Annotated in this window: 177 protein-coding genes, 1 tRNA gene and 1 pseudogene (1 of these 179 cut by a window edge); 72 read left to right on the top strand and 107 right to left on the bottom strand. The window is 61.9% G+C overall.

Annotated elements, in window-relative coordinates; translation table 11 throughout:
• Window positions 1–291: 291 nt before the first annotated feature.
• Window positions 292–2,013 (bottom strand): ubiquinone-dependent pyruvate dehydrogenase, encoded by a 1,722-nt coding sequence (gene poxB, locus PQQ51_RS07375; RefSeq protein ID WP_408496083.1) that lies wholly within the window; start codon window positions 2,011–2,013, stop codon window positions 292–294.
• Window positions 2,014–2,385: 372 nt separating this feature from the next.
• Here poxB and PQQ51_RS07370 point away from each other — a divergent pair, with 372 nt between their 5' ends.
• The gene (locus PQQ51_RS07370; RefSeq protein ID WP_408496081.1) at window positions 2,386–3,483 is read left to right on the top strand and encodes a porin; all 1,098 of its coding nucleotides are present in this window, start codon (window positions 2,386–2,388) and stop codon (window positions 3,481–3,483) included.
• Window positions 3,484–3,627: 144 nt separating this feature from the next.
• Here PQQ51_RS07370 and PQQ51_RS07365 read toward each other — a convergent pair whose 3' ends face one another.
• The gene (locus tag PQQ51_RS07365; protein ID WP_408496079.1) at window positions 3,628–4,536 is read right to left on the bottom strand and encodes a LysR substrate-binding domain-containing protein; all 909 of its coding nucleotides are present in this window, start codon (window positions 4,534–4,536) and stop codon (window positions 3,628–3,630) included.
• 246 nt (window positions 4,537–4,782) lie between these two features.
• Here PQQ51_RS07365 and PQQ51_RS07360 point away from each other — a divergent pair, with 246 nt between their 5' ends.
• The 3 genes from PQQ51_RS07360 to PQQ51_RS07350 all read left to right on the top strand — a co-directional run bounded on the left by PQQ51_RS07360 (window position 4,783) and on the right by PQQ51_RS07350 (window position 10,219).
• Window positions 4,783–6,261, top strand: coding sequence for an SLC13 family permease (locus PQQ51_RS07360; RefSeq protein ID WP_408496078.1), 1,479 nt, complete (start codon window positions 4,783–4,785; stop codon window positions 6,259–6,261).
• Between the two features lie 110 nt (window positions 6,262–6,371).
• Window positions 6,372–7,892 carry an argininosuccinate lyase gene (gene argH, locus PQQ51_RS07355; RefSeq protein WP_408496076.1) on the top strand — a complete coding sequence of 507 codons (1,521 nt, stop codon included), beginning with the start codon at window positions 6,372–6,374 and terminating at the stop codon, window positions 7,890–7,892.
• Between the two features lie 188 nt (window positions 7,893–8,080).
• Window positions 8,081–10,219: a TonB-dependent receptor family protein gene (locus PQQ51_RS07350; protein WP_408496075.1), complete on the top strand. Its 2,139-nt coding sequence runs from the start codon at window positions 8,081–8,083 to the stop codon at window positions 10,217–10,219.
• Between the two features lie 49 nt (window positions 10,220–10,268).
• Here the strand turns inward: PQQ51_RS07350 and uilS are convergent, their stop codons facing one another.
• The 8 genes from uilS to urtA all read right to left on the bottom strand — a co-directional run bounded on the left by uilS (window position 10,269) and on the right by urtA (window position 17,815).
• Window positions 10,269–11,129, bottom strand: a complete 861-nt coding sequence (gene uilS / locus PQQ51_RS07345; protein ID WP_459252344.1) for a UilS family quorum-quenching N-acyl-homoserine lactonase — start codon at window positions 11,127–11,129, stop codon at window positions 10,269–10,271.
• 162 nt (window positions 11,130–11,291) lie between these two features.
• Window positions 11,292–11,600 (bottom strand): FmdB family zinc ribbon protein, encoded by a 309-nt coding sequence (locus PQQ51_RS07340; RefSeq protein WP_408496071.1) that lies wholly within the window; start codon window positions 11,598–11,600, stop codon window positions 11,292–11,294.
• 55 nt (window positions 11,601–11,655) lie between these two features.
• Window positions 11,656–12,888 carry a formamidase gene (gene fmdA / locus PQQ51_RS07335; RefSeq protein WP_408496069.1) on the bottom strand — a complete coding sequence of 411 codons (1,233 nt, stop codon included), beginning with the start codon at window positions 12,886–12,888 and terminating at the stop codon, window positions 11,656–11,658.
• Window positions 12,889–12,933: 45 nt separating this feature from the next.
• The gene (urtE, locus tag PQQ51_RS07330; RefSeq protein ID WP_408496068.1) at window positions 12,934–13,623 is read right to left on the bottom strand and encodes an urea ABC transporter ATP-binding subunit UrtE; all 690 of its coding nucleotides are present in this window, start codon (window positions 13,621–13,623) and stop codon (window positions 12,934–12,936) included.
• A gap of 18 nt (window positions 13,624–13,641) precedes the next feature.
• A complete protein-coding gene (urtD, locus tag PQQ51_RS07325; RefSeq protein ID WP_408496066.1) occupies window positions 13,642–14,385 on the bottom strand; it encodes an urea ABC transporter ATP-binding protein UrtD in 744 nt (247 codons plus the stop codon).
• On the bottom strand, window positions 14,385–15,479 hold the full coding sequence (gene urtC / locus PQQ51_RS07320; RefSeq protein WP_408496094.1) for an urea ABC transporter permease subunit UrtC: 1,095 nt from the start codon (window positions 15,477–15,479) through the stop codon (window positions 14,385–14,387). Before urtC ends, urtD begins: the two co-directional genes overlap by 1 nt.
• An 85-nt stretch (window positions 15,480–15,564) precedes the next feature.
• Window positions 15,565–16,482 (bottom strand): urea ABC transporter permease subunit UrtB, encoded by a 918-nt coding sequence (gene urtB, locus PQQ51_RS07315; protein WP_408496064.1) that lies wholly within the window; start codon window positions 16,480–16,482, stop codon window positions 15,565–15,567.
• 58 nt (window positions 16,483–16,540) lie between these two features.
• On the bottom strand, window positions 16,541–17,815 hold the full coding sequence (gene urtA / locus PQQ51_RS07310; protein ID WP_408496062.1) for an urea ABC transporter substrate-binding protein: 1,275 nt from the start codon (window positions 17,813–17,815) through the stop codon (window positions 16,541–16,543).
• A 206-nt stretch (window positions 17,816–18,021) separates the two neighbouring features.
• Between urtA and PQQ51_RS07305 the strand changes: the two genes are divergently transcribed.
• Together PQQ51_RS07305 and PQQ51_RS07300 are read left to right on the top strand one after the other, a co-directional pair.
• The gene (locus PQQ51_RS07305) at window positions 18,022–21,540 is read left to right on the top strand and encodes an ATP-binding protein (RefSeq protein ID WP_408496060.1); all 3,519 of its coding nucleotides are present in this window, start codon (window positions 18,022–18,024) and stop codon (window positions 21,538–21,540) included.
• Window positions 21,533–22,498, top strand: coding sequence for a response regulator (locus PQQ51_RS07300; RefSeq protein ID WP_408496058.1), 966 nt, complete (start codon window positions 21,533–21,535; stop codon window positions 22,496–22,498). The genes PQQ51_RS07305 and PQQ51_RS07300 overlap by 8 nt, the downstream gene beginning before the upstream one ends.
• Before the next feature lie 64 nt (window positions 22,499–22,562).
• Here PQQ51_RS07300 and PQQ51_RS07295 read toward each other — a convergent pair.
• The 6 genes from PQQ51_RS07295 to PQQ51_RS07270 all read right to left on the bottom strand — a co-directional run bounded on the left by PQQ51_RS07295 (window position 22,563) and on the right by PQQ51_RS07270 (window position 29,428).
• Window positions 22,563–22,650: transfer RNA gene (locus PQQ51_RS07295), tRNA-Ile, on the bottom strand.
• A gap of 155 nt (window positions 22,651–22,805) precedes the next feature.
• Window positions 22,806–25,205, bottom strand: coding sequence for an RNA polymerase sigma factor RpoD (rpoD, locus tag PQQ51_RS07290; RefSeq protein ID WP_408496056.1), 2,400 nt, complete (start codon window positions 25,203–25,205; stop codon window positions 22,806–22,808).
• 91 nt (window positions 25,206–25,296) lie between these two features.
• A complete protein-coding gene (gene dnaG, locus PQQ51_RS07285; RefSeq protein ID WP_408496054.1) occupies window positions 25,297–27,168 on the bottom strand; it encodes a DNA primase in 1,872 nt (623 codons plus the stop codon).
• A 79-nt stretch (window positions 27,169–27,247) separates the two neighbouring features.
• Window positions 27,248–27,694, bottom strand: a complete 447-nt coding sequence (locus PQQ51_RS07280; protein WP_408496052.1) for a GatB/YqeY domain-containing protein — start codon at window positions 27,692–27,694, stop codon at window positions 27,248–27,250.
• Window positions 27,695–27,929: 235 nt separating this feature from the next.
• Entirely contained in the window at window positions 27,930–28,142 is a 213-nt protein-coding gene (rpsU, locus tag PQQ51_RS07275; RefSeq protein ID WP_028196180.1) for a 30S ribosomal protein S21, read from the bottom strand.
• A 68-nt stretch (window positions 28,143–28,210) separates the two neighbouring features.
• Entirely contained in the window at window positions 28,211–29,428 is a 1,218-nt protein-coding gene (locus PQQ51_RS07270; RefSeq protein WP_408496050.1) for a BaiN/RdsA family NAD(P)/FAD-dependent oxidoreductase, read from the bottom strand.
• Between the two features lie 110 nt (window positions 29,429–29,538).
• Between PQQ51_RS07270 and tsaD the strand changes: the two genes are divergently transcribed.
• Window positions 29,539–30,567, top strand: coding sequence for a tRNA (adenosine(37)-N6)-threonylcarbamoyltransferase complex transferase subunit TsaD (tsaD, locus tag PQQ51_RS07265; protein ID WP_408496048.1), 1,029 nt, complete (start codon window positions 29,539–29,541; stop codon window positions 30,565–30,567).
• 133 nt (window positions 30,568–30,700) lie between these two features.
• Here the strand turns inward: tsaD and folE2 are convergent, their stop codons facing one another.
• The 4 genes from folE2 to PQQ51_RS07245 all read right to left on the bottom strand — a co-directional run bounded on the left by folE2 (window position 30,701) and on the right by PQQ51_RS07245 (window position 34,990).
• Window positions 30,701–31,507 carry a GTP cyclohydrolase FolE2 gene (gene folE2, locus PQQ51_RS07260; protein ID WP_408496046.1) on the bottom strand — a complete coding sequence of 269 codons (807 nt, stop codon included), beginning with the start codon at window positions 31,505–31,507 and terminating at the stop codon, window positions 30,701–30,703.
• Between the two features lie 301 nt (window positions 31,508–31,808).
• Window positions 31,809–33,716: a 1-deoxy-D-xylulose-5-phosphate synthase gene (dxs, locus tag PQQ51_RS07255; protein ID WP_408496044.1), complete on the bottom strand. Its 1,908-nt coding sequence runs from the start codon at window positions 33,714–33,716 to the stop codon at window positions 31,809–31,811.
• Between the two features lie 87 nt (window positions 33,717–33,803).
• The gene (locus tag PQQ51_RS07250; protein WP_408496041.1) at window positions 33,804–34,685 is read right to left on the bottom strand and encodes a polyprenyl synthetase family protein; all 882 of its coding nucleotides are present in this window, start codon (window positions 34,683–34,685) and stop codon (window positions 33,804–33,806) included.
• Complete coding sequence (locus tag PQQ51_RS07245; protein ID WP_408496039.1) at window positions 34,682–34,990, bottom strand: exodeoxyribonuclease VII small subunit; 309 nt, start codon at window positions 34,988–34,990, stop codon at window positions 34,682–34,684. Before PQQ51_RS07245 ends, PQQ51_RS07250 begins: the two co-directional genes overlap by 4 nt.
• 287 nt (window positions 34,991–35,277) lie before the next feature.
• Here PQQ51_RS07245 and put2H point away from each other — a divergent pair, with 287 nt between their 5' ends.
• On the top strand, window positions 35,278–36,384 hold the full coding sequence (gene put2H, locus PQQ51_RS07240) for a putrescine 2-hydroxylase Put2H (RefSeq protein WP_408496037.1): 1,107 nt from the start codon (window positions 35,278–35,280) through the stop codon (window positions 36,382–36,384).
• A gap of 149 nt (window positions 36,385–36,533) precedes the next feature.
• Window positions 36,534–37,403, top strand: coding sequence for a sulfurtransferase (locus PQQ51_RS07235; RefSeq protein WP_408496036.1), 870 nt, complete (start codon window positions 36,534–36,536; stop codon window positions 37,401–37,403).
• 116 nt (window positions 37,404–37,519) lie between these two features.
• Here the strand turns inward: PQQ51_RS07235 and PQQ51_RS07230 are convergent, their stop codons facing one another.
• The 3 genes from PQQ51_RS07230 to polA all read right to left on the bottom strand — a co-directional run bounded on the left by PQQ51_RS07230 (window position 37,520) and on the right by polA (window position 42,751).
• On the bottom strand, window positions 37,520–38,392 hold the full coding sequence (locus tag PQQ51_RS07230) for a dienelactone hydrolase family protein (RefSeq protein WP_408496035.1): 873 nt from the start codon (window positions 38,390–38,392) through the stop codon (window positions 37,520–37,522).
• Between the two features lie 90 nt (window positions 38,393–38,482).
• Window positions 38,483–39,832, bottom strand: a complete 1,350-nt coding sequence (locus PQQ51_RS07225) for an NAD(P)/FAD-dependent oxidoreductase (protein WP_408496034.1) — start codon at window positions 39,830–39,832, stop codon at window positions 38,483–38,485.
• Window positions 39,833–40,009: 177 nt separating this feature from the next.
• Entirely contained in the window at window positions 40,010–42,751 is a 2,742-nt protein-coding gene (gene polA, locus PQQ51_RS07220) for a DNA polymerase I (RefSeq protein WP_408496033.1), read from the bottom strand.
• A 1-nt stretch (window position 42,752) separates the two neighbouring features.
• On the opposite strand from polA, the gene PQQ51_RS07215 reads away from it, so the two are divergent.
• Entirely contained in the window at window positions 42,753–43,496 is a 744-nt protein-coding gene (locus PQQ51_RS07215) for an LOG family protein (protein WP_179739347.1), read from the top strand.
• A 26-nt stretch (window positions 43,497–43,522) separates the two neighbouring features.
• On the opposite strand, the gene gcvA is transcribed toward PQQ51_RS07215, so the two are convergent.
• Complete coding sequence (gene gcvA, locus PQQ51_RS07210) at window positions 43,523–44,449, bottom strand: transcriptional regulator GcvA (RefSeq protein ID WP_408496031.1); 927 nt, start codon at window positions 44,447–44,449, stop codon at window positions 43,523–43,525.
• Between the two features lie 97 nt (window positions 44,450–44,546).
• On the opposite strand from gcvA, the gene PQQ51_RS07205 reads away from it, so the two are divergent.
• The 3 genes from PQQ51_RS07205 (at window position 44,547) to PQQ51_RS07195 (ending at window position 46,301) form a co-directional block, all read left to right on the top strand.
• Window positions 44,547–45,116, top strand: coding sequence for a chromate transporter (locus PQQ51_RS07205; protein ID WP_408496029.1), 570 nt, complete (start codon window positions 44,547–44,549; stop codon window positions 45,114–45,116).
• Entirely contained in the window at window positions 45,113–45,643 is a 531-nt protein-coding gene (locus tag PQQ51_RS07200; protein ID WP_408496027.1) for a chromate transporter, read from the top strand. The genes PQQ51_RS07205 and PQQ51_RS07200 overlap by 4 nt, the downstream gene beginning before the upstream one ends.
• 199 nt (window positions 45,644–45,842) lie before the next feature.
• On the top strand, window positions 45,843–46,301 hold the full coding sequence (locus tag PQQ51_RS07195; RefSeq protein WP_408496025.1) for a hypothetical protein: 459 nt from the start codon (window positions 45,843–45,845) through the stop codon (window positions 46,299–46,301).
• A gap of 514 nt (window positions 46,302–46,815) precedes the next feature.
• On the opposite strand, the gene PQQ51_RS07190 is transcribed toward PQQ51_RS07195, so the two are convergent.
• From PQQ51_RS07190 to PQQ51_RS07180, 3 genes are all read right to left on the bottom strand, one after another.
• A complete protein-coding gene (locus PQQ51_RS07190) occupies window positions 46,816–47,571 on the bottom strand; it encodes a hypothetical protein (protein WP_408496023.1) in 756 nt (251 codons plus the stop codon).
• 1 nt (window position 47,572) lies between these two features.
• Window positions 47,573–47,986, bottom strand: a complete 414-nt coding sequence (locus PQQ51_RS07185) for a hypothetical protein (protein WP_408496021.1) — start codon at window positions 47,984–47,986, stop codon at window positions 47,573–47,575.
• A gap of 698 nt (window positions 47,987–48,684) precedes the next feature.
• A complete protein-coding gene (locus tag PQQ51_RS07180; RefSeq protein WP_408496092.1) occupies window positions 48,685–50,211 on the bottom strand; it encodes an AMP nucleosidase in 1,527 nt (508 codons plus the stop codon).
• Window positions 50,212–50,411: 200 nt separating this feature from the next.
• Here PQQ51_RS07180 and PQQ51_RS07175 point away from each other — a divergent pair, with 200 nt between their 5' ends.
• From PQQ51_RS07175 to PQQ51_RS07145, 7 genes are all read left to right on the top strand, one after another.
• Window positions 50,412–50,807, top strand: a complete 396-nt coding sequence (locus tag PQQ51_RS07175) for a hypothetical protein (RefSeq protein WP_408496019.1) — start codon at window positions 50,412–50,414, stop codon at window positions 50,805–50,807.
• Window positions 50,808–51,099: 292 nt separating this feature from the next.
• Entirely contained in the window at window positions 51,100–52,095 is a 996-nt protein-coding gene (locus tag PQQ51_RS07170) for a homoserine kinase (protein ID WP_408496017.1), read from the top strand.
• Entirely contained in the window at window positions 52,086–52,892 is an 807-nt protein-coding gene (locus tag PQQ51_RS07165; RefSeq protein WP_408496015.1) for a BPSS1780 family membrane protein, read from the top strand. Before PQQ51_RS07170 ends, PQQ51_RS07165 begins: the two co-directional genes overlap by 10 nt.
• Before the next feature lie 185 nt (window positions 52,893–53,077).
• Window positions 53,078–53,530: a MarR family winged helix-turn-helix transcriptional regulator gene (locus tag PQQ51_RS07160; RefSeq protein WP_408496013.1), complete on the top strand. Its 453-nt coding sequence runs from the start codon at window positions 53,078–53,080 to the stop codon at window positions 53,528–53,530.
• 171 nt (window positions 53,531–53,701) lie between these two features.
• On the top strand, window positions 53,702–54,121 hold the full coding sequence (locus tag PQQ51_RS07155) for an organic hydroperoxide resistance protein (protein ID WP_408496011.1): 420 nt from the start codon (window positions 53,702–53,704) through the stop codon (window positions 54,119–54,121).
• A 331-nt stretch (window positions 54,122–54,452) separates the two neighbouring features.
• Window positions 54,453–55,952, top strand: coding sequence for a cryptochrome/photolyase family protein (locus PQQ51_RS07150; protein WP_408496009.1), 1,500 nt, complete (start codon window positions 54,453–54,455; stop codon window positions 55,950–55,952).
• Between the two features lie 19 nt (window positions 55,953–55,971).
• Complete coding sequence (locus PQQ51_RS07145) at window positions 55,972–56,442, top strand: TspO/MBR family protein (protein ID WP_408496007.1); 471 nt, start codon at window positions 55,972–55,974, stop codon at window positions 56,440–56,442.
• Window positions 56,443–56,533: 91 nt separating this feature from the next.
• On the opposite strand, the gene PQQ51_RS07140 is transcribed toward PQQ51_RS07145, so the two are convergent.
• Together PQQ51_RS07140 and PQQ51_RS07135 are read right to left on the bottom strand one after the other, a co-directional pair.
• The gene (locus PQQ51_RS07140; RefSeq protein ID WP_408496005.1) at window positions 56,534–56,710 is read right to left on the bottom strand and encodes a DUF3563 family protein; all 177 of its coding nucleotides are present in this window, start codon (window positions 56,708–56,710) and stop codon (window positions 56,534–56,536) included.
• 107 nt (window positions 56,711–56,817) lie between these two features.
• Window positions 56,818–58,014, bottom strand: a complete 1,197-nt coding sequence (locus PQQ51_RS07135; protein ID WP_408496003.1) for an extracellular catalytic domain type 1 short-chain-length polyhydroxyalkanoate depolymerase — start codon at window positions 58,012–58,014, stop codon at window positions 56,818–56,820.
• Window positions 58,015–58,404: 390 nt separating this feature from the next.
• On the opposite strand from PQQ51_RS07135, the gene PQQ51_RS07130 reads away from it, so the two are divergent.
• The 4 genes from PQQ51_RS07130 to PQQ51_RS07115 all read left to right on the top strand — a co-directional run bounded on the left by PQQ51_RS07130 (window position 58,405) and on the right by PQQ51_RS07115 (window position 61,562).
• Window positions 58,405–59,106 (top strand): phosphatase PAP2 family protein, encoded by a 702-nt coding sequence (locus PQQ51_RS07130; protein WP_408496002.1) that lies wholly within the window; start codon window positions 58,405–58,407, stop codon window positions 59,104–59,106.
• A gap of 271 nt (window positions 59,107–59,377) precedes the next feature.
• On the top strand, window positions 59,378–60,151 hold the full coding sequence (gene modA, locus PQQ51_RS07125) for a molybdate ABC transporter substrate-binding protein (RefSeq protein ID WP_408496001.1): 774 nt from the start codon (window positions 59,378–59,380) through the stop codon (window positions 60,149–60,151).
• A 33-nt stretch (window positions 60,152–60,184) separates the two neighbouring features.
• Complete coding sequence (modB, locus tag PQQ51_RS07120; protein ID WP_408495999.1) at window positions 60,185–60,859, top strand: molybdate ABC transporter permease subunit; 675 nt, start codon at window positions 60,185–60,187, stop codon at window positions 60,857–60,859.
• Window position 60,860: 1 nt separating this feature from the next.
• The gene (locus tag PQQ51_RS07115; RefSeq protein WP_408495997.1) at window positions 60,861–61,562 is read left to right on the top strand and encodes a sulfate/molybdate ABC transporter ATP-binding protein; all 702 of its coding nucleotides are present in this window, start codon (window positions 60,861–60,863) and stop codon (window positions 61,560–61,562) included.
• Between the two features lie 66 nt (window positions 61,563–61,628).
• Here PQQ51_RS07115 and modE read toward each other — a convergent pair whose 3' ends face one another.
• Both modE and PQQ51_RS07105 read right to left on the bottom strand, forming a co-directional pair.
• Window positions 61,629–62,465 (bottom strand): molybdenum-dependent transcriptional regulator ModE, encoded by an 837-nt coding sequence (modE, locus tag PQQ51_RS07110; protein WP_408495995.1) that lies wholly within the window; start codon window positions 62,463–62,465, stop codon window positions 61,629–61,631.
• Between the two features lie 208 nt (window positions 62,466–62,673).
• Window positions 62,674–63,057 (bottom strand): tautomerase family protein, encoded by a 384-nt coding sequence (locus PQQ51_RS07105; RefSeq protein WP_408495993.1) that lies wholly within the window; start codon window positions 63,055–63,057, stop codon window positions 62,674–62,676.
• 99 nt (window positions 63,058–63,156) lie between these two features.
• Here PQQ51_RS07105 and PQQ51_RS07100 point away from each other — a divergent pair, with 99 nt between their 5' ends.
• From PQQ51_RS07100 to PQQ51_RS07090, 3 genes are read left to right on the top strand one after another with little or no spacing between them, the layout of a single operon-like run.
• Window positions 63,157–64,008, top strand: coding sequence for a LysR family transcriptional regulator (locus PQQ51_RS07100; RefSeq protein ID WP_408495991.1), 852 nt, complete (start codon window positions 63,157–63,159; stop codon window positions 64,006–64,008).
• Window positions 64,009–64,063: 55 nt separating this feature from the next.
• Window positions 64,064–64,306, top strand: coding sequence for a DUF4160 domain-containing protein (locus PQQ51_RS07095; RefSeq protein ID WP_408496090.1), 243 nt, complete (start codon window positions 64,064–64,066; stop codon window positions 64,304–64,306).
• Window positions 64,303–64,704 (top strand): DUF2442 domain-containing protein, encoded by a 402-nt coding sequence (locus PQQ51_RS07090; RefSeq protein WP_408495989.1) that lies wholly within the window; start codon window positions 64,303–64,305, stop codon window positions 64,702–64,704. The genes PQQ51_RS07095 and PQQ51_RS07090 overlap by 4 nt, the downstream gene beginning before the upstream one ends.
• Before the next feature lie 92 nt (window positions 64,705–64,796).
• Here the strand turns inward: PQQ51_RS07090 and PQQ51_RS07085 are convergent, their stop codons facing one another.
• Complete coding sequence (locus PQQ51_RS07085) at window positions 64,797–65,432, bottom strand: hypothetical protein (RefSeq protein ID WP_408495988.1); 636 nt, start codon at window positions 65,430–65,432, stop codon at window positions 64,797–64,799.
• Between the two features lie 121 nt (window positions 65,433–65,553).
• Between PQQ51_RS07085 and PQQ51_RS07080 the strand changes: the two genes are divergently transcribed.
• Both PQQ51_RS07080 and PQQ51_RS07075 read left to right on the top strand, forming a co-directional pair.
• Window positions 65,554–65,991: an MbcA/ParS/Xre antitoxin family protein gene (locus tag PQQ51_RS07080; RefSeq protein ID WP_408495987.1), complete on the top strand. Its 438-nt coding sequence runs from the start codon at window positions 65,554–65,556 to the stop codon at window positions 65,989–65,991.
• Window positions 65,988–66,689, top strand: a complete 702-nt coding sequence (locus PQQ51_RS07075) for an RES family NAD+ phosphorylase (RefSeq protein ID WP_408495985.1) — start codon at window positions 65,988–65,990, stop codon at window positions 66,687–66,689. The genes PQQ51_RS07080 and PQQ51_RS07075 overlap by 4 nt, the downstream gene beginning before the upstream one ends.
• Before the next feature lie 19 nt (window positions 66,690–66,708).
• On the opposite strand, the gene PQQ51_RS07070 is transcribed toward PQQ51_RS07075, so the two are convergent.
• From PQQ51_RS07070 to PQQ51_RS07055, 4 genes are all read right to left on the bottom strand, one after another.
• Window positions 66,709–67,446 (bottom strand): metallophosphoesterase, encoded by a 738-nt coding sequence (locus tag PQQ51_RS07070; RefSeq protein ID WP_408495983.1) that lies wholly within the window; start codon window positions 67,444–67,446, stop codon window positions 66,709–66,711.
• Between the two features lie 135 nt (window positions 67,447–67,581).
• Window positions 67,582–68,994 (bottom strand): c-type cytochrome, encoded by a 1,413-nt coding sequence (locus tag PQQ51_RS07065; RefSeq protein WP_408495981.1) that lies wholly within the window; start codon window positions 68,992–68,994, stop codon window positions 67,582–67,584.
• A gap of 19 nt (window positions 68,995–69,013) precedes the next feature.
• Window positions 69,014–70,615, bottom strand: a complete 1,602-nt coding sequence (locus PQQ51_RS07060) for a GMC family oxidoreductase (RefSeq protein WP_408495979.1) — start codon at window positions 70,613–70,615, stop codon at window positions 69,014–69,016.
• Window positions 70,616–70,733: 118 nt separating this feature from the next.
• A complete protein-coding gene (locus PQQ51_RS07055; protein ID WP_408495977.1) occupies window positions 70,734–71,399 on the bottom strand; it encodes a sugar dehydrogenase complex small subunit in 666 nt (221 codons plus the stop codon).
• A gap of 287 nt (window positions 71,400–71,686) precedes the next feature.
• Between PQQ51_RS07055 and PQQ51_RS07050 the strand changes: the two genes are divergently transcribed.
• From PQQ51_RS07050 to treY, 8 genes are all read left to right on the top strand, one after another.
• Window positions 71,687–72,349, top strand: coding sequence for a DUF1345 domain-containing protein (locus tag PQQ51_RS07050; protein WP_408495975.1), 663 nt, complete (start codon window positions 71,687–71,689; stop codon window positions 72,347–72,349).
• Window positions 72,350–72,826: 477 nt separating this feature from the next.
• Window positions 72,827–76,279 (top strand): maltotransferase domain-containing protein, encoded by a 3,453-nt coding sequence (locus PQQ51_RS07045; RefSeq protein WP_408495973.1) that lies wholly within the window; start codon window positions 72,827–72,829, stop codon window positions 76,277–76,279.
• The gene (treS, locus tag PQQ51_RS07040; RefSeq protein ID WP_408495971.1) at window positions 76,276–79,737 is read left to right on the top strand and encodes a maltose alpha-D-glucosyltransferase; all 3,462 of its coding nucleotides are present in this window, start codon (window positions 76,276–76,278) and stop codon (window positions 79,735–79,737) included. The genes PQQ51_RS07045 and treS overlap by 4 nt, the downstream gene beginning before the upstream one ends.
• On the top strand, window positions 79,730–81,940 hold the full coding sequence (gene glgB / locus PQQ51_RS07035; protein ID WP_408495969.1) for a 1,4-alpha-glucan branching protein GlgB: 2,211 nt from the start codon (window positions 79,730–79,732) through the stop codon (window positions 81,938–81,940). The genes treS and glgB overlap by 8 nt, the downstream gene beginning before the upstream one ends.
• Window positions 81,941–82,038: 98 nt before the next feature.
• The gene (gene glgX, locus PQQ51_RS07030; protein WP_408495967.1) at window positions 82,039–84,261 is read left to right on the top strand and encodes a glycogen debranching protein GlgX; all 2,223 of its coding nucleotides are present in this window, start codon (window positions 82,039–82,041) and stop codon (window positions 84,259–84,261) included.
• Between the two features lie 6 nt (window positions 84,262–84,267).
• Window positions 84,268–86,196, top strand: a complete 1,929-nt coding sequence (treZ, locus tag PQQ51_RS07025) for a malto-oligosyltrehalose trehalohydrolase (protein ID WP_408495966.1) — start codon at window positions 84,268–84,270, stop codon at window positions 86,194–86,196.
• Complete coding sequence (malQ, locus tag PQQ51_RS07020) at window positions 86,193–88,412, top strand: 4-alpha-glucanotransferase (RefSeq protein WP_408495965.1); 2,220 nt, start codon at window positions 86,193–86,195, stop codon at window positions 88,410–88,412. Before treZ ends, malQ begins: the two co-directional genes overlap by 4 nt.
• The gene (gene treY / locus PQQ51_RS07015) at window positions 88,409–91,279 is read left to right on the top strand and encodes a malto-oligosyltrehalose synthase (RefSeq protein ID WP_408495963.1); all 2,871 of its coding nucleotides are present in this window, start codon (window positions 88,409–88,411) and stop codon (window positions 91,277–91,279) included. Before malQ ends, treY begins: the two co-directional genes overlap by 4 nt.
• Window positions 91,280–91,381: 102 nt before the next feature.
• Here treY and PQQ51_RS07010 read toward each other — a convergent pair whose 3' ends face one another.
• Window positions 91,382–91,819, bottom strand: coding sequence for a nuclear transport factor 2 family protein (locus PQQ51_RS07010; protein WP_408495962.1), 438 nt, complete (start codon window positions 91,817–91,819; stop codon window positions 91,382–91,384).
• 158 nt (window positions 91,820–91,977) lie between these two features.
• Here PQQ51_RS07010 and PQQ51_RS07005 point away from each other — a divergent pair, with 158 nt between their 5' ends.
• The 6 genes from PQQ51_RS07005 to PQQ51_RS06980 all read left to right on the top strand — a co-directional run bounded on the left by PQQ51_RS07005 (window position 91,978) and on the right by PQQ51_RS06980 (window position 100,019).
• Complete coding sequence (locus PQQ51_RS07005) at window positions 91,978–92,622, top strand: TetR/AcrR family transcriptional regulator (protein WP_408495960.1); 645 nt, start codon at window positions 91,978–91,980, stop codon at window positions 92,620–92,622.
• Window positions 92,623–92,644: 22 nt separating this feature from the next.
• Window positions 92,645–94,117, top strand: a complete 1,473-nt coding sequence (locus PQQ51_RS07000; protein ID WP_408495959.1) for a dipeptidase — start codon at window positions 92,645–92,647, stop codon at window positions 94,115–94,117.
• A gap of 168 nt (window positions 94,118–94,285) precedes the next feature.
• Window positions 94,286–95,044: a FadR/GntR family transcriptional regulator gene (locus tag PQQ51_RS06995; protein WP_408495958.1), complete on the top strand. Its 759-nt coding sequence runs from the start codon at window positions 94,286–94,288 to the stop codon at window positions 95,042–95,044.
• Between the two features lie 50 nt (window positions 95,045–95,094).
• Window positions 95,095–96,810, top strand: coding sequence for an IlvD/Edd family dehydratase (locus tag PQQ51_RS06990; protein ID WP_408495956.1), 1,716 nt, complete (start codon window positions 95,095–95,097; stop codon window positions 96,808–96,810).
• A 26-nt stretch (window positions 96,811–96,836) separates the two neighbouring features.
• Complete coding sequence (locus PQQ51_RS06985) at window positions 96,837–97,763, top strand: dihydrodipicolinate synthase family protein (RefSeq protein ID WP_408495955.1); 927 nt, start codon at window positions 96,837–96,839, stop codon at window positions 97,761–97,763.
• 63 nt (window positions 97,764–97,826) lie between these two features.
• On the top strand, window positions 97,827–100,019 hold the full coding sequence (locus PQQ51_RS06980; RefSeq protein WP_408495953.1) for a beta-galactosidase: 2,193 nt from the start codon (window positions 97,827–97,829) through the stop codon (window positions 100,017–100,019).
• Between the two features lie 99 nt (window positions 100,020–100,118).
• Here the strand turns inward: PQQ51_RS06980 and PQQ51_RS06975 are convergent, their stop codons facing one another.
• The 3 genes from PQQ51_RS06975 to PQQ51_RS06965 all read right to left on the bottom strand — a co-directional run bounded on the left by PQQ51_RS06975 (window position 100,119) and on the right by PQQ51_RS06965 (window position 103,193).
• A complete protein-coding gene (locus PQQ51_RS06975) occupies window positions 100,119–100,841 on the bottom strand; it encodes a sulfite exporter TauE/SafE family protein (RefSeq protein ID WP_408495951.1) in 723 nt (240 codons plus the stop codon).
• A 104-nt stretch (window positions 100,842–100,945) separates the two neighbouring features.
• Window positions 100,946–102,289, bottom strand: a complete 1,344-nt coding sequence (locus tag PQQ51_RS06970) for a hemolysin family protein (protein ID WP_408495949.1) — start codon at window positions 102,287–102,289, stop codon at window positions 100,946–100,948.
• A gap of 97 nt (window positions 102,290–102,386) precedes the next feature.
• Entirely contained in the window at window positions 102,387–103,193 is an 807-nt protein-coding gene (locus PQQ51_RS06965) for a sensor histidine kinase (RefSeq protein ID WP_408495947.1), read from the bottom strand.
• Window positions 103,194–103,393: 200 nt separating this feature from the next.
• On the opposite strand from PQQ51_RS06965, the gene PQQ51_RS06960 reads away from it, so the two are divergent.
• On the top strand, window positions 103,394–103,735 hold the full coding sequence (locus PQQ51_RS06960) for an FKBP-type peptidyl-prolyl cis-trans isomerase (RefSeq protein WP_115778996.1): 342 nt from the start codon (window positions 103,394–103,396) through the stop codon (window positions 103,733–103,735).
• Window positions 103,736–103,790: 55 nt separating this feature from the next.
• Window positions 103,791–104,564 carry an AraC family transcriptional regulator gene (locus tag PQQ51_RS06955; RefSeq protein WP_408495944.1) on the top strand — a complete coding sequence of 258 codons (774 nt, stop codon included), beginning with the start codon at window positions 103,791–103,793 and terminating at the stop codon, window positions 104,562–104,564.
• A 56-nt stretch (window positions 104,565–104,620) separates the two neighbouring features.
• Here PQQ51_RS06955 and PQQ51_RS06950 read toward each other — a convergent pair whose 3' ends face one another.
• The 13 genes from PQQ51_RS06950 to asd form a co-directional block, all read right to left on the bottom strand.
• Window positions 104,621–105,811 carry an O-succinylhomoserine sulfhydrylase gene (locus PQQ51_RS06950; protein WP_408495942.1) on the bottom strand — a complete coding sequence of 397 codons (1,191 nt, stop codon included), beginning with the start codon at window positions 105,809–105,811 and terminating at the stop codon, window positions 104,621–104,623.
• Window positions 105,812–106,124: 313 nt separating this feature from the next.
• On the bottom strand, window positions 106,125–107,675 hold the full coding sequence (purF, locus tag PQQ51_RS06945; protein WP_408495940.1) for an amidophosphoribosyltransferase: 1,551 nt from the start codon (window positions 107,673–107,675) through the stop codon (window positions 106,125–106,127).
• 161 nt (window positions 107,676–107,836) lie between these two features.
• Complete coding sequence (locus PQQ51_RS06940) at window positions 107,837–108,331, bottom strand: CvpA family protein (RefSeq protein ID WP_408495938.1); 495 nt, start codon at window positions 108,329–108,331, stop codon at window positions 107,837–107,839.
• Between the two features lie 7 nt (window positions 108,332–108,338).
• Window positions 108,339–109,298, bottom strand: coding sequence for an SPOR domain-containing protein (locus tag PQQ51_RS06935; RefSeq protein WP_408495936.1), 960 nt, complete (start codon window positions 109,296–109,298; stop codon window positions 108,339–108,341).
• Window positions 109,299–109,327: 29 nt separating this feature from the next.
• A complete protein-coding gene (folC, locus tag PQQ51_RS06930) occupies window positions 109,328–110,638 on the bottom strand; it encodes a bifunctional tetrahydrofolate synthase/dihydrofolate synthase (RefSeq protein ID WP_408495934.1) in 1,311 nt (436 codons plus the stop codon).
• A 179-nt stretch (window positions 110,639–110,817) separates the two neighbouring features.
• On the bottom strand, window positions 110,818–111,690 hold the full coding sequence (accD, locus tag PQQ51_RS06925) for an acetyl-CoA carboxylase, carboxyltransferase subunit beta (protein ID WP_035561032.1): 873 nt from the start codon (window positions 111,688–111,690) through the stop codon (window positions 110,818–110,820).
• 81 nt (window positions 111,691–111,771) lie between these two features.
• Complete coding sequence (trpA, locus tag PQQ51_RS06920) at window positions 111,772–112,584, bottom strand: tryptophan synthase subunit alpha (protein ID WP_408495931.1); 813 nt, start codon at window positions 112,582–112,584, stop codon at window positions 111,772–111,774.
• Window positions 112,585–112,614: 30 nt separating this feature from the next.
• Window positions 112,615–113,514, bottom strand: coding sequence for a DNA-methyltransferase (locus PQQ51_RS06915; protein ID WP_408495929.1), 900 nt, complete (start codon window positions 113,512–113,514; stop codon window positions 112,615–112,617).
• A gap of 11 nt (window positions 113,515–113,525) precedes the next feature.
• Window positions 113,526–114,719 carry a tryptophan synthase subunit beta gene (gene trpB, locus PQQ51_RS06910; protein ID WP_408495927.1) on the bottom strand — a complete coding sequence of 398 codons (1,194 nt, stop codon included), beginning with the start codon at window positions 114,717–114,719 and terminating at the stop codon, window positions 113,526–113,528.
• 59 nt (window positions 114,720–114,778) lie between these two features.
• Window positions 114,779–115,492: a phosphoribosylanthranilate isomerase gene (locus PQQ51_RS06905; protein WP_408495925.1), complete on the bottom strand. Its 714-nt coding sequence runs from the start codon at window positions 115,490–115,492 to the stop codon at window positions 114,779–114,781.
• Window positions 115,489–116,301 carry a tRNA pseudouridine(38-40) synthase TruA gene (truA, locus tag PQQ51_RS06900; RefSeq protein WP_408495923.1) on the bottom strand — a complete coding sequence of 271 codons (813 nt, stop codon included), beginning with the start codon at window positions 116,299–116,301 and terminating at the stop codon, window positions 115,489–115,491. Before truA ends, PQQ51_RS06905 begins: the two co-directional genes overlap by 4 nt.
• Window positions 116,298–118,742 carry a motility hub landmark protein FimV gene (locus tag PQQ51_RS06895; protein WP_408495922.1) on the bottom strand — a complete coding sequence of 815 codons (2,445 nt, stop codon included), beginning with the start codon at window positions 118,740–118,742 and terminating at the stop codon, window positions 116,298–116,300. Before PQQ51_RS06895 ends, truA begins: the two co-directional genes overlap by 4 nt.
• A gap of 139 nt (window positions 118,743–118,881) precedes the next feature.
• Complete coding sequence (asd, locus tag PQQ51_RS06890) at window positions 118,882–120,003, bottom strand: aspartate-semialdehyde dehydrogenase (protein WP_408495921.1); 1,122 nt, start codon at window positions 120,001–120,003, stop codon at window positions 118,882–118,884.
• 17 nt (window positions 120,004–120,020) lie between these two features.
• Here asd and PQQ51_RS06885 point away from each other — a divergent pair, with 17 nt between their 5' ends.
• Window positions 120,021–120,329 carry a hypothetical protein gene (locus PQQ51_RS06885; protein ID WP_408495919.1) on the top strand — a complete coding sequence of 103 codons (309 nt, stop codon included), beginning with the start codon at window positions 120,021–120,023 and terminating at the stop codon, window positions 120,327–120,329.
• Between the two features lie 42 nt (window positions 120,330–120,371).
• Here PQQ51_RS06885 and leuB read toward each other — a convergent pair whose 3' ends face one another.
• The 12 genes from leuB to PQQ51_RS06825 all read right to left on the bottom strand — a co-directional run bounded on the left by leuB (window position 120,372) and on the right by PQQ51_RS06825 (window position 133,519).
• Window positions 120,372–121,439, bottom strand: coding sequence for a 3-isopropylmalate dehydrogenase (gene leuB, locus PQQ51_RS06880; RefSeq protein ID WP_408495917.1), 1,068 nt, complete (start codon window positions 121,437–121,439; stop codon window positions 120,372–120,374).
• Between the two features lie 72 nt (window positions 121,440–121,511).
• A complete protein-coding gene (leuD, locus tag PQQ51_RS06875) occupies window positions 121,512–122,165 on the bottom strand; it encodes a 3-isopropylmalate dehydratase small subunit (RefSeq protein ID WP_408495915.1) in 654 nt (217 codons plus the stop codon).
• Between the two features lie 121 nt (window positions 122,166–122,286).
• Window positions 122,287–123,696 (bottom strand): 3-isopropylmalate dehydratase large subunit, encoded by a 1,410-nt coding sequence (gene leuC / locus PQQ51_RS06870; protein WP_408495913.1) that lies wholly within the window; start codon window positions 123,694–123,696, stop codon window positions 122,287–122,289.
• 178 nt (window positions 123,697–123,874) lie between these two features.
• On the bottom strand, window positions 123,875–125,401 hold the full coding sequence (locus PQQ51_RS06865) for a protein kinase family protein (RefSeq protein WP_408495912.1): 1,527 nt from the start codon (window positions 125,399–125,401) through the stop codon (window positions 123,875–123,877).
• Window positions 125,402–125,644: 243 nt separating this feature from the next.
• On the bottom strand, window positions 125,645–126,934 hold the full coding sequence (locus PQQ51_RS06860) for a hypothetical protein (RefSeq protein WP_408495910.1): 1,290 nt from the start codon (window positions 126,932–126,934) through the stop codon (window positions 125,645–125,647).
• 583 nt (window positions 126,935–127,517) lie between these two features.
• Complete coding sequence (gene gltA / locus PQQ51_RS06855) at window positions 127,518–128,819, bottom strand: citrate synthase (RefSeq protein ID WP_028196113.1); 1,302 nt, start codon at window positions 128,817–128,819, stop codon at window positions 127,518–127,520.
• A 91-nt stretch (window positions 128,820–128,910) separates the two neighbouring features.
• A complete protein-coding gene (locus tag PQQ51_RS06850) occupies window positions 128,911–129,186 on the bottom strand; it encodes an FAD assembly factor SdhE (RefSeq protein WP_074289032.1) in 276 nt (91 codons plus the stop codon).
• A gap of 77 nt (window positions 129,187–129,263) precedes the next feature.
• Window positions 129,264–129,968 (bottom strand): succinate dehydrogenase iron-sulfur subunit, encoded by a 705-nt coding sequence (locus PQQ51_RS06845; RefSeq protein ID WP_132383613.1) that lies wholly within the window; start codon window positions 129,966–129,968, stop codon window positions 129,264–129,266.
• Between the two features lie 24 nt (window positions 129,969–129,992).
• Window positions 129,993–131,768 (bottom strand): succinate dehydrogenase flavoprotein subunit, encoded by a 1,776-nt coding sequence (gene sdhA, locus PQQ51_RS06840; protein ID WP_408495907.1) that lies wholly within the window; start codon window positions 131,766–131,768, stop codon window positions 129,993–129,995.
• Between the two features lie 4 nt (window positions 131,769–131,772).
• Entirely contained in the window at window positions 131,773–132,141 is a 369-nt protein-coding gene (gene sdhD, locus PQQ51_RS06835; protein WP_408495905.1) for a succinate dehydrogenase, hydrophobic membrane anchor protein, read from the bottom strand.
• Window positions 132,142–132,144: 3 nt separating this feature from the next.
• Window positions 132,145–132,561: a succinate dehydrogenase, cytochrome b556 subunit gene (sdhC, locus tag PQQ51_RS06830; RefSeq protein ID WP_132383609.1), complete on the bottom strand. Its 417-nt coding sequence runs from the start codon at window positions 132,559–132,561 to the stop codon at window positions 132,145–132,147.
• A gap of 157 nt (window positions 132,562–132,718) precedes the next feature.
• Window positions 132,719–133,519 (bottom strand): GntR family transcriptional regulator, encoded by an 801-nt coding sequence (locus PQQ51_RS06825; RefSeq protein ID WP_408495903.1) that lies wholly within the window; start codon window positions 133,517–133,519, stop codon window positions 132,719–132,721.
• A gap of 503 nt (window positions 133,520–134,022) precedes the next feature.
• On the opposite strand from PQQ51_RS06825, the gene PQQ51_RS06820 reads away from it, so the two are divergent.
• From PQQ51_RS06820 to acnA, 6 genes are all read left to right on the top strand, one after another.
• The gene (locus PQQ51_RS06820; RefSeq protein ID WP_408495901.1) at window positions 134,023–135,006 is read left to right on the top strand and encodes a malate dehydrogenase; all 984 of its coding nucleotides are present in this window, start codon (window positions 134,023–134,025) and stop codon (window positions 135,004–135,006) included.
• 229 nt (window positions 135,007–135,235) lie between these two features.
• Window positions 135,236–136,258: an HpcH/HpaI aldolase/citrate lyase family protein gene (locus PQQ51_RS06815; protein ID WP_408495899.1), complete on the top strand. Its 1,023-nt coding sequence runs from the start codon at window positions 135,236–135,238 to the stop codon at window positions 136,256–136,258.
• 157 nt (window positions 136,259–136,415) lie between these two features.
• Window positions 136,416–137,588, top strand: coding sequence for a bifunctional 2-methylcitrate synthase/citrate synthase (gene prpC / locus PQQ51_RS06810; RefSeq protein ID WP_408495897.1), 1,173 nt, complete (start codon window positions 136,416–136,418; stop codon window positions 137,586–137,588).
• Between the two features lie 100 nt (window positions 137,589–137,688).
• Complete coding sequence (locus PQQ51_RS06805) at window positions 137,689–138,192, top strand: hypothetical protein (protein ID WP_408495895.1); 504 nt, start codon at window positions 137,689–137,691, stop codon at window positions 138,190–138,192.
• Window positions 138,193–138,216: 24 nt separating this feature from the next.
• Window positions 138,217–139,668, top strand: a complete 1,452-nt coding sequence (locus PQQ51_RS06800) for a bifunctional 2-methylcitrate dehydratase/aconitate hydratase (protein ID WP_408495893.1) — start codon at window positions 138,217–138,219, stop codon at window positions 139,666–139,668.
• A 40-nt stretch (window positions 139,669–139,708) separates the two neighbouring features.
• Complete coding sequence (gene acnA, locus PQQ51_RS06795; RefSeq protein WP_408495891.1) at window positions 139,709–142,426, top strand: aconitate hydratase AcnA; 2,718 nt, start codon at window positions 139,709–139,711, stop codon at window positions 142,424–142,426.
• A gap of 114 nt (window positions 142,427–142,540) precedes the next feature.
• Here the strand turns inward: acnA and PQQ51_RS06790 are convergent, their stop codons facing one another.
• The 6 genes from PQQ51_RS06790 to PQQ51_RS06765 all read right to left on the bottom strand — a co-directional run bounded on the left by PQQ51_RS06790 (window position 142,541) and on the right by PQQ51_RS06765 (window position 151,497).
• A complete protein-coding gene (locus tag PQQ51_RS06790; protein ID WP_408495889.1) occupies window positions 142,541–143,461 on the bottom strand; it encodes a hypothetical protein in 921 nt (306 codons plus the stop codon).
• Window positions 143,458–143,811, bottom strand: a complete 354-nt coding sequence (locus tag PQQ51_RS06785) for a hypothetical protein (protein ID WP_408495887.1) — start codon at window positions 143,809–143,811, stop codon at window positions 143,458–143,460. Before PQQ51_RS06785 ends, PQQ51_RS06790 begins: the two co-directional genes overlap by 4 nt.
• A 32-nt stretch (window positions 143,812–143,843) precedes the next feature.
• The gene (locus tag PQQ51_RS06780) at window positions 143,844–144,479 is read right to left on the bottom strand and encodes a response regulator (protein WP_408495886.1); all 636 of its coding nucleotides are present in this window, start codon (window positions 144,477–144,479) and stop codon (window positions 143,844–143,846) included.
• A 235-nt stretch (window positions 144,480–144,714) separates the two neighbouring features.
• Window positions 144,715–145,893, bottom strand: a complete 1,179-nt coding sequence (locus tag PQQ51_RS06775) for an OmpA family protein (RefSeq protein WP_408495884.1) — start codon at window positions 145,891–145,893, stop codon at window positions 144,715–144,717.
• Window positions 145,894–146,013: 120 nt separating this feature from the next.
• Window positions 146,014–149,856 carry a DUF748 domain-containing protein gene (locus tag PQQ51_RS06770; protein ID WP_408495883.1) on the bottom strand — a complete coding sequence of 1,281 codons (3,843 nt, stop codon included), beginning with the start codon at window positions 149,854–149,856 and terminating at the stop codon, window positions 146,014–146,016.
• 219 nt (window positions 149,857–150,075) lie between these two features.
• A complete protein-coding gene (locus tag PQQ51_RS06765) occupies window positions 150,076–151,497 on the bottom strand; it encodes a DUF1254 domain-containing protein (protein ID WP_408495881.1) in 1,422 nt (473 codons plus the stop codon).
• 323 nt (window positions 151,498–151,820) lie between these two features.
• Between PQQ51_RS06765 and PQQ51_RS06760 the strand changes: the two genes are divergently transcribed.
• Window positions 151,821–154,127: a heavy metal translocating P-type ATPase gene (locus tag PQQ51_RS06760; RefSeq protein WP_408495880.1), complete on the top strand. Its 2,307-nt coding sequence runs from the start codon at window positions 151,821–151,823 to the stop codon at window positions 154,125–154,127.
• Window positions 154,128–154,299: 172 nt separating this feature from the next.
• Entirely contained in the window at window positions 154,300–156,273 is a 1,974-nt protein-coding gene (locus tag PQQ51_RS06755) for a methyl-accepting chemotaxis protein (protein WP_408495879.1), read from the top strand.
• A gap of 69 nt (window positions 156,274–156,342) precedes the next feature.
• On the opposite strand, the gene PQQ51_RS06750 is transcribed toward PQQ51_RS06755, so the two are convergent.
• The gene (locus tag PQQ51_RS06750; protein ID WP_408495878.1) at window positions 156,343–156,996 is read right to left on the bottom strand and encodes a glutathione S-transferase family protein; all 654 of its coding nucleotides are present in this window, start codon (window positions 156,994–156,996) and stop codon (window positions 156,343–156,345) included.
• Window positions 156,997–157,212: 216 nt separating this feature from the next.
• On the opposite strand from PQQ51_RS06750, the gene PQQ51_RS06745 reads away from it, so the two are divergent.
• Window positions 157,213–158,661 (top strand): polyhydroxyalkanoate depolymerase, encoded by a 1,449-nt coding sequence (locus PQQ51_RS06745; protein WP_408495877.1) that lies wholly within the window; start codon window positions 157,213–157,215, stop codon window positions 158,659–158,661.
• A gap of 36 nt (window positions 158,662–158,697) precedes the next feature.
• Here PQQ51_RS06745 and PQQ51_RS06740 read toward each other — a convergent pair whose 3' ends face one another.
• The 6 genes from PQQ51_RS06740 to PQQ51_RS06715 form a co-directional block, all read right to left on the bottom strand.
• A complete protein-coding gene (locus tag PQQ51_RS06740; protein ID WP_408495876.1) occupies window positions 158,698–159,132 on the bottom strand; it encodes a cupin domain-containing protein in 435 nt (144 codons plus the stop codon).
• A 180-nt stretch (window positions 159,133–159,312) separates the two neighbouring features.
• Window positions 159,313–159,924 carry a flavin reductase family protein gene (locus PQQ51_RS06735; protein WP_408495875.1) on the bottom strand — a complete coding sequence of 204 codons (612 nt, stop codon included), beginning with the start codon at window positions 159,922–159,924 and terminating at the stop codon, window positions 159,313–159,315.
• Window positions 159,925–160,017: 93 nt separating this feature from the next.
• Window positions 160,018–160,464, bottom strand: coding sequence for a hypothetical protein (locus tag PQQ51_RS06730; protein ID WP_408495874.1), 447 nt, complete (start codon window positions 160,462–160,464; stop codon window positions 160,018–160,020).
• Between the two features lie 177 nt (window positions 160,465–160,641).
• Window positions 160,642–160,896: a hypothetical protein gene (locus PQQ51_RS06725; protein WP_408495873.1), complete on the bottom strand. Its 255-nt coding sequence runs from the start codon at window positions 160,894–160,896 to the stop codon at window positions 160,642–160,644.
• Between the two features lie 1,093 nt (window positions 160,897–161,989).
• A complete protein-coding gene (locus tag PQQ51_RS06720; protein ID WP_408495870.1) occupies window positions 161,990–162,598 on the bottom strand; it encodes a hypothetical protein in 609 nt (202 codons plus the stop codon).
• 15 nt (window positions 162,599–162,613) lie between these two features.
• Entirely contained in the window at window positions 162,614–164,866 is a 2,253-nt protein-coding gene (locus PQQ51_RS06715; RefSeq protein WP_459252343.1) for a DUF637 domain-containing protein, read from the bottom strand.
• 432 nt (window positions 164,867–165,298) lie between these two features.
• On the opposite strand from PQQ51_RS06715, the gene PQQ51_RS06710 reads away from it, so the two are divergent.
• Window positions 165,299–165,751, top strand: a complete 453-nt coding sequence (locus tag PQQ51_RS06710; RefSeq protein ID WP_408495869.1) for a hypothetical protein — start codon at window positions 165,299–165,301, stop codon at window positions 165,749–165,751.
• 84 nt (window positions 165,752–165,835) lie between these two features.
• On the opposite strand, the pseudogene PQQ51_RS06705 reads toward PQQ51_RS06710, so the two are convergent.
• From PQQ51_RS06705 to PQQ51_RS06655, 11 genes and pseudogenes are all read right to left on the bottom strand, one after another.
• Window positions 165,836–165,961, bottom strand: a pseudogene (locus tag PQQ51_RS06705) (IS5/IS1182 family transposase); the annotation flags it as partial.
• Window positions 165,962–166,003: 42 nt separating this feature from the next.
• Window positions 166,004–166,324 carry a hypothetical protein gene (locus PQQ51_RS06700; RefSeq protein ID WP_408495867.1) on the bottom strand — a complete coding sequence of 107 codons (321 nt, stop codon included), beginning with the start codon at window positions 166,322–166,324 and terminating at the stop codon, window positions 166,004–166,006.
• Window positions 166,325–166,672: 348 nt separating this feature from the next.
• Window positions 166,673–167,413, bottom strand: a complete 741-nt coding sequence (locus PQQ51_RS06695) for a hypothetical protein (RefSeq protein WP_408495865.1) — start codon at window positions 167,411–167,413, stop codon at window positions 166,673–166,675.
• Window positions 167,414–167,415: 2 nt separating this feature from the next.
• The gene (locus PQQ51_RS06690) at window positions 167,416–179,001 is read right to left on the bottom strand and encodes a beta strand repeat-containing protein (protein WP_408495863.1); all 11,586 of its coding nucleotides are present in this window, start codon (window positions 178,999–179,001) and stop codon (window positions 167,416–167,418) included.
• Between the two features lie 133 nt (window positions 179,002–179,134).
• On the bottom strand, window positions 179,135–179,761 hold the full coding sequence (locus PQQ51_RS06685) for a CC0125/CC1285 family lipoprotein (RefSeq protein WP_408495861.1): 627 nt from the start codon (window positions 179,759–179,761) through the stop codon (window positions 179,135–179,137).
• A 114-nt stretch (window positions 179,762–179,875) separates the two neighbouring features.
• Window positions 179,876–180,793, bottom strand: a complete 918-nt coding sequence (locus PQQ51_RS06680; RefSeq protein WP_408495859.1) for a peptidylprolyl isomerase — start codon at window positions 180,791–180,793, stop codon at window positions 179,876–179,878.
• A 10-nt stretch (window positions 180,794–180,803) separates the two neighbouring features.
• On the bottom strand, window positions 180,804–182,450 hold the full coding sequence (locus PQQ51_RS06675) for a ShlB/FhaC/HecB family hemolysin secretion/activation protein (RefSeq protein WP_408495857.1): 1,647 nt from the start codon (window positions 182,448–182,450) through the stop codon (window positions 180,804–180,806).
• 142 nt (window positions 182,451–182,592) lie between these two features.
• The gene (locus PQQ51_RS06670; RefSeq protein ID WP_408496088.1) at window positions 182,593–184,707 is read right to left on the bottom strand and encodes a two-partner secretion domain-containing protein; all 2,115 of its coding nucleotides are present in this window, start codon (window positions 184,705–184,707) and stop codon (window positions 182,593–182,595) included.
• A 350-nt stretch (window positions 184,708–185,057) separates the two neighbouring features.
• Window positions 185,058–186,011, bottom strand: a complete 954-nt coding sequence (locus PQQ51_RS06665; protein ID WP_408495855.1) for a 3-hydroxyacyl-CoA dehydrogenase family protein — start codon at window positions 186,009–186,011, stop codon at window positions 185,058–185,060.
• A 142-nt stretch (window positions 186,012–186,153) separates the two neighbouring features.
• Complete coding sequence (locus PQQ51_RS06660; protein ID WP_408495853.1) at window positions 186,154–186,447, bottom strand: hypothetical protein; 294 nt, start codon at window positions 186,445–186,447, stop codon at window positions 186,154–186,156.
• A gap of 444 nt (window positions 186,448–186,891) precedes the next feature.
• The gene (locus PQQ51_RS06655; protein WP_408495851.1) at window positions 186,892–187,050 is read right to left on the bottom strand and encodes a hypothetical protein; all 159 of its coding nucleotides are present in this window, start codon (window positions 187,048–187,050) and stop codon (window positions 186,892–186,894) included.
• A 209-nt stretch (window positions 187,051–187,259) separates the two neighbouring features.
• Between PQQ51_RS06655 and PQQ51_RS06650 the strand changes: the two genes are divergently transcribed.
• Window positions 187,260–187,565 carry a hypothetical protein gene (locus PQQ51_RS06650; RefSeq protein WP_408495849.1) on the top strand — a complete coding sequence of 102 codons (306 nt, stop codon included), beginning with the start codon at window positions 187,260–187,262 and terminating at the stop codon, window positions 187,563–187,565.
• 7 nt (window positions 187,566–187,572) lie between these two features.
• Here PQQ51_RS06650 and PQQ51_RS06645 read toward each other — a convergent pair whose 3' ends face one another.
• Together PQQ51_RS06645 and PQQ51_RS06640 are read right to left on the bottom strand one after the other, a co-directional pair.
• Window positions 187,573–189,336 carry a hypothetical protein gene (locus PQQ51_RS06645; RefSeq protein ID WP_408495847.1) on the bottom strand — a complete coding sequence of 588 codons (1,764 nt, stop codon included), beginning with the start codon at window positions 189,334–189,336 and terminating at the stop codon, window positions 187,573–187,575.
• Window positions 189,337–189,469: 133 nt separating this feature from the next.
• A complete protein-coding gene (locus PQQ51_RS06640) occupies window positions 189,470–190,156 on the bottom strand; it encodes an MgtC/SapB family protein (RefSeq protein WP_408495845.1) in 687 nt (228 codons plus the stop codon).
• Window positions 190,157–190,299: 143 nt separating this feature from the next.
• Between PQQ51_RS06640 and PQQ51_RS06635 the strand changes: the two genes are divergently transcribed.
• Complete coding sequence (locus tag PQQ51_RS06635) at window positions 190,300–191,400, top strand: AGE family epimerase/isomerase (protein ID WP_408495843.1); 1,101 nt, start codon at window positions 190,300–190,302, stop codon at window positions 191,398–191,400.
• 109 nt (window positions 191,401–191,509) lie between these two features.
• Here the strand turns inward: PQQ51_RS06635 and PQQ51_RS06630 are convergent, their stop codons facing one another.
• Window positions 191,510–191,785, bottom strand: coding sequence for a hypothetical protein (locus tag PQQ51_RS06630; protein ID WP_408495841.1), 276 nt, complete (start codon window positions 191,783–191,785; stop codon window positions 191,510–191,512).
• A 230-nt stretch (window positions 191,786–192,015) separates the two neighbouring features.
• Here PQQ51_RS06630 and PQQ51_RS06625 point away from each other — a divergent pair, with 230 nt between their 5' ends.
• The 4 genes from PQQ51_RS06625 to PQQ51_RS06610 all read left to right on the top strand — a co-directional run bounded on the left by PQQ51_RS06625 (window position 192,016) and on the right by PQQ51_RS06610 (window position 195,097).
• Window positions 192,016–192,219: a cold-shock protein gene (locus tag PQQ51_RS06625; RefSeq protein WP_007178724.1), complete on the top strand. Its 204-nt coding sequence runs from the start codon at window positions 192,016–192,018 to the stop codon at window positions 192,217–192,219.
• A gap of 624 nt (window positions 192,220–192,843) precedes the next feature.
• Window positions 192,844–193,278, top strand: coding sequence for a PaaI family thioesterase (locus tag PQQ51_RS06620; protein WP_408495840.1), 435 nt, complete (start codon window positions 192,844–192,846; stop codon window positions 193,276–193,278).
• A 114-nt stretch (window positions 193,279–193,392) separates the two neighbouring features.
• Window positions 193,393–193,695, top strand: coding sequence for an ArsR/SmtB family transcription factor (locus tag PQQ51_RS06615; RefSeq protein ID WP_408495839.1), 303 nt, complete (start codon window positions 193,393–193,395; stop codon window positions 193,693–193,695).
• 49 nt (window positions 193,696–193,744) lie between these two features.
• The gene (locus PQQ51_RS06610; RefSeq protein WP_408495838.1) at window positions 193,745–195,097 is read left to right on the top strand and encodes a pyridoxal phosphate-dependent decarboxylase family protein; all 1,353 of its coding nucleotides are present in this window, start codon (window positions 193,745–193,747) and stop codon (window positions 195,095–195,097) included.
• Window positions 195,098–195,183: 86 nt separating this feature from the next.
• Here PQQ51_RS06610 and PQQ51_RS06605 read toward each other — a convergent pair whose 3' ends face one another.
• The 9 genes from PQQ51_RS06605 to PQQ51_RS06565 all read right to left on the bottom strand — a co-directional run bounded on the left by PQQ51_RS06605 (window position 195,184) and on the right by PQQ51_RS06565 (window position 204,235).
• Complete coding sequence (locus PQQ51_RS06605; RefSeq protein WP_408495837.1) at window positions 195,184–196,032, bottom strand: ureidoglycolate lyase; 849 nt, start codon at window positions 196,030–196,032, stop codon at window positions 195,184–195,186.
• Between the two features lie 62 nt (window positions 196,033–196,094).
• Entirely contained in the window at window positions 196,095–196,838 is a 744-nt protein-coding gene (locus tag PQQ51_RS06600; RefSeq protein ID WP_408495836.1) for an SDR family oxidoreductase, read from the bottom strand.
• Window positions 196,839–196,893: 55 nt separating this feature from the next.
• The gene (locus PQQ51_RS06595; protein ID WP_408495834.1) at window positions 196,894–197,724 is read right to left on the bottom strand and encodes an amidohydrolase family protein; all 831 of its coding nucleotides are present in this window, start codon (window positions 197,722–197,724) and stop codon (window positions 196,894–196,896) included.
• An 8-nt stretch (window positions 197,725–197,732) separates the two neighbouring features.
• The gene (locus PQQ51_RS06590; protein ID WP_408495833.1) at window positions 197,733–198,773 is read right to left on the bottom strand and encodes an aldo/keto reductase; all 1,041 of its coding nucleotides are present in this window, start codon (window positions 198,771–198,773) and stop codon (window positions 197,733–197,735) included.
• Between the two features lie 137 nt (window positions 198,774–198,910).
• Entirely contained in the window at window positions 198,911–200,218 is a 1,308-nt protein-coding gene (locus PQQ51_RS06585; RefSeq protein WP_408495832.1) for a UxaA family hydrolase, read from the bottom strand.
• A 43-nt stretch (window positions 200,219–200,261) separates the two neighbouring features.
• The gene (locus PQQ51_RS06580; RefSeq protein WP_408495830.1) at window positions 200,262–200,585 is read right to left on the bottom strand and encodes a UxaA family hydrolase; all 324 of its coding nucleotides are present in this window, start codon (window positions 200,583–200,585) and stop codon (window positions 200,262–200,264) included.
• Between the two features lie 26 nt (window positions 200,586–200,611).
• Window positions 200,612–201,664, bottom strand: a complete 1,053-nt coding sequence (locus tag PQQ51_RS06575; RefSeq protein ID WP_408495829.1) for an ABC transporter permease — start codon at window positions 201,662–201,664, stop codon at window positions 200,612–200,614.
• On the bottom strand, window positions 201,654–203,174 hold the full coding sequence (locus tag PQQ51_RS06570) for a sugar ABC transporter ATP-binding protein (protein WP_408495828.1): 1,521 nt from the start codon (window positions 203,172–203,174) through the stop codon (window positions 201,654–201,656). The genes PQQ51_RS06575 and PQQ51_RS06570 overlap by 11 nt, the downstream gene beginning before the upstream one ends.
• Window positions 203,175–203,182: 8 nt before the next feature.
• Window positions 203,183–204,235: a sugar ABC transporter substrate-binding protein gene (locus PQQ51_RS06565; protein ID WP_408495827.1), complete on the bottom strand. Its 1,053-nt coding sequence runs from the start codon at window positions 204,233–204,235 to the stop codon at window positions 203,183–203,185.
• A 349-nt stretch (window positions 204,236–204,584) separates the two neighbouring features.
• Here PQQ51_RS06565 and PQQ51_RS06560 point away from each other — a divergent pair, with 349 nt between their 5' ends.
• Together PQQ51_RS06560 and PQQ51_RS06555 are read left to right on the top strand one after the other, a co-directional pair.
• Window positions 204,585–205,373, top strand: a complete 789-nt coding sequence (locus PQQ51_RS06560) for an IclR family transcriptional regulator (protein WP_408495826.1) — start codon at window positions 204,585–204,587, stop codon at window positions 205,371–205,373.
• 83 nt (window positions 205,374–205,456) lie between these two features.
• On the top strand, window positions 205,457–206,002 hold the full coding sequence (locus tag PQQ51_RS06555; protein ID WP_408495825.1) for a hypothetical protein: 546 nt from the start codon (window positions 205,457–205,459) through the stop codon (window positions 206,000–206,002).
• Here PQQ51_RS06555 and PQQ51_RS06550 read toward each other — a convergent pair.
• Window positions 205,999–208,470 (bottom strand): bifunctional acetate--CoA ligase family protein/GNAT family N-acetyltransferase, encoded by a 2,472-nt coding sequence (locus PQQ51_RS06550; RefSeq protein ID WP_408495824.1) that lies wholly within the window; start codon window positions 208,468–208,470, stop codon window positions 205,999–206,001. The genes PQQ51_RS06555 and PQQ51_RS06550 overlap by 4 nt on opposite strands.
• A 406-nt stretch (window positions 208,471–208,876) precedes the next feature.
• On the opposite strand from PQQ51_RS06550, the gene PQQ51_RS06545 reads away from it, so the two are divergent.
• Both PQQ51_RS06545 and PQQ51_RS06540 read left to right on the top strand, forming a co-directional pair.
• Window positions 208,877–209,770, top strand: a complete 894-nt coding sequence (locus PQQ51_RS06545; RefSeq protein ID WP_408495822.1) for a LysR family transcriptional regulator — start codon at window positions 208,877–208,879, stop codon at window positions 209,768–209,770.
• Between the two features lie 253 nt (window positions 209,771–210,023).
• Window positions 210,024–211,157, top strand: coding sequence for a fimbrial protein (locus PQQ51_RS06540; protein WP_408495820.1), 1,134 nt, complete (start codon window positions 210,024–210,026; stop codon window positions 211,155–211,157).
• Between the two features lie 71 nt (window positions 211,158–211,228).
• Here PQQ51_RS06540 and PQQ51_RS06535 read toward each other — a convergent pair whose 3' ends face one another.
• The 4 genes from PQQ51_RS06535 to gabT form a co-directional block, all read right to left on the bottom strand.
• On the bottom strand, window positions 211,229–212,227 hold the full coding sequence (locus tag PQQ51_RS06535; protein WP_408495818.1) for a CobW family GTP-binding protein: 999 nt from the start codon (window positions 212,225–212,227) through the stop codon (window positions 211,229–211,231).
• On the bottom strand, window positions 212,227–213,870 hold the full coding sequence (locus PQQ51_RS06530; RefSeq protein WP_408495816.1) for an amidohydrolase family protein: 1,644 nt from the start codon (window positions 213,868–213,870) through the stop codon (window positions 212,227–212,229). Before PQQ51_RS06530 ends, PQQ51_RS06535 begins: the two co-directional genes overlap by 1 nt.
• Window positions 213,871–214,049: 179 nt before the next feature.
• Complete coding sequence (locus tag PQQ51_RS06525; RefSeq protein WP_408495814.1) at window positions 214,050–215,492, bottom strand: aldehyde dehydrogenase family protein; 1,443 nt, start codon at window positions 215,490–215,492, stop codon at window positions 214,050–214,052.
• Between the two features lie 3 nt (window positions 215,493–215,495).
• Entirely contained in the window at window positions 215,496–216,794 is a 1,299-nt protein-coding gene (gene gabT / locus PQQ51_RS06520; protein WP_408495812.1) for a 4-aminobutyrate--2-oxoglutarate transaminase, read from the bottom strand.
• Between the two features lie 362 nt (window positions 216,795–217,156).
• On the opposite strand from gabT, the gene PQQ51_RS06515 reads away from it, so the two are divergent.
• The 6 genes from PQQ51_RS06515 to PQQ51_RS06490 all read left to right on the top strand — a co-directional run bounded on the left by PQQ51_RS06515 (window position 217,157) and on the right by PQQ51_RS06490 (window position 226,361).
• On the top strand, window positions 217,157–218,446 hold the full coding sequence (locus tag PQQ51_RS06515) for an MFS transporter (RefSeq protein ID WP_408495810.1): 1,290 nt from the start codon (window positions 217,157–217,159) through the stop codon (window positions 218,444–218,446).
• A 52-nt stretch (window positions 218,447–218,498) separates the two neighbouring features.
• Window positions 218,499–219,062, top strand: a complete 564-nt coding sequence (locus PQQ51_RS06510) for a PucR family transcriptional regulator ligand-binding domain-containing protein (protein WP_408495808.1) — start codon at window positions 218,499–218,501, stop codon at window positions 219,060–219,062.
• Between the two features lie 183 nt (window positions 219,063–219,245).
• Entirely contained in the window at window positions 219,246–220,067 is an 822-nt protein-coding gene (locus PQQ51_RS06505) for a PucR family transcriptional regulator (protein ID WP_408495806.1), read from the top strand.
• A 155-nt stretch (window positions 220,068–220,222) separates the two neighbouring features.
• The gene (locus tag PQQ51_RS06500) at window positions 220,223–223,192 is read left to right on the top strand and encodes an FAD-binding and (Fe-S)-binding domain-containing protein (protein WP_408495804.1); all 2,970 of its coding nucleotides are present in this window, start codon (window positions 220,223–220,225) and stop codon (window positions 223,190–223,192) included.
• Between the two features lie 202 nt (window positions 223,193–223,394).
• On the top strand, window positions 223,395–224,795 hold the full coding sequence (locus PQQ51_RS06495; protein WP_408495802.1) for an aspartate aminotransferase family protein: 1,401 nt from the start codon (window positions 223,395–223,397) through the stop codon (window positions 224,793–224,795).
• Window positions 224,796–224,888: 93 nt separating this feature from the next.
• Window positions 224,889–226,361 carry an NAD-dependent succinate-semialdehyde dehydrogenase gene (locus PQQ51_RS06490; protein WP_408495801.1) on the top strand — a complete coding sequence of 491 codons (1,473 nt, stop codon included), beginning with the start codon at window positions 224,889–224,891 and terminating at the stop codon, window positions 226,359–226,361.
• A 29-nt stretch (window positions 226,362–226,390) separates the two neighbouring features.
• Here PQQ51_RS06490 and PQQ51_RS06485 read toward each other — a convergent pair whose 3' ends face one another.
• Window positions 226,391–226,509, bottom strand: partial view of an Lrp/AsnC family transcriptional regulator gene (locus tag PQQ51_RS06485; RefSeq protein WP_408495799.1) — the 3' end only. 376 nt of this gene lie beyond the right edge of the window; 119 of the gene's 495 nt are visible here — the last part of the coding sequence; its start codon lies beyond the right edge, outside the window — the gene reads right to left on this strand; it ends in the stop codon at window positions 226,391–226,393.

Here is a 226,509-nt window from a genome sequence, read left to right as displayed (position 1 = left end):
TTGTTGCAGCAGACCCCGAAAGGCCCACCGCCGCATCGCGCATCAAGCGCCCACACTTATCGGCTGTTAATTTTTAAAGATCATTCGCTTGGAAGCTCTGCTTTCTTCGCGTCCGTCATCAAACGGGAGGCGAATTATGCGATGCGGCACGCACCCCGTCAACCCCAATTGCGCAATTATTTTTTCGTCGTCGATACGGCGATCGCATACGCTCTGTGCGAGATGCACGCACCGCGTGAAGATGTACTCGAAACGCCGAACGCATCTTCACGCCACAACATCACTCAAGTACTAGCGCAAGTTAGTCCGCGCGAGTTCGACAATTTCGTCGCCGCGTCCGTTGAGAATCGCCCGCATCATGTAGAGACTGAAACCCTTTGCCTGCGCGATCTCGATTGTCGGCGGCATGGCGAGTTCGTGCTTCGACGTAACGACGTCGACGAGCGCCGGGCCCGGATGATCGAAAGCCTGTTTGAGCGCACCCGCCACATCTTCCGATTCTTCGACGCGAATGCCGAAGATCCCCGCTCCCTTCGCAATTGCCGCGAAATCGGTTTTCGCGAGATCGACATTCGTGTCGATGTAACCGGCCGCCTTCAACTCCATCGACACGAAACCCAGCAGGCTGTTGTTGAACACCACTACCTTGATCGGCAGGTCGAGCTGCCGCGCGGTGAGCAAATCGCCGAGCAGCATCGAGAGCCCGCCGTCGCCGGACAAAGACACGACCTGTCGCTTCGGATGCGCGCCTTGTGCGCCGAGCGCCTGTGGCATCGCGTTGGCCATCGAGCCGTGATTGAACGAGCCGTGCAGCTGACGCTTGCCGTTCATGGTCAGATAACGCGCGGCCCAGACGGTCGGTGTGCCGACGTCGGCAGTAAAGATCGCGTCGTCACTCGCGACCTCGTCGATCATCTTCGCCAGATATTGCGGATGGATCGGGCGCCCAGCGCCGGCTGGCGTCGCAAGATCGTCGAGCCCCTTGCGGGCCGATGCATAGTGCTTGCGCGCATTGTCGATGAAACTGCGGTTCGTTTTGCGCTGGAGCTTAGGCAGCGTCGCGGCGACGGTCTCTTTAACGGTACCGACCAGACCCAGCGCGAGCGGCGCGCGATGACCGAGTTGCGAGCCCTTCCAGTCGATCTGGATGATCTTCGCGTCAGCCGGATAGAACGGACGATACGGAAAATCGCAGCCCAGCAATAACAGCGTGTCGCACGACATCATCGCGTGATAGCCCGAGCTGAAGCCGATCAGGCCGGTCATCCCGACGTCGTATGGATTGTCGTATTCGATGAACTGTTTGCCGCGCAACGCGTGAACCACCGGCGCGCCGAGCGTATCGGCGAGCGCGACCACTTCGTCGTGCGCGCCTTGCGTGCCGCTGCCGCACATGATCGTGATCGCGTCGGACGCATTCAACAATGCCGCGAGTCGATCGAGGTCTGCTTCGGCGGGCAAAATCCTCGGTGGCGCGCTTTCTGTCCATGCGGGCGCTTCCTTCGGACCTTCGCTCAACGCCACGTCGCCCGGCAACACGATCACGGCGACGCCGCGCTCCTCGATCGCAGTGCGCATCGCGCGCGCGAGCACGCGCGGAAACTGCGAGGCGGAGGACACCACCTCGACATAATGGCTGCATTCCTTGAAGAGCTCCTGCGGATGCGTTTCCTGAAAGTACCCGAGGCCGATTTCCGTCGACGGAATGTGCGCCGCGATCGCGAGCACCGGCTGGTGATTGCGATGGCAATCGAACAAGCCGTTGATCAGATGCAGATTCCCCGGACCGCAACTGCCCGCGCACACCGCGAGACGACCGCTCGAAGCCGCATCAGCGCCGGCCGCAAAAGCGGCCGCTTCTTCGTGACGGGTATGCATCCAGCGAATCGAGCCGATCTGGTCGAGGCTGTAGGCAAGCCCGTTCAGACTGTCGCCCGTCACGCCCCAGATCCGCTCGACACCCGCTGCGGCGAGTGTGCCGGCGAGGTAATCGGCAATAGTTTTGCTGGCCATGCTTGACTCCTTGTCTGAAAACATCTTTAAGAAGGCGACTCCGGTCGATCGAAGCTGATTGAAAGACATCGGACCGATGCCGATGTACCGCATCACAGCCACCTGTACGACACGAACCTCTGCCGCGAAGTTCTATCAATCTGCGGCAATCCGCGGTCTTTAAAACTTCGGCATCCGTATGAAAATCGAATCAACGGTCTGTCGTGATTCACGTCGATCCCATGTTGTAGACGAACGACATACAGGGCGAACCCCAATCACCCTTTATTTTTTGAAGACAATATTATTGCGCCCAGGCCAAAAGCCACGCATGAACCGTAAAGTCTTATAGGCCTGCGGTTTGCCCGATAACTACACACGGGGAAAAACTCTGTGAAGAAAACCATCCGCGCCATCGGCGGCGCAATCATCGCCATTGCGGCGCAGTCCGCTTTCGCGCAAAGCTCGGTCACACTGTACGGCATCGTCGACACGAGCGTGCGCTACCTCACCAACGCCAACGCAAACAACGACAGCCAGGTGGCAATGGGCATCGGCCCGATCACCGGCAGCCGCTGGGGCCTGAAGGGTTCCGAAGACCTGGGCGGCGGTCTGTCCGCCGTATTCCGGCTTGAAAACGGCTTCAATCTGTGGAACGGGCAGTTCGCAAGCTCGAATACGCTCTTCAACCGGATGGCCTATGTCGGCGTATCGAGCAACCAGTACGGCACGTTGACGTTCGGTCGCCAGAACACGCCGCTGTTCGATCAGCTCGGCAACGTCTACGATCCGCTGACCGTGGGCAACTACGATCAGGACGGCTGGCTGCCGGGCGCGCTCGGCTACGGCCTGCGTCAGAACAACTCCGTCAAGTACAACGGCCAGTTCGGCGGCGTGAACGTGGAAGCCATGTACGGCTTCGGCGGCGTGGCAGGCAGCACCGGCGCAAGCAACATGTACGGCTTGACCGCGTCGTACACGTACGCCGGCCTGTCTCTCGATGCCGGCTTCCAGCAGAACAGCGACCTGCATAACAACAAGTTCAATGTCGTGAACGTGAGCGCGGTCTACGCGTTCAGCACGGTCAAGGCATTCGCGGGCTGGTTGCATGCCCAGGACAACACCGGCATGGTCGATCAGTTCATGGCGGCGACGGGCTCGCCGGCGGCGGGTTGGTCGACGCCGGTGACGAACACCAATCGCATCGACGACGGCTTCTATGTCGGCTCCACGTGGCAAGTCACGGCGCCGTTGCTACTGACCGCGGCGGCCTACTACGACCACTCGCGCAATGCGCTCAACGCCGACGGCACCACCCTCGGTCGCGGCGTGCGTTACTCGGGCGTGCTGCTCGCCGAATACTCGCTGTCGAAGCGGACCGAAGTGTACGGAACGGTCGATTTCATCCGCGGTACCGGCGCGGCGAAAGCCGACTTTCCGGGTCGCAACAACCAGACCGGCGTTGCAGTCGGCTTCCGCAACATCTTCTGATCGATGCGGCCCGGTTTGATGCCGGGCCTCGCAATTCGAACCCAACGGCGCGTGCCTCACGGTACGCGCCGTTTTTTATATCGACGCCTGAAACTCGCAGCCGATTGCCGAAGATGCCGAAGAGCGCAGGTGTCGCTAAAGAAGTCACGACAACACAAGACCCGGCCCAAGCTGCGTCACAGCGAATTCCCGGACATGGGCAACAAAAGATTTCAGTAACAACGGCGCGGGCCGTTGAGCAGGCGTCAGCACCGCAAAATCTGTCACGAGCGCGGGTTCGAAACGTCTAAAAACCACACCGGTGCCGCGATAACTCCACGCACTGATCGCGTCTACCACGGCGACTCCCGCGCCCGCTTCCACAAAGGAACAGATCGCGAGCCCCACCTGGCTTTCTATCTGAACATCGAGTTCGATGCCATGCGCCGCAAACAATGCGTCGATTTGCAAGCGCGACGTAACGGTTCGGTGATGCCCAATGAGCCGCTCGCCTGCAAGATCGGCGGGCGTGATCGCTTCCATCGAACATAGCCGGTGTCCCGCGGGCAATGCGCAAACCATTCGCGTAGACAGCAAATGCTCTCCGTGCGAACTGGTGTGGTTCATCGAAAGAACCGCGAAGCCGACGTCGCAGCGCTGCCCCATCACCATGTCCACCACCGTACGGGACGAGTGCACCGCGAGAGACACGTGAGAGTCCGGCTTCGACTTCAGATAATCCGCAATTGCGTGCGGTAGCAAAGACTGCGCGAGCGACGGCGCTCCGGCGATCTGCAACGTGCCTCGACGAAGATTTCGTATGTCGTCCGCCGCACGCGAGATCCGATCGACACCGGCAAGCGATCGCTGCACCTCTTCGAAAAGCGCCTGCCCTTCCATCGTGGGATGCAGACGCCCTTTGACGCGATCGAACAGTTTGAAACCGACCGAGCGTTCGAGATCGGCAACAAGCCGCGTGGTTGCCGGCTGCGAAATATGCAGCATCTCGCTGGCAAGCGTGACCGTCTGATAGAGCATCACCGCCCTGAATGCTTCCAGTTGGCGTACCTTCATATCCGACCTATAACAAAATGCTATCGACAGTGAAATAGAAAGCATTGTACAGCGCACTTTCTACTTCGTAACCTACCGGTAATCCAATGCTATCAGCGCATGGCGCGGTGGATCGGGCCATACCATTCCTGGGTTCAGATCCTTCGGGTTCACCCGGAATGACTCGCGATGAAAGCATGGTCGGTGTTACGTCGCTGGGAGACAAGCGACTTACAGGCAAAAAGGGCTTCATTCAAACGGCGGTGCATGTATGTTCAAGAACACAGTACGTCCACATCGGACAGCGAATGCCTCGCTGCGGGCTACGCGATGAGCACGACCGACATGACGAATACAGCGGAGACGCCCGGATCGAAATCGCACGGTCGCTTGCATCCCGTGTTGATCGCGTTGGCCGTGATCATTGCCGCGGCGCTGCTGACCCACATCATTCCGGCGGGCAAATTTCAACGTGACGGCAAGCACGTCGTTCCCGGCACGTATCAGGTCATACCGAAAGAAACCGGCCTCTCGGCGCTGCTGTCGCCGACGGTTCCCAAAGCCGACGAATCTCCTGCGCATGCCGTTAGCGTAGTGAGTCTGTTTGCGTCGATTCCGTCAGGGTTCGTCGCTCAAGCGCCGTTGATTTTCATGTTGATGTTCGCGGGCGGCACGTTCGGCGTATTGCGCGCCACGGGTGCAATCGACGCCGCGATCGACGACTTGCTGCATATCTCTTCCGGCAACGCGTACGTTCTGGTGGCGGGCGCGACCGTGCTGATTGCATGCGGCGGCACGTTTATGGGGTTCAGTTCCGAATACGTGGCCATCATGCCCATTGTGCTGTCGCTGACGAGGCGCCTTAAGTTTCCGAACCTCGTCGCAGCGGCCATCGTCGTTCTCGGTGCGGACATCGGCTATATCGCTTCCGTCACCAACCCGAATGCACTCGCCGTCGCGCAACCGTTGGCCGGGGTGCCGATTTTCAGCGGCATCCTTCCGAGGCTCGGCATTTTCGTCGTGATGCTGGGACTCGGGCTCGGCTATCTGATGCTCTATCTGCGTCGTCTGCCTAAGGCGGATTACGTGCCCGGCGCAAGACGGCTTACCACGCATCAGATCAGAGTCCTGATCGCGCTGGTGGTTGGCGGAGCGGCGTTAGTGGGCGGCACGAGCGTGTGGTCCTGGCGACACGCCGAACAGGCCGCGGCCTTCCTCGCGTTGAGCCTGTTCATCGCGCTCGCAGGTGGAATGCGGCTGAGCAACGCGGCGGACGCTCTGATCGACGGCATGAAAAGCATGGTTTTGCCGATCACGATGATCGGTCTCGGGGGTGCCGTCGGCGTCATTCTCGAAACCAGCCGGATTCAGGACAGCATCGTGCAGGAGCTGGCCAACGTGATCCAGGGTCAACCTCACGCCGCGGTGACGGCCGGCCTGATGATCTCGGAAATGATGTTCGGGATTCTGATCCACTCCGTTTCCGCGAAGGCCGCCGTCAGCATTCCGATTCTGGCGCCGATCGCGCATCTGTCCGGCGTCAGCGGACAACTCACCGTCACGGCCATGCTGCTCGGCTCAGGATTGATCAACGTGGTATCGCCGACCAACGGTTTGCTATTGGCTTTTCTCGCGACCGCCAAAGTGGATTACGTCGCGTGGATCAAGTTCGTTACGCCGTTATTCATCGTTTTATGCGTTGTCGGCTTTGCGGCGCTTTATCTGTTGACGGCGCTGGGCAGCTAGAACAAGGCGCGCACAAGCGCCCACCCATTCTTCACCTTCTCATCGATGCCGACGCTCCTGTGCGAGCTGTCGTCGGGGGAGTCTTTTTTTCAAAAACGGGATCAGACATCATGGAATCGAAAGTTAGTCGCCGGCTGAAACAGCCTCTTGCGAAAGAAGTGATTCAACACATTTTCCTGCCTCGCCTGAATCGTGAGTTCTTCGCGAATTACGAGCTGCTCAATCAGATCAACCTCGCCCATCTGGTGATGCTCGACGAGCAACGCATTCTCGACAAGGAAGCATCGAAACGGCTCGCCGGAGCATTGCTGAAGATGCAGCAGGATGGCCCGAACGCAGTCGAACTCGATCCGGCACGAGAAGAGGCTTACTTCAACTACGAAGCGCATCTGATGAAGCTGGTAGGGGAAGATCTGGGAGGGCGATTGCATACCGCTCGCAGCCGCAACGACATGGGCGCGACGATAGACCGGATCCGCGCACGCGGTTTCGTGCTGCGGATCGGCACGGCGTTAGCCGACGTCGCCGACGCCGCGTTGTCCCGTGCGGGCGAATTCGCCGACTACGTGATGCCTGGCTATACCCATATGCAGGCCGCTCAGCCGATCACCTACGGCTACTATCTGTCGGCACTCGTGGATGCCTGGTCGCGGGATATCGAGCGCCTGCTGCATGTACTCGACACTGCCGACGGCGCTCCGTTGGGCGCATGCGCATTGGCCGGCACGTCGTTTCCGATCGACCGCGTCTCGACCAGTCAGATGCTGGGATTCAACTACCCGCTGGCGAATTCGCTCGATGGCGTGGCGTCCCGCGACTTCGCGCTCGAATTGAGCGCCACGCTGTCGATCCTGATGATCACCTGCAGCCGGATGGTGCAGGACTTCTACATCTGGTCAACGCCCGAATTCGGCTATCTGTCGTTTCCGGATAGCGTGGCGAGTACCTCGAGCATCATGCCGCAGAAAAAGAATCCGGTCGTACTCGAATTCCTGCGAGGCAAAACGGGCCATCTGATCGGCTTGACGTCGGCCGCATTCACCACCGTCAAATCGACCCACTTCACCCATTCGGGGGACAGTAGCCGCGAAAGCACGAGAACATGCTGGGAGAGCTGCGAAGAAGCACTGAAGGCGCTCGAACTGATGAAGCTGCTCGTACTCGATGTCGAGCCCAATCGCGAACGCATGGTGTCGCGAGCCGCCGAGGATTTTTCGACGGTGACAGACCTCGCGGATTTGCTGGTTCGCAAGGCAAACACGTCGTTTCGCGACGCTCATCACATCATCGGCGCCGTGGTCCGGAATACGCTCGATCAGGGACTGTCGGCCACACACATCACATCGTCGATGATCAATGCAGTGGCAAGCGAGCAGCTAAAACGCGCAATCGATCTCAACGAAGATGAAGTACTCGAGTGCCTCGATCCGGTGCGCAATGTCGCCGCGCGACGGTCTTATGGCGGCCCCGCGCCGAGCCTGGTATCCGCGCGTCTTGAAGTACAGAAGGCGAAGCTGCTGAAACAAAGGCAAGTCATCGCGGCAACGTCCAAACGGCTGCGCGATGCGGAAAATCTGCTGAAGTCTCGCGTCGAGTCGCTGGTTTCCGCCGACGAGCAAGCGTCTGTCTAACCTCCAGTTCCGTCCTGCTCAAAGCGAACAGTAAGGTTTCTTTCAAATGAAATTGATTCTCATTTATAATTAGCCGCAATTTTGCTCGAAACTTTCTGTAACAAGTACCGGAAGAGCCGAAGACGGTCGCCCGACCGTCTTTTCTCGTCCGCTGCTTCCGCCGACCGAGATCAGGGATTACTGGGACCATGTTTTTCGCCGAATGCCGTCGCGTAGAGACCCGCAGCAAACTTACGCCGCTCGCGGCTCTCGCCTTTGTTGCGTTTCTCGGCCAGCCAGGAAGTGCGATAGCAGAGGATGCCCCGGCGCCCAGCGCCGCCCGGTCTTCCGACGATAGCAAGGCCACGGAACTCGAATCGATCGCCGTGTCGGGCGACTGGCTCGGCACGGGGCTCGAGAACAACGTCAAGACCTTTGCCGGCGCACGCACGGTCGTCGACAAAGAGGACATCAAGCAAAGCGGCGCAACGAGCATCGGCGACGTGTTGCGGCGCGTTCCAGGTGTGCAATCCACCGACAACTCCGGCACGGCCGGCAGCGCCGTTTCGCTGAATATCGGCGTGCGCGGTCTCACGGGGCGCTACACGCCGCGCTCGACCGTGCTGCTCGACGGCATTCCGCTTGCGGTCGCGCCGTATGGCCAGCCGCAGTTGTCGTTTGCGCCGATCAGCCTCGGCAACATCGAATCGATCGACGTCGTGCGCAGCGGCGGCGCCGTGCGCTACGGTCCGCAGAACGTGGGCGGCGTGATCAACTTCAAGACCCGCGCGATTCCGGACAAGCCGGGTCTGACCGCCGACGCCTCGGTGCGTGAAAACATCTACACGGCCGGCGGCGGCAGCAATACGCAATACAACACATTCCTCGGCACGCAGCTCGACAACGGCCTGGGGCTCGCGCTGCTGTATTCGGGCATGACGGGCCGCGACTGGCGCGACGGCAGCGACGAGCGCGTGAACGATCTCGCGCTCAAATTCCGCTACGAACTCACGCCGACCTCCGAGTTCTACGGCAAGTTTTCGTACTACGACGTGAAATCGCGCACGCCGGGCGGCCTGACGGTCGCGCAATACAACGCGGACCCGTTCCAGAACACGCGTCCTACCGACTACTGGAGCGGCGAACGCAAGGCCGTCGACGTCGGCTACCTCAACACGATCTCAGCCAACCAGGAGTTCGAGATCCGCGCGTACTTCAACGAGAGCTACCGCACCAGCGCGCTGATCAACGCGGCCGGCACCCAGTTGCAATATCAGCCGCGCAACTACAACACGCTCGGTATCGAGCCGCGTTTCACGCAGCGCTTTTCGCTCGGGCCGCTGCAGAACGACGTCACCGTCGGCTATCGCTACATCCGCGAACGCGGCGACGACAACAGTTACAACCAGACGCTGAAAACCGGCGTAATCAGCCCGACGAGCACGTTCGACAATGCCACCGACGCCCACGCCGCGTACATCGACGACCGGATCGCATTCGGCCGCTGGCGCCTGACGCCGGGCGTGCGATTCGAACACATCGAATCGAGCCGTGTCGACGAAACGCTCAAGCAGACCTACCGGACGAACAACAACAAACCGTTGCCATCGGTCAACCTGTCGTATTTGCTGAACTCGTCGCTGACGCTGTTCACCGACTACAGCACGTCGTTCGGTCCGGTGCAGAATCTGCAACTCAGTTCGCAATCGGCGGCCAATCCGCTGCAGCCGGAACTGGCGAAGACATTCGAAGTCGGCGCTCGCTGGACGAGCAAGCGGATTCACGCGGAAGTCACCGCGTTCAACATGCTGTTCGACAACCAGATCGTGCAGCTTCCGGGCGTCGTGCCGGCGACGTTCCGGAACATCGGCGCAACCCGTCACCAAGGTATCGAAACTGCGATCGACTACGCATTCGCCGAAGACAGCGTGTTGGCCGGCCTCGACGCGTACGCGAATTTCACGTACACGAAGGCGATCCAGAAATCCGGCGCCACGGCCGGCTTCGATGTGCCGTTCTATTCACGCGTGACGGACACGCTCGGCCTGAAGTACGAAACACATGGCTGGACGTTCAACGTATCGAGCACGCATCAGAGCTCGCAGTTTTCCGACGTCGCGAACACCGTGGTGGAAACGCCGAATGCATCGGTTGGCCGGATTCCCGGCTTTCGCGTGTGGGACATGCAGGCCGACTGGAAAATCCCGGGCTGGAAGGGCAGCAGCCTGACGGCAGGCGTGAACAATATCGCGGACAAGCGTTACTACACGCGGAACATCGACGGCAATCCAGGGCGGATGGTGGGCGCGCCGCGCATGGTCTACGTGCAGGGGCATTTCGTTTATTGACGACGCGTCGGGCGGCGCAGGCCCACGCCGCCCGGCTGCCCCGCCCTCCTTACACGTGCTTGCCGAACCACTCGATCTGCTTGTGGACGCTGCTGTCGAAGTGGCGTCCTTCGTATATGTCGTAATGGCCGGCCGCTTCCTCGACGTGTAGTTCTTTCGCGGCCGCCGCTACGGCTTCAAAAAGCGCGACGCCCTGCTCCGGCGGATTCACACCGTCTGCACCGGCGACGACCACCAGCACCGGGCACGCGACGCGCGCCGCATGCTCCTTCGGCTTGTAACCGACCATCTCGCGAACGGTCAGGAACGGAATCTTGATGTCCATCGACGGATAGCGCTGGCGGTTTTCCTCGACGAATGCCTTCGACTGTTCGTCCGTCAGCACCTTCGTAATCGAGACGAACATCTCCTTGCCCGTGTTCAGCTTCTTCTCATGCATGCGTTCGAGCGTGCCGACGAATGCCTGCTTGTCCGCTTCGGTCATGTTGCGCGTAACGACCTGTTCGCCATCGGCAAAGCCAAGCTGGCTGACGACCGCCTTGATCGACGGATCGATCGCGGCGGCAGCCAGTGCGTGACCGCCGCCCAGCGACGTGCCCCACAGTCCGATGCGCGCGGGATCGATGCCCGCCGTGCCCTTCACGAACTCGACGACCGTGCCGATATCCTCGATCTGCATCGACGGGACGAGGCGTCCCCGTTCGCCGCCGCTCGCGCCGAAGCCCCGGTAGTCGAACGTGACGGCCGCATAGCCCGCGGCGACGAAGGCCTCGACGAAGCGCGGAAGCAACAGCTCCTGAATGCCGCAGAACCCGTGGCACAAAATGATGGCGGGCACATTGTCCTGTGTGTCGGGACGATGCACCGTCACCGCGATATCGTTGCTTGTTCGATGTGAAATGGTTGGCATGGAATTGGGAGGTTGGGAGTCGGTCGGCAGAACGATGCCGCGGTGCCAGGCGCGAAGATTCACGCGCGCTGTCGGCCGCCCGAATTCTACCCGCACAAAAAGCGGCGCAGCAGCGCCAAACAACTCACCGGAAAACGAAAGCTCCCATCCTGGGCCAATACGCTAGTGGCTTATCATCCACGGCCGGCCGCCGCCGTTACCCTTCAATCCGGCAGGCGACGATGTCGCGAGCTTGGGCTTCGAACTGCATCCGCAGCCTGGCCCATGACGATGCGGCGCGTGCGAGGCACGCTCGTTGGTCTGATGCGCGACGCGCTGGGTGCTCGCCATCAGCGACAACGCAGGCACGCTGAGCGTACGCTGCGCGAGCTTGCCGCACGACGGGCAGGGCGACGCGGCATCGCGCTCGGAGATTCGGCGCAGTGCGGCGAATACGCCGCACGTGTCGCAGCGATAATCGTAAGTCGGCATGTGATGCTCCTTCAATGAATCGCCCGCGGCTTCATGACGCCGCGGGCATTCCGCTTCAGACGATGTCCAACGACAGCGGCATATCGACATCGCCCTTGATGTGCCTGATCGGGCCGTCGGCACCGGGGCGAATATCGAAATCGAAAATCTGCGTGGGCAACCAGAGCGTCGCGCACGCGTTGGGCACGTCGACCACGCCGCTGATATGCCCTTGCACCGGCGCAGTGCCGAGAATCGAATACGCTTGTGCTCCGGAATAACCGAACTTCTTCAGATATTCGATCGCATTGAGGCACGCCTGACGATACGCGATATGCACGTCGAGATAATGCTGCTTACCGCTTTCGTCGACCGAGATACCTTCGAAAATCAGATAGTCGTTGTAATTCGGCGTGATCGGGCTCGGTCTGAAGATCGGGTTCTTGATGCCGTACTTCGCCATGCCGCCCTTGATGAGTTCGACCTTCATATGAACCCATCCCGCCATCTCGATCGCGCCGCAGAAAGTGATTTCGCCATCGCCCTGGCTGAAGTGAAGATCGCCGACGGAGAGGCCCGCGCCATCCACATACACAGGGAAGTACACCTTCGAACCACGCGACAGGTCCTTGATATCGCAGTTGCCGCCGTGTTCACGCGGCGGCACCGTGCGCGCGCCGTCGGCGGCGGCAGCGGCTTTCGCGTCGCCTGTCAGCTTGCCCATGTGCGCGGTCGCGGCGAACGGCGGATTCGCGAGACCCGGCACGCGGTTCGGATCGGTTGCGATCAATGCGGCTTCCCGTTCGTTCCAGGTCGCGAGCATTTTGGGATCCGGCAGGCAGCCGATCAGCCCCGGATGAATCAGGCCCGCGAAGTTCACGCCGGGAATATGGCGCGAACTCGTGAAGAGACCGTGGAAGTCCCAGATCGATTTTTGTGCATGCGGGAAGTGATCGGTGAGAAAACCGCCGCCGTTCTGCTTCGAGAAGAAGCCGTTAAAGCCCCATTGGCTCTCTGCTTTCGTACCGATGTCGAGCAGATCCACCACCAGCAGATCGCCCGGCTCCGCGCCCTTCACACCGACCGGGCCGGACAGAAAATGCACGATCGACAGGTCGATATCGCGCACGTCGTCCGCGCTGTCGTTGTTCTGAATGAAACCGCCGGTCCAGTCGTAGGTTTCGAGAATGAAGTCGTCGCCGGGATTGACCCAGCACGCCATCGGAATATCCGGGTGCCAGCGGTTGTGAATGTTCTCGTTGTCGTAGGCCGACTGGTTCAGGTCGACCTTGATCAAGGTATCAGCCATTGCAAACTCTCCTTGGTAACCTTAATAAAAGCGCATACGGTCGGCTTAAACCGACAAATACTCGCGGATTTTTGCGGTGTCCACCTGGTCGCGCGCGGTCTCATGCACGAGCCGCCCGCCTTCGATCACGAACAGCCGATCCGCCACATCGAGCGCGAAACTCAGCACCTGCTCGGAGACCACGATCGTGATATCGCGCAGCTTGCGGATCTCGTTCAACGCCTTGGCGATGTCCTTGATGATCGACGGCTGAATGCCTTCGGTCGGCTCGTCGAGCAACAGCACCTTCGGCTGCGTGACGAGCGCGCGCGCTATCGCGAGCTGCTGCTGTTGACCGCCCGACAGATTGCCGCCCTTGCGTCGGCGCATGTCGTAAAGCACAGGAAACAGTGAGTAGATTTCGTCGGGAATGTGTTTGTCGCGCGCGTTTTCCAGACCCGTTTCGATGTTCTCCTCCACCGTCAGCGTGCCGAATATCTGCCGCCCTTGCGGCACATAGGCGATACCCTTCGCCACGCGTCTGAAGCTTTCGTCGCGCGAGACATCCTGTCCGTCCACGCTCACCGCGCCCGCTTTCAGCGGCAGAATGCCCATCAGCGATTTGAACAGCGTGGTCTTGCCCATGCCGTTGCGGCCCATGATCGCCACGGCCTCGTTCTTCGCGGCTGCGAAGCTGATACCGTGCAGCGCCTCGCTCTGCCCGTAACTCACGAATACTTCGTCGACATTCAGCATGCCGGTCTCCTCGATGATTTAATGACCGAGATACACGTCGATCACGCGTGGATCGGATTGCACCTTGTCCATCGGACCTTCCGCGAGAATCTTGCCCTGATGCATCACGGTGACCTTGTGCGCGATCTGTTCGACGAATGCCATGTCGTGCTCGATGACGATCATGGAACGATTCAGGCAGATGCGTTTAAGCAGATCAGCGGTGATCTCGCGCTCGCGTACGCTCATACCCGCAATGGGTTCGTCGAGCATCAGAAGCTCCGGCTCCTGCATGAGCAACATGCCGATTTCGAGCCATTGTTTCTGGCCGTGCGAGAGCAGACCCGCTTCGAGATCGAGCTGCCTGTCGAGGCCGATCTCCTGCGCGACGCTCTTCACGCGGTCGAGCACGTCGTCGGTGCGACGGAACGCGAGCGCACCGAACACGCCACGTCCGCGCGGAAACGACACTTCGAGGTTCTGAAACACGGACAGGTTCTCGTAGATCGACGGCGTCTGAAACTTTCGTCCAATGCCTTTGCGCACGCGCCGATACTCGGGCAGAAGCGTCATCTCTTCATTGCAGAACTTGATGCTGCCTTCGGTCGCACGCGTCTTGCCGCAGATCAGATCGAGCAGCGTCGTCTTGCCCGCGCCGTTCGGTCCGATCACCACACGCAGCTCGCCGCGATCCACATAGAGATTGAGATCGTCGACCGCCTTGAAGCCGTCGAACGAGACGGACAAGCCTTCGACCGCGAGAACGAAATCGGTATTGCTCATCACGCGCCCCTTGCGCCGCGGCGCATGAGCCACGGCTTCACGTGGCTTTCGTAGAGACCGGCAAGGCCGTTCGGGAACGCCATCACCACGCCGATGAAAAGCGCCGCCATCAGAAAGAGCCACAGGTTAGGAAAGCTCTCGGAGAACCACGTCTTGCCGAGATTCACGAGGATCGCGCCATACACTGCGCCGACCAGCGACATGCGGCCGCCCACCGCCGCGTAGATCACCATTTCGATCGACGGCACGATGCCCACGAACGAAGGCGACATGAAACCCACTTGCAGCGTGAACATCGCGCCGCCGATCGCGGCGAGCATTGCCGCCACGCAGAACGCGAAGACCTTGAACATCGCGACGTCGTAACCCGAGAAGCGCACACGGTCTTCCTTGTCGCGCATCGCGAGCAACAGCGTGCCGAGCTTGCTGTGCGTCACGCGCCGGCAGCACAGAATGGCCGCGAGCAACAGCACCGCATTGACGAAGTACAGAATCAGCTTCGCGTGATCGCCGCGAATATCCCAGCCGAGCAGCGTGCGCAAATCGGTAATGCCGTTCACGCCGCCCGTATAACCCTGCTGTCCGATGATCAGCACCGACAGAATCAGCGCGACGGCCTGCGTGATGATCGCGAAGTACACGCCGCCCACACGCCGCTTGAACATGGCGAAGCTGATGATGAATGCGAGCACGCCCGGCACCACGAGCACCGCGAGCATCGAGAACGGCAGCGAGTGAAACGGCTTCCACCACAACGGCAGCGCGGTGAGCTGGTTCCAGTCCATGAAATCGGGAATGCCGGGCGTGGATTGAATCTTCGTGCTGATGGGATCGGACGCTTCGAGCTTCAGGAACATCGCCATGCAATAGCCGCCGAGACCGAAGAACACCCCTTGTCCGAGGCTCAACACGCCGCCATAGCCCCACGCCAGTACGAGGCCCACGGCGACGAACGCATACGTCAGGTACTTGCCCATCAGGTTCAGGCGAAACACGTCGAGCGTGAGCGGAAACACGACGAGTATCACGAGCGCCAGCACGATGAAGCTGCCGTAGCCGCCGCTATGAACGAACGAACGTCGCAGCCAGCCCATGGCGCTGGGCGCTGGCGTGTCGCCCGACGTTTCGGCGGAAGGGTTCATGGTCGTTTCTCCGGGTTGCATCGAATGAATGGACGAATCAGACACGGCGCACCTTCGAAGCAAAAAGTCCTTGAGGCCGCAGCATCAACACGATGACGATGGTGAGCAGCGTCACCACGCGCGCCGACGATCCGGTCAGGAAGAACTCGCTGATCGACTGCATCTGCGCGATGCCGAATGCGGATGCCACCGTGCCCAGCAGACTCGCCGCGCCGCCGAACGTGACGACCAGAAACGAGTCGACGATGTAGAGCGAACCGCTCGTCGGCCCGGTCGAACCGATGGCCGTGAACGCCGCACCCGCGACGCCCGCCATCCCGCAGCCGATCGCGAAGGTCACGCGGTCGGTTTTCTTCGTGTCGATGCCTGCCGCGTTCGCCATCTGACGGTTCGCGACCGTGGCCCGAACCCGCAGCCCCCAGCGCGCGCGATATAACGCGAGCAGCAGGCCGCCCGTCATCAGCACCGCGAGCGACATCACGAACAGGCCATTGATCGGAATGTCGAGACCCGGCTTAGGCGACCACGAGCCCATCAGCCATTCCGGCAGATTCGGGCTGACTTCCTTCGGCCCGAAGGTCGAGCGAAACACCTGCTGCATGCCGAGGCTCAGGCCCCAGGTCGCGAGCAAAGTATCGAGCGGCCGCTTGTAGAGATGGCGAATCAGCAACCACTCCGCGAGCCAGCCGACCGCGAACGCAATCACGAATGCAACGACGATCGCGAGCGGAAAATAGACCGGCCTGAAACCGGGCCACAGATTGTCCGCGAGTTGCGAAAACATGTAGATGGTGTAGGCGCCGATCGTCATGAACTCGCCATGCGCCATGTTGATCACACCCATCTGCCCGAAAATCACCGCGAGCCCGAGGCCCATCAGCAACAGAACGCTGAAGAGACTCAAGCCCGCAAAGCCCTGCATCAGCGTGATGTTGAGAATGTCCGAAGCCGACATGCGTCTCTCCTGGAATGAAAGCCGCTCGCATCGCACGACACGAGCGGTATGAACATGCTTACTGGTAACCCTTCGGGAACGGGTTCGGCTCGATCAGATCCGGCGACTCCGCGACCACCTTGAATTGCCCGTCGGCCTGCGCTTCACCGATACGCGTGCGGCTCCACAAGTGATGGTTCGCGTGGATCTTCACGTAGCCTTCGGGCGCGGTCTTCAACTCGATACCGGGCGAGGCCGCCACGACCTTGTCGACATCGAAGCTGCCGGCCTTTTCGACCGCGGCTTTCCACAACCACGGCCCGAGATACGCCGCCTGCGTCACGTCGCCGATCACGGACTTCGGACCGTATTTCGCCTTGAATGCCGCGACGAATTTTTTGTTGTTGTCGTTGTCGAGCGACTCGAAGTACTTCATCGCCGAATAGAAGCCCGCGACGTTTTCGCCGCCGATGCCGAGCACTTCGTCTTCGGTCACGGAGATGGTCAGCAGGAACTGCTTGTCCGCAGTGATGCCCGCTGCCTTCAACTGCTTGTAGAACGCGACGTTCGAACCGCCGACGATGATCGCGTAGATGCAATCAGGCTTCGCGATCTTGATCTTGTTGATCAGCGAGTTGAAATTGGTCGTGCCGAGCGGGTAGTACTCCTCGCCCACCACCTTGCAGCCCTGCAAGTGCCCTTCGATATGCTTGCGCGCGATCTTGTTCGACGTGCGCGGCCAGATGTAGTCCGAACCGATCAGGAAGAAGCTCTTCGCCTTCTTCGTCTGATTCGCCCAGTTCAGGCCCCAGAGAATCTGCTGCGTCGCTTCCTGACCGGTGTAGAACACGTTCTTCGACTGCTCCAGACCTTCATAGAAAGTCGGGTAATACAAAAGCCCGTTATCGCGCTCGAAAATCGGCAGCACGGCCTTGCGCGAAGCCGACGTCCAGCATCCGAACACCGCGGCAACGTGATCGTTCTCCAGCAGCTTCTTCGACTTCTCGGCGAAGGTCGGCCAGTCGGACGCGCCGTCTTCCTGGATGATCTTGATCTTGCGGCCAAGAATCCCGCCCGCCGCGTTGATCTGTTCGATCGCGAGGCGCTCGGCCTGAATCGAGCCGGTTTCGGAGATCGCCATCGTGCCGGTGGCGGAGTGCAACTGACCCACCGTCACTTCGGTGTCGGTCACGGCGAGCTTCGTCGTGTTCACCTTCGCGGTCGGATACTGCTGCGCCCAGCCGAGCGTCGGCACCGCGAGTGCGGGCGCGGCGGCAAGGCTCATCAGCAGCTTGCGGCGCATGGCCGAAGGCAAAACCTGTTCGGACTGGTCGTTGTGATCGTCGTGCGACATCGGATTCTCCTGTGGTCGTGACCGGTAGACCCGCGCTCGGTCGGCTGGCGGCGTCGTTGTCGGAACGAAATGTAGGGAGCCAATTTGCGCGGTTGAATACGTCGATTGACGTAGGGAGTTCAAAAAAAGCGCTTCATATAATCGGGTCCGACTCGACGCGCCCGCGATCGCATGAATCCCACGATCAGGGAAGAAAGGCCATTCGAATGGAATGCTTTTTGCATGAAGAGCCCCATCCGCCTGGAATTCGCCGACGCCAACTTCCGATGCACCAGAAAGATTCACCCTCTTCTCGTGACGCCGATTCCTCGACCCAAGCCGGGGCGTCGCGCGCTTCAGCGGGCGGCACGCAACGCATCGTGAAGATCCGCCGCGACTACAACGCGTGGGTCGCGGACGAGACGCTGGAGGACTACGCGCTGCGGTTTACGCCGCGCGGCTTTCGGCGCTGGTCGGAACTGCGCGTCGCCAATACGGCGATGGGCGCCGTGTCTTTTCTCGCACTGGAAGCGATCGGCGGCTCGCTGGTCGTCAATTACGGCTTCACCACGGCGGTCTGTGCGATTCTGGCTGCCGCGCTGCTGATCTTTCTGACGGGCCTGCCGATCAGCTATTACGCCGCGCGTTTCGGCGTCGACATGGACTTGCTCACGCGAGGCGCGGGCTTCGGCTATCTCGGCTCGACGCTGACGTCGCTGATCTATGCCGTTTTCACTTTCGTTTTTTTCGCGCTCGAAGCGGCCATCATGTCGCTCGCGCTGGAGTTGTACATCGGCATACCGTTGTCGGTCGCTTATCTGATCAGCGCGCTCGTCATCATTCCGGTGGTGACGTTCGGCATCACGTTTATCAACCGTTTGCAGGGATGGACGCAGCCGTTGTGGATCGTGCTGCTGATCGTGCCGTATGCGGCGGTGCTCTGGCGCGAGCCGCACGCGCTCACGGACTGGTTCACATTCGGCGGTATTGGCGGTGACGGCCGCAAGTTCGATCTGTTCGCGTTCGGTGCCGGTTGCACGGTTGCGTTGTCGCTCATCGCGCAAATCGGCGAGCAAGTGGACTATCTGCGTTTTCTGCCGCCGTGCACCGAGAAGAATCGGGTGCGCTGGTGGGTCGCGCTGATCGCGGCCGGGCCCGGCTGGATCGTGCCCGGCGCGTTGAAGATGCTCGGCGGCGCCTTCCTCGCGTTTCTTGCGATCCAGCACGAGATCGATCCCGCCAAAGCGGTCGAGCCGACGCAGATGTATCTGGTCGCCTATCAATACGTGTTCCGCTCGCCCGAAAGCGCGCTCGCTGCGATGGTGCTGTTCGTCATCGTGTCGCAGATCAAGATCAACGTGACCAATGCGTATGCGGGATCGCTCGCCTGGTCCAACTTCTTTGCTCGTCTCACGCATAGTCACCCGGGGCGTGTGGTGTGGCTCGTGTTCAACGTGCTGATCGCGCTATTGCTCGTCGAGATGGGCGTGTTCGAAGCCATCAGCAAAGTGCTCGCGTTGTATTCGAACGTGGCGATCGCGTGGATCGGCGCGCTCGTCGGCGATCTGGTCATTAACAAGCCGCTCAAACTCAGCCCGTCGTATATCGAGTTCAAGCGCGCGCATCTGTACGACGTGAATCCGGTCGGCATCGGCGCGATGCTGATTGCGTCCGTGGTCGCGGCGCTTTCGCACGCGGGCGTGTTCGGGCCGGTTGCGGAGGCGTTGTCTTCGTTCATCGCGTTGTCGCTGGCGTTCGTGTGCGCGCCGCTCATCGCGATCGCGACGAAAGGACGCTTCTATCTCGCACGCGACGACCGCTCACTCGCGCCCGGCGCGACGCTGCGCTGCGTGATCTGCGAAAACACCTTCGAGCGCGAAGACATGGCGCATTGCCCCGCGTATGCCGGCTCCATCTGCTCGCTATGCTGCTCGCTCGATTCGCGCTGCAACGACTCCTGCAAGCCGCATGCGCGTTTGGGGACGCAGTTGGGGCAATCGGCGCATAAGCTGTTTCCGCGCTTGCAACTCGGCCGTGCGGGGTTGCGCATCACGCAGTATCTCGGCCTGGTGATCGTCGGACTCGGCCTGCTCGGCGGCGTGCTGTCGATGCAGTGGTATCAGAGCGTCAGCGCGCTGTCCGATCTCGACACCATGACGCGTCACGCGCTGCTACATGGCTACGTGGACGTGTTCTTCGCACTCGCGCTGGTCGGCTGTATCGCAGCGTGGTGGCTCGTGCTCGCGAATGAAAACCGCAAGGTCACGCAGGAAGAGCTGCAGCGTCAGGCCGAATTGCTGATGCAGGAAATCGAAGCTCACCAGAAAACCGACGCTGCGCTTCAGCAAGCCAGCGCCGCCGCCGAGGCCGCCAATCGCGCAAAAAGCCGTTACGTCACGGGTTTGAGCCATGAGTTGCGAACGCCGCTCAACAGCATTCTCGGCTACGCGCAATTGCTGTTGCAGGCGTCGGGCGACTTGCCGCCTGCGCGTCGCGAAGCAGTGGCGACGATCTATCGCAGCGGCGAGCATCTGCTTGCCCTGGTGGATGGGTTGCTCGATGTCGCGCGTATCGAATCCGGCAAGCTTCAGTTGAACGTCACCGAAGTGCCGCTGCCGGACTTCAATGCGCAACTCACCGCGATGCTCGAACCGCAAGCCACCGACAAAGGCCTCGCATTCGACTTTCAGACTACCGGGCGCATACCGGAAGTAGTGCGTATCGACGAGAAGCGCGTGCGGCAGATTCTCATCAACCTGATCGGCAATGCGATTCGCTTCACACAGTACGGATCGGTGAAAGTACGCGCGGGCTATGCGTGGGAAACGCTGACGTTCGAAATCGCCGACACGGGTCCGGGCATTCCCGCCGCCGAACTGGAGCGCTTGTTCCTGCCGTTCGAACGCGGCACCGCGGCCCGTGAGCACGACCACGGCGCGGGCCTCGGTCTCACCATCTGCCGTCTGCTGACCGAGCTGATGGGCGGCAGCTTGCAGGTGCAGAGCGAAGTCGGCAAAGGCACGCGTTTCATCGTCAAGCTGTTCGCATCGGAAGTGCGTGCGCCGATGCGCCTCTCGCACGCTCAATTCAATATCAGAGGCTATCTGGGCGAACGGCGCACGGTTCTCGTCGTCGACGACCTCGCCGAGCAGCGCCGCATTATCACGCAGACGCTCGGGCCGCTTGGCGTCGAGATCGTCGAGGTCGCCGACGGCCCGCAAGCGCTGCAATGGCTGGCCACCGGCACGGCCGACCTGATCATGATGGACGTCGCCATGCCGGCCATGGACGGCTTCGAGGCGAGCCGCCTGATTCGCGACAATCATCTGTCGAGCGCGCCGATTCTGATTCTTTCCGCCAACGCGTTTGCCGACGATCGTGAGAAAGGCGCGGCAGCGGGCTGTGACGACTATCTCGCCAAGCCGGTCCATCTTCCGTTGTTGCTCGACAAGATGTCCACGCTGCTCGGATTGGAATGGATCGCGGAGTCGTCCGCACCTTCCGATGACGTGTCGATTTCGCCGCAAGCGCTCACCGCGCTGCCCGCTTCCGTGCTCGACAATCTGCGCTCGACGCTGGATCTGGGCTACATGCAGGGCTTTATCGAACAACTGGACGCTGCTGAGCACCAGGCGCCGGAACTCGCCGCACTGCTCGATCCGCTGCGCGCGCTGGCGCGGCGGTTCAGACTCTCCGAACTCGCGCGCGTGCTGGCGCCATTGCAGGCGACCGATCCCAATGCATGACGATTTTCAAGTTTCCTGCGACGCGACGAGTCTGCCCGAGCTTCCCGACGGACGCACGGTCGTGCTGATCGTCGACGACACCCCGGACAATCTCGCGCTGCTCTCCGATACGTTGATCGATGCCGGTTATGCGGTGCTCGTCGCACTGGACGGGCAATCGGCATTGCAACGTCTCGCGCGCGTCACACCCGATGTCGTGCTGCTCGACGCGCTGATGCCCGGCATGGATGGCTTCGAGACATGCAGGCATATCAAGGCCGATCCGCGCAATCGCCATCTACCGGTGATCTTCATGACCGCGTTGACGGAAAGCGAGCATGTGGTGCACGGCTTTCGCGTCGGCGGCATCGACTATGTGCTGAAACCGGTCAAGCCCAGCGAAGTCGTCGCGCGCATCGCCGCCCATGTGCAGCGCTCGCGGCAACAACGGCATATGGACATGGCGCTGGAGATCGGCATGCGCGCGGCGCTGATCGTCGCGGAAGACGGCACGATACGATGGCTGAGCGAACTGGCTCGCGAGCGGCTCGCGCGTTATACGACGGATACGCTCATCGACTCGGCGCTGCCTGGCGTGCTGCATCAGTGGTTTTCGAGCTGGAGCGACGCAGGCTGCGATCTGCAGGCCAGCTTCGATACTGTCGAAGGCAGCATCCGTCACAGCGTTCGTGTGCTGGGCCGCGCCGCGCAAGGCGACTGGCTTCTCGTGCTCGACGAATACAACGACGCTACGCAAGCGACCAGCCTGATCGCCCGCTTCGGCCTGACAAACCGCGAGGCCGAAGTGTTGTTGTGGCTTTCACGCGGAAAGACCAATCGCGATATCGGCGAGATCCTCGGCATGGCCGCGCGCACGGTGAACAAACATCTGGAGCATGTGTTCATCAAACTTAACGTCGAGACCCGAGCGGCGGCGGCTGCTGCTGCGGTCAAAGTTAATGCTCAAAAGTTTGGGTAAACGAAAGCGCGCTCAAGAAGCGGCTTGGGCAGAACGCCCGGGGAAGTTTTGTTGAAACAGCAGATGGTGGGCCGGGTCGGAGTCGAACCGACGGTGTCCTTTCGGAGGCGGATTATGAGTCCGCTGCCTGCAACCAGCACGGCGTCCGGCCCAAGATGGAAAAGGCCCGTTATGAGAGTCGGGCCTTTTCGCTGATTGGCCGACATACTACACGAAAAAGGGGCCTCCGCAACCGCTTCGCTTGCGCAAAACGACCGGGAGGCCCCTTCAAACTGCAACATCATTTGCTACGACCCGCGTGCGTGAATCAATTCCCTTCGAGGAACGATTTCAGCTTGTCGGAACGGCTCGGGTGACGCAGCTTGCGCAGCGCCTTCGCCTCGATCTGACGGATCCGTTCACGCGTCACGTCGAACTGCTTACCGACTTCTTCGAGCGTGTGATCGGTGCTCATCTCGATACCGAAACGCATGCGCAGCACTTTTGCTTCGCGCGGTGTGAGCGAATCGAGCACGTCTTTCACGACATCGCGCATGCTGGCATGCAACGCCGCGTCCGCCGGCGCAACCGTGTTCGTATCTTCGATGAAGTCGCCCAGATGCGAATCGTCGTCGTCACCGATCGGCGTTTCCATCGAGATCGGCTCCTTCGCGATCTTCATGATCTTGCGGATCTTGTCTTCCGGCATCTCCATCTTTTCCGCCAGCGTTGCGGGATCCGGCTCGAGACCGGTTTCCTGCAGAATCTGACGCGAAATGCGGTTCATCTTGTTGATCGTTTCGATCATGTGAACCGGAATGCGGATTGTGCGCGCCTGGTCAGCAATCGACCGCGTGATGGCCTGACGAATCCACCACGTTGCGTACGTGGAGAACTTGTAGCCGCGCCGGTATTCGAACTTGTCCACCGCTTTCATCAGGCCGATGTTGCCTTCCTGAATCAGGTCGAGGAACTGCAAACCACGGTTCGTGTACTTCTTCGCGATCGAGATCACGAGACGCAGATTCGCCTCGGTCATTTCACGCTTGGCCTGACGCGCCTTCAGTTCGCCGGCCGCCATCTGACGGTTGGTTTCCTTCAGGTCCTTCAGCGGCAGAACGACGCGCGCCTGCAAGTCGAGCAAACGTTGCTGCTGTTCGCGGATCGCCGGAATGTTACGCGTAAGGATCGCGCTGTACGCATGACCCTCGCCGACGATCTTGTCGGCCCATTCGAGATCCGTCTCGCTGCCCGGGAAACGCGCGATGAACTCGGCGCGCGGCATCCCGCACTTGTCGACCACCGTATGCAGAATCTGACGCTCGACCTGACGCACTTCGTCCACTTGCGCGCGCAACGTATCGCACAGACGCTCGACGGTCCGCGCGGTGAAGCGGATCGTCATCAGTTCGTTTTGAATCGTTTCCTGCGCCTTCAGATACGACTTGGATTTGTAGCCTTCCTTCTCGAACGCGCGGCGCATCTTGTCGAACCATTCGCTGATCATCGCGAATTTTTCGAGCGACGCCCGCTTCAACGCTTCCATTTGCGCTGCGTTGGCCGTGGCCTGCGCGGCGCCGTCGTCGTCTTCCTCGTCTTCGGCGTCGTCTTCTTCGACTTCCTCGTCCTCGCTCTCGATCGCTTCCGCTTCCTGTGCGGAGAAGCCGTCGGCGTCTTCCGCGTTGGCGTCGATCAGGCCGTCGACCAGTTCGTCGATGCGGATTTCTTCGTTCGCGACACGCTCGGCCATGGCCAGAATGTCGGCGATCGTGGTCGGGCACGCGGAGATAGCCATCACCATGTGCTTCAGGCCGTCTTCGATCCGCTTCGCGATTTCGATTTCGCCTTCACGCGTGAGCAGCTCGACCGTACCCATTTCACGCATGTACATGCGGACCGGGTCGGTGGTGCGGCCGAATTCGGAATCGACCGTGGAGAGCGCGACTTCCGCTTCCTCTTCCACTTCGTCGTCCGACGAAGCCGCGGGCGCATTGTCGTTCAGCAGCAGCGTTTCGGCGTCGGGGGCCTGTTCATACACGGCCACGCCCATGTCGTTGAACGTGCTGATGATGCCTTCGATCGCCTCGGTTTCAGTGAAGTTGTCCGGGAGGTGATCGTTGATTTCAGCATACGTGAGGAAGCCGCGTTCCTTGCCGAGCTTGATCAGCGCGCGCAGTTTGGAACGGCGCTCTTCGAGTTCCTCGACGGTGCCCGGCTGGGACGACGCAAAAGCGTCTTTCAGCAGCGCTTTTTCCTTTGCACGACGGTCGCGAGCCTTGACCTTTTCGACCTTGCCCGGAACGGCGGCAGGGGTCTCTTCGGTCTGGGTTGCATCGTCATCGACGGGTACTTCATTCAGCTTTTTCGTCATGGAGTTCGCCGTACCGGCTGTAGTCTCGACTCGCGGCTGGTGGACAACAGCCGGTTGAACCGTGGATACTGAAGTCTCGCGCACTGCCGCATTGTCCTGCGCGGCAGCCGCTTCCCTTGCACTACTGGCACTCGGCCGTCTCGTGGCCGGCTGAGCGGCTTTCGCCCCCCTGACCGGCTCCGCTCGCGCAGCGGAAGAGGTCGATGATTTCTTCCCGGCAGCAGGTGTGACGCTGACCGCAGACGCTTTTCTGACAGAAGAAACTAACTTGGCCTCGGTGACCTTTCTAGTCCGCTCACTGGAGCTCGAGGCCGTTGCTTTCTTTCCGCCCGTATTTCCGCCTGTCGTCTTTGCCATCGCATCGCCTTTTCGCCTTTGCTAGGAAAACCCTTGAAAAACAAACCGCTAGAAACCTTTAATTATAGCACTCAGGTTCCGCCGTTCCTGCTTACAGCCCGAGCTGGCGCTTCATGTCAGCCCGTTTCTGGTTCAGGCTCGACAGCTCCGCAAACTCCTCCGGCGTGTGCCGCGATTGCCGCGAAAGCTGCTCGAGACGATCGCAATAAGCGTCGTATCGCATCTTCAGAATCGCGGCCCTCAGCTCCTCGCCGACGATCCTCTCCTGCTCGCGCCGCTCCTCGATGACGATTGCGTCCTCCGGGTCTTTCAGCAGCAAATCCCGAACGTTTTCATCATAGTCCAGAATTTTGCGAAAGATTTCCTCGAAAGTTGGGGCGTTTGCGCCGTTTCGCAATAGGTCGGACAGCAGTTGGAATTCCGCGGAATCGCCCAGCGCGCGGGCATGCGTCGTCACTTCCTCGAACAGTTCGCCGTGGCGGGTGACTGTGAGCAGCGCCTGTTCGGCCTCCTCGTCGAGCACCGCGACCGTGCGCGGGTACATGACCAGATTGCGCAGCGTTTTTTCCTCGATTCCCGTGACGCTGCGTCGGTCTTTGCGCGCCGGCGCTGCCCGGGCGGCCGCCGCGATCCGCGCGTCGACTTCGCAAAGCGCGGCAACTTCGTCGAACGGCACGTCGAGCCGGTCGGCGAACATATGCATGATCTGCGCGCGCAGCGCATTCGCCGGCAACGCCTGCAGCAAGGGCTTCGCGTCGAACAGCGCGCGCGCCCGGCCCTCCGGCTGATCCAGCTCCTTGCCGGTCAGCACTTCGTTCAGCATGAATTGCGATAACGGCATGGCGCGCTCGACCTGCTCGGCAAACGCCTCGGTGCCGTATTCGCGCACGTAGCTGTCCGGATCGTGCTCGGACGGCAGGAACAGGAAGCGGATGGTCCGGTTGTCCGCCGCGTGCGGCAGACAGGCGTCGAGCGCCCGACGCGCGGCGCGCCGGCCGGCCGAATCGCCGTCGAAACTGAAAATGACCGTTTCGGTCTGACGCATCAATTTCTGCACATGAATCGGCGTGCAAGCCGTTCCGAGCGTGGCAACCGCGTTCTGGAACCCCAACTGGGCCAGCGCGACCACGTCCATGTAGCCTTCGACAACCAGCACATAGTGCTGTTCACGAATCGCGAGCCGCGCTTCGAAGAGCCCGTACAGCTCGCTGCCTTTGTTAAATAAAGGCGTTTCGGGGGAATTCAAATATTTCGGCTCGCCGCCGTCCAGCACGCGGCCGCCAAAGCCGATTACCTGCCCTTTCACATTGCGGATCGGGAACATGATCCGCTCGCGAAAGCGGTCGTAACGGCGATTCTGGCCCTGTGCATCCGATTTTTCGCTGACGATCACGAGCCCCGATTCGACCAGCGAATCATCCCGATAGTCAGGAAATGCGGTTTCGAGGTTTTGCCAGCCGTCCGGCGCGTAGCCGAGCCCGAAGCGGGCGGCGATCTCGCCGGTCAGCCCACGTTTCTTCAGATACTGGATGGCGACCGGCGCGCCGCGCAGTTGCTTGCGGTAGTAATCGCAGGCGGTTTGCATCACGTCGGACAGTGCCGTGGTGACCGCTTTGGACGCCGCCGGCGCATAACCGCCGGAGCCGCCGCTGCCGCCATAGCCGGGCGACGGCTCGTTCGGCACGGTCAAACCGACGGATTGCGCCAGTTCGTTGACCGCTTCCGGAAACGTGGAGCCCACATGCTCCATCAGGAAGCCGATCGCCGTACCGTGCGCGCCGCAGCCGAAGCAGTGATAGAACTGTTTAGTCGGACTAACCGTAAACGAGGGGCTTTTCTCGTTATGAAACGGACAAAGCCCCATGAAGTTCGCGCCGCCCTTTTTCAGCTGCACAAACTTGCCGACCACGTCGACGATATCGACGCGGTTGAGCAGATCCTGCAGGAATGACGGTGGAATCACAGTAAATGACGCTACCTAAAAAAGCTCGATGCTGCGCGCGCCATCGAACGACCGCGTGCGCAGACCGGGAAAACGGAAATTACTTCGCGAGCGCGGCTTTGACTTGCGCCGACACCGCGGTCATGTCGGCACGGCCGGCCAGCTTCGGCTTCAGCACGCCCATCACCTTGCCCATGTCCTGCGGGCCGGCGGCGCCGGTTTGCGCGACTGCCGCCTGGACTTCGGCAACGATCTCCGCGTCGGACAACTGCTCCGGCATATAGGCGGTCAGGATGGCCAGTTCGGCCTTTTCCTTGTCGGCGAGATCGGTGCGGGCAGCCGCTTCGAACTGGCTGATCGAGTCCTTGCGCTGCTTGATCATCTTGTCGACCACGGCGGTGATCGCCGTATCGTCGAGCGTGATGCGCTCGTCGACTTCACGTTGCTTGATCGCGGCGAGCAGCAGGCGGATGGTGCCGAGACGCTCGGTCTCACGCGCCCGCATGGCGGCTTTCATATCGTCGTTGATCCGGTCTTTGAGACTCATCACTCACCTGAATGCGTTGAAATTTAAAAACCGGCCGGCCGATCGCGCCAATCCGCTGCCTCAACACAAACGGCCCGCTTGGGACTGCTTCCTCAAGCGGGTTGGCGCAATGTGCGTAGTGGATGCGACCCTGCCGGCTGGCCCGAAGGGCCGTGTTATCCGCGACAGCGCCTCGCGCGCCGCCGCCGGTTGAATGTCGCCGCTCCGTTCGACGGGAACCGCGGCAACGCCAGAATCAGTAGAACTTCTTTGGCAGCATCTGGCCACGCAGACGCTTGAAATGACGCTTCACTGCAGCCGCTTTCTTGCGTTTGCGTTCCGCCGTGGGCTTTTCGTAAAACTCCCGGGCGCGTAGTTCCGTTAGCAGCCCGTTTTTCTCCATCGTGCGCTTGAAGCGGCGCATGGCGACTTCAAACGGCTCGTTGTCTTTTACGCGGATGGTCGTCATTTTTCAATAACGGAACTTTGTAAAGGTTCAGGAGTATAGCAGAGCTTTCTCACAAAGCCATTGCGCCGTCAAGCCCCCCGGACATGCTCCGCGGCCGCCTGGCCGGCCGCCACGCCGGAGGCCCAGGCCCACTGGAAATTGTAGCCGCCGAGCCAGCCGGTCACGTCGACCGCCTCGCCGATGAAGTACAGGCCGGGGGCCCGGGCGCTCATCATCGTCGACGAAGACAGTTCGCGCGTGTCGACACCGCCGCGCGTCACCTCGGCCTTGCGATAACCCTCGGTGCCGTTCGGGGTGAGCGTCCAGCGCGACAACGCCTCACCGACGCGGCGCAGCGTCTTGTCCGGCAAATCGGCGACGCGGGCCTCGGCGGGAACCTGATGTGTTTCCAGCCAAACGTGTGCGAGCCGTTGCGGCACCCATTCCGACAGCAGGCTGGCGATCTGGCGCTTCGTGCCGGTTTTTGCTTCGAGCAACGCCGTTGTAGCGTCCTGTTCGGGCAGCAGATTGAGATGAATCGGCTCGCCCGGCTGCCAGTAGCTCGAGATCTGCAGAACGCCGGGACCCGAGAGGCCGCGGTGCGTGAGCAGCAGGTCTTCGTTGAATTCCGCGCCGGTTTTTTTGTTGCCGGTCGCGAGTTGCACCTCGAGGGACACCCCGGACAACGCCGCAAACGGCTCCCAATCGGCTGCGGCGAACGTAAGCGGAACCAGCGCCGGACGCGTGTCGATCAGCTTGTGGCCGAACTGCTTCGCGAGCCGGTAAGCGAAATCCGTCGCGCCGATTTTGGGGATCGACAGGCCGCCGGTCGCGACCACCAAGGCGCGCACGGCGATCGGACCCGACTGCGTGTCCAGCGTGAAGCGCCCTTCGGCATCCTGGCGCACCTGTTCGACCGCGAGCGGGGTACGCCACGCGATCCCACCGGCGTCGCACTCGCGCTTGAGCACGTCGATGATCGCGTCGCTCGACTGGTCGCAGAACAGTTGTCCTTTGTGCTTCTCGTGCCACGTCACGTGATGGCGCTTGAGCAGCGCCATGAAATCGCGCGGCGTGTAACGGGCCAACGCCGAACGGCAGAAATGCGGATTCGCCGACAGATAATTGGCCGGTCCAGCGTACAGGTTCGTGAAGTTGCAGCGGCCGCCGCCGGAAATGCGGATCTTTTCCGCGAGGCGTTGCGAGTGGTCGATCAGCACCACGCGACGGCCGAGCTGCCCGGCCACCGCCGCGCACATCATGCCGGCCGCGCCCGCGCCGATTACCGCAATATCGAAGGATTCCATGGGGCCGCATTGTACCTGCGCGTCTGCGGCGGCCTGCCCGCGCTGCTATACTTTTAGGCTTGGCTTTTCACTTTCGGGCGTGTTCGAACGCCCGTTCTGGTCCACTCATCATGCTCGTACTCGGCATCGAAAGCTCCTGCGACGAAACCGGTCTCGCGCTCTACGACACAGAGCGCGGCCTGCTCGCGCACGCGCTGCATTCGCAAATTGCGATGCACCGGGAGTACGGCGGCGTGGTGCCGGAACTGGCCTCGCGCGACCATATCCGTCGCGCGCTGCCGCTGCTCGAAGAGGTGATGGAACGCGCGGGCACCGTGCGCGGCGACATCGACGCGATCGCCTACACCCAGGGGCCGGGCCTCGCGGGCGCGCTGCTGGTCGGCGCAAGCGTCGCCAATGCGCTGGCGATGGCGTGGGACAAGCCGACCATCGGCATTCACCACCTCGAAGGGCATTTGCTGTCGCCGTTGCTGGTGGATGAGCCGCCACCGTTTCCGTTCGTCGCGCTGCTGGTGTCGGGCGGCCATACGCAACTGATGCGCGTGACCGACGTGGGCGTCTACGAGACGCTCGGCGAAACGCTGGACGACGCCGCCGGTGAAGCCTTCGACAAAACCGCCAAACTGCTCGGCCTGGGTTACCCCGGCGGCCCGGAAGTGTCGCGTATGGCTGAGTTCGGCACGCCCGGCGCGGTCGTCCTGCCGCGGCCGATGCTCCATTCCGGCGATCTCGATTTCAGTTTCAGCGGTTTGAAAACCGCGGTTCTCACGCACGCCAAAAAACTCGGCGGAGCGAATATCTGCGAGCAGGCGAAAGCGGATCTGGCGCGCGGATTCGTCGATGCCGCCGTCGAAGTGCTGGCGGCGAAATCGCTGGCCGCGCTCAAGCGGACCAAGCTGAACCGGCTGGTGGTGGCAGGCGGCGTCGGCGCGAACCGTCAACTGCGTGACGCGCTGTCCGCTGCCGCGAAGAAGCGCAACTTCTTCGTGCATTACCCGGATTTGTCGCTGTGTACGGACAACGGCGCGATGATTGCTCTCGCGGGCGCGTTGAGGCTGCAACGCTGGCCCGATCAATCGGGCAAAGACTACGCGTTCACGGTCAAGCCGCGCTGGGATCTGACTTCGCTCGCACGGTAGAAAACCTGCGATCTCGCCACACGCGAAGACAAACGCGCAAAGCCAGGCGCATAAAAAAACCGCTTCAGCTCACAGAAATGAAGCGGTTTTTTTCAGCCATCACGAACGAAGCGACCGCGAGCGAACGCATCGCTCAACCCACCCGCTTATCCCGCTCGATCACAGCGTAAGCGCTGTGATTGTGAATCGACTCGAAATTCTCGGCTTCGAGCACATACCCGACGATCCGCTCGTCCGCATTCAGCCGCTGCGCAACGTCGCGCACCAGATCTTCGACAAACTTCGGATTCTCGTACGCACGCTCGGTGACGAACTTTTCGTCCGGGCGCTTCAGCAAGCCCCACAGTTCGCACGAGGCTTCTTCCTCGGCGATGCGGATCAACTCCTCGACCGCGACATCGCCCGCCAGCTCGGCGTTGATCGTGACATGCGAGCGCTGATTGTGCGCGCCGTACTGCGAGATCTTCTTCGAACACGGGCACAGGCTCGTGACCGGCACCAGCACTTGCAGGAACAGACGCGTTGCACCGTTGCGGGTTTCGCCCGTCAGCGTGACTTCGTAGTCGAGCAGGCTTTGCACGCCCGACACCGGCGCGGTCTTGTTGACGAAGTAAGGGAACGACACTTCGATCCGGCCGGCTTCAGCCTCGAGCTTTTCGAGCATCGAAGCGAGCATCGTGCGAAACGTGGCCGGTTCGAGCGGCGCCTTATTCTCTTCGAGCAACGCGACGAAACGCGACATGTGCGTGCCCTTCTGATCGGCCGGCAGATGCACGTCGAGATTCCATGTGCCTACCGTCGGCTGCACGTCGCCACCTTGCGTACGCACCGTCAACGGATGACGCACGGCCTTGACGCCGACGCGCTGGATCGGGATCTGACGCGTATCCGGCGTGCTCTGCACGTCGGGCATGACAAAGGCGGGGTTCATCTGGTTCATGTTCTTGTCCTTTGAGGAAAACGCCGGGCCGCTCCAGGTTTTCCGCTCCGCAGGAAGTCCCTCCAGGGGCATCGCCCCGAACGTGTCGACCAACGACGGATTCGGAGACTCTCAGCGGCCGTGCGGAGCAGGGCGCTCAACGGCAAACGCCGGCCTTGGCCGGCGTCGGATGATGAACCCGAAGGCTCATCGATTCAAGTTGGAGATTGCTATTGCCGCCATAGCCGCGCGGCACACAATACGCGGCGAGGCGGCAGCAGATCCACGCGCAATAAAGCTGCCGCCAATCAGACGCTACAACTCAGGCGACGCGCTTCACCGACGCTTGACCCGCAAGCGCGCCACTCGTCAGAAAGCGCTCGCGAATCGACTTGGCGATGCCCGCGGCATCCAGACCGCACGCGGACAACAGCTTGGCCGGGTCGCCATGATCGATGAAGCGATCCGGCAAGCCCAATTGCAACACCGGGCGAATCACGCCGCTTTCAAGCAGCGCTTCGACACAAGCCGAACCTGCGCCGCCCATCACGCAGCCTTCTTCGACCGTAACGATCGCATCGTGCGTTTCGGCCAACTGGCGGACCAACGCGGCGTCCAGCGGTTTGACGAAGCGCATGTTGGCGACCGTGGCGTCGAGTTGCTCGGCTGCCGCCAGCGACGGCGCGACCATCGTGCCGAACGCCAGAATCGCAATCCGCTTGCCCGCCGGCTGCGACGTCTCGCGACGAACCTCGCCCTTGCCGAGCGGCAACGCCACCATCTGCTTGACGGTGGCTACGCCCGTACCGGCGCCGCGTGGATAGCGCACGGCCGTCGGGTTCGGCTGCTGCAATGCCGTGTACAACATCTGACGGCATTCGTTTTCGTCCGACGCGGCCATCACCGTCATGTTCGGGATGCAGCGCAGGAACGCCAGATCATAGGCGCCGGCGTGCGTGGCGCCGTCCGCGCCGACCAGACCGGCGCGGTCGATCGCGAACACCACCGGCAGATTTTGCAGCGCGACGTCGTGAATCAGCTGGTCGTAAGCACGTTGCAGGAAGGTCGAGTAAATCGCGACCACCGGCTTCATGCCTTCAGCGGCCAGTCCGCCGGCGAACGTTACCGCATGCTGCTCGGCGATGCCGACGTCGAAGTAACGATCCGGAAAGCGCTTCTCGAACTCGACCATGCCCGAGCCTTCACGCATGGCTGGCGTGATGCCGACCACGCGCGCGTCCAGTTCGGCCGCGTCGCACAGCCATTCGCCGAACACTTGCGTGTAGGTCTTCTTCGACGGCGTGGTGGCAGGCTTGATGCCCTCTGCCGGATTGAACTTGCCCGGACCGTGGTACAGCACCGGATCGGCCTCGGCAAGCTTGTAGCCCTGGCCTTTCTTGGTGACCACGTGCAGGAATTGCGGACCGCGCAATTCCTTGATGTTCTGCAGCGTCGGGATCAGCGAATCGAGATCGTGACCGTCGATCGGGCCGATGTAGTTGAAACCGAACTCTTCGAACAGCGTCGCCGGCACGATCATGCCCTTCGCGTGTTCTTCGAGCTTGCGAGCCAGATCGAGCATAGGCGGCGCGACGCGCAACACACGCTCGACGCCGGCCCGTGCGGCCGCGTAGAAGCGGCCCGACATCAGGCGCGCCAGATGGCGATTCAGCGCGCCCACCGGCGGCGAAATCGACATGTCGTTGTCGTTCAGGATGACGAGCAGCGGCACGTCGTCTTCGACACCCGCGTTGTTCATCGCCTCGAACGCCATGCCGGCGGTCATCGCGCCGTCGCCGATCACCGCGATGCCCGTCCGGTTGTCGCCCTGCAGCTTGCTCGCGACCGCCATGCCGAGCGCAGCCGAGATCGAGGTGCTGGAGTGAGCGGTGCCGAAGGTGTCGTATTCGGATTCGTCGCGCTTCGGGAAGCCCGAGATGCCGCCGAGCTGACGCAGCGTGTGCATCTGGTCGCGGCGGCCCGTCAGGATCTTGTGCGGATAGGTTTGATGGCCCACGTCCCAGACGATCCGGTCGCGCGGCGTGTCGAACACGTAGTGCAGAGCAATGGTCAACTCGACCGTGCCGAGGTTGGACGAAAGATGGCCGCCCGTCTGCGATACGCTGTCGAGCACAAAGGCACGCAACTCGTCGGCAAGCGGTTGCAATTGGCGGCGCTCCAGGCGGCGCAAGGCCGCCGGGTCGTCGATGGTTTTCAGCAAGTCGTACATCGTCGTTCCATTGTAGGAAAACTTACGCGCCCGCACTTCATACATGCACCTCGACACAATGAGGTGCGCGGCGGCGGGCTTTCGCGTTTAGCTGACCCGGTTCACCACCAGGTCGGCCAATTCGGCCAGCCGCTGCGCGCGCGCGCCAAACGGCGCGATCGCAGCGTGAGCGTCGCTGCGCAACTGCGCTGCGAGCGCCCGCGACGCCTCTAGCCCAATAATCGACACGTAGGTCGGCTTGCCGTCCTTCGCGTCTTTACCCGCCGTCTTGCCGAGCGTCGCGGAATCGGTCGTGACGTCGAGAATATCGTCGACGACCTGAAACGCGAGGCCGACCGCAGCCGAGTACGCGTCCAGCGAACGCATGGCGTCTGCATCCGGCGTTTCGCCCGCCAGCGCGCCCATGCGCACCGCAGCACGCAGCAACGCGCCGGTTTTCATCCGGTGCATGGTTTCGAGTTGCGCGCGCGTCAACGCGTGGCCGACGCTGGCCAGATCGATCGCCTGACCGCCGCACATGCCGATCGAGCCGCTCGCGAGCGCCAGTTCGCGCACCAGCGATGCCTGCTGCGCCGGCGCAAGCACGTCCGACGTCAGCGCGACGAACGCCTGCGATTGCAGCGCGTCGCCGACCAGCAAAGCCGTTGCTTCGTCATATTGGACATGCACCGTAGGCTTGCCGCGACGCAGCGCGTCGTCGTCCATGCACGGCATGTCGTCGTGCACCAGCGAGTACACGTGGATCATTTCCAGCGCCGCCGCCGCCGCGTCGAGGCATTCGGCGCGCGCGCCGGTCAGCTCGCCGGCCGCGTGGCACAGCAGCGGGCGCACCCGCTTGCCGCCGCCCAGCACCGCGTAGCGCATCGCTTCATGCAGCCCGGCGGGCTCGGTGGCCTCGGTCGGCAGGTAGTGCTCCAGTGCCGTTTCGACGCGTTCGAGTGTTGCGCGCGTCCATTGTTCGAATGTCATAGGTCGTCCCCGCTTTCAGCAGCGGCTGTGCCTGCGCTATTCACTGGCAGCGGCTTGAGCGTCTCGCCGTCGAGCACGCGCACCTGCTGTTCGACCTTTTCGAGCTGCTGCTGGCAGAACGCCACCAGAGCCGCACCGCGCCGGTAGGCGCCAAGCGACTCTTCGAGGCTCAGATTGCCGCTTTCCATGCGCGCAACCAGCCCTTCCAGCTCCGCCTGAGCGGCCTCGTAGTTCTCGGGCAGCGGTGTCGTGTCGACGCCTTCGGCTGGCGTGGCAGCAGTATCTTTCGATGCGGTCTTCGCCATGAATAGTCGCAAAATTAAAACAAGTCGGACATTCTACGGCAAAAGCGACATTTCCGATCCGCTCGCCACCTGTTTACCCGCCTGCGTCCCCTTCACCGCCTTACCAGTCTCGCAGAAAAAAAACGATCAGTCTGCGGCGAAAACAGCGAACTTCCTTGACATTTTTGACCCAAATCAGGCACTTAAGCGCCCCAAGGAAGGGGAAACGGGTATAATCGCGGGCTCCCTAAATCGAATCCATCGATGGTTGGGTTGTTCACTGCTTTCACGTCTTCACGGGAGTGGGAATGTCCAATCTGAGCAATGCATTGCAGTTGCGGTCTGTCCACAGCCAGCTGCCAGTCACGGCTTACTTTGACGAAGCGCTTCTAACGCGCGAAATCGACACCCTTTTCAAGAAAGGTCCTCGCTACATCGGCCACGATCTCATGGTGCCCGAAGCGGGAAATTATTTCGCTTTGCCGAGCGAGAGCGAAGGGCGTGTGCTCGTCCGTAACCAGCAGTCGCAAGTCGAGCTGCTGTCGAACGTGTGCCGCCACCGGCAAGCCATCATGCTCAACGGCCGCGGCCAGGCGGAGAACATCGTCTGTCCGCTGCATCGCTGGACCTACGATCTGAACGGCGAGCTCCTCGGCGCGCCGCATTTCGCCGACAACCCCTGCCTGAATCTCGGCGCTACGCCGCTGCAGAACTGGCAAGGCTTGCTGTTCGAAGCGCAGGGGCGCGATGTCGCACGCGATCTGGCCAGACTCGGCACCAAACAGCACTTCGACTTTTCGGGCTTCATGTTCGATCACGTCGAGGTGCACGAGTGCAACTACAACTGGAAGACCTTCATCGAGGTCTATCTGGAGGACTACCACGTCGCGCCGTTCCATCCGGGCCTCGGCAGCTTCGTCAATTGCGACGACCTGACGTGGGAGTTCGGCGAGTGGTATAGCGTGCAGACAGTCGGTGTGCACAAAGATCTGGAGCAGCCGGGCAGCCCGACGTACCGCAAATGGCACGACGAGGTCTTGCGCTTCCGCGGCGGCAATCCGCCTGAGTTCGGCGCGATCTGGATGGTGTATTACCCCGGCATCATGATCGAGTGGTATCCGCACGTGCTGGTTGTGTCGTGGCTGATCCCGCGCGGTCCGCAGAAAACCACCAATGTGGTGGAGTTCTATTACCCTGAGGAAATCGCGCTGTTCGAACGCGAGTTTGTCGAAGCCGAGCGCGCCGCCTACATGGAAACGGCCCGCGAAGACGACGAAATCGCCGAGCGCATGGACGCCGGCCGCCGCGCGCTGATGGCTCGCGGCGAATCGCAGGTCGGCCCGTATCAGAGCCCGATGGAAGACGGCATGCAGCACTTCCACGAGTTTCTGCGCCGCGAACTCGGCACGATCTGATTCGCGCTCAGGTGAACATCGGCTTCAAAGCATGGAAGACGGGCTTCGGCCCGTCTTTTTTTGTTTAGACTATCGAGATAGCTCGGCCATCCGCGCGTGGCGCCAAGCCGCCCGAGCGGAGCCACCCTTGCCCGCATCGAGGAAACGTCATGCCCCACACTCACTACACCACTTTGATCTCCGCGACGAACCTCGCGGAACGCCTGGCCGCCGCGCCGGGCAGCGTGTTCGTCATCGATTGCCGGTTCGATCTGGCCGATCCGGAAGCGGGCGAGAAAGCCTATCTGGCAGGACATCTGCCGGGCGCGCATTACCTGAACCTCGATCGCGATCTGTCCGGGCCGAAGAACGGCACGAACGGGCGGCATCCGTTGCCGGACCGGGCGCGGCTGGTGGAAACGCTGGAGTCGCGCGGTCTGAAGCAAGGTCAACAAGTGGTCGCTTACGATGCGCAAGGCGGGATGTACGCCGCGCGCGCGTGGTGGCTGCTGCGCTGGCTCGGCCACGATGCGGTCGCGCTGCTCGACGGCGGCCTGCAAGCCTGGCAAGCCGCCGGCCAGCCGCTCACGCAGGACGCGCCGCCGCAGAATACCGGCGACTTCAAGGCCGGCGCCCCGCTGTCGGTCACCGTGGATGCGCAAACCGTCGAGCGCAATCTCGGCACGAAGGAGCGCGTCGTGGTCGATGCACGCGCAAACGATCGCTATCGCGGCGAGAACGAGACGCTGGATCGCGTCGGCGGCCATATCCCCGGCGCGCTGAACCGCTTCTTCAAAGACAACCTGACCGCCGACGGCCGCTTCAAGCCGGCTCATACGTTGCGCGAGGAATTTCATACACTGCTCGCCGATACGTCGCCCGAACATGTCGTACTGCAATGCGGCTCGGGCGTGACGGCTTGCGTGAACGCGCTCGCGATGGAAATCGCGGGCATGCACGGCGCCGCACTGTATGCGGGTTCGTGGAGCGAGTGGTCGTCCGATCCGAAGCGGCCGGTTGCGACGGGAGCGAATCCTTAAGCAGGCCGAGTTCGCACGCGCAACACGCATGCTGCAAGCAAAAATGCCGTTGGCCGCACGAATGCGGCCAACGGCATTTTCATTTCGTCACGCTCACACCACCGCGCTCGCGAGTCTTACGCGACCCCGTGTTGCTTGAACCACACCAGCGCGCGTCGCCAGCCGTCCTCGGCATCAGCCTTCTTGTAGCTCGGCCGATAGTCGGCGAAAAACGCGTGGCCCGCGTCGTCGTACACGACGAATTGCGAACCGCGACCCGCCTGCGGTCCCTGCGCGATAGCCTGCTTCATCTGTTCGAGCGTGTCCTGCGGAATGCTCTGATCCTGCAACCCGTACAGCCCGAGCACCGGCGCATGCAACTGCGCAACCTCGTCGAGCGGATTGGCCGGCGTCATCGCGTTTTTAGCGCCTGTCACGCGACCGTACCAGGCCACACCCGCCTTCAGCCGCGGATTGTGCTCCGCATACAGCCATGCAATCCGGCCGCCCCAGCAGAAGCCGTTCACACCGAGCCGGTTCAGATCGCCGCCATGCTCGCCGGCCCATGCGACCGTTGCGTCGAGATCGCCGAGCACCTGCTCGTCCGGCACCTTGCTGACCAGTTGTTCGTTGAGCTGTTGCATGCTCGTATAGACGGTCGGATCGCCCTGCCGCTCGTACAGATTCGGTGCGATCGCGAGATAACCCTGCTTGGCGAAGCGCCGGCAAACATCGGCGATATGCTCGTGCACGCCGAAAATCTCGTGCACGACGATGATCACCGGCAAATGCGTCTTGCCCTTCGGCTGCGCGCGATACGCGGGCACCAGCGTGTCACCCGAACGCACGGCGACTTCGCCGGCTTCGAGCCCGTCGCTATCGGTATGGATGGTTTGCGCCGACACCGGCAGCACGGCCGCGGCAAAACCGGTGCCGAGCGCGGCCTTGATAAAGGTACGGCGATTGAACGGGACGTGCGGAACCAGGCTGTCGATTTCGGGCTTGAGCATGCGGCGCACCTCGGGATGAACGTTGGAGGCGACAGGATACGCCCCAAGCGTGTCCTGTTGCAGGTACAACGTTCCCCCGAAGCGCCGCCGTCAGTGCAGCTTCACTCGCGGCAGCGTCGTGCGGCGCAGCCAGTGCGCGAACGTATCGAGCACCATGCGTGCGTAGCCGTGCAGCGCCGCGATATGCAGCCGGTACAGCGACATGTACATGAAGCGCGCGAACAGCCCTTCGATCAGCATGTTGCCGCCGATCACGCCGCCCATCAGATTGCCGACCGCGCTGAAATGCCCGAGCGACACCAGCGAGCCGAAGTCGCGGTAAGTGAACTCCGGCAACGGCTTGTTGTCGAGCCGGGCCGCAAGCGCCTTCATCAGGAAGCTCGCCTGCTGGTGCGCCGCCTGCGCGCGCGGCGGCACGTTGCGCTCGTTGCCCGGCCACGGACAGGCCGCGCAATCGCCGAGCGCAAAGACATCGTCGTCGATTTCCGTTTGCAACGTACGGCGCACGACGAGCTGGCCCAGACGATTGACCGGCAAGCCGTCGAGCTGGCTCAGAATGGCCGGCGCCTTGATGCCGGCCGCCCAGACGGTCAGATCCGCGCGCACGGTTTTGCCGCTCGCGGTGCGGATGATGCCGGGCGCAACCTCGGCGACGGTCTCGCCGATCATCAGCTTGACGCCGAGCTTGGTGAGCAGTTCGGCGGTCGCCGTGGATACGCGCTCCTGCAAGGCCGGCAAAATGCGCGGCCCCGCCTCGATCAGCACGATGCCGACATCGTGCCGCGGATCGAGCTTGTGCAACCCATACGCCGACAACACCTGCGCCGTGTTGCGCAACTCTGCCGACAACTCGACACCCGTCGCACCGCCGCCGACGATCGCCACCTGAATGCGCGGCTCCGTGGAAGCCGCCGTGCCGTGTCCCGACTCGACCGGTTCATGCACCTGATGCTCGGCACGCATGCACGCCGCGATCAGGCGCTTGCGAAAGCGCTCGGCCTGGCTGACCGTATCGAGCGCCAGCGAAAACTCAGGCGCGCCCTTCACGCCGAAGAATGCGGTGGTGCTGCCGATCGCGATGATCAGCGTGTCGTATTCGAGTTCACGTTCGGGGAGGAGTTCGGCGCCGTCGTCGTCGAGCACGGTACCCAGCGTGAGCCGCCGGCTCGCGCGATCGAGGCCGGTCAGCTCACCCTGCTGGAACTCGAAACCATGCCAGCGCGCCTGCGCCGCATATTCGAGCTCCTGCGTGAACGGGTCCATGCTGCCTGCGGCCACTTCATGCAGCAACGGTTTCCAGATATGCGTCGGATTGCGGTCGACGAGCGTCACTTGTGCCCGCACAGCGCCCCGGTTCTTGTGAGGTGCATAGCGGTCGCCCAAACGCGTCGCCAGTTCCAGTCCTCCCGCGCCCCCGCCAACGACGATAAATCGATGCATTGCACTCTCCGTGTTTGCAGATGGGTATGCGTCGAGACGGCGCGTACGAAACATCGAAGCGCGCTGTCCGTCCTGGCTGATTGTCCGCGAGCGGCACCGGTTGTCACAAGCCGTGCCTGCATATATGTGACATGCACACGACGGTATCGCCCATGACCCTCGCAGGTCATGTACAGATCAATGCGCCTCTTCCCAGTTCAGACCGGCGCCCACTTCGGCGACCAGCGGCACTTTCAGCGCGGCGACTCCGCACATCAACTCAGGCAAGCGCTTGCGCACGTCCGACAATTCTGCGTCCGGCACTTCGAGAATCAGTTCGTCGTGCACCTGCATGATCATGCGCGTGCCGATCTTCGACTCCTCGATCCATTTCTGCACCGCGATCATCGACAGCTTGATGAGGTCGGCGGCCGTGCCCTGCATCGGCGCATTGATGGCCGCGCGCTCCGCCGCCTGACGACGCGGGCCGTTGCCGCCGTTGATCTCCGGCAGCCACAGGCGGCGGCCGAACGCCGTCTCCACGTAGCCCTTGGCCTTCGCGCTCAGACGCGTTTCGTCCATGTAGCGCGCGACACCCGGATAACGTGCGAAGTACCGGTCGATATACAGCTTGGCGGCGTCGCGCGTAATGCCCAGGTTCGCGGCAAGACCAAATGCGCTCATCCCGTAGATCAGACCGAAGTTGATGACCTTCGCAACGCGGCGCTGATCGTTCGACACTTCGAGCGGCGTCACGCTGAAAATTTCCGCGGCGGTAGCGCGGTGAATGTCCTCGCCTTGCGAGAACGCGCGCAGCAACGATTCGTCGCCGGAAATGTGCGCCATGATGCGCAATTCGATCTGCGAGTAGTCGGCGGAAACGAGCTTGTGGCCCGGCGGCGCGATGAATGCTTCGCGGATGCGACGCCCTTCGCCGGTGCGCACCGGGATGTTCTGCAGATTCGGATCGTTCGACGCGAGGCGCCCCGTGACCGCCACGGCCTGCGCATAGTTCGTATGCACGCGGCCCGTTTCGGCGTTGACCATGCGCGGCAGCTTGTCGGTGTAGGTCGATTTCAGCTTCGACAAACCGCGATGCTCGAGCAGGATCTTCGGCAACGGATAGTCTTCGGCGAGCTTTTGCAGCACTTCTTCGTCAGTGGATGGCGCGCCGCTCGGCGTTTTCTTGACCACCGGCAATTCCAGCTTCTCGAAGAAGATCTGGCCGATCTGCTTCGGCGAACCGAGATTGAATTCGCCGCCCGCCAGCACGTACGCTTCGCTCTCCAACTGAATCAGGCGCGTGGCGATTTCGCTGCTTTGCGCGCGGAGTTTCTCGGCGTCGATCAGCACGCCGGTGCGCTCCATCTTGCGCAGCACGCGTGAGGTCGGCACTTCGATCGCGCGATACACGTATTCGAGCGTCTTTTCCGCGGCCACTTGCGGATACAACGCCTGATGCAGACGCAACGTGATGTCGGCGTCTTCCGCCGCGTATTCGGCGGCCTGATCCAGCGCGACTTCGTCGAAACCGATCTGCGACGCGCCCTTGCCCGCCACTTCCTCGTACTTGATCGTCTTGATGCCGAGATGGCGCAGCGCGAGGCTGTCCATGTCGTGCGTGCGATGCGATTCGACCACATACGATTGCAGCAGCGTATCGTGCTCGATGCCGTGCATTTCGATGCCGTAGTTCGCGAGCACCTGTTCGTCGTATTTCAGATGCTGGCCGACTTTCTTGTGCGCGGCGCTTTCGAGCCACGGCTTGAGCTTCGCGAGCACTTCGTCGCGCGGCAGTTGCACGGGCGCATCCGGGCCGCGATGCGCGAGCGGCACATAGCACGCACGACCGGCTTCGACCGACAGCGACAGCCCCACGATCTGCGCGGTCATCGGATCGAGCGAGGTCGTCTCGGTATCGAACGCGGTGAGTTCCGCCGCGTCGATTTTCGCGAGCCACGCGTCGAACTGCTCCCACGTCTGCACGGTTTCGTAATGACGTTCGACGTCGACGGTGAGCGCCGGCGGCACATCGGTTTCCGGGCCTTCCACGGCGTCGGCGATTTCCACTTCGCGCAGCCAGGTCTTGAAGCCGTGGCGCGTGAACACGTCGCGCAGTTCTTCACGCGCTTCGGGCCGGCTTTGCAGACTTTCCTCGATCGACACGATATGGCCGGTCAGATCGCAATTACGCTCGACGGTGACGAGTTTTCGCGCCATCGGCAGAAAATCGAGCGCACGGCGCAGATTGTCTCCTACCGCACCTTTGATCTCGTCCGCATGTGCGACGATGCCATCCAGCGAGTCGTACGCCGTCAGCCATTTGAGCGCGGTTTTCGGCCCGCATTTCTCGACGCCCGGCACGTTGTCCACCGTGTCGCCGATCAGCGACAGATAGTCGATGATGCGCTCCGGCGGCACGCCGAATTTGGCGATCACGCCGGCACGGTCGAGCGTTTCGTTGGTCATCGTATTGATGAGGGTGACATGATCCGACACGAGCTGCGCCAGATCCTTGTCACCCGTCGACACGATCACGTTCATTCCGTGCTGTTCCGCTGCGGTGCTGAGCGTGCCGATCACGTCGTCGGCCTCGACGCCTTCGATCATCAGCAGCGGCCAGCCAAGCGCGCGCACCGCGACGTGAATCGGCTCGATCTGGCGCGACAGGTCGTCAGGCATCGACGGACGGTTCGCCTTGTAGTCGGGATACCAGTCGTCGCGAAACGTTTTGCCCTTGGCGTCGAACACGCACGCGCTATACTCTGCTGTGACTTCCTTGCGCATGCGCCGCAGCATGTTGATCATCCCGTAGAGCGCGCCCGTCGGACCACCGTCGGGACTGCGCAGATCAGGCATCGCATGGTAGGCCCGGTACAGATAACTCGAACCGTCGACCAATAGCAGGGTCTTACCTTCAAGGCTTCGTTCTTCAGGCATTATGACTAAGAGAAAAGTGATTCCGAGTCTGCGATCACTCGCAGATCAAGAGCGCGCAACGGCTAAGAAGGCCCGCGCATCGTGGCAGATGTTCACGATTATGGCAGAGTTTATCGAGGCGACCGAATACCTCTCGGAGATTCGTCCGGCTGTCAGCATCTACGGTTCAGCGCGTCTGAAACCGAACTCGCCGTACTACAAACTGGCTACGCAAATCGCTCGCAAGCTGTCGGACGCGGGCTTCGCGGTCATCTCCGGCGGCGGCCCCGGCATCATGGAAGCGGCCAACAAGGGCGCGCATGCAGGCAAGGCGCCGTCGGTCGGACTGAACATCGAACTGCCGCACGAGCAATCGGGCAATCAGTGGCAGGACATCTCGTTGCGCTTCCGTCATTTCTTCACGCGCAAAGTGACGTTTGTTAAAAACTCGGATGCGGTGATCGTGATGCCGGGCGGCTTCGGCACGCTGGACGAACTCGCCGAAGTGCTCACGCTGATTCAAACCAAGAAGTCGCGCCACGTGCCGATCATTCTGGTGGGCGGCGAATTCTGGGAAGGCCTGCTCGCATGGTTCAAGAACTCGCTCACGCCGATGGGCCTGATCAATCCGGCCGACATGGACCTGATGCAGGTGATCGACGATCCGGACCAGGTGCTCGAAGCGGTGCTCAAGTTCTACGAAGACCGCGAAGAGACCGAACCGCATCCAGCCAAGTCGGATGAAGACCGGATGTTCTATCTGTAACGCCGGTTCGGCATAGGGCGGTGTAACTAGCGGGCGGCCTCCAGGCTGCCCGTTTGCTTTTCTGCTTCTCGATCGGTCTGGTCGCCTTGCGCCTGCAACCATTCGCAGAATTGCGCGACGAGCGGCGCATTCGCCACCTCGCGCCTTGCCACCCACCAATAGCCGCGTGCATCGATAAGCGGGCCGGGCAACGGCACCACGAGGCGTCCCGACGCGAGTTCATCGGCGAGCAAAGGGAGCGGCCCTAGCGCGACGCCGAGTCCGTCCACCGCAGCCTGCAAGGCCAGATAGAAATGATCGAACGACTGCTTCTTCCGGCATTTCGCTGTCACGCCCGCCGCCGATAACCAGTTGGCCCAAGCATCGGGCCGTGTGTCCGAATGCAACAGCACGTGCCGGGCGAGATCGCCGGGTACGTTGATCGGCGAGCGCTGCAATAACGCGGGACTGCATACCGGAATTTCACTCTCGCCGAGAAAATGACCGCTCACGCAGTTCGGCCAATGCGCGGGACCGCGGCGTACGGCGACGTCGAAACTGTCCAGCGTTTCAACCGGCGCGTTCGAAGTCGACAGACGCAGTTCCACGTTCGGCACCTTGCGCTGGAACTGATGAAGACGCGGCAATAGCCACTTCATCGCGAAGGTCGGCAACGCGCTCACCCTGAGTACGTGCACGACGCCCGTGTCGCGGAGTTGATCCGTCGCGAGCGCGATGCTGTCGAACGCGGATTGCACGGTTGCCAGATAACGACGACCGTCGTCGGTGAGCCGCACGCGCTTGCCGTGACGGCGGAAGACCTGCACGCCGAGCCAGCTTTCGAAAGCCGCGACTTGTCGGCTGATTGCACCGTGCGTCACATGCAATTCGTTCGCTGCCGCAGTAAAACTTTCGTGCCGCGCAGCAGCTTCGAAGGCGCGCAGCGCCGGAAAGGGAGGAAGGTTACGAGCCATCTTTGTGATTCTAGATCACAAAGGCGTGCGCAAAAATCGTTTTGTCCGCCGCCGGTTCGGCGCTAACCTCGGGGGCTCGAACCGGAAGCCCGACAATATGGACAACAACCTCTCCCCGTCCACGCCCGCAGCGGCGTCCCCACCCACGTTGCGGGAAATCTTCGGCGGTTTTCTCGGCCTCGGGCTGATCTCGTTCGGCGGCGCGCTACCGCTGGCGCGGCGCGCGCTGGTCGAGCAGCGTCGCTGGCTGACCGGCGCGGAATTCACCGATCTGCTCGGTCTGTGTCAATTCCTGCCGGGCGGCAATGTGATCAACCTGTCGGTGGCAATCGGCATGCGGTTTCGTGGCGTGCCCGGCGCGCTGGCCGGTCTGCTCGGGTTGATTGCAGGGCCTTCGCTGGTGGTGATCGGGCTGGGCGTGCTGTACGAACACACGCAGAACGACCCGCATGTGCGTCATCTGTTCGCCGGATTGGCGGCTGCGGCAGCAGGCTTGCTGATCTCGATGGCCGTGAAAATCCTGCTGCCGCTGCGCAACAAGCCGATGGCCGCGCTGGTCGCCGTGCTCGGCTTCATCGCCATTGCGATCCTGCGCTTTCCGCTTCTGCCGACTATGCTTGTGCTCACGCCGCTCAGCATTTACATCGCATCGAGGGCCGCACGATGAACGACACACTGATTTCGCTCGCGTTGATTTTCAGTCAGCTTTCGCTACTCGCATTCGGCGGCGGCAATACGATTCTTCCGGAGATGCAGCGGCAGGTGGTGGACGTGCATCACTGGATGCCGGCCAGCGAATTCAGCGCGCTGTTCGCGCTTGCACAGGCCGCACCCGGTCCGAATCTGATGATCGTCACGCTGGTCGGCTGGCACGTGGCGGGATGGGCGGGGATGCTGGTGACCTCGGTGGCGAAGTTCGGGCCGTCGTCGCTGGTGACGATCCTTGCGTTGCAGGCGTGGGATCGTTTCAGGGACCGCCCCTGGAGACGTTATGCGCAAATGGGCCTGGTGCCGGTGACGGCGGGCATCGTCGCGGCGAGCGCGTCGTTGATCGCTCAGGCGTCGAATCCCACTGCGATCGCGTGGGCGATCAGCGCCGTCACTGCGGTGCTGGCGTTGAAAACGCGCATTCATCCGCTGTGGTTATTGGCGGCAGGCAGTCTGATAGGGCTGACGGGGTTTGGGCAGTTTTGAAACCATCTGGGACACTACCGTTATTTTTGCTGAGCAACGCCCGCTGGGGATTCGAGTAGGAACTCAAATGCCGGCAAAAATAACAGGTCGAAGCACGCATTGACCAAACACAATGTCACGCCAAAAACCCGTTCAGTCGATCCCTCGAGATCGTGAAGCACAGCTATGCTTGGAGATTTAGCTAGAGCGCCATTTGCCTATGACCTACCATGCCATTACCGTTACGCTTGAAGACATCGGCGGGATCGTCGCCGAAAAAGACAGATATGGCAGGCGAACAGTCAGCACCGCCTTTAACGTCACAATTGCAGGAAAACGTCAGTATGCCGTACAAATGCGCGGCGCACCTCGGCTTGAAAGCGGAACGGTCGTGACAGCAGTGCTGCGCGATAGGGATAACTGGCAAACACTTATGGGATGGTTAAACCATTCAACGGGTGAGATTTGCGGCGTCGATTCACCCGGAATTTACTTCTGGTGGTTTGTGGCTGGTGTCCTGATGTCGACTCTGCTTTACTTTAAATGGATAAACGAAGCGCATAGCGGCGACGCCAGTGTGCGTGTAGTAGTTTGGATTATCGCGGCCATAACGATAAACGGCTGGACAACATTCGCCTGGCAGAAGGCGGCGAGGGTTTATAGGTTGCTAAAACCCTGAATGTCCGGGTAATTTGAGGTTACCGGGGTGACTTTAGCTAAAATTTCTGCCATCGCCTGCCGCGCGATGCGGCAGGCGATGGCAGAAGAAGAGGGACGCTTATCCGTCATTCACTTTCGCTACGGCGAACTGCGACCGGTAGTAGTTGCATCGATCCAATTCTTCGCCACTTTTCGTCGCAATATGAACAGCGCTCCGAGTCGGAGCCAGACACAAAGCGTAATTAGCGCGATAGCCCACAAGCCCAGTTTTTGCAAATATGGATGGCCGAATATAGTCCATACAAGACTAAAGGCTGCGATCCATTTAAGCAGGTCGTAAGCCCATCTCGATCTCCTTATCACATACATAAACGCCAAGGGGTTTGCCACAAGACTTGCGAACACGGCCAGACAACCCACCCAAGGTAAGGATCCGGATTGAAGCAAGCCGATTTCCACCCTCGCCTCACACAGGAAGGCAATAAAGAATCCAATTAATGAAACCCGAATACAATTTGGAATTTTTTTCATAGCTATCTGAATTTCACGCTCTTGCAATAATCCATTCCGCTAACAATATCGCTCCAACCCTGCTTGGCACTTAGATAGCGACAGTAGTTTTCTTTGTACTGGTCCTCATTGACTGGCGTGAAGCTACCCGGAACGGGAGTCTCCGTAGGTATTAATCCGCTACCTGAAACACCCTTATCACTTAGACAAACGAACAGCCCCTTTTGCGTCAAGATTTCGTTGTATGAGGCAAGAGAATATCCACTTCCAGTCCCCAGACTTGACCAATAAAGCGATGCGCCAGCAACCGATGCAGGTTGCAAGATTTGCAACTTGTTTGACATATAATTACCCAACCATATTTTGGTAGCGCTCAGATATGGCTGGAAGGCCGATTGCAAGTCAGCAGCCAAGGCTAGCGCACCGATTGCTGCTGCGGCGCCAGGACCGATTTCAGCCAAAACAAGCACCGTAACAGCAACTGTTCCAGCGGCACTGATAATGGTCAGCACATCGCCTGGCGCAATCCTTTTCTCGGGATTTTTCCAGTCTGTTACAACTTTTATTAATACAGACGTCGCAGACATTATATTTGTCATGATACGTATTGGCTGCATCATCGGAGCGACATTTGAAATCGTTGCAACAAGATTAGAGCCATTTTGAATAACCGACAGCGAGTCACTTGGGCTATTTACAGCAGACATAAGCGCCTGATAAGTAGTCATCGAGTTCGATCCACCCTCAATGAATTGCAGCACCATCTCCACTTTAGACATTTTATTCAGCCTTTGACTCTGTATTCCATGGGGCAATCGAATTCACTGAGGAACTAACGGACGGGGCGGTCGATGGACTTGATCCAACAACATAGCGATAATAAAGCTGTGTATTCCCTGTTTTTGGCACATACACCATCTGGGAAATAAATGATTTTGACTTTCTAAGAATGACAGGGAGGACATCAATGATTTGCGAAAATCCTTTATCCGTCGCGACCTGAAGACTTGCAGAAATATCACTATCCAGATCATCAAAATTTACGATACGCACCCAAAATACCCATGCTCCGTCGTCGCGCTTTAATGCAGTCGCGCCATTTGTTAGCGCATATCCGCCCAAGGAAGTCACTGTGACTTGCGGGGATGTGGGAGTCGCCTTCACGATTTGAGATGTAAAGCCAACAAGAGACAATGCGCTTGTCCGTAAAAATGATCGCCTAGTATTCATCGTGTCTTATCTAGACTGTGGAAGTTGCCATTTTTTAATGCAGTCCCAAATACATTTAAAAATGTATCGCTTCCGCCGAAGTGATTGACATCAGATAATTCCGAAAAAATTATGCCTATTCGGTCTATAGCCGAGGAGATCGCATGAAACGTTACAGAAGGTGACGAGCATCCTGTAAGTTTTTTGAAATTTCGTGTACTCCAACTTTCTCGGCCAAGAAAAAGCGGTGCAGGAAGGGCGTATTTAGTGTCGAATAAGAAACTGACGATCCGCGCGAACGCCCATTAACCAATGGTCTAACTGAAATGCGATTTTGTATGGTGCCGACTGCTGGTCGCGCTCAGGACATGGGCCGAAACGAAGCGTGGTGCGGCCACGTGGCAGTGGCTTGGGTGTGAAACTGGGACAGGTGTGCCTCGATAATACGGCACAGCATCTCACAATCCTGCGCCGCCTCGCCTTGATGTGCTCAAGCGCGATACAACCATAAAAGCTGGACTGAAAATACGCTAACTGAAGGTCCACGCATACGATCGATGTCGCACTACAGTCTGATCAGTTTGTAAGTTCAAGCGTTTGCCTCGACGCAATCCCCGATGTAGCTGTTATATCTGCAGTCGTACTCCGCAAAGCCAACCGTACTCCGCAAAGCCAACACCGCGTTACTGAAACGCCACCTCCGCAAAACTGCGCAGCTTGCGGCTATGCAGACGATGCAAGCCGTTCATCCTCAGCAGCTCCATCGCCTTCACACCGATCTGCAGATGCTGGTCGACCTGCGCACGATAAAACTGATCGGCCATGCCGGGCAGTTTCAGTTCGCCATGCAACGGCTTGTCCGACACGCAAAGCAAGGTGCCGTAAGGCACACGGAAACGGAACCCGTTCGCGGCGATGGTTGCGCTTTCCATATCGAGCGCGATCGCCCGGCTTTGCGACAAGCGCTGCACCGGCTCGCGATGATCGCGCAACTCCCAGTTGCGGTTATCGACGCTCGCCACCGTGCCCGTGCGCATCACGCGCTTCAATTCGACGCCGTCCAACTGCGTGACCTGCGCAACCGCGCGCTCGAGCGCCACCTGCACTTCGGCGAGCGCCGGAATCGGCACCCACAGCGGCAGGTCTGCGTCGAGCACGTGGTCTTCTCGCACGTAACCGTGTGCCAGCACGTAGTCGCCGAGACGCTGCGTATTGCGCAATCCCGCGCAGTGGCCGAGCATGATCCACGCATGCGGACGCAGCACGGCGATGTGATCGGTGATCGTTTTCGCGTTCGACGGACCCACGCCGATGTTGATCATCGTGATGCCGCTACCGTCGGCGCGCTTCAGGTGATACGCCGGCATCTGCGGCAGACGCGGCGGCGCGTTGCCTTCCTGCGCCTGTTCGCCGAGATTCTCGTTATATGTAACGACGTCGCCCGGTTCGACGAACGACGTGTATTCGCTGCGGTATGCGCGCAGTTCCTCGTCGTCGGTATGGGCCATCATCGTACGGCCGAGTTTGACGAACTCGTCGATATAGAACTGGTAGTTCGTGTACAGCACGTAGTTCTGGCAATGCGTGGGAGACGTCGCCGTGTAGTGCTTCAGCCGATGCAGCGAAAAGTCCACACGCGCCGCCGTGAACAGCGCGAGCGGGTGCGGGTCGCCCGGCAGCGGTTCATACGTACCGTTGACAATGCGGTCGTCGAGTAACGCGAGGTCCGGCGTATCGAATACGTCACGCATCAGGAACAGACGCTCGCGGTCCAGATCGCCTTCCAGGTGAATGCCTTCGGCAAACGCGAAATGAATCGGAATCGGCTGGTCGGACACGCCGACCTCGATCTTCACGTGGTGGTTCTTCGCGAGCAGACGCAATTGCTCGCGATAATAATTGCCGAACAGATCCGGCCGCGTAACGGTCGTCTCGAACACGCCCGGACCCGCAACGAAACCATACGAGCGGCGCGAATCGATATGCGTGTTGACTTCCGTGCAAACGCGAACGAACGGATAGCACGCGCGTACCCGGCTTTCGAACAATTCATTGCGACGGTAGCGCGCGAAGGCGTCGCGCAGGAAGGAGGTGTTCGCTTCGTAGATCGCCGAGAGGCGGGTGACGGCCTCGGTTGCGTCGTCGAAGGATTCGGTTGGGAAGCTGTTCGTGGGAGTTTGCACCACGCGTTGATTGGTATCGTTGATCATCTTCATTCGCCTCTATTGATGCGACGACATTACCACGGAACTCTGGAACTCCAAATGACCTTGCAGCGTGTGCAACCTACGCCGCCGCGACGCTCACAAGATTGCACGCATGTCGCGCGAAAGCGGCGCAAAATAAGGCGGTTGCGCCCGAGGGCAAGGCTGGATTTGCTAGAATCGGGGCACCATATCGGAGAATCACCATGAAGCCGCTCCTTCCCGTCGCCGTTGCACTGGTCCTCGCCTTTGGCAACGCCGCGATGGCTGCCCAGCCGGTCGACGCCACGCCGCCCCCGGACCAGCCGCAATCCGCTAACGAAAGGGCCGGCCTGCCCGATCTGGAGAAGATCAACCGGCCGGGCGCCGAGGTCAGCTCGAAGGTCGAAATCAACGTCCCGCGCACGCCGAGCTTCTACGAACGCAGCCCGAACGGCACTGAAATCACCGAATACCGCGACAAAGGCAAGCCTGTCGAAATCAATGTGCATTCGGGCCTCGGCACGCGCTACCAGATGAGCGCGCCGCTCGACACTTCGCCTACCGTGCGCGACAACGGCCGCGCGAGCACGCGGTTGCCTTCGGTGAATCTGACTTACTGATTGTTTCGTGACCGGACGGCGTCACGTTTGAGCGGCTTGCTGTTGATGCGCCATGTGGCGCCACGAGCATCGAGCTTGCCGGGGTAGCTTGCAGCGGCGAGATCCAGGCACTGCGGCTTCGCTTATTATCTGAGCGCGCCGCCGCCCTCGCCCCACCTGCATGCCGACTGCATCGCTTCTGAATACCGCGTTTGCCGTCCTCGTGTTTGCCGTCCTGTTCATCACCGCTTTTGTCACATCTCGCACTGGCCGTTGCGCGCCAGCCCGACCAACCTGATCCGACGTTTCCCGCATGGCTGTCTTCACCGCTGTCACCGAACCCCAACTAGCAGAATGGATGCGTCATTACGATCTCGGCGACGTCGTCGAGTTTCGCGGCATTCCGTCCGGTATTGAGAACAGCAACTTCTTTCTGACGACGACGCGCGGCGAATACGTCCTCACGATTTTCGAAAAGCTGACGGCCGAACAACTGCCGTTCTATCTGGATCTGATGCAGCACCTCGCCGCCCACCGCGTGCCGGTGCCGGACCCGATGCCGCGCGAAAACGGTGCGCTGTTCGGCACGCTGAACGGCAAACCCGCCGCGATCGTGACCAAACTCGAAGGCGCGCCTGAACTGGCGCCGGGCGTCGAGCACTGCATCGAGGTCGGGCACATGCTCGCGCGCATGCATCTGGCCGGGCGCGACTACGCGCGCCATCAGCCGAATCTGCGCAGCCTGCCGTGGTGGCGGGAGAACGTGCCGACCATCCTGCCGTTTCTGGAAGGCGCGCAACGCGAACTGCTGGCGTCGGAACTGGCGCATCAGGAAGCGTTCTTCGCGTCGGCCGATTACGCCGCGCTGCCCGAAGGCCCGTGTCACGCCGACCTCTTCCGCGATAACGTACTGTTCGCGCATGCGGCACCGGAAACGGGCCACGAAGTGCGCCTCGGCGGCTTCTTCGATTTCTATTTCGCGGGCTGCGACAAATGGCTGTTCGACGTCGCGGTAACAGTCAACGACTGGTGCGTCGATCTCGTCACCGGCAAGCTCGACGACGTGCGCACCGAAGCGCTGCTGCGCGCCTACCAGACCGTGCGCCCATTCACGGCCGAAGAAAGCCGCCACTGGGGCGACATGCTGCGTGCGGGCGCGTACCGTTTCTGGGTGTCGCGTCTGTATGATTTTCATCTGCCGCGCGCCGCGGAGTTGCTCAAACCGCACGACCCCGGCCATTTCGAGCGCATCCTGCGCGAACGCCTGTCCGGCGTTGCTCTTCCAGGCATCCATACCTCATGCAACTGATCGAAGTCCCCGCGAAAACCGGCTATGTATGGTTCCGGCAAGGTATCTGGCTGTTCCGCAAGAACCCGCTCGCGTTTCTGACGCTGTTCTTCACCTATCTGCTGGTCATGACGCTGGTGTCGCAGATTCCGGTGATCGGCGGCGTGTTGCCGCTGATGTTCATTCCCGGTGTCGCGGTCGGCTTCATGGCCGCATGCCGCAATACGATCGCGGGCAAGCCGGTGTTTCCGACCATCCTCGTGGACGGCTTCCACTCGTACGGTCCGATCGTCGCGAGGCGCCTGCTGGCGCTCGGCGTGCTGTATGTCGTCGCGATGGCGCTGGTGCTGGCGGGTTCGGCGCTCGCCGACGGCGGCATGCTGCTGAAGGTGATGCTCGGCGCCGCCAAGATGGATGAGGACGCGATCGTCAACAGCAATATCCCGCTCGGGATCATCACGGCCTTCGTGTTCTACATTCCGGCCGCGATGATTTTCTGGTTCTCGCCGATTCTCATCGCCTGGCACGACGTTCCGCCCGTCAAGGCGATGTTCTTCAGCGTGGTCAGTTGCTGGCGCAATCGCGGCGCGTTCATCGTGTTCGGCGCGCTGTGGTTCGCGGTGGCGATGACGGTGTCGCTCGGCCTGTCGGCGCTGATGCAACTGCTCGGCGCGGGCGACTTCGCGTTCGCAGTGCTGATGCCTGCCACGATGATCGTCACGACCATGCTGTATTGCTCGTTTTACGCGACGTATCGCGGCTGCTTCGGCGTTCAGACGCCCGAAGCACCCGATCTGCCGACCACACCGGCGGGCTGACCGCCCACTCGCGCGCAGTTGCGGCGCGGGCGCCGTTCTGGCGCCCGCCCGCTGTCTTGTCCTGGGTCGCCGCGCCCCCAACTGTCTCCCTACACCCGCTGCATCGTCAAAAACCTGCGCCGATTTGCGGCACAATGGTTTGCACGCAATCGATTCGCACGCTCCCTTTTTAGCCGAGAGGCATCATGACCCAGCGCCCCGCTCTGCCCTTCACGCTCGACGAACAACTGTGCTTCGCGCTCTATTCCACGTCGCTCGCGATGACGAAGGCATACAAGCCGTTGCTCGACAAACTCGGACTCACTTATCCGCAATATCTGGCGATGCTGGTGTTGTGGGAGACCGACGGCGTCACGGTGAAGGATATGGCGGCTCGCCTGAATCTCGATTCCGCGACGGTTACGCCGTTGCTCAAGCGGCTTGAAGCGCAGGGTTATGTGGAACGGGTACGGGGTGTCGAAGACGAACGGCTCGTTTATATCCGTTTGACCAAGGCCGGCACCGCGCTGAAGCGGCCGGCCCGCGAAGTGCCCGGAGAGATCTTCTGCGCGATGCAGCAAACGCCTGATTTCCTGCTGCGTCTGCGCGACGATCTGACACGCCTGCGCGCCACGCTCAACGATTACATGGACAACTAGCCGGCCGGTTTTACACAGCCGTTTCGGCTGACTTGCAAATTTCATTTGCACACAAATGATTTGTGTACTATCTTTGTCACATGCCGCTTCGATAGCGCTCCGCCAGAACGGCGAGCCGGCGAATAGCGGCAAGCATGCAAATCCTGACAACCCAGATTGAGGAGCAGCAAAATGAGCGTACTTTACAAAGCAAGCGCAACGAGCACCGGTGGCCGCGACGGCCGTGCAGTGTCGTCGGACAACGTGCTGGACGTGAAACTGGCCGCCCCGCGCGAACTCGGCGGCAACGGCACGGTGGGTACGAATCCCGAGCAGCTCTTCGCAGCCGGCTACTCGGCCTGTTTCCTGAGCGCGATGAAGTTCGTTGCCGGCCAGCGCAAGCAGGCGTTGCCGGCGGACACGCAGGTCAGCGCCGACGTGGGCGTCGGCCCGAACGACAACGGCGGCTTCGCTCTCGACATCGAACTGCGCGTGTCGCTGCCGGGTCTGTCGGCCGATGCAGCCAGGGAACTGGTCGACGCAGCGCATCAGGTCTGCCCGTACTCGAACGCTACGCGCAACAACGTCGACGTGCGTCTGCAAATCGTCTGAGCGACGACGGCGCTGGTCAACGAAAGAATGACTGACTGACTGATTGATTGATTGACGCCACGCGACAAAATCGCGCCGAGCCGGACAGAAAAACGCCCGCGACCTGCAAAACAGGCGCGGGCGTCGTGCTATTTGCAGGCCGCGGCACGCAATGTGCAACCCGAATCCGCGCGACCCTCGAAAAACCATCTGGGCAGACCGACGCGCAGTTCAGTAACATCGTCGCCTGACACGCGCGCCGTCGCCGCCGAAGCCGCCGTGGACGGCGACGCGCATCCGCGCTGCGACCGGTCCGTCGCCGCGCAACCCCTCACTCCGATTTTCGATAAAGATGACACGCGCCCGCCGCCTGAACGACACCTTCGATACCGGCCTGGTCTGGTTCCGCCGCGACCTGCGCAGCACCGACAACGCCGCGCTGTACTACGCGCTCAAACATTGCCAGCGCGTCTGGTGTGTGTTCGTGTTCGACACGACGATCCTGCAACCGCTCGTCGATACATGGCAGACGCGGCATCCGGACACGCCGCCGCAGGATCGTCGCATTGAGTTCATTCTTGCGTCGCTAACGGAACTGGACGACGCGTTACGCGCAAAAGGCGGCGGTCTGATCGTGCTGTACGGCGATCCGGCGGCTCTCGTGCCGAAGCTCGCTCACGAGCTCGGCGCCGACGCCGTGTTCGCCAATCACGACTACGAGCCGGTCGCAATCGCGCGCGACGAAACCGTGCGCGAGCAGCTTGCCGAATCCCGGCGTCAACTGCTGACGTTCAAAGATCAGGTGATTTTCGAACTCGACGAGGTGCTGACCGGCCAGAACAAGCCGTTCACCGTGTTCACGCCCTACAAGAACGCGTGGCTGAAGCAACTGAGCGCCTTCGACCTGAAACCATATCCGGTGGAAAAGTACGCGCAGCATCTGGCCAAAGTGCCGTCGAAGCTGGATCGCCATCTGCCGACGCTGAAACAGCTCGGTTTCGTGCCGAGCAATCTCGCCGACCTGAAGATACCGACAGGCATGAGCGGCGCGCAGAGCCTGCTCGACGACTTCACGACCCGCATCGACAGTTATAAGGACCGGCGCGATTTTCCCGCCGCCAAAGGCCCGAGCTATCTGTCGGTGCATTTGCGCTTCGGCACGGTGTCGATTCGCACGCTCGCGCGGCTTGCTCATGAAATGTCGCTGCAACCCGACGGAGAAGGCTCGGCCACGTGGCTATCGGAACTGATCTGGCGGGACTTCTATTTCATGATCCTGTCGCATCACCCGAAACTGGCGAACGGCGCGTCGTTCAAGGAAGAGTACGACCGCTTGCGCTGGGAGCAAGGACACGAAGCGGACGAGGCGTTTGCCGCATGGTGCGAAGGACGCACCGGTTATCCGCTCGTCGACGCCGCCATGTTGCAGTTGAACCGCACCGGCTACATGCACAACCGGCTGCGGATGGTGACGGCGAGCTTCCTCGTGAAAGATCTGGGGGTCGACTGGCGGCTCGGCGAACGCTATTTCGCCGAATTGTTGAACGACTTCGATTTTTCGGCGAATAACGGCGGGTGGCAGTGGGCGGCATCGACAGGATGTGACGCACAGCCGTACTTCCGGATTTTCAACCCGATCACGCAGTCGGAAAAATTCGACGCCGAGGGCCGCTTCATCAAGCGCTATCTGCCGCAGCTCGAAAAAGTGCCGGCCAAATGGATACACGCGCCGTGGCTCGCGGGCGCAGAACGGCTTGCGGAGTTCGGCGTGACGCTCGGCAAGGATTATCCGGCGCCGATCGTCGACCACGCCGAAGCCCGCCAGCGCACGTTGGCCCGTTTCGGCAAGTGAACTACGAGGAGACTGAGATATGCGCCGTTTGCCGTCGCTACTGGTGTTTCTTGTACTGACGTTTGCTGCGGCCGGCGTAGCGAGTCGTTTTTTGCCCGACGCCTGGTACGTCGCGTTGCAGAAGCCCGCGTTCAATCCGCCGAACTGGGTATTTCCGCCTGCGTGGACCGTACTTTATGTGCTGATGGCAATTGCTGCCTGGCGCGTATGGAAACGCGACGGCCTGACTGCGGCAATCGTCTTGTGGGTGGTGCAGCTAGTGTTCAACGCGGCCTGGATGTGGCTGTTCTTCGGCCTGCATCGACCGGACTTGGCGCTGGTCGATATCGTGATACTGCTGGTGCTGATCGTCGCGCTGACGTATCTATTCTGGCGACGCGACCGTTGGGCAGGCGGCCTGTTGATGCCCTATGTAGCCTGGGTGGCGTTCGCCGCGGTGTTGAATCACGCGTTGTGGCAATTGAATCCGGCTGCCTGGCGCTGGCCATAGTGCCGACACTGGCACGGCTAGCGGCAGCTTGGGCGCCTCACCCTGAACACCGGCGTTATTCACTACGCGCCGATGCTTCGATTCGCTCAGCTTAGTGCTGGCTCATCCACGACGGTTGGCGAGTGTTCGCCTCACGATCCAGCTTGCGCATGCGGAATTCCAGATCGTACAGATCGGTGGCTTCGGCGAGGAAAGCGTCGGCGCGTTCTTTCGCGAGTTGGTCGGGCGATTTCGTAAGGAACAGGAACAGGCGGCTAAGCAGATACATGATCAACCTCGGCAATGAATTTAGGCGTTAACGCCTAAGGGATAACCCCTATTATAGGGAAAACCCTAGGCTACGCCAATTCATTTCAAAAAAGTGTTGTCCCGAGATCACCGGGCGGCTGCCGAGGCCGCTGTGGCAGTGCTTTCCGCGTTGCGGCCAGTTCCTGCGCGACGTTGATGCTTGAAGAACTCCCACACCATCGCGCTCGCATCCGGGCCTTTGGCGGAGTGAAACGGCACTGCTTCGTCGCCGCCGCTCCACGCGTGCGCCAGCCCTTGCACATGGCACAGCCGCACCACGCGGCGACCGCCGCGCACGTAATCGCGCATGACCAAACCGCCCTTGCGCTCCTCTCGCACCTCGCCGGACTTGCGGGCGCCGTTTGCGTCGACGATGCGGTTCAGGCGCAGAAACTGCACCGCCAGTTGATCCGCATTGACCGGCGCGACCACATGATCGGCGTCGCCGTGAATGATGATCGCCGGCATGCCGGGGTAGCCGGCGACGTCGGCGGCCTCGTCGACCAGTTCGACCGGCTCCCGGCGCGCGCCCCGCCGCATCACGTCCATCGCGGCAATACCGGAACGGGCTTCGCCGAAAGCGGGGCCGGAGTGCAGCGCGACCGCCGCGAAACGCTCCGGATAGGTCACGGCCAGCAGCGCCGTCAAGCCGGCGCCGGCCGAAATGCCGGCCACATAGACGCGCTCGCTGTCGAAACCATGCTGGGCGATCAACGCATCGACCAACGACACCACCGCGCGCGCTTCCGCGCCGCCCGCACTGTCGCCGGCGTCGTACCAGTGCCAGCAGCGATGCGAATGCACATGCTTCGATTGCTCCGGATAGACGACCGCGAAACCGAACCGGTCGGCGAGCACGTTCATCCGCGTGCCTTCGGCAAATTCATCGATCGACTGGGTGCAGCCGTGCAGCATCACCACCAGCGGCATTGGTTCGTCCACGTGGCCGGCCGGAACATACAAACCGTACTGGAGATGATTGACGAGCCGCCCGGGAGCGGCAGGCGCCGAGTGGAACGAGCGCGTCCACGAACCGCTCGCCCACGCGGATGCCCGCGGCCGGACGCGCGATTCGCGCGCGGCGGCGCGCGGCGCGTCGCGCTTGGCCGGCGCGCGCAACGCAGCAACCGGCTTGAGCGGACGAGCCTTGGCGGACGGCTTGGCGGCCGCCGGCCGTGCCACCCGCGCGGTGCTGCGCCTGGTGACCTTGTGTGCATGCTCGGTCTGAATCGCGAGCAATCGCTTCAAACCGCGCAGCCAGACTTTCGATAGACTTTTTGCCATCGGTGGGTGACCTCGCAAAAAGGGACAGGTGTCATTTGATCGAGCGACATTTCGTTGTGCAATGCACAATAACACCATTCCTCATGCGATGCTGGACGCGCCACCTCCATTCCAGACGCATAATCCAGGTTCGCCGAACCTTGCAGACCAGCCCGCGTCAAACCCCGGCGCGGCTCAATCCCGTCGTGTCGGCGGCACGCTGACCTCAGGTTGGCCAGCTAACATTCGGCGACAAATAGCTCAGCGGGTCGGCGGCTCGCAGCGCAGCACCCGTCTATACTGGCGGTGAATTATTTGAATTGCGAGCCTTCGGGCGTCGGCAATTCGCCCCGCTCGCGCGTTATTCCATTACCAACCGGATCCCAAGCGGCCCTGGTCGCACTTTCTGCCATGCCCGATTTACCTGCCCATCTGTGGTATTCGATCACCAGCCTCGGCGGCGCCGGCATGACGCTGCCGCTCGCGTTCGCCATCGCGCTGTGGCTGGCGGTCGGCTACACGTGGCGGATGGCGGCGGGCTGGCTGCTGCTGCTCGGCGCGGCGATCGGCGTCGTCACGGTGACGAAGCTCGCGTTCCTCGGCTGGGGGGTCGGCGTGAGGGAGCTGGATTTCACCGGCGTGAGCGGCCACGCCATGCTGTCCACGGCCGTCTATCCGGTTGCGCTATTTCTGATGCTGCTGCCTGCCCGGCCGGCGATCCGTTTGCTCGGGGTGGCGCTGGGTCTTGCTGCGGGCATCGCCGTGGGTTTGTCGCGTGTGGTGTTGAGCGCGCACTCGCCGTCGGAGGCCGTGACGGGTTGTCTGGTCGGCGCACTGGCCGCACTCGTGTTCGTGCGCATCGCGTGGCATGCGGAACCCGGCAAGCTGTCCGCGCTGCCCGTCACCGCCAGTCTGATGGTTCTTGCCGTGCTGATGCACGGCGTACACGTGCCGACGCAGCGCTGGGTCACGCATATCGCGTTGAAGGTGTCCGGCCACGATCGGCCGTTCATTCGCGCAAAATGGAAGGCCACACGCGATGGGCGCCCGGCCGCCACGCCGCTGTCGCAGACGCTCAATACCCTCGAACTGCCGCCTTCATCTGACGCTTGAGGCGCTTGTTCCCGGCGTTTCGTGCTTTTTTCGTGCCTTTGTTTGCCGCAATCGCAGCCGCCGCCACGGTCGTATGCCTCTCTTCCTTTAGACGCCGCACGCTTCACCATCCATTCGATCTGCCCCTCGACGCACAGTCTTCGGGCACCTCGGCGCCCATGCGCGCCAATGCATACCCGTCATGCCCAGCAAATGGCCACCGCTATAACCTTTCATATATTACGATAGCGCTTTAACTGTTGCGCCGGTCACCCCGGCCCGCCAAGCCTTCATGACACTCTCCCGCCGTCTTGTGAAACACGTGCTGCTCATCGCCGGCGCCGTCTCGGTTGCCGTCAGCGCCAATGCGCGCGCCGACGAGCTCGTGGTCTCCGCCGCCGCCAGCCTGACCAATGCATTCAAGGCCGTTAGCGAAGTCTTCGAACAGCAGCATCCGGGCACCAAGGTCTTGCTCAACTTCGGCGCGTCCGACGTGCTGATGCAGCAGATCGTCAAGGGTGCGCCCGCCGACGTCTTCGCGTCCGCAGACCAGAAAGCGATGGACAAGGCCGCCGCCGAGAAAGTGATCGTGCCGTCCACGCGCAAGGACTTCGCCGCCAATTCGCTGGTGCTGATCGTGCCGACTGACAGCCATTTCGCGCCCACCGCGCTGAACGAACTGACGTCGGCGAATGTGAAGCGCGTCGCGTACGGCGATCCGGCGTCGGTGCCGGTCGGCCGCTATACGCAGGGCGCGTTGCAGGCCGCGGGCGCATGGGACGCAGTCAGCGCGAAGGCCGTGCTGGCGTCGAACGTGCGGCAGAGCCTCGACTATGTGTCGCGCGGCGAAGTCGACGCCGGCTTCGTCTTCAGCACCGACGCCGCGATCATGCCGGACAAGGTCAGGGTCGCGATGACCGTGCCGACGCAAACGCCGATCACCTACCCGATCGCGCAGGTCGAAGGCAGCCGTCATGCGGCGGACGCACAAGCTTTCATCAGCTTCGTGTTGTCGCCGGCCGGGCAAGCGGTGCTCGCGAAGTACGGCTTCAAGCCGGCTCATTAAACTGAACCACCTCAAACGGACCGCCGCGCGCTCATGCAACAAGCCTGGATCCCGCTCTTGCTGTCGCTGAAAGTAGCGGGCTGGGCCACCGCACTCAATCTGGTATTCGGCGTCGCCGCCGGCTTCGGTCTGTCGCGCTGGCGCTCCGGCGCGCGCGACGTGATCGATTCGCTGCTGATGCTGCCGCTCGTGCTGCCGCCCACCGTGCTCGGCTATTACCTGCTGGTGCTGCTCGGCCGGCGCGGCGTAATCGGCGCATGGCTCGACCGGCTGGACATCCAGTTGGTGTTCACGTGGCAAGGCGCGGTGATCGCGTCGACCGTGGTGGCGTTTCCGCTCGTGTTGAAATCGGCGCGCGCCGCCTTCGAATCCGTCGATCCGCAGCTCGAACGGGCCGCGCGCACGCTCGGCGTCAGCGAGGCGGCGATCTTCTTTCGCGTGACCTTGCCGCTCGCCGCGCGCGGCATTCTCGCCGGCGGCCTGCTGGCGTTTGCGCGGGCGCTCGGCGAATTCGGCGCGACGCTGATGATCGCGGGCAACCTGCCGGGCCGCACGCAGACGCTTTCGGTAGCGGTCTATTCAGCGGTGCAAGCCGGCGACGACAGCACCGCGAACTTCCTCGTACTCGTCACCTCGGTGACGTGCGTCGTGATCCTGTTGCTGGCGGGGCGCCTCGTGCCGCAGCACACGCTTTTGTCGTCCCGCTGACATGCCGCTCGCCGTCGACATCCGTAAGACCTTTCAGAGCGCCGAGCGCCGCTTCACGCTGGACGTCGCGTTCAGCGCGACCACACAGCGGCTCGTGCTATTCGGTCCGTCGGGCGCGGGCAAGAGCCTGACTCTGCAGGCGATCGCCGGTCTGCTGCATCCCGACGAAGGCACGATCACGCTGCACGGCGACGCGCTGTTCGACAGCGCCCGCGGCATCGATCTGAAGCCGCAAGCGCGCAAGATCGCGTATCTGTTTCAGGACTACGCGCTGTTCCCGCATCTGAACGTGCGGCAGAACATCGGCTTCGGTTTGCAGAAGGGCTGGCTGAATCCGCGCGCGCGGATCGCGCATCCGCGGGTCGACTACTGGCTCGATGCGCTTGAGCTGCGCAGCGTCGCGGGCAATCATCCGGCGCAGCTTTCCGGCGGACAGAAACAGCGGGTGGCATTGGCGCGCGCGTTGATCGCGGAGCCTCGCCTGTTGCTGCTCGACGAGCCGTTTTCCGCGCTCGATAGCGCGCTGCGTCAACGAATGCGGCGCGAGTTGTCGGACCTGCAGACGCGGCTCGATATTCCGATGGTGTTGATCACGCACGATCCCGACGATGTCGCCGCGTTCGGCGATCAGGTGGTGCAGGTCAACGAAGGCACGGTGCGCGAAAGCCAGCCGTTCACCGGCTATGCACGCAATACGACTTGATTCGAACGTGCAAAATGGGATGCGAAAAATTGCCAGCCACCGCTTCGTTAGACACCCTTAGCAAATTCAGTCTTTCACACCGAGAATCACGCTCGACGCTTTGAACACCGCAATCGCGGTGCCGCCTTCGGCAAGACCGAGCGTATCGGCGCTTTCATTAGTGACGACCGCGGTAATCACCGCGCCCCCGTCCAGCACCAGCGATACCTCCGCATTGATCGCGCCGCGTTTCACGCTCTGTACCGTGCCGCGCAGTTGATTGCGCGCGGACAGCTTCGGCGGCGCGCCGCTTTCGTCGTCGACCAGCAGCACGACCCACGACGCCTTGATCAACGCAAACGCCGCCGATCCTTCGACGAGACCCAGCGTCTCCGTGCTTTCATGCGTAAGCACCGCGACGATCGTGTGGCCGCCCGGCAGCGCCAGCGACACTTCGTCGTTGACCGTGCCGCGCGTGAGCTTCGACACCGTGCCGTACAACTGATTGCGCGCGCTGGTTTTCACGCCGATGCGGCCGATCAGATCCCAATCGGTGGCGAAGCCTTCGATGGCCGCGCCCGCCCTTTCCAGAAACCGGCGATGCTCGCGCTCGACCGCACGAAACGTGTCGATCAGCTTCACTGCGCGCGGCGTGAGCGTCGTACCGCCGCCGCCTTTGCCGCCGGTCAGGCGCACGACGAGCGGCTCGCCGGCGAGGTTGTTCATCGCGTCGACGGCATCCCACGCACCCTTGTAACTCATGCCGACCGCCTTCGCCGCGCCGGTGATCGAACCGGTCTCGCCGATCGCCGCGAGCAGCGCGATCCGCGACGCGCCGCCGAGTGTTTGCGCGCCCGCCTGAAACCAGACGGAACCGCCGAGTTCGAGAGGGTCGTGAGACGAGTCGGTGCGATCGGATGCCATGGCTAACGGAGTCGAAGTACGGAGGAAACTGCGGAAAATCATTATAGCGACGCCGATCCGGGCAAAAGGACTGCCGCGAGTACGGAAGCGGTCGCGAATAGGGTCGTGTACGTGTGCTCCCCGCAAGCGTGCCGCGTCCACCGGCGCGGCGCGGCGGGTGGACGGCGGCGTGATCGATACGATTGCGTGACTTGCGCCGCGCACTACCTCACAAAGCGTACTGCGCAATCCCGTTGCCGAACGACCAGTTCTCCTTCAACACCTCGACGAGATTGATGAACACATCTTCCCGTCGCAGCCCCGGCGATTCCGCCAGTTCGTCCGCCATGCGTTTGTACAACGCCTTCTTCTGGTCGAGCGTGCGCGTGTTGTTCAGCGTGATCTGAATCAGCACCAGATCGTCGCTGCGTTGCACGTTCAGATACTGGTTGTCGTAGATGAAGTTGCTCGCATCGTGCTCGGTGATGAGCATGAAGATGTCGTCTTTCGGCACGTTGAAAGTGTCGACGAGCGAGCGCTGGATGCTGTCCGTCAGCGCTTTACGGTATTCGGCCGGCTTGCCGGCGCGCAATGCGATTCGTGTCAACGGCATGATGAAACTCCTTGTTTCGGTGATGGGGTAAACACAGCTTAGGCGCGCTCAGTCATAATGAACAGATATCCTCGCCTATTTCATTCATATTCAACCAAAATGAAAGTCCTCGATCTCGATGCAGTGCGGGCCTTCGTGCTGGTGGCCGATCTGAACAGTTTCACGCGCGCCGCCGACGCACTCGACACCACGCAATCGGCCGTCAGTCTGAAGCTGAAGCGGCTCGAGACGCATCTCGGCAAGCAATTGCTGGAGCGCACGCCGCGCCTCGTGCGCCTTTCCGCCGACGGCAACGCGTTTCTCGGCGCCGCGCGCGATCTGCTGAATGCGCATGAGCGGGCGCTAGGCGCGCTGTCGGTGGAGCGTCGGCGGTTGGTGCTGGGATTGAGCGAACACGTTGCGGGTAGGAATCTGCCGCACTTGCTGGCGGGGCTCAACGCGCACGATCCGGGTCTGGTGGTCGAACTGCATATGGGCACGTCAGCGGCGCTGCTCGCGCAGTTCGACGAGCGCCGGCTCGATGCGGTGATCATCCGCTACGGCACCGACGAACCCACCCGCGACGACGCCCAGCCGCTCTTCACCGAACCGCTCGGCTGGCTGGCGATGCCGGAGTGGCTGCCGCGCGTCGGCGAGCCTCTGCCGCTCGCGCTGCTGGCCAGCCCGTGCAACGTGCGCGAGATCGCGTTGCAGGCGCTGAACGCGGCGGGCATCGCGTGGCAAGAGGTGTTTGTGGGCGGTGGGGTGGCCGCTGTAGGCGCGGCGATCGCGGCCGGGTTGGCGGTGTCGCCGCTCGCTCGCCGCGTGGTGCCGCGCGGGTTGATCGACGTGGGCGCGCGGCTGGGTCTGCCGCCGCTGCCCGAGTCACGTGTGACGCTGCATTCGCGGGTGCGGGACCCGCGCTCGGTGGAGACGCTGCGGTTGCTGTCGAGTGGGCTGGCGAGCGGTTGAGGTGATGCGGCTCATCTTGTGAAAACCCAAGCGGCTACGGTATATAATCGTGGCTATGCCAATCATTGCCCGGATCGACGGGCTGATCGTGGTCATTTACCCTCACGATCACGCACCGCCTCATGTTCATGTTCTCGGTCCGGATGGTGAAATTATCTTTATCTTGAATTGTCCCGACGGCCCTGTATCTATTCGCGAGGCCCGAGGATATTCAGAACGCGAAGCGCGTCGACTGGCAAAACGCATTGACGAAATGGTGCCGCTCCTGTGCTCCGCCTGGAAAGGAATCCACTCATGACCAGCAGCGAAGAATGGCGGCTCGCGCGGGAGCGCGGCGCGGAAACTGCGAAGCGCCCCGCCGCGTGCATCGCGTCCTACAAACCGCGTACGAAGCGCCTCGAAATCACGCTGACCAACGACATTTCGCTTCTCGTGCCGATCGCGTATATCGAAGGTTTGCATACGGCGTCCGCGGCGGATCTGCGCGAAATCCAGATTTTCGGTCTCGGCTCGGCGCTGGTTTTTCCGGCGTTGGACGTGGTCGTTTCGGTCCACGGCCTGATCGACGGTATATTCGGCTCGAAGGCGTGGATGCGCGACATGGGGCGCAGCGGCGGCAGTGTGAAATCCGATGCGAAAGCGGCTGCGGCGCGCGAAAACGGCAAGAAAGGCGGTCGTCCGCGCAAAGCTGCGTGACTTGATGCTGCGTCCGACTGGCCGGTGGCCGCGCCGCGTTGGGCGAGCCGGGGCGGCAACGCCAAACGCAAACGTGCGGCTCGAGCTGACGCTTAGTGCAGGATCGGCGGCAACGAGCCGCTGTTGGCCGTGGCGGGATTGGTTGCCGCCGGCGGTGTCGTCGCTGCTGGAGTTGCCGGCGTTACCGGCGTCGCATTCAAGGCCGTATGCGGCGTTGTATTGGCTGCGGCAGCCGGCGTACTAACCGGTTGAGCCGTCACGTTCGCATGCGACGGAGCCGCCTTTGCCGCGCCGGCCTTCGCCGAAACCTTGATCACATGACCATGCGCCGTTTGCGCCTGGGCAAGCTTCGCGTGCGCGGGCTTCGTGTGCGCCGTCTTCGCTTGAGCGACCTGCGGCGCATGCGCTTTCTTTTTGCCCTGCGCCACGACGGGCGTCTTTGGCTTAGCCTTCACCGCATTCTTCGCGCCGATCTTTTTCACGTCCTTCCCCGCTGCGCTTTTCGACGCCGACGCTACCTGCCGCGCCGTGTGTTTGGCACCGCCCTTGGCACTGCCCTGAGCCTTAACCGCGCCACCGCCCTTCACCGCCTTCACATGCTTCGCGGAATGACCCACCGGATGCCCGCTCGCCTCGGGCGGATTCCACGTTTCCGCATAACCCGCGGCCAGCGCCGCGCCTGACACACACCAGCCGGCAAGCGCCGCTGCAACTGCTCGAACCCACATCTCCTGCTTCTCCTGATCTTCGGCTTTAATAACGAGCCGCGATTATATTCCCTTGCAAAAATCCATATCTAGACTAATATAATATTTAAGTACATATAAGGACGAACAAGGACAACCGCTCATGGCTCACGCTGCTCGTGCCACCCAACCCGACGCGCCGATCCGTCGGCCGGTTTCGGAACCCTCACTCACCGAAATGTCGGCGGCGGGCCTGCGCGCGTTTTTCAACATCGCACGAGACTGGGACTTGAGCGCCGAAGAACAGATCGTCCTGCTCGGCTCGCCGGGCCGCTCCACGTATTTCAAATGGAAGCAGGCGCCGCAAACGGCCCGCCTTGGGCGCGACACGCTCGAACGCCTGTCGCTGCTGCTCGGCATCTACAAGGCGCTGCAAATCCTGCTGCCGCAGCCCAGCGCCGCCGACACCTGGATCAAACGCCCCAACAGCGCCGCGCCGTTCGGCGGCCGTCGCGCGCTAGACCGCATGCTGGCTGGCAACATCAGCGACCTGGTGGCCGTGCGCCAGTATCTCGACGCAATGCGAGGCGGCTGGGCGTGAGCGAACCGCGTTGGCAGCACCGCTGGCGCACGGCGCCGCTCGACTGGTCGCCCGCTTATCGGGTGATTCCCACGCGCTTTCCCGCCGTCAATCTGTTCGACCGGGTCGCATCGCCGGAAGATTTCGACGCGCTGTATGCGCTCGAAGCGATGACCAACGACCGTCTGCGCACCGAAGTCGGCGAACTTGAACTGGTGCCGCGCGAAGAACGCCGTTTCGGGCCGGGATACGGGCCGATCATGGCCGCGCTCACCCATCTGAATCCGCTCGGCAGCCGTTTTTCGGACGGCACATTCGGCGTGTTCTACTGCGCCCGTTCGCGCGCCACCGCGATCGCAGAAACGCGTTATCACACGGGCAAATTTCTGGAAGCGACCGCCGAGCCGCCGATGCGGCAGCAGATGCGTCTCTACACGGTCGCGACGCAAGGCGAGGTGGTCGACATTCGCGGCGATGCGACGCTCGATCTCGCAGTCCTCTCACCGGACGACTATCTCGCCGGCCAGACGCTCGGCCGCGCGGTGCGCGACGCGGGCGCACCGGGGATCGTGTATCCATCGGTGCGTGATGAAGACGGCGAGTGTCTTGCCGCATTCAGAACGACACTGCTGCGCGATTGTCATCACGCGGCCTATCTCGAGTACAACTGGAACGGCACGAACATCGATATGGTGTTCGAGCTCAATCAGGTTGGCTGAATAAAAGGCAACGCGGCGCTCAAGGCAAAGCGAGCGCCGCCGCGCCTTCCGAGCGCGCGGTTTCCACGGACACCGACCAACGCCGCAACGCCAGCGGTTCCACGATCGTCAGCTTGCCGCCGGGTCCGAACGCACCGGTGTCGATGAACACCTGCGAGCCGATCTGCTGGATATCGCGCATCGGCGTATGGCCGCAATACGTGAGCGAAAGACCGCGCTGGCGCAACGGATCGCCATTGCCCAGCGCCAGCTCGCGTCCCCATAACAATTGCTGACGGGTGTCGGCGGAAAAATTGCCGGCGTCGAGTTCAGCGTCCGAGCCGAAAAATTCGGCATGCAGAATATTGAAGCGCTCCTTGCCGCTGCCCACTACGCGCACCAGCGGCAACAGCCGCAAATGCTCGGCGTAATGCTGCAGCGTTTCGTCCGACAACGCCGACGCCCATGTCCCGCCGATGCCATACCACCATTGGCGTCGCAAACGTCCATCGGCGACGCCGCATAGCGTGTCTTCGTGATTGCCGAGCACGGCATGAAACCAGGGCTTGTCGAGCAGCGCCAAAGCCTGCTCGGAATGTTCGCCGCGATCCACCAGATCGCCGACCGAGAAGAGCCGGTCGCGCGCGGGGTCGAACGCGATCTCGCGCAGCAGATAGCGCAGCGCATCCACACAACCATGCAAATCGCCGACGACAAAGTCGCGGCCGCTCCGATTGGCCGAGTGATGCTGAACGGGGTTGAGAAGTACGGAAGCCATTCGCCCATGATAGTTCGACACACGCCGACGCGTATGCGCGCTTCCTATCTTTCAAGGTGCGGCGTAGGTGGAAAACAACGCTAAAACCGCGTATTTCCAGCAGTGCTTACCGGAAACACGCGGTCTGCGCGGTCACTATTGCTGCGTGCGCAGCGCCGCGACCTGATCGACCGTCAAGGTGGACTGAGGATTGCCGAACTGTCCGGTGACGTAATTGGTGATCGCGGCCACCTGGTCGTCGGTGAGCTGCGACGCGAATGCGGGCATCAGGATATCGGCCTGTTTCGTCGTACGTTTTACGCCGCGCAGAATCACCAGTGCGAGATTGTTGGCGTCGCTCGCGCCCACCGCCGTGTTATGGATCAGCGACGGATACGCACCCGGCGCGCTCGCTCCCACACCCTGCCCGGTCCAGCTATGACAACTCGCGCAATTGGCGACGAATAGCTGCGCACCGTTCACGCCGTTGATCTTCGTGCCGCGGAGTGTGGTCACATCGTTTGCGGGATTGCCCCATTGGTCACGCGGACGCGTCTCTCCGCCGCTGATCGCGGGCACCGAGCGCAGATACGTAACGATCGAACCGAGGTCCGCCTTCGTCAGATATTGCGTGCTGTCGTTCACCACTTCGGCCATCGGGCCGGCCGCATTGGCGCGGCCGGGCGCGGCGCCGGTCGACAGATAGGCCACCAGTTCGTCGTCGCTCCACGTGCCGATGCCGCTGTTCTTATCCGGCGTGATGTTGTATGCGTGCCAGCCGGCCTGTACCGCACCGGAAAACTTCGAATCCGACTTCAAACCCTGCGTGAAATTACGCGGCGTGTGGCACTCCGCGCAATGCGCGAGACCTTCGACGAGATACGCGCCGCGATTCCACTCGGCACTCTGTTTCGGATCGGGGACGAAACGCCCTTCCGTGAAATTGAACATGTTCCAGAACACCATCGCCCAGCGCTGGTTGAACGGGAATTTCAGACTGTTGGGCGGCGGCGTGTAGTGAATCGGCGTGAGCGTGTTCAGATAGGCGCGAATCGCGAGCACGTCCTGATCGGTGACCTTCGTGTATTCCGCGTACGGGAACGCCGGATACAACCGCTCACCGCCTTTGCCGATGCCTTCATGCATCGCGCGCAGAAAATCGGCGTCGGTCCATTGGCCGATGCCGGTATCCGGATCGGGCGTGATGTTCGGCGTCACGATCGTGCCGAACGGCGTGTTGATCGGCAGGCCGCCCGCGAATGGACGCGACTTGTCCGCGGTGTGGCACGCGACGCAATCGCCGGCGCGCGCGAGATACTCGCCGCGCCTGACCAGATCGCCGCCGCTCACGGCGACGGAGGCGGCGGGTTGCGACGTGTCGTCGGCGTGAACCTGCGTGATCGGCAGTTCGCCGTCGCGCCGCGCGTCGGGGCCGTGCGCTTCGTGCCACGCGACGTACAGCGCGAACAACGCAAACAGCGCAGCCAGCGTCGTCATCCGGAACAGGCGGCGACGTGGAGGCCGAACCCGCGCATTCGCCGGCTGCGCGCGAGAGAGCTTCTTCTTCATGGCGGCTCTCCAGTGGGGCTCAGATTTCATGCTTGAGTTTGTCGGCGAGTTTCAGCGACAACGCGGCAATCGTCAGCGTGCAATTCACCGAAGCCGCAGTCGGCATCACACCGCTGCTGGCGATGAACAGATTGGAGTGATCGTGCGTGCGGCAGTCCGCATCGACGACGGAATCCGCCGCGTCGTGACCCATGATCGTGGTGCCCATGATGTGGTTGTTCGGCGCGAAGGTGTCGTCGAACGTGACTTCGGCGCCGCCGAACAGCGCTGCGATCTGCGCATACAGTTCGTGCGTGTTCGCGGCGCTTTTCTTCACGTAGTCGTTGATCGAGTAATAGATTTCGGGCTGCGGAATGCCGAGCGCATCCTTGTGATCGGCCGACGGCACCACGCGATTCTGCGGCTCGGGTAGATGCTCGTGAAAGCTGTTGATGTTCAGCGTGCGCGCGGAGCGGTCGCGAATCTGCCGGTCGAGTTCGGCACCCGTCAGGCCCTGTTGCAGCAGCGTGGCGGTCACGCCCGGCGTCATCACGCCGTTCGACAGATGCAGCTTCTTCGCTGCGTAATCCGAGCGGAACGCGCCGTCGCGGAAGTTGACGATCGACGTCATTTCCATCGGCCCGCGTCCCGGCCAGAGCGGCTCGTTCGCGAGAAACGCGACGCCCGTGCCCGGATGGTCCATCAGATTGCGGCCCACCTGATCGGAACTGTTGCCGACGCCGTGCGGGAATTTGTCGGAGGTCGACATCAGCATCAGCTTCGGCGTTTCGATCCCGTTCGCGGCGAGCACGAACAGCTTGCCGGTCACGCGGGTGCTGTTGCCGTTCGGGTCTTTGTAGTGGACCGCGGTGACGAGGCCCTGGTTGTCGGCTTCGATGCGATACACCACCGCTTCAGGAATCAGCTTCGCACCGGCCTGCTCGGCTTTCTCTGCATGCACTACACCGTTGTACATCGCGGCGATCGGGCAGATCGGCATGCAGTTGTTGTTGCCGCAGCAGGTGGGCCGCTCGTCGTACGGACGGCTGTTGCGCGCAACCGGCTCGGGCACCACCTTGAAGCCCTGCGCGTTGAGCACGTCGCTGAAGCGCTGGTCCATATACGAGAGCGGCAACGCGCTCATCGGATAGGGTTTCGAACGCGGCGAGCCGAGATCGACCGACGCATCCGGACCGGACACGCCCAGTTGCACTTCAGCCGCCGAATACCACGGCTCCAGTGTTTCATACGGATACGGCCAGTCACGGCCCACGCCGTACAGTTTGTGCAACTGGAAATCCGACGGCAACAGCCGCCACGCGGCGGCCGCCCAGTGCCACGTCGTACCGCCCACCAGCCGCACGTACTGTGAGTTATACGGATAGTCACCCTTCTGGATCAGATAATGATTGGCGGGCGCGTACTCGGGGTGCGGAGCGTAAGGCGTCGACGGATACGGTGTCGCGAAGTCCGCTTTGGCCGGCGAGTTGCGAAAGTTCTCGACGATCTGCCAACGCGGAATGCGCGGGCCGGCTTCGAGCAGAATCACCGACGCGCCGGCGAGCGCCATCTGATGCGCGACCAGACCGCCGGCCACGCCCGAGCCGACTACAACGATGTCGGCGGAATTTGAGTTTGCCATGCTTGCCCTCTTCTCTCTTCTGCTGGCTTATAGCGTTGCTTGCTGGTTTCGCGTGCCGCTGCCGCCGTGAATCCGGCGAATCCGGCGAATACGACAGCACGCGCGAGAGGAACGCCGTTCAGGCGGCGAGCGGCTTGTGGGTCCAGTAGAACGGCACGTCGCGGCAATACGATGGAATCGTGAGCACGTCCTTCACCGGCTCGAACATCAGCGCTTTTTCATAAGCGATCACGTCGACGTGCGGCGCGTCGCCCACGAGCCCGAGATACCAGGCGCGCATGATCGCACCGACCGACTTCGCCAGCGGCGGCTGTTCCGCCTGCAAAGCCTGCGTGACGGTATCGGACGGCACCCCGCCATGGCTTTGCAGCCACGTGTTGAGCGCGGCGACGTTCTGCGTGAACTGGCCGTCGGATTTAGCAAGGGCGTCATACACGCGTTTGCCGAGCACGGTGTCGAAGCTCGTGCGACCGGTGAGACGCTGCGACAGCGCGAGGAACGCGTCGAGGCCGCCGCCGGCGGGTGGCGCGTCAGCGAAAGCCGGCGCGATCCACGACAGCGAACGGCCGGCGCCGGCGAACGCGAGCGCGGCAGCGGTTGCACAAGCGCCGAGCACCCACGCGCGGCGCGAGGCAGAGAAGGACGACGAAGCGGACGACGAAACAAACGAACGCGATGAATACGACGAACGCGATGAGCGAGAGGACGAAAACAAGGACGGCGAAGATCCGTCCGGATGCGTCACTTCGTGGTGCGCATCGTTATTCTCTGGGACATCTGTCATGGATACTCCAGATGGTGAGTCGATCGTGAGTCACTCTCAATGTGCAACGTGGGAATACGCGACAAAGCCGCGCACATTGCATCGATTCCTCTACCCCAAACCTGGTCTGGCGCCGCTCGAGCGGTCTTTGTGTGCGGAACAATAAAGGCTGTTGGCTGCCAATCGCCTTTCAACTGAAAGCGGCTCGCAAGCCCGCTGCGGAAGACTATAGCTTGTGACCGGCCCATTCGACAAATGGCGCCGCGCGCGCGGGTAGAATCCGCGACAACGACCACACTGGGTACCCCATGCTCATCAAATATCTTCCAACGGTGCTTCGCAATCGTCCACGTATGTTGATCGGGCTCGTTATCGGCGTCGTGACGGCGCTCCTCGTGCCGCAACATACGCGGCCGATGGTGAGCATACTGGCCGGCTGGGACGCCGCAGTCTGGAGCTATCTGGTGATGATCTGGGTGCACATGGCCGTCGCCGACGAAGGCTTCGTGCGCGACTATGCGCGCCGCGACGACGAGAACGCGGGCGTCGTGCTGTTCGTGATCTGCGTGGCGACCGTCGCGAGCATCGCGGCGATCGTGCTGGAACTGGTTTCGGCCAAAGGCACGGCCGGCAGTTCGACCGTCTGGCACTACGCGCTGACCGGTCTCACGCTGATCGGCGCGTGGTTCATGATCCCGACCATCTTCACGCTGCACTACGCGCGGCTGTATTACGACCCCGACGCGAAAGAAACACCGCTGCTGTTCCCCGACCACGGACTGCAACCGGACTACTGGGACTTCCTGTACTTCTCGTTCACGATCGCCGTGGCTTCGCAAACCTCGGACGTCGTCCTGCGGTCGCGCTCGATTCGCCGCGCGACGCTCGCGCAATCGGTGCTGTCGTTCTATTTCAACGTGGCCGTGCTCGGCCTGTGCGTGAACATCGCGGCGGGCCTGCTCGGTTCGTGACGTCGCCGTGACGTCACCATGACATCACCGCAGCTTCGCCTTTTGCGGCAAGCGAACCGCCTTCGCGCCCCTTCGTCCACACCTTCGCGCATACCTTTGCCACCGCGCGTGTAAAACCCGGACGGCCGCCGCCCGTTTTACACGCGCTCCGTGCGCCGCTGTACTCCCGTCTGTCGTTCACCCTCCCCGCGCACGTTCCGGCGTGGCGCACGCTCGCCTCCCTGTTCACCGTGCAGCCAACCCACTGGCACACCGTTTGCTGCGTCTTGCGAATAGTTCTGGCCAGCGCCCGTGCAACCGTTGCCTGGCGTCAAAGCACCCGTAACTGGCCAGCGGCGTGACGATCTTTGCACTACATTGACCAGTACGCGCCTTCGCGTTAGCAGCGCGCGGTATCCGGCTCTGGAAGCCCAATGAGCGTTGTGATCGCATGCCTATTGCATCCACACCGCAGCAGGACGAATCTGGAAACGACCGATGGAATCTCCAAACGGGTACGCGCCGCGGATCTACTTTTTTCATTCACTTCTCGTTGGGCCACTCGATGCATGGCCTGGGCAGTTCGCCCATGCCGCCGCGCTGGGCTTCGATCATGCGCTGATAGGCGGCGTGTTCGAGCCTGGGCAAGGCGGTCACGGGCAGGTAGTCGGCAATCACGCCCGGCTGCATCCCGTGTTCGAGACCCAGCAGAGCGCCACCGACGCGATCCGCACGCTTGCGGATGCCGCCCATCAGCAGGGTTTGACCTTGCTGGTCGATCTGGTGATCGACCGGATGGCCGCGGATGGCGCGCTGTACGCCGAACAGGGCGACTGGTTCCACCCCCGCGAATCCGAAGAGGCGCGACTCGATCCACGTCACGTGCATCGTGAGGACAACGTCGCGTATGCGAATTTCTCCGATACCGGCAGCAGCGCGGCGCTCGTCGGCTGGTGGTCCCAGCAATTGATGGCGCTCGTCGATGCGGGTGTGGGCGGTTTTCGCTTCGACTCGCCGCATCGCGTGCCGGCTGACGTGTGGCGTCGCCTCGGCGACGCGGTGCGCACGAGGCATCCGCATGTGCGCTTTCTCGCCGCGACGCCAGGGCTTGCCCGCCAGGATCTGCTCGGGCTTCAAGACGCGGGCTTCGACAGCGTCTTCACGTCGGTGCGCTGGTGGGACTTCCGCGCGAGCTGGATGGTCGAGGAACACGCCGCGCTCGCGCGCATCGGCGCGCCGATTGCCTTTCCCGAAGCGCCGTATGGCACGCGCCTCGCCGCCGACCTGAGCGATGCGCACGACGCCGCGATCGTCGGCCGCGCTTACCGGCGCGCGTTGTTCACCGCCGCCGCGACCGGCACCGGCTGGCTGATGCCGATGGGCTTCGAATACGGCATCCGCGAACCGATGTCGCAGACGCGCGGCGATGCATCGCAGTTCGCACTCGCTGTACAAAACAAACCGTTCGATCTGACCGAAGCCGTCACGCATGTGAACGAAGTGGCGCGCAAGACCCAGACGCTGCACGCGAACGGCGAATTGCGCCCGCTGAGCGGCCCCGGCGCACCCGCTGCGGTGCTGTTGCGCGCCGATCAACCCGACCTGCGCGACGCCAGCGAAGCGATCCTGTTCGCGATCAACCCCGAACTCGGCGCACCGGTGCGCGTCGATCCGGCGCGCTTCCTCGCCGGCGTGCCCGGCAACTTCACGCGCTTCGTTCCGCTCGACGCACCCGGCCATGTCGCCGCGGCGACACTCACGCCGTTCACGCTGGCGCCCGGCGCGGTCCGATTGTTTCGCGCGCTAGCCGAAAAGCCGATCTGTCTCGCCCCGCCGATCGACAAATCGAACAGCAAGCGCAGCGGCAAGAAAACTGTCGTTGAAGCGATCGCTGCGCCACGCGTGGCGATCGAAAGCGTGACGCCTTCGGTCGACAACGGACGCTTTCCGGTCAAGCGCACGGTCGGCGAGCAGGCGGAGATCAGCGCCGCGATCTTCGCCGAAGGTCACGACAAGATCGCCGCCGCCGTCATCTGGCGCGCCGCCGACGAAACCGCGTGGCACGAAGTGCCGATGGCCCCGGCGCAACCCGCCGGCCTCGACATCTGGACAGCGCGCATTTCGCTGGAGCGGATGGGCCGTCACGAATTCACGGTGATCGCGTGGCGAGACGACTTTGCGTCGCTGGTCGAGCACGTGCAGAAGAAGCTGAAGGCCGGCCAGACCGTCGAGCTTGAACTCGACGAAGCGTCGCATCTGTTCGCGCTGGTGCTCGCCGAAGTGGAGACAGTGGAAGGCGCGGTGACCGAACCGCTCGAACACATCGTGAAGGTGTTCACGAAAGCCGATGCCGAAACGAAGCTCGCGCTGCTGCTCGCGCCAACCACGGCAAAAGCGATGACCGCCGCGCGCCATCGGCCGTTCCTGAGCCGCGATCCGATCGTCTACCGGATCGACGCCGAACGGACCGCCGCGCGCTTCGCAAGCTGGTACGAAATCTTCCCCCGTTCGATGAGCGACGACGAGTCACGCCACGGCACCTTCGCCGACGTGATCGCGAAACTGCCGCGCATCCGCGACATGGGTTTCGACGTGCTGTACTTTCCGCCGATCCACCCGATCGGCGTGGCGAACCGCAAAGGCCGCAACAACACGCTGACCGCGCAACCGGGCGACGTCGGCAGCCCGTATGCGATCGGCGGCGCGGAAGGCGGACACACCGCCGTGCATCCGCAGCTCGGCACACTCGACGATTTCAGGAAGATGCTCGCCGCCGCGCACGAGCACGGCCTCGAAATCGCGCTCGACTTCGCGGTGCAGTGCTCGCCGGATCATCCGTGGCTGAAGGAACATCCGACGTGGTTCGCGTGGCGCCCCGACGGCACGCTGCGCTACGCTGAAAATCCGCCGAAGAAGTATCAGGACATCGTCAATCCCGATTTCTATGCGCACGACGCCAAGCCCGACTTGTGGCTCGCGCTGCGCGACGTGTTCCTGTTCTGGATCGACGCGGGCGTGCACATTTTCCGCATCGACAATCCGCACACCAAGCCGCTGCCGTTCTGGGAATGGGTGATCGGCGACGTGCGGTCGCGCTTCCCGGACACGATCTTTCTGGCGGAAGCGTTCACGCGGCCACGCATGATGAACCGGCTCGGCAAGATCGGCTTCTCGCAGTCGTACACGTATTTCACGTGGCGCGAGTCCAAGCGCGATTTCATCGAGTACATGACCGAGCTCACGCAGACCGATGCGCGCGACTTCTACCGGCCGAATTTCTTCGTCAATACGCCGGACATCAATCCGCGCCATTTGCAGTCGTCCGGGCGTTCGGGCTTTCTGATCCGCGCGGCGCTGGCGTCTACTCTCGCGGGTTTGTGGGGCGTATATAGCGGTTTCGAGTTGTGCGAGGCCGCTGCGCTACCGAACAGCGAAGAATATCTCGACTCCGAGAAGTACCAATTGCGCGCGTGGGACTGGAACCGCCCAGGCAACATCGTCGGCGAAATCAGTGCGTTGAACAGGATCCGCCGCGCGAACCCCGCGCTGCAATCGCATCTCGGTCTCACGTTCCTGCCCGCACACAACGACCACATCCTGTTCTTCGAGAAAGCGACCGAGGCGCGCGACAACGTGATCCTCGTCGCGATCAATCTCGATCCGTTCAACGAGCAGGGCGCAGATATCGAGTTGTCGTGGGAAACCTTCCAGCAATGGAATCTGCACGATCACGGCGCGCTGGAAATCACCGATCAGATGACCGGCGCGCGCTTCGAATGGCATGGCCGCTGGCAGCATATCCAGCTCGGCTCCGGCCAGCCGTTCTCGATCTGGCGCATCGCGCCGCTCGGCGGCCTGCCGGCCGAGCGTCCGACTGAAGCCGACAGCGACTCCGACAGCGCCCATCACGCCGACGCTGGCAACCCAACCTTTACGGAAGGTGCGACATGAAGCGTGACGATCCAGCCCAAACCACGTCGCAATCGCCAGTGGGCAATGCCCCTGGCAACACGGCCAGGCCGCGCGCCAATCGGCGCGGCAAACCCACGGTCCTGAGCGACGATCCGCTCTGGTACAAAGACGCGATCATTTATCAGGTGCACATCAAGTCGTTCTTCGACGCGAACAACGACGGCGTCGGCGATTTTCCCGGCCTGATCGCGAAGCTCGATTACATTGCCGAGCTTGGCGTGAATGCGATCTGGCTGCTGCCGTTCTATCCGTCGCCACGGCGCGACGACGGCTACGACATCGCCGATTACCGCAACGTGCATCCCGATTACGGGCAGTTGTCGGACGTGAAGCGCTTCATTCAGGAAGCACACGCACGCGGTATTCGCGTGATCACCGAACTGGTGATCAACCACACATCGGATCAGCATCCGTGGTTTCAGCGCGCGCGCCGCGCGAAACCGGGTTCGAATCATCGCAACTACTATGTGTGGTCGAACACCGATCAGAAGTACCAGGAAACGCGGATCATCTTCATCGATTCGGAACCGTCGAACTGGACGCACGATCCCGTCGCGGGTGCTTATTACTGGCACCGTTTCTACTCGCACCAGCCCGATCTGAACTTCGACAACCCGGCCGTGCTGAAGGAAGTGCTGCAGGTGATGCGCTTCTGGCTCGACATGGGCATCGACGGTCTGCGCCTCGACGCGGTGCCGTATCTGGTCGAACGCGAAGGCACGAACAACGAGAACCTGCCGGAAACGCACGCGGTCCTGAAGAAAATCCGCGCGACCATCGACGCCGAATATCCGAACCGGATGCTGCTCGCCGAAGCGAATCAGTGGCCGGAAGACGTGAAGGAATATTTCGGCGACGAAGACGAATGCCACATGGCGTTTCATTTCCCGCTGATGCCGCGCATCTACATGTCGATCGCGAGCGAAGATCGCTTTCCGATCACCGACATCATGCGGCAAACGCCGGACCTCGCCGAGACTAACCAGTGGGCGATTTTCCTGCGCAATCACGATGAACTGACGCTCGAAATGGTCACGGATTCGGAGCGCGATTATTTGTGGAACACCTACGCGAGCGACCGCCGCGCGCGGCTGAATCTGGGCATTCGCCGCCGTCTTGCGCCGCTGATGGAGCGCGACCGTCGCCGTATCGAGCTGATCAATTCGCTGCTGCTTTCGATGCCCGGCACGCCGGTGATCTATTACGGCGACGAACTCGGGATGGGCGACAACATCCACCTCGGCGACCGCGACGGCGTACGCACGCCGATGCAGTGGTCGTCCGACCGCAACGGCGGCTTTTCGCGCGCCGATCCTGAACAACTGGTGCTGCCGCCGGTGATGGGCTCGCTGTACGGCTTCGACGCGGTCAATGTCGAAGCACAAAGCCGCGATCCGCATTCGCTGCTGAACTGGACGCGCCGCATGCTGGCCACACGCCGCGCAAAGCAGACGTTCGGACGCGGCACGATTCGCTTCCTGAAGCCGGAAAACCGCAAGATTCTCGCGTATCTGCGCGAGATGCCGGGCGAGCCGCCAATTCTGTGCGTGGCGAACCTGTCGCGCGCGCCGCAAGCGGTGGAACTCGATCTGTCCGAATTCAACGGCTCGGTGCCGATCGAAATGACCGCCGATTCCGTGTTCCCTGCGATCGGCCAGCTCACCTATTTGCTGACCTTCCCGCCGTACGGTTTCCTGTGGTTCATGCTGTGCCCGGGCGGCCAGCGTCCGACGTGGGCGCAGGCGCATTCGGAACCGCTGCCGGAATTCGTCACGATCGTGATCCGCGAAGGCCAGGTCGGTCCGACGCCGGAGAACGTGCGGTTGCTCGAATCCGAAGTGCTGCCGTCGTGGCTCAGCCGCCGCCGCTGGTTTGCGTCGAAGGATCAGAAGATGCACGCGGTGCGCCTCGCCGCGCTGACCACGATCCCGAACGGCGGCTTCGCGTTCACTGAAATCGAAGCGGACGTGGGCGACCACACCGAGCGCTACGTGGTGCCGATCGCGATCACGTGGGGCGGCGAAACCACCTTCCCGCTGTTCATGCAACTGGCGCTGGCTCGCGTGCGCCGGGGCCGCAACGTCGGTCATCTGACCGATGCATTCGCGCTGCCGATCTTCGCTCACGGCGTGATGCGCAAGCTGCGCGAACGCGCCGTGGTGCCGACCGTGCAGAAGAGCGAGATCAGGTTCATTCCGACTGAACGCTTCGACGAACTCGGTGAACTCGGCGAGCGTCCGGAGATTCGCTGGCTCGCCGCGGAGCAGAGCAACAGCTCGCTGATCATCGCGGACGTCGCGGTGCTGAAGCTGGTGCGCCGGCTGGTGAGCGGCATTCATCCGGAAGCGGAAATCAGCCGTTATCTGACCCAGCTCGGCTACGCAAACACCGCGCCGCTGTATGGCGAAGTGGTGCGCGTCGATCCGGAAGGCGTGCCGCACACGCTGTGTATCCTGCAAGGCTTCATCGACAATCAGGGCGACGCGTGGAACTGGTCGCTCGATTATCTGCGCCGCTCGGTGGACGAACTCGCGATCGCCGTCGACACCGATGCGCAATCCGCGCCGGACCGCGACAAGGAAACGATTCTCGTGGAAGGCTATAGCGCGCTGGCCGGCATCGTCGGCCGCCGGCTCGGTGAGTTGCATGTGGCGCTCGCGTCGCCGACCGACGACCCCGCGTTCGCGCCGGAACCCGCCACCGCCGAGCAGGTGAAGGCGTGGATCGACGGCACGCAAACCATGCTTGCCAGCGCGCTCGATCTGCTCGCGCCGCGCGTCGGCCAGATGTCCGATCCGGAAATCAAGGCGTTGGCGCAGAGTCTGCTCGACCGCCGCGCGGCGCTTGTCGACGCGGTCAACAAACTGGTCGACGACAACGCGGGCGCGCTGCGGATTCGCATCCACGGCGACTTCCATCTGGGCCAGGTGCTGGTCGCACAAGGCGACGCGTATCTGATCGACTTCGAAGGCGAGCCGGCGCGCTCGCTCGACGAACGCCGCCAGAAGTCGAGCCCGTTGCGCGACGTGGCCGGTTTGATGCGCTCGCTGTCGTATGCGAGTGCGGCGGCGCAGTCCACGACCGAAAGCGCGCCGCAGCAAACCGCCGATCGCAAACGCGCGCTGTTCGACCGCTTCCGCGCCTATGCGACCGAAACGTTCCTCAGCGAATACCGCAGCGCCGTCGCCGAATCGCCGACCCCGCTCGTCGCGCCGGAAGCGGAACAGGCGTTGCTCGATCTGTTCCTGATCGAAAAGGCCGCGTACGAAATCCGTTACGAAGCGGCGAACCGTCCGACGTGGCTCAGTCTGCCGGTGCGCGGCCTCGCCGCGCTCGCCAGCCGTCTGCTGGGCGACACCGGCACGCCGCAAGACCCGTCAACCCAGGCGCCTGGCGCCGCCACACCGCCTAATCCGGCCGAGGGCGACTATGAGTGAGCACGATCCGGCCGCTGGCCTGCAACCTCTCGATATCGACGCGCTTGTCGAAGCGCGTCACCCCGATCCGTTCTCGCAACTCGGGCTGCATCAGACGGACGCGGGTCCGGTGGTGCGTGCGCTGCTGCCGAACGCCGCGCATGTCAGCGTGATTGCGCGTACCGACGGATCGCTGCTCGGCGAGCTCGAACAATTGCGGCCGGGGCTGTTCGCCGGTCGCGTGGCGTCCGCGGCGCCGTATCGTTTGCGCATCGACTGGCATGGCGTGGTGCAGGAAATCGAGGATACCTACTCGTTCGCGCCGGTACTCGGCGACGAGCCGCTCGGGCGGCTCGCGAACGGCGATCCGTACGCGGTGCTCGAATGTCTCGGTTCGCGGCCGATGGAACTCGACGGCGTGCCGGGCGTACGCTTCGCGGTATGGGCGCCGAATGCGCGGCGCGTGTCGGTAGTCGGCGACTTCAATGCGTGGGACGGCCGCCGTCATCCGATGCGGCTGCGGCATCAGGCAGGCGTGTGGGAACTGTTCGTGCCGCGCGTTGGGCACGGCACGCGCTACAAGTACGAGCTGCTGAGCCGCGACGGCCATCCGCTGCCGCTGAAGGCCGATCCCTGCGCGATGCAGACGGAGAAGCCGCCGGGCACCGCTTCGGTGGTCGCGCATGTCGACGAGATCGAACAGTTTCAATGGACCGATCACGACTGGATTCAATCCCGCGCCGACAAGCACACGCCGCGCTCGCCGATCACGATCTACGAAGTGCACGCGGAATCCTGGCTGCGCGTCGCCGAAGAAGGACAACGCGGTCTCGTCTGGGAAGAGCTGGCGGAGCGTCTGATTCCGTACGTGAAGAGCATGGGCTTCACGCACGTCGAGTTCATGCCGATTGCCGAGCACCCGTTCGGCGGTTCGTGGGGCTATCAGCCGCTCGGGCAATTCGCGCCGTCCGCGCGCTTCGGCAAGCCCGAAGAATTCGCGGGGTTCGTCGATAAAGCGCACGAGGCCGGCATCGGCGTGATTCTCGACTGGGTGCCCGCGCACTTTCCGAACGACGCGCACGGCCTCGTGAACTTCGACGGCACGCCGCTCTACGAGCACGCCGATCCGCGCGAAGGCTATCACCAGGACTGGAACACGATGATCTACAACCTCGGCCGCAACGAGGTGAGCGCGTTCCTGATCGCGTCGGGTCTCGCATGGCTGAAGCGTTATCACGTCGACGGTTTGCGCGTGGATGCGGTGGCGTCGATGCTGTATCGCGACTACTCGCGCAAGGCCGACGAATGGGTGCCGAATATCTATGGCGGCCGCGAAAACCTCGAATCGATTGCATTCCTGAAGCGGCTCAATCACGAAGTGCGCTACGTGCCCGGCGCACCGGGCGCGATGACGATCGCCGAGGAATCGACCGCGTGGCCCGGCGTGACCGCGAAAGTGGCGGACGGCGGTCTCGGTTTCGACTTCAAGTGGAACATGGGCTGGATGCACGACACGCTGCACTACATGGAAGAGGATCCGGTCTATCGCCAATACCATCACCACATGATGACCTTCGGGATGGTGTACGCGTATTCGGAGCGCTTCGTGCTGCCGCTTTCGCACGACGAAGTCGTCCACGGCAAGGGCTCGCTGCTCGGCAAGATGCCCGGCGACAGATGGCAGAAGTTCGCCAACCTGCGCGCGTACTTCGGTTTCATGTGGACGCACCCCGGCAAAAAGCTGCTGTTCATGGGCGGCGAATTCGGCCAGATGGCGGAGTTCAATCACGACACGTCGCCGCACTGGCATCTGCTCGACGACGAACACCATCACGGCTTGCAAAAGCTGGTGCGCGATCTGAATCATCTGTACAGCCAGGAGCCGGCGCTACATGTGCTCGACAGCGAGCCGGGCGGCTTCGAATGGCTGATCGGCGACGACAACGGCAACAGCGTGTACGCGTATCGCCGAACAGACGGCGCGAGCGGCGATCTGGTGGTGGTCTGCAACATGACGCCGGTGCCGCGCGTCGGTTACCGGATGGGTATGCCGCGCGGCGGCCGTTGGGTCGAGGTGCTGAATACGGACGCTGGCGTGTACGGCGGCTCGAATATGGGCAACGGCGGCCTGATCCACACGGAGGACATCTCGAGCCACGGCCGGCCGAATTCCGCCGCGCTGGTTCTGCCGCCGCTCGCGACCATCGTCCTGCGCGCGGATTGACAGCCATGCCGTAGAGCGATCGCGCGGCCTTCTAGCCGCGCGATCGTTGCATGAAGACCCATGAGCGCGTTCATAACTCAGAACAAGGAAGGGGAATCATGTCGCATGCCATGCCCGACCGGCTATTGCCGGGCTCGCCCTATCCGCTCGGCGCCAGTTGGGACGGTCTCGGCGTCAACTTTGCGGTGTTTTCGGCGAACGCGCAGAAAATCGAGCTTTGCCTGTTCGATCCCACCGGTCGCAAGGAAATCCGCCGCTTCACGCTGCCCGAATGCACCGACGAGGTCTGGCACGGCTATCTGCCCAACGCACATCCCGGTACCGCTTACGGTTTTCGCGCGCATGGTCCGTATCAGCCGCAGCATGGGCATCGCTTCAATCCGCACAAGCTGCTGCTCGATCCGTATGCGCGCAAGCTGGTCGGACAATTCCGCTGGTCGGATGCGCTCTTCAGCCATCGCGTGCATTCGAATCGCGCGGACCTTTCCATCGACCGGCGCGATTCGGCGCCGGCCATGCCGAAATGCGTGGTGATCGACGAAGCATTCGACTGGTCGCACGACAAACGCCCGAACGTGCCGTGGGGCGAAACCGTTGTTTATGAAACGCATGTGCGCGGCGCGTCGATGCTGCGCGCCGATCTGCGCCAGCACGAGCGCGGCACGTTCGCCGCGCTGGCTTCGCCGGAGTTCATCGAACACCTGCTGAAGCTCGGCGTGACCGCCGTCGAACTGCTGCCGGTGCATGCGTTTCTGAACGATCGTTTTCTGGTGGAGCGCGGCCTGCGCAACTACTGGGGTTACAACACGGCGGCATTTTTCGCACCGGAACCGTCGTATCTGAGCACGCATCGGCTCGACGAAATGCGCATTGCCGTGCGTCAATTGCACGCGGCCGGCATCGAAGTGATTCTCGACGTGGTCTACAACCACACCTGCGAAGGCAACGAGATGGGCCCCACCGTATCGTGGCGCGGCCTCGACAACGCGAGCTACTACCGCCTGATTCCCGGCGACGAACGCCACCATATCAACGACACGGGTTGCGGCAATACCGTGAACCTGCCGCATCCACGCGTGTTGCAGATGGTGATGGATTCGCTGCGCTACTGGTCGACGGCGTTCAATATCGACGGCTTCCGTTTCGATCTGGGTGTGACGCTCGGCCGCGAGCAGCACGGCTTCGACCCCGGTTCCGGTTTCTTCGACGCGTTGCGCCAGGACCCGATCCTGTCGCAACGCAAGCTGATTTCCGAACCGTGGGACATCGGCCCCGGCGGCTATCAGCTCGGCAATCATCCGCCGGGTTTCGCCGAATGGAACGACCGTTTCCGCGATACCGTGCGCCGCTTCTGGCGCGGCGACGCGGGTTTGCGGCCCGATCTCGCCGCGCGTCTGACCGGCTCGGCCGATCTGTTCAACCGGCGTTTCAGGAAGCCGTGGGCGTCGGTGAACTTCGTCACATCGCACGACGGCTTCACGCTTGCCGACGTCACTGCCTACGAGCAGAAGCACAACGACGCGAACCGCGAAGGCAACAACGACGGCCACAATGAAAATTGCAGCCGCAATTGGGGCGCGGAAGGTCCGAGCGACGATCCGGCGATTCTCGAAACGCGCCGCCGCGTGGCCCGCTCGCTGATCGCCACGCTGCTGATCGCACTCGGCACGCCGATGGTGCTGGCCGGCGACGAACTGCTGCGCACGCAGAACGGCAACAACAACGCGTATTGCCAGGACAACGCGCTGTCCTGGATCGACTGGGAACACGCGCAAGCCCCCGACGCTCAGCAAATGACGGAGTTCGTCGCACGAGTGATCGCGTTGCGCAAACAACATCCGCTGTTACGCGAGACGCGCTTTCTGTTCGGCGACCGCGAGGAATTGCCCGGCCTGTTCGATATCGGCTGGTTCGACGAACACGGCGATCCGCTCACGATCGAGGCCTGGCAGGACCCGGAAGGCCGCGCGTTCACGCTGCGTCGCGCGGGGCCCGGCTTGAATGGCGAAACAGAAGTATTGTTGATGATGCTGAACGCGTCCGCCGATGCGCTGCGTTTCACGCCTCCCGCACCGCACCTGGAATGGCACGTGCTGTTAGACACAGTTGAGCCGGACAACACGCCGCATCGTCTGGCCGCTGCCGAGGTGGAAGTCGGCGCGCGCGGTCTCGTGATGCTCGCGGCGCAGCCGGTCGGCGAAACGGATTGGCAGGCGGGCTGGAAAGCGGGTCCGCAACACGGGCCTCGCCTGTTGACCGCGCTGCCGCCCGATCCGGGCGCGCAAGCGCCGGGCAGCGACGCAAGCAAAACCGAATGGTGACGAATCATGTCTGAAAGTCCGATCGATCCTCACGCGCATCATCACGCGCACTGCCTGCCGTTCAGCGCGCAGTTGCTGGGTGCGGCAGGCGCCAGGCCGCGCACGCGGTTTCGCTTCTGGGCGCCATCGTGCAAAATCGTCCAGGTGGAAATCGACAATGGCCCGGCGCAGGGCGCGCATGAAATGACCGCGACCGGCAATGGCTGGTTCGAAGCAACCGTCGACAGCGGCGCGGGCACGCTGTATCGCTTCCGGCTCGATGGCGAACATGCGGTGCCCGACCCTGCGTCGCGCTTCCAGCCGCAAGACGTGCACGGTCCGAGCGAAGTGATCGACCCGCGCGCGTACCGCTGGGAGCACACGAACTGGCACGGACGGCCGTGGGAAGAGACCGTGCTGTACGAGTTGCATGTCGGCGCGATGGGCGGCTATGCGGGCGTGCAGAAGCGTTTGCCGGCGCTCGCCGCGCTCGGCGTGACGGCCATCGAGTTGATGCCGCTGAACGATTTTCCCGGCAAGCACAACTGGGGTTACGACGGCGTGCTGCCGTACGCACCCGATTCCGCTTACGGCCGCCCCGAAGCACTGAAAGCGCTGGTCGACGCCGCGCACGGTCTCGGCCTGCAAGTGTTTCTCGACGTGGTCTACAACCATTTCGGTCCGGACGGCAACTATCTGCACAAATACGCGCGCTCGTTTTTTCGCGAAGACACGCATACACCGTGGGGTCCGGCGATCGATTTCGCGCGCAGTGAAGTGAGCGACTTCTTCACGGACAACGCGGTCTACTGGATCAACGAATATCGGATCGACGGCCTGCGCTTCGACGCGGTCCACGCAATCGACAACCCCACGTGGCTGCGCGACCTGTCGGACCATATCCGCGCGAAGGTGCAGCACGGCCGGCACGTGCATCTGGTGCTGGAGAACGAACACAACAGCGCGAGCCTGCTCGACGATCATTTCGACGCGCAATGGAACGACGACGCGCACAACACGCTGCACGTGCTGTTGACGCGCGAAACCGAAGGCTACTATCACGCATACGAGGACCAGCCGATCCGGCGACTTGCGCGCGTGTTGTCCGAGGGCTTTGCGTATCAGGGCGACCCGTCGCCGATTCACGACGGCGCGCCGCGCGGCGAAGCGAGCGGGCATCTGCCGCCCACTTCGTTCGTGATGTTTTTGCAGAACCACGATCAGATCGGCAACCGCGCATTCGGCGAGCGTCTGCGCAAACTGACTTCCGACGAAGCGTTGCGCGCCGCCACCGGCCTGCTGTTGCTGTCGCCGCAAATTCCGCTGCTGTTCATGGACGAGGAACACGGCTCGACGCAGCCGTTCCTGTTTTTCACCGACTACAGCGGCGATCTCGCCGATGCCGTGCGCGAAGGACGTCGGCGTGAATTCGCACGCTTCTCGTCGTTCAGCGACGAAAAGCGACGCGCGCAGATTCCCGATCCGAACGACGTGAAGACGTTCGCGGCATCGTCGCCGCCGGACTCGGCGACGCAAACGCAAACGCAAGCTGCGGACGAGGAAGCGAAAGACCGCCTCGAATGGCGGCACTTTTACCAATCCGCGCTTGCCGTGCGGGCCAAACTGATCACGCCGCGCCTGAAGCATTCGAAAGCGCTCGGTGCGACCGTGCTGAGCGGCGTCGACGGCAGCGACGCGAACGCGCTGATCGCCCGCTGGAAACTCGCCGACGGCGAAACGCTGTCGATTGCGCTGAATCTGTCGAAGGACAACGTGGCGCTCGCGGATGTGCCGCACGGCAAGCTCGTGTTCGAAACGCCGCCGCGCGTGCGCGAGCAGATCGACGCCAAAGTCTTGCCGCCGGATGCGTTTGCCGCGTGGCTCACCGGCAGTGTGTGCGATTACGCCGCCGGCCACGATGCCCGCATCGCCGGTCAACAGGAGCACAACGCGTGAGCGCCACCCGCCGTCAAACCGATACGATCTTGACCCTTGCTACTCGCGCCGGCTTCGAGGTGGAGTGGGAGGACGCGCACCACGAGACCCAGCACGTGCCCGAGAGCACGCTCGCCGTGCTGCTCGAACGAATGGGCCTGCCGTGCGCGAACGCGACGCAGATCCGTCAAAGCGCCGCCGCGCTGGACGCCGAGTTGTCCGGCCGCAAACTCCCGCCGCTGATGACCGCCGAGGTCGAGCGCGGCATCGCACTGCCGGCCGCGGCGATCAAATCCGGCAGTCACTACCGGATCGAGCTCGAAAGCGGCGCGATCATCGACGGCCGCTTTACGGCGCCCAAAGGCGAGCAGGCGCTGCTCTCGCCGATCGACGAACCCGGCTATCACACGCTCGTGATCAACGAGCAACGCATCACGTTGGCGGTGGCGCCGGCGCATTGCTACAGCGTCGCCGACGCCTGGCGCACGCTGCATGGCGGCACCGGCGACGCCGCCTCTGCCGCTGCAAAAAAAGCGCCGCCGCTGTGGGGCGTCGCCGCGCAGTTATACGGGCTGCGCCGCACGGGCGACGGCGGCATCGGCGATTACACGGCGCTCGCGCAAATGGCCGTGCAAAGTGCGAAACGCGGTGCTCACGCGCTCGCCGTCAGTCCGACCCATGCGATGTTCAGCGCGGAGCCGAATCGCTTCAGTCCGTATTCGCCGTCGTCGCGTTTGTGGTTGAACGTCACGCATATCGACCCGGCCGCGGTGTTCGGCGCCGAAGCCGCGCACGCGGCGCTCGACACCGCGCAAGGCGGCGCAGCGTGGTCTGCGCTCGAAGACCTGCCGCTGATCGACTGGCCGAACGCAGTCGTGCTGAAACTGAAGGTATTGCGCGCGTTGTACGAGACCTTCTGTACACAGGAACGCGCGAAAGACACACCGCGCGCGCTGGAATTTCACGGCTTCTGCGAACGCGCCGGTCGCGCGCTCGAAGACCACGCGCGTTTCGAAGCGCTACAGGCGGCGCAACTCGCGCAGGAAGACGGTCAAGGTCATTGGCGCGACTGGCCCGACGCGTTGCGCGATCCACGCAGCCCGGAAGTCGAAGCATTCGCCGACGCGCATCGTCACGAGGTCGATTTCCATCTGTTTCTGCAATGGCTGGCGGCCAAGGGTTTGTCGCACGCCCAGCAAGCCGCGAGCGATGCCGGGATGGCAGTCGGTCTGATCGCCGATCTGGCCGTGGGCTGCGACAGCGCCGGCAGTCACGCGTGGTCGTATCGCGACGACATGCTGCAAGGCGTGTCGGTCGGCGCGCCGCCGGACCTGTTCAACCAGGCGGGCCAGGCGTGGGGCCTCACGACCTTCTCGCCGCGCGCGATGCGCACGCAAGGCTTCTCCGCATTCATCGACATGCTGCGCGCCGCGTTCGCGCACGCAGGCGGCATCCGCATCGATCACATTCTCGGTTTGCGCCGACTGTGGCTCGTGCCCGAAGGCGAAAGCGCGCGCAACGGCGCGTATCTGCGCTATCCGCTCGAAGATCTGCTGCGTCTCATCGCGCTCGAATCGTGGCGGCATCGCGCGATCGTGATCGGCGAAGATCTCGGCACCGTGCCGCCCGGCTTTCGCGAACGGCTCGACGAACATGCGATCGCCGGCATTCGTGTGCTGTGGTTCGAAGGCGCGACGAACGGCGGCAAGGGCTTCAAGCCGCCGCACGAGTGGGACCGCAACGCAGTCGGCACGACCACCACGCACGATCTGCCGACGGTCGCGGGCTGGTGGCGCGGCGCCGACATCGTGTGGCGCAACCGCATCGGCCAGACGCTGGCGCGCGCCGACGGCCGCGATCCGGAGGAAGCGGCGCAGGAACAGCGCGCCGAAGATCGCACGCTGTTGTGGAGCGCGTTTCAGCAAGCGGGCGTAGCCGCGCCGGATGTCGCCGCGCCGCCGCCCGGCGAGGCGCCGGTGGACGAAGCGCTCGCGTTCGTCGCGGCGACGCCCGGCCCGCTCGTCACCTTTCCGCTCGAAGATCTGCTTGCGCAGGTCGAGCAGCCGAACCTGCCCGGCTCGATCGACGAACATCCGAACTGGCGCCGCCGCGTGAGCGTGCCCGTCGAAGAACTGTTCGACAACGATACGTTTTGCGATCGCCTGCTGGCGGTCGATCGCGCGCGCACTGCTTCTGCTTTTTCCCTTAACGCTTCTTCGGAGCCTGATACGCCATGACCGTCCCGCGCTCCACGCTTCGCCTCCAGTTCCATCGAGGCTTCACCTTCGACGACGCCGCGAAGCACGTCGACTACTTCGCCGCGCTCGGCATCAGCCACCTCTACGCGTCGCCGATTACCACCGCCGAGCCGGGCTCGATGCACGGCTACGACACCGTCGACTACACGCAGGTCAGCGCCGAATGCGGCGGCGAGCCGGCTTTGAGACGTCTCGTCGACAAACTGCACGCTCACGGAATGGGGCTGATCGTCGACGTGGTGCCGAACCACATGGGCGTCGGCGGTTCGAGCAACGCGTGGTGGCTCGATATCCTCGAATGGGGACGGCATAGCGCGTATGCGCGCCATTTCGACGTCGACTGGCATTCGCCCGATCCAGCTTTGCGCGGCAAGGTGCTGGTGCCGACACTCGGCGCGCCTTACGGCGAAGAACTCGCCGCGGGTCGCATCGAATTGAAGTTCGACGCCCGGATCGGGCGTTTTTATATCGGCTACGGTCCGCATGTGCTGCCGGTGTGCCCGACCGATTACGCGTCGATTCTGCAAAGCGCGGATCGCGCCGATCTCGCGGCGCTCGCCGAACGCTTCCAGGGTCTGACGACGCAACCCACCGATCAGCCGCGCGCCGTCGAAGGCCGCGACATGCTGCGCGAATTCGTCGCGCAGCACGGCGAGTCCGCCGTCGAGATCGTGCTGGAAGCGTATGCGGCAGCCGACCCCGTCACGCGCGACCGCTTGCATCGGCTGATCGAACGGCAGCATTTCCGGCTGGCGTGGTGGCGCACTGCGTCCGACGAAGTGAACTGGCGGCGCTTCTTCGATATTTCGACGCTGGCCGGTGTACGCGTCGAACGACCCGAAGTGTTCGAGGCGGTCCACGCGATGGTGTTCCGTCTCTATCAGGAAGGCGTGGTGGACGGCTTGCGGATCGATCACGTCGACGGTCTTGCCGAGCCGCGCGAGTATTGCCAGCGTCTGCGTCAACGTCTGACCGAGTTGCGCGACACCACGCCTTATGTGGTCGTCGAGAAAATTCTCGGACGCGGCGAACCGTTGCGCGACGATTGGCCCGTGGACGGCACGACCGGCTACGACTTCATGAACGACGTGGGCGCGTTGCTGCACGATCCGGCCGGCGCCGAGCCGCTCGCCACCACGTGGGCTGAACTCACCAGCCGCAGCGCGAAGTTCGCCGACGAGGCCATCGTCGCGCGTCGCAAGATTCTGGCCGAAAACCTCTCGGCGGAACTGGATCGTGCGGCACGTGCGTTGCATCGCATCGCCCGAGATTCGCTGACGACGCGCGACTTCACGTTCACTGCGCTGCGACGCGTGCTCACCGAACTGGTCGTGCATTTTCCGGTGTATCGCGTGTATCCGCAGAACGGCCTGCGCAGCGCGGAAGACAACGTGTATTTCGATCAGGCGCTGGCCGGTGCGCGCGCCGCGCTATCGCGGGCGGACTACGTGGTGCTGGAGCGCGTGAACGCGTGGCTCGGCGGCAGCGCCGACGACACACCCGCCACGCGGCCGAACGCGCCGGCCCAGCCACAGCAGAACGGCGCGCCGCCGCCGAGCCACGCCGGCTCCGCACGACGCACCGCGCAAACGCTGTTCTCGCAATTGACCGCGCCGGTCGCCGCCAAAGCGGTGGAAGACACAGCGTGCTATCGCTACGGACGTCTGCTGTCGCGCAACGAAGTGGGCTCCGATCCGGGCGAGTTCTCGTTGTCGGTGGAGCAGTTTCACGCGACCAACCTGGAGCGCTCGCAGCGCTTTCCCCACGCGATGCTCGCCACCGCGACCCACGACCACAAACGCGGTGAAGACGTGCGGGCGCGTCTCGCGGTGCTCAGCGAAATCGCCGACGAATGGAGCGCGAAGTCGCGCGCATGGTCGACGCTGAACGCACCGCATCGTCGCGCGCTCGACGGCACGCCGATCAGCAGCGTGGGCCAGGACACGAGCTACGACTGGGCGCCGGGCCCGGCCGCCGAAGCGATGCTGTATCAAACGCTGGTGGGTTGCTGGCCGCCGAACCTGTCGCCCGCCGACGAAGCCGGCGTGAAGGAGCTCGCCGAGCGCGTCGCGCAATGGCAATTGAAGGCGCTGCGGGAAGCGAAACTGCAAACCAACTGGCTCGCACCCGACGAAGCGTACGAAGCCGGTTGCCGCGACTTCCTGTTCGACATTCTCGCGCCGCAGCGGCGCGACGGTTTCCTGAGCGAACTGTCGGCATTCGTCGCGCGGATCGGCCGCGCCGGCGCGCTCAACAGTTTGCAGCAGACCGTGTTGCGCCTGGCGTCGCCTGGGATCCCTGATCTTTATCAAGGCACCGAGTTGTGGGACTTCAGTCTGGTCGATCCCGACAATCGTCGCCCGGTGGATTTCGCGCAGCGTGAGGCGTGGCTCGTGCAGACACCGCCGTCGGAGTTTCTGTCGACGTGGCACGACGGACGCGTGAAGCTCGCCCTCGTGCAGCGGGTGCTGGCGCTGCGCGCGCATTTGCCGGAATTGCTGAGTCAGGGTGCCTATCTGCCGTTGACGGTGCGCGGCAAGCAAGCGGCGAACGTGATCGCGTTCGCGCGACGGCGCGGCAATGCGTGGGCCGTCGTGATCGCGAGCCGGCTGGCTGCCGGATTGCTCGGCGATGCTGTCGATGCGAACGACGTGCCGATGGTCGATCCGGCGAAATGGGACGATACGGCCATCGAGATGCCAGTCGATTTATCCTCGCGAGCGTTGTTCGACTGGTTGAGTCCCGCCGCGCCGAAGGTCGATGAAAACGGGCTCCTGAATTTGCGCGATGCGTTGGGCACGATGCCGGTGGCCGTGCTCGTCGAGGACGGCGTGCCGCGGGGTTGACGGCGCGGATTGAAATTGAACGCGTAGCGGGCGGTTAAAGCACTCAGGCTTTAACCGCCCTTTTTCATTGAAGCGATCACTGCTGAAAGTCACCTCGCTCAACTAGCGTTGCTGCGCACGTTTGACCGCTTCGGCCATCTGTTCCGCGACGCGTCGCGTGTCCCAATACACCTGCCCTTTGTACATCCGGTCGCCGCGGATATTGAAGCGGTCGACGCCCTGCCATTCGAGCGCCTGCCCCGCTACGGTCGCCGACGCTTGCCATTCGATCATCACGGCGTCGCCCGTCGGCGCCCATTGCAACACCTCCACTTTCAGATCCGGTAGCTGGCTCAGCACGCCACGAAAATGTTCGATGACGCCGCGCCGGTCCGCGGGTTCCGTCATCGGTGGAATCAGGTTGCGGGTGTCTTCGTGCATGAGCCCTTCCAGATTGTCGGCGGCGGGGTTTTGCCATTCCTCGGCGAAGCGCTGTACGACCGTGCGGGCATTGCTCAGTTGCTCCGCCGTGGGCGGAAGGTACTTTTCTGCTGGGGTCATTCGGATTGCTCCTTGAAACGATTGAGGGACGACGCAAGGTCGAGTCCTTGTGCGGGTGTGTTCGCTGACGCCCAAACACATACATCAAGACTTTCACATACATCGTGTATGTATACTACAATCCGAATCTGAAAAATCAAGAGGCAAAAACATCCGTCATGCCGAACCCCGGCCCATCATCCCAAGCGCCTAAATCCCGCCGCGAGGAATACGCGGACGCCACTCGCCAGGCGCTGATCGTCGCCGCCGGTGAGTTGTTCGCTGCGGAGGGTTACCAGCAGGTCGGCGTCGAGGCGATCGCACGCAGCGCGCGCGTGACCCGCGGCGCGTTCTATCACCACTTCGCGGACAAAGCCGAGCTCTTCGACGCGCTGGTCGAATCGCTTCAGGCGGCCGCCGCCGCCAAAGTAAAATCCGCAGCCGAAGCGGCGACGAAAGCGAAACGCTTGAGCGCCGGCATTCGCGAATTTCTCGAGGTGTGCACCGAACCCGCCTACCGGCAGCTCGTGATCGAAACGGCGCCCGCGGTGCTCGGCCCGGCGCGTTGTCGCGAGATCGAGGAGGCGCATGTCTACGGGCTGCTGATCGGTGCGCTGACGAGCCAGGCGGCCGCTAGCGAAAAGGCGAAGGCCAACGCTTACCTCGCTGCCCGGATGATCGGCAGCATGGTGTGCGAGGCCGCTCAGTTGCTGGACGGCGCGGAAGATCCTGCCGCGATGAAAGCGGATGCATTGAAGCTGGTCGAACGGATGGCCGGCACGCTGGTTACCCACAAAAGCCGCGCAGCCGCGGCTCATCAATAAGCCGCGCCCCACAGGAGCATTCATGCAGCTCGACTGGCCAACTATCCGAACCGGTATCGCCGACACCTGGCACGACACGGTCGTCGACATCGCCGGCTGGATGATTCCGCTGGACCCGCAAGCGGACGTCGTCGATTACTTTTTGCTGAGCGCCGACGAACCATGCTGCGGCGGTTGCGTGCCGCGCAATCCGTTGACGTCGATCGAGGTGCAGATGGCCGTGCCGCTGGCTCCGCGAGCGGACGCGCTCAGGTTGCGTGGCCGTTTGCTGCGGCTGCTGGACGACCCCGCGGGATGGCGCTATCGATTGGTCGATGCGCGGCCGCTCGATGTACAGCCCACGCCGTCGCGCACCTTCAGCCGGCGTGCCTTTCTGGCCTCCGGCGCTGCGTTGGGGCTCACGGCTTGTGCGCCAGGCCGTTTCGCGGGCTATACCGAACCGCAGGACGCGGCGGCGTCGGCAGCGACTACGGCTACGGCTGCGCAGACCACGAGCGCGCCGTCGCAATGGCTGCCGCCCAAGGACACCTTCACGATCGACATGCATAGTCACGCCGGCCGCGTGATCATTTCGCGCAATCCGACAATCGGCGCGAACCGGCCGTTCACGTCGCTGGCCGCGCCGATGCGTCGCGGCGGCATGAACGTGATCTGTCTGGCGATCGTCACCGATACTACCGTTACGCGCGTGGCCGACAACCGCAAGCGTTTCGAAGCCTGGCGCGAGCCGCAGCCGGGCGAACTCTATGCGCTCGGCCAGACCGAGTTCGAGCGCGCGCATCGTTTGATCGAACGTGAGCAGATGCGCGTGGTGACGGATTCCGCGTCGCTGACGGCGCTCGCTCCGCTCGGACCGTGCGTGATCATGGCGTCGGAAGGCGGGGATTTTCTCGAAGGCCAGGTGGATCGCGTCGACGAGGCTTACACGCAGCATCAGTTACGTCATCTGCAACTGACGCACTACCGGGTCAACGAACTCGGCGACATCCAGACCGAGCCGCCCGTTCACGGCGGCCTGACCGATACCGGCGCGGCGGTAATCAGGCGCTGCAATGCGCTGGGGATCGTCGTCGACGTCGCGCACGGCACCTACGACCTCGTGAAACGCGCGGCCGACACGACGACCAAACCGCTGGTGTTGTCGCATTCGGCGCTGGCGGCGCACCCGAGCGCGAGGAGCCGGATGATCACGCCGGATCATGCGCGGGTGATCGCCGGCACGGGCGGCGTGATCGGCGTGTGGCCGAGTTCGGGATCGTTTCGGGATTTGTCCGCGATGGCCGAAGGGGTCAAGCGGATGGCGGACGTGGTCGGCGTGGAGCACGTCGGTTTGGGGACGGACATGCTCGGCTTTATTTCGCCGCCGGTGTTCAGGAGCTACGAGCAGTTGCCGGATTACGCCAGTGCTTTGCTGGGCGCCGGGTTCTCGCAGACGGAGGTGGCGGCGATTCTCGGGGGCAATTATCGGCGGGTGTTTGAGATGTCGGTGGGGTGAGGTTGGCGACGCACAGTGCGTCATACCGACGGCCTTAATTGACAGTGTCCCCGGGTTTACACTGCTTGATACGGCCAAATTTGTCATACATATTACCGATACGTTAATTTATATGTATAACTTATTTGCACCGTGAACCTGCCAACAGAGGGCGCCCAGTCGCCAACCATGACGACGCTGCACGAAGCTATCGTATCGACACTGGTCAAAGAGATCGCGTCGGGCGCCTATCCGCCAGGCGCGGTGCTGCCCAAAGAGATGGCTCTCGCATCGACGTACGGCGTGAGCCGCACTGCGGCTCGGGAAGCGATGCAAAAGCTGCGTTCACTCGGCATGATCGAAGTCAGACGCCGCAAGGGAGCCACGGTCCTGCCCCGCAACGAGTGGCACCTGCTGGATCCCGACGTGCTGGGTCCGGCCGTTCAACACGTCACGGACCTGTCGTTCTATCAGTCCTTGCTGGAAGCCCGCCTCGCGATCGAACCACGCGCGGCTGAACTCGCGGCACAGCGCGCCACCCATCACGATCTCGCCCGCATTTCCGCAGCCCTCGACCGCATGGCGCAGGAGGCGCACGGTACCCGTGGAGCAGGTTGGCCCGACGCCGATCTCTGTTTTCACTCCGCGATCATCGAAGCATCGGGCAACTGGGTATTCAAACAACTTATCGTCACCGTCCAGGCAGCGCTCGACAGCAGCATTCGCCTGACCGGTAGTCGCCAGACGTCAGTCGAGACGGCGCTGGAGCAGCATCGCAATGTCTACGATGCGATCCGCCGACGCCAGCCGACGGAAGCCCAGGCAGCGATGACATGGCTGCTGCATTCCACACGCCGTGATTTTGAAGAGCTGGAGCGGAACTGGTCCACCAGTCCTACCGATCCTTCGGCTACAGGCGGCACGCGCCGGCAGCGGAAGCCGGACTAGTCATGGGCTTTGCCTGACATCACCCACACAACGGATTAAAGAGGAAAGAGTTGAAACGCAAACTTCGCTCGCAACAATGGTTTAGTAGACCTGATAAAGATGGATTCATCCATCGCTCCTGGATGAAGAACCAGGGTATTCCGCACGACGCTTTCGACGGGCGCCCCGTAGTCGGCATTTGCAACACCTGGTCGGAATTGACACCATGCAATGCTCACTTTCGCGAACTGGCGGAGTATGTCAAGAAAGGGGTACACGAGGCTGGCGGTTTGCCGCTCGAGTTTCCTGTGATGTCGCTTGGCGAGTCGAATCTGAGGCCGACTGCGATGCTGTTCCGCAATCTTGCTTCAATGGATGTCGAAGAGTCGATTCGCGGCAATCCGATCGATGGCGTGATTCTGCTGGTGGGCTGCGATAAAACGACACCCGCGCTATTGATGGGTGCTGCGTCGTGCAACCTGCCCAGCCTTGCGGTCTCAGGCGGCCCAATGCTGAACGGCCGTTTTCGTGGGCGCAGCATCGGCTCGGGAACCGGTGTCTGGCAGATGTCGGAAGAACTGCGCGCCGGCAAGATAACGCAGGAAGAATTCACGGAGGCGGAATCGTGCATGAACCGTTCGCGCGGACATTGCATGACGATGGGAACCGCTTCGACGATGGCTTCCATGGTCGAAGCGCTAGGTATGGGTCTGCCGCACAACGCGGCGATACCGGCGGTGGACGCCCGCCGTCAGGTGCTCGCCCATATGGCCGGTCGAAGGATCGTCGAGATGATTCATGAAGATCTGACCATGAAGCAGATTCTCACGCGTCAGGCGTTTGAAAATGCAATCCGTACGAATGCCGCGATTGGCGGCTCGACCAATGCAATCGTGCATCTGATTGCAATAGCCCGGCGTATCGGCGTCCCTCTGACGCTGGAAGATTGGGAGTTGGCATCGGAGATTCCGTGCCTGCTGAATCTGCAGCCGTCGGGCGAGCATCTGATGGAAGATTTCTACTATGCAGGCGGCTTACCGGCCGTTCTGAAACAGCTAGGCGAACAGAATCTACTGCATCGCGATGCGTTGACCGTCAATGGCAAGACCATCTGGGCCAACGTCGAAAAAGCGCCGAACTACGACGAACAGGTTATTACAACCTTTGCCAGGCCGTTCAAGCCGAGGGCGGGTATCGCCGTACTCAAAGGCAACCTCGCGCCCAACGGCGCCGTCATCAAGCCATCGGCTGCGACGCCGGCACTGCTCAAGCACCGCGGCCGCGCGGTCGTCTTCGAAAACGTCGAAGAACTGCACGCAAAAATCGACGACGACGCACTCGACATCGACGCGCACTGCATCATGGTACTCAAAGGGGCCGGCCCGAAGGGCTACCCGGGATTTGCAGAAGTCGGCAACATGCCGCTTCCCAAGAAGGTATTGAAGACTGGCGTTACCGACATGGTGCGCATATCCGACGGGCGCATGAGCGGTACCGCCTACGGAACAGTGGTGCTGCATGTCTCACCCGAAGCAGCGGCGGGCGGTCCTCTTGCGTTGGTTCGCACGGGAGACATGATCGAACTGGACGTCGAAGCACGACGCCTGCATCTCGAAGTATCCGACGAGGAGCTTGCGAGCCGCCGAGCCGAATGGCAGCCGCCCGAATTGCCCGAGCGTGGCTATAGCCGGCTCTATGTGCGACATGTGCTACAGGCTGAGCAAGGTGCGGATCTCGACTTCCTGGTCGGATCCAGCGGAGCAGCGGTTCCGCGCGATTCACACTGAACACCCCATCACGAGTTCCGGAAACGATGAAAACCACCCGCTCCCACACCCGCGAACCAGCCGGCATCTGGCCGGTCCTTTATGCGTTCTTCGATTCGGCCAATAATCTTGATCGCCATGCGATGCGGGAACAGGTCAGGCACGTGCTCGCCGCAGGTGCACCGGGAATCGTGGTGCTCGGTCTCGCGACCGAAGTCAACCGGCTTTCGGCCGACGAGAAGCGCGAGATCGTCGACTGGGCTGTTGTCGACATTGAAGGTCGCGTCCCGTTGGCAGTCACAGTAACGGGAGACACAGTAGAAGAACAGGTCTCGCTCGCCGAATATGCGCTAACCCGTGGAGCAGAAACTTTCATCCTGCAGCCGCCATCCATACGCGGCAGAGATGAGTCGTTTTATTTCGATTTCTTCTGCGAAATCATGCGACGTATCGATGCGCCATGCGGAATTCAGAATGCGCCGGAATATCTAGGTGTCGGACTCTCGACGCCTTCGTTAATTGAACTTGCCCATCGGCGGAGCAACTTTAGCTGGCTCAAATGCGAGGGGCCGGCGCTCGTGGTTCACGCGACGATCGAAGGATTGCGCGCTCAGGATGCCTCTCTACCGGTATTTAACGGTCGCGGCGGCCAGGAACTTCTCGACAATCTGCGCGCAGGCTGCGCGGGCATGATCGTCGCGCCAGACGCCTTTGACAGGCAGGTTCGGATTTACAACTCGTTCGTCGACGGTCAGGACCAGCTCGCTCTATCAGGCTATATGGACATCCTTCCCGAAATCGTCTTCGTCATGCAATCGCTGGAAAATCTCACCTGCTACGGCAAGCGCATTGCCGCGTGGCGTATGGGGTTGGAAGTCAAGCACGATCGCGGAACTTCGCCGAACCCGTTCGGACTGGCATGCGCTCGTCGTTTTGCCTCGCAATTGAAAACTTACCGGTCACAGGAAGATTAGAGAGCAGCGATAGATCGACGATTAATTCAACGAGACGTTTACGTCTTTCAGGAGGAGCAACGCATGTTGACCAGAAGAAGATTTCTTGCTTCAAGCATCTTGGCGCCAATTCTTTCCGCCTGCGATGGTTCGGATTCCAAATTATCTGGCGGGATTCCAGTGGGAGCTTCCAGTCAGATGAATCAAAATGTGAAGGCCGCTGAAACACGAGGCCGAATGACAGCGGGAAAGAACGGACAGTTTCTTCTCGATGGAAAGCCGTTCGTCATGGCCGCCGGCGAACTGCATCCCGGTCGCATTCCCTACCAATATTGGGACCAGCGCATCAAGGCCGTGAAGTCCATCGGATTCAATACGATTTCCATTTACGATTTCTGGTCCGAACACGAAGCCGATTACGACGAGGCACTCGGGCCGACATTCGACTTCAAAACCGATGAGAAGAATCTGCCGGCCTTCCTGGATCTGTGCAAATCAAACGATATGTGGGTTTTTCTTAGACCGGGTCCATTCGTCGACGCATTCTGGGACCTGGGGGGCATTCCGGGCTATCTACTCAAAAACGACGGTATCGTCCTTCGATCATCGACTGATCCTGTTTACATGGCGGCTGTCGAACGATATGTCGCAGCACTGGCGCCCATCATCAAGCCTCGGCTCAGCAACGCCAGCGGTCCGATCCTGATGGTTCAGGTTGAAAATGAATACACGTCGTATGCCTATGATAAAAATTATTTGTCGGCTATCCGCGCGCTATGGCAAAAATACGGCATTGGGGTGGACGGGAATGTTCTACTCAGCACCAATAATGGCATAAGCGATGGGACTGTTTGGGGTGGGGCCGGTGCACTCACCGACCAGCCGATAGGCGGCGATCCTCTGTATGCCGAATCCGTGGTGGCCTTGTACGCAAACTACAAACAGCCAATATTTGGGTCGGAGATATACTCCGGATGGGACACGTTAGCCGATAACAGTGTTATGTATGGCGATTCGAGCACCGTGACGAATTGCGAAAGTATCGTACCGTGGATAAAAGCCTTCATAAAGGAAGGCATTTCGTTTTCCGTCTATGTTGCACACGGTGGCACAAGTTTCGCCTATGGCGCTTCGGGCTCCTATGATGCAAGCAACGGGATTTTTAACCCCAACGTGACATCGTACGATTATCGTGCCCCAATCAATGAACAAGGCGATAAGGCGTACAACATTGCAGACAACGCTGGTGTACTTTCCCTTTCATCTTATGACCGGATTCGGGAAGTCTTTCAGGCCTCACTTCAATCGGCTCCCCCTACATACACTTTGATAGGGCCGCTCGATTCTGTTCAGCAAGCGGGGGCGCGGGGCACATACGGAACTATTCCCGCGATGACGAAGCCGTCCGCGATGATCTCCCTGCCTGCCGACAAGATCCAGCTCGATATCGCGGCATCGATATGGGATAACTTGCCCACCCCCGTCAAATCGACCACCGGTGCCGTCTCTTGCGAGTCGGCCGGCATGTATGCAGGCTGTGGTGCCGTTTACTCGACGCAAACACCAGAAATTCGCGGAATAAAGTACCTTACTATCCAGTCCCTTGCGGACGTTGCAACGGTTTTTGTCAACGGAGTGCTCGCTGCGATTATTGACCGACGTACCGTGCAGGGCGTCTCAATGGGTTCTGTTCTTCTCAAAGATACGTCCTCTAATCGGCGCTCTGTCGTCCGGCTGGATTTTGGCGACATCGCGCGATCGGCTACGATCGAAATATTTGTCTATACCTTTGGACACACCCACAAAGAATTCACTGGGCAGAAAGGCGATAACTTCAGGAAGGGAATGTGGGGGCCAGCGTGGCTAACAGACGTCTTGTCCCCTGCGCCATCCTGGATCACGTTGTCCAACTGGAATATTTACCCTCTCCCTATGACTTCCGCAAGTTATCCGTCGACGCTTAAGCCACTGACGTCCGCCAGTCAGAATCGCGCGGGAATGTTCTTCTCGGCAAGGTTCAACCTCGAAGCGGTTGGCGACACTTATATTGATGTCTCCACATGGAACCTGGGCGTGGTCTGGGTAAACGGTCACAACATCGGAAGGCACTTCGCGGCCTCAGGCCCGCAAAAAGCATTGTTTTGTCCGGCAGTCTGGCTTCGGACGGGCGCCAATGAGATTGTCATTTTCGACAATTACGTAACCGACCTATCCAAAGTTTCTCTTTCGCTCTTAAACATCAGGAGTACCTATGATAGCCGGCCACAAGCCACGTAGACGCGGGACGCACCAACATGAATGTGAAGTCCGCCGGTCATCGTTCTGAGCTCGACTTCCGGATCTGGTGGCTTTGCCGCCGGATCAACTTCCAGCACATCACCGCCCCGCTGCCCACAACAACGACAACCCCGAAGACAGCATCAACCCATCGACGACCAGCTTGAACGCCGCCGGACTCATCCGCACCACGATGCGCCGCGCGGCGAACGACCCGAGCATCAGCGAAGAACCGGTGATCAGCCCGTCGATCACCACATGGAGCGGCAGCGCGCCGAAGTGACTGAAGACCGCGACTTTCGCGCCGTACACGGACAGCGACCCGGCGGCCTCGGTCGCGAGAAACGCGCCTTTGACGAGGCCATAAGACATGAACACGGGTACGGTAATCGGGCCGGTCGACACCACGATACCGGTGAGAAAACCCACCGCCGCGCCGATCAGCGAAAGATGCCACAGCGAGAACTTGACCTCGCGCCGCGCAAGCCAGCGCCGGGTCGGCACCATCGCGACGAAGAACAGCCCGAGCGCGATCTCGACCGCGTGCGGCGGCAGCGCCAGCAGCGTGCGTACACCGAGCGCGGCGCCGGGCACAGCGGTCACGCAATAAGCGCCGCAAGCACGCCAGTCGATTTCGCGCCACCATGCGAGGATCTTGCCGAAGTTGCCCATGATCGCGGCGATCGCCATGATCGGCACGGCCTGCTGCGGCCCGAACAGCATCACAAGTACGGGCATCAGCATCATCGAAGAACCGGTGCCGATCACGCCGCTCAGCGTGCCCGCCAGCAATCCGACACACAGCACCAGCAGATATCCCATGTCGTCCTCGAGGTTTGGACGACGATTTTACTTGAGACCCTACGCGATGCGTTTGCCCAGACCCGACATGAAAGCCGTTCTGTCGGGCTCGACCTATCAGTCGATCAACCGCCCTCGTCGTCGAAGACCTTCGGATAGACGCGCACGAGCACGATGCGCGGCCCTTTCATCTTCTTGACCACCACGTCGAAGCGGTCGAACTCGATTCGCTGCCCTTCGCTCGGCAAATCGTTGAGCGCGTGGATCACGAGGCCGCCGACCGATTCGGCCTTGCCCTCGTCGATATCGATACCCAACGCCCGTTCCAGCGACACCACCGGCAAGCTGCCCTTGCCCATCAGCGTGCCGTCGTCCATCCGCGTCCAGTCGGCGTCGCCCTGACGGAATTCGTCGTGAATCTGGCCGACCAGCGCACCGAGCAGGTTGTCGAGCGTCAGGAAGCCGATCGGCTTCGAGTTCTTGTGACCGACCAGCGCGAAGTGCGGCGCGCCCTTCCTGAAGCGGCGAAACAGTTCGAGCGCGGGCATGTCCGGCTTCACGTATTGGACGGGTCGCGCGTATTTGGAGAGGTCGTCGAGGGTGCTGCCCGCATGCCGCGCGAGCAGCAAGTCCTTCAGATGGATCATGCCGGCAACGCGCTCGCCGGCCGCGTCCTCGAACAGCGGATAACGGCTGAAGCGATGCTGTGCGACAACCTGCATGTTGTCGCGCAAAGGCAGATCGCGCCGCAAGCCGATCATTTCGTACGCCGGCCGCATCAGATCCGACACGGTCATGCGCGAGAAATCGAGCGAGTGGGCAATCGTGTTCCACTCGTCCTGACTGTACGCGCCATCCGGCGAACCCAGTTCACTCGCGACGCTGGCGCGGCGCCCGCGCAGGATCAGCTTGAGTTCGTCGGTCGAATAGTGCGAATCGTGACCGTGATCCGCGTCGAGGCCCGCGAGTTTCAGCACCGCGTTGGCGCTCGTGTTGAGCACCCAGATCGCCGGATACATCGCCCAGTAGAAACCGTACAGCGGCGTGGCGGCCCACAGCGACACCTTCTCCGCTTCACGGATCGCGAGCGACTTCGGCGCCAGTTCGCCCACCACGATATGCAGAAACGAAATGCACGAGAACGCGAAGAACAGCGAAATGCCGTGGATCAGTTTCTCCGACTCCACCCCGAGCACCTTGAACAGCGGCGTGAGCAATTCCGCGAACGCCGGCTCGCCGATCCAGCCGAGCCCGAGCGACGCCAGCGTAATGCCCAACTGGCACGCGGAGAGATACGCGTCGAGCCGCCCATGCACCTTCGCGAGCAGACGCCCGCGCATCCCGTGTTTCGCGGCAAGGCTTTGCACGCGCGTTTGCCGCAGCTTGACCAGGCCGAATTCCGCGGCGACAAAGAAACCGTTGAGGGCAACGAGAAACAACGCACCGATGAGGGCGACAACCTGGATCAAAGCGAAAGGCTCCGGCAACAAAAGTTGTCAGTATAAGGACTGAGCGCGGTATGAAGAACTAACGCGGCGAGCCGGGCTTTCCAGCCGGCGCCGCCGCTCATGCATTTGCGGTGGCACTGAGCGGCACGCGCAGCGTGAGTGTTGCGCAATCGCCTGCTTGCGGCTCGCCCTGGTCGAAGCTGCCGCCGTGTGCTTCCGCGACGCGTTTGCACAACGCCAGCACCCACGCAATACGTTTGGCTTCGCGCGGTTCGAGTGACTGTTTGCGAGCAAAGGCTTCCAGCAGATGCGGCAAGGCCGGGTCCTGCAACGCGTCCGGATTCGCGCTGAAGGTGACGGTGGCGTGCCACGCACGGGCGTCGGCACGCGCGGCCAGCGTGACAGTTGCACCCTCGGCGCTCGCTTCGACGGCGAACGTCAGCATCACCCAGAGCGCGGCGGCGAGACGCTCCCGATCGCCGTTGAGTTGCTCGGTGGCGAGCTGCGAGTCGATCGTGACCTCGACGCCGCGTGAACGCGCGAGCCCTGAGCGGACTTCGTCGACGGTTTCGTCGAGCAGCGGATGCAGCGAAAAAGGCGCATAAGCGAGCGCGAGCGCTTTGGTTTCGGCGCGCGTGGCGTCGACGATCGTTTCGAGCAGCTTCACCTGCTGATCCACGCCGTTGCGAATGCCGGTGACGGCACGCTGCGAGTTGGGGTCGTTCGCATCGAGCTTGCGCTCGAGCACGTACGCCCAGCTATGGATGGCGTTCAGCGGACCGCGCAGGTCGTGCGACACCAGCGACAGCACGTGGTCGCGCATGAATAGCGCGGTCTCGGCACGCAGATGCGCGGTGCGTTCAGATACCGCGAATCCGGCACGGACCGGCTGTTCGCCAGCAGTTCCGGTGGAAGACGTTGTCACGATCGAGCCCTCTCAGGCAGTGCATGGAAATTTGAAAGAAGCCCCATTATAGGCATGCGGTCCGGCGCGACCAGCCTGGCCAGATGGCCAATCAGGACGCAATCCACGTGCCACCTACCCAAGCTCGACAATGCGACGCCAACAGCGACGCCAACACGCCTACAATGTCGGTTTTTACGATTTGACCTGAGGAGCGATACATGTCGACTGTGACTACTGAATCCGGCCTGAAGTACGAAGACATCGTCGAAGGCAGCGGCGCTGAAGCCGTCGCCGGCAAGACCGTTAGCGTGCACTACACCGGCTGGCTGACCGACGGCCAGAAGTTCGACTCCAGCAAGGACCGCAACGACCCGTTCGCCTTCGTGCTGGGCGGCGGCATGGTCATCAAGGGTTGGGACGAAGGCGTGCAGGGCATGAAGGTCGGCGGCACGCGCAAGCTGACGATTCCGCCGCAACTCGGCTACGGCGTGCGCGGCGCGGGCGGCGTGATTCCGCCGAATGCGACGCTCGTGTTCGAAGTCGAATTGCTCGGCGTTTAAGTTTTTCGCGGTTTTTGCAAGCGAACGCCGCCTCGCCTCGCTGCCCATCCGCCCAATGAGCCACGCCGCAATCCATGCACCCAGCGTTTCGCTGCGCCGTTACGGCGCGGTCGAGGCGTCGGACGTGCACGACTTTCATCAGGTGGTGCTCGGCCTCGACGGCGCGATGGTGATGGCGGTAGACGGCGTCGCGCAACAGATCGACGCCGGCTCCGCGTGGCTGATCCCGGCCGGCGCGCGCCATGATTACGCGGGCCTCGGCGAGAACCGGCAATTGGTGCTGGATCTGCCGGCTGCGTCGCTTGCGGTACCGGAGCGTCTGTTCGACCGCGCTCGGGCCGTGACGGTGGATGCGTCGCTCACGCAACTCGTCCACCGGATCGCGGCGCACGCCACAGGTGGCGCTCAAGGCGACGATCTGGACACACGGCGTTTTCATTGGGACGCAGCGGCGCGTTTGGGCGCTGCGTTAGTGGCGGATTCAGGCGCCACGACCGGCGCACACGCGCCGGGGCTCGATTTCGCGCGCATCGACCGCTGGCTGCGCGCGCATTTGTCGGAACCGCTGCGGATCGCCGATCTCGCCGCGCATTGCGGCTTCGGCATGCGACGCTTCCACCAGCTTTTCATCGACGCATTCGGCGAAACGCCGCACCGCTATTTGCAGCGGCTGCGGCTCGATACGTCACTGGGTTTGCTGTCCGATCCGCGACTGTCGCTCAGCGAAATCGCGCTGGACATCGGTTTCGGCGACCAGAGCGCCTACACGCACGCGTTCACGCGGCGCTTCGGGCTCGCGCCCGGCCAGTGGCGCGCGCTGCGCCACTGAACCGCTGAACCGCTGAACTACCAGGCCAAGCCGCGAAACAATCCGCGCGCCGCGGCTCAACCCGCCAGACCGCGCTCCAGATCGCCGCGGATATCGCCGGCATTCTCCAGACCTACCGCCAACCGGATCAAGCCTTCGCTGATGCCGGCAGCCGCGCGTGCTTCCGGCGTGACGCGGCCATGCGTGGTGGTCGCCGGATGCGTGATGGTCGTGCGCGTGTCGCCGAGATTACCGGTGATCGAGCAGATCTTCGTGCTATCGATCACGCGCCATGCGTTCGCGCGCATTGCCTCGGGCGTGTCGCCCTTCAATTCGAACGACAGGATCGCGCCGCCCGACTTCTGCTGACGCATCGCCAACGCGTGCTGCGGATGCGACTCCAGGCCCGGATAGAACACGCGATTCACGGCCGGATGCGTTTCGAGCCAGCGCGCGATTTCCAGCGCATTCGCCGACTGCTTTTCGACGCGCAGCGACAGCGTTTCCATGCCCTTCAACAGCACCCACGCATTGAATGCGGACAGCGTCGGTCCGGCGCTGCGCACGAACGGAAACACCTTTTCCATGATGAACTGCTTCGAGCCCACCAGCGCGCCGCCGAGCACACGGCCCTGGCCGTCGAGAAACTTGGTGGCCGAATGCATCACGACGTCGGCGCCGAGCTTCAGCGGCTGCTGCAACGCCGGACTACAGAAACAGTTGTCGACCACGAACAGCGCGTTTGCCGCCTTCGCGATCGTGCTGATCGCCGCGATATCGGAGACTTCGGTCAGCGGATTCGACGGTGTTTCGAGGAAGAACATCTTCGTCTCGGGACGCACCGCGTTTTTCCACGCGTCGAGATCGGTCGGATCGACGAAGGTCGTCGTGATGCCGAACCGGGTGAAAATCTGCGAGAACATGCCGAGCGTGGAACCGAACAGCGCCTGCGAGCTGACCAGATGGTCGCCGGCTTGCAGCGTGGACATCACGACCGACATGATCGCGGCCATTCCCGAAGCCGTCGCCATGCAGGCCTCACCGCCTTCGAGCGCGGCCAGACGATCCTGGAACATCGAGACGGTCGGGTTCGTGAAGCGCGAATAGGTGTAGTTGTCTTCGGAGTTCTTGAATTTTTCGGCGGCGTCCGCGGCGCTCGAGAACACGAAGCTCGAGGTCAGGAAGATCGCTTCCGAGTGTTCGTTGAAGTCGCTGCGCGCAGTGCCCGAGCGGACTGCCAGCGTATCGAAGTTCAGGGAGTCGTCCATGTTGGTTCTGTTTTCCAATGTTCCATGGCTGGGTTCAGTGTCGAAGCGTGTGATGTATCGCACCGCATCACATCACATCGCACCAAACGGCAGCAACAAAAAAGCCCGCTTTGCGTCGGCATAAGCGGGCTTCATGTGCGGGGAAAGCTGGAGCGGAGGCGGACGATTGCGGCTTTTCCACCATTCGCTTTAGCTGTTTTGGGTTGCCCCGCGTCCGCAAGCTGAGATCAAATCGACGCAAGCCGCCATGCTATCACGCTCGCGGCGTAGCGTGCAGTCAAAGCCACGCAGAGCCACGAGCGCGTGCGCGCGTTCAACCCACCGACAGTTGCAGATGCAGTTGCGAGCGTGCCGGTGCGCCGCCGTCGATCGCTTCGCTGGCGGCGTCGCGGTCCGATTGCGAGGACGGCGCGAGACGCGCCGTTTCGATGCGGTCGAGGTACTCGGTGGTCACGTCGCCGGTCACGTAGTTGCCGTCGAAGCACGACGCCTCGAACTCCTTCAGCGCCGGGTTGATGTCGCGCACCGCCTGCTTCAACGCGTCGACGTCCTGATAAACGAGATAGTCGGCGCCGATCATCCGCGCGACTTCGTCGTCCGTGCGGCCGTGGGCGACCAGTTCACCGCGCGTCGGCATATCGATACCGTAGACGTTCGGGAATTTCACCGGCGGCGCCGCCGACGCGAAAATCACCTTGTTCGCGCCCGCATCGCGCGCCATCTGCACGATTTCGTGCGAGGTGGTGCCGCGCACGATCGAATCGTCGACGATCAGCACGTTCTTGCCCTTGAACTCGATACCCATCGCATTCAGCTTCTGACGCACCGACTTCTTGCGCACCGCCTGACCCGGCATGATGAAGGTACGGCCGACATAACGGTTCTTGAAGAAGCCTTCGCGATATTCGACGCCCAGCTTCTTCGCGACCTGCATTGCCGCCGGACGCGACGAATCGGGAATCGGCATCACGACGTCGATCGCGACGTCGGGCAATTCGCGCTTGATCTTCTCAGCGAGGTAATCGCCCATGCGCAGACGCACGTTGTAGACCGGCACGCCGTCGAGCACCGAGTCCGGACGCGCCAGATACACGAGTTCGAAAATGCACGGGTTCAGGCTCGCGTTCGTCGCGCATTGCTGCGAGTGCAGATTGCCGTCGATATCGATGAAGATCGCTTCGCCCGGCGCCACGTCGCGCACGAATTCAAAGCCGATACCTTCGATCGCCACCGATTCCGACGCCAGAATCCACTCGACGCCTTCAGCCGTTTCCTGCTTGCCGAGGCACAGCGGACGAATGCCGAACGGGTCGCGGAAGCCCAGCAGACCGTAACCGGCGATCAGCGAAACGATCGCATACGAACCCCGCACCCGGCGATGCACGCCCGACACCGCCTTGAACAGCGCGGCCGGATCGAGTTGCAGGCCCGAACTGGACAGCTGCAATTCGTGCGCAAGCACGTTGAGCATCACTTCCGTGTCGGAATTGGTGTTGATGTGGCGGCGATCGATGCGGAACATCTCATCTTTCAGTTGCTGCCAGTTGGTCAGGTTGCCGTTGTGCGCGAGGATGATGCCGAACGGCGCGTTCACGTAGAACGGCTGGGCTTCTTCTTCGCTCGACGCGGAGCCGGCGGTCGGGTAACGGACCTGGCCGATACCGGTCGTGCCGGGCAGGCTACGCATGTTGCGCGTGCGGAACACGTCGCGCACCATGCCGTTCGCCTTATGCATGTGGAAATTGCTGCCGTTCGCCGTCGCGATGCCGGCGGCGTCCTGACCGCGATGCTGCAGAAGCAGCAGGCTGTCATAGATCAGCTGATTGACCGGAGAATGGGAAACTACGCCTACGATGCCGCACATGGCATGTCCTTCAAAGGTACGAAATTCGTCATGGCGACCGTTGCCCGCGAAGGTCTCCGAGGAGACTTCCTTAGGTGCGCGCACGAAGGTGCGCGACGTATTGCGAGGCAACCGGATTGCGCCGGAGTCCTGCTGCGTTCCTCTAACGGTTCACCAGATCGTCACACACGGACGTAGGCAGCGAGCGTCTCGGGAAGCAGCGGTTTCATTACGTGCACGCCCTCGACCGCATAGGGCCGCAGCAAGGCGTTGCGCCAGAATTCCTGTTGGGGCAGTTCGGTCAGGCCAGCGAGGGCGACCAGAATCAGCACCAGTATGACCCCGCGTACGAGGCCGAACATCAGACCGAGCGAACGGTCGACACCGCTCAAGCCGGTCGCCTGCACGATGCGGCTCAGCAGCGCATTCAGCACGCTCGCTACCAGCACCACACCGATCACCACCAGCGCGAACGCCAGCAGCCACTGGGTCAACGCGCCGCCCGGCCACGTGGACGGGATCAACGGCACGACATAACCGACGAAGCGGCAGGCAATGAAAAACGCCGCAATCCAGCCGATCAGCCCGAATACCTCGGACAGGAAGCCGCGCCATGTGCCGCGCAACGCCGACAAACCGATCACCGCCATTACAGCGTAGTCGAAGGCCGTGAACATCGCTCGCTTACTGTGCGGCGCCGCTGTTCGCACCGGACGTCAAACCGGCCTCGCGAACCTTTGCAATCGCGGCGCTGGCCGCTGCCCGGTCCGCGAACGGGCCGGCGCGCAATAGCGTGAGCGTCGATCCGTCTGCCTGCTTCCGATGTTCGGTATATGCGGGCACGCCCGCCGCTTTCAACTTGGCGGCCCAGGTCCGTGCGTTGGCGTCGTTCGCGAACGCGCCGAGCTGCACGGCGAAACGGCTGCCCGGCGGCGAAGCCGGCGTGCCGGAATTCGCGTCCGCGCTGGCGGCGGTGGCGTTCGTGCTGTCCGTGCCCGGAGCCGGCGAGGTTGCCGCGCTGTGCGTGGCGGGTGCTTTGGCCGCGGGTTTGGCCGGCGCGGACGTCGCCGGAGTTGCCGGCGCCGTATTTGCCGCGATGGCCGGTGCCTGAGGTTTTGCCGCCGGCTTGGCCGCGGGCGCTGCGGTTGTCGTGTCCGCGCTTTGCTGCGTGGTTTGCTGCGGGTTTTGCTGTTTAGCCGCACCGGACTGGCCAAGCTTGGCTGCCGTTGTCGGCGCAAGGCTGGAGGCGGCGAGTGCCGCGTCGGGTGAAGTCGGATTATCAGGTGCTACGCCGGCCTGCGTGTCTTCGTCGGTCTTGGCGATCTTCGGCGCGGGCCGGTTTGGGATATCGATGGAAATGTCGTCGGTAACGGGCTTCGGGTGCGAATCCAGCACCATCGGCAGGATCACCACAGCGGCGGCCACCAGCGCGATCGCACCAACCAGCCGGCGCCGCGCACGCTGCTTTTCCGGCAACGTGGGGTCGAGCAGCATCGCATCGGCATCCACGGTGCGCTCCGTGCGGCGGGTTCGCCGCTCCACGCGCTCGCCGCCGCGCTCGGCACGGGAAGCACGTGTGGAACTGGTGTTTGCGCCGCGCCGGGTAGGTGCGTCGTCTTTCTTGCCGAACGAGAAAATTCCCATGAATCGCTTGGTTCGAGCCTGGCGCCCGTTCAGTGTTGCTGCGATTTACGGTAGGCCATTACGCCAGCTACCGTATAGAAACTGCCGAAAACCACAATTCTATCATTCTCTGACGCTCGTTTTAGCGCGTCTTGGAATGCCTCTGCCGGTGTTGCGTAGCGCGTCACGCTGCTGTCGTTGCCCTCGGTGACACCCTGCTCGCGCAAAACCGCTTCGAGTTCTTGCGCCGATGCCGCACGTGCGATCGGCAGATCGGTCACGCACCAGTGATCGATTTCGCCTTTCAGATGCGCGATAACGCCCGCAATGTCCTTGTCGCGCATCGCGCCGAACACTGCGTACGTGTACGGGAAAAAGCCCATATTGCCGAGATTTTGCGTCAGCACCGCCGCGGCGTGCGGATTGTGGCCGACGTCGAGCACGACCGACGGCTTGCCGGGCAGCACCTGGAAACGCCCTGCCAGTTCGACATTGGCGAGACCGAGGCGAATATCCTGCGCAGACACCGGCAGACGGTCGCGCAATGCTTCGAGCCCGGCCAGCGCAGCCGACGTATTGATCAGCTGATTCGCGCCGCGCAGCGCCGGATAGGCGAGCGCCGAACGGCGCATTGTCGGGCCGATGTAGTTCCACTGCTGACGTTCACTGCCCGCCTGACCTTCATAGCGGAAGTCACGGCCGAACAGCCACAATTCGGCACCGATCTTTTCCGCGTGATCGATCAGGCTTTGTGGCGGCACCGGGTCGGCGCAGATCGCCGGCTTTCCAGCACGGAAAATACCGGCCTTTTCGAAGCCGATTTTCTCGCGCGTGTCGCCGAGATATTCGGTGTGGTCGATATCGATGCTGGTGATGATCGCGCAGTCGGTATCGACAATATTGATCGCGTCCAGCCGGCCGCCCAGGCCGACTTCCAGAATCACCGCATCCAGACCACGCGACGCGAACAGGCTCATGATCGCCAGCGTCGTGAATTCGAAATAGGTCAGCGAGATCGGTTCGGGGAGACTCAGGCGCGCCGCTTCGACAGCCTTGAAGTGCGGCAACAGATCGGCGTCGCTCGCCACTTCGCCGTTGACCCGCGCGCGTTCATTGAACGTCAGCAGGTGCGGCGACGTATGACAGCCGACCGTATACCCCGCGCGCAACAGGATCGACTCGAGGATCGCGCAGGTCGAGCCTTTGCCGTTCGTGCCGCCCACGGTAATCACCGGGCAGGCGAACGACAACTGCATTGCGTCACGTACCTTGGAGATGCGCTCCAAACCCATGTCGATGCCAACAGGATGCGCGGATTCGAGATGCGTAAGCCACGCATCGAGGGTCGGGAATGTGGTCATCGAGAGAATGGGGCTGCGTTGCGAGACCGAGATTATCCCGGAAATGACAGCGCGCCGCTTGATCACTCTCGCGGCGCGCTGCTTTTATTTGATGATGACCGCCGCGCTGATTGCATATGGCCGGCGGCGCCCGGCCGCGCGAATCAGATGAATAAGCGCGGCGCGGATTGATAGCGGTTTCAGGCGACGGCGTCCGCCGGTTGATGGCTCAACAGCGCCATCAGTTGCGCGATTTCCTCACGCAGCTTGCGACGGTCGACGATCATGTCGACCGCGCCCTTCGTCAACAGGAACTCCGCGCGCTGGAAGCCTTCCGGCAGCTTCTCACGCACGGTTTGTTCGATCACGCGCGGGCCGGCAAAGCCTATCAGCGCCTTCGGTTCCGCGATCACCACGTCGCCGAGGAAGGCAAAACTGGCCGACACGCCGCCCATGGTCGGATCGGTCAGCACGGAGATGAACGGCAGTTTGGCCTCGGCGAGCCTGGTCAGCATCGCCGTGGTCTTCGCCATCTGCATCAGCGACAACAGGCTTTCCTGCATCCGCGCGCCGCCCGAAGCGGTGAAGCAGATGAACGGCACTTTCTGTTCGAGCGCGTTCTGCGCACCGCGAGCAAAACGTTCGCCGACCACCGAGCCCATCGAGCCGCCCATGAACGAGAACTCGAAGCACGCCACCACCACCGGCAGCGTGTGGATCGCACCGCCCATCACGACCATTGCGTCGGTCTCGTCGGTGTCGTCCATGGCCTCTTTCAGGCGGTCCGGATACTTGCGGCTGTCCTTGAATTTGAGCGCGTCGACCGGGACGATTTCCTGGCCGATTTCGTAGCGGCCTTCCGGATCGAGCAGGCCGTCGAGCCGCTCACGTGCGCCGATGCGCATGTGATGGTCGCACTTCGGGCAAACATGCAGATTGGCCTCGACGTCGTTGCGGTACAGCACCGCTTCGCAAGACGGGCACTTGATCCACAGGCCTTCCGGAATCCCCTTGCGGTTCTTCGGGTCGGTTTGTTTGATTTTCGGCGGCAGCAGCTTATCGAGCCAGCTCATATTGAATCCTTCTGGGTCAACCGGTTACGCAAACGGCGGGACGAACCCGCCGCTCACACTACAGGAGACAAAAAATTACTGTTATCGGGCAGTCGCGACGCTATCGAGCGCTTCGCGGACTTCGGCGATGAAGCGCGTGAGCGTCTCGGCGGCGGTTTCGGGGGCCGCCTGTTCGAGCAATTGCACGATACGGCTACCGATCACGACGGCATCTGAAATCTCGGCGACTGCACGCGCCGTTTGCGCGTCACGGATGCCGAAACCGACGCCCACCGGCAGGGGTACGCGCGACTTGATGGCCGGGATTTTACTCGCGATGCTGGAAACGTCCAGATTTGCCGCTCCGGTCACCCCTTTCAGCGACACATAGTAGACGTAACCGCTGGCGATTTTGCCGACTTCCGCGATACGCTCGTCGGTCGACGTGGGCGCGAGCAGGAAAATCGGATCGATGCCGGAAGATCGCATCTGTTGAGCGAAATTAACACACTCTTCCGGCGGGTAATCGACAACCAGCACACCGTCCACGCCGGCCTCATTCGCCGCCTTGGCAAACGCCTCAGTGCCCATGCGCTCGATCGGATTGGCGTAGCCCATCAGCACGACGGGCGTCTTGTCGTCGGTTTCGCGAAAGCGCTTCACATCCGCGAGCACGTGACGCAGCGACACGCCGTGCGCCAACGCCCGCTCGGACGACTGCTGGATCACCGGGCCGTCGGCCATCGGATCGGAAAACGGCACGCCGAGTTCGATGACATCCGCGCCGCCGGCGGCGAGCGCATGCATGAATTCGACGGTGCGCGCCGGATCGGGATCACCGGCCGTCATGAACGGAATCAGGCCTTTTCTGCCTTGGGCGGACAGCGCGTCGAACGTGTTCTTGATACGTGACATGGATATTCTCGATTTTTAGCTACAGCGCGCTTATTGCGGCTCGGTTTGCGGCTCGGCTTTGACGGCACGCTTGCGAGTTTTACGAACGACAGCGGGCGCGGTGGCAGCCGCGCTGACGCGTTCGCGCGCTATCGCGCAGTAACTTTCATTGATTTCATAGCCGACGAATTCGCGCTGCTGACGCGCGCAAGCGACTGCGGTCGTGCCGCTGCCCATGAACGGGTCGAGCACGCGCCCGCCCTTGGGACAACTTGCCAGCACCATCCGCTCGACGATCTCCAGAGGCTTCTGTGTAGGATGCGCGACGCGTTCGGCGTGTTGCCGATGCAGCCGCGAAACCGACCAGACGTCTTTCGGGTTATAGCCGATTTCCAGCCACTTACTGCCTTCGAACAATTTACGCGAACGCGCCTTCTTCGTGGCGGCATCGTACGGGATGCGGACGGGATCGAGATCGAAAAAATAATCTTTCGACACCGCGAAAAAACCGATGTTGTCGTGCACCGACGTAAATCGGCGCACCGTTCCGCCCATGCTCGGCACCCGCCGGTCCCAGATGATTTCGTTGATCATCGTGAGTTTTGTCTTCAGGAAGCTGAAGATTTCCGGTGCGTACTGCCAGGTGCAGAAAATGTAGAGCGAACCCGACGGCTTGAGCTTCGGAATAGCCAGCTCGAGCCAGCCACGCGTCCAGGCGAGAAAATCGTCGCCGGTACGCATGTCGGAGTCGTTGCCATAATCCTTGCCGAGCCCATACGGCGGATCGCATAGGATCAGGTCGATCGACCCGTCGGGAATATTCGACACATCGGTCAGAAAATCGCGGTTCAACAGCTGGATACCGGCCGGCACCTGCGGTAACAACGATGCAGGTACCGCGGCCGGATTGGCTTCAGTTGCCGGTTGCAGCTCGTCGAACTCGTCGCGCATCGTCGCGGCGCTCAGAACTGAATGCCCGATCGCTCGGCGACCGTGTGCATGTCCTTGTCGCCGCGCCCCGACAGGTTGACCAGAAGGACTTTGTCCTTCGGCAACGTCTGCGCGAGCTTGGCGCCGTAGGCCAGCGCGTGGCTGGATTCCAGAGCCGGAATGATGCCTTCGATGCGACAGCAGTCGTGGAACGCTTTCAGTGCTTCTTCGTCGGTGATGCCGACGTATTGCGCGCGGTTGCTGTCTTTTAACCATGCATGCTCAGGGCCGACACCCGGATAATCCAGGCCGGCCGACACCGAATGCGTCTCGATGATCTGGCCGTTTTCGTCCTGCAGCAGGTACGTGCGGTTGCCGTGCAGCACGCCGGGGCTTCCACCGATCAGCGAAGCTGCATGACGGCCCGAGTCGAGGCCGTCGCCAGCGGCTTCCACGCCGATCAACTGCACCGATTTGTCGTCGATATACGGGTAAAAAATGCCCATCGCATTCGAACCGCCGCCAACGCACGCAATCACCGCATCCGGCTGACGACCCACCAGTTCGGGCATCTGCACCTTGCACTCATCGCCGATCACCCGCTGGAAATCGCGGACCATCATCGGATACGGATGCGGACCGGCCACCGTCCCAATGATGTAGAACGTGTTCTCGACGTTCGTCACCCAATCGCGCATGGCTTCGTTGAGCGCGTCCTTCAGCGTGCGCGAGCCAGACTCGACCGGTACGACCGTCGCGCCGAGCAGCTTCATCCGGTAGACGTTGGCGGCCTGGCGGCGCACGTCTTCGGAACCCATGTAGACCACGCATTCCATGCCGAAACGCGCGGCAATGGTCGCAGTAGCAACACCGTGCTGGCCCGCGCCGGTTTCCGCGATCACACGCGGCTTACCCATGCGCTTCGCGAGCAACGCCTGCCCGATCACGTTGTTGATCTTGTGCGCGCCGGTGTGATTCAGATCTTCGCGCTTGAGGAAGATCTGCGCGCCGCCGAGCATTTCGCTCCAGCGTTGCGCGTGATAAATAGGCGACGGACGACCCACGAAGTACTTCAATTCGCGCTCATATTCGGCGACGAATTCCGGGTCTTTTTGAAATTTCTCGTACGCGGCACGCAGCTCGTCGAGTGCATGAACCAGCGTTTCAGCGACGAACACACCGCCAAATTGGCCGAAATGGCCCCTTTCGTCAGGCAAGTTATACATGATGACCACTCTTCTCAGTATGGGGCCCGGCTCTCATTTGAAGAACCGCGCCACCAGAATCATTCGGCGTCCGCTGCGCGCACTGCGCGTACGAACGCCGCCATCCGGGCGTGATCTTTCACGCCCTTGGCACCCGGCACTTCGATGCCGCTCGAGACATCGACCGCGTACGGGTGCACGCGACGGATCGCATCATTGACGTTTTGCGCGTTCAACCCACCACTCAAAACGGCCCGATGCGCGAGCTCTGCTGGAATAAGTGACCAATCGAAAACCTTCCCGCCGCCGCCGTAGCCTTCGACATGGGTGTCGAACAGGAGGCCGCTGGCTGCTGAATAGTTAAGAGCCGATTTTACCAAATCGGCCGGTTGAGTATCCGCTGCGATGCGCAGCGCGCGCAACCAAGGCAAACCCGCAAAGCTCGCGAGCGATTCGCATTGCGCCGGCGTCTCGTCGCCGTGGAATTGCAGCAGCGTGAGCCCGACATTGCTGGCGACTTCGCGAATCCAGTCGGGTGTGGCATTGACGAACAGCCCGACCACCGACACGAACGGCGGCACGTCGTGCACCAGTTCGACAGCCTGCGCGACGCTCACCGAGCGCGGGCTCGGCGGATAGAACACGAGGCCGATCGCGTCGGCGCCGAGATCGATCGCGTGGGCGACGTCTTCGGGTTTCGACAAGCCGCACAACTTGATGCGCGTGCGGTGCGGCACGACTTGGGAAGGCGCGCCGGCAACGGTGTCGTTCGCGGGGTTTTCTGTCGATTTCATGTTTGTGCCTGCTCGGTCCATACGGTGCTCCACGGCACGCTGCCAATTTGCGGCGTGGGCACGGCGAAGTGCTCAGGATAGCCCACCTGCGCGAGATACAACCCGTCCGGCATGAACGTCGGCGCGGCGCGTTCGCGGCTGCCGCTGGCGAGAACCTCGGCCATCCACTCGACCGGGTGCCGTCCGCGGCCGATGTCGACCAGACAGCCCATCAGGTTGCGCACCATGTGATGCAAAAACGCGTTGGCCCGAAAACGGAAGTGGATGAAGTCGCCCTGCTGCCGTATATCGATCTGGTACAGATGTTTGACCGGCGTCTTCGCCTGACATTGCGACGAACGAAACGCCGAAAAGTCGTGCTCGCCGAGCAGACAGGGCACTGCGGCGCGCATTGCGTCGACATCGAGCCGCGTGTGAACCCAGCCGGCGCGCGTCGCCAGCATCGGTGAGCGTGTCGGATTGACGTACAGCACATAGTAATAAGTACGCTCGAACGCCGCGAAGCGCGCGTGGAATTCGTCGGGCATCGGCTTGGCCCACTGCACGGCGACCGTCTTCGGCAAAAACGCATTGGTGCCGCGAACCCATGAACTATCCGCGCGATCGAGTTCGGTGTCGAAATGCACCACCTGGCCCAGGCCGTGCACGCCCGTATCCGTGCGACCGGCAACCACGGTCTGCACCGGCGTTTGCGCGAATTCGCGCAACGCCCGTTCGAGTTCGTCCTGCACGGTGTTGCCGTGCGGCTGCGACTGCCAGCCGCAGAATGCCGAACCGTCGTACTGAATCCCTAACGCAATGCGCTTCACGACAAAGGCGCTAGCGTCGACAGCAACGCGCGGGCTTCGGTGCGCGTGGCGGGATCGTTCGCCTCGATCACTTCGTTGATGAGCGTGCGCGCGCCGGCCAGATCGCCGAGATCGATGTATTCGGCGGCCAGATCCAGCTTGTTGCGCGCGATGCGTCCGAGATCGGCTTGCGTGAAGGCCGGTAACGGCTGCGCTGGGCTCGGCGGCAACTCGAGGTCGAAATCGAGCTTCAGTGCGCCGAAGCCGGCCGCGCCGAGGCCCGCGACAGCGGCGGCGCCAGCGGTTCCGGCAGCGATTTCATCGGCGATGTGCGGGGCGTCTTGCGGATCGTGCGGTGCGACGGCTTGTCGTGCGGTGTTTTCCGGCGACGCAACGGGATGCGTGGTCAAAGGCGGCAAGCCGATCAGGTCGTCATCCGATTCGATTCGCGGCGGCAGCGGCATATCGAGGCTGTTGAACGCGTCGAGGGCATCGCGCGGGAATTCAGTGGGCGCTTTCGGGGCATGCTGCGTTTGCTCGACCGGGATCGGCGGCGGTGCGTATTCATGGTGAGGCTCGGCCGGTTCCGCAGACGGTGCCGGCTCGTCGTCCCATTGGAGGTGCTGCGGCTCTTCGTGCTCGAACGTTTCTTCGACCGGTTCGAGGGACGTCAGCGGCAACGCGTCGGCACCGAGTTCGGCGGCGGCTGCGAGGCTCGCGGCCGTCGTGGCGACTTCGAGGTTTTCGTGATGCTCCGCGGGAAGCGGTTCGGCTTCGGCAGCGGTGTGGGGGGGCTCGGTGGTGTCCGGGTTTGAATGCGGCGCGTCGTCGTGGGCGCTTGCGGCGGCGTGATCCTGCGATGCTTGCTGATCAGGTGCGGGGAAAGCCGACTGTTCGGATGGGTGATCGACCGCCTCGGCTGTGGTGGTGTCATGTGCGGATGTGCTGCCTGCTAGCGATTGGTCTGGCGCTGCGCGCTCTGCGTGTTCGGCCGCTGCCCGTTCGGCTGCTGCGCGCTCTGCCTCTGTGTGCTCCGCCGCCGCACGTTCCGCCGCGACGCGAAGCTCCGCTTGGCGTTCCGCCGTTTCACGCGTCGCTGCGTCGCTATACGTCGCGTCATGCTCAGTGGCCGCATGCCGCACGCTCGCCTCATCGGTCACGCGCGCTGCATCGTTTTCCGCCGCCTCGCGCTCAGTTGCCGCATGCCGCACGGCCACCTCATCGCTTACGTCGGTCACGCCGTCAACAGGAGACGCCTCACGCGTCGTCATGACGTCCTGCGCGGCAGACGCGTTGGCTGCGGCAAGCGCCGCATCGCGAGCCAGACTCCCCTCGGCTGCCGCAGCGGCAGCCGCCGCCGCACGCTTGCGACGCCCCATCCGCAGCGCCGCCAGCAGCACAACCAGCGCCGCACCGATCGCCGCCGCCACACTGAGGCTAGTCTCCGACATCCCAGTTGCGTTCGCCGTGGATGTCGCCGCGCCCGGCTGGCCCGACACAGCCGCCGCAGACGAAGCGCCCACCGCGGCCTGAGCACCGCTGGTCGCAACTGCCGCAGCGGAAACAGGAGCCGATCCGCCGATGCCGTGCTTCTGCAATTCCATCAACACGCGATTTTTCAGCGCGAGCAACTGCTGGAGGCTGGACACCTGCACACGTGCTTGCGATGCCGTCGCCGCGGCGGTTCCAGCAGACGCCGACGCGCCTTGCCCGGCCTCACTGGCGGACGATTGAATCGACCCTGACCATTCATGCGTGCCGCTGGCAGGCGCCGCTGCCTGCGAACCCGCCACGGGCGCCGATGCCGACGAAACCGCGCTGCCCGGCACCACCGGTGCGGCCTCGGCCGCCGCGCTGGCCGTTCCGGCCACAGCAGGCGTCGCCGACGCTGCGGCCGCTGCACTTGCTGCACTTGCTGCACTCGCTGCACTAGCCGCAGCCGCATTGACCTGCGCCACACTGCTCGCCACGCCGCCCGCCACCGCCGCATTCGGCGTGGACACCGGCACAGCCGCCGCGACAACAGGCGCCGAACCGGCCACCGCGGACGACGTCGCAACAACTGGCGTCGAACCAGCACTCGCCGCCGCACCGGTTGCATCCAGCGCCGGCACCGTCAACGCTGCGCCCATGCGCAACCGGCTCGGATCGTGATTCATGAAGGCATTCGGGTTCGCGTCGAACATCGCGCGCGAAGCGCGTGCGAGCGTCGCCCGGTCGTGCGATTGCGTCACCGCGATCGCGATGTCGTTCAACGATTGCCCTGGCTTCACCGTGATCTGACTGCCGGCGGCATAGGAAACGGCGGCGCCATCCGGGGCGCTCGCGGCATCGCCCGGCGCGGCAATCGCATTGCCGGCGCTCACAGCGGCCAGCGCGAAAGCCAGCGCCGCCGCGGCCGTCAGGCGGCCGGTGGCTCGATGCATGAACGTAGCCCGAAGGGACGAGAGTCGAAGGTTCATCGGGACTCCTGGCGCGTCAGCGCGCAGCCCTTGTTTGCGGTTGGAAAAAGACAAGATATTCGGGGCACACAATGAAAAAAGCGTCGCGAGACTCGCGACGCTTTTGAGTTTTCTACGCGTCGTAATCGCGTAGTTTACTTTACTTGTCGAGCAGAATGCGCAGCATGCGACGCAACGGTTCGGCCGCACCCCACAACAGCTGATCGCCGACCGTGAAGGCCGACAGATATTCGCCGCCCATCGCCAGCTTGCGCACCCGGCCGACCGGCACAGTCAGCGTGCCCGTGACCACCGCCGGGGACAAATCGCGCATCGACGCTTCGCGCTCGTTCGGCACGACCTTGACCCAGTCGTTGCCCGACGCGAGGATGCTGTTCACTTCGTCCAGCGGCACGTCTTTTTTCAGCTTGATCGTCAACGCCTGCGAGTGGCAGCGCATTGCGCCGATCCGCACGCAGAGGCCGTCGACCGGAATCGAACCCGGCGCGCCCATAGCCGGCTTGCCGAGAATCTTGTTGGTTTCCGCGCCGCCCTTCCACTCTTCCTTCGACACGCCATTGCCGAGATCCTTGTCGATCCACGGAATCAGCGAGCCGGCGAGCGGCACGCCGAAATTGTCGGTCGGCATGCGGTCGCTGTTCATTGCGGCCAGCACGCGACGGTCGATATCGAGAATCGCCGACGACGGATCAGCCAGGTCTTCCTTCGCCGCGCCGTACAGCGTGCCCATTTGTTGCAGCAGCTCACGCATGTTCTGCGCGCCCGCGCCCGAAGCGGCCTGATACGTCATGGCCGTCATCCAGTCGATGAGGTTTTCGCGGAACAGGCCGCCGAGCGCCATCAGCATCAGGCTGACCGTGCAATTGCCGCCGATGAAGTTCTTCTGGCCTTTGACCAGCGCGTTCTTGATCACGTCGAGGTTGACCGGATCGAGGATGATGACCGCGTCGTCCTTCATACGCAGCGACGAAGCCGCGTCGATCCAGTAGCCGTTCCAGCCGGCCGCGCGCAGCTTCGGGAACACGTCGTTCGTGTAATCGCCGCCCTGGCACGAGATGATCGCGTCGCACTTCTTCAGGTCTTCGATGCTTGTCGCATCTTTGAGCTTGGTCTCGTTTTTGGCGAACGACGGCGCGTTGCCGCCCGCATTGCTGGTGCTGAAAAACACCGGTTCGATAAGATCGAAATCGCCTTCCTGCTGCATACGTTGCATCAGGACGCTGCCGACCATGCCGCGCCAACCTACGAGACCTACGTTCATGACTTCATACCCTTCGAATGGAAACTTCCCCGCACTTTGCCCGCAGTGACCGCGCGGGGAAGATAAGCGGGCACGACGGACGATCAGCGTTTCGTGATCGTTTTCGGGGTAATCGTTTTGGTGGTAATGGCGAGCGCAACCACACGGGCCGTTTTGCCGAGCAGTTTCGAAATCGTGGAGATTTGAGCTGTGTGCGCCATCGCGACAATATACACGAAAACCGGAATCCGGCGACGTCAACGCGCGCCGCGATCGTCCATATTACGCGCGAATCGGCCTGTTTGAAGGCCAATTCGCGTTTTAAAGGCAGCTTTCAGGCGGTTTGACACCCGAATGCTCAACCGATCCTACCTGTCAGTCAAAGCGCCTTAAAGCGCCGCGACGACGGCATCGCCCATCGCCACCGTGCCGACCAGCTTGCAACCCGGCGTGAGGATGTCGCCCGTGCGGAAACCCTGTTCCAGCACCTTTTTCACCGCGTTTTCGATCCGATCGGCCTGTTCCGCCCTGTTCAGCGAGTAACGCAGCATCATCGCGGCCGACAGGATCGTGGCCAGCGGATTGGCGACGCCCTTGCCGGCGATATCCGGCGCGGAACCGTGCGACGGCTCGTACAAACCCTTGTTGTTCTTGTCGAGCGAAGCAGAGGGCAGCATGCCGATCGAGCCGGTGAGCATCGCGGCTTCGTCGGACAGAATGTCGCCGAACATGTTGCCGGTGACGACCACGTCGAACGCCTTGGGCGCCTTCACCAATTGCATCGCGGCATTGTCGACGTACATGTGCGACAGCTCGACGTCCGCGTATTCCTTCGACACGTCGATCATCACGTCACGCCAGAATTGCGACGTTTCGAGCACGTTGGCTTTGTCCACGCTCGTCAGCTTCTTCTGGCGCTTTTGCGCGGCCTGAAACGCGACGTGCGCGATGCGCCGCACTTCCGGTTCCGAATAACGCATCGTGTCGAAGCCTTCCTTCGCGCCTTCGAACAGACCGTCAGGCGACGAACGCACGCCGCGCGGCGCGCCGAAGTAGATGTCGCCGTTCAGTTCGCGCACGATCAGGATGTCGAGACCCGAAACGATTTCTTCTTTCAGCGACGAAGCGCCCGTCAGTTGCGGATAGCAGATCGCCGGACGGAAATTCGCGAACAGTTGCAGGTGCTTGCGCAGACCGAGAATCGCCTGCTCCGGACGCAGCGCGCGTTCGAGGCTGTCGTATTTCCAGTCGCCAACGGCGCCGAACAGAATCGCGTCGGCTTCCTTCGCCAGCGCCAGCGTCGAATCGGGCAGCGGATGGCCTTTCGCTTCGTAGCCCGCGCCGCCGACCGGCGCTTCTTCGAGTTCGAACTTTTCGCCCAGCACGTTCAGGACCTTGACGGCCTCTTTAACGATTTCGGGACCGATGCCGTCGCCCGGCAAGACTGCGATCTTCATGCGAATTCCTTGATGGTTTCTTTCTTCGAGACGTTTGAGCTTTGAACCAGCAGCGGTATCAGCCGCCAGCGCTTAACCGACGATGCGGTGCGCGAGCCACGGCTGCTTCGTGATCCGCTCGGCTTCGAACTGGCGAATCTTGTCAGCGTGACGCAGCGTGAGGCCGATATCGTCGAAACCGTTCAGCAGGCAGTACTTGCGGAAACCTGCGACTTCGAACGGATACTCGGTGCCGCCGTCCGACGTGCGCACGACTTGCGCTTCCAGATCGATCGTCAGTTTGAAGCCGTTGAACGCGTACGTTTCGTTGAACAGGTGATCGACTTGCTGCTCGGTCAGAACGATTGGCAACAGCCCGTTCTTGAAGCAGTTGTTGTAGAAAATGTCGGCGAAGCTCGACGCGATGATCGCGCGGAAGCCGTATTGCTGCAACGCCCAGGGTGCGTGCTCGCGCGAGCTGCCGCAACCGAAGTTCTTGCGCGCCAGCAGCACCGAGGCGCCCTGATAACGCGGCTGATTCAACACGAAGTCCGGATTCAGCGGACGCTTCGAGTTGTCCTGACCCGGCTCGCCGTGGTCGAGGTAACGCCATTCGTCGAACGCGTTCGGACCGAAACCCGTGCGTTTGATCGACTTCAGGAACTGCTTCGGAATGATCGCGTCCGTGTCGACGTTCTCGCGATCGAGCGGCGCCACGACGCCGGTGTGTACGATGAATTTATCCATGACGCTTGCGCCTGTCTCAAGACCGGGCGATGCGCGTGACAGCGTGAAAGCCGCGCCGCGCACTGCCGGCAAAAATCAAAAACCGCCTATTGACCGAATGTGACCGAATGACCGAAGCGATTTATCCGAGCTTGCGAATATCGACGAAATGCCCTTCGATCGCCGCAGCCGCCGCCATCGCCGGACTCACGAGGTGCGTGCGGCCACCGGCGCCCTGACGGCCTTCGAAATTACGATTCGACGTGGACGCGCAACGTTCGCCCGGATCCAGCCGGTCGGCATTCATTGCGAGGCACATCGAGCAACCCGGCTCACGCCATTCAAAACCGGCGTCGGTAAAGACCTTGTCCAGACCTTCGCGCTCCGCTTGCGCCTTCACGAGACCCGAGCCCGGCACGACCATCGCGAGACGGATGTTCGGCGCGACGCGGCGGCCGAGCTTCTTGACGACATAAGCCGCGGCGCGAATGTCTTCGATGCGCGCGTTCGTGCACGAGCCGATGAAGATCTTGTCCGGCTTGATCGACTCGATCGGCGCATTCGGTTCGAGCGCCATGTATTTCAACGCGCGCTCCATCGCGTCGCGCTTGACCGGGTCTTTCTCGCGCTCCGGATCCGGCACGCGGCCGTCCACGGCGGTGACCATTTCCGGCGACGTGCCCCACGTGACTTGCGGCACGATCTCGGCGGCGTTCAGCTCGACCACGCGGTCGAAATGCGCGCCTTCGTCCGACTTGAACTGCTTCCAGTACTCGACCGCATGATCCCATTCGACGCCCTGCGGCGAGAACGGACGGCCCTTCAGGTAGTCGATGGTCGTATCGTCGACCGCGACCATGCCGGCGCGCGCGCCGCCTTCGATCGCCATGTTGCAGACCGTCATGCGGCCTTCCATGGACAGCGAGCGAATCGTCGAACCGCCGAACTCGATCGCGTAGCCGGTGCCGCCGGCCGTGCCGATTTTGCCGATGATCGCGAGCACGATGTCTTTCGCGGTACAACCGCGCGGCAACGGGCCTTCGACCTTCACCAGCATGTTCTTGCTTTTCTTCTGCAAGAGCGTTTGCGTGGCCAGCACGTGCTCGACTTCCGACGTGCCGATGCCGTGCGCGAGCGCGCCGAACGCACCGTGCGTAGACGTGTGCGAATCGCCGCAGACGATCGTCATGCCCGGCAGCGTAGCGCCCTGCTCCGGCCCGATGATGTGCACGATGCCCTGGCGCAGATCGTTCATCTTGAACTGCGTGATGCCGTAGGCGTCGCAATTCGTGTCGAGCGTGTCGACCTGCAGCTTCGAGACCGGGTCGGCAATGCCGTGGCTGCGATCCGTGGTGGGGACGTTGTGGTCCGACACTGCCAGATTCGCGCTGATACGCCACACCGGACGCTCAGCGAGCTTCAGGCCTTCGAACGCCTGAGGACTGGTGACTTCGTGCAGCAGGTGACGGTCGATATAGAGAATCGTCGTACCGTCTTCTTCCGTGTGGATCACGTGGGTGTTCCACAATTTGTCGTAGAGAGTCTGTGCCATGGTATGCGGGGTAGTAATGAACTGCGGGCTGACTGTGTCGGTTGATTATGCCACGCAGAACCTCGCGCCGGGAGCCTCTAACAGCGGAAAAACCGATAAAAAACATGGAGTTGGGTGGTACTGGCGATACCTGTATCGACACTACCATACGAGCGATTTGCGACAACGGCTCCGCGCGTCAGGCAGGAAACAGCTTCGGACAGATCTGCCGGCCCTGCTCGTGAAGCGCGTCGACATACGCCGTCGGGCCGGTCAGTGCAACGAGTTGCCCAACGGCGAGTTTCGCAGCAGAACAGCGGCGCAGCTTCAACAAGGTGTAAGCCCTCTGAAACAGCACGGCAGTGTGTCCAGGGTCCATTTGCCTGGCTTTATCCACCATGGTCAGCGCTTCTTCGTGCCGGTTGAGATCGTTGAGCGCGGCAGACGCCGTTACCAGCGCACCAAGGCTCGCGTCACCCTTGGCGAGCAACGGCTCCAGCAATGCCAACGCTTCACTGGACCTGCCCTGTCGGTGCAGGTTGGCGGCGTGCTGCGCAATGGCGCCCACCTTGCCCGACGCGATCAGCTTCTGATAAAGCTCATCGGCCTCATCGAACCGGTGCAACTGGGAGAGCGCAACGGCCCGGTTCAGCAACACGCTGTCCTCCGCGCCGCCGATCTTCTCGAGAACCTCCAGCGCAAGCTCAGGCATGCCGAGGCTGATCAGCGCGGCAGCGCCGTTGACGGCGCCGCCGCGGCCATTCTTGCGCAGCTTGCGTCGGGTACTGCGATCGTTGAAATGAGTCGCCAGGCTCTCCAGCGATGGACGCTCAGCCGGCTTCTTCGACAGACAGTCGTACACGATCTGCGGCACAAGAGCATGCGGCGCCGGCGTTTCTTTGGCATGCGCATGAGCGAGGCTCTCCGTATCGCGATGCTGCGCGAACGGATGCTGTCCCGTCAAAAGCTCGTAGGCGATGCAGCCGAGACTATAGACATCCGATTCAGTCGACGGCTCCAGTGTCTCTGCCCATAGCTCAGGCGCCCTGTACAGCGGCGCGCCGGCCACACCGGGACTATCCTGCCAGCCCGACAGCCCGAAGTCCGCGATCTTGCAGATATAACCTGGCGCAACCAGAATGTTGTCCGGCTTGAGATCGGCGTGGACGAAGCCCGGCACGATCTCTCTGCAGTGAAGCAGCGCGGTTGCAATATGATCGATCCATGCGGACGCAAGGACGTCTGTCACCAATTCGTGCTCGATCCAGTCGGCCACCGTCATGCAACCGCTCGGGCCGGGCAATACAGCCTCCAGCACGATATTCGGACTGCCCGGAAAGTTGGAGTCGATGTCGATGACTTCGACAACGTGCGCGCTAGACACGCCCGCGCGCCACGTAAGGCTGATCAGGAGCTGACACTCTCTCAGATGCGACTCGCGGTCCCGTGGCGAAAGAGGACGCTTGCAGACTACCGTCGGCCATAGTCCGGCTTTGTCGACGCACAGATACGCGGACCCCATGGAGCCCGAGCGCGCACCGATGACCTGCCACCGTCCGTTGATTTCAAACGTCTTGAACTCATGTTGCTCGTCCATGCGGGGCAGCTTTTGCTCTGCCATCGGATAAGGTTTGCCGGCCGCCGCCGGCCACCGCCGCGCGAGCAGTGGGCCGAAGGCTGCATCGCTGGTCAGCGCTGCGCTGATTTCGAAGTCCTCCTCACGCACTGTTTCGCATTGCTCGCACCTGATCCGCGCCCGCTCCGTCATGGGCTGGGTACCCAGTATCTGAAAGCGGTCTACCTGAAACTCGCCGCCGCACGTGCACGGAAATTGAAACAAATGTGAGTGCATCTCCCACGTGGAATTTACGCTTCGCATTGGTCTGAACGGGTAGGTAGGAAGTTTGCAGATTGATCGTCGTAACGCGATCGCACCTTCATGCGATCACGCGACAACGACAAGCACGCGTCAGCGCCGATTCTGGCGCAGATTGATCGTGGTCCAAGGCGTCGTATAGCCAGGCTGCCACCGAGCTCGCGGCGCACATTGTGGCGACAGCGCCTGCCAGCGGAGCGCGAGAGCCGTAACGTAATAGTCGAGCATTCGTCTGCGCTTCGGGGTCGGCGCCGCAAGCCCCATTTCCTCGACCGTGGTCTCGGCAAGGTCGTCGAAATCCGCTTGCTCCAGATACGTCCTGACCTGCGCAGATTCCGGATGATTCTTGTCCAACTTGTTCATGAACTCATACGCGACGCCAAGCCCGGCGGCAAGCAAAGCCTCTTTGGCATAAGCACTGTTCCGCTCGGCTAAATCCGGCCTTGCCGCGTTTGTTGCGATGGTTTGCGTATCGACGAGCAGTTTCGCCCGCAGGCTCGTGGGAGGATGGCTGCGCTCCTTGTAGAGTGCGCCGATCGAAAAGCCCTTCGCGCCCAAAGTCCCGAAAGCGAGGAGCGCGCCGGTGAGCGACACGAAATTAACGCGCAGAGGATCGGCTTGAATCCATCGCAGGAGCGCGCCTGTACCCTGAACGCCTTCGCTCTCGTCCGAAGGCCGCGCAGTGGCAATCATATTCTTGGCCCATGCCATACCCTGCACGTCGGCGTCCAGTTCCATCGCCTGGTGCATCGAGCTTTTAGACAGACCCTCGGCAGCGCTGTCGATTGCGTGAAAGCCATGCTTGTCCACCGCCGACTCGCTCGCAGTTGCGAAAACCAGATGCCCCGACGCGAGGTGCCCGAACTCATGGCCGAGGATATAGTTCGTCGCGGTCTGCACGAGGATCATATGCAACTGCCGCAAACGTCCCTGCAAGCCATTGGCGAAATCGTTCAGGAATGATGCCTGGAAGGAATCTTTCGGCAACGCCTGTTTAATCGCGCGAACCCGCATTGCTTCCACCAACCACGCCGCGCGCTTGCGTAGCTTGAGCCAGAATCCGGATGTGATAAGTACGGCATCGAATTCGCCACAAGAAATTGCCCACGCGTTCGGCGTATCGTTCTGAGCAATTGCAAACAGCAGCTCACGCTTTGGATTACGCAAATAGCGCGAAGCGCTCTCGCACTGCGCTCGCCCCAAGGCAAACGCGGACACCAACTCGTTTTGCCAGATGCCGGAGCGCGGCACGATGACGTGACCGAATGAAAACTTCTTTGGGTCCGCTTCCTCGAGCTGTCTCAGCTCCGCCCTCAGTATCTCCAATTGCTCCGCGGTTGGTTCACTGATTAAATGCCCTCGATTATCTTTTGCAGTCACCATTTGAAACCCCGGTTCTAATGAAGTGGCGAACGATCGTCTTTATTGATCACCCGTGTTTATTCGATTATTTTTTGACAGGATTTAGTAATCAATACGCCTGACACTTTTCTGAACATAGACATTAAACGTCTTGCGTTACTTTGGCTACTACAAGCGTGCGGTATCGCAAGGTCGCGTTAGCCTGCAAACGTTTAAGTAGATGCATTCAATGCTTATTAGATATCAGCTCGATAAAACAGGACGAAGAAGGGCCTGGATCACGTAATTGATTTCCAGGATCCGAACATTGCCGACAAGTACCCGGAACTGTTCAATACCGCGTGACGTGGAAACTTGATACTTAAGAATTTCACGGCCTAGACCATTGCCGGGGAATCGTCACCTTGCAGACCAGGAGCTATTTGCCTGCGCAGGGTAAGAAACGGGAAAGCGAGGAAAGATCAACTAGAAAAGCGCTCCCGGCTAGCGCCGGGACCGTTGAGACGTGTCGTGCGAACACCAAACATTGACGGATGCATCAAGCAAGAATTCTGCGTAGCTCATGATCAATCCAGCACCACGAGCCACACAGAGTCAAAATCGATCAACGTTGCGCGATCGGCTTTGCTTCACGCTGCGTGTCGCCGATGAACAGCTGACGCGGACGGCCAATCTTCTGTTCCGGATCGGCAATCATTTCGTTCCACTGTGCAATCCAGCCGACCGTACGTGCCATCGCGAAGATGCACGTGAACATCGACGTCGGGATGCCCAGCGCGCGCTGCACGATGCCCGAGTAGAAGTCGACGTTCGGGTACAGCTTGCGCGACACGAAGTATTCGTCTTCCAGCGCGATCTTTTCCAGCGCCATGGCCAGCTTGAACAGCGGGTCGTCGTGCAGGCCCAGCTCTTCCAGCACTTCGTGGCACGTTTCGCGCATCAGCTTCGCACGCGGATCGTAGTTCTTGTAGACGCGGTGACCGAAGCCCATCAGCTTCACGCCCGAGTTCTTGTCCTTCACCTGCTTGATGAACTCAGGGATGTTGTCGACCGAGCCGATCTCTTCCAGCATGTTCAGTGCGGCTTCGTTCGCGCCGCCGTGCGCCGGGCCCCACAGACACGCGATACCCGCTGCGATACACGCGAACGGATTCGCACCCGACGAACCGGCAAGACGCACCGTCGACGTCGACGCATTCTGTTCGTGGTCCGCGTGCAGGATCAGGATACGGTCCAGAGCGCGCACCAGCACGTCGTTGACCTTGTACTCTTCGCACGGGTTCGAGAACATCATGTGCATGAAGTTCGCGCTGTACGACAGGTCGTTCTTCGGGTACGCAAACGGCTGGCCGATGCTGTACTTGTACGCCATCGCGACCAGCGTCGGCAGCTTCGCGATCATGCGAATGGCCGACACTTCACGGTGACGCGGATTGTTGATGTCGAGCGAGTCGTGATAGAACGCCGACAGCGCGCCGACTGCGGCGACCAGAATCGCCATCGGGTGCGCGTCGCGACGGAAGCCACGGAAGAAGAAGTGCATCTGCTCGTGCACCATCGTGTGCTTCGTGACGGTGTTCACGAACTCGTCTTTCTGCTGCGCGTTCGGCAGTTCGCCCTTCAGCAGCAGATAGCAGGTTTCGAGGAAGTCGGCGTTTTGCGCGAGGTTGTCGATCGGGTAGCCGCGATACAGCAGCTCGCCCTTGTCGCCGTCGATGTAGGTGATCGCCGAATTGCAAGCCGCCGTCGACATGAAGCCCGGGTCGTACGTGAACTTGCCGGTCTGACCGTACAGTTTGCGGATGTCGATCACGTCCGGGCCGAGAGTGCCCTTGTAAATCGGCATTTCAACGCTCGGCGAATTGTCGCTGAACGATAGCGTGGCTTTAACATCTGACGGGGTCATAGCACATCCTCAATCGAAGTATGGAAACAGGGTTTCGATAATTGCACGCCTGGGAACGACGGAGAAGCGGCGCTCTAGACGTTAGCGGCGCTCAGGCATTCCGCAACAGCTCCAGCACCCGGATCACATCCGGGTCGGCAAGTTCGCCTTCCGGTTCCTTGCGCACAAGCAGCAAGTCCATCAGGTCGTTATCGCTCAGCTCGAGAAGGCGAGTAAGTGCGCCTACATCGGCATCGCTGAGGTCATGCTCATATCGGCTGAAAAAACGTTCAAAGATCAGATCGTTTTCCAGCAGGCCCCGCCGAGCACGCCAGCGAAGGCGCGCGCGGCGGAGAGGGTCGGACTGATGCGATGTTTCTGTGTTCATGTCAGTACGCGCCGGGGCGCTCCCACGCAGACCACCCTGTTAAGGGGCAGCGCACGAGGGAGCTAGGGCCGCTCATATCAAACTGCGCGGCGAACCATCAATTCCTTGATCTTGCCAATCGCCTTGGTCGGGTTCAGGCCCTTCGGGCAAACGTCGACGCAATTCATGATGGTATGGCAACGGAACAGACGGTACGGGTCTTCCAGGTTATCGAGGCGCTCGCCCGTCGCTTCGTCGCGGCTATCCGCGATGAAACGGTAGGCTTGCAGCAGACCTGCCGGGCCGACGAACTTGTCCGGATTCCACCAGAAGCTCGGGCACGAAGTCGAGCAGCTGGCGCACAGGATACATTCGTACAGACCGTCCAGCTCGTCGCGTTCTTCCGGCGACTGCAGGCGTTCTTTTTCCGGCGGCGGCGTATCGTTGATCAGGTACGGCTTGATCGAGTGATACTGGTTGAAGAACTGCGTGAAATCGCAGATCAGATCGCGCACGACCGGCAGACCCGGCAGCGGACGCAGCACGATCTTTTGCGGCAGATCGTTCAGGTTCGTCAGACAAGCCAGACCGTTCTTGCCGTTGATATTCATTGCGTCCGAACCGCACACGCCTTCACGGCACGAGCGACGGAACGACAGCGTTTCGTCCACTGCCTTCAGCTTGACGAGCGCGTCGAGCAGCATGCGTTCGTGCGAGTCGATTTCGATCTCGTACGTTTGCATGCGCGGCGCTGCGTCCTTGTCCGGATCGTAGCGGTAGATTTCAAATGTACGCTTAGCCATTTCTGAATTCCTTTGACTTGTGCCTTAGAACGTCCGCGCTTTCGGCGGAACCGATTCGACCGTCAGCGGCTGCATGTGAACCGGCTTGTAGTCGAGGCGATCGCCTTCGCTGAACCACAGCGTGTGGCGCATCCAGTTTTCGTCGTCGCGATGTTCGAAGTCGTTTTGCGCGTGCGCGCCGCGGCTTTCCTTACGCGCTTCGGCGGAGACCATCGTGGCGCGAGCCACTTCGATCAGGTTCGCCACTTCCAGCGCTTCGATGCGAGCCGTGTTGAACACCTTCGACTTGTCCTTCAGATGGATGTTGTCGACACGTTCAGCCACTTCGCGAATACGTTCGACGCCCTTGGCCAGCAGCTCCGACGTGCGGAACACGCCCGCGTGAGCCTGCATCGTGGCGCGAATATCGTTTGCGACGTCTTGCGTGTATTCGCCCGACGAGGACTTGTCCAGCTTGTCCAGACGCGACAGCGCGAAATCGGCGGCGTCCGCCGGCAGCGGCTTGTGTTCCTTGATTTCCCGCACGTGCTTGACGATGTGGTTGCCGGCCGCGCGGCCGAACACCACCAGGTCGAGCAGCGAGTTCGTGCCGAGACGGTTTGCACCGTGCACCGACACGCACGAGCATTCGCCCACTGCGTAGAAACCGTTGACCGGCTCCTCGTGACCGCGCGACGTACCCACGACCTGGCCGTGAATGTTCGTCGGAATACCACCCATCTGATAGTGGATGGTCGGCACAACCGGAATCGGCTCTTTAATGCAATCGACGTTCGCGAACTTCATCGCGATTTCGCGGATCGACGGCAGACGCTTCATGATCGTCTCGGCGCCGATGTGCGACAGGTCGAGCAGCACGTGATCCTTGTTCGGACCCACGCCGCGGCCTTCCTTGATTTCCTGGTCCATCGAACGCGAAACGAAGTCGCGCGGCGCCAGATCCTTCAGCGTAGGCGCGTAGCGTTCCATGAAACGCTCGCCGTTCGAGTTACGCAGAATGCCGCCTTCGCCGCGCACGCCTTCGGTAATCAGCACGCCCGCGCCGGCCACGCCGGTCGGGTGGAATTGCCAGAATTCCATGTCCTGCAGCGCGATGCCCGAACGCGCGGCCATACCGAGGCCGTCACCGGTGTTGATGAACGCATTCGTGGACGCCGCGAAGATCCGGCCCGCGCCGCCCGTGGCGAACAGCGTGGTCTTGCCTTCGAGGATGTAAACGTCGCCGGTTTCCATTTCCAGCGCGGTCACGCCGAGCACGTCGCCTTCGGCGTCGCGGATCAGATCCAGCGCCATCCATTCGACGAAGAATTGCGTCTTGGCTTGAACGTTCTGCTGGTACAGCGTGTGCAGCAGCGCGTGACCGGTACGGTCAGCCGCGGCGCAAGCGCGTTGCACCGGCTTTTCGCCGTAGTTGGCCGTGTGGCCGCCGAACGGACGCTGATAGATCGTGCCGTCCGCATTGCGGTCGAACGGCATGCCCATGTGTTCCAGTTCGTAGACAGCGTTCGGTGCTTCGCGGCACATGAACTCGATCGCGTCCTGGTCGCCGAGCCAGTCGGAACCCTTGATCGTGTCGTAGAAGTGATAGTGCCAGTTGTCTTCGCTCATGTTGCCGAGCGACGCGCCGATGCCGCCTTGAGCAGCAACCGTGTGCGAACGGGTCGGGAACACCTTGGACAGCACGCAAACCGACAGACCGGCGCGCGCGAGTTGCAGCGAAGCGCGCATCCCGGAGCCGCCTGCGCCGACGATAACCACGTCAAACTTGCGACGCGGCAGAGAATTCTTGATTGCAGCCATTCTTTTACACTCTCCAGAGAATCTGCGCAGCGTAGCCCGCACATGCGAGCAGCCAGACGATCGTCAGTGCCTGAAGGAACAGGCGCGTGCCAACGGGCTTCACATAGTCCATCCAGATGTCGCGGATACCCACCCACGCGTGATAGAACAGCGAAAGCAGCGTGACGAACGTGGCGAGCTTCATCCATTGCGTGGCGAAGATCGACGCCCAGCCGTCGTACGAGAAATCGCGCGCGCCGAAGAACCAGACGAGCAGGATGACCGTGTAGATCGCCATGATCGTGGCGGTAATGCGCTGCGCCAGCCAGTCGCGCAGACCGTAATGAGCGCCGACGACAAGACGCTTCGAACCGATTCGGTTATTAGAGGACATTTTTTAGAATGCTCCGAACAGTTTTGCCGCGAATGCGATGGTGAGCAACGACGACACGACGAGAACCACGATGGAGGTCGACTTGCCTTTTTCCTTCGTGACCGCGTTGTGGTTGGTGTCCATCACCAGATGGCGGATACCTGCGCAGAAGTGGAACAGGAAGGCCCACGCCAGAACCAGCGTGATCAGCTTGACGATGATGTTGGAGAGGAAACCTTTGAAGACTTCGAAACTAAGCTCGGAAGTCAGGCTCTGATCGAAGAGGTACAGCAGGAACGGAAGAAAAACAAAAAGCAGACCACCGCTCAAACGATGGAGAATCGACACACGCCCCGCTAGTGGGAGACGATACGCCGTCAATATCTGCCCGATACCGATGTTCCGGAACTCCGGCCTCGGTTTTTTTACGGCTTCAGCCATGCTAGACCCCTACTATGTAGTCACACTAATCCGCAATTTTAGCGCCTTTTCATATCGCGCTGCAGCGAAAACCACGACAGGTCCGTGACAGCACGCGCAACAAAGGCGCCTTCCAGAAGGCACGCGTGTGGGACGCAATGCCTTCGCTCAGCCCGATTCAGCTTAGATCGTTCTGATAGTAATACCCGGTTGTGACATACCAACCACGCCGGACTTCAACCGGCCGATCCCCATACGTATAAGACACACGCTCGACCGACAGCAGCGGAAAACCCGCCGGCACATGCAGCAGATCGGCCACCGCGGGCTCGGCCGCGACCGCGCGGATCTTCTCCGTCGCGCGGATCATGCGGGTGCCGAATTCCGTTTCGAACATCGCATAGAGCGGCCCTTTGTACTCCGACAACCGCTCGAGCGTGAGCCCGCGAAACACCGCGCCGGGCAACCAGATTTCGTCGAGTACGGTGACTTCGCCGTCGAACTGCAGCAGGCGCTTGATCAGCACCACCGGATCGGCGGGTTTCAGGTCGAGTTGCCGGGCGATGTCCGCCGAAGCGCGCAAACGCCGGCATTCGAGCAACCGGCTGACGTGCGGATGCTCCGCGCCGTCATCGGCCAGTAATCTGAGGAAGCGAAACTGGGCACGGTCTTCATTGTGCGTTGCAACAAACGTACCCTTGCCCTGGCGGCGCACCAGCAGGTTGTCGGCCGCGAGTTCGTCGATTGCCTTACGAACCGTCCCCTGGCTGACCTTGTATCTGACCGCCAGTTCGACTTCACTAGGAATGATCTCGCCCGGCTTCCATTCACCGCTCTCGAGACTTTGCGTAATCAAGCCCTTGATCTGCTGGTACAAGGGGCTGAACGTAGGCGACGCAGCGGGCGCGGCAGCGGATACACCCTCGCCCGCGGCCCCATGGCCATTGGGATTGGTGGTGTTTGCCGGGTTCGAAGTCATGCGCGCATTTCATCATAAAGGGCTGGGCGGCGTCTAGGGTTTTCCCCGCAATAGATATGTCTTATATAAGACATAAGATAATGTTGACTTTGTGTCTGACGGCTCCTACACTCCCTGTCGAGCAAGGGTTTGCGGGGTTTTCGGCCACTGTTTTGCAGTACGCAATGCAGCGCCGTAACGCACCGGCCACCTCTGTGCACCACGCCGTTCCCCACGCAGTCCAGGTTTCGATTCGCCGCCATTCGCTGGTCAGACGCTTGCCGAAACGCGCTGTTTGCAGGAGCCCGCATCGTGCAGCGGCTACCCGGCGCGTCACCTTCGCCCCCGCTCGGCAGTACAGGTTTCCGGCATGGCGGTCTTGCCGCAGCGCGCCGCATAGCCTCGGCAGATTCCGAGGCCGTACGCGAACAGTGAATTCCGCCGTGTTTCACAACGCTTCGCTGAACGCGCATATAGAATGGCGTTTTCCCTAGCGTCTAACGCATCGTCCTGGAGATTTCTCAATGGCTAAGCCCGCAAAGCGCGTTGCCGTCACCGGCGCCGCAGGTCAAATCGCTTACTCCCTGCTGTTCCGCATCGCCAATGGCGACCTGCTCGGCAAGGATCAGCCGGTTATCCTGCAACTGCTCGACCTGCCGCAAGCGCAAGGCGCCGTCAAAGGCGTCGTGATGGAACTGGATGATTGCGCATTCCCGCTGCTGTCGGGCGTCGTGATCACCGACGATCCCAAGGTCGCATTCAAGGATGCCGACGTTGCCCTGCTGGTCGGCGCGCGTCCGCGTTCGAAAGGCATGGAACGCAAGGACCTGCTGTCGGCCAACGCCGAAATCTTCACGGTTCAGGGCAAGGCGCTGAACGAAGTCGCGAGCCGCGACGTGAAGGTGCTGGTGGTCGGCAACCCGGCCAACACGAATGCTTACATTGCGATGAAGTCGGCGCCGGATCTGCCGAAGAAGAACTTCACCGCGATGCTGCGTCTGGACCACAACCGTGCGCTGTCGCAACTGGCCGCGAAGTCGGGCAAGCCGGTCGCATCGATCGAAAAGCTCGCTGTGTGGGGCAACCACTCGCCGACCATGTACCCGGATTTCCGCGTCGCAACCGCAGAAGGTCAGGACCTGACCAAGCTGATCAACGACGAAGAATGGAACCGCAACACGTTCATCCCGACCGTCGGCAAGCGCGGCGCAGCGATCATCGAAGCACGCGGTTTGTCGTCGGCGGCTTCGGCAGCTAACGCGGCAATCGATCACGTGCGTGACTGGGTGCTCGGCACGAACGGCAAGTGGGTCACGATGGGCATCCCGTCGGACGGTTCGTACGGCATTCCGGAAGACATCATCTACGGTGTGCCGGTTACGTGCGAAAACGGCGAATACAAGCGCGTGGAAGGCCTGGCAATCGACGCGTTCTCGCGCGAAAAGATGGACGGCACGCTGCAAGAGTTGCTGGAAGAACGCGAAGGCGTTCAACATCTGCTCGGCTAAACAACTGATGCAGATATGAGCCGGAACTCCAATGCGGTATCGCGGCGGGTTCCGGTTTTTTACGTGCGAATGCTGACGCACCCCACGAAATTGCAGCTCACGTCGCAATGTGTCGTGCCAGTATTCGCCCCTGATTCGAACGCGCTTTGCGTGATGGCCTGCTGATCGCCGGGCAGAGCGCGTCCGAATCCGAATCCCCATCCGACCACCCAGAATCCTGACGCCGAAGATGCGCGCCCTCACACCCGCCGAAGTGCTGTTTGACGGCGAAGCGCCGCCCGCTGTGCTGCCTGCCTGCGATCACTACGCCGGCAGCGAGAAGCTGATGCTGAAATCGCTCGCATTGCAGCAACAGCTCGGCCCGGTGTTCGACATCACGCTCGATTGTGAAGACGGCGCGCAAGTCGGCCGCGAAGCCGAACACGCGGAGCTGGTCGCGTCGCTGCTGGGCGGCGAGCATGACTGCTTTGGTCGCGTCGGCGTGCGGATTCACGACTTCGGTCACGCGCATTGGCGCGACGACGTTCGCCTGATTCTGCGGGCCGCCAAACGGGCGCCGGCTTACATTACGCTGCCGAAGATCCGCAACGTTCCTGACGCCGCCGAAATGGTCGCGTTCATCGAGGCGACGCGGCGCGAGTTCGGCATCGCTCAGCCGGTTCCGGTGCAATTGCTGATCGAAACGCACGGTGCGCTCACGCGGGTGTTCGATCTGGCCGCGTTGCCCGGCGTCGAGGCGCTCAGCTTCGGCCTGATGGATTTCGTTTCCGCGCATGACGGCGCGATTCCCGATACCGCGATGCGCTCGCCGGGCCAATTCGATCATCCGCTGGTGCGGCGCGCGAAGCTCGAGATTTCGGCTGCTTGCCATGCATACGGCAAGGTGCCGTCGCACAACGTCAGCACGGAAGTGCGCGACATGAGCGTGGTCGCGAACGACGCCACCCGCGCGCGCAACGAATTCGGCTATACGCGGATGTGGAGCATCCATCCGGCGCAGATCGAGGCGATCGTCGCCGCGTTCGCGCCGCGCGACGAAGAAATCGCCATTGCCACCGAAATTCTGCTGGCCGCGCAGTCCGCCCAATGGGGACCGACGCGTCATCGCGATACGCTGCACGACCGGGCCAGCTATCGCTATTACTGGTCGGTGCTGCGTCGCGCGCAATCGACCGGCCGGAACGTTCCGCAAGATGCGGCGCCCCTTTTTGCGAAAGTGGGCGCCGACACTAACGGGCACGTCGCATCATGAGCATGGTGATCCGCGCCGCGGTCGACGCAGCAGCGCTGAGCGGCGCTCTCGCGCATGGCATGCAGGCGGACAGCATCGAACAGGCAGTTCGAGAAGACGAGCTTCAACGCGCGGTTCAACCAGAATCAACGAGCAGGCACAAAGGAGATTGCGGGAGATGAGCGAGACGACGCAAGGCGAGAACGGTTCAAAAAGCGGCTTTAAACCGAAGAAGTCTGTGGCGTTGTCCGGCGTGACGGCGGGCAACACCGCGCTGTGCACGGTCGGCAAGACCGGCAACGATCTGCATTACCGCGGTTACGACATTCTCGATATCGCGAGCGCCTGCGAGTTCGAGGAAATCGCGTATCTGCTGGTCCACGAAAAGCTGCCCACGCAAGCCGAACTCACCGCGTACAAGACGAAGCTCAAGGCGCTGCGCGGCCTGCCCGCGAACGTCAAGGCGGCGCTCGAATGGATTCCGGCCGCAGCGCATCCGATGGACGTGATGCGCACCGGCGTGTCCGTGCTCGGCACCGTGCTGCCCGAGAAAGACGACCACAACCTGCCCGGCGCGCGCGATATCGCCGACAAGCTGATGGCCTCGCTCGGCTCGATGTTGCTGTACTGGTATCACTACTCGCACAACGGCAAGCGCATCGAGGTCGAAACCGACGACGACTCGATCGGCGGCCACTTCCTGCATCTGCTGCATGGCGTGGAGCCGTCGAAGGCGTGGGTCGACGCAATGCATGTGTCGCTGAATCTGTACGCCGAGCATGAGTTCAACGCGTCGACGTTCACCGGCCGCGTAATCGCCGGCACGGGCTCGGACATCTACTCGGCGATCACCGGCGCGATCGGCGCGCTGCGCGGCCCGAAACACGGCGGCGCCAACGAGGTCGCGTTCGAGATCCAGTCGCGTTATCAAACGCCGGACGAAGCCGAAGCGGACATCAGAAAGCGTGTCGAGAACAAGGAAGTGGTGATCGGTTTCGGCCATCCGGTGTACACGATCTCCGACCCGCGCAACAAGGTGATCAAGGAAGTCGCGAAGAAGCTGTCGAAGGAAGCGGGCAACCTGAAGCTGTTCAATATCGCCGAGCGTCTGGAATCGGTAATGTGGGACGCGAAGAAGATGTTTCCGAATCTCGACTGGTTCAGCGCGGTGTCGTATCACATGATGGGCGTGCCGACCGCGATGTTCACGCCGCTATTCGTGATCGCCCGCACGGCCGGCTGGAGCTCGCACATCGTCGAGCAGCGGATCGATAACAAGATCATCCGCCCGAGCGCGAATTACACCGGACCTGAGAATTTGAAGTACGTGCCGCTAAATAGGAGAAAATAGCGGTCGCTGTGTGCTTTCAAAGCGCGCGCAGTTCAACCTCGCGGTTGCCCGAATCGGTATCCCGCATACAGTTCAACTGAAACTAGATAAGGTTTTCTCCATGAAAAAGCTGATGATCGCCGCCGTAATCGGCGCCCTGTCCACGACGATGCTGACCGTCGCGACTGACGCCACCGCGCAAACGGCGACCACCACGAAGCCGGCCGCCAAGGCGGTGGCAAAGCGCCCGCAGCCGAAGCGTCTGATCAAGCGCAAAGCCAATCCGGCCAAGGAAGCGAAGGTCGATCCGGTACCGGACGGCGCGGAAAAGTGGTCGTGCAACGAAGGCCTCGCTTTCGAACTGAAGGGCGACATGAAACGTGACCAGATCGTCACGGTTCACTGGGCGAACAAGAACTACAACCTGCCGCGCGAAGCGACCACCACGGGCGCCGACCGCTTCCACGATGCCGCATCGGGTATGGATCTCGTCGTGATCCCGACGAAGGCCATGTTGTTCTCGGATAAGGACAGCTCGCGCCTCGCCGACGAGTGCAAGACCGCAGCCATGGCGCAAGGCGCACCGGCTCCGACGCAATCGAACGCGATCAACAACTCGAACTAATCGTTACATCAGGAAAACTCCCCGATGTCCGCTCCGATTTCCAACGTGCGACCCGACCCGGACCAGGTCCTGGCCGATATCGTCGATTACGTGCTGGAATTTTCGATCGACAGCACGCTCGCGCTGGACACCGCGCGTAACTGTCTGATCGATACGCTCGGTTGCGGACTCGAGGCGTTGACCTACCCGGCCTGCACCAAGCTGATGGGACCAATCGTGCCGGGCACGATCGTCCCCAATGGCGCAAAGGTGCCGGGCACGTCGTTCCAGCTGGACCCGGTTCAGGCCGCGTTCAATATCGGCGCCATGATCCGCTGGCTGGACTTCAACGACACCTGGCTCGCCGCCGAATGGGGGCATCCGTCCGACAATCTCGGCGGCATTCTGGCAACGGCCGACTGGCTGTCGCGCAGCGCCATCGCAGCAGGCAAAAAGCCGCTGACGATGAAAGACGTGTTGATCGGCATGATCAAGGCGCACGAAATTCAAGGCTGTATCGCACTCGAGAACTCGTTCAACAAGGTCGGGCTCGATCATGTGCTGCTGGTGAAACTGGCTTCCACCGCGGTGGTCGGCCAGTTGCTCGGTTTGAGCCGCGACGAATTGATCAACGCGGTGTCGCAGGCTTTTGTCGATGGACATGCGCTGCGCACGTATCGGCATGCGCCGAATACCGGTTCGCGCAAGTCGTGGGCCGCGGGCGATGCGACCTCGCGCGCCGTACGTCTCGCATTGATCGCGAAAACTGGCGAGATGGGCTATCCGTCGGTGCTGACGGCGAAGACGTGGGGCTTTTACGATGTGCTGTTCAAGGGCAACGCGTTCAGGTTCCAGCGTCCGTACGGTTCGTACGTGATGGAAAACGTGTTGTTCAAGATTTCGTTTCCCGCTGAATTCCACGCGCAAACGGCCGTGGAAGCGGCCATGACCTTGCACGCGCAACTCACTGCTGCGGGCAAACGTGTCGAAGACATCAAAAAGATCACGATCCGCACGCACGAGGCCGCGCTGCGCATCATCGATAAAAAAGGCCCGCTGAACAATCCGGCCGACCGCGATCATTGCATTCAGTACATGATCGCCGTGCCGTTGATCCACGGTCGCCTGACGGCTGCGGATTACGAAGATTCGATCGCGCAGGACGCGCGCATCGACGTGCTGCGCGCGAAGATGGAATGCGTCGAAGACGCGCAGTTCACCAAGGATTACCACGACCCGGAGAAGCGTTCGATCGCCAATGCACTGACGATCGAATTCAACGACGGGTCGACATTCGATGAAGTTGTAGTCGAATACCCGATCGGTCATAAGCGACGTCGCGAAGACGGGATTCCGTTGCTGGTCGAGAAGTTCAAGACCAACCTCGCGCGCCGCTTTCCGGTCAGGCAACAACTGGCGATTCTCGACGTGTCGCTGGATCAGGCAAGGCTCGAAGCCATGCCGGTCAATGAATACGTCGATCTGTATGTCATTTAGTTAAGTACTGTAGTTCCGCGATCAAACCAAGGAAAACACCATGGCCCACAACCTCCACAAAACGCTCAAGGAATTCGACAGCGGTTCCGGCAAAGGCAAGTTCTACTCCCTGCCGCAACTCGGCAAGGCACTGAACATCAAGATCGACCGTCTGCCGGTTTCGATCCGTATCGTGCTGGAATCGGTGCTGCGTAACTACGACGGCAAGAAGATCGCCGAAGAACACATCGAGCAACTCGCGAACTGGAAGCCGACCGCAGCGCGCGTCGACGAAATCCCGTTCGTCGTGTCGCGCGTCGTGCTGCAAGACTTTACCGGTGTGCCGCTGCTCGCCGACATCGCTGCAATGCGCGGTGTCGCGAAACACATGGGCAAGGATCCGAAATCGATCGAACCGCTGGTCCCGGTCGATCTCGTGGTCGATCACTCGGTGCAGATCGATCACTTCCGCGAAAAGAACGCGCTCGATCTGAACATGAAACTGGAATTCCAGCGCAATAACGAGCGCTACCAGTTCATGAAGTGGGGCATGCAGGCATTCGACACGTTCAAGGTCGTGCCGCCGGGCGTCGGTATCGTTCACCAGGTGAACCTCGAATACCTCGCACGCGGCGTGCACAAGAAGGCCGAAGGCGCGGACACGGTGTACTACCCGGATTCGCTGGTCGGTACCGACAGCCACACCACGATGATCAACGGTATCGGCGTGGTGGGCTGGGGCGTGGGCGGTATCGAAGCCGAAGCCGGCATGCTCGGTCAGCCGGTGTACTTCCTGACGCCGGACGTGGTGGGCGTCGAACTGAAGGGCAAGCTGCGCGAAGGCCTGACGGCGACCGACCTGGTCCTGACCGTCACCGAACTGCTGCGCAAGGAAAAGGTTGTCGGCAAGTTCGTCGAGTTCTTTGGCGAAGGCACGAAGTCGCTGTCGCTGCCGGACCGCGCGACGATCGGCAACATGGCGCCGGAATACGGCGCAACGATGGGCTTCTTCCCGGTCGACGAAAAAACCATCGACTACTTCAAGGGCACGGGCCGCACCGACGCGGAAATTTCCGCGTTCGAAAACTACTTCAAGGCACAAGGTCTGTTCGGTATTCCGAAGGCCGGCCAGATCGACTACACGAAGGTCGTCACGCTGGATCTGGGCACGGTCACGCCGTCGCTGGCAGGTCCGAAGCGCCCGCAAGACCGTATCGAAATCGGTCACGTGAAGTCGACGTTCAGCGACCTGTTCTCGAAGCCGGTTGCAGAAAACGGCTTCGCGAAGAAGGAAGCGGATCTGGACGCGCAATACACGACGAGCAACGGCGTCGACGTGAAGAACGGCGACATCCTGATCGCCGCGATCACGTCGTGCACGAACACATCGAACCCGAGCGTGCTGCTGGCCGCCGGCCTGCTGGCGAAGAAGGCTGTGGAAGCCGGCCTGACGGTCGCTCCGCACATCAAGACGTCGCTGGCTCCGGGATCGCGCATCGTGACCGAATACCTGACGAAGACCGATCTGCTGAAGTACCTCGACAAGCTGGGCTTCACGCTGGCCGCTTATGGTTGCACGACCTGTATCGGTAACGCGGGCGACCTGACGCCGGAACTGAACGAAGCGATCACGAAGAACGACATCGTCGCCGCAGCGGTTCTGTCGGGCAACCGTAACTTCGAAGCGCGTATTCACCCGAACATCCGCGCGAACTTCCTGGCCTCGCCGCCGCTGGTCGTCGCTTACGCGATCGCCGGCAACATCACGCGCGATCTGATGACCGAACCGGTCGGCAAGGGCAAGGGCGGCAAGGACATCTTCCTCGGCGACATCTGGCCGACCAGCGAAGAAGTCAACGCGCTGCTCAAGTTCGCACTGGACGCCGACGCGTTCCGCAAGAACTACTCGTCGCTGACCAAGAAGGGCGACCTGTGGAGCAAGATCGAAGGCGAAGAAGGTCAAGTCTACGACTGGCCGAAGTCGACCTACATCGCTGAGCCGCCGTTCTTCGGCAAGGACTTCTCGATGACGCCGGCCGACAGCATCGCCGCCGTGAAGAACGCGCGCGCGCTGGGCATTTTCGGTGACTCGGTCACGACCGACCACATCAGCCCGGCTGGCTCGATCAAGGAAGACTCGCCGGCAGGCAAGTGGCTGAAGGCAAACGGCGTGCAGAAGGCCGACTTCAACAGCTACGGCTCGCGCCGCGGCAACCACGACGTGATGATGCGCGGCACGTTCGCCAACGTCCGGATCAAGAACCTGATGATCCCGGCGAAGGCAGACGGCACGCGCGTGGAAGGCGGCCTGACGATTCACCAGCCGAGCGGCGAACAAGAGTCGATCTATGACGCAGCGATGAAGTACATCGACGCCGGCACGCCGACCATCGTGTTCGCAGGCGAAGAGTACGGCACGGGCTCGTCGCGTGACTGGGCTGCGAAGGGTACGCAACTGCTGGGCGTGAAGGCTGTGGTCGCACGCAGCTTCGAACGGATCCACCGTTCGAACCTGGTCGGCATGGGCGTTCTGCCGCTGCAGTTCAAGGGCTCGGATAGCGTGCAATCGCTCGGCATCACCGGCGAAGAAACGTACGACATCGAAGGCCTGGGCGCGGACTTCAAGCCGCAACAGGAAGTGACGCTGGTGATTCGCGGCAAGGACGGCAAAGAGAAGCGCGTGCAGGTTCTGCTGCGTATCGACACGCCGATCGAAGTCGACTACTACAAGCACGGCGGGATTCTGCCGTTCGTGCTGCGTTCGCTGCTGGCTGCTTAAGGTTTTTGAGCTTGCTGTAACGCAAACAGCGTGGCTGTTTTGCAGGGGCTGCGTCCTGTGGAGGACGCAGCCGACTTTAGAAGCCCGGCTTTGGCCGGGCTTTTTTTTCGCCTGTTATTGCTTCGCGCCGTTTGCCTGGAATGCGTCGGGGTTATCCGTGATCCGGCGTTGGGTCATGTGCGAGTTCCAATCAGTACCGCCGGGCGTGGGAACCGGCACGGTGGCGCGCGTGGTCGACGTGGAGCGTCGCTGTTGATCGGCCCATTTGAGCAACGCGGTCTCGTCGATGGAAGGTGCTTCTGCTGCTGTCTGGCGCGCTGTCCATTCGGGTTGTTGCGAGAGGGTCGGGCGTGCCGCTGGTTTCACCGCGCGGGTCAGTGCGCGGTTCAGTTCGATACGTTGGCCGACCTCGACGCCCGTCAGACGCGCCACCCTGGTTCGCTTCGCGGGCCTTGGCGCGGGTTTGGGTTGGTCTTCAGTGTAGGACGCGGTTTGTGTAGCCTTTGCGGACTGTGCAGCATGCGTGGTGGGGCCGGCAAACGGCAACGGGGCGGCAGTCTGCTCCTTGCGGCTCACCGTTGCGACCTGACGCGAATCGGCTTTCGGCGACGTTTGACGCGCGGGACTCTTCAGCGCGATAGCCGTGTCTTTCGTTGAGCAGATCATCAACAACCCTGTCAACGCTATCGTGCAGCCCGCAAAAATCGACGCCGCAAGCAAATGGTCAGAACGCGTCGAGCAAGGACGACCGCTGCCCATTTCAAGGTAGCGCTTCGCTTCCGCCATTTCCGCGTCGAAACGATAGGCTTCCGCGCGTTTCGGCGCAGCCTTGTAGAACAGGATGTGTCTCACACGCGGCGGCAACCTGTGCGCCGGCGCCGGCCAGAACGAGCGCTGCACCGGGGTTGGCATCAGGTGCTGAGACGCCGTTTGCGCGTCTTGTCGTCGCGAGCCGAACGGCGGTGGCAAACCGTCGAATGGCTTTGGCTTCGGGAAGGCCAGGTTGCCTTCGATCAGCGCCAGAGGTCGATTCATCGTACGGTGCTCCGGTGTCGAGCGGCCTCTATCTCGAGTTGCGTCATCAAGGTTCTGGCGCGTTGGACGAGCCATTCGATAGCGCCGGCTTCGGATTCAGGCGGCCTGGTGCTGGCGCGGTTCAATGCCTCCATAAGGCTACGCGCGCCGACCATTCCTACAGCTCCGCTCAATCTATGCAACGACGTACGTTGCCCTTCGATGTCGCGTTTGAGAACGGCGTTGCTCACTTGCTGAAGGTCGATTTCCACCGAATGGCGCCAGCCATTCAGGAATGTGTGAAGATCAACGCCTTCTCTGGAAAGCGCTTCAAGGTAGCGGCGTTCGAACGGTTCGAAACAAGCGTTCACGGAAGCATCCTGAGATTCAAGGTTCGCAAGACTCAATCGATCAACCGATGCAACGAAGCGAATTCGATCAGCGCCGCCAGTGAGGACAGGCCGAGCTTTTCCTGAATGCGGCTCTTATACGTGCTCACGGTTTTGTCGCTCATAAACAGCGCGTCGCCAATCGCCTTGTTGGACAGGCCCTTCGATAGCATCTGGAGAATCACCAACTCTTTGTCGGACAACTGCGCGAGCCTGTCTTCCTCTTTCACCGACTCCACAGCAGAGGCCATGCTGGAACCGTGCGCAGCGACAGGAAACACCGTATAGCCGGCCAACACAGCCTCGACCCCACGCATGATCTCCTTCATTTCCTGCGATTTGCCGACGAATCCGTGTACCCCGGAACGCATCGCGCGCGGCGCAAAAGTCACCGGATCCTGCCCGGACAGCACCAGCACACGCATGGGCGGATGAGCGAGCTTGAGGCGCGGAATCACGTCGAGCCCGCTGATGCGCGGAATATCGAGGTCGAGGATGACCAGTTCCGGCCTATATTGCCGGGCCATTTCGACGGCGGTTTGTCCGTTGTCGGCTTCGATCACGTCTGCCACGCCGAGCAATTGCATCAGTTGCATTTTGATGACGAGACGAAATGCGGGATGGTCGTCGATAACCAGGATAGTAGACATGTATTGCATTCCTTATGAAGGTATCCCCTTGTCAACCTGGTCGTTGTCGCGGCAACCCCAGGAGGCGCATCTATCGAAGAGAATGCGCACAAAGCGTCCCCGCTATCGGTGGAGGACTGCAAGGAATCGGATTTAAAAACCTCAAGCGAGGCGGAGGTACAGCAAGAAGCAGGTCGCTCGCGCGACGCAGCCGGCACGCATCGATAGCGTCAGGTACGCCCCGGAACAACGCGTTTCAATGCGAACCCAGCACGAACTCGATCTCGACGCGGCGGTCCGGCGCAAGACACCGCACCAGTTCAGCACGCTTCTTTTGCTGACAGACGCTTGGCGGATTTGAATTGCCGTGACCTCGCGCGCGCATCGGCAAGGTCACCCCGTGCGCTGTGAGATAAGCTTTGACCGTCTGCGCGCGTTGCAGGGAGAGAGTCTGGTTGTATGCATCGCTGCCGAGGCGGTCGGTATAACCCGTTATCTCGAGTTCATCGACCGCGGCAACTTGCTTCAAGCCAGCCGCAACGTTATCGAGCAGTTTTTTGCCGACCGCAAGGATCGACGACTCGTCGCCACCGCCGAACCGGAATAGCGAGTCGGCGCGCAAGGTTATTTTTCTGGGTGCGGGCACGGTGGACACCGGTTGTGTCTGCACCTTTGTCTGCTTGCACTGCAACGCCGTTTCCGCCGCTTTGCGCAAATTATCCTGAATCTCGGGCAGGCGTTTTTCAGCAGCGGAGAAACTTCGCGTCCACGCATCATGCCCAGCTTGCATCAGTTCGACCTCGCCGCACGCGAGAGGCTGTTGCGCATCAGGACACGCGGCAATCGCAGGATCGCTCTTGATCGTATTCACGATCTTCCAGAGATCGGGGCGGACCGTCGACACCGTGCGCAACGCCGGATTCGCCGCCGAGATGGGAATGCCCTTTTCCAGGCTCATCGTAATCAAGGCGACCTGCCCGATGGCTTCTTCAACGAAACCCCAATGGTCGCCGAGCTGCCGCGCCTGCTCGCCGGCGTCGATCCAGCACTGCGCCTTTGCGCGGAAATAATCGTTCTTGTTGGTAGATAACTGATTGAGCCGCTGCTGCAACGCTGCGAGCGCGGCCTCACTGCTGACGATCGACGCATAGGCATCGATCCATTGACTGTTTGCCGCCCCTGCGGCTTCATCCTGCGACGCGGCTACGCCCGTTTCCAATACGGTGGCATCTTCGATACCGAGTCGATCACGTGCGGCACGGTCCGCGCAACCTGACAGGGCCAGCGCGCACGCGAGGATCGTTACCTGGAGTTTCATCGGCTTTCTGCGTCGAGCGCATTTTATTAGGAAGCCTTCGAGTATGAAGAGCCGATGCCGGACGTGGAATGGGAAAATTCCTAGAAGACATAAGGAACACGCGACGCGAGAATTCACGTCGCATAGAGGAGGTCGTACAGCTCAGACTCGGGTTCTCAGACCGCCCACGGCGCGTAAGCGCGTGCCACGGGGTGAAATCCCGCGGCGACACGCGCATTCATCAGCCGCCTGACCGCATCACTTCAAGCCGAAATCCACGCGCGTCGTCGCGCCTTTATCCTTGATGCCGTCCGCGTTCAGCTTCGGCGCGACGATGAACACGCGGCTGCTGTCGATCTTGCCGTCGAAATACTGCTGCACGGCTTGCGCCCGCTGCTGCGCGAGATCGCGCAGGCTGGCGTCGTCGATCGGCGCGTTAGCGGCTAGCGCGTTCTTCATGTCGTCGTCGGGCACGCTCTTCGTCAGGCCGACGAAGTTGCGCGGCTTCTTGAAGTCCGCCGACTTGTACGCCTTGGTCAGATACTTGTCGTATTCCTTCGGATCGACGTTGACTGCGGACAGATCCACGCTTTCGCCATTGCCCACCACGTCCTTGATCTTCTGCTGTTTGACGAGGCGTTCGACATAGCGCTGCCGCAATGCCGGTTCGTCGACAGCAGGATCGACGCGGCCGATCAGATCGATGCGGATCGACGACTTGTCGACGAGTGCCTTCACGATGGTGTCGAGTTTCTTGTCACCCGCGTCCGACAGTTGCGCGGAGCCTGGCTCGAATTCGACATAACCCAACTCCTCGCCATTGCCGCCGAACGCGTTGGCGATCAGCGAGAACGGCGCGGTCACCGCTTTCTGCAACAGATTGAGCACCGCATGCCAGATCAAGCCGCCGATACTGAACTCAGGATTCGACAACGACCCCGACACCGGCAGATTCACATCGATCTCGCCGCGCGAATTCTTCAGCAACGAGATCGCAAGACGTACCGGCAGTTTGGTCGCCGTATCGTTCTGCACGTGATCGCCGAACGTGAGCTGGTCGATGAAGATATGGTTATTCGCGTTGAGCTGATCGTTGTCGAGCTTGTAGTGCAGATCGACATTCAGCTTGCCCTTGGTGATCGGATACCCGGCGTATTTCGCCGAATACGGCGTGAGATTGGTGAGCTCGATATCGTGCGCGCTCGCGGTCAGATCGAGCGCCGGCTTCGCGATCAGCGGATTGACGGTGCCGCGGATCGACAACGGACCATTGGCCGCGAGCTTCGCGGCGATGTCTACCGGTGCGGACGTGGTGGATTGCGTGCCGAACGCGCCGACCGTGCCCTGAATGCCGACCAGATTCGCGGTGAAGTTGGGCTTGATGAAGTTGTCCGTATAGGTCACGCGGCCCTGCTGCAACACGAGCTGGCCGAAGTGCAATTTGACGGGGCTCTGCGGCGGCGTCGCGGCCGTGACGGTAGCCGGCGCGGCCGAGGAAGCCGGCGCCGGCGCGGACGCCACCTCGGGCGCGGACGCGGCCGGCGGTGTCAACGGCACCGGCTCGGCGCCGCTCTTGTCGCGCGTCAGCGATTTCGCGTTGCCGCTTTCCTGCGCAACCACGTCCTTCAGATTGAGCTTGCCTTGCGCGTCGAGCAGCACGCGGCCATAGAACTTCGTGAACGTCACGCGAGCCGCGTCGACCACGGTGCCGTGCTCGTCGTAGTCGGCCTTCAGGTTGGTCAGCGCAAGCGAGCCCCAGCCCGCGAACGGGTCGGAGGTGGCCTTGTCGAGCATCCGCACGTCGACCAGCGCGATGTCGCCGCGATACGTCGCTTTCAGCGCCTTCGCCTGGCTCAGCGCGAGGTCGCCCTTCGCATTGAGCAACGCGCTCGCGATCAGTGCGTTCAGCTTGCCGCCGAAATACGGTTCGAATGCCGCTGCGTCGAGCCGGTTCGCGTCCACCTTGACGGCGACTTTAAGCGGTGTCGCGGTGACGTTGCCGTTCACGCCGAGCGTGCCCCTCTTGTTGAGCGTCGCTTGCAGATCGATCGGCAGCGGGCGGCTCAGGTCGTCGCTGATCTGCTGCACTTTCAGTTGCAGCGGCGTGACGCTCAGCTTGACCGGGCGCGGCGTGGTGTTGTCGGTGAAATTGGCGGTCGCGTCTTTCAGCGTAAGTTCGCCGATCTTGTAGTGCCACGCGGGACCTTGCGCCTGTGCCTTCTTCACCGCGTGAATTGCCGTGCGCTGCTGCTCGACCTCGTGCGGACCGGCCAGTGCGGCCAGATCGATGCTGCCGTCTTTCAGACGCTGCGCATTGATCACGAGGCCGGTCGTGGCGACGTTGCCAACCTCGGCAGTACGCGCCGCCACATCGACCTGCTTGACCGTCACCTGCCCTTGCGCGAGCGAGATCACCGGCTCTTTGGCGCCGCGTGTCGCGACCTTGAGCGATTGCAGATCGAGTTGCGATTCGCCGACCATCACCGCCGCCGGCGACTTCGACCAGTTCGCGCCGACATTGGCCGTCGCCGACAACGCGCCATCCACCACTTGCGCTGCGGTTGCGGTGTCGAGATACGGTTGCAGCAGTGGAAGCTTCAACGACTTCAGATCGAGCTTCGCGCTGGCCGTCTTCGCAACGAGGCCGAAGGCGCCCGCCACGCCGAGCGAGCCGGCACCGTCCTTGAATGCGGTGTTCAGCGTGTAGTGCGCGGGCGCGGTGGCGAGCGTCGAAAAATCGGTCAGTGTGACGGCCAGTTGCTGCATCCCGACGTCGACCGGACGCGAGGCCGCTTCGTCGTGAACGTTGACCGTGCCGTCGTTGAGAGCGAAGCGCTTGATCGCAAGGTCCAGCGGCGGCGCGGCTTGGTCTTTGTCCGGGGTGCGGCCTGCCGCAGCGGAGGCCGCCGTAGGCGCGCTCGCCGGGTTCTTCGCGGTGGTTGCGGGTGCGGCCGGCGTGGACGCCGCCGCGGCGCCTGAAGCGGCCGCCGCAGCCGCCACAGCCGCCACAGCCGCCACAGGCTCGGCGGACTTCGCCGGCGCAAACATCTTCTCGACGCTCAGCACGCCGGCCTTATCGCGCGCCAGATTGGCGGTAGGCGCATCGATGCGGATTTCGTCGAAGTGATAGACGCTTTTCAGCGGTTCGAGCAGCGCCGCCGCGACATGCAATTCGCGCGCCGCGAAGAACGGCGCCTTGCTCTGATCGCGAAGGTCGACGTCGTTCATATCGATCGTGCCGGTCACGCGCAGCGACGGCGCGTCGTTCGACACCACGAAGTTGAGCTTCAGATCGGTGGACAGCTTGCCCGACTGCACGATCACCGGCAGTTTGGTCGGCACATACGACATGAGGCGCGGCACGTCGAGTCCGTCGAAACGCAGCGATACCTCTGATTCACGCGACGCCGCAAACGGCTTGGTGCGGCCGTCGATCGCGAGCGGGCTGCCGTCGATCCGCGCGCGCAGCAGCGGCTCGACGAAGATGTCGGTTTTCGAAGGCAGCGTGGCGACGAACGGAATGCCGAGCTTCCACTGATCGATCACGTGCGTCGCGCCGAGCAGTTTGTCGTCGAAGGTGATCTGGCCGTTTTCGAGGCGGATGTTCGACACCGAGAAGAGTGTCGGTTTGCTGTCGGGCTTGGCCGGCTGCTTCGAGAACTTCTCGATCAGATCGGTGAAATTGAAACGTTGCGCGTCGTAGCGAACGATATGAAAACGCGGCGAATCGAGTTGCACTTCGTCGATGATCGGCGCCGCGCGAAACAGCGAGCTCCACGACGGCTGCACGATGAGCCGCGAAATATCGACGAAATCGCCCGCGCCGCCGCGCTCGCCGATATGCACGCGATCGGCTTCGAGTTTGAGCGTATAGGGATTCAATGCGATGCGGCCGATCGTAGCGGGCCGGTCGAGCTGCTTGCTGAGCTGCTGCTCGGCGATGTGGCGAATCAAAGGCGGCGCGGCAAAAAAGCCCAGCAGACCGAACAATACGAGGAAGATCAGCAGACCCGTGATGACGCGCCGGGTACGGCGCGACTGCGCGACGCCGCGCACGGTCTGCATGGAAGAAGCGAGTGATGCTTTATTGAGGCTTGCCATGCTCGGTCTTGGGTAATGCGGCGGCAAGGCCGTCGCGAAACGAAAATCCCGCAAGCGGCAGTATAAGTGGTGATTCTTACGTGCGATACAAATGTAAGTTGGGGCTTACACAATCGCTGGAACTACGACGCGGGAGGGAGCATTGCCATGTTGCGAGTCCGCGGCCGGGAGGCCACGGACTCATCTTGCGCGATGCATCGATCGTGCATCGCCGTCATTTCACTGACGCACGACTGCGGGCGGTTGCCAGGTGCCGTCGGTGGCTTGCGATTTCGGCGCGTACAGGCGCAGCACCAGTTGCAGATCGGCGCGCGGCGCGGGCAGCCAGTTGCCGCTCTTGCTGCGTGCCGACGACACCGTCACATCGAGCGAACCGTCGCGATTGCGCCGTGCGCCATTGCGATCGCCGACCGCGATTCGCGCCGGTGCGCTTTCGCCGAGCGCGCCGTCCTTCGTGTAAGCGGTGATCGACCAGAAACCACGCACCGGCGGCAACTGGTTCGGCGCGAAATGGATCACATAGCGATTCGCACCGTTCAGCGCATGGCCGTCGCTGTCCTGACTGACGACCGCGCGCACTTCGTCGTCTTTAGTGCCGATGCCCGGCTGCGTGGCGCTCGCATACGCACGCATTGCGTAGTCGGCGCCGTAGTTGCCCACGCCGTCGCCGAACCAGTTCCAGCCGTTGCCGCTCAGCAGATTGGACGGCGGCGTGACGACGCGGTCGTGACCGTCGGCGAGGCCTGCGGCGATGGCTTCGGGCGCGTTCGGCAGCTTGACCGGATCGCCGGGGCTCACGCCGAGGTCCGTCAGAATCTTCAGCGCATGGGGATCGGCCGGCGTCGGCGGGTTGTCGGGCAACGCTTGCGCGAGGCGGTTGAAAAAACCGCTCGCATCGAGCGCGGCGACTTGCGCGGCCGGCGTACCGGAAGCGGCGGCCGCCGCTGCGGCTGCGGCGTCGCTACGCGGCGGCGCCACCGACGCCGAGCGCGCATCGCCCACGAACTCGGACAGCGGCGCGACGCGGATCGCGCGTTGCAGCTTGCGCACCGCGGTCACGTCGCGCGTGCCGTTCGACTGGATCCGCACGCTCAGCCACGCGTTGCGGGTGGGCAGATCGATGCGCTTGACGCCCTTCGGCAGCGTGCCTTGCCAGCCCGGCCCGACGAACGCAAGCGTCTGCGCCTTGACGCCGGCGGCACGCGTTGCGAACTGATCGCTCGTCGACCAGACCACGTTGGTCCACATGTCGAGCACGCGAGCGTCGACGTAGCGGCCGCGCGAGTCGGGCAGCGACACGATCACCGGTTCGCTGCCGACGTCGAGCCAGCCGGTCGAATCGAGTGTATCGAGACTCGGTTGCGGCGGATTGACCGCGCCGACCGGCGGCAGAGCCTGCGCGTGGCGCAGCGTATTGATCGGCGCCTGGCCCGGATCGGTGCCGACCGCGGCGTCGCGCGCGACGCCCATCAGCACCAGCGGATAGCCGAAAACGTACGAATCGGCGACTTCGTCCTTGATCCAGCCCGTGGTTTTTTGCGTCGCCGTTGGGGTCGACGCGCAGCCGGCCAGAAATGCGAGGCCTGCGAACGATGCGCAGGTCCAGTGAAGCGAAAACAATACTCGGCGATTTTTTATCATTCGTTCAGGTGACGGAACGTGCAGTCCAGGGAGAAACGTCGGTGCCCGGCGGTCGCCGCCGACGCCCGGCCTCCCCAGGCCCAGCGCCGACAGCCCGCGGGTCGCGATGCCGACAACATCGCGTTGTATCGCATCCTTGCTCACCAGGCAAGCGCAAAAAGTGAAGCAAAAATGCGCGATGCGCCGCCGCGCTCCGACTTGCGACAAAAGGAAGCGCCGCCGACTCCCCTGATAATCGCAAGGACATCCTTGACCTTCCTATCATGGGAGGGTTAATACTGGGTTCATCGCGCGGCCTGATGCCGCTATGGACCTTGCCTACCATGACCGAACTTGTTGCCACGCCGCCGCGCCCGTCTCATGCTCCCGTCGAGGTGCCCCGTCAAACCGAACTCGAAATCGGCGGGATGACCTGCGCGTCCTGCTCGGCGCGCGTGGAAAAGGCGCTGGCGAAAGTGCCGGGCGTCGCGCGCGCGTCACTGAATCTGGCGACCGAAACGGCCAGCGTCGATTTCGGCGACGCGCCGGCCGATCCACAAGCGCTGCTCGAAGCCGTCAAGAAAGCGGGCTATGAAGCGACGTTGCTCGCGCCGCCCGACGCATCCGACAGCGCCAGCGACACTGCCGACGCCAACGCCATCGCCGACGCGAAAAGCGCGCAAACCCGCCGCGAGTTCGTCGCCGTGCTTGTATCGGCCGCGCTCACCGTGCCGCTCGTGGTGCCGATGATCGCCGAGTGGTTCGGCGTCCACGCGATGCTTTCGCCGTGGCTGCAACTCGGTCTTGCCTCGGTGGTGCAGTTCGGGTTCGGCGCGCGTTTCTATCGCGCCGCCTACCGGGCGGTGCGGGCCGGCGCGGGCAACATGGATTTGCTGGTGGCGCTCGGCACGTCGGCGGCGTATGGGATCAGCGTCTATGAACTCGCCACCCATCCGGGCGACATGATGCATCTGTATTTCGAAGCATCGGCGGCGGTGATTACGCTGGTGCGCTTCGGCAAATGGCTGGAGGCGCGCGCCAAACGCCAGACCACCGATGCGATCCGCGCGCTCAACGCGCTGCGCCCCGAGCGCGCGCGGATTCGCGTCGGCAATGAAGAGCGCGACGTGCCGCTCGGCCAGGTGCGGGTCGGCACGGTCGTGATCGTGCGCCCTGGCGAACGCGTGCCCGTCGACGGCGCGGTGCTCGAAGGCCGCACGCATATCGACGAATCGCTGATCACCGGCGAAAGCATGCCCGTGCCGAAGCAGGCGGCCGATCCGGTGACCGCCGGCTCGATCAACGGCGAAGGCGCGATCGCCGTCACCACCACGGCGACCGGCGCGGAAACCACGTTGGCGCGAATCATCCGTCTCGTGGAAAGCGCGCAAGCCGAGAAAGCGCCGATCCAGCGGTTGGTCGACCGGGTCAGCGAAGTTTTTGTACCGACGATTCTGGCGCTCGCGGCGCTCACGCTGGTGGGCTGGCTGCTCGCCGGCGCGGGCGGCGAAACTGCGATCCTGAACGCGGTCGCCGTGCTGGTGATCGCCTGCCCGTGCGCGCTCGGCCTCGCGACGCCCACCGCGATCATGGCCGGCACGGGCGTCGCGGCACGGCACGGCGTGTTGATCAAGGACGCCGAGGCGTTGGAAACCGCGCATCGGGTGACGATCGTCGCGTTCGACAAGACCGGCACGCTGACTGTCGGACAACCGTCGGTGACGGCGTTCGAGCCGGTCGGCGGCCTCGGTCACGACGAGGCGTTGGCGCTGGCCGCGGCGGTTCAGCGGCAAAGCGACCATCCGCTCGCGCGGGCCGTGGTGAAGGCATACGAGGCGGCGGCCGCCGCCGCTTCGAGCACATCGACCGCTCCGGTCACGGCCACTGCCGCACGCGCGGTGCCGGGCCGCGGCGTCGAGGCCGACATCGGCGGGCGCACCATCGCGCTTGGCAGCACGCGCTGGCTCAACGAGCTCGGCATTGCACCGTCGCCGCAACTCGTCGAGCGCGCGCAGCAACTCGAAGCCGCCGGCAACACGGTCTCCTGGTTGATCGAGCGCGCGCCGCAAGCGCCCACCGCACTCGCGCTGATCGGTTTCGGCGACACCGTGAAACCGACCGCCCGCGCCACGATCGAACGGCTCGCGCAAATGGGCATCCGCAGCGTGCTCGTCACCGGCGACAACCACGGCAGCGCGGCCAGCGTCGCCAACGCGCTCGGCATCGACGAATTCCACGCCGAAGTGTTGCCCGACGACAAGGCCCGCGTGGTCCGCGACCTGAAAATCCGTAGCGCGGGGATTGTCGCGATGGCCGGCGACGGCATCAACGACGCGCCCGCGCTGGCCGCGGCCGACATCGGCATCGCGATGGCGACGGGCACCGACGTCGCGATGCACGCGGCCGTCATCACGCTGATGCGCGGCGACCCGGCGCTGGTGGCCGACGCGATCGACATCTCGCGCAAGACCTGGCGCAAGATCCAGCAGAACCTGTTCTGGGCGTTCGTCTACAACCTGATCGGCGTGCCGCTTGCCGCTTTCGGCTTGTTGAACCCGATGCTGGCCGGCGCGGCGATGGCGTTCTCCAGCGTGAGCGTGGTCACCAACGCGCTGCTGTTGCGGACCTGGCGCGGCTCGACTCGACGGTGAAAAGATGGTGAGCCGTCGGTGCCCCCGACCGTTGTAGACGCGACTTCATTACGAAATACTTTCGCAAAATTCTCAAGAAACAACGGCGATTGGCCGTAATCCTGACAGAGGTGTAAACCGTGCATTTGTGTGGTCTACACCCTCTCCTGTCTTTTCATTACCCCAATCGCCCATGCAATCTCTCTCTTTGCGCCGCGTCAGCGTCGGCGTCAAACTGGCCGTGCTGTCGTGCGTGCTGGTGGCGCTGATATTCGCCGCCTTCACGTGGACACTCACACGCACCGCCGGCAAACAGGTCAGCGAGCAGGTGCTCGGACGCATCGCCGACCGGGATCGCTCGATCGCCGCGATGATCGCGCTGTTCGACCAGGCGCTATCCGCCGAAGTCGACCGTTCGATGTCGCTATTCGCCGGCTTCCTGCCCGCCGGCTACTCGCTCGACGAAACGCAGAAGGTCGACGTCAACGGCACTGCCACGCCGACCATCAAGGCCGGCGACAAAGTCCTCAACATGGACTTTTCGATCCCCGACCAGTTTCTCGAACGCAGCGGCGCGGTGGCGACCGTGTTTGCGCGCAGCGGCGACGACTTCATCCGCGTGACGACTTCGCTGAAGAAACAGGACGGCTCGCGCGCGATCGGCACCCTGCTCGATCGCAAGTCGCCTGCCTATGCGCTGATCATGGCGAACAAGCCGTTTACGGGACTTGCCGCGCTGTTCGGCAAACGTTTGATCACGCAGTACCGGCCGATTACCGATGCCAACGGCCGCGTGATCGGCGCGCTGTTCGTCGGCGTGACGGTGGACAGCGAAATCCAGTCGGTCAAGGACGGCATCAGCAAGCTGAAGATCGGCGACAGCGGTTATTACTTCGTGGTGGACGCGTCGAAGGGCGCGGATCGCGGCAAGCTGATCGTGCATCCGGCTGCCGCCGGCCAGAGCGCCGACAATGCGAACGCACCGTATCAGCAGATGCTCGACATGAAGGAAGGCCAACTCGAATTCAGCTCGGCCGACGCGACGCTCGGCGAACGCGAGGCGCACGACAAGTTCGTCTCGTTCGTCACGGTGCCGCAATGGCAATGGCTGGTGGGCGGCATCGCGCCGCGCGACGAGGTCATGGCCGACGTCACCCGAACCCGCGATGCATTCCTGCTGCTCGGCTTCGTGCTGGTGGGCGCGTTCGGCGTGGTGTTTCTGATCGCTGCGCGCCGCCTCGTGACCCGTCCGCTCGACGAAGCCGCAAAAGCATCCGAGCGCTTTGCGTCGGGCGATCTGAGCGTGCGCGTCGCGAAGGACGGCGCTATCCGCGCCGACGAAATCGGCCGCCTGATGCAATCGATCGACGGTATCGGCGAAGGTCTCGCGCGCATCGTCTCGCAGGTCCGGCATGCCTCGACGGATATGTCGGAAGGCACCGCGAAGATCGCTGCCGGCAGCGGCAACATCGCCGCGCGGATCGCCACGCAGGCCAGCAGTCTCGAAGAAACGGCCGCGAGCATGGAGCAGATCACGTCCACCGTGCAGCAAAACGCCGACCACGCCGCGCAGGCCAACACGCTTGTCACGAACGCCGCGGATGCGGCGCTCGAAGGCGGCCGCGCGGTCGAACGCGTGGTGTCGACGATGGGCGAGATCAGCCGCTCGTCGCAAAAGATCGCCGAGATCACCAACGTGATCGAAGGCATCGCGTTTCAGACCAACATCCTCGCGCTGAACGCCGCCGTGGAAGCGGCGCGCGCCGGTGAACACGGCCGGGGCTTCGCGGTGGTGGCCTCGGAAGTGCGCGCGCTCGCGCAGCGCAGCGCGGCTGCGGTGAAAGAGATCGAAAGCCTGATCGCCAGTTCGACGGCGACCGTCGAAAGCGGCTTCCGGATCGCCGAAGAAGCGAGTTCGACGATGCAGGGCATCGTGCAACAGGTCGGCCAGGTGCGCGCGATCATGGCGGAGATCAGTGTGGCGTCGCGCGAGCAGTCGGGCGGCATCGAGCAGGTCAATCTCGCCGTCACGCAGATCGGCGAGGCGACTCAGCAGAACGCGACGATCGTCGGCGAGGCGGAACTCGCGGCCGCTGAATTGCGCGATCAGGCGGCGCGGCTCGCGGAAGTGGTCAGCGTGTTCAAGCTCGACAGCGGGCGCGATTGATTCCGGCTGGTGTTGTGCTTGAGTTTGTGGGTTGGTGGCGCGGCGGCAATGCCGCCGCCGCGCTCCTGATCAAAACTCGACGTCCAGTTCGTCGATCTCTTCCACTTCCTGCTGCGCGTCGGCGATCCATTCCAGCATCTCCGGCATCGCCATGATGCGCTGCCCGTAGTCGACGATCTCCGGATCGAGCTTTACGTCATACGTGACGAAACGCGTGACGACCGGCGCATACATCGCATCCGCCGCCGTGCGCTCGCCGAACAGGAACGGACCGCCGTACTGCTTCAGACACTCGCTCCAGATCGCGACGATACGATCGATGTCCGATTGCGCACGGGCCCACACCTTGAAGCCCGGAAAATGCGCCTTCAGGTTCATCGGCAATGCGGAGCGCAGCGAGCCGAAACCCGAATGCATCTCGCCGCAAATCGAACGACAATGCGCTCGCGCACGAGTGTCTTTCGGCAACAACGCCGCTTCCGGCTTCAACTCGTTGAGGTATTCGGCAATCGCCAATGTGTCCCAGATCTTGATGCCGTCGTGAAACAGACATGGCACCAGAATCGACGGGGACAGCAGCAGCAATTCGGCGCGCGCGGCGGGATCATCGATCGACACGACTTCCTCTTCGAAAGGCAGCCCGCTAAATTTCGTCAGCAGCCAGCCGCGCATCGACCACGACGAATAATTCTTGCTGCTGATGGTGAGCGTGGTATTCGCCATACGTTTCCCCTCCAGATCGCGCATCGGACGACGCCCGATGCGACGTGTGCACGTTGTCGTGCGTCCGCGCACCAAAGCGCGGCAATTTCGGCCCGCCGCCAGTAAGCGCGCAAATGCTATGCCAACGTGGCGGCAGTCGCGCGAGTGCGGCATTGCGATTGGCACATGACTTGCCTCTATTCGGGCTCCTTCCCTTTCTGCATTCGTGCGAAGGTTATGAACCTGTTCGCATATCCCGCCTATCAGGCTTTCGCCGACATGATGTTGCCGCTGCGGCACGGCGCGGCGCTGATGAACCATTCGCTCGACGCGTGGCCCGCATTCGGCGATTCGCCGCACGGCCGTTCCATGCGCGCCGCCTGCGAACTGCTGACGCTCGCGGGACTGACGCCGGTGAGGCCGCCGTTCGGCATCGATAGCGTGGTGGCGGAAGGCAAGCCGACACCGATCGTCGAGGAAGTCGTCGCGCGCACGCCGTTCGGTTCGCTACTGCATTTTCGCAAGGACTCCGCGCTGTCTCATCCGCAGCCGCGCGTGCTGGTGATTGCGCCGATGTCCGGCCATTTCGCAACGCTGCTACGCGGCACCGTGCGCACGATGCTGGCCGAGCACGATGTGTACATCACCGATTGGCACAACCCGCGTGACGTGCCGTTGAGTCAAGGCCGCTTCGGCTTCGACGAATACGTGAGACATGTGATCGATTTCACCGAGGCGATCGGGCCCGGCGCGCATCTGCTGGCCGTGTGCCAGCCGACGGTCGCCGCACTCGCCGCGGTGTCGTTGATGGCCGCCGACGACCATCCCGCGCAACCCGCCAGCATGACGCTGATGGCCGGCCCGCTCGATACGCGCATCAATCCGACGCGCGTCAACGAGCTCGCGAAAAGCAAGCCGCTGGAGTGGTTCGAGCAGAATCTGATCAGCGCGGTGCCGTTCGGTTTTGCCGGCGCGCATCGGCGCGTGTATCCGGGCTTCGTGCAACTGACCGCGTTCATGGCGATGAACCTCGGCCGCCATCTCGACTCGTTCGAAACGATGTATCACGAGCGCGCCAAGGGCGATCCGGTGAAGGCCGACACGATTCACACCTTCTACGAAGAATATTTCGCGACGATGGACCTGACGGCGGAGTTCTATCTCGAGACCGTCGATACGATTTTTCAGCGGCATGCGCTGCCGTTGCATGAGCTCGAAGTGGAAGGGCGGCTCATCGAGCCCGCGAAGATTCGGCGCACCGCGCTGCTGACCGTTGAAGGCGAGAAAGACGATATCTGCGCGGTAGGTCAGACGCTCGCGGCACAAGATATGTGCGAAAAGCTACGGCCGTATCTGAAGACGCATCATGTGCAGACCGGCGTGGGGCACTATGGCGTGTTCAATGGACATCGCTGGGAGCGGCACATTTATCCGCGGGTGCGGGCAGTGATTTACGACAACGAGCCGCGCGCGGTGCTGGTGAGTTCGAAGGCGCGCACGATTCGGCCGGTGGCGGCGGTGGCGACGGCGGATAGTCAGGTGGCCGCGCCTGCTGCTACGGCGGTGGTGGACGTCGAAGTGGGTGCTGCGGTGAACGGTGCGCAGAGGGACTCCGGGTCTACGATCAAGCCTATCAAGCCGCAACCAGCACAGACGCCTAGGCGGCGACCGCGAGCGACGCAATAGTCGTCCGGGCGTCGTCGCACGTGCTTTATGGGTTGCTCAAGCCACGACGCTTTTCCACGGCTTGACGGCCGGCACATCGCATGGACCTTCTACTTCGATCGATTTGAAATCCGCCGGAGACACGATTTCGATGTACTCCATATCTTCCGAGTAATCGAACAGATAATGGACGATGCCCGGCGCCTGATGCACGCAATCGCCGGCGGCGACGAGCGTTTCCTTGTCGCCATACATGAAGCGCGCCCACCCCTTCAACATGATCACAATGTGGAAATCGGCCTCATGACGGTGCCAGCCGGTGCCTTGCTCTGGTGCGTGATTCGCCTTGACGAGTTGCGCGAGCACCTTGCCGCCGGTGGCCTGCGCGATGCCCAGATCGCGGTACAGAAAGAAGTCGCGTAAGCCCTGATCCACGTAGGACGTGTCTTGCGGACGGACATGACTGAATTGCGTGGCGAATTCGGTGGGCATGATCGCGCTCCTATCGAGTGAGCTGGCGGTTGGAACGATATGTTGGCGTGTCGTTTGCAAGCATCAAGCGGGCCAGATTTTTGGGCTTTTGGCTGGCGGCGTGCGGGAACGCGATCAGTTCGATGACGCGCCGGATTGCGCGGCGCGTGCCGATTCAAACGTTTTCTTGAATGCTCAGGGTCAGGCGGTCGGGCGATACATCTCGAACATCTCGCCTATTTGCGCGTAGTCGGCGCGATAGCCCGCGCGCATGATCGGCTGCGCGGCGTGCGTGTCGAACAGACCGTCTTTCAGATACGCCTCGTTGATGTGAACGCCCACCACTTGCCCGAGCGATAGATAGTTGTCCATCGGTTCGCCATTCAGGTTGTGCAGACGGATCACTTGCAGCAGCTTGCATTCGAGCGCCGCCGGCGATTCGGCGACATGCGGCACGTCGACGTTGCGGCCTCGCGCGGGTGTGAGCCCGGCGAGTTCGAATTCGTCGACGTGCGGCGGGACCGGCGCCGATGAGCGGTTCATCTGCTCCGCGAGTGGCTTTGTCGCGAGGTTCCAGACGAATTCGCCTGTTGCTTCGATGTTGGAGACGCTGTCTTTGCGGCCTTCGCTCGAGAAGCCGATGATCGCCGGGAAAGTGGCGAACGCGCCGAAGAAGCTGTAGGGCGCGAGGTTTAGCGTGCCTTGTTTATCGCGCGAGGAGATCCAGCCGATCAGACGCGGGGCGACGATGGCTTTGAACGGGTCGTGCGGGAGGCCGTGGCCGGTGGCGGGGTCGTAGAAGTAGTGGGGCATGGGTTTGCGGTGTGGGAAGCGAGGCTGTAGTTATACCGCAGAGTGCTTTTAACTGCTGGAAGGTGAATCGTGGCGCAGTCCCATCGTCTGCGATTACGTGGCCAAGCTTCCCTTCGATGCGTTCATGCGCGCGGGGCGTCCGGACTGGTCAGGATGCGCTCCGCCCAAAGGCGCCGTTTGAACCGAGATGAACTGGATCATCAGGCAGGCGATAAACCCCAGCAATTGGGTGTTTCGTTTCAAGGAGAAGAACGTGTTTTTTCCGGGAATGAAGAAGTTGACTGCGCCTATGCGCGGGACCATGCCTACCGCGTAAGTGGATTTTGACGACGGCCCGTTTAGGGCGGCCGGACTTCCGATTATGAATCGCGAGAATAACAATGCGCCGAATAGCGCTGCGCCGATGTGCAACTCGATCATCCAGACGGGTTGAGTTGGAACGGTTGATGAACTAGTGCCGGCGAGGTTGAGGTAGGCGGATAGCGCTGCACATCCTGCGGAGAAGAGTGCAGTGAATAATAAGGATTTTCGGATAGTCATTACTTGCTCCGTGCGCGGTCAGCGTCTTATTAGGGGAAACGTAAGCTTCTGCGGTTGTTCTTAGTATTCGGTAGTTCGGTCAGCGTCGTTCCACCGATCTGGACGGTTCCTGGTGCATTCGATGAGAACAAATTCGATCCCTGTTGCAATGCCGATGGACTGTTTGTGGCAACAAGACTATGAGCTCAGTCGAGGTCTGTTGATCAGATCAAGCAATCTCTCCAGTTCTAACCCGTACTCGTTCGGTTCAAAAGTCGGCAATATGCCTTCCATCATGAATTCAGCATTGATAAGCCCGCAAAGCGCATCAATTTCGGAAAGGGTCATTTCCCCGTTTTCCAAGCTATCAAACGCTGTTGCGCTCTTCCCTGCGTCTTTAACACGCAAGTGGCTTACGATTTCCTTTTGACGATCGGTTAGCGTCATTGTCATTTCCCGACTCCCGCTGCACTTGTACCCCATGTGGTAACCACATTGCCTTCTGGATTGACCACCACGGTTGCGTTCTGCCCGACGTATTTGAAAGTCGGACCATATTTACTCGGAACATACTGGATGGCCGTTGGATTCGCAAACGCATCATCAACCGCCGCTTGACTAACACCGATCCCACCGTCTCGGCCCGCAATTTGTTGGATGGCGTGGTCCGAATAACTTGAGATCGACGTTGGCGCGCTTGAGCGCCAGCCGCCTCCTCAGCCGAAAGCTGCATACCAAGCCTAGCACCACTTACTGAATTCGCGGTTCCTGCTGCCGTGTTTGTGGCAACACCAACACGTTGCTAAACCTAAATCAGATCACTCCCGCTCCGAGCGCTCTGCCATTGGTCTACCGATTGCTTTGCGGCGAAAAACCTTTGGAGCTGAACAGGGTCACGCTCGATAATTCCGACGTAATGCTGATAGTCACTAACCAACGCGTCGTAGCCGACAAGCGCTGCAATACCGAACGTCGCTAGCAACCCCTGGTAGTCACGAACCTGTCCCGTCAGACATATTTGCCATGCAGGAGTGGCCGAATCCGTAACCGTAAATAAATTGCTTGGCATCCAATAAGGACCTGCGCCTTCCGGACACACTAGAAAGTCGACCCGACTGAATAGGAACATCAGGCCGTAGACGATGTACTCGTCGCCGACTTTAAGGGGCGCAAATTCAGTGCGATCCGTTTCACCGCGACAGCGCGCGTTCTCCGGAAGACTTATACCGGTATTCGATTTACAAAGGGCGCGCATAGCTCTCACTTGAATTTGAAATCATCAACGGCACCGGAGTTGACATTCCGGACGTAGTGTATTTCGACACCATTCACGTTTTGCGACATTTTCACCCAACCGTCGGTGGCCGGCCACCGCGAGTCGCCCAGGGGGATGGGCAACTGTACTCCAGCCGCCGGGTTCGACATCGCCTGTTGAAGAGCCAGTTGCTCCTGCAGGTTGTTCGGGATAGCCCGTCCGGTTGAACCAAGACCGAGAGGCGCGTTGTTTGTGGCAACAAGTCAGGAGCGCGCGGCAATAACCTGCCCGCTACCCGTCGTAGCCATCGTGCGATGGGCCATTTCCATAGGTGTCGATTAGCCCCTTCCGCCAATCCGGCACCAACATATCAAACGGAAAGAGCGGAGAAGAACCTCCGTCGACCAATTCCTCGATTGGTTTAGCCCATAGCTGCGTAAGCGGGCCACGTGACCAATCAGCGTCGGAATTATCACGCAACGCGATCACCGCTACATCGTTACTCTTCTCGCAGTAAATGCACCATGAGCCCGCGTCTGAGGCGCAGGCATACCTATCCATCCTGTAAAGCCAGCCACTCTGCGGGCCACCTGCCTGCAGTGCATCGCGATATTGCTCAGTGGTCGTGGCTCGATCTACATAAATTGCTGCGAAGCCAGCTAACTCCGAGACAGGAGTTAAATCAAGGTTAGCAAGGCACGCTACCGTGCCACCCTCCAAGCGCATCAGCTCCGTCACCGCGCCGACAAAGTGCGCACCAAAGATACGATCAGATTCACAAAAAAAGAATTTTGCCCACGTTCCGGCGAACACCAGGCTCGGTAGTAACGTGTCAACGTTTACCGATCGCTTTACGTTTTCAAATGCCGCCAATCGGCCACTAGCACTCATTTTGCTCATGTCAACATTTCCCTGCTACTTCGGGTTAAGAGAGAACTTCGCCGACACACCGCCCGGTCCAAAGTACTGACCTCCAGCTTGGCCCGTTGTTGTGCGTGTATAGATGGTATACGTCGAAGTACCGTTGTTCAGGACGGTGAAGGAACCGTTCTTGTTGGTACCCTGGTTAGTAACGCTATACCCGTTCGAAATCAAATTTGACTCGAACTGGTCGGCGGTAACGTTTGTCTTTACGTTCAGATATTCGCTTCCCGCATTCGTAATAGACGTATCGTACGTCGACGACGGACTCCCAGCCGTATTGTTTGTGGCACCAGCGGCGAGCGCCGGAGTGCCCTTGCCCACCGTCACCGCTTCAGGATCACTGTTGCCCCCGCCTCCCTGTTGCGCCTGCTGCGGATCCGTCGAGGTCTGCGGCGCCGTCGGCGACACCGTGAACTTCTCCGCCTCTTTCTGCTGACCCGGCTTGTCCCAATGCTCGGCGGTATTGTTCAGCGCCTCATTCAGCGCAGTTGTTGCCGCACCCTGCGTATTCACACCTGCTAGCGCGGCGAGACCTCCACCTGCCAGCGTCGCGAATGCACTGAGTGCTGCGAGCTGGCCATTATCCAACGGCGCATGCGTCGGATCGATCACACCCAGCAGCAACGGCGACACAACCGCACTCGCGGCCCCACCAATGGCCCCCCCACCACACCCACTTCCACTCGCTGCACTGGCGATACAGCCCAATGCTGCATGTTCCAGCACGTTCTGAAGCGAAAGCGGAGCAGAAGTGTTACCGATTTCATAAGCCCCAACCGCAGCCACATCGCTAATGCCCACCGCTTGCAAGTGGTTGAGGAAGCTGCCTCCCTCAATCGCCGTCTCAACACCTGCATTAATCGTTGCGGTCGCGCCAAGGGCTATGAGTTGTCCCGGCAGATTGCTTGCGGCAACTGACCCTGCTTGCGCCACTTGACCCAGCGAGTTTCCAATATTGCTAATGCCCGCAAGTTGTCCCAACGTACTCACGTTCTGCGGAAGACTATTCAACCCCTGATCAAGATTGCCCAGCCCAAGCGACCCCGTCGTACTGTTGTAAGTGATGCCGTTGGTCAACCCTGCGGTAAGAGCCCCCACGGCACCGGCCTCAAGCAACGCTCCAAAATCCAGCCCGTTACCGGATGCAATCTGGCTGGCCGCGCTGCCCGCCATTCCCGAAAGTGCGCCCACAACGATGGACTGACCGAGCGTCATACTTGCCATTGTGGCGCCCATTGCGGCCGCCGCCGCCCCAGCCGTCACAATCGACGCTGCAATAGCAATGGCCGCCACCACGAAAGTCGGCAACCCACCGCCTTCCTTCACGAAGTCCGTATGCAGATTGTCGCTAAGCGAGGTCTGCGTGAAATTCGATCCCAGTTGCGTCTGCAACGCAGCCAGCATCTGTTGCGTGCCGGCCTGATCAACGGTGCCATCCGCATTGAGCTTCTGCAACGCGCCACCGATCTGATCCAACGTCTGCACGTTGAGATCCATATTCGCCGCGCTCATGAAGCCGCCCGGCTGAACCACTGTGCCCGTCTCTTCGACGTACCCGCCCTTAACCTTGCTCCAGATCTGACCGATATCGACCTGATTCGCCTGGTTCGTCAGTGAATCAGTATTGACCGTCAACGTGTCGGAAGCCGTAATGCTTCCGGTATTCAGAATGCTCCCGCCGCTTCCCTTGCCGAAGTTCAGCGTGACATCAGTGCCGGAGATATTCCCGCCGGCCGACATCGCGCTCGTATCGCTTGGCAGATAAACCTGCGGCATCAGCGCCGTGATGGTCGGACACGTAGCCGTGCCCGTCGCCGTGCAAGACGGGTCTGGCACAGTCTGCTCGACATACCAGAGCATCGGCTTGTCGAGTGCATTGATCTGCGTCTGCGTCAGCGCATCGCCGAGTTGCAGGTTGTTCGCCTTCGCGTAGTCGAGCGGGTTCTGGTACAGGTAGGCCTTCTCCTGCTCCGTCACCGATGTGTTGGTCTTGCTGTCGTACGTCAACCCGTCGATGAAGCTTGCCTTGCCCGTCTGCTGCAAGGCCGCCTGCTGCAGCAACAGGTCTTCTTCCTGCGGGTTGTAGTAAAACAGCGTCGAGCCTGGCTGGAGGTTGGCCGGCAGCGCCGTCAACAGATCCTGCGGACTCAGGTTGCCGATCGCGGACGCGCCAAGCGAACCGTCGACGTACGATGCCTTGCCTGCGACCGGCGTCGGAATCGTGCCGCCGACCGTACGCGACACATAGATACTCGTTGTTGTAATGCTCTTAACAACGGCAGAGACGATCTAGCCTTCATGGCTAGGCGACTTATGTCCTACATTTTTTGACGCGCTCCCTTCTCTTCCAGGACGACGCCGGGACAAGTGTAAAGATTAGTTATAATTCGCGCGGTTAGCCTGTTCGGTTGCTCGTCCCGAAAATTATTTGGTTTAGATTGTTCCTGCCGTTAGACAAAACGGCGCGGGTTTGACAGCTCGCTGAGGTAAGCCGCACTGCCCGCGAAAGTGGGTAGTGCTCCCACATGCACGCCCTTTTTCAATGGGTGGGCCGTGGCGAGGGGGCCGTAAGGCCCGCCGGTTATGGTTTACCTCCCGGTCTGTCAACCTCGTCACGTGCCCGCTCACCCCATCCGCGAGTGTCGGGCGATTCATGGATTGATTAGGAATCGCAACATGATCAAGACGAACAAGCCGACCATCCCCTCACAACGTCCACCCGTCGACGCGCTCCAATACGAGAAACTCGCACTGGCAACGTTCCACGCCTACGAACGGCATATCGATCAACTCGATAAGCTCGCCACACTGACAGCGTCTATCCGCAGAACTCCGATTCTCACCACCGACGAACGCACGCGCCAGCACAATCTGCTGGAACTGATGCTCGGCGTAATTGAACAGTACGCGCGCGATCTTGAATGCGATCGAGAGCTATATCAAGTGATCGCGCTTGATGCACGAGGGATTGCTCACAGTCGTATTACCTCAAAAATTGCGGCGAATCTGCTTGCAGAGGCAGCGGGCGAATTGGAGATGCCTAGGTCAGATGATGAGCTCGAAACGCCAGCGAGTCGAAAATCTGTGCGCAGAGATGCGAACACATTGGTGACCACACCAAAACATTGAAACGAGCAAGAGGAGGAGAGTGGTAGAGAGAGGCGCGAGAGATCGCGCCTCTTCCTCTGAACCCTCCCGGTTCTTTCCTGCGGACATGTCGCGCAGTTCGTATTTGCGTTGTGGCGCACCAACGTCCATCAGCGTCAGATAGGACGCTGCGAAACTCCATTCTTCGTCCGACACACCCGTCGGATACCCTTTGCGGTCTGCTCTTTTCATTCCGCCAGGATACCAGGTCTCTCATAAAGTCCCTAACACGCTCTAACTCCAGATCATGATTGGACTCCCGGGAACACGCAGTTGCATAGCTTCTGGCGACGTGTATGCATCATCAGTCAAGTCAATTTCGATGCGGACATTGGAATCGAATTCGAGGATCGCGTGCTCACTAGTTTCCGTGACATTCGTCACTCGTGACCCGATCAGTGCCTTTGCGCTGGGGCCGATGAGACCGGTCACCGTGTACCTGTTATAAAGATTCAGCGTAATCTCTTCTTCGAACAACAAACCTGCGTCCTGAGGCGTCAAATCCGCGTCCATGACAGCCCTACCAATGATCACTGAAAGTTTGGTTTCATCCATATCGCGCTCACTTGGTAATTGGGAAATGCGATTGAGAGTTCGGCAACGTTTTGCCGGTGTATGGGTCAACTCCTTGCGGCTTCGGCTGCACTGAATTCTCATATTTGATGTAGCCGTCTGGATAGCCAGGACTGCTCCCGCGCGCATCTGTCGGGTTCATGATACGCATTGTCGAGACTTGCCCGTTTGCGCCACCCTGGCCGCCCGTGAATGCTACACCCGTCTGGTTCCCAGAAGGATTGACTACAGGCGTGGGACCAGTTGCACCGTTGGGAACGGGATAAGCTGTTCCGCCGGGCGAAATAATGAAATTTGGCGAATTGTTTGTGGCAACAACTCCATGCCATGCTAAATAACTGAGCCCGTTTCCACGAAGCGTCTCTTCAAATCTGGTAGCGCAGTCCCAATCTTATCCAATTCGCCCATCCGCTTTGGGAATACCGTCTTGAAATCTTCACTCCGGTAACGATTCAAAAAATCAAAATCGCCTTGAAGGATATGTACGAGGCACATCATCACGCCCTTCTGCCTTTCCATTTCGTCATAAGGGATCTCGTTGCGAGTTGAATATTTCGCAGGGAGATTTCCCAACAAGCTTTCCTCATTGACTAATTTATAGTGCCCCTCAATAAACGAAATTCCGTCTCTCAGCATAGCGGCCAACACAGTGGGTGCATTCTTTAGATCTATCGACCGCGCATCAAGGTCTTCCAGCACACCTTCACTAAAGCGATTGGACTGACGAACAGTTGACATGTACTGCGCCTTATCGTCGCAAACGAGGCAGGACAACCTGAGCGGCTCTGGCGTAGCCGTCAGTAGATGAGCGATGACCTGAAAGCTAACGATCGCAGTCGGTATTGCCTCTCCAAGCAATTGTTTACTCAGCTTTGTCGCGCGCTTGTTATTCAAGGCAATGCTTGGCTGGAGGTGACCAAACCCACGATCAAAAGAAAGACCCGGATCGACAATGAGTTCCGTATGCTTCAATGAGCTATTTTTGAACTTACCGGCAGAGAACTCCCATCCATGAAATTCGACAGCAACATCTTTGCAAAGTCCAAATAATTCCGTTTTAAGTGTGCCCATAGCTAGTTAACCTTTCGAACAATAACGACGGGCGTAGGCGAAAGAGGTCCATTCATATTAGCTTTCGCCGCATTGGTTCCTTGCCCAGTACCGGAGGCCGTGCCCGATTGTACCGCCGGATATACCGTACTCTGATTCGATGTTGTGGTTGCTCCGCCAGTTTTGACTTCCAAGACTGCCTGTCCTTGTGCGTTTAGCTTAACTGAGGTCACCGGATTGCCATTCGCGTCGACCAGCATGTTTCCGTTGAGATCTTCGGCCACATAGCCGAGTGGCAATCGCACCGTCGAATTTGGCACCCCGTTAACTCCGAGATCCGCAACCGCACGCGTAGAACCATTAATAAGACTTACTTGCGGCTGAACGGTAACGCCAGGCTGGTCAGCTACGAAGTTTTGCACCTCGACCTCAGCTGCCTTACCTACAGCGTAATTTGTGGGAAGAGTGTTTGTGGCCGGGGTGGTAGTAAATCCAAACTCGGTCTCTACCCACTCAGCAGCCGAATTCCATGCACTGCTGACCTTGCTGCTTACAGCGCTGCCAAGCTCACTGGCAATATCTCCCAGCGCTGTATTATCGGCACTGTTACCACCGGTACCAATCCCGTTTCCACCACCACTCTCAAGTGGTATCAAATCTTTGCCATGCGCGAGATCTTCGGGGTTTGTCGAGTTGTTGAGAGACTCATTTGTAGCCGCGTTAGCACCACCTGCCGCGTTTTGTCCAAGTGCGCCGGCCGCCAATCCACCCAGCAACGTCGACGCCCCGACGATTGCGGTACGCTGTCCATCGGTCAGGTTAGCTAGTCCGCCCGCTTGATCAACCAAGTACGGTGCCACAATCGCACTAGCCGCCCCGCCAATGGCACCTCCAGCGCACCCCGTACCTTCCGCCGCCGACACTGCACAGCCTAGACCGGCGTGAGCCAGTACATACCCCGCCCCCCCTTCAGCGAACATGGATTGGTTGTTCATAGACGCAGCACCAATCGTAGCCGCACCTACCGCCGCAACATCGCTGAGGGCACTATGTCCCAGCGCGTTTCCAAAACTTCCGCCATAGATGGCCGTGTCAATGCCTGCCGTGATAACGCTTCGTTCGGCAATCAGCCCAACGGCACTACCGATATCGCTTGCTGTAACTGTGCCGCTCGCAATCTTGCCACCGAGCGTCTGAAGAGCCGCTGTCCCTCCCACGTTAGCTGCCGAAAACGCTCCCGCCGTCAGCGCGGCGACTGCACCGGCCTCTGCGATCTGAACGACATCAAGACCATTCCCGGAGAACGCCTGAGATGCAAACCCACCGACCATGCCCGCCAGCGCGCCCGAAAGAACCGGCCCTAGCGCAGCAAGTGTCGCCCCACCGGTCACGATCGACGCTGCAATTGCAATTGCGGCAACGACAAAAGTCGGAACTCCACCACCCTGCGCGATAAAGTCCGTGTGCAGGTTGTCCTGGAGCGTAGACCGGGCAAAGGCGCTGCCGAGTTGCTGCTGCAGGCTCGTCAGCAACTGCTGGGTGCCGCCCTGGTCAACGGTGCCGTCCGCATTAAGCTTCTGCAGCGCGCCCCCAATCTGGCTGAGCGTCTGTACGTTCAGATCCATGTTGGCCGCGCTCATGAAGCCGCCCGGCTGGACCTCGGTGCCGGTCGTCTTCGAGTAACCCTCGTCCTTGACGTAGCTCCAGATCTCACCGACGTTGACCTGGTTTGCCTGATTGGTCAGCGAGTCCGTATTGACGGTAAGCGTGCTGGAAGCAGCAATACTCCCGGTGTTCAGAATGCTGCCGCCGCTTCCCTTGTCGAAGTTCAGCGTAACGTCTGTGCCAGTGATGTTGCCGCCCGCCGACATCGCACTCGTGTTCTGCGGCAGATACACCTGCGGCATCAACGCGGTGACGGTCGGGCATGTGGCCGAGCCGGTCGCCGAACACGTCGGGTCTGGCACAGTCTGCTCGACGTACCAGAGCATCGGCTTGTCGAGTGCATTGATCTGCGTCTGCGTCAGCGCATCGCCGAGTTGCAGGTTGTTCGCCTTCGCGTAGTCGAGCGAGTTCTGGTACAGATAGGCCTTCTCCTGCTCCGTCACCGATGTGTTGGTCTTGCTGTCGTACGTCAACCCATCGATGAAGCTTGCCTTGCCCGTCTGCTGCAAGGCCGACTGCTGCAGCAACAGATCTTCTTCCTGCGGGTTGTAGTAGAACAGCGTCGAGCTCGGCTGGAGATTGGCCGGCAGCGCCGTCAACAGATCCTGCGGACTCAGATTGCCGATCGCGGACGCGCCAAGCGAGCCGTCGACATACGATGCCTTACCCGCGACCGGCGTCGGAATCGTGCCGCCGACCGCACGTGGCGTGGACAGGTTCAGCCCAGGCAGATCGACCGGACTCAGCGAAATCACTTGCGACGGTGCGTTCACACGCGGTGTATAGGTGTTGGCCGTCGTAATGCCATTGATCAGCTTCTGGCCCGTCAGCGAAACAGACGTACCGATCACATTGCCGACGTTCTGAATCTGACCGCCGGAAGTAATAGACAGGTTAGGTGCCTGGATCGTCGCAGCGATGTTACCGACGGGTTGCGGCGGATCGATCGTACCGCCCGCGCTCGTATAAGCGCTGCCATACAGCGCCGTACACTCCGCTGGCGATCCACACGCCCATACGTCATGGCGCTTGTCGCTGCTGAACAGGCCCGTTTCCTGAACCCAGTGCGAGTGCCAGTAGGCGTTGAGCGTCTGTGCTTCATTTACGACCGGACCGCTGACTGCAATCGTCGCGGTATTTCCCGCTGCGATAAGGCTACCAATGTTGGTCAGACTACCCGCGTTGATCTGCAGGTTGTTGCCCGCGCTGATGACCGACGAACTACCCGATTGCTGATCGACATAGCCTTCACAGTAGCTTTCCTTATAGCCGCCTGCAGTCATACAGCCCGAGTATTGCTCGCTCATGCCATAGTTCTGATGCACCGGCACGGGCGGTGGCAGGTTATTGGTGATAGCGCCCGAGACGTTCAACGTGATGTTATTGCCAGCGACGATATTGCCCGATGTGTTGTTCAGACTCGTCGCCGGGGTAGTCGAACTCGCGGTCGTGCCAACACCGCCGATCACGATGTCATGACCCGCAAGCAGATTGCCGAACGTGTTGTTGATCTGACCGGCCGCGATCACGAGATCGTTACCGGCGTATATCGTTGCGTCGCTCTGGTTATAGCCGAAAGTCGTCGTGGTCGGATTCGAGCCGCGGGTGTTCCCGCCCGTTCCGCAAGCAGAACTCGGCACACCTGCCGCACAACCCACCTGCGACGAAAAGTTCTGTTGATTACCGCCCTGATTGCTTAGCCTCGCGGCGCCTACGACAACGTTATTGCCGGCGTAGAGCAAGCCCCCGTTGACCAGATTGCCACCGTTGACTACCAGGTTATAGCCAGCGGCAATCATGCCCGTGGGAGTGGACGAAACGAGCGTGCCTGTAGACGTCGGCGCCGCCGACCCGGTAGCAATCTGGAAAGTGTCTGGTGGCAGGCCGCTGCCAATTCCGCAACCCTGCGAGTCACACTCATCGCTACCAGATTGGCCGCCAAGGGATATGCCGACCAGGCCCAACGCTGCAATCTGCGAGAGAAACGCGGAATATTGGCCCTGATCGACTACCTGCGTGGATTGGTACGCGAGCGTAGGTGCGATAGCACCGTTCGCCAGCGACTGAACATTTAGCGAAACATTGCCCTGCGCAGCAATCTGCCCCCCCCGATTCGACAAGGAACCTGCCGACAGCGTGATCGAATTTCCGGCAGAAATAACACCAGAGGTTCCGGCATGCTGCGTCTGGGCAGTCTGATAGACCGACGGTAGCGTGAACGTTCGGGAGGCCTGCGCAGTTGGATCGGGAGCCGCGCCTACGGTCCAGACGCCCTGATAGTCATTGAACGTAACGGTGCCCGAAGCGCCGTAGGGCTGGGACGCAACAAGTCCACAATTCGACTGGCAAAAACCAATCCCTCGCCCAATCGATGTTCCAGTCGCCGACCCCGTTGGGGATAGCAGATCGCCCAGCGTGGCACTTACGGTCACGCCCGCTACGCCTTCGAAGCCATTTTCTCCGCCGTACTTATACTGGTACGAGTAAGCTTCCGTGCCAACTGCTCCAGTCCAGAGCAACGATGGGTCGCTGATTGTAGACGTGGTCGTAACGGCGGGGCCCGGTGCAGTTTGATCGTTGACGACCGCCCCCGCGCTAATATTGACGTTATTCCCCGCAAATATCGACCCACCAGTATTAGTAAGCGTCCCTCCGATATTAAAGTTCGCGTCCCCCTTCGACTGCGTCGTCGCCCCCTGATTATCGTAATTCCCGCCCGTCACCGAAAGCGTGCTGCCAGCCTCCACTGTCCCGCGATTCGTCGTATTCCCATTGAGCGCGAGCGTACCGTCCGCATGCATCACCGCCCCGGCCGCATTGCTCAATGTCCCATTGAACGTGACGTCACTACCCGTAACCTGCCCAAAATTCGTGAACGTGCCATTAGTGGAAAGCGTCAGCCCCGCCGTCCCCGTCATCTTCCCGTAGTTAGCGATCCCATTGAGCCCCGTCAGCGTCACACCTTGCCCGCCGTAATTCCAGGTCCCGGTATTACTGATCGACCCTGCGGTAATAGACAACTGACCGCCTTGGGAAATCGTCCCCTGCGACGGATCGAACGCCATGTTCACCGCGCTCACACCCATGTTCCGTTGCGCGAGCAACTGCCCACCGGCGTTATAGAACGAACCATTCCCGCCATTGATCGTCAGCGAAACATCGCCGGTCACCTGCTCATCCGGCGTATTCGGATTCCCCGCAAAGATGATCCCGTTCTGGTTGTTCAGCGAGCCGGTGTTGATCGTGAGACCGTTCACCGCCATCAACGAACCGCCGGTGTTATTCAACCCACCCGCCACCGTCACATGGGTCGACGAACCATTCACCAGACCCGCATTCGTGAAGTTCGTCGCGTTGACCGTCGTGGTGGTAGTCGACGCAAGCGAAGCACCCGACGCATTGGTCAGATCCGGCGCGGACACATAAAGCGCGCCGCCCGACAGCACCTGGCTCGCGTTATAGAACCCGTTGCCCGAAGTCAGCGTAGCGGCCCCCACCGCATCCACTGCCGACCCGACCAGCGAAAGCTGATTCGTCGCCGTCGCCGTCAACGCGCCGCCAACAATCACCGCCCCCAGCGTCACGTTCGTGCCGCTGAACTGCATGTTCCCCGTCGACACCATCGACGCCTGGTTCGCATCGAGCGTCCCCTGCGCGGTCACGCTCACGTTCTTCGAGCCGCCTTGCGAGCCGCTCAACGTAACGTTGCCGCCACCCAGCGTGAACTGTCCTGCCACCGTGCTCGTGCCGCTCAAGGTGAGCGTCTGTCCGGCGTTCATCGTCGTGTCACCGTTCGACGACACACCGGCCACATTCACGTTGCCTTGCGTCCCCGTGACGTTCACCGTCCCCATCGACGACACCGCACCCGCCACCGTCGCGTTCTGCGCAGCCTGGATCGTCACGTTGCCGCCGGACTGCAGCGCACCGCCGAAGCTCACGCTGCCACCCGTAGAACGCGCGGTGGCATTGCCTACCGCAGTCGTCGCACCGAACGACATATCGCCCGCGGAGGTCGCGTTGAACAGGCCCGCGCCCTGAATCCCGCCGAGCGTAATACCGCCACCCGCACCGATCGCAATGTCCTTGCCGAACGTCAGCGAGCCGCCGCCTCCAATGGAACTGCCCGCATTGATAGTCGCAAAACCAAGACCGAGGAATGCACCATTCAACGCCGCATTGCCACCCGAGCTGATCGTCGTATCGCCATTGACCAGTTCACCGTTCAACGTCAGCGCGCTGCCCGACGTGGCCCTGAAACTTCCCTGACTCGTCACCGTGCTGCCGACGCTCAGATTGCCGCCAGTCGCAGTCAGCGTCACATCGGAATTTGCACCGACGGTGCCGCCCGTCGTGAGATTGCGGCCCGCGGCGACAGTGATCTTGTCAGTCGACGAAACATTCCCACTCACCGTCGCATCACGCGCGGCCGTCACGCTGAGCGCTGCGCCGGAAGCGAGCGCACCGCTCACGTTCACGTCGCCTGCGCCGTTATGTCCTTGCGCCTGCAACGCGATCGCGCCGCCGGCTTGCGCGGCCCCCATCGAAAGATCGTTACCCGCTGTCGCGTTCAACGCGCCATTAGTTGCGACGCCGCCGGTCACGCCGATACTGCCGCCCGCGTTCAACATAGCCTGCTGGCCGAACGCGACCGATGCCGCGTTGATCGAACCACCCGCCGTCAGCGTGCCCACGTTCTGCGCGCCGATGCCGCCGCCCAGCGTCATGTCGCCGCCCGACGTGAGCTGCGCGTTGCCGCCCACTGTCGTCGCGCCGGAAACGCTCAACGCTTGCCCCGCGTTTGCAGTCAGATTGCCTTGTGTCGTGAGATTCGCCGCGCTCGCATTACCGTTGGTCGCAGTGAGCGTCAGGTCGCCGGCCGAATTGACATCGGCGAGCGTGACATTACGAGCCGCCGAGATCGTCGTCGCGCTCCCCGTGTTGATCGTGCCGCCAACGCCGACATCCCGCGACGCCTGCAGCGCCAGCGTCCCGAATGCGGTCGCCGTGCCGCCGAGCGTCACATCACCGCCGCCCGCGTTGCCGTTCGCGATGACGGCGAGGTTGCCGGTCACCGCCTGCACGCTGCCGAGGCCCGCGTTGTTGCCGCCCGTCACAGCGACGCTCGCGCCTTGCAACGCGCCGGTGAGCGCAACATCATGCGACGCATTCAGCGTTGCGGCCTGAGCAAACGCAGCGGTGCCCGCGCCGTTGATATCGTGCGACGCCGTTAGCGCGCCGCCGAGCTGGCCGGCAAGCGCTCCGCTCAACTGGATATCGCGGCCCGCCTGGACGCTCACCTCTCTCGCCGCATTGATCCGGCCGCCGAGTTGCGTATCGAGCCCCGAGCTCAGATTCAATGCACCCGACGTGGTTGTGATGCCGGTCAACGCAATGCTGCCGGTCGTCGCTTTGGCGGTCAGATCGCCGGCCGTGGTTTGCACGGTGCCGCTCGCCGATACGTTACGTTGTGCCGCGAGCGTGAGTGCATCGCCGGTGGTCAGCGAACCGCTGACAAACACATCGCGCGCGCCGCTCAACGTGACGACGCCGGGCGCCGTCGCGGTGCCGGTGATCGCCGCGTCGCCGCCACCCGCGTTGCCGTTCGCGGTGAGCGTCAAGGTCGTGGCCGAAACGACGTCGTGCAGCGCGGCGCTGTTGCCGCCCACTGCATCGATAACGTTCGCCTGCACGCCACCAATCAGCGCGATATCGCGTTGCGCGGTGTAACTCGCCGCCTGCGTGAATGCCTGCGTGCCTGCGCCGCCGATATCGCGTCCTGCCGTCACGATACCGTTCGCCTGTCCGATCAGCAGACCGTTCAGCAGCGCATCGCGGCCCGCGCTCAACGTCGCGTCGCCGACCGCAGTGGTGCTCGCGCCCAGCGACAGATCGAGCCCCGTCGTCACGTTCAGCTTACCGCCGCTATTGATGCCGCCCGTCGCGTTCAGACTGCCTTGCTGCGCCGTGAGCGTCGCGTCGCCGACCGATTCGACCGCGCCCGCAACGTTGACGTCGTGTTGCGCATTGATCGCGACCGTGGTGCCGCTCGCAATCTTGCCGGCCGCGTTCACCGTCACGTCGTTCTGCGCCATCGCGGTCACTGCGCCCGCCGCGGCGACGGAGCCGTTCACCGTGACATTGCCCGGACCGTTCGTCGTGTGGGTGCCGTTCGCATTCAGCGCAATCGTGCTCGCCGATTCGACGTTATTCACGCCGATGTTGCCCGCGGCCGTCACCTGCACCGCCTGCCCCTGAATCAAACCGCCCTGCGCGACGTCGCACCCGGCATTCAGCGTGGCCGCCTGCGTGAAGGTCATCGTGCCCGCCCCGGCGATATCGCGGCCGGCCGTGACAACGCCTTGCCCTTGCCCGGCGAGCATCCCGCTCACGTTGACATCGCGCGCGGCATTCAGCGTCGTGTCGAGCGCAGCGGTGGTCGTGCCACCGAGATTGATGTCCGTGCCCGCCTGCACATTGAATGCGCCATTGCTGGCGATCGTGCCCGTCGAACTGACGCTACCGTTCTGCGCGGTCAACGCCGTATCGTTAGCCGACTGAATCGAGCCGCTGATGCCGATGTTCTGCCCGGCATTCAGCGTGACGCCCGCACCGCCTGTAACGACACCGGTGACGTTCAGATCCTGCGTGGCCGCCAGCGCGAGACTCGATGCCGCCTGCACATCGTGCAATGTGGCCGAACCGCCCGCGTGGGTCTGCACGGTGGCGCCGCGCAACGAACCGGTCAGGTTCGTGTCGCCGCCCGAACTGACATTCGCCGCGAGACCGAACGCGCTGGTCGCCGCGCCGGTGATCGCGCCGCCGGCGGTCAACGTGCCGTTGCCCTGCGCGACCGTCGAACCGTTCATCGTCAGGTTCTGACCGGCGTCGACCGTCAGGTCGCCGAGCGCGGAGGTGCCTTGCGTGCCGAGGTCGACGGATTGCGAGGCCTGGATCGACAGGTTGTTGCCGGACTGGATGTTGCCGGTACTCGTCAGCGAACCGGCCGCGTTCTTCAGCGTGACGTCGCCGTTCGACGCGACGCTGCCGGCAATCGACGTATTGCCGCCGCTCGCCACGCTCAATCCGTTCGCGCTCTGCAACGCGCCGCTGACCGATGCGTCACCGCTCGAAGTCAGTGTCGCGCTCGACAAGGAAGCCACCTGGCCGTTCACTGCCAGCGTGCCGCCGTTTGCCGCAACCGTCAGCGCCGAGTTCGCCTGCACGTTGTTCAGCGCGACCGAGCGGCCCGCCGTCAGCGAAACGTTCGCGCCTTGCAGCGCGCCCGTCACAGAAAGATCGTTCGCGGCGGTAACGTTCACATCCTTGACGAAGCCGCTGCTGCCGCCCGCGTTCACGTCATGCCCCGCGCTGAGCGTCGCCGCGCCCTGGCCCGCGAGCGTGCCGCCGATGCTCAGATCGTGCCCTGCCGTCAGCGTGGTGTCGCCGGTCACACTCGTCGCGCCGCTCAGCGCGACATCCTGCGCGCCGTTGACGACAAGCTTCGCCGCGCCGTTCACCGTGCCGCTCGAATTCACGCTGCCGTTCACTGCCGCGACCGCCAGATCGCCGACCGCCTGCACCGTACCCGTCGTAGCGACGCCGACATTGCGCTGCGCCGTCAGCGTCACTTGCGAGCCACCCGCCAGCGTGCCGTCGACGACGACATCGCGCGCTGCCTGCACGGTCGCTGCACCGACCGCTGCCGCGTTGCCGTTGAAGGTCACGTCGCCACCGCCGTTGACGCCATTGGCTGCTACGTTGAACGCGCCGCCCGCCTGCACGTCGGTGAGACTTGCGCTGTTGCCTGCCGTCACTTGCAGCCCATTGGCGAGCAGCTTGCCGGTGAACGCGACATCCTGACCCGTGGTCAGCGAGCCGTTCTGGCCGAAGGCCACCGAGCCGCTGCCGGTGAGATTGCCCTGCGCGTTGAACGCGCCGTCCTGCTGCACGATCACGACGCCGGGCACATCGAGGTTACGCCCTGCGCTCACCTGCGCGTCGCTGCCGACGAGCAACGAGCCCACGACCGAGATATCGCGTGCGGCATCGGCGGCCAGCGTCGTACCGCTGGCGAGCGATCCGCTCACCGCGATGTCCTGACCCGCCCCCAGTGCGACCGCATTTTGCGCGGTGACCTGTCCGTTCACGCTGATGTTCTGACCGGACGTCAGCGCGAGGTTGTTGCCGCTTCTGACGGTCCCGCTGCCCGTCACGCTGCCTTGCGTGGCCGTCAGCGAGAGATCGCCCGAGGTTTGCAACGCGCCGTTCACATTGACGTCACGGCCGCCCGTCGCGTGCAGCGTGCTGCCGCTGGTCTGCCCGTTCACGTTGACGTCGCGGGCGGCCTGCAAACTCGTCGCACCGCTTACCACGGAGGTGCCGTTCAGGTTGATGTCGCCGGCGCCGTCGTTACCTTGCGCGTTCACCGCGAGCACACCGCCGCTCTGCACGTCGCCGAGCGTGACATTTGCCCCGCCTGTCACCGCGGTATCGCCGTTCGATTGCGCGTTCGCCACGTTGACGTTACCGCCCGCCGTCACCGCGAGCTTGCCGCCGGTCAGGATCGTCCCGGTCGACGTGACATCGCCGTTCGCATCGATCGTGTAGTTGCCGACGCCCACGTGCGCGCCGGTCATCGTGAGATTGCCGCTTGCCTGCAGCGTGGCCTGCTGTTGCGCGGCCGAGCCGTTCACCGTCAGATCGCCGTTCGACGACAGCAGCAGATCGCCGGTATTGGCCGCCATCTGCGCATCGGTGCGCACGCCCATGCCGGCCGCCGTGCCGATCACCTGGATCTGGCCGGCGGTCATCGCGCCGAACGCGGTCGCATCGATTGCAAGGCCGTTGTTCGCGCGACCGTTCGCGTTGTTGATCCCGCTGGCCGTGTTGTCCGATCCGTTCGTGGAGGTCGTGTACGTAGTGCCGGTATCACCCACCGCCGACGGCAACACGAACTGCCGCCCGGCAATGACGTTGATTCGCGAACCGGCGTACAAAGGCGCGTTGATGCCGATCGTCTCGCCGATCAGGTCGATCGTGCCGACCGTGCCTTCGATGCCGGCGCCCGGCCCGTTCGCGCCCGCGTTACCTTCGATCTGGATGTGGCCGCCGGTCACGCTATAACCGATGGCCTGGGCGTTGTTGAAGTCGGTGACGGTACCCTTCAGATCGCTCAGAAATTGCGGCGTACCGGTCGACAGCGTGACGCCGATCGTATTCGTGAAGCCGGTGCCGTTCGTCGTGATGCCGTTCGGATTCGCGATGATGACGGTCGCCGGCGCGCCGAACACTTCGAGCGGACCGTTGAGCAGGCTCGCATACGCGGAACCTGTCGACGTCACCTGATTGACGATCACGCTCGCCGTGCGGCCCGCGAGATTCGGATTGGCCTGCAGATTGCCGCCCGTCAGCGACGTGCCCGCGATCAGGCTGTTGTTCAGGATCAGCCCGATCGGATCGACGTTGAAGGTGTTGTACTTGTTGAGCGAAATCCCCGCCGCGTTCGGCGCGGTAATGTTGACGACCGGCACGCCGCCGCCCGCACCGGTGGTTTGCGTGATCTTCGGTTGAAACGTAATCGGCGCAGTCGGATCGACGATCGGCGCGGCCTGCGCCGTTTGCATTGCAAAGCGGATCCGCAGCCCGCTCAGATCGACGATACGCTGCCATGCTTCGTTATCCAGACGACGGCTGCCGGCGCCCAGCACGCCGGCCGCGTCGCGGCTTTGTTCGAACGTGATCGAGAGCGGACCGGCGAACAGCGTCAACGCGACCAGCGCCGACACCGCGCGCTGCCAGATGCCGTACCCGCGAACCGCATGCGCGGACGTCGGCACCGACCAGCGCTCGCGCGCGGACTGCATGCCGCGCTGCTGGCGTTCGTCGGGCGTCTGACGGCTTTGCTCGAGTTGGCGTAAAGCGTTGCGCGTGGAAACTCTCATGGTCGTTCTCGTTCTTCGTCTTTTTTAATTAGCCGTGGTGCGGATCGACGGATCGGCATCACGGTCGCGACAGCGTTTCCCCGGCTGTCGCACTCCCCGCCTTGGACGGGGATTCGATGTTTCTGCTACACGATCAGGTCCCGGACACCGCGCTTCTTTTCGGCACGCTCGGCAACAGATCTTCTGCCCGTACTTTCGGGCGACCGGGCTCGAAGACCCATGCCTTCGGAAGTTCAGCAGGCGTCTGACTATTGCTGTGAGCAAACGCCCCGAGTTGTTCGATCACCTCAGCCGCATCCCAACCGAGCGTCTTTGCTGTCATCACCGCGTCGTCGTTGAACATGCGGATGTCCGACGAATCGGTGGGGTAGACGGCACCGCCGCCTCCGCCGCTGTAGATGATGATGGGCGGGGAAGAATGGACTTTCTGCATCAGCTTGTGATCGAAGCCTTTGCTTCCGACAAGATTGGCCGTCGGCGAAATTGCGCCCGACAAAGCAGGCGGGACAACCATGAAATACTTGAATCCATGCTGCTGGGTGAGCTCCGCACAGCGGTACAGAAAGTACTTGTGCACCGTGTCGCGAGACGTGTAGCCGTTCCCGTGAAATTCGACGTGCAACGTCTGATCGTCAATCTGCCGGTCCCGGTAGCCACCCGCTACACCGAAAGGCTTGTAATAGGTGGCGCAACCCACGAGCGTCACCATTGCAGTTACTGCAACACAGGCAGCAAGCGCCCGTTTGATGTCGAAATTCATTTCCCTGATTTCCCTTCTGCGTGTTGTTTTGCGTTTTGCTTTTTGCGTTTTCGTAAGCCATCTGCTGAAGTCGTCCCCGCAGAAAACCTGTCGAGACCTGCTTGCACTTCGCCGTTACTGCTGCTGGATCCGTGCGTTCTTCATCAGATCGACCACCACCTGCGCGGTCGCCTTCTCCAGCGCAACCTGTTCGAGTTGCTTGCGCAGCGCGTCCTTGATCTGGTCGTATTGCGGAATCTGCGTCGGACGTTTTTCGTCGACACGCAAAATCCAGTACGCGTCGCCGATCTGCACAGGCGTGCTCGACACACCGCCTTGCGGCAACTTGACGAGCGCCTCGGCAAGCGGTTGCGGCCAGTTCTGCGTATTGCCCGGCTGGATCGGCGTCCTGAACGAAATCCAGTTCAACGCGCCACCTTGCGCCGCGCCCGGACCCTGGCTGTACTGCTTCGCGAGTTGCGCGAAGTCGGTGCCTTTCTTCAATTGCGTGAGCACGGTCTGCGCGGTGTCGGCATCCTTCACGGCGATCGCGCTCGGCTTGTATTCGTTCTCGCCGAGCGTCGCGACGATAGCGTCGTATTTCGCCTTCACGTCGTCATCGGTGACGGGCGCAGGCTTGACCTGATCGCGCAGATAAGCAGCGGTCATCGCCGCGGTCTTCGCCTGCTCGACGGCCGCGACCACTTGCGGACGCGATTCGTAGTGCTGCTTTTCCGCGGCCTGGCGGAACAGCTCACGCGCGATCAGCTGATTCTTCACCGACGTCCGCAGTGCAGGCGTGTCCGGCGCGTTCGTCGCGCGCACGGCCTGGTCGAGCTGGTCCTGCGTGATCACCACGTTGTTGACACGCGCCACGCCGTTCGCCGGCAGCGGGCCGCCGGCAGCGTCCGTGGCCTTGTCCGCGGAAGGTTTCGCCGAAGGCTTGCTGGCTGCGTGCGCGGCACTCGTGAAGCCGGCCGCGAGTCCTGCTGTAACGAGCGCGGCAATCAGCGTGACGTTGCGAATCCCGGCGACGAATGCACGATGTTTCATATGAACCTCTTCAAAGTGACCAGTTGAGTGTGGCGAGCAGCACGGTGGCTTTCTTGCCGAGTGCGGCCGGCTGGAGCAAGGCCTGCCCGAGCAGCACCTCGCTGGTGACGGTTTGCGTGTTGTGACGCCATTGCGCGCGTGCGCCGACGCCGGTGCCCATCAGCGTCGGCCAGCCGCCTTGCGCGATCAGATGCGATTTGCCGCCGTCGAGAAACACATACGGTTCGAGATGCGCGTCGTGCCAGACCGGCACGTTCTGCCACGCGGCCTCGTTGCGCAGATAGAAACCGCTGTCGCCAGCAATACCGCCCTCGGTAAAGCCGCGCACCGAATCCATGCCGCCGAGGAAAATCTGCTCGTTGCCGAACATCGCAACGCGGCTCAACTGGCCGCGCAATGTGCCGCGATAGGTCCACTGCGTACCGGCGAGCGTGCCGAGCGCGACCTGCAACGTGGCGGTCGCATCGAGCCTGGTGAACTGGCTGTGCGCATCTTCTTTTTCGATATCGGGGCCGTCGTGACTCGCGGAGAGCCACGGCAAACCCTGCGACACACCGACGTCCCACGTCGCGGCCGCCGCCTGATCGTGCGCGACGAAACGGCGCAAGCCGTTCAGCGCGACACGCAGTACCGTGAGGTCCTGCGTTGCCAGGTCGATGCCGTTCAGCGTGCGCTCCGTGCGCATTTTGGTCAGCGTGACGTCGACGCTGGTGCGTCCTGCGCGCGAGCGGCTCAGCACGTCGTTCCAGCCGAGAATCTGGCTGAACGTGCGGCCCTGGAGCAGCGCGACGTCGCTGATCGTCTGCTGGTATTCGGACAGCGACGTCGTATAGCTGAAGGTCTGATAACCGTAGGGTGCCGCCGCGGAAAACACGACTGCATTGCTGTCCTGCGTGCCGACGTAGCTGAACGACAGCGACTCCTGCAACCCGATCAGGTTGTCCGCTTCGACACCGGCGCGATAGCGCAACGTGCCGGTTTGCGAGCTGCCGTAGTTATCGATGCCGAGGTCGTAGAAAACGCGGTCGCCGTAGTGGTTGGTGATCGCCACCACGGAGTCGCCCGGCGTCTCGCCCGGCATGATCTGGATCTCGGCCTGGTTGCGGCGCAACCGGTTGATCTGGTCCACACCCTGTTCGAGATCCGGCAGGCGCAGGATGTCGCCGCTGCTGTCGGCGAACGCCCATGCGGTGCCCGCGTCGGTCAGCAGGCCGCCGCCATGCGTCCTGTACCACGGTTCGTTCGGATCGCGCGGACGCAGCGGTTTGCCGTTCAGCGTAAAAACCGACACCTTGCCGTCGACGAGGTTGATTTTCAGCGTGCCCGAAGCAAGATTCTGCGCGCCGAGGTAAGCACGCGTCGTGATGTAGCCGCGCTCGATAAACGCCTCGGTCACGCGGCGCAGCAGCAGATTGATGCGATTGCGGCCGAGCTGTTTGCCGATGAACGGCGCGGCGATCCTGTCGAGCGCGTCCGCGCCGAGCACCTTGTCGCCGGTGAAATCGATGTGCTCGATCCTGAACAGCGGTTCGACGTCAGGCAGCGTTTCGACATCCGCGCCTTCGGGCAGATTGACGACCGGCGGCTGCTGTACGTCGATCTGCGCGGGCGCCTGCTGGATCTCGTCGCGCCGCTGACGGTCGCGCTGTTCCTGCAAGAGCCGTTGCGCCGGATCCTGTTCGGCACGCCAGGCGGCGTCTGCGCGAAGCCGCGCGCCGCCGCCGCGCCGGCGAGGATCGCCAGCGTGCAGCGTGCAAGACGGGGGACGCGGTGCTGCATCGCCCGCTTCATAGCCCGCTTCATAGCCCGAACCACGACACGAGACCGAGATGGTTGTGATTGCCGATCGTCACTGGCGCGTGATACGGCACGCGAATCGTGTTCACGCCTCCCGCGGCCTTGATGCCACCGGGCGCGCTGAACACGCCACCGTCGATATCCGCCTCGCCCGTCAGTTCGACCTGGCCGTTACCGCCGCTGAACAGGCCGCCGGTATCCGTTGCGAAAATCGCCGACCATGAATTGCCGAACCACGCTTTCAGGTCGTGCGTGCGATTGATCGCGGAGTAACCGAGCACCGCTTGCGCGAGTGTTTTCGGCGCATCGAGTTTGAGTTTGCCCTCCGCCAGCACGACGCCGCCCGTGTTGGTGATCTGCGTGCCGGCTTTCAGGCTGATGTCGTTGTTCGCCTGGATCACGCCGCCATAGGCCTGCACCGTGCTCGACGAACTCGAACTGCAGAAGAAGAAACACGTCTGCCGGTACGTCGCCTGTCCGGTGAAAACACCCTGCGTGACCAGTTGATCGCGCGCGGTGATCGATATCGATCCGCCAACGTTCGGGTGTGCCGGATCGACTTCCGCCTGAATCGTGCCGCCGATGTTGTGTACGTTCTGCGCCGAAATGGTCACATTGCCGACCCCGGCGGTGATGTATGAGAGCTTGGCCGGATCGGCAATCGCGCCATAGTCGACGGAAAACCCGTTGTCCCGATGCTCGACGAAGATCAGCCGCCAGATGCGGTCGGCATAGCTGACAGGCGCGCCGCCGTTGACTCCGCTCGAATGATCGACGAGGTTGTCGACGTCGCCGCCTGCAGCGATCGTGAGATTCTGGTTAGACAGAATGCGGGCGTTCTGGTTGGTCACCGAGCCGCCGGCCGTTATCGATACGTCGCCGTTCGCGCCGTAGATGACGCCGAGCTGGGTAGCAGGCGTCGACTGGTTCAGCACGTTGCCGGTTGCCTTCAGCGTGACCGCGCCCAGCGATGCCGTGTCGAGCGTGTTCTTCTGCTGACCTTGTATCAGCGAGCCGATGCTGGTGATGTCGCCCGTGCTGGTCAGGACCACGCCGCTGGTTGCCGAAGCGATCACCGATTGCGCCGCGGCGTCTTGCGCGAGCGCAATGCCCGCGCCGCTCAAATCGATGCCGGTATTGGCGAGCACGCTGCTGCCCGTCAGCGCGACACTGCCGCTCGCGGCCAGTGTCGCCGAACCGCCGTTCGACTTCACTGCGGTATCGGAGAACGCGATGCTGTCCTGCACCTGCAAGTCGAGATTGTTCTGCGCCGTCAGCGTCGTTCTGGAAAACTGCACCGACCCGTTCGACGACAGCGTGAAATCGCCGAGCGTGGCGTTCATCGGCCCGGCGCTGCGCACGCCGGGACCTTTGTCAGTGACGATCAGTTGCACGCGACCGCTCGACAAACTACCGGCGGCGGTAATGTCGATTGCGAACGATCTGGCGGTCGCCGTACTGGTGGATGGGTTCAGCGTAAGCCAGTCGTTGCTGTTGTCGTTCGGCGAAACGGTCGTATTCAGCGTGACATTGCTGCTGCCCGCCACGGTGCGCACGTAAGCGGTCGGCGACGTGAACCCGTTGGTGAGCGGCCCGTTGATCTGCACATTCTTCGCGATCAGATCAAGTCCGATCAGCGCGCTCGCCAATCCCTGCGGACCGACGATGATCGTGCCGGTGCTGGTGTCGAGCACGATATCCCGCTCCGGAATTCCGGCGACCGGTACCGTGTCCTTGAAACTGACAAGCCCGGTAGTCAACGTAAGCCGGCCTGTATTGACGAATGAGCCGCCATTGACAGTAATACCGTTCGGATTGGCCAGCACCACGTTCGCTCTTGAACCGGATACGTCGATCGCTCCACTGATAATGCTGGGATTGGTGCTCGTGACCTGATTGACAATCGTTCTGGCATTAATGCCGTTGTTATTCAGCGTAGCGCCGGCGCCATCCACACTGAAACTGTTGTAAGTGTTATTCGAAACACCTGCGACGGCCGGCGCAATATTGACGGTTTGGTGCCCATTAGCAGAAGTTGAAACAGCCGTTGCAGTGCCACCGTCGACGACAATACCAACCGCATTCGCGCACGAAGGCGTGGCGGCCAGCAAAGCCATGACCAGACTGGTCTGGCGGTAATACGCATGCACGGCTTCCTGGCCCGCGCAGCGTCCCCGTATGCTCGGTAACATTTTTATTTTCACGCAACTTGCGTTGCGGACTCGCTCGATCGGTTTGGTCTTTCGTGCGACTTTCTAACTAGCCGCATCTTTCGTATGACTAATAACGACGCAGATCGAGCGATCTTTAGGTTTAATTGCCGAACTTTTTATTACTGAATTATTACACTCAATATTTATAGAAAGTATTTTGAAATTTATCTTGATTCATATTATTCGATTCGCACGCCTCGATTTAAGCGTATTGCATATTGATGGGCGTGCGAATTATCTGTCGCACGCCGCCATTACCCCCGGCTGATTACCCGTTTCCGCCCGTCTTTCACGCGCGCCAGATGCGCGTCATCCCAGTCATAAAACCCCGCGCCGCTTCGCACACCCACTCGGCCCGCGTCGACTTGTGCACGCAGCAGGTCGAGCACGTCTTCGTCTTTGGCGAGCTCCGGCATCAGATGCGTCGAGATGTCGAGGAAGGTATCGAGGCCACCCATATCCGCGCCTTCCAGCGGCCCGACGATACCCCAACGTCGCCCGAGCGACGCCTTCATCACCCGATCGACCACGTCCGGCGTCGCCGCGCCCGAACGCACGATGTTCAACGCCTCGCGCAACACCGCGAACTGCAGCCGATTGCCGACGAATCCCGGAATCGCCTTCGCCAGCACCACCGGCTCCATGCCGATCGCGCTCATCAACGCGGCGGTCTGTTCGGTCACTTCCGGCGCGGTCGCCGTTCCCGGCACGACCTCGACGAGCGGGATCATGTGCGGCGGATTCCAGAAATGCGCGATCACGAACCGCTCTTTCGCGCGTAATGGCGCGGCCAGTTGATAGGGCAGAAAGCCGCTGGTGTTGCTGGCAAGAATCGCGTCGGCGGCAAGCAGCGTAGCCAGCGACGCATACAGACGATGCTTCAATTCGAGCACTTCGGGAATCGCCTCGATCACGAAGTGCGCCGACGCCATCACGTCGAGCTGCGCGTGCGTTTCGATACGCGCCAGCGCCGCGTGCTTCGCGGATTCGTCGATACGCCCGGCGTCGATCAGTTCGTCGAGCACCGCTTCGGCTTTCGGCGCAACACTCGCGAGACGCGCCGGGTCGACGTCGTGGACGATCGTCCGGTGTCCGTGCAACGCGCTCTGCGTCGCAATGCCGACGCCCATCAACCCCGTGCCCACTACACCAATCACTGCTTTGTCCACGCCGCGCTCCTGCTTTCTTCGATGAAAGCTTTCGAGCATAGCGCAGCGCGCCCATTTTCAGGCTCAGACGCGACAAAGCCGGTCTTCCGCGAGGAAGGACCGGCTTTGTGGACTTTTTATGGACTTCACGCCGCGTTGTGCTTCACGTCGCGTTGAGCGGGGTCGTCATGCGTGCGCCAAATCAATAACGCGGCGGCGGACGATGGTCGTCGCGGTGATGCGGATCGTAGTCGTGCGGATGATGACGCATCCAGTCGTCGTGAGCCCAATAGCGGTGGCCGTCGTAGTAACGATCGCCGTGCCAGCCGATGTTGATCGACACGCCCACCGGCATCATCTGCGGCTGCCCGTAAGCGGCCGGACCGTTACCGATGATCACCCGTTCCTGGGCGAAAGCGCTGCCCGCGGCCAGCAAGGCGCTACCGGCCAGCAGAGTTGCAAGAATCGAACGCGATGTCTTGTTAAAGGTTTTCATAGAGACCTCCCCAGAGTTTTGTTTAAGCCAGCGCCGGTTAGTCGAGTTGTCATCGAACCGCGATGGGTTCGAATTCGGAATCGGATCAGTGCCGTACGCTTGGGACCCACTTTAGCGGGCCAACCTTTGCGAATACGTGAGCACTTGTAAGCGCACATTTCAGGTAAAGAAAGGCGCGCGGGAGGTCCCTGTTTCCGTCAACGCCCCGTCCGGCGGGCTATGCGTGGTGAATCAGGTGGGTAGCGCGTAGGCATCCTGTCAGCCGCCGTTACATTCATTTCGATGGGGAAATATTCGGAAGCGGCAAAAAATAAGGGAAACGGCGCCCCAAAAACAAAAGCCACGGCACGCATTTGCGGGCTGTGGCTTCGATGACGCTTTTTGCGTACCCGAGGTACGCTCCACGACGCGCGATTTCTCGCGCTCGGGCTGGCTTGCTGGCTCTTAGTCGCTCAGCTTGACGCCGAACAACGTGCTTTGCGCGCGGCGCACACGTTGAGCTTCGCGGCTACGCGCTTCATACGAGTAGTCCGAATCCAGCGGCAGATGGGGCGACGCAAAGAGGTCGCTGACCTTTTGGAACAATGCAAAGATGACGTTCATGGCGACTCCCGGTTGGTTACTGCATTAGCTAGGGTTTTCCCTTAAGAAGAATAATAGGGTTTTCCCTAGGAAAAAGCTAGTGCAATGCAGCAATTTCTGGGGCATGGCGCGTTGTCACGGGGTTTCAGGCGTTGATGCGTCGCACCATGACAACGTCCCTATTTTTTGAGATAGGGCGGGTGAAAAGGGGCCTGAGTGAACGTGCTTGATTGGGGCTGGTCGGCGCGCGTGGGCGCGTGGGCGCGTGGGCGCGTGGGCGCGTGGGCGCGAAGGGCGAAGGGCGAAGGGGCGCGAAGGCGAAGGGGCGCGAAGGGCGAAGGGGCGCGAAGGCGAAGGGGCGCGAAGGGCGAAGGGGCGCGAAGGGCGAAGCGGGCGCGAAGGGCGAAGCGGGCGCGAAGGGCGAAGCGGGCGCGAAGGGCGAAGCGGGCGCGAAGGGCGAAGCGGGCGCGAAGGGCGAAGCGGGCGCGAAGGGCGAAGCGGGCCGCCGCAGCCGGCTGGCGCCGGCGCGGCGGTAACTGAAAGTCAATGCGCGTTGACTACTTTGGGCTTGTGCGCGTGCTGCGTCCGCACTAAACGCTTCGCGCGAGCCGGCGTGGCGGGTTGCGGGTTCTGCGGCGTCGCGGGTGCCGCTTGGGCCGTCGCATTGGCCGCGGCGGCAGCGTTGGCCATCGCGATGTGCGTGTCGAGCAAACTCGCCATCGCGGCCTGCTGGTTCTGCATCATCTCTTCGATTCGATGCTGCTGGGCCGTTGTTTCGCGCGTCAGGCGCATCAGCAGCAACGTCTGCGTAATGCCGATCGCGACCGTCACCAGCAGCGCGCCCACCACGATCGACAACATCCATTTCATGCGGCGCGAATGGTCGGTTGCCGCGTGACGCTGATCAGCGATCACACCGTACAACGCATCGACGGTGTCGGCAAACGCCGTGGCGCGCGCGCGGTCAAGTTCAGGGGTGATGCGCAGCGCCGCAGCGGCCGCTTCCGCGCGTTGGGCTTCGCGAAGCGACTGGGCAGTGGCAGCGGGTTTTAAACCCGCAGTGGGGTTTGTGCTCGCCGCAGGGTTTCCCACCGAGGCGTTTGCGGGCACGTCGCCCGAAGGTGACCTCGCCGCCGTGTTCGCGTCGCCTGAAGAGGACTTCTTGGCCGCAAATGCATCGCCAGGGTTCGCCGTATTCGCCGTATTCGCCGTATTCGCCGTATTCGCCGTATTCGCCGTATTCGCCGTATTCGCCGTATTCGCCGTATTCGCCGTGTTAGCCGTGTTAGCCGTGTTAGCCGTGTTAGCCGTGTTAGCCGTGTTAGCCGTGTTAGCCGTGTTAGCCGTGTTAGCCGTGTTAGCCGTGTTAGCCGTGTTAGCCGACAAAGATTTTGCAGCAGTCTCCGCCCCAAATGATGCTGCGCCGAATTCGGCAGACGCCGAATCGATTGCCGTCGCCGTCGGCTCAACCGTCGCGGCTTCGCGTGAAGCCGTCGTCGCCTTGACGAAGGTCGCGGCGACGCGCTGCGGCGGCTTCGGGCCAGCCGAAGCTAAAGCTGAAGCCGACGTCGAGACCGATGCCGCCGGATCCGTCGCCACAGCACCCGCCTCAGCCGCCTGACGCAGCGCCGTGATGCTGCGCGCGACAGTTGCCGCCGCCATCGCCGGCGTGAGCGGCGCCGCAGGGGTGCGGGTCGCCGCGTTGTCTGCGGCCGCTTTGTCTTCGACGGAGTTGCCTCCAGCGGCTTTCTCTCCAGAGCCCGAGGTCGCCTCAGCGGCGCCCGCTTCAGCCCTCGAATTCACCGCTGCGTCCTCAGCGGCACCCTCCTGCGCACGCGATTCCCCCGCCGCCTTCACGTCCACCGACGCCAAATCACCCCGCGGCGAATCCACTACCGCAGCCGTATCCACCTCGAAACCGCTAAGTTGCTGCGCATAAACCGGCGCCGCTTCATCTACCTTGCTCGCCCGCGACACACGGCGCGCGGCCGTCGGTGCCGTCGGCGCCCCGTCAGCATCGATCGCGCCGACGGCCGCCAGCACCACATCCGGCAATTCGAATCCATGCAACGTGCCCTGCCGCACGTCGATGTTCATCGCTTCGAGCGTGGCGCGGGTGGGATCGTCGGGGAACAGGTCGAGCGTACTGTCGTCGCGTGAAAGGTCGCTCAGTTGCGCGAGGCGTTGAGCCGAGCGCGCAGCGCGCGCCAGCTTGTTTTCTGTTTCGGTCGAGACGGTGGCCTGACGTCGCTTCTTCGAAGCGGCGCGCGAAGGCCGGGACTGCGTGGATGCTGCGGAATCTGCCATAGAGAAGAAAGCGGTCGTCGCCGGAAAGCGGGCGCCGAGCTCCGCTCGTCAATGCCGTTGGAATTTTTCGAGCCCGCATTGTCGCATGGCCGCCCGCCCCAGCCGAAGCCATTCGCCGACGATTTTCCTCTTTTCAGGACGACGCTTCGTCCTGCCGGAACTGCTTGACGCCAGGCAAGTGGCGCAAGCGCGAGCAGATCGCCTCATATTCAGTATTCGACACGCGATGCAGCGTAATCATGACTTCATCGCACTCGGGTGCGTCGTCGCTTTGCTGCATCACGAACTGCTTGACGCGCGGGCTCGCGGCGCCGAGTTCGTCATGCAGCGAGTGAAACGTCATCGCGCCGCGCTCGACGATCATCGTCAGTTGGCGCCGCTGCTTAACCGTGATGAAACGACGTTCGAGCGGCTTGATGCCGGCGAGAATGATCAGAATGATGATGGTCGCCGCGATCGACGCCGTATAAAGGCCGCCGCCGACCGCCAGACCGATCGCCGCGACCGACCAGAGGCTGGCCGCCGTCGTCAACCCGCGCACGATCTCGCCGCGCAGCAGAATCGAACCGGCGCCGAGAAAGCCGATGCCGGACACCACCTGGGCGGCCATCCGCGACGGATCGAGCACGACGTGTTCGCCGCTCAGCACCTCGGCGAAACCGTACGCCGAAACGATCATGATGAGTGCCGAGCCCACACAAACCAGCATGTGCGTGCGCAACCCCGCGGCCCACGAAAGCCGTTCGCGCTCGAAACCGATCACGCTGCCGAGCGCCGCAGCCAGCACCAGACGAGAAATGAGTTCGAGGTTCCCCAACATTGTTTTTCCTCCGTGTTGAAATTATCTGAAGCGAAGTCGCGGCATGCACCGGATGCCAGTGGCTCCCGTTTGCTTTATGCTTGCCCGCACCTTATCGCGCGGCCGCCGAACGACCGTGCCTGACTGACTGAATGACGCAGACCATGGACACCTTCGCTTCCACGATCCCGCTCGCCAATGCGTTGCGCGGCCACTTCACTCGCGTGGTGCTGCCGCTATGGCGCGGCCCCGGTTTCAATACGGCGCTCCAATTGCCGTACGAGGCAGTGAGTGCCAAAAACGCCCAGCCGCTGCCCGCCGAGCGCTACCGGGCGATGGCGTGCGCGCGGCAATTGTTCGTGTTCTCGCAGGCAGGCGACGCGGCTCACGCGCAGACGCTGTTCGACTCGCTGATGCACACCTTTCAGGACACGCGAGACGGCGGATGGTTCTACAGCGTGGACGCACAAGGTGCACCGCTCGACACGACCAAAGACTTGTACACCCACGCATTCGTCGTGTTCGCGTGCGCGGAATTCGGCCGACGCTCGGGAAATCGTGACGCGCTGGAAGTCTTGCATCGCACGTCGGCGTTGATCCAGTCGAACTTTGCCGCCGACGGCGATCTGTTCAACAGCGCGCTTAACGCCGACTTCAGCGCCGTGACGGCCACCCCGATCCAGAATCCGTTGATGCATCTGACCGAAGCGTGGCTCGCGGCCCGCGAGGCCACCCGCGATAACGCATTCGACGCCGCATTGCGTCACCTTGCCGACGCCATCGCAGAAAACTTTGTGCATGCGCCGACCGGTTGCATCGCCGAACTGCCGATCGGCGCCGACGATAACCGTCTCGAGCCGGGTCATCAGTTCGAGTGGTTCTGGCTGATCAGGCAGGCGCGCACGTTGTTCGACGCGTCAGGTCTCGAAGCGGCGCTGAACCGCGCGTTCGGCTTCGCGCAGCAGTATGGCGTGGATAAGGAGACGGGCGCCGTGTGCGCATCGCTCGATGAAAACGGCCGGATCAAGGACGCGACCCAACGGATCTGGGCCCAGACCGAATATCTGCGCGCGCTCGCAAGTCACGAGGACGCTGCCACGCTGGCCTTATTGCCGCGCCAGATCGAGCTTTTTCAACAACGCTTTTTGCGTCCGCAAGGCTGGTACGAATGCAAAACGCCGGCTGGCGAAGTCGCGCGCGCCGACATGCCGTCGACCACGCCCTACCATCTCGCAACCGCTTTTGATGCGTTGCCGCGTCGTTAAGCACGCTACAACCACACTTTCCGAGCGCAATCCGGCTAGATTTCAGCCGGACCGCGGTTGACTGGCGCCCAGCCACCACTCGCCACGCATAAGCCAACCATCCGGTCGGTCAATATTCTTCGCGTTGCCAAGGTCCCCAGTCAGCGTCCGCGGATTTAAATCGCGTGTAAGTTGCGCTGTGACCGGTAGGGGTTTCCGATACGTCGCCGAGCGGCTTCTGATCGGTGATATGAAGGGCGAAAGCCTGGTGATTTTCACTGTCGACCGTAATGCGACCGACAGGATCCAGGGCGCCTTCTTGAGGTGATTTAGACTCCAATACCGCGAGATACGGGGTCAAACGACTCCAGAACGACGTAAGTTCTTCTTGCAAATAATGTGTCAATGTTTTTCCTGGAAGAGTAATACAAACAGTTTACCCTACCGGATGGGACACCCCCTGGAAACGCCTGCGGACGCCCAAAAAGGCTGCAAAAAGGCGGAGTCGCGGGAATACCCGAATACTTGTTGATTGGCGTCCTTCATAAAGACGTGATACAACTCGTACTTCGCGCTCGATCTCGTGTTGAGAAATAGCGGTCGCGAATGCAACACACAACATTTACTGGATCAAAAATGGCAACAGGTACTGTGAAGTGGTTTAACGATGCAAAGGGCTTTGGCTTCATCACGCCGGACGACGGCGGCGAAGACCTGTTCGCGCACTTTTCGGAAGTTCAAGGCAGCGGCTTCAAGTCCCTGCAAGAAAACCAAAAAGTGACGTTCGAAGTTAAGCAAGGCCCGAAGGGCAAGCAAGCTGCGAACATCCAGCCGGCCTAAGTTTTCTTAGGTCCGCTCAGGCAACATCAGGCGCTTGCGTTTGATGCAAAATGGCCCGCTTCGGCGGGCCATTTTCTTTTGCCCGATACCTTCTTTTTGAGCGTATGTACGCTCAAATTGCGCTTACTTAAGAAATCGCGAAGTCTCTGTCACGACCATCGGCGTCGTCGAAATGTTGCGTACGCAACACAGATTCCGAAATTTCGAATACCGACAACGCCGCCCTCAATTGCTGCGTCCGTTGATGCAGCGAAGCCACCACTCGGCCATCAGCGCCGCCAGGATCACGAGGCTGACGGCACGGAACATCGCCAACCGCGCATCGATCGAGTCGATCGACGCGATACCAAACAGATCCTCCCGTCGTCACGAGTCCGCGTGAACACCTACATTCTAGGTTTACGGCATGCGGAACCCTCTCCTTAAGGCCGATCTCATCAAAGATCGCCTTACGTCCCCTTTTCATCGGACAACTCCGCGATTCCAATCATTTCCCACAACAATGCGCGGCAGTTATTTTCGAAGAACCTTGACGCAATGCGCCACCGCTTCCTAGAGTGGGTAAGGACTGCACAACGCACGCCAGTGCAGATGTCACCCCGGGCCACGCCCGAAGGATTCACGATGACCGACCTTCTCGACCGGGCGCGCGGCGCATTGCACGCCCAGCCGTTCAGCATGCTGCTAGGCGCCGAGTTGATGCACACGGGCACCAGCGAACTGACGCTCTGCCTGCCGATCCGTGACGAACTTCGACAGCAGCATGGTTTCGTGCATGGCGGCGTGATCAGCTATCTCGCCGACAACGCACTGACGTTCGCCGGCGCGCTGTCGCTGGGGCCGAAGGTCGTCACGGGCGAATACAAGATCAACTACCTGCGGCCAGTGGTGAACGGCACGCTGATCGCGCGCGCGAAGGTCGTCTACGCGGGTCGGCATCAAGCGACCTGCCAGTGCAGCGTCTACGTGATGGATGGTGACCGCGAAAAACTCGTCGCGGTCGCGCAAGGCACGATCAATCGTATCGGCGAGACCGGCGAGCACGAACCGGCGGGGTGAGCCGGGCTTCCTGGCAAGACGCCCACCTCCGCATCACGGCTCGCTCGTCTGGTTGCTCACATTTCGTCATTTAGCTAATATTCGAAACGTTGACCACCTTTTGAAGCACCCCTCATGACGGACGACCTCACCCGCATCAACGCGCTCGCCAATGCGAGCCGCCTCGCCGTCATGCGCTGGCTCAAGGAGCCGACGCAACATTTCCCGTATCAGGACCACGCCGATATCGAAATCGTCGGCGTGTGCTGCACGTTCATCACCGAGAAGCTCGGCATCGCGCCCGCCACCACCACGCGCCATATGCGAATCCTCGCCGACGCGGGCCTCGTGCGCGCGCAACGGATCGGCAAATTCACCTACTACAAACGGATCGACGCCGAATTGCAAAAGCTCGGCCACGCCCTCGCCAACCTCTGATCTCGCAAACAAACTCACAGCCTCCAGCCTCCAGCCACCAGGAACCGATATGGACGAACTCGCTCTAGCCGCTGACGCGGACCGTCGCGCCCACACCTATCTCGCCGGCGTCGGCACACGCCGGGTGTTTCCGGACGCCGCCGCGCTCGCGCAACTGGCCGCCTTCGACGAAACACTGCCGCAACACGGCCACCCGCCGCAAGACGTGCTGCGTCTGCTCGACGAAAACGGCTCGCCGGGCACGGTGGCGTCGAACGGTCCGCGCTACTACGGCTTCGTGATCGGCGCGGTGTTGCCGGCGGCTGCGGCGGCGGAGCGTCTGATGGGCGCATGGGACCAATGCGCGTCGACCTTCGACAATTCGCCGGTCGCCGCCACGATCGAAAAAATCGCGACGCGCTGGGTGCTCGACGCGCTCGATCTGCCGCGCGAATCCGCGATCGGCTTCGGCACCAGTGCGACGGCGTGCACGCTGGTTTGCATCGCGGCGGCGCGGCGCGCGCTGCTGGACCGCCAGGGCTGGGATTTCGACAACGACGGCCTGTTCGGCGCGCCGACCGTGCGCGTCGTGATTTCGGAAACCGCGCACATCACGGTGAAGAAAGCGTTGCGCGTACTCGGCTTCGGGATGAAGCACGTGATCCTTGCACCGGTCGATACGCATGGCCGGGTCGATCCGGCGCAACTGCCGCCACTCGACGACATGACGATCCTCTGCCTGCAAGCGGGCGAAGTGAACACCGGCGAGTTCGATCCATTCGCCGCACTGATCCCGCAGGCCAAGGCGGCGCGCGCATGGGTCCACGTAGACGGCGCGTTCGGCCTGTGGGCGCGGGCGTCGTCGAAACGGGCGCTGACAGACGGCATCGACGGCGCCGATAGCTGGACGACCGACGGCCACAAATGGCTCAACACACCCTACGACGGCGCGATGGCAATCTGCCGCGACGCGCAGGCGATCTCCGCGGCGATGAACAGCGACGCGGTCTATCTGAACGGCGCACACGATTCGCAGAAGAATCTGAATCTCGAGTTCTCACGTCGTCCGCGCGGCATTCCGATCTGGGCAGCGTTGCGCTCGTTGGGGCGCAGCGGCGTGAAGGACATGGTCGACCGGCATTGCGCGCAGGCGTCGCGCATCGCCGACGGTTTGCGTGCCGCGGGTTTCGACGTGCTGAACCGCGTCGTGTTGAATCAGGTACTGGTGCGTGCCGCCACCGACGAGCAAACCATCGCCATTCGGGACGCAGCGCAGGCGTCGGGCGAAACGTGGTTCGGCGGCACGGTGTGGCAGGGCCGGCCCGCGTTCCGGATCAGCGTGTCGTCGTGGCGCACGGAAGACCGACACGTCGATCAACTCGTCGCGTTGCTCACGCGTCTGCTGGCGAAACAGCGCGGCTGAATAGCCACAGCACACGCTCATGAAAAAAGCCGTTTCTGCATGAAGGCAGAAACGGCTTTTCAACCATCGACGACTACGCCGGCAACTTACTCCGCCGCGTACGTCTTTTGCGTCTGTTCGCCCAGACCTTCGATACCCAGACGAATCGTCTGGCCAGGCTTCAGGTACACCGGATTCGGCTTCACGCCCATGCCGACGCCCGGCGGCGTGCCGGTCGAGATCACGTCGCCCGGTTGCAGGCTCATGCACTGCGACACATACGACACCAGTTTCGCGACGCCGAACACCATCGTCTTCGTGCTGCCGTTCTGATAGCGGTGGCCGTCTACCTCGAGCCACAGGTTCAGGTTCTGCGGATCGGCGACTTCATCGCGCGTGACGACCCACGGACCGATCGGGCCGAAGGTGTCGAAGCCCTTGCCCTTGTCCCACGTGCCGCCGCGTTCGATCTGCCATTCGCGTTCGGACACGTCGTTGATCACGCAGTAACCGGCGACGTAATCGAGCGCGTTGGCTTCGTCGACATATTTCGCCGGCTTGCCGATCACCACGCCGAGTTCGACTTCCCAGTCGGTCTTCTTCGAGCCGCGCGGGATTTCGACGTCGTCGTTCGGACCGACGATCGCGCTCGTCCACTTGTTGAAAATCACCGGCTCGGAGGGCACCGGCAGATTCGATTCCGCGGCGTGGTCAGCGTAATTCAAGCCGATGCAGATGAACTTGCCGATCTTCGCGACGCACGGCCCGATGCGCGGGTTGCCTTCCACTACCGGCAGCGAAGCCGGATCGACTGCGCGCAATTTGGCGAGGCTCTCGTCGCTCAGCACGGCGCCGTCGATATCGGGCACGATCTTCGACAGATCGCGGATCTTGCCTTGCGCGTCGAGCAGGCCCGGTTTTTCCTGGCCTTTCGGCCCATAACGAAGCAGTTTCATCGTTGCACTTCCCTTTACTTTCAGTGAAATTCGATTCGGGTTTCAGCGAGGTTCAGTGTGCGTCAGTTCGACCAGCCGCCGTCGATCACGTGCGCATGACCTGTGGTGAACGACGATTCGTCAGACGCCAGATACAGCGCGAGCGCGGCGATTTCTTCCGGCTTGCCGATGCGGCCCATCGGTTGACGCGCGACGAAAGCCGCTTGCACGGCGTCGAGCGACGCGCCTTGCGCCGCAGCCTGGTCGACGATCCGTTGTTCGAGCGACGGCGAATGCACCGTGCCCGGGCAGATCGCGTTACAGCGTACACCACGTGTGATGAAGTCTGCAGCCACCGATTTGGTCAATCCGATCACCGCGGCTTTCGAAGCGCTATACGCGAAGCGATTCGGCACGCCTTTCACGCTCGAGGCCGCCGAAGACATATTGATGATCGAGCCGCCGCCCTTCTCCAGCATGCAGGGCAGGAACGCGCGGATCATCCGGTACATCGCCTTCGCATTCAGATTGAAAGCAAAGTCCCAGTCCTCTTCGCTGCATTCGAGAATGTTGCCCGCATGCACGAAGCCCGCGCAGTTGAACAGCACGTCGATCGTGCCGAGTTCGGCGGCCAGCGCGTTGATCGCCGCGCCGTCGAGCACGTCGAGCTTGCGCGCCTCGACCGGCTTGCCGGCGAGTCCGTCGATGCGGATATCCGTGGCGATCACGCGTGCGCCTTCGCGCGCGAACAGCTCCGCGGTGGCGAGGCCGATGCCTTGTCCTGCTGCGGTAATCAGGGCCGTTTTGCCAGCCAGTCTTTGTGTCATCTCCGACTCCAGTTGATTAGGCGTGTTGCTATTTATACGACGTGTCTCGATCAGTTCAAAGCCGGTAAAACGCGGCGGCATTGCCGCCGAAAACCGCTTCGCGCTCGGCGTCGCTCAACGACGCGAGCAATGTGTTCGCCACCGCGTGCCATTGCAGATAATCGCCATTCAGCTCGAGCACGGGCCAGTCGCTGCCCCACATCAAACGCGCGGGACCGAACGACTTCAACAGATGATCGACGTAGGGTTGCAGCGTTTCCGCGGTCCAGCCCAGCGAGGCCTCGGTGACGAGTCCCGACAGCTTGCAGACCACCTGCGGCAAGCTCGCCAGCCGCGTAATCGCCGCAGCCCACGTGTGCCAGCCCGCCTGACCGTAACGGATCGGCGGCTTCGCGCCATGATCCACGACCACGCGCAGCGCCGGAAAACGCGCCGCAAACGCTTCGAACGGTTCGACGTGACGCGCGTAGATCAACGCGTCGAACGCGAGATCGTGCGCGATCAGCGCTTCGATCGCGGGCGTGAGATCGGGGTTCGCGATCCAGGTGTCGTCGGGAAGATCTTGCAGCATCGGCCGCACGCCCTTGAACTTCGGCTCGCGCGCCAACGCATCGATCAACGCCGGCGCGGTGGGCAACAGCAACGGCACCCAACCCACCACACCTGCGATAGAAGGTTCGTTGCGCGCGATATCCAGCAGGTAGCGTGTTTCGTCGATGGTCGGCGCAGCCTGCACCACCACGGTTCGCTCGACACCCGCGCTTTCGCGCAAAGGCTTGAGATCCGCAGGGCCGAACGGCCGGTACAACAGCTTCAGCTCCGGCGTGAGCCACTCGTAGTCGCCGCGAGCGGGGTCCCAGTAATGCTGGTGGGCATCGATATGCATCGTCAAAATCAGTCCTCGGGCGCGGGGGCGCGCGAATCGAGCAAGCCTTGGTCGCGCAACGCGGACCACAACGCCGCGGGGATCGGCTGCTCGAACGACGCCACGTTCTCGCGCAATTCGTCGACACTGCGCGCGCCGGTCAACACAGTGGCCACCGCCGGATGCGCATACGGAAACTGCAAGGCGGCGGCGGCAAGCGGCACACCGTGGTCGCGGCACACCGCCTGGAGCCGCGCGACGCGCTCGATCACTTCGCGCGGCGCGGCGCCGTAATTGAATTTCAGATCGCCTTCGACACCCCGCGCCAGGATGCCCGAATTGAACGCGCCGCCTAACAGGATGCTGACGCCGCGCTTTTGACATGCGGGAAGCAGGTCGCCGAGTGCAGTCTGTTCGAGGAGCGTATAACGGCCCGCGAGCAAAGCGCAATCGATATCGAACTCGGCCATCGCGTCGAGTATTACGGCGCCTTCGTTGACACCGAGGCCGACCGCCCTGATCGCGCCGGACGAGCGCAATGTGTCGAGCGCGCGAAAGCCGCCGCCTTCGGTCAATTGCCGCCAGTAATGAGGATGTTTGTCGCCGTGCGTGACACGGCCGATGTCGTGCACCAGCAGAATGTCGATCTCGACGATACCCAACCGCTGCTGGCTATCTTCGAACGAACGCAGAATGCCGTCGTGCGTGTAGTCGTAGACGGCTTCGAACGGCAGCGGATTTTGCCAGCCGTCACGCGGATCGTAAGGCGTGGTGCGCGGCACGAAGCGGCGGCCCACTTTGGTGGACAGCACGTAGTCGCCACGCGGATAGCGGCGCAATGCGTCGCCCAGACGATGCTCGGCCTTGGTGTTGCCGTAATGCGGCGCCGTATCGAAGTAACGCACGCCCGCGTTCCATGCAGCCGCGACGGTCGCGTGCGCTTCCTCGTCGGAGAGGTCGCGATAGAGGCCGCCGAGCGGCGCCGTACCGAGCCCTAATCCTGTCACCTGCAATGTGCGGCGGCCGATGTCGCGCCGCTGTCCGATCTTCGAACCGATCGTTGCCGTCATTGACCGCGTCTCCAATGTCGACCGGAGTTCGCGCGTTGACGCGTTACTCGGGTCCCATCCAATATCGTTGAGTTTTTAACACGCGCGAACAATGTTTGCCCGCTCGCCGGCAGGCGGCGCCTCGCAGCGCTTGGCACTCAGTGCGACGCGATCGCGACCACCCGATGCGCGGGCGCCGCGTTCGACGGCAGGCACGCCGGCCCGACCGGCTCGAAAGTCTTATACGTCAGAATGAATTCCTGATGACCGAGCGTCTCCGACTTCGACGCCGCGCCGCGCGACACCGCCACGGTTTGATCGAACACTTCGCGGCCGACTTCGTCGAGCGTGCCGCGGCCTTCGAGAATGCGGCCCGCGTCGACATCCATGTCGCCCGCCAGATTGCGGTATGTAGCCGGATTCGCGCACACCTTGATCACCGGTGAAATCGCCGACCCGACCACCGAACCGCGGCCGGTCGTGAACAGAATCACATGCGCGCCGCACGCGATCAGCTCGCCGATTTCCGCGTTGTCGCTGATGTTCGGAAAACCGAAACGCGGTTCGCCGTCCGGCACCACGTCGAGCAGATACAGGCCGCCGGTCGGCGGCACATCGCCCGGCTTGACGATGCCGACAATCGGCGACGCACCGCTCTTCGCATACGCGCCGAGCGATTTTTCTTCCTGCGTGGTGAGGCCGCCGTCCGCATTGCCGACCGCGAAACTGCCGTGGCCGAGAATCGAGTAATAGCGCGCCGCCTTCGCCACACACGCAACGATCTCGTCACCGAGTTCCGGCCGCGCGGCGCGCGTCTTCATGTGGAATTCGCAGCCCACCAGTTCGCCGGTTTCTTCGAAGATGCACGTTGCACCGGCATCGATCAGATGATCGAACGCGCGACCCACCGCCGGATTCGCGGTGATGCCGCTGGTGCCGTCCGAGCCGCCGCAAATCGTGCCGATCACGAGCTCGCTCAAGGCCATCGGTACTTTCTGTTGCGCGGCGAGCTGCTTGCGCGCGTCGCGAATCCAGTCGACGCCATATTGAATCGTGCTGCGCGTGCCGCCCTTTTCCTGGATCGTCAACACTTCGACGGGACGGCCGCTCGCGCGCACCACGTCCACCAGATAATGCTTGTTCATGCTCTCGCAGCCGAGCGAAACGAACAGCACCGCGCCGACGTTCGGATGCGTAGTGAGGCGCTCGAGCATCTTCTCCGCGTAGCCGTTCGGATAGCAGCCCGGAAATCCGATCAGATGCACCGGCGGCTCACGCTCGGCAGTGGGATCGTCGAATGCGTCCAACGGCTCGCGAAACTGCGTGACGATCTCGCGCGCGACGTGATGCGCGCACTCGACCAGATACGCGACCGCAACCACGTTGCGGATGCCCTTGCGGCCGTCGCTGCGCAAATAGCCTTGCAGTGTCTGCGTGGCGGCGGATGCTACGGAAGTGTCAGTCATGATCGTTCCAGCGCGGCCCGCAGGCCGCGTCATTGTGCACAGTTCAGTGGTGGACGAACTCGTGGCCCGCGTCGTGGGTATAGGTCGGCAGGTAATCGCTTTCGAGGTTGTGCGTGTGCAGATGCGCGCCACGCGCCACCGCCTCGGTCACATGGCCGATCACCGCGCCGTAACGCAGCACCTTTTCATCTTTCGCCAGATCGCGGCGCGCCACTTTGTGGCCGAGGTCGATCGTTTTCGCGAGCGTCACGAGCACGCCTTCGATTTGCACCTGCGTACCCGCTTCCAGACGCGCCCCTGCGATCAGGCAGTTGTCGGCGGGGCTCAGCAGAATCAGGCAAACATCGGTATCCAGGGGGCAGCTCAAAATAAGTCTCCGTCGTGCATATGCATTTAGTTCTGGCCTTCGCCGCTGGCGAGACGCGCGACCATCAGCGAGCCGAGAATGATGGCGCCGTAAATCGCCTGAATCCAGAACGACGGCACCTGGGCGAGCGTCAGCAGGTTCTGCACGACGCCGAGCAGCAGCACACCGGAGAGCGCGCCGAGCATCGTGCCCTTGCCGCCGTCGAGCGAAATGCCGCCGATCACCGCCGCCGCGAATACCGTGAAGATCATCCCGTTGCCCTGGTTCGCGTTGATCGCGCCCACATAGCCGGTCACGATCAAACCGCCGATCGACGCGAGAATGCTGCCGAGCACGAACACGCCCCACGTGATGCGCTCGACGCGAATCCCTGCCGCGCGCGCCGCTTCCGGATTGCCGCCGATCGCGTACAACGCGCGGCCGAGCCGGTGATACCGCAGCACGAAGGCGGCAATCGCGAACGCCGCTGCGGCAAGCCATACCGACAACGGCAAGCCGAGCACGATGGTGGTCGCGAGTTCGAAGAACGACGGCGGCATGTCGAACAGCGTGCCGCCCTTGGTCGCGCCGACTAGCATGCCGCGCAGCACGATCAGCATCGCCAGCGTGACGATGAACGCGTTCAGCCGCAGCCTCACTACGAGAAAGCCATTGATGAAACCGATCACCGCGCCGACCACGACGATCGCAAGCAGCCCCACCGCCGCCGGCCATTGCGTGCCGAATCCGGCAGACGCCACAGGCATCACGAGCATTGCGCCGACAGCGGGCGCGATGCCCACCGTCGATTCGAGCGACAAATCGAACTTGCCGGTCAACACGATCAGCGATTCCGCGAGTACGACCAGCGCCAGCGCGGCGGATGCGCCGAGCACACTGATCAGATTCGCGCGGGTCAGAAAGCTCGGGCTGACGAACGCGCCGATCACGATCAGCAACACCAGCGCGGGCAGCAGCGCCAGTTCGCGCAGGCGGGCCAGTTCGGAGCGCGCGCGTTTGCCGCGTGTCGCCTGAGGGAGCGACTGCTGCGGCTGCGCTTGCGCTGAGCCGAATGCAGGACTGGGCACACTATTCTTCATGGAGACTGACTCCTTCAACGGATGCGATCAGATCGTGGTCCTGCCAACCGGCGGGAAATTCGGCCGCGACACGGCCACGGAACATGACCAGCACGCGGTCACAGGTGCGCAGATCGTCGAGTTCGCCGGAGACGACGAGCACGGCCTTGCCGTCCTCGCGCACGCGGTCCACGACCGACAGCAAAGCTTCTTTCGATTTGACGTCGACGCCGGCGGTCGGGTCGATCAGTACCAGCACGTTCGGGTCGGTGGCGAGCGCGCGCGCCATCACCACTTTCTGCTGATTGCCGCCGGACAGACCGGACACGACATGTTCGGGACCTTGCGCGACGATGCCGAGCGCGTCGATCATCTTCTGGCCGAACGCGTTTTTCTTCGCGGGCGGCGCGATGCCGAATTTGCCGAGTAGACGAGCGATCGTCATCGACGCATTCTCGGCAACCGATTGCGTCAACACCAAACCTTCGTGATGGCGATCCTTCGGCACGCAGCCGATGCCGTGCGCGAGCGCCGCGGGCACGTCGCCGGGCGGCAGCGTTTTTCCGTCGACGCGAATCGCGCCGCTTCTCGCCGCGCGCAACCCCGCAATCGCTTCGGCAACGCTCGTGCGACCGCTGCTCGTCGCGCCGGTCAAGCCCACCACTTCGCCGCGCCTGACCGTGAAGGACACGCCTTCGTAATCGGAGCCCACGAGATCCTTGACTTCAAGTGCGACCGCGGTATCCGCAGGCAGCGCGTCGCGCGCCGCCGCATCGGCGACGGCGAGGCCGCCGCGTTCTCCCGTCATCGCTTCGATCAACTGCTCGCGCGGCAACGCGGACACCGGCGCGCTGACGATATGCCGCGCGTCGCGCAGCACCGTCACCGCCTGACAGATCTCGTAGACCTCCTGCAAATGGTGCGAGATGAACAGGAACGTCACGCCTTCGCGTTGCAGTTCGGTGATACGGCGGAACAGCCGCTTGATTTCGTCGCCGTCGAGTTGCGCGGTCGGCTCGTCGAGGATGATGAAACGCGCGCCGTACGACAACGCTCGCGCGATCTCCACGAGTTGCCGCGCTTCGACCGTCAGATCGCCGGCGCGCGCATCTTCGCGCACGTCGATCTTCCAGTGGTCGAGCAATTCGCGCGCGGCGCGGCGCATCGCGTTCCAGTCGATCATGCCGCCGCGCGACGGCTGCCGGTTGATGAACAGATTTTCCGCGACGCTCAGATCGCGGATGATCGTCGAATGCTGATAGACGCAGGCCACGCGTTCGCGCCACGCGTCGCGATCCGCGATCGACGGAGCGGCCGCGCCGCCGAAACGCACGTCGCCGGTGTCCGGCTTGCGCAGACCCGTGAGGATCGACACCAGCGTCGATTTTCCCGCGCCGTTGCGCCCGACGAGCGCGTGCGACTCGCCGGGCATCACGCGGATGCTCACGTCTTTCAGCGCGGCCGTGGAGCCAAAGCGTTTGGTGACCTCAAACGCTTCGACCACCGGCACGGAGGGCGTCGGCTCGCTCATTTGACCGCTCATTTGACGGTGTTGCCCCACAAGGCTTTGTCGTCGACATTCGACTTGGTCACGAGCGGCGCGGGCAACTGATCTTCGAGAAGACCCGGCGCCAGCTGGATGATCGTGCTGCCGTGATCGGTCGGACCCGGCTTGAAGGTCTGCCCGGCCAACGCTGCCTTGATATAGAAGAGACCGTATTTCGCGTACGAATCGGCAGGTTGCGACACGGTGGCGTCGATATCGCCGCGACGGATCGCCTCGAACTCCTGCGGGATGCCGTCGTTACTGACGATCACAATGTGCTTCGCGTTGCCGGCCGGAAACAGCAGTTGCTTGCGGCGCAGCGTTTGCAGCGTCGGCGACAGATACACGCCGCCCGCCTGCATGTAGATACCCTTCACGTCCGGATTCGCGGTGAGCAGACTATCGAGCGCGGTGGCCGCGACATCGCCCTTCCACGCCGCCGGAATTTCCAGCACCGTCACGCCCGGATAGCCCTTCTTCATGCAGTCGCGGAACGCTTCGGAACGGTCACGCCCATTCACCGACGCGAGGTCGCCCATGATCTGCACGACCTTGCCCGACTTCACGTGATCGCCGATGTATTTGCACGCCTTCTCGCCGTACGCATGATTGTCGGCACGCACCACCATCGCGACCTTGCCTTGCGTCGGCGCGACGTCCACGGCGACCACCGGCACGTTCTTCGCGGCCGCGGCATCCAGCGCGCGGCTGATTGCCGCCGAATCCAGCGGACCGACCACGATGCCCTTGGCGCCGAGGTTCAGCAGGTTGTTCATGTCGGTGATCTGCTGGACCGGATCGCCGTTCGAATTGACCGGCGCGAGGATGTCGAGGCCCATCTCCTTCGCGTACTTGGGCAGGTAGTTGTTGTACGCCTGCCAGAACGGCGACGTGAGAAGCGGCAGATCGAGGCCGATCTTGCCTGTGTCGGCGGCTTGCGCGGCGCTGCTTGCAGCAAGCCCCGCTACGCACGCTGCCGCGGCTACGGCAGTGAGTGAACTGCGGAACCAACGGCGGACCGTCTGCGGCCCTTTCGCGAACGTCATGGTTGTGTCTCCTACTCTTCATTGTGGGGAACTGCGTGAACCGGCCTCAGAGGCCAGCACTTTCGTCCTGCACTTTCTTATTGAGCGCCCCCAACCTTGCCGCTTCGCACCAGGCCGCCGAGGGGGCGAAAAAACTTGAGGAGGCCTGGCGTTTTCTCTATCTCGTAATTGGCGTGCGCTAATTCACCAATGAACGTATTATTCATAGACGGACTTTGGTAAGTCAAGCAGAGTGCACTGCACCAATCGTCCGTGTTTTCCCTGGACGGCGGTCGCTTCGCACGAGATTCGCCCCGCACTTACACTCACGCGCCAGATAATGAGAACAGCACACGGAACCCCGCTCACGATGGACGCAGAAGACAAAGACGACGCCGACCGTTACCGCGCCCCCGCGCTGGACAAGGGTCTCGATATCCTCGAACTGCTTGCCGGGCAGAAGGACGGGCTCACACGCGCCGAAATCACCAAACTGCTGGGACGCAACGCGAGCGAGATGTACCGGATGCTGGAGCGTCTGGTCGCGCGGCAGTACGTGGTGCGCTCGGCGGCCGGCGACCGCTATTCGCTGAGCCTGAAGTTGTATGCGCTCGCGCATCGTCATCCGCCGATGAACCGTCTGATCTCCGAAGCGCTGCCGCTGATGCAGCGCTTTGCCGATGCGGCCGAACAATCGTGTCACCTGGTGGTGTACGACCGCGGCAATCTGCTCGTCATCGCGCAGGTGGATGGGCCGGGCACGTGGGGAATGGCGGTGCGGCTCGGTTCGCGGGTCGGCCTGATCGACACCGGTTCGGGCCGCGTGATGCTCGCGTTTCAAAGCGACGAGCAGCGCGAGCAGATGCTCGCCGAGCACACCAAGGTAAAGGGTGAAGTCACGATCGACCGCGCTGCGCTCGACCAATCCTGCGCACAGATTCTGAAGGCCGGCTTTTCGCAGAAAGACAGTCAGCAAACCTTCGGCGTGACGGATCTGACCTTTCCGATTCTTGGGCCGTCGGGACAGGCGATCGCGGTGTTGACCTGCCCGTACTTGCGGCGCATCGACGAATACGTCGCGCCGACTCTGGCGGCCGCCACCGTGCTGCTGCGCGAGACGGTGCAGGCGTTGTCGATGTTTCGGGAGGCCGCTGTCTAGCCGTTGCGCGCACATGGTTTAGAATGGCGACCCTTCCAAAAATCACGCCGCATGGTTCTCCCATGTGCGCCCTCGATCAAGCAATGGCAAAACTTCTGAACGATTCCGAATTCCAGCGTTTTTCCGAACTCCAGCAGAAGCAGTCGAGCTTCACGATCACACCTGAAGAAGCCGACGAACTGCGCGACATCGTCGCTCACGCGCAGAAGCGCCGCGACGATCGCGCTGCGGCGATGCAAAGCATCGAGACTTTCATTCAGCAATTCGACATCAGCCCCGACGAGCTGTTTTCAGCCGAACAGATCGGCGACGCCGCGCGCACCTTCGGCCTGATTCCGGCCGCGAAGAAAGAGCGCGCGCTGCCGCCGCAGTTCACGTTCAACGGCAAGCCGTATCAATGGACCGCGCGTCCGCTGCCGGACGACATCCGCGTTCCGTTGTTCGACGCTTTCAAGGCGGGCGAATCGGTGAAACCGTTCATCGCGACGCTGAAGGACGCGAGCCGTTGCGCGGCGACGATCGCGCGCCTCGAGCGCGAGACCGGCGCGGTTTACGCTGAAGCGTTGCTGGAAGAGTTGTCGGTCACCCGCACCCAGGTCGACGAAGCCGCAGCGAAGCTGCCGGCTTAAGTTTCATCCAGTGCCATCCTGAAACCGACCACGCCCGGGTCTTCCGTCGCCGTGATCGTGAAGCCGCAGGATCTCGCCAGCGCGATCATCGCAGCGTTTTCCCGCAGCGCCTCGCCGACCAGCCAATGGATGCCGCGTGCCCGCGCGTACCGGATGATCCGGTCCATCAGCAGTTGTCCGAGATGACGGCCCTTCTGATCGGAGCGAACCGCGGCGGCAAATTCGGCGGTTTCGTTGTCAGGATCGGCGACGGCACGCACGACACCCAACGTGCGGGTGCCCCCCTCTTCGGTGGTAACCGTCGCGATCAACGCCATTTCGCGGTCGTAGTCGATTTGCGTCATGCGCGCGAGCTGCGAGTGGTCGAAGCTGCCCACCGCGCCGAAGAAACGCAGCCGCAAGTCTTCCGGCGTCATCGCTTCGACGAAATCGTGATGGGCGGCTTCGTCTTCCGGACGGATCGGCCGGATCGTCACACGCAGGCCTTGCCAGTCGAGCGTCTCTTCGAAGCGGCGCGGATAGGGGACGATCGCGAGCCGGCTGCGCGTCGATGCAATGCGCAGAGCCGGCTCGACGACGACCACGCGCTCTCTGAATACACGCAGCGTCAGCGTGAGGCCGACGATTTCCTTGACGTCGCAGACGGCCTGCGAGAGCGCCGTCAATGCGGCCAGCGCGGGCTCCGGCGCGATCAGCCGCGCGTAGCGCGAACGCGAGACGATGTCGCGCGCCAGCATCGGATTGAGCGGCGGCAGGCCGTACACGCGCAGCGGCTCGGACACGCCGTCCGCCGACGGCGCGGTGAAGCGGAAGACCGGGCCGAAATTGTCGTCGTCGTGAAGCTCGACGGCGAGGTCGACGACCGGTTTGGGCGAGGACGCAGCGGCCCGCTCCGTACAATCGTCTGGGGGCGGCCCCAACGTAGAATCTTCCGCCGCTCCCTGCGTCGAGCCTTGCGTCGAGCCCTCTGCCGACGATCCCTTCAGCCGTTCATCCACATTCGGTTCAACGCGCAGCCCAAAACGCTCCAGAAGCCGCGCCGCCGCTTCGCCGGTTAGCTGGCGCTCACCTGCGGCGATAGCGGCGCGCGCTTGCGCCTGCGCGGCGTCGATCGATGCGGGAATCTGCGCCGGCAAACCCTCCGGCGTCTGCATCAACAATTCGCGCCCCATCCGGTAATCGACCAGACGCGCGAACGCACGCGCGAGCCGCTGCGGCGTCGTATGCACAGGGATGCCTTGCGCGTGCAGTGCGTCGCGCGTCGCCGCATCCACGCCGCCGAAGAAGCACGCGAGCACCCCGCGATACGCAAAGCGCTGATTCGCGATCAACGCCCGCGCGACGTCGTCCACCGGCGCGCCGTGCGTCGACGCGTGAACCACGAACGCCGTCCCGCTGCTGCGATGTTCGGCCAGCAGTTTCAGCGCGGTGCCGAAGTGTTCGGGGCGCGCGTCGTCGCCGAGTCTCAGCGGGTTACCGGGCAGCGCGTGCGGCAGCGCTTCGGCCAGTGCCGCGTCCACGGCGGTGGGCCACGACGCGAGCATGCCGCCAGCCGCGGCAAAGGCGTCGCAGGCGAGCGTCGCGAGGCCGCTGTCGCTCGTGATCAGCGTGGCCGTCGCACCCGCCGCCACGCGGCCGACGCCGAGCGTTTCGATTTCGTCGAGCAGATCGTCGAGCGAATCGACCCGCACCATGCCCGCGCGGCGAAACGCGGCCGTGTAGAGGCCGTCCGCCGGGTCGGCGCGGCCCGAGCGCAACGCCAGCACCGGTTTGTTGCGCGCCGCCGCCCGCGCCGCCGACATGAACTTGCGTGCCGCGCGCACCGTGTCCAGCTCGAGCAGGATCGCGCGCGTGCCGGGGTCGCTGGCCAGATAGTCGAGCACGTCGCCAGCATCCACATCGGCCTCGCCGCCCAGCGCCACCGCATGCGAAAAGCCGAGCCCGCGCGCCTCTGCCCAGCCGAGCACGGCATTCGTCAACGCATTCGACTGCGACACCCACGCGACGCCGCCCGCCTTTACCGTGCACGACGGCGCGCCGAAATGCGCGCGCAGCGCCGGCGACACCACGCCGAGACTGCCCGGCCCGACGATGCGCAACAGATTCGGCCGCGCCGCCGAAAGCGCGTGGCGCAGATGCAGGCGATCGTCGTCGCTGCGCACTTCGCCGACGATCACCGCCGCGCGCGTGCCGAGCCCGCCAAGTTTGTGGATGATGCCAGGCCACGTATCGGGCGGCGTACAGATCACCGCGACGCTCGGCGCCTGCGGCAGCTCGCCCGCGTCGGCGCTCACCGCGTGGCCGCCGAGCGTGTCGTACTTCGGATTGACGGGCCAGATGGGGCCGTCGAAGCCGCCTTCGAGCACGCGCGCCCACACCATCGCGCCGGTACTCCCCGGCCGCTCGGAAGCGCCGATCACGGCGACGGACTTGGGTCGGAACAAAGCATCGAGATTACGGACGGTCACGGGCGCTCCGCGGAATGGAAAGCACGACGCCGACAAGGGGCGCGTCTTGGTCAGTCGTCAGGATAGGCGAAGTCGGGGGGCTTGCGCGGCGCTTGTGGATTCGGGGCTCGGTTGGGCCTTGTTCGGGCCTTGTTCGGGCCTCGATTGGACCTTGTCGCGCGTTGCATGTCGCCTGATCCGCAAGCAACGCACATCAGAATTTTTTTAGCGTGTGCAGGCAAAATACCGGTCAAAATGCGACAATCCTGCGGATGCCGAACTGCGCATTTTTTCCCTGGAATCTGCGCTCGGATTGACGCTCGGCACGGCGCGTCGGAGACAACGCGTAACACACCATGAATTCCGCGAACGGGCACCCGGCACCAGCCATCTCGCTGCGGATAAATGAAGAGAAAGAAGGTGATTTATGCGGCGCTTGCCCTCGCTGATCGCGTTGCGCTTCTTCGAAGAAACGGCCCGGCACATGAGCTTCAACCGTGCGGCGATTGCGCTGTGCGTGACGCAGGGCGCGGTAAGTCGCCAGATCAAGCTGCTCGAGGAATCGCTCGGCGCGAAGCTGTTCGAGCGCGATCACAAGGGCATCCGTCTGACGCCGGCCGGCCTGCAATTTCTGCCCTGTCTCTCCGACGCCTTCGACACGATCGAGCGCGGCTTCCGTCAGATCACCGCAACCAAAGGGCGACGGCGTCTCGTCGTCGCCGTGCCGCCTACCTTTGCGACACAGTGGTTCTCGCCGCGGCTCGGCTTGCTGGCCGACCAGTTGCCGGATGTCGAGCTGTCCGTGCGCACTTCACCTACTGAAGACTGTCACTGCGTCATCCGCTTCGGCCGGGACGCGCTGCCCGGCACGCATTCGGAATTGCTGATGATCGAGCGCCACGCGCTGGTCGGCACGCCGCGTCTGCTCGCCGAATCACTCGACATGCTGCTCGAACACATGCCCGCGCTGCACGTACTGCACAACGAAGCGCGCCTGGACTTATGGCCGAACTGGCTGGCGAAGGCCGGCTTGCCGGCACGCTATGCGGACAACGGCATCGAGTTTTCTACGCTGGAGCAGGCGATCCGCGCGGCGCGTAAAGGCGCGGGTCTTGCGGTGGTGGACCGTAACATGATCGTCGAAGAACTGGCGGACGGCAGTCTCGCGCAATTTTCGGATATCGAAGTAACCGGGCCCTTCGGGTACTGGCTCGACGTGGCGCAACGCCACGCGGCGCTTGAGCATGTGCAGGCGTTTTCCGGTTGGATGCGGGAAGAGGTTTTGAAGATGGACCTCGCCAACCCGTTACCTCAGATTTAGCTCACCACTGAATAGAGCCATTCATCAATTTGGGAATTTTCCCATAGTTATTGCAGCGCCATCTGACGACCATATGGTGTATGCGCCATGCCGCACTTCCGTCTCGCGGCAACTCAACTTCAAGCGAATGGGGACACCCCCAGTTAGGCGAGTTAATCAAGCTCTCTTCAATTGAATGGCACGACCTGGTTTTAATATCGCATCGCATCACTGATCAAAAATTGACGCCTTCAATACCAATTGGAGAAGGATAATGAGTCAGATTTATAAAACGCTGTATGGACTATTCCATACAGCCTGTTTTTTTGTAGTCCAATACTTCTCAAGCAGTCTGGCGACTCGCTCAAAGTATCGAGTTGTTTGGAAAACGCTAGGGGCCATCCTTTTTATCGTCGCCCAATTTACGTTTGGATCCGTCGAAAGTCAGGCCGCAAACGTCACTTGCGCGCCGTCGTCGGCATTCTATTTTTCACCGGTGCTGAGCACATCGGGCTTCGGGCGAGATTCAACCATTGGCAGCACGACCCCGAACTACTCAACCGAACTGAAGCTGCATTGCTCGGGTGATCCTGACGCCGACCGGGATATTTTCGTGCAGTTCTGGCACTCTGCGGCAAAGCTTATTCCAGGTTACACGAATGTGTATCCAACCAATCTCCCGAGTGTCGGAGTGCGATATACGATTTCGAACGGCGCAGCGACACGTTGCAACGGCCTCCCCGCCACTGTGTCCGGCGCGGTGCTTCAGATCACCTGCCATCAAATGCATCAGGCGGTGTCGCCCGGTCAAATCTATTCCCTTACCGTGTCGGCGCAATTCGTGAAACTCACGAACGGTGTCACGGGGCCGCTTACTACGATTCCCGCTTTAGATATTCGTACTGGGATCAACAACCAGGGTTCATTTACTGACTGGGGTAATCTTTTCAGCGGCGACGTCAGCAGCGGTTTTACGACGCTGACCTGTTCCGTCACCACCCCGTCAGTCGCGGTATCCATGGCCCAGACCACCACCAGCCAGTTGCCCTCAGTCGGATCCTCGGATGCAACGACGCCGTTCAATATCGGCTTGGACTGTGATCCTGGGGTCAAGGCGTATATGACACTTACCGATGCCACCGCGCCGGGTAACACGAGCAATACATTATCGTTAGGAACAGACTCCACCGCAGCGGGAGTCGGATATCAGGTCCTCTATAACGACAGACCGATATCGTTTGGTGCGGATTCAGCCGCTGCGGGCAATCTCAATCAGTTTTCGGCAATGTCCAGTCCGTCCGAGGGTGGCGCTATCAATATTCCGTTGACCGCCCGATTCATCCGGACCGGCGACGTGACAGCCGGTACGGCAACCGCAAAAGCAACGTTCACGATGTCGTATCAGTAGTCTGTTCACGTTACGCAATCTGGAAGTAGTCTACCGCCGCATGAAGAGCGCATATTGGCCCTGTTAGATAATTAGTTTTGTAGCGAGGTCCACCGTACGTCGCACTCCGTCGGAACCTCTTCGAGTTCTGCCATCGCGCAATCTCTAACGATGAATACCGCGGACATGTCGTGAATATCAGAAGAAGCAAGACGGCGCGGCGCAGCAAACGTGCTGCCGACACTTTGGATAAGCACCCGGTCACTACCCATCGGCCCCGCTACGATCGCTTTCATTCGTAAAAGCCGATCTCCCGTGGCCCCGGCGATGTTCTCAAACCAATCGAGAACCTGCTCCCATTCGGGGATATTCACAAACCGCGCGCGGAACACTCTTATCCGCGGATGCAGCAACGCGCGTGGCTGGCCGGGCTCGCCGATAACCGGCGGAACGATCGTCACCGACTGCGGGTCAGCATCGCGAAAAGCCATCCTCGCCCGCACGGTTGACGAGAACTCGTTGACGACACGCGCGAGAGGATTGATCGCGTTCACCTGTTCGACTGCTTGCGCTCGCCGTGTCGGACTAACCAGGTCGACCTTGGTCAGAACGATGCTGTGCGCCGCTGTCAGTTGCGCAATTGCATCGTCGGATTCGTCATCGCCGAGTGGGGAGCGGCTGCAATCGTAGGTACTGACGATTTGCACTCGAAGACCTAATTGCGAGAGCTGGGCCAAAGAACCCATTACCTGACCGGGACGCGAAAGCCCACTGCATTCAAGAATGATCCGCTCAAATGGCGGAAGGGCTTCTTGCGCCCGGGAAGCAACCAGCTCTTCGACCGTCGTGACGAGATCATTGGTCAACGAGCAGCAGACGCATCCGTTGCTGAGCGTGGCCATCGCAACGCCCCGCGCCGATTGGGACAAGACCGCGCCATCGATATTGATCGCACCGATCTCGTTGACAATGACGCCGGTAGTCGACGCAAGATCGGAGGCGTCGAGCAACGCTTCGACCAGCGACGTCTTCCCACTACCGAGTTTGCCCGCCAGGATCACGAACCGGGTGCCAGACGCTTCCTTGCTCATTATCTTGCATCGCTCATGAAAGGCGACTGACCGTCAGGCCAGCTCGACGCAACCATAGTGCGAACATCTTCGAGCAGTTTCGCCACATCGAACACCACGCCGGACTTGACGGTCATCTCCAGTGCGCGTTTCTGTTCGAGGCTTCGAATCTCGTCGTTCAGGCGGAGTGCGCCGGTACCGTACAGCAACTTGAAATCAGACAGCGGATTCTGATTGTGCACCAGCAGATCGGCGCGCTTCCCCACTTCGAGAAGACCCGTCTGATCTTCGATTCCCAGCAGTTCCGCGCCGTGCAACGTTGCTGCGCGCAACACTTCCATTGGCAGAAAGCCTGCTTCCTGGAGCAACTCGAGTTCCCGGATGAATCCGAAACCATAGATCTGGAACATGAAGCCCGAATCGCTTCCTGGGCATACGCGCCCTCCCCGGTTCTTGTAATCGTTGAGGAACAGCATCCAGATCCGGAAGCTGTCTCGCCACTCAACCTCGTTCCTGACGGACCAGCGATAGAAATACGCACCGTGGCCGCCGCGTTGCGGCTGGAAGTACTTCCACGTCGTATTGTCCGTGTACGACTCATGCCACTCCGCGCGGCGCGCGCGCATCAGGTCGCGATTGCCATCGTAGACATTCATCGTCGGTACAAACGTGTGCCCCGCTTCAAGGAAGGCGTCGAGGACATCGTTCCACTTCTGGGAGCCGGGTTTCGCTGCCTGAAGAAATGTCTGGCCGGCCGTCGAGAAGCGCAGATATTCGTCGTTGTAGTTGTAGTTGTCATCGATGCTCGCCAGCGTGCGGCCGTCGAACAGCGCCTCCGGAAGACCGTATGAATGCTCGGTACTCGTGAGGCCCCACTGCGCGGTCTTCAGTGCATTCATTCGCCCGACCGAAAGTTGCGCATGGTGACAACAGGTTCGCAGACCGAGCTTCTGGCATTCATCAAGCGCGGCCTGCATGATCGCAGGGGACGCGCCAAAGAACTTGACCCCGGCGGCCCCCTTGTCCCGTACCTGTCGAAGCCACTCGCGGCCTTCTTCCGGCGTAAAGATGGTCTTCAGGTAATCGTTGACCGCGGGGAAATAAACGTAGGGATAGAGATTGGGCGCGGCGATACGGTTTGCATCCGCCGCGGCCTTCTGCTCGCACGTCCACGCAAGACCGTTCATGCAGCCGGCTTCCCGCACCGACGTTACACCGTGCGCGAGCCACAGCTTGTAGATGTAGTCCGCCGGCATCATCTCGCCGTTCTCGGCGTGAAAGGGTGTACCGATATGAGCGTGGCTGTCGATGAAACCAGGCGTGACGAACTTTCCGGTGCAGTCGATCTCGTGGTCGCCCTGAGCCGGGCGGCGGCTATCGTCGATGGGCAGGCCGGGTACACCGACTGCGGAAATCTCCGCGATCCTGTCGCCCTCGATGACGATATCCGCCGGGCCCCACGGCGGTGCCCCCGTGCCGTCGATCACCGTCGCGCCGCGCAGGACGAGTCTGCGAAACGGCCCATCGCCACGGTCCCGCGTCGTTGAGGGTCGCACCTGGCCCAAGCCTTTCTTCGCAAAGCCAGCCACCATTTCTTCGCCAACTTCAATGGCAGGTTTCGAAGGACTCGACATATATTCTCCTGATAACTTATGCGAGCGCACAACGTTCGGTGCGCGCGTTAGCGGCCTTTCCGAGTCAAAAGACCTTCGTGCCCTGCTCGACACCAAGCTTCGCTTCGATGTTCGGTTCGACGCGCACGACCTTGCCTACGCGGATATCGACCATGGAAAAAGCTCGTACGGCGTGATTTCGCTCATTGTGTTTCCTGAAAATACATTCTCTACGCTGCCATCGTGAGCCGCATGGCTTTCAGGTAGGGATGAAGGCAAGCCGGCGGCCACATCGACATCCGGCCGGCGGTTAAGGCAAAGGGGTCCGTCAACGCGCGTCCCGCGTCGTTTATCCAGACATTGACGTAGCCGAGTTCATGAGCGACGTGTTGTGCCTGTTCAAGATCCCTGGTCCAAACCCACGCGGTCCCGCCCTTTGCAGTCGACGTTGCCAGTTCGATCGCATCGTCGACCTCCATGAACCGCAAGACCGGAAGAAGCGGGCCACTGCGTCCCTGCGTCACGATGCGCATGTCGGCACGAACGTTATCGACGATAGTGGGCGGAAAATGCAATCCGCCCTTATGGGTGCCGCCGACTATCAGCCGTGCGCCTTCACCAAGCGCATGCGATATCTGCTCGCGCGCCATGATCAGGCTCACGCTGTCGACTACCGGCCCGATCTGCGTGTCGGGGTCGAGCGGATCGCCCGAGCGCAACGCGGCTGCTCTCGCGCGCAGAAGTGCCAATAGACGCTCGGCAACCCCTTCGTGTACATAAAGCCTGCTGGCACTCGTGCAGTCCTGTCCTGCGTTGCGCATAAACGTGCTGGCAATGATTCCGTCCGCCGCCCGTTCCAGGTCTGCATCCGGAAACACCAGGATCGGCGTTTGGCCGTCGACTTCAAGCGTCAGCGCTTTGCGCGCATCCGCACATTTCCGGCCAAGATACTGCCCCACCTCGATACTGCCCGTGAACGTCACCATGCCGACGCGCAGGTCGGACAAAAACACGTCGACGGTTGCTATGGGGTCATGGGTCGTGACGACCTGCAGCGTTCCGGGGGGACCGCCGGCTTCGCTCCACAAATCGGCAAGCGTTATCGCGGTAAGTGGAGCGCGCGACGACGGCTTCAGTATCACCACGCAACCGGCAGCAAGAGCCGCGGAGGCACACCTGGCGACAGTCAGGACCGGCTGACACCAGTTAGCAATACAAACGACTGTGCCGACCGGTCGCGCTCGACAGTGCACTTGTCGTAGACCGTGCTGGCTCACCACAGTTGAATTGTCAGTCAGACCGGCGATATCGGAACAGTAACCGACGATCTCCAATGCGTCCGCAACCTCGGCTCGAGCTTCCTGGATAGGCTTGCCCGTCTCCAGTGTCATGGTGGTTGCAAGGCGGTCGGCGTGCGCGCAGATGAGGTCACGCCACCGGGTGAGGACTGCGCGCCGCGACTCCGCCTCTCTGCGGTTCCACGCAAGAAGGCCGTGACTGGCGCCTTCGAGCGCAAGCAAAGCTTCTTGTCGTCCACATGAAGCGACGTGAGCGATCGCGAGTCCCGTCGACGGATTGACGACGGGAAACACCTGCTTTGCGCATGCGCTCACCCCCGCGAGGCGGGCGTGCCACAGACGTATCCCACCAACGCCGTTTTGCGCCGCATTCATCGCCTAGTCAGCCCGCTTCGCGGCCTCCAATGCACGCCCGAACAGTTGCAGCGCCTCCGCCACGTCCTGGTCCGACACAGTGAGAGGCGCGAGGAAGCGAACCACATTGCGTTCGATGCCGCACTTGATCAGAAGCAGGCCCTCTTCCTGAGCGGCGTCGAGCACACGCTGCACCAGCGCAGCAGCCGGAGCCTTTGTCGTGCGGTCCGTCACAAACTCGACCGCCACCATCGCGCCCGTTTGACGAATTTCACCCATTTCCTTGTGGGACTCGCGAAGCGATTCAAGACCGTCGCGCAGTTGCACGCCAATCTTGCGGCTGCGTTCGATCAGGTTCTCCTGTTCGAATATATCGAGCACCGCATTGGCTGCCGCACATCCCAGCGGATTGCCGCCGTAGGTTCCGCCGAGCCCGCCGGGTTGCGGCGCGTCGATGATTTCCGCACGCCCGACGACGCCCGAAATAGGCAACCCGCCCGCCAGACTCTTCGCCACCGTGACCAGGTCCGGCTGAATGCCCGAGTGCTGGAAGCCGAACATTTCGCCTGTGCGCCCGAAGCCCGTCTGGATTTCGTCCACGATCAGAACAATGCCGAGTTCCTCGGTGAGCGCGCGCAGCGCCCGCATGAATTCAGGCGGTGCTGCGAGGAAACCGCCATCACCTTGAACAGGTTCGAGAATGATTGCAGCCACACGATCGGCGGCGATCTGTGTGCTAAAAATCTGCTTCAGCGCGTCGAGCGCATCGGTCGAAGAAATGCCGTGATACGCGTTCGGATAGGGTGCGTGATAAACGTCCGGAGCAAACGGACCGAAATTCTGCTTATAGGGTGCGCTCATACCCGTCAGCGTCATACCCAGCAACGTGCGGCCATGGAAGCCGCCGCGAAATGCAATGACGCCAGGGCGATTCGTATATCCACGCGCGATTTTGATCGCGTTTTCGACAGCCTCCGCGCCAGTGGTAAAGAACACCGACTTATATCCCTGACCGGGTCCGACCAGTTCCGAGAGACGAGCCGCGAGCCGCACGTACGGCTCGTAGCCCACTACCTGGAAGCACACATGCGAAAACGATTCGAGTTGCTGCTGTACCGCAGCGACTACGGCCGGGTGGTTGTGACCGACATTCAGCACGCCGATACCGCCGACGAAGTCGAGATACTTGCGCCCTGTCGCGTCCCACAGATAAGCACCGGCCGCACGGCTGGCAAAAATGGGATGTGCGGTCGCGACGCCACGCGGCACGTAGGTATTACGCAAAGCAGCCAGATCGCTGGCCGGGTTCTGTTCTTTACTCACGAGGTCACCTCCAAAGGACGTGCCAATGGTAGGGATCCAGAAATCGGACAGATACCTACTGGAAGTAGGAAGAACTGAACAATTTTCTATTTGAAATGATGGGGAAAGCCGTCGCCCCGTCGCTCGAAATGCTCGTTGGCGCAGATTCCCACTGCGTTCCTCTGACGAAAGACGAACCCGGTGTAATTTTGCTCGATGCCGGTCGTTCTCCTACTTCAGACACTAATATGGAAGGTGTTTTTCCATTCTTAGGTAGATAGCTATGCGATTTGTGGCCGGGTTCAATGACTTCACGGACGCACGTGACACCACGGAGCGCCTGAAACGATTGAAGAAGCTAACAGAAAGCGTCAGGAGTGGAGATGAACACGGTAAATTTGACTTCAGCATACAAAGAGGAACGCAGCGCGCGGCGACGTGCGATTGTTGCCACCGTTCTCGGCAATGGCTTCGAATGGTTCGATTTCATGGTGTACGGCTTCTTTGCCATCATCATCGGAAAGCTGTTCTTCCCTACTGGCAACGATCTGTCTTCGTTGATGCTGTCAGTGGCGACTTTCGGCGTCGGATTTCTGGTACGACCTTTCGGCGGCATCCTGATCGGAATCTACTCGGATCGTGCGGGCCGCAAAGCGGCCTTGTCGCTGACCATTCTTCTGATGTGTGCTGGGACCGCGCTCATCGGTCTCGCGCCGACATACGCGCAGATCGGCATGGCGGCACCCTGTCTGATCGTCGTTGCGCGGCTATTGCAGGGCTTCTCGGCGGGCGGGGAAATGGGTACGGCAACCGCGTTCCTGACGGAGCACGCACCGAAAGGCAAGAAGGCCTATTACTCGAGCTGGATTCAAACCAGTATCGGCTTCGCGGTACTGCTCGGCGCGTGCTTCGGCACCGGCCTCACGCTCGGCCTGTCGACTGCCGATATCGAAAGCTGGGGCTGGCGAATTCCGTTCCTCTCAGGCCTGCTGATTGGACCGATCGGTTTCTTCATCCGACGCAATCTCGAGGAAACGCCAGTTTTCCTGCACACCACCGACAAATCCAAGACGCCGCTCTCCGATGTACTGCGCGATTACCCGTGGCAGGCTTTCGCAAGCTTCTCCATGGTCGTGCTGTGGACCGTTTGCATCTACGTGATCCTGTTCTACATGCCGACCTTCTCCGTGAAGGTGCTGAAGCTGCAGCAGTCCGCGTCGTTTATCGCGGCGATGGTGGGGGGTGGTGTGATCACGGTGTGTTCGCCGATTACGGGCTGGCTCTCCGACAAGATCGGCCGCAAGTTACTCCTCGCCGGGTCGTCGGCAGCGATGCTTCTGCTCGCGTGGCCGCTGTTCGCCATGATCGTCTCCGCGCCGTCGCTCGCCACGCTCTGCATCTTTCAGGCAGTCTTCGGCGTGCTGATCGCGATCTACACCGGGCCGATCCTGGCTGCGCTGTCCGAGATATTCCCGACCAAGGTCTTGTCGACCGGACTGTCGGTCGCGTACAACCTTGCTGTGATGACCTTCGGCGGGTTCGCGTCGCTGATCCTCACCTGGCTCATCAGCAAGACGGGAACGGCAATGGCGCCCGCGTTCTACGTGATCTTCGCCGCTGCCATCAGCCTGCTCGGCGTTCTGTTTGGATATCGTCAACCCGCCAATACATGACCCTGCAACACGACGACCTGGCTGCACGGCGTATCACGTCGTTGGAGGCGTGATGAAACTCGACACCGCAATACGTGAAACGGTACTCCGCCAGGCCCGGGTCGTCGCAGGCGAACACGATCTCGAGCGGGAAATTTCGTGGGTTCACATGGTGGACCACCCCGACATCGCAGACTGGGTCAAACCCGGCGAGCTGCTGCTGACCACGGGCTACAACTGGCCCAATGAAGAGGCCGCGTCTCGCGACCTGGTCAAGAAACTGAGCGAAATCGGACTGGCGGGCGTCGTGCTCGCGGTGCCGCATTTCAGGGAGCACTTTTCGCCGGAGGCAATCGCCGAAGCTGACCGTGTCGGTCTGCCGCTGCTCGAGCTTCCCTGGGCCGTACAGTTCAGCCAGGTTACACACGAGATACTCGCCAAGATCATCAACTTCCAGAGCGAGATCATCGAGCGCTCGGAGCAGCTTCATCGAGCGTTGACCAATGCAGCCGTATCGGCAAACAGTCTGTCCGATATCGCGACCGCACTATGCAATCTGCTCGGGCGCGCGGTCACCTTCAGCGACACCTCGGGTCACGTGCTCGGCGGTTCGGGCAGCGCCGAAGATCTCGCCTAACTCGAACCGCGATTACTGGCCGCTGTACGTGACGACAGCGCGTCAGTCGATCTCGCCAATGTGGAGCGTCCGACCAAAGTCGCATTTCGCGAGACTGGCGGCGTGCGGCAAAGATTGAGTCTTCCTGTCCGACTGCACGACCGTGCCGTTGCACTCATCTGGCTCGATCTCGACGATTCTGAAATGGATGAACTGGACTCGCGCGCCATTGAACATGCGAGCGTAGTGGCGGCGCTCCATCTGATGCATCAACAGCAACTGAGCCAGCAGGAAGACCGGCTGGGCTACGCGTTGGTAGCGGGCCTGCTCGACGGCGAATTCGACCCGTCGACCAGCGCGCTCGAGAGAGCCAGAGTGTCGGGATGGAGTCAATCGAAGCAGTATCGCGTCTGCCTCGTGCTGCTCGACGAGCCCATTCCGCTCACCACGGAAGGACTCGAACGCCGGGAACGCTTCGTCGAAAACCTGAAACGGCAACTGCGCGCAAAACAGTTGCCGGTGTTGTTAGCACTCTGGCTGAACCAGATCAAGTTCATCGTCCCGTCCGATGCATCGCTCGACGCGCTCTGGGAGTCCGTCTCCGACCGCCGCGCCGCGATGGCCGTCAGTCGCGTCCATGCCGGCGTGAGTGGCATGGCAATCGGAGCCAAGGACGTGGACGCGCTGGTGTCGACACTGAGACCCGGACGCCTGCATCACTTCGACGAAATTCTTTTCCCCCGCGCGTTGATGGGCGACGCCGATGCACGCGACATGCTCGTCGAGCGCCTCGTCACGCCACTGGCAGGCAACCGCCGCGGCGAGTCGCTGCTCGAGACCGTATGTACGCTTGCCGACGAGGGCTTCCAGCTTGCCAACACTGCGAAGGCGCTGGGCATACACATCAGCACGCTCCGTTATCGGCTTGAACGAATTGAAGCCATTCTGTCCGTCTCGCTCGAAGACCCCAGCCTTCGCTTCCAGCTTCAGGTCGCCATGGCCTTGTACCGGCTCCGCGAAGATTAGCCGGCTTTTTCCTATGTTTCGCAGGAAGACAGCGTTTTTGCTTCAGGCTTAAATACGGAACGTGGGGGCACACCTTTTTGCCCTGCCGCACTCGTTCGACCTGACGACAGGTCCTGCGCGGGGCGTCCCCGAACATGTCTTCCGTATGGATTGAAATGACCAGCGCAACCGCTCTTCCCCGGCACGATATCAACGCCCTGCTCGCGCTTCAGCGCCGTATTGCAAACGACACGACCGCAGAGATTCGCTTTGACGCCGGATCGCGAGCGGCCTACGCGTCGGAAGCATCGAACTACCGGCAGGTCCCGATCGGCGTCGTCGTTCCCCGTACCATCGACGACGTCGTCGAAATCATGCGCGCCTGCCACGACGCCGGCATGCCCGTTCTGACACGCGGCGCCGGCACGTCGATGTGCGGCCAATCGGTCAACGCCGCGGTCATCATCGATGCGTCCAGGCATCTGACCTCAATCGAGAACATCGATGTTGAAGCTCGCATTGCGACGGTTCAACCAGGTGTCATCTGCGATCAGCTAAAAGACGCGGCCGCACTCAAAGGCCTCACGTTCGGGCCGGATCCCGCGACCCATAGCCGTTGCACGATCGGCGGGATGATCGGCAACAATTCCTGCGGCGCCCATTCTGTGATGGCCGGCAAGACGGCCGAGAATGTCGAGGCCATGGAAATCCTGACGTACGACGGAGCACGATTCTGGGTCGGCCCGACGGATGCCGAAACGCTTCAGGAGCACCTCGATGCGGGCGGACGGCGCGCAGCGATCGTCACGCAGCTTCTGGAACTGGTAGACCGATATGGCGACGCGATCCGTGCCGGTTTCCCCAAGCTTAAACGGCGCGTCTCCGGTTACAGCCTCGACCAGTTGCTTCCCGAAAATGGCTTCAATATTGCCCGTGCGCTGGTCGGCTCGGAAGGCACGTGTGTATCGGTGCTGCGTGCCACGACCACGCTGGTGACGAACCCGACTCATCGGGTTCTCGTCGTATTTGGCTTTCCGACGATCTTCGACGCCGCCGATTGCGTTCCCCAGTTGTTGCCGCTCGGACCGATCGCGATGGAAGGGTTGGATACGGGTATCGTCGGGGGTCTCCGCGAGCGCGGCCTCGCTCTCGCGGACATTGCCGAACTACCCGATGGAAATGCGTGGCTCATGGTCGAATTCGGCGCGACCGATAGTGACCGGGCTTTGTCACTCGCACACACGGCCGCGAGCTTTGGCAAAGCATTTCCTGGTAAGCCATCGTCACGCGTGGTGGTCGACGCCAGTCTCATGAAACGCCTGTGGTCTGTGCGCGAAACTGGCGCATCGGCTACTTCGATCGGAGACGATCCGTCGCAACCGGATCCGGTGGTCGGCTGGGAAGACGCGGCCGTCGAGCCCCGGCATCTTGGCGCATATCTCAGGGAGTTCTCGGCCCTCGTGACGCGTTACGGCTACAAGACCAACATGTACGGGCACTTCGGCGACGGATGCATACATTCACGCATTACCTTCGACCTTCGAAATGCTCAGGGCGTCCATACCTGGCGCGAGTTCCTTGTCGAGGCGGCGCAACTGGTCGTCAAATACGAGGGTTCGCTATCAGGCGAACACGGCGACGGTCAGGCCAAGGGAGAACTGTTGTCGCTGATGTATTCCCCCGAACTCATGGAGGCCTTCAGGGAGTTCAAGGCAATCTGGGATCCGTTGGGATGCATGAATCCCGGCAAGCTTATCGATGCCATGCCTGTGGACGAGAATCTGCGGCTCGGTCCGTCTTACCAGCGCGTTGAAATCAAAAGCCATTTCTCTTTCGGAAACGTTGCCAATCCCGACACCTTCGCGCGCGCCACGGAACGCTGTATAGGAATGGGCAAATGCCGTTCACTGGACGGTGGAACGATGTGCCCCAGTTTCCGTGCTACCCGCGAAGAAAAGTACTCGACGCGCGGTCGTGCCAGGCTGCTTTTCGAACTGCTAAAGGGCGAAGTAATCGAAGACGGCTGGCAGAGCGAAGCTGTAAAAGACTCGCTCGACCATTGTCTTGCGTGCAAAGGCTGCAAAAGCGATTGTCCGACTCACGTCGACATCGCGAAATACAAGAGCCATTTCCTCTACGAGTATTTCAAGCACAAGCGCCGCCCCATCATGGACGCGATGATCGGCCGTATCGGAAAGTGGTTGCCGCTCGCCACACACGTAAGTGGTGCGGCAAACAGGGTGATGCGAAATCGCGCGTTTCGAAAGATCGGCGCGTACGCGGGCCTCGCGCCGGACGTCCGGTTTCCCGCCATCGCAAGCAAAGCGTTCAGAAACGGTCACAGCGCGAGACAGCTGCTTGCGACGAGCCACGCAAACATCGCGACTCAACGCGGACGCGTTCTGTTGTGGACGGACACATTCAACAACGGGTTTTCCCCTGACGTTCTCGAAGCAGCGGTGCGCGTTCTCGAGTCGCATGGATTCCAGGTTCAACTCCTGAGCAAGCAGGTCTGCTGCGGCCGGCCCATGTATGACGCCGGCTTGCTTGACGAGGCGCGGCGCAATCTCGAATCCATCATGAGCGCCCTATCGGAAGTCATTCAAGCTCAAACGCCGGTCGTCGTGCTTGAGCCGAGCTGTCTTTCGGTGTTCCGCGACGAACTTCGCGCGCTGTTCCCCACCGACGCTCGCGCTGCTTCACTGGCGGCCTCAGTGAAGACGCTCGCCGAGCTTCTGCAAGACAGCGGCGTCGCGTTGCCAAAGCTGGATGAAGACGTCGCCGTACATGGTCACTGCCATCAGAAAGCCTGTGGCGGAACGAAAGCGGAATCACAAATGCTTAAAGACTCAACACGCTCAGGGAAAGTCCTTGCGACGGGTTGTTGCGGGATGGCCGGTGCATTCGGCTATCACACCCGTACTGCGGATATCGCCATGTCGGTCGCCGCTTCGGAACTTGTACCGGCTATCAATGCGTTGAGTCAGGACACCGTGGTGATCAGCGACGGCTTCAGCTGCCGCTCGCAGATTCGCAATACAACCGGCAGAACTGCGATTCATCTGGCGCAGTGGCTCGACCAGCGTAGCGAGTCTGATTCGACGCAAGCTTCGCCATTGCCAAGCTGGGAAACGGAGAAAGCATGAACCGCCGAACCTTTTCCAGCACCGCTATTCGTCGTGCCCGCGGACGAGTCCCACTCGTGACGATAACGACCGCAGAAAGTGCTGCCGCGCGCAAATAATCAAAACCGTTCTGCTTGCACATGTCCAGATTGGGCCGTGTTTCTACTGCGTTCGTTGCGTAGCATGACACGCATAACGGTTCCATTTTCCACAGAGGTACATCATGTCGATTGCGTCACTTATCGAGGCAGACCGCAGGCATCTGATTCATCCGGTCGTCAACTACCGCGCTCATGAAGAGCGTGGAGTCACCATACTCGAGTCAGGCCGTGGCGCATGGCTGCGCGATGCGAACGGCAACGAACTGCTCGACGCATTCGCCGGCTTGTGGTGTGTGAACACAGGCTACGGGCAAGAAAGTATTGTCAGGGCCGCGACGGAACAGATGAGTCGGCTTCCGTACGCCACCGGATATTTTCACTTCGGTTCGACGCCTGCGATTCAACTGGCGGAACAGCTCGTGGCGCTCGCTCCCGCATCATTGCAGCACGTCTACTTCTCGCTGGGAGGATCGGATGCCGTCGACTCGGCGATCCGGTTCATCACCCATTACTTCAACGCTACCGGTCGGCCGTCAAAGAAGCACATCATCGCCCTCGAGCGCGGGTATCACGGTTCATCGTCAACCGGCGCCGGTCTGACGGCCATCTCCAGCTTCCATCGCAACTTTGATGTGCCGTTGCGCGGGCAACATCATATTCGTTCGCCGTACCAGTATCGAAGCGCGACCCCGAACGATCCGCAGGCAATTGTCGCGGCATCGGTAGCCGCGCTCGAAGCGAAGGTCAGCGAACTGGGTGCAGAAAACGTCGCCGCATTTTTCTGCGAACCTGTGCAAGGTTCCGGTGGTGTCATTGTCCCGCCCAAAGGCTGGCTAAAGGCGATGCGCGAAGCATGCCGCAGGCTCGACATCCTGTTCGTAGCCGACGAGGTGATCACCGCCTTCGGTCGTACAGGACCCATGTTCGCTTGTGAATCCGAGGGCGTTGAGCCTGATCTGATGACGGTCGCCAAGGGACTCACCGCAGGCTATGCGCCGATGGGCGCGGTTCTTATGTCTGATGAGGTGTATCAGGGTATCGCGGACGGCGGCTCGCGCGCCGATGCAGTCGGGCACGGCCAGACATACTCGGCTCACCCGGTCAGCGCAGCGATCGGCCTTGAAGTGCTGCGTCTTTATCAGGAAGGTGGCTTGCTTGCAAACGGCGTCGCTCAGGCCGAGCACTTCGCAGCCGGCCTCGATGGCCTGCTCGACCATCCCCTTGTCGGCGACTCGCGTCATCGTGGTCTGCTCGGTGCGCTGGAACTCGTCTCTAATAAAGAACTTCGTACACGCTTCGATCCCGCACTGAATCTGTCGACCCGAATTTTCGAGGCAGCCTACCGGAACAAAATCATTTTCCGCGCTTTCGGCGACAACATTCTGGGGTTTGCTCCAGCACTTTGTTATTCGCGCGACGAAGTCGAGCTCATGACCGACAGAGTGCGCAAAACGCTTGACGACATCCTCGCGCAGGAAGACGTGCGCGCGGCTCTGCGCAGTGCGGAGAAAGTGCACGCCTGAGCTCTCTCCGTTCAGACGGTTAATAACCTTTCCCTGTAGCGGCGCAAACTCAGTCGATAGGCGCGCTACACGTTCATTTTGCAGGAGAAGACAATGGCTCTCAAACTCACACGCGGCGAACTTCTACATCGCCAGAACCTGATTGGCGGAAAGTGGGTCGATGCATCCGATAGCGCGCAATATCCTGTTATCAACCCTGCCACGGACGAGATCGTCGCCCAGGTCGCGAATAGCGGTGCAGCCGACGCCCGCGCGGCAACCGACGCGGCAGCGCAAGCCTTTCCGGCCTGGCGTGATCGCCTGCCGCGCGAACGTGCGGAAATCCTTCGTCGCTGGCATGCGCTTATCGTGCAGAACACGGACGACCTCGCGACGCTGATGTCGATGGAACAGGGTAAGCCGATGGCCGAAAGCCGCGGCGAAGTTGCGTACGGTGCGTCCTACGTTGCCTGGTTCGCGGATGAAGCCACGCGTATCTACGGCGATATCATTCCGCAGCAACAGCGTGGCAAGCGCATGACCGCGGTGAAAGAGCCGGTCGGGATCGTCGCAGCGATTACACCGTGGAATTTCCCGCTAGCGATGATTGCGCGCAAAATTGCACCTGCTCTCGCTGCCGGCTGTACCGTCGTCGCCAAACCGGCGGAAGACACGCCATTGACCGCCCTCGCGCTGGCTGCCCTTGCGAAGGAAGCCGGCGTGCCCGACGGCGTGCTGAACATGATCGCCGCCGCCCGTGACGAAGGCATCGCGGCCGTTGCCGACTGGCTGGCAGACGACCGCGTCCGTAAGATTACCTTCACCGGTTCGACGGCGGTCGGTAAGCATCTGGCACGAGAGTCGGCCGGTACTCTCAAGAAGCTCTCGCTCGAACTCGGCGGCAACGCGCCATTCATCGTCTTCGACGATGCCGACCTCGATGCGGCAGTCACGGGCGTCATGGCCGCCAAGTTTCGCAACGGCGGCCAAACCTGCGTGTGTCCGAATCGCATCTATGTTCATTCAAAGATCTATGAGCAGTTCGCCGATATGTTGAGCCAGCGTGTCGGTGCGTTGAAGGTTGCGCCGGCGAGCGACGCGTCCGCCCAGATTGGCCCGATGATCAACCAGCGCGCCATCGACAAGATCGCGAGGCACGTCGACGACGCGGTCCAGAATGGCGCGACCGTGCTCGTAGGTGGGCGACGGCTCACTGAGCTGGGTACCAACTACTATGCGCCGACCGTACTCACAGGGGCCAACGCTAACATGCTGGTCTGCTGCGAGGAGACCTTTGGCCCTGTCGCTCCGCTTTTCCGGTTCGAGGACGAAGACGAAGTGATCCGCCTCGCCAACAATACGCCATTCGGACTTGCCGCCTATTTCTATACGCGCGACGTGCGACGTATCGAGCGCGTCGGACGCAGACTCGAAGCCGGCGTCATCGGCGTCAACGAAGGTGCTGTCGCGAGCGAGGCCGCGCCCTTTGGCGGCGTCAAGGAATCCGGCTACGGACGCGAGGGTTCGAAATACGGACTGGACGACTATCTGTCCATCAAGTATCTCTGTCAGGGCGGACTGGATTAATCGATCGCCGAAAAAGACGCCGTCGTGACTTACTCATCGTCCGCGAGCAGTTTGTCGAGCGGAGCAGCATGTTTGACGAACGGTGTACGGATAACGATATAGCTGAAGTATTTTTCGATGCCGATGTTACGGTCGAGCAGCTTCTCGA

Origin of the sequence: Paraburkholderia xenovorans (assembly GCF_046030735.1) — a bacterium.
GTDB classification, from domain to species: Bacteria; Pseudomonadota; Gammaproteobacteria; order Burkholderiales; family Burkholderiaceae; genus Paraburkholderia; species Paraburkholderia xenovorans_A.
The sequence above is the reverse complement of the archived record's forward strand: the minus strand, read 5'-3'. Positions and strand labels throughout refer to the sequence as shown.

Excerpts from the sequence above, each read along its gene's own strand:
- PQQ51_RS06770 (WP_408495883.1), bottom strand. The coding sequence starts at position 149,856 with ATGGCAAGCCTCAATAAAGCATCACTCGCTTCTTCCATGCAGACCGTG.
- PQQ51_RS06540 (WP_408495820.1), top strand. The coding sequence starts at position 210,024 with ATGAGTCAGATTTATAAAACGCTGTATGGACTATTCCATACAGCCTGT.
- PQQ51_RS07225 (WP_408496034.1), bottom strand. The coding sequence starts at position 39,832 with ATGCATCGATTTATCGTCGTTGGCGGGGGCGCGGGAGGACTGGAACTG.
- PQQ51_RS06905 (WP_408495925.1), bottom strand. The coding sequence starts at position 115,492 with ATGAAATCGACAGAAAACCCCGCGAACGACACCGTTGCCGGCGCGCCT.
- PQQ51_RS06635 (WP_408495843.1), top strand. The coding sequence starts at position 190,300 with ATGGACACCTTCGCTTCCACGATCCCGCTCGCCAATGCGTTGCGCGGC.
- PQQ51_RS07245 (WP_408496039.1), bottom strand. The coding sequence starts at position 34,990 with ATGGCGAAGACCGCATCGAAAGATACTGCTGCCACGCCAGCCGAAGGC.
- rpoD (WP_408496056.1), bottom strand. The coding sequence starts at position 25,205 with ATGGCAAAGACGACAGGCGGAAATACGGGCGGAAAGAAAGCAACGGCC.
- PQQ51_RS06735 (WP_408495875.1), bottom strand. The coding sequence starts at position 159,924 with ATGCCCCACTACTTCTACGACCCCGCCACCGGCCACGGCCTCCCGCAC.
- fmdA (WP_408496069.1), bottom strand. The coding sequence starts at position 12,888 with ATGGCTGATACCTTGATCAAGGTCGACCTGAACCAGTCGGCCTACGAC.
- PQQ51_RS06750 (WP_408495878.1), bottom strand. The coding sequence starts at position 156,996 with ATGGCGAATACCACGCTCACCATCAGCAGCAAGAATTATTCGTCGTGG.
- PQQ51_RS06645 (WP_408495847.1), bottom strand. The coding sequence starts at position 189,336 with ATGGCAGATTCCGCAGCATCCACGCAGTCCCGGCCTTCGCGCGCCGCT.
- PQQ51_RS06525 (WP_408495814.1), bottom strand. The coding sequence starts at position 215,492 with ATGAATGCGGCGCAAAACGGCGTTGGTGGGATACGTCTGTGGCACGCC.
- PQQ51_RS06745 (WP_408495877.1), top strand. The coding sequence starts at position 157,213 with ATGAACCTGTTCGCATATCCCGCCTATCAGGCTTTCGCCGACATGATG.
- PQQ51_RS06610 (WP_408495838.1), top strand. The coding sequence starts at position 193,745 with ATGGACGAACTCGCTCTAGCCGCTGACGCGGACCGTCGCGCCCACACC.
- PQQ51_RS06740 (WP_408495876.1), bottom strand. The coding sequence starts at position 159,132 with ATGCCCACCGAATTCGCCACGCAATTCAGTCATGTCCGTCCGCAAGAC.
- PQQ51_RS06515 (WP_408495810.1), top strand. The coding sequence starts at position 217,157 with ATGAACACGGTAAATTTGACTTCAGCATACAAAGAGGAACGCAGCGCG.
- modB (WP_408495999.1), top strand. The coding sequence starts at position 60,185 with ATGCAACAAGCCTGGATCCCGCTCTTGCTGTCGCTGAAAGTAGCGGGC.
- PQQ51_RS06960 (WP_115778996.1), top strand. The coding sequence starts at position 103,394 with ATGTCGACTGTGACTACTGAATCCGGCCTGAAGTACGAAGACATCGTC.
- PQQ51_RS06620 (WP_408495840.1), top strand. The coding sequence starts at position 192,844 with ATGACCGACCTTCTCGACCGGGCGCGCGGCGCATTGCACGCCCAGCCG.
- PQQ51_RS06800 (WP_408495893.1), top strand. The coding sequence starts at position 138,217 with ATGTCCGCTCCGATTTCCAACGTGCGACCCGACCCGGACCAGGTCCTG.
- tsaD (WP_408496048.1), top strand. The coding sequence starts at position 29,539 with ATGCTCGTACTCGGCATCGAAAGCTCCTGCGACGAAACCGGTCTCGCG.
- PQQ51_RS06710 (WP_408495869.1), top strand. The coding sequence starts at position 165,299 with ATGATCAAGACGAACAAGCCGACCATCCCCTCACAACGTCCACCCGTC.
- PQQ51_RS06725 (WP_408495873.1), bottom strand. The coding sequence starts at position 160,896 with ATGACAATGACGCTAACCGATCGTCAAAAGGAAATCGTAAGCCACTTG.
- PQQ51_RS06495 (WP_408495802.1), top strand. The coding sequence starts at position 223,395 with ATGTCGATTGCGTCACTTATCGAGGCAGACCGCAGGCATCTGATTCAT.
- PQQ51_RS06555 (WP_408495825.1), top strand. The coding sequence starts at position 205,457 with ATGGCAAAACTTCTGAACGATTCCGAATTCCAGCGTTTTTCCGAACTC.
- PQQ51_RS06790 (WP_408495889.1), bottom strand. The coding sequence starts at position 143,461 with ATGAATCGACCTCTGGCGCTGATCGAAGGCAACCTGGCCTTCCCGAAG.
- PQQ51_RS06570 (WP_408495828.1), bottom strand. The coding sequence starts at position 203,174 with ATGAGCGAGCCGACGCCCTCCGTGCCGGTGGTCGAAGCGTTTGAGGTC.
- acnA (WP_408495891.1), top strand. The coding sequence starts at position 139,709 with ATGGCCCACAACCTCCACAAAACGCTCAAGGAATTCGACAGCGGTTCC.
- PQQ51_RS06665 (WP_408495855.1), bottom strand. The coding sequence starts at position 186,011 with ATGCTCGAAAGCTTTCATCGAAGAAAGCAGGAGCGCGGCGTGGACAAA.
- PQQ51_RS06690 (WP_408495863.1), bottom strand. The coding sequence starts at position 179,001 with ATGAGAGTTTCCACGCGCAACGCTTTACGCCAACTCGAGCAAAGCCGT.
- PQQ51_RS07080 (WP_408495987.1), top strand. The coding sequence starts at position 65,554 with ATGGCTCACGCTGCTCGTGCCACCCAACCCGACGCGCCGATCCGTCGG.
- PQQ51_RS06825 (WP_408495903.1), bottom strand. The coding sequence starts at position 133,519 with ATGACTTCGAACCCGGCAAACACCACCAATCCCAATGGCCATGGGGCC.
- PQQ51_RS07145 (WP_408496007.1), top strand. The coding sequence starts at position 55,972 with ATGCGCCGTTTGCCGTCGCTACTGGTGTTTCTTGTACTGACGTTTGCT.
- PQQ51_RS06500 (WP_408495804.1), top strand. The coding sequence starts at position 220,223 with ATGACCAGCGCAACCGCTCTTCCCCGGCACGATATCAACGCCCTGCTC.
- modA (WP_408496001.1), top strand. The coding sequence starts at position 59,378 with ATGACACTCTCCCGCCGTCTTGTGAAACACGTGCTGCTCATCGCCGGC.
- PQQ51_RS06510 (WP_408495808.1), top strand. The coding sequence starts at position 218,499 with ATGAAACTCGACACCGCAATACGTGAAACGGTACTCCGCCAGGCCCGG.
- PQQ51_RS06950 (WP_408495942.1), bottom strand. The coding sequence starts at position 105,811 with ATGGACGACTCCCTGAACTTCGATACGCTGGCAGTCCGCTCGGGCACT.
- treS (WP_408495971.1), top strand. The coding sequence starts at position 76,276 with ATGAAGCGTGACGATCCAGCCCAAACCACGTCGCAATCGCCAGTGGGC.
- PQQ51_RS07270 (WP_408496050.1), bottom strand. The coding sequence starts at position 29,428 with ATGGAATCCTTCGATATTGCGGTAATCGGCGCGGGCGCGGCCGGCATG.
- PQQ51_RS06700 (WP_408495867.1), bottom strand. The coding sequence starts at position 166,324 with ATGGATGAAACCAAACTTTCAGTGATCATTGGTAGGGCTGTCATGGAC.
- PQQ51_RS07215 (WP_179739347.1), top strand. The coding sequence starts at position 42,753 with ATGACTAAGAGAAAAGTGATTCCGAGTCTGCGATCACTCGCAGATCAA.
- prpC (WP_408495897.1), top strand. The coding sequence starts at position 136,416 with ATGAGCGAGACGACGCAAGGCGAGAACGGTTCAAAAAGCGGCTTTAAA.
- PQQ51_RS07340 (WP_408496071.1), bottom strand. The coding sequence starts at position 11,600 with ATGCCGACTTACGATTATCGCTGCGACACGTGCGGCGTATTCGCCGCA.
- sdhC (WP_132383609.1), bottom strand. The coding sequence starts at position 132,561 with ATGGCTGAAGCCGTAAAAAAACCGAGGCCGGAGTTCCGGAACATCGGT.
- PQQ51_RS07175 (WP_408496019.1), top strand. The coding sequence starts at position 50,412 with ATGAAGCCGCTCCTTCCCGTCGCCGTTGCACTGGTCCTCGCCTTTGGC.
- purF (WP_408495940.1), bottom strand. The coding sequence starts at position 107,675 with ATGTGCGGCATCGTAGGCGTAGTTTCCCATTCTCCGGTCAATCAGCTG.
- PQQ51_RS07160 (WP_408496013.1), top strand. The coding sequence starts at position 53,078 with ATGACCCAGCGCCCCGCTCTGCCCTTCACGCTCGACGAACAACTGTGC.
- rpsU (WP_028196180.1), bottom strand. The coding sequence starts at position 28,142 with ATGACGACCATCCGCGTAAAAGACAACGAGCCGTTTGAAGTCGCCATG.
- PQQ51_RS07250 (WP_408496041.1), bottom strand. The coding sequence starts at position 34,685 with ATGACATTCGAACAATGGACGCGCGCAACACTCGAACGCGTCGAAACG.
- PQQ51_RS06595 (WP_408495834.1), bottom strand. The coding sequence starts at position 197,724 with ATGCATATCGATGCCCACCAGCATTACTGGGACCCCGCTCGCGGCGAC.
- PQQ51_RS06935 (WP_408495936.1), bottom strand. The coding sequence starts at position 109,298 with ATGGGAATTTTCTCGTTCGGCAAGAAAGACGACGCACCTACCCGGCGC.
- PQQ51_RS06730 (WP_408495874.1), bottom strand. The coding sequence starts at position 160,464 with ATGACTATCCGAAAATCCTTATTATTCACTGCACTCTTCTCCGCAGGA.
- PQQ51_RS06980 (WP_408495953.1), top strand. The coding sequence starts at position 97,827 with ATGTTGACCAGAAGAAGATTTCTTGCTTCAAGCATCTTGGCGCCAATT.
- PQQ51_RS07135 (WP_408496003.1), bottom strand. The coding sequence starts at position 58,014 with ATGGCAAAAAGTCTATCGAAAGTCTGGCTGCGCGGTTTGAAGCGATTG.
- urtD (WP_408496066.1), bottom strand. The coding sequence starts at position 14,385 with ATGAGCAATACCGATTTCGTTCTCGCGGTCGAAGGCTTGTCCGTCTCG.
- glgX (WP_408495967.1), top strand. The coding sequence starts at position 82,039 with ATGTCGCATGCCATGCCCGACCGGCTATTGCCGGGCTCGCCCTATCCG.
- PQQ51_RS06615 (WP_408495839.1), top strand. The coding sequence starts at position 193,393 with ATGACGGACGACCTCACCCGCATCAACGCGCTCGCCAATGCGAGCCGC.
- PQQ51_RS06995 (WP_408495958.1), top strand. The coding sequence starts at position 94,286 with ATGACGACGCTGCACGAAGCTATCGTATCGACACTGGTCAAAGAGATC.
- PQQ51_RS06545 (WP_408495822.1), top strand. The coding sequence starts at position 208,877 with ATGCGGCGCTTGCCCTCGCTGATCGCGTTGCGCTTCTTCGAAGAAACG.
- PQQ51_RS06895 (WP_408495922.1), bottom strand. The coding sequence starts at position 118,742 with ATGAACCTTCGACTCTCGTCCCTTCGGGCTACGTTCATGCATCGAGCC.
- PQQ51_RS07060 (WP_408495979.1), bottom strand. The coding sequence starts at position 70,615 with ATGGCAAACTCAAATTCCGCCGACATCGTTGTAGTCGGCTCGGGCGTG.
- treY (WP_408495963.1), top strand. The coding sequence starts at position 88,409 with ATGACCGTCCCGCGCTCCACGCTTCGCCTCCAGTTCCATCGAGGCTTC.
- PQQ51_RS06655 (WP_408495851.1), bottom strand. The coding sequence starts at position 187,050 with ATGAACGTCATCTTTGCATTGTTCCAAAAGGTCAGCGACCTCTTTGCG.
- PQQ51_RS06720 (WP_408495870.1), bottom strand. The coding sequence starts at position 162,598 with ATGAGCAAAATGAGTGCTAGTGGCCGATTGGCGGCATTTGAAAACGTA.
- urtB (WP_408496064.1), bottom strand. The coding sequence starts at position 16,482 with ATGTCGGCTTCGGACATTCTCAACATCACGCTGATGCAGGGCTTTGCG.
- polA (WP_408496033.1), bottom strand. The coding sequence starts at position 42,751 with ATGCCTGAAGAACGAAGCCTTGAAGGTAAGACCCTGCTATTGGTCGAC.
- PQQ51_RS07055 (WP_408495977.1), bottom strand. The coding sequence starts at position 71,399 with ATGACAGATGTCCCAGAGAATAACGATGCGCACCACGAAGTGACGCAT.
- urtE (WP_408496068.1), bottom strand. The coding sequence starts at position 13,623 with ATGCTGAATGTCGACGAAGTATTCGTGAGTTACGGGCAGAGCGAGGCG.
- PQQ51_RS06505 (WP_408495806.1), top strand. The coding sequence starts at position 219,246 with ATGGATGAACTGGACTCGCGCGCCATTGAACATGCGAGCGTAGTGGCG.
- PQQ51_RS07205 (WP_408496029.1), top strand. The coding sequence starts at position 44,547 with ATGGACAACAACCTCTCCCCGTCCACGCCCGCAGCGGCGTCCCCACCC.
- folE2 (WP_408496046.1), bottom strand. The coding sequence starts at position 31,507 with ATGAACCAGATGAACCCCGCCTTTGTCATGCCCGACGTGCAGAGCACG.
- gcvA (WP_408496031.1), bottom strand. The coding sequence starts at position 44,449 with ATGGCTCGTAACCTTCCTCCCTTTCCGGCGCTGCGCGCCTTCGAAGCT.
- PQQ51_RS07090 (WP_408495989.1), top strand. The coding sequence starts at position 64,303 with ATGACCAGCAGCGAAGAATGGCGGCTCGCGCGGGAGCGCGGCGCGGAA.
- PQQ51_RS06585 (WP_408495832.1), bottom strand. The coding sequence starts at position 200,218 with ATGACTGACACTTCCGTAGCATCCGCCGCCACGCAGACACTGCAAGGC.
- PQQ51_RS07095 (WP_408496090.1), top strand. The coding sequence starts at position 64,064 with ATGCCAATCATTGCCCGGATCGACGGGCTGATCGTGGTCATTTACCCT.
- asd (WP_408495921.1), bottom strand. The coding sequence starts at position 120,003 with ATGAACGTAGGTCTCGTAGGTTGGCGCGGCATGGTCGGCAGCGTCCTG.
- PQQ51_RS07180 (WP_408496092.1), bottom strand. The coding sequence starts at position 50,211 with ATGATCAACGATACCAATCAACGCGTGGTGCAAACTCCCACGAACAGC.
- PQQ51_RS06955 (WP_408495944.1), top strand. The coding sequence starts at position 103,791 with ATGAGCCACGCCGCAATCCATGCACCCAGCGTTTCGCTGCGCCGTTAC.
- PQQ51_RS07165 (WP_408496015.1), top strand. The coding sequence starts at position 52,086 with ATGCAACTGATCGAAGTCCCCGCGAAAACCGGCTATGTATGGTTCCGG.
- PQQ51_RS07300 (WP_408496058.1), top strand. The coding sequence starts at position 21,533 with ATGCATGACGATTTTCAAGTTTCCTGCGACGCGACGAGTCTGCCCGAG.
- PQQ51_RS06975 (WP_408495951.1), bottom strand. The coding sequence starts at position 100,841 with ATGGGATATCTGCTGGTGCTGTGTGTCGGATTGCTGGCGGGCACGCTG.
- PQQ51_RS06815 (WP_408495899.1), top strand. The coding sequence starts at position 135,236 with ATGCGCGCCCTCACACCCGCCGAAGTGCTGTTTGACGGCGAAGCGCCG.
- PQQ51_RS06670 (WP_408496088.1), bottom strand. The coding sequence starts at position 184,707 with ATGGCTTTGCTGGCCGCCACGCCTTCGTGCGCGAATGCGGTTGGTATT.
- PQQ51_RS06685 (WP_408495861.1), bottom strand. The coding sequence starts at position 179,761 with ATGAATTTCGACATCAAACGGGCGCTTGCTGCCTGTGTTGCAGTAACT.
- PQQ51_RS06575 (WP_408495829.1), bottom strand. The coding sequence starts at position 201,664 with ATGAAGAATAGTGTGCCCAGTCCTGCATTCGGCTCAGCGCAAGCGCAG.
- PQQ51_RS06600 (WP_408495836.1), bottom strand. The coding sequence starts at position 196,838 with ATGACACAAAGACTGGCTGGCAAAACGGCCCTGATTACCGCAGCAGGA.
- PQQ51_RS06625 (WP_007178724.1), top strand. The coding sequence starts at position 192,016 with ATGGCAACAGGTACTGTGAAGTGGTTTAACGATGCAAAGGGCTTTGGC.
- PQQ51_RS07050 (WP_408495975.1), top strand. The coding sequence starts at position 71,687 with ATGCTCATCAAATATCTTCCAACGGTGCTTCGCAATCGTCCACGTATG.
- modE (WP_408495995.1), bottom strand. The coding sequence starts at position 62,465 with ATGGCATCCGATCGCACCGACTCGTCTCACGACCCTCTCGAACTCGGC.
- PQQ51_RS07280 (WP_408496052.1), bottom strand. The coding sequence starts at position 27,694 with ATGAGTCTCAAAGACCGGATCAACGACGATATGAAAGCCGCCATGCGG.
- urtA (WP_408496062.1), bottom strand. The coding sequence starts at position 17,815 with ATGTCGCACGACGATCACAACGACCAGTCCGAACAGGTTTTGCCTTCG.
- PQQ51_RS06590 (WP_408495833.1), bottom strand. The coding sequence starts at position 198,773 with ATGACGGCAACGATCGGTTCGAAGATCGGACAGCGGCGCGACATCGGC.
- PQQ51_RS07100 (WP_408495991.1), top strand. The coding sequence starts at position 63,157 with ATGAAAGTCCTCGATCTCGATGCAGTGCGGGCCTTCGTGCTGGTGGCC.
- PQQ51_RS07305 (WP_408496060.1), top strand. The coding sequence starts at position 18,022 with ATGGAATGCTTTTTGCATGAAGAGCCCCATCCGCCTGGAATTCGCCGA.
- treZ (WP_408495966.1), top strand. The coding sequence starts at position 84,268 with ATGTCTGAAAGTCCGATCGATCCTCACGCGCATCATCACGCGCACTGC.
- PQQ51_RS07005 (WP_408495960.1), top strand. The coding sequence starts at position 91,978 with ATGCCGAACCCCGGCCCATCATCCCAAGCGCCTAAATCCCGCCGCGAG.
- dxs (WP_408496044.1), bottom strand. The coding sequence starts at position 33,716 with ATGTACGACTTGCTGAAAACCATCGACGACCCGGCGGCCTTGCGCCGC.
- PQQ51_RS07230 (WP_408496035.1), bottom strand. The coding sequence starts at position 38,392 with ATGCTCAAGCCCGAAATCGACAGCCTGGTTCCGCACGTCCCGTTCAAT.
- PQQ51_RS07065 (WP_408495981.1), bottom strand. The coding sequence starts at position 68,994 with ATGAAGAAGAAGCTCTCTCGCGCGCAGCCGGCGAATGCGCGGGTTCGG.
- PQQ51_RS07150 (WP_408496009.1), top strand. The coding sequence starts at position 54,453 with ATGACACGCGCCCGCCGCCTGAACGACACCTTCGATACCGGCCTGGTC.
- PQQ51_RS07190 (WP_408496023.1), bottom strand. The coding sequence starts at position 47,571 with ATGTCTAAAGTGGAGATGGTGCTGCAATTCATTGAGGGTGGATCGAAC.
- PQQ51_RS06760 (WP_408495880.1), top strand. The coding sequence starts at position 151,821 with ATGACCGAACTTGTTGCCACGCCGCCGCGCCCGTCTCATGCTCCCGTC.
- PQQ51_RS06780 (WP_408495886.1), bottom strand. The coding sequence starts at position 144,479 with ATGTCTACTATCCTGGTTATCGACGACCATCCCGCATTTCGTCTCGTC.
- glgB (WP_408495969.1), top strand. The coding sequence starts at position 79,730 with ATGAGTGAGCACGATCCGGCCGCTGGCCTGCAACCTCTCGATATCGAC.
- PQQ51_RS07085 (WP_408495988.1), bottom strand. The coding sequence starts at position 65,432 with ATGTGGGTTCGAGCAGTTGCAGCGGCGCTTGCCGGCTGGTGTGTGTCA.
- PQQ51_RS06565 (WP_408495827.1), bottom strand. The coding sequence starts at position 204,235 with ATGACGTTCGCGAAAGGGCCGCAGACGGTCCGCCGTTGGTTCCGCAGT.
- put2H (WP_408496037.1), top strand. The coding sequence starts at position 35,278 with ATGTCCAATCTGAGCAATGCATTGCAGTTGCGGTCTGTCCACAGCCAG.
- PQQ51_RS06860 (WP_408495910.1), bottom strand. The coding sequence starts at position 126,934 with ATGGTGACTGCAAAAGATAATCGAGGGCATTTAATCAGTGAACCAACC.
- PQQ51_RS07115 (WP_408495997.1), top strand. The coding sequence starts at position 60,861 with ATGCCGCTCGCCGTCGACATCCGTAAGACCTTTCAGAGCGCCGAGCGC.
- poxB (WP_408496083.1), bottom strand. The coding sequence starts at position 2,013 with ATGGCCAGCAAAACTATTGCCGATTACCTCGCCGGCACACTCGCCGCA.
- PQQ51_RS07140 (WP_408496005.1), bottom strand. The coding sequence starts at position 56,710 with ATGTATCTGCTTAGCCGCCTGTTCCTGTTCCTTACGAAATCGCCCGAC.
- PQQ51_RS07000 (WP_408495959.1), top strand. The coding sequence starts at position 92,645 with ATGCAGCTCGACTGGCCAACTATCCGAACCGGTATCGCCGACACCTGG.
- PQQ51_RS07105 (WP_408495993.1), bottom strand. The coding sequence starts at position 63,057 with ATGCCGTTGACACGAATCGCATTGCGCGCCGGCAAGCCGGCCGAATAC.
- PQQ51_RS06915 (WP_408495929.1), bottom strand. The coding sequence starts at position 113,514 with ATGCGCGACGAGTTCGACGAGCTGCAACCGGCAACTGAAGCCAATCCG.
- PQQ51_RS06845 (WP_132383613.1), bottom strand. The coding sequence starts at position 129,968 with ATGGCTAAGCGTACATTTGAAATCTACCGCTACGATCCGGACAAGGAC.
- PQQ51_RS07070 (WP_408495983.1), bottom strand. The coding sequence starts at position 67,446 with ATGGCTTCCGTACTTCTCAACCCCGTTCAGCATCACTCGGCCAATCGG.
- PQQ51_RS07155 (WP_408496011.1), top strand. The coding sequence starts at position 53,702 with ATGAGCGTACTTTACAAAGCAAGCGCAACGAGCACCGGTGGCCGCGAC.
- PQQ51_RS06560 (WP_408495826.1), top strand. The coding sequence starts at position 204,585 with ATGGACGCAGAAGACAAAGACGACGCCGACCGTTACCGCGCCCCCGCG.
- PQQ51_RS07130 (WP_408496002.1), top strand. The coding sequence starts at position 58,405 with ATGCCCGATTTACCTGCCCATCTGTGGTATTCGATCACCAGCCTCGGC.
- PQQ51_RS06695 (WP_408495865.1), bottom strand. The coding sequence starts at position 167,413 with ATGGGCACACTTAAAACGGAATTATTTGGACTTTGCAAAGATGTTGCT.
- PQQ51_RS07200 (WP_408496027.1), top strand. The coding sequence starts at position 45,113 with ATGAACGACACACTGATTTCGCTCGCGTTGATTTTCAGTCAGCTTTCG.
- PQQ51_RS06680 (WP_408495859.1), bottom strand. The coding sequence starts at position 180,793 with ATGAAACATCGTGCATTCGTCGCCGGGATTCGCAACGTCACGCTGATT.
- PQQ51_RS06940 (WP_408495938.1), bottom strand. The coding sequence starts at position 108,331 with ATGTTCACGGCCTTCGACTACGCTGTAATGGCGGTGATCGGTTTGTCG.
- trpA (WP_408495931.1), bottom strand. The coding sequence starts at position 112,584 with ATGTCACGTATCAAGAACACGTTCGACGCGCTGTCCGCCCAAGGCAGA.
- PQQ51_RS07045 (WP_408495973.1), top strand. The coding sequence starts at position 72,827 with ATGGAATCTCCAAACGGGTACGCGCCGCGGATCTACTTTTTTCATTCA.
- PQQ51_RS07235 (WP_408496036.1), top strand. The coding sequence starts at position 36,534 with ATGCCCCACACTCACTACACCACTTTGATCTCCGCGACGAACCTCGCG.
- PQQ51_RS07360 (WP_408496078.1), top strand. The coding sequence starts at position 4,783 with ATGTATGTTCAAGAACACAGTACGTCCACATCGGACAGCGAATGCCTC.
- PQQ51_RS06805 (WP_408495895.1), top strand. The coding sequence starts at position 137,689 with ATGAAAAAGCTGATGATCGCCGCCGTAATCGGCGCCCTGTCCACGACG.
- PQQ51_RS07010 (WP_408495962.1), bottom strand. The coding sequence starts at position 91,819 with ATGACCCCAGCAGAAAAGTACCTTCCGCCCACGGCGGAGCAACTGAGC.
- PQQ51_RS07350 (WP_408496075.1), top strand. The coding sequence starts at position 8,081 with ATGTTTTTCGCCGAATGCCGTCGCGTAGAGACCCGCAGCAAACTTACG.
- PQQ51_RS06490 (WP_408495801.1), top strand. The coding sequence starts at position 224,889 with ATGGCTCTCAAACTCACACGCGGCGAACTTCTACATCGCCAGAACCTG.
- uilS (WP_459252344.1), bottom strand. The coding sequence starts at position 11,129 with ATGCCAACCATTTCACATCGAACAAGCAACGATATCGCGGTGACGGTG.
- PQQ51_RS06605 (WP_408495837.1), bottom strand. The coding sequence starts at position 196,032 with ATGAAACTGCTTCGTTATGGGCCGAAAGGCCAGGAAAAACCGGGCCTG.
- sdhA (WP_408495907.1), bottom strand. The coding sequence starts at position 131,768 with ATGGCTGCAATCAAGAATTCTCTGCCGCGTCGCAAGTTTGACGTGGTT.
- PQQ51_RS07195 (WP_408496025.1), top strand. The coding sequence starts at position 45,843 with ATGACCTACCATGCCATTACCGTTACGCTTGAAGACATCGGCGGGATC.
- leuC (WP_408495913.1), bottom strand. The coding sequence starts at position 123,696 with ATGGCACAGACTCTCTACGACAAATTGTGGAACACCCACGTGATCCAC.
- PQQ51_RS06755 (WP_408495879.1), top strand. The coding sequence starts at position 154,300 with ATGCAATCTCTCTCTTTGCGCCGCGTCAGCGTCGGCGTCAAACTGGCC.
- leuD (WP_408495915.1), bottom strand. The coding sequence starts at position 122,165 with ATGGATAAATTCATCGTACACACCGGCGTCGTGGCGCCGCTCGATCGC.
- PQQ51_RS07365 (WP_408496079.1), bottom strand. The coding sequence starts at position 4,536 with ATGAAGGTACGCCAACTGGAAGCATTCAGGGCGGTGATGCTCTATCAG.
- PQQ51_RS06765 (WP_408495881.1), bottom strand. The coding sequence starts at position 151,497 with ATGATAAAAAATCGCCGAGTATTGTTTTCGCTTCACTGGACCTGCGCA.
- PQQ51_RS07170 (WP_408496017.1), top strand. The coding sequence starts at position 51,100 with ATGGCTGTCTTCACCGCTGTCACCGAACCCCAACTAGCAGAATGGATG.
- urtC (WP_408496094.1), bottom strand. The coding sequence starts at position 15,479 with ATGGGCTGGCTGCGACGTTCGTTCGTTCATAGCGGCGGCTACGGCAGC.
- gltA (WP_028196113.1), bottom strand. The coding sequence starts at position 128,819 with ATGACCCCGTCAGATGTTAAAGCCACGCTATCGTTCAGCGACAATTCG.
- trpB (WP_408495927.1), bottom strand. The coding sequence starts at position 114,719 with ATGTATAACTTGCCTGACGAAAGGGGCCATTTCGGCCAATTTGGCGGT.
- folC (WP_408495934.1), bottom strand. The coding sequence starts at position 110,638 with ATGACCACATTCCCGACCCTCGATGCGTGGCTTACGCATCTCGAATCC.
- PQQ51_RS06660 (WP_408495853.1), bottom strand. The coding sequence starts at position 186,447 with ATGAAAACCTTTAACAAGACATCGCGTTCGATTCTTGCAACTCTGCTG.
- PQQ51_RS06850 (WP_074289032.1), bottom strand. The coding sequence starts at position 129,186 with ATGAACACAGAAACATCGCATCAGTCCGACCCTCTCCGCCGCGCGCGC.
- PQQ51_RS06985 (WP_408495955.1), top strand. The coding sequence starts at position 96,837 with ATGAAAACCACCCGCTCCCACACCCGCGAACCAGCCGGCATCTGGCCG.
- leuB (WP_408495917.1), bottom strand. The coding sequence starts at position 121,439 with ATGAAGATCGCAGTCTTGCCGGGCGACGGCATCGGTCCCGAAATCGTT.
- PQQ51_RS06535 (WP_408495818.1), bottom strand. The coding sequence starts at position 212,227 with ATGAGCAAGGAAGCGTCTGGCACCCGGTTCGTGATCCTGGCGGGCAAA.
- PQQ51_RS06820 (WP_408495901.1), top strand. The coding sequence starts at position 134,023 with ATGGCTAAGCCCGCAAAGCGCGTTGCCGTCACCGGCGCCGCAGGTCAA.
- PQQ51_RS06885 (WP_408495919.1), top strand. The coding sequence starts at position 120,021 with ATGGAAACTTCCCCGCACTTTGCCCGCAGTGACCGCGCGGGGAAGATA.
- PQQ51_RS06640 (WP_408495845.1), bottom strand. The coding sequence starts at position 190,156 with ATGTTGGGGAACCTCGAACTCATTTCTCGTCTGGTGCTGGCTGCGGCG.
- sdhD (WP_408495905.1), bottom strand. The coding sequence starts at position 132,141 with ATGTCCTCTAATAACCGAATCGGTTCGAAGCGTCTTGTCGTCGGCGCT.
- argH (WP_408496076.1), top strand. The coding sequence starts at position 6,372 with ATGGAATCGAAAGTTAGTCGCCGGCTGAAACAGCCTCTTGCGAAAGAA.
- accD (WP_035561032.1), bottom strand. The coding sequence starts at position 111,690 with ATGAGCTGGCTCGATAAGCTGCTGCCGCCGAAAATCAAACAAACCGAC.